Origin of the sequence: Pseudomonas sp. JH-2 (genome assembly GCF_036231725.1) — a bacterium.
In the GTDB taxonomy this organism is placed as follows: Bacteria; Pseudomonadota; Gammaproteobacteria; order Pseudomonadales; family Pseudomonadaceae; genus Pseudomonas; species Pseudomonas delhiensis.
Genome location: NZ_JAZAQP010000002.1, coordinates 56,338 through 281,486 on the forward strand (window position 1 = coordinate 56,338; position 225,149 = coordinate 281,486).

A 225,149-nucleotide genomic window follows, 5' to 3' on the forward strand; every position below is an offset into this window, starting at 1 on the left:
ACGCTCTCGCGGGAGCGCCCGGCGGAGGAATACAAGGCGGTGCTGGCCTCGGGCATCGAGGAGCTGGAACGGCTGTCGCGCATCGTCAGCGACATGCTGTTCCTGGCCCAGGTCAACCAGGCCCAGGTGCCCTTCGAGCGCCTGTCGCTGGGGGACGAGGCCACCCGCGTGGCGGAGCTGTTCCTCTACGCCGCGGAGGACAAGCGGGTGGACATCGAGCTGAACGGCGACGCCTGGGTGACGGGCGAGCGCCTGATGGTCCAGCGGGCGATCTCCAACCTGCTGTCCAACGCCATCCGCCACACCCCGGAAGGCAGCCGGGTGCGCATCGACATCGAAAGCGGCATGGAAGGCGCCACCCTCAGCGTCGCCAACCCCGGCCCGGGGATAGCGCCGCAGCACCTGCCGCGGCTGTTCGAGCGCTTCTACCGCGCCGATGGCGGCCGTTCGCGGGCCGAGGGCGGCACCGGCCTGGGCCTGGCCATCGTCCGCTCGATCATGAGCCTGCACCGTGGCAGCGTCGCGGTGGACAGCCGGCCGGAGGGGCCGACCTGCTTCCACCTGCGCTTCCCCGAGGCGGCCGCCTGATCACTTGCCGCGGTTGCAGCTGACGCGCTCGGCGCGGTACTCCAGGCGCTGCTCGGCGCCGCCCGAGTCCAGGTAGCGCATGCGCACCGGCACCACGCCGCAGCCCTTGGCCGGCGAGACCTCCAGGACCTGGGCGATGTCCAGGCGCATGCCGTACTCGTAGCGCCGGTAGTCCGCGGCCGCCGTCTCGGCGGCGCCGCGCATGGCCACCTGGCGGGCCTGCTCCATGCGCGCGAAGGTGCGGTCGCCACCGCTCTCGGCCAGGGCCAGGGACGAAACGCCGAGCAGGCCGGCGAGCAGGAAGGGACGGATCGGGTTCATGGCAGTCACCTCGTCGGTGGTGGTGGAAACTGCCTTCACCTTAAGCAGCCGGCCCTAACGGGAGCCTGAGGGGCGCATGACGATTCGGTAATCCGCCGGCGGCAACCGCATCCGGCCCGCGGTGTAGGGCGCATAACGCCTATGGCGTTATCCGCCATTACCGTCGGGCACCGGTGTTTCCGGCCAACGGCGGATAACCGCGAACGGTTATGCGCCCTACGGGTTGCCCCGGCACCAGGCCCATGTAGGAGCGCGCCCTGCGCGCGAATCGCGGGCAGGGCCCGCTCCTACAGGTGGCGCCAACGGTGGACGCACCAAGGCCCCTCGCGGGGCCTTTTTCATGCATCCGGGCGCGCGGCTTATTCCACGGTCACCGACTTGGCCAGGTTGCGCGGCTGGTCGACGTCGGTGCCCTTGAGCACCGCCACGTGGTAGGACAGCAGCTGCAGCGGCACGGTGTAGAGGATGGGCGCCAGGCAGTCGTGGATCGGCGGCATGCTCACCACGTGGGTGCCCGGGCCGTTGCCGATGCCGCTGTTGGCCTCGGCGAAGACGATCAGCTCACCGCCGCGGGCGCGGACTTCCTGCAGGTTGGACTTGAGCTTTTCCAGCAGCTCGTTGTTCGGCGCCACCGTGACCACCGGCATGTCGGCGTCCACCAGGGCCAGCGGGCCGTGCTTGAGCTCGCCGGCGGGGTAGGCTTCGGCGTGGATGTAGGAGATTTCCTTGAGCTTCAGCGCACCCTCCATGGCCACCGGGTACTGGGCGCCGCGGCCGAGGAACAGGGTGTGGTGCTTCTCGGCGAACAGCTCGCCGACCTTCTCCACCACCTTGTCCATCGCCAGGGCTTCTTCCAGGCGCGTCGGCAGGCGCCGCAGGGCTTCCACCAGCTCGGCCTCGACGCCCTCGCCCAGGCGGTCCTGCACCCGGCCGATGGCCAGGGTCAGCAGCAGCAGGGCCACCAGCTGGGTGGTGAAGGCCTTGGTCGAGGCCACGCCGATCTCCGGGCCGGCCAGGGTCAGCAGGGTCATGTCCGACTCGCGCACCAGCGAGCTGGTGGCCACGTTGCAGATCGCCAGGCTGGAGAGGAAGCCCAGCTGCTTGGCGTTGCGCAGCGCGGCCAGGGTGTCGGCGGTCTCGCCGGACTGGGAGATGGTGACGAACAGGGCGTCGGGCTGCACCGCCACCTTGCGGTAGCGGAACTCGCTGGCCACCTCGACCTGGCAGGGAATGCCGGTCAGCTCTTCCAGCCAGTAACGCGCCACCAGGCCGGCGTGATAGCTGGTGCCGCAGGCGACGATCTGCACGTTGCGCACCCTGGCGAACAGCTCGGCGGCGTTCGGCCCGAAGTTCTCCACCAGCACCTGGCCGGCGCCCAGGCGGCCTTCCAGGGTGCGCTGCACCACCTTGGGCTGCTCGTGGATTTCCTTGAGCATGAAGTGGCGGTACTCGCCCTTGTCGGCGGCCTCGGCGCCCTCGTGGTACTGCACCGCCTCGCGCTTCACCGGGCGGCCTTCGGCGTCCCACAGCTGCACGCTGTCGCGGCGCAGCTCGACGATGTCGCCTTCTTCCAGGTAGATGAAGCGGTCGGTGACCTGGCGCAGGGCCAACTGGTCGGAGGCCAGGAAGTTCTCGCCCAGGCCCAGGCCGACCACCAGCGGGCTGCCGCTGCGGGCGGCGACGATGCGGTCCGGCTGGTCCAGGCTGATCGCCGCCAGGCCGTAGGCGCCGTGCAGCTCCTTGACCGTGGCCTTGAGCGCGCTGGCCAGGTCGCCCAGCTCGCGCAGGCGCAGGTGCAGCAGGTGGACGATGACCTCGGTGTCGGTCTGCGAGCTGAACACGTAGCCCTCGCCCTTGAGGTACTCGCGCAGTTCCTCGTGGTTCTCGATGATGCCGTTGTGCACCACCGCCAGGCGGTCGTGGGAGAAGTGCGGGTGGGCGTTGGCCTCGCTGGGCGCGCCGTGGGTGGCCCAGCGGGTGTGGGCGATGCCCAGGTGGCCGGCCAGCGGCTGCTCGGCCAGGGCCTGCTCCAGGCTCGCCACCTTGCCGACGCGGCGGCGGCGCTGCAGTTCGCCGGCGGCGTCCACCAGGGCCAGGCCGGCGCTGTCGTAGCCGCGGTATTCGAGGCGCTTGAGGCCTTCGATCAGGATCGGGGTGACGTTGCGTTCGGCGATGGCGCCTACGATTCCACACATGGGGCGTTCTCCTGGGTTCGTTCAGCGCGCGCGTATGACTTTCACGCCGCGCGCCTCGATCTGGGCACAGGCCTCGTCGCTGAGGCGCTCGTCGGTGATCAGGGTCTGGACGCTGCTCCACGGCAGCTCCAGGTTGGGCATGCGCCGCCCGAGCTTGTCGGCCTCGGCCATGACGATCACCTCGCGGGCGACCTCGGCCATCACCCGGCTGAGCCCGAGCAGTTCGTTGAAGGTGGTGGTGCCGCGCGCGGGGTCGAGGCCGGCAGCGCCGATGAACAGCTGGTCGAAGTCGTAGGAACGCAGCACCTGCTCCGCCACCTGGCCCTGGAACGACTCCGAGTGCGGGTCCCAGGTGCCGCCGGTCATCAGCAGCACCGGCTCGCGCTCCAGCTCGCGCAGGGCGTTGGCCACGTTCAGCGAGTTGGTCATCACCACCAGGCCGGGCTTGTGCCCGAGCTCGGGGATCAGCGCGGCGGTGGTGCTGCCGCTGTCGATGATGATCCGCGCGTGCTCGCGGATGCAGGCTGCCGCGGCACGGGCGATGGCCTGCTTGTAGGGCGACAGCGGCGGGCTCGGCTCGGCCAGCAGTTCCTGCGGCATGGGCACCGCGCCGCCATAGCGGCGCAGCAGCAGGCCGTTGCTCTCCAGGGCGGCCAGGTCCTTGCGGATGGTCACCTCGGAGGTGGCGAAACGCCGGGCGAGGTCGTCCACGCTGACCTCCCCCTGCTGGTTGAGCAGGGCGAGTATCTCGTGGCGGCGCTGGGGCGTGTTGCGTTTCGACATGAAGGTTTATGTTTCGATTCGAAAGTTATAGGTGCGAATCAAAACCCAAGAGCTTTCATTCGTCAAGCTTGGATGATGAGAGGTCGGGGCTTGGGGCGGCGCGGATCTCATCCGCGAAACGCACCGGGACGTCCGGCTATCGCGGACAAAGTCCGCTCCTACGGTTCCAGGGAAGCACGGTCGTAGGAGCGGACTCCGTCCGCGATTGGATTCACCGGCCACGCCGGACGCCCCGGTGGCACGGATGGCGGCGGATAACCGCGAACGGTTATTCGCCCTAGCCCGTGCCATTCCCCATAGGGCGCATAACGCCTACGGCGTTATGCGCCATGATCGCGGACAAAGCCCGCTCCTACAGGGATATGCCGTGCCTCGGTAAATTGTAGGAGCGGGCCCTGCCCGCGATTCGCGCGCAGGGCGCGCTCCTACAGGGGGCGGCCTAGCCCATCTCCAGGCGGTTGCGGCCGCCGCGCTTGGCGCGGTACAGGGCCTGGTCGGCGCGTTCGAAGGCCACTTCGTTGCGTTCGCCGGTGCGGAACTGGGTGAGGCCGGCGGAGCAGGTGATGACCAGCGGTTCGCCCTTGAAATGGAAGGGGATGCGCTCCACCGCCGTGCGCAGCGCCTCCAGCAGCTGGCGGCCGCCATCCAGGGGGGTGGAGGGCAGCAGCACGACGAATTCCTCGCCGCCGAAGCGGGCGATGAAGTCGGTCTTGCGCAGGCGCTTGGCCAGTTCGCCGGCGATGATCTTCAGCACCTTGTCGCCGGCCAGGTGGCCGTAGTCGTCGTTGATGCGCTTGAAGTGGTCGACGTCCAGCACCGCCAGCAGCAGCTCGCCGCCGAAGCGCTGGACCCGCGCCACTTCCAGCTCCAGGCGCTCGCTCAGGGCGGCGCGGTTGGGCAGGCCGGTGAGGGGGTCGGTCAGGGCCTTCTGCCGCTGGTCCTCGATGCTGGCCTGGAAGGTGCGCGCCTCTTCCTCCATCGAGGAAACCCGCGCCACCAGCGCCTGCAAGCGCTCCCCGGCCTCGCGCTCGCGGGCCTCGCGTTCCTGGCGGTGCCGCTCGATGCTGCCGAGCAGGCCTTCCAGGCGCCCTTCCACCGAGCGCTTGAGGCTGTCCAGGTCGGTGGCCTGCTGCACGCTGCTCTGCAGGCCGCTGACCTGGTCGCGCAGGTCGTCGTCCAGGCGCCGGGCGCTGTCGGACACGGCGTCCTGGCCCTGCTGCACGGCGCCGAGGCTGTCGAGGAAGGTGCTCAGGCGGTCGTTGAGCTGGTGCAGGTAGCCCTCGAAGGCGGCCTGGCCGCTGTCGTTGAGGGCCAGCACCAGCACCGCCAGGTCGTCCAGCACCGGCACCAGCTCGTACCAGTTCAGGCTGCCGTTGATGCGTTCGCGCAGGGCCTGGGCCTGCGGGCGATAGGCGGCCGGCAGCTGCAGCTGGTCGAGCAGGTTCAGCAGGCTGGCCTCGATGTGCGGCGCCACGGCGCTGTAGCCGGGCTCGGGCATCGGCGGCAGGGCGTAGTGCTGCTCGCCCTCGCCGTCCAGCAGCACCGGGCGCGGCGCGCTGGGGATGAGGTCGGCGGGCAGCGGCAGGCTGTCCAGCAGTGCAGCGTGCGGCGCGGGCGACGGCGGCTCGGGGTCGGCCTGTACCGCCACCGCGGCAGGCGCCGGGGCCGGGGCCGCGATGGCCGCGGCGGCCTCGGCACTCACTGGCGCCGCCGGCGTTTCGCTGGCCGGCGTGCCAGGGGTGACGGTTGCGGGCTGGGCGGGGCCGTCCTCGTCCTCTTCGCGACCACCGAACAGGCGCTGCAACAGGCCGGGGCGCGGCGCCTCGGCGTCGGCCAGTTGCTCCAGCACGCGCCGCTGCAGGTTTCCCAGCTCGCCGAGCAGCACCGGCAGCTCGCGGGACTGGCTGGCGCGCGCCTCCAGGTCGCGGGCGAACAGCTTCAGCGGCAGGCGCACGTCCCGCGGCAGGTCCAGGCCCAGCAGCTGCTGGGCGATCTGCTGCAGCGCCGTGACGTTCTGGCGGATGCGCTGCTGGCGGCGCTGCTCGGAGTCCAGCACGGTCTTTTCCAGGCGCGGGATGAGCCGCGCCAGGCCGGCGTCGATGTCGTTGCGGCGCAGCAGCTCGCGCAGTTCCTGCATGCACTGGTCGACCGCCTTGTCGCTGCCCTCGGCGGCCAGGCTGCTGCGCACCAGGCCGCGGCGCAGCAGGTCGACGCGCACCTCCCAGCGGCGCTCCAGGCGCTCCTGCTGGTCGATGTTGGCGAGGTACTTTTCCTTCCAGCGCTGGTTGTCGTCGCGGCTCATCGAGCGTCCTTGAGAGAAAGCGCGGAGTCTTGCCGGCAGCCGTCCGGCAGGCGGATCTCCACGGCCACCGGCAGGTGGTCGGAGATCGGCTCCGGCAGCACGCTGACCCGCTCCAGGGTCAGCCCGGGGCTGAGCAGGATATGGTCCAGGCAGCGCTGCGGGCGCCAGCTGGGAAAGGTCGCCTGGACCTGCGGGGCGATCAGCCCGAGATCGCGCAGCGGCGAGGTCTCCAGCAGGTCGGTGGCATGGGTGTTCATGTCGCCCATCAGCACCTGGTGGCGGTAGCCCTGCAGCAGCTCGCGGATGTAGGCGAGCTGGCGGGCGCGCGTACGCGGGCCCAGGGCCAGGTGCATCATGATCACGGCCAGGGCGTTGTCGCCTTCGCCGAAGCGCATGAGGATGGCCCCGCGGCCGGGCGGGCCGGGCAGCGGGTGGTCTTCCAGCAGGGTCGGGCGCAGGCGGCTGAGCAGGCCGTTGCTGTGCTGGGCGATGCGCCCGAGGTTGCGGTTGAGCTGCTGGTACCAGTAGGGGAAGGCGCCCAGCTGGGCCAGGTGCTCCACCTGGTTGACGTAGCCGGAGCGCAGGCTGCCGCCGTCGGCCTCCTGCAGGGCCACCAGGTCGTAGCCGGACAGCAGGTCGCCGATGCGCTGCAGGTTGCCGGCGCGCCCGGCGGCGGGCAGCAGGTGCTGCCAGCCGCGGGTCAGGTAGTGGCGGTAGCGCTCGGTGCTGATGCCCACCTGGATGTTGAAGCTGAGCAGGCGCAGGCGACCGTCGGCGGGATAGCCGGATTCGGCGGCCTGCGAATTGACCTGCGCGGGGCGGGAAGCGACCACCCGCTGCTGGCGGAGCCTGCTCAGCATCGCGGCTTACCTCACTGGGCGGCCTTGGCGGCGTCGCGTTCCTTGGCGATCAGGAAGTCAGCCAGCTCCAGGGCCTTCTCCGGGCCGCCGGCCGAGCCGATGTCGAAGCGGTACTTGCCGTTGACCACCATGGTCGGTACGCCGCTGATCTGGTAGGCCATGGCCAGCTTCTTGTCCTTCTCGATCTGGCCCTTGATGGCGAACGAGTCGAAGGTACTGAGGAACTTGTCCTTGTCCACGCCCAGCGGGGCGAGGAACTCGGCCATTTCTTCCGGGGTGGCCAGTTTCTTGCCTTCCTTGTGGATGGCCTCGAACACGGCGGTGTGCACCTTGTGCTCCACGCCCATGGCTTCCAGGGTCAGGAACAGCTGGCCGTGGACGTTCCAGATGCCGCCGAACATGGCCGGGATGCGGACGAAGTGCACGTCGGCCGGCAGCTTCTCGACCCACGGGTTGATGGTCGGCTCGAAAGCGTAGCAGTGCGGGCAGCCATACCAGAACAGCTCCACCACCTCGATCTTGCCGGGCTTGGACACCGGGACAGGGGTGCTCAGCTCGGTGTACTGCTTGCCGGATTCGAACTCGGCGGCTTGCGCGCTGAGACCGAACAGGCCGGCGAAGGCCAGTACGGCGGTGAAAATCAGGTTACGCATGGTTCACTCCTTGGCTGGATCGGTGGCGCCGCGGCGCGGCCGTGTTTGGACTCGAGAGGCCGGCGGCGGTTCCAGGCATTGTAGTGGCGCCGGATACGAAAAAGGGTGGCCGAAGCCACCCTTTTTTTTCAAGCCGTGCCGCGCGGCGCAGGCCTCAGTGCAGGCCTTCGATGTAACTGGAGACGGCGGCGATGTCCTTGTTGGACAGCTTGGCGGCGATGCTGCGCATGATCATGCTGTCGCCGTCGTTGGTGCGGTCGCCTTCGCGGAAGTTGGTCAGCTGCTTGGCCACGTAGGCCGCGTGCTGGCCGCCCAGGTGCGGGAAGGCGGCCGGCTCGTTGCCCACGCCGTTGGGCGAGTGGCAGCCGGTGCAGGCGGGCATGCCCTCGGCCAGCTTGCCGCCGCGGTACAGGGCCTCGCCGGCGGCGACCAGCTTGGGATCGGCCGCGCCGACGCCCATCTTCTGGCTGGAGAAGTAGGCGGCGATGTCGGCCAGGTCCTGGTCGCTGAGGTTGGTCAGCAGGCCGGTCATCTCCAGCACGGTACGCTTGCCATCCTTGATGTCATGCATCTGTTTGAGCAGGTACTTGTCCCCCTGGCCCGCCAGTTTCGGGAAGTTCGGCGCCATGCTGTTGCCATCGGCACCATGGCAGGCGCCGCACACGGCGGCCTTCGCCTGGCCGGCCTTGGCGTCGCCGACTTCGGCGTGGGCCATACCGGTCAGTCCCAGGGTCAAGAGCAGACTCACGATTATTTTGTTCATCAGCTAATCCATTACGGCTAAAGGTGAAAGTAGAGAGGCTGGGGTTACTGGGACATCCACTGGATGATCGCCTTGTAGTCCTCGGCACTGCAGTCGGTGCACAGGCCACGCGGGGGCATGGCGTTGAAACCGTTGGTGACGTGCTGCACCAGCGTATCCATGCCTTTGTCCAGGCGCGGTTTCCAGGCTGCGGCGTCGCCCTTCTTCGGGGCCATTGGCAACTGGCCAGCATGACAGGCACCGCAAGCCCGGTTGAATACCGCCTCCGGGTCCTGCGCGGCCTGCACGCCGGGAGCCAGCGCGGCGGCTACGGCTGCGAACAGCAGTTTCTTCATGATCGTCCTCATCGGGAGGGAACGTCCGCGTTCTATTGCGCGGCCGGTTGATTATCGCGTTCCCGTGGCGCCCGACCCTGGGGGATAAAGCGCACACAAAATCCGCGGCATTATATACTTCGCCTGCCTGTTCGAAAACGAGACCGGCCCCCGCGACACCGAGTCGCACCCCGCCGCGGAAGCCCCCCATGCCCCCCAAGACACCTGCCAAGAACCCCATCCTCGGCCTTTGCCAGCAAGCAACCTTCCTCATCAGCGCGGCCAAGGTCGAGCAGTGCCCGGAGGACAGCGGCCGCGAAGTCGCCTTCGCCGGCCGTTCCAACGCTGGTAAGTCTAGCGCGCTAAATGCACTCACCCATGCCAATCTGGCGCGAACCTCGAAAACCCCCGGGCGCACCCAGCTGCTGAACTTCTTCCGCCTGGACGACGAGCGCCGCCTGGTCGACCTGCCCGGCTACGGCTACGCCAAGGTGCCGATCCCGCTGAAGCTGCACTGGCAGCAGCACCTGGAGGCCTACCTGAGCAGCCGCGAGAGCCTGGCCGGGGTGGTGCTGATGATGGACATCCGCCATCCGCTGACCGAGTTCGACCGCCTGATGCTCGACTGGGCCCAGGCCAGCCGGCTGCCGATCCACGTGCTGCTGACCAAGGCCGACAAACTGGCCTTCGGCGCGGCGAAGAACGCGCTGCTCAAGGTGCGCCGCGAAATCCAGCAGGGCTGGGGCGACGTCGCCAGCGTGCAGCTGTTCTCGGCGCCCAAGCGCGAGGGGGTGGAGGAGGCGCAGCAGGTCCTGGCGGCCTGGCTGGGCCTGCAGCCGGAAGGGGACGAGGAAGCGGCCGAACAGGCCTGAAGGCCCGCCGCAGGGGGTGCCGGCAGGCCGCCGGCACTTTCGCGCGGGCAAAAAAAACCCCGAGCTTCGTATGGGGAGGGGGAAGTTCGGGGTTTAAGTCCGGACCGCTAGGGCGGGGTCCAGGATTCTGCCAACACTAAACACTGCAAAGGAGCATCGAAGGGCTTCTCCAGCCATTCACGAGTTCTGACCCGGGCTGCGGTGGGAAAGTTCAGTGGCGGATGAAAAAAATTTCCCCCGGTCCTTTTCAGGGATTCCCGAGACGCCCCGCAGGGCCCGCCGCACGGGCCCTGCGACCGTTCGTCAGTGGGCTTGGTCCCAGTTCGAACCGCTGCCGGTTTCGACGATGAGCGGTACCGCCAGCTGCGCCGCCGCCCCCATCAGTTCCCGCAGTTTCGCCGCGACTTCCTCGACCAGGCCCTCGCGCACTTCCAGCACCAGTTCGTCGTGCACCTGGAGGATGACCCGGGCATCGACGCCGCTGGCCTGCAGCCAGTTATCCACGTCGACCATGGCGCGCTTCATGATGTCCGCCGCGGTGCCCTGCATGGGCGCGTTGATCGCGGTGCGCTCGGCGGCCTTGCGCATGGCCTGGTTCTTCGAGCCGATTTCCGGCAGGTACAGGCGGCGGCCGAAGAGGGTCTCGACGTAGCCCTGCTCGGCGGCCTGGGCGCGGGTGCGCTCCATGTAGGCCAGCACCCCGGGGTAGCGGGCGAAATAGCGGTCGATGTAGGCCTGGGCCTCCTTGCGCTCGACGCCGATCTGCTTGGCCAGGCCGAAGGCGCTCATGCCGTAGATCAGGCCGAAGTTGATGGCCTTGGCGCGGCGGCGCTGCTCAGGGGTGACGTCTTCCAGCGCCAGGCCGAAGACCTCGGCGGCGGTGGCGCGGTGCACGTCGCGGTCGTGGCGGAAGGCATCCAGCAGGCCTTCGTCCTGGGCCAGGTGGGCCATGATGCGCAGTTCGATCTGCGAGTAGTCGGCCGACAGCAGCCGGCAGCCCGCGGGGGCGACGAAGGCCTGGCGGATGCGCCGGCCCTCGGCGGTGCGGATCGGGATGTTCTGCAGGTTCGGGTCGGTGGAGGACAGCCGCCCGGTGGCGGCCACCGCCTGGTGGTAGCTGGTGTGGATGCGCCCGGTGCGCGGGTTGATCTGTTCCGGCAGCTTGTCGGTGTAGGTGCTCTTGAGCTTGCTCAGGGAGCGGTACTGCATGATCACCTTGGGCAGCTCGTAGTCCTGCTCGGCCAGGTCGGCCAGCACGTTCTCGGCGGTGGACGGCTGGCCGGTGGCGGTCTTGGCCAGCACCGGCAGGCCGAGCTTCTCGTAGAGGATGGCGCCGAGCTGCTTGGGCGAGCCGAGGTTGAACTCCTCGCCGGCCAGCTCGAAGGACTTGCGCTCCAGTTCGACCATTTTCTCTCCCAGTTCGCGGCTCTGCAGCCCCAGGAGGTTGGCGTCTACCAGCGCGCCGTTGCGCTCGATGCGCGCCAGCACCGGCACCAGCGGCATCTCGATCTCGGTCAATACCCTGGCCAGCGACGGGATGGCCTGCAGCTTCTCCCACAGGGCGTGGTGCAGGCGCAGGGTCACGTCGGCGTCCTCGGCGGCGTAGGGGCCGGCCTGCTCCAGGGCGATCTGGTCGAAGGTCAGCTGCTTGGCGCCCTTGCCGGCGATGTCCTCGAAGCGGATGGTGCTGTGGCCCAGGTACTTCAGCGCCAGGCTGTCCATGTCGTGGCGGGTGGCGGTGGAGTTGAGCACGTAGGACTCGAGCATGGTGTCGAAGGCCACGCCCCGCACGGCGATCGGCGTGCTGGCGTTGGCCAGGACGTTGATGTCGTACTTGGCGTGCTGGCCGACCTTGGCCTTGCCCGGGTCTTCCAGCAGCGGCTTGAGGGCCCGCAGCACGGCGTCGCGGTCCAGCTGCTGGGGCACGCCCATGTAGCTGTGGGCCAGGGGTACGTAGGCCGCCTCGCCCGGCTCGACGGCGAAGGAGACGCCCACCAGCTGCGCCTGCTGGGCGTCGATGCTGGTGGTCTCGGTGTCGAAGGCGACCAGGTCGGCGGCCTGCAGCTTCTGCAGCCAGGCATCGAAGGCGGCCTGTTCCAGCACCGTTTCATAGCGCGACTCCTGGGCCGGGGCGTCCTCGGCGGGGCTCTCGCCGGCTTCCTTGGCCTCGCGCAGCAGGTCGTCCAGCCAGTTCTTGAACTCCAACTGGCGGTACAGCTCGATCAGCGCCTCGCGGTCCGGCTCGCCCGGGTGCAGCGCGTCCAGCTCGACGTCCAGGGCGACGTCGGTCTTGATGGTGGCCAGTTGGTAGGACAGGTAGGCCTGCTCGCGGTTTTCCTCGAGCTTGGCCGGCAGGCCCTTGGCGCCGCGGATCGGCAGCTCGGGCACCTTGTCCAGGCTGGCATAGAGCACGTCGAGGCCGCCGCCGACGCCGGTGAGCAGGCCCAGCGCGGTCTTCTCGCCGACCCCGGGCACGCCGGGGATGTTGTCGACCTTGTCGCCCATCAGCGCCAGGTAGTCGATGATCAGCTCAGGACCGACACCGAATTTCTCTTTCACGCCATCCACGTCCAGCGTGCTACCGGTCATGGTGTTGACCAGCGTAATGTGCCCGTCGACCAATTGGGCCATGTCCTTGTCGCCGGTGGAGATCACCACCGGGCGCTGCGCCGCGGCGCTGCTGCGGGCCAGGGTGCCGATCACGTCGTCGGCCTCCACCCCTTCCACGCACAGCAGCGGCAGCCCGAGCGCGCGCACCGCCGCGTGCAGCGGCTCGATCTGCACCCGCAGCTCGTCCGGCATCGGCGGGCGGTGCGACTTGTACTCGGCGAACAGCTCGTCGCGGAAGGTCGGGCCCTTGGCATCGAAGACCACCGCGAAGGGGCTGTCGGGGTACTGCTTGCGCAGGCTCTTGAGCATGTTCAGCACCCCCTTCACCGCGCCGGTGGGCATGCCGGTGGAGGTGGTCAGCGGCGGCAGGGCATGGAAGGCGCGGTACAGGTAGGAAGAGCCGTCCACGAGGACGAGGGGTGCTTGACTCATGAGTGGAATCAACCTTTTCCGGAGGCCAGGGGCTAGAATGACCCCAGCCGAATCGACAAAGGAACAAGGTTATCATGCGCAGTCGCAAACGCTGGTTGCTCGCCGCCCTGCTGGCCGTATCCCCCCTGATCGCCATGGCGGTGGACGAGGAAGCGCCGACGCCCGAACCGGATGTGACCATCCGCCAGGAGGGCGACAAGACCATCCAGGAATACCGGGTCAATGGTTTCCTCTACGCCATCAAGGTCACACCCAAGCATGGCAAGCCGTATTTCCTGGTGCGCCAGGACGGCAGCGATGGCAATTTCATCCGTTCCGACCAGCCGGACAAGCTGATCCCGCAGTGGCAGATCTTCAGCTGGTAACCCATCAACCCCATGGCGCTCACGAGGCCTGAGCATGTCGGTATTCACCCCTCTTGAGCGTTCCACCCTGGAAGGCTTCCTCGCCCCCTACGGACTGGGGCGCCTCCAGGACTTCCGCGGCATCCCCGAGGGCTCGGAGAACAGCAACTTCTTCGTCAGCCTGGAACGCGGCGAATTCGTCCTGACCCTGGTCGAGCGCGGCCCGGTGCAGGACCTGCCGTTCTTCGTCGAACTGCTGGACGTGCTCCACGAGGCCGACCTGCCAGTGCCCTACGCCCTGCGCACCGAATCCGGCGAGGCCCTGCGCCAGCTGGAGGGCAAGCCGGCGCTGCTGCAGCCGCGCCTGCCCGGCCGCCACGAGCGCCAGCCCAACGCCCACCATTGCGGCGAGGTCGGCGGGTTGCTGGCGCGCCTGCACCTGGCCACCCGCGGGCGCATCATCGAGCGCCCCAGCGACCGCGGCCTGAGCTGGATGCTGCACCAGGGCGAGCAGCTCGCCTCGCACCTGGCCCCGGCCCCGCGCGAACTGCTGGAGAACGCCCTGGAGGAAATCGCCCGCCTGCTCGCCGAACAGCCCGAGCTGCCGCGCGCCAACCTGCACGCCGACCTGTTCCGCGACAACGTGCTGTTCGACGGCCCGCACCTGGCCGGGGTGATCGACTTCTACAACGCCTGCTCGGGCTGGATGCTCTACGACCTGGCGATCACCCTGAACGACTGGTGCTCCCACGAAGACGGCGAACTCGACGGCCCCCGCGCCCGTGCATTACTGGCCGCCTACGCCAGCCGCCGGCCGTTCACCGCCCTGGAGGCGGAGCTGTGGCCGGAGATGCTGCGCGTGGCCTGCGTACGCTTCTGGCTGTCGCGCCTGATCGCCGCCGAGGCCTTCGCCGGCCAGGACGTGCTGATCCACGATCCGGGCGAGTTCGAACGGCGCCTGGCGAAGCGGCAGCAGGTGGAGATTCATTTGCCGTTTGCGTTGTAGGGCCTCCGCCGGGCGATACGGTTTTGTGTAGGAGCGGATTTATCCGCGATTTCCGCCGGCAGGGCCGGCGTATGTACGCTATCGCGGACAGAGTCCGCTCCTACGTCCGTGCGTCCCAGGGGCCTCGATGCCCACCTGCGCGCGATCGCGGGATGACGCCCCACGGTTGCAAGCTGCCGGATGGCACGGCTTTTCGTAGGAGCGAGCTTGCTCGCGAATGGGGTCGTGCCGAGTCATGGCGATGGGTATCGCTTCGCTCAACCCATCCTACGGTAGCGTTTTCCCTGCAGGCCTACAGGTTGATGCCGAATTTCCCATCTGCGCCGGACAGCCCCCTCTCCCTTCAGGGCGGGGCGCGCAGCCGAGGGCTGGGGAGAGGGCGCTCTTCAGGTCAAGCGCCGAGGTCGCCGGCGAAGCTCCGTTCGCGAGCAAGCTCGCTCCTACAGGGGGGGTATGCCAACTCGGCGCATGCGGGCGTGAAGATCTGATTCGGAGCAGACATCCCTGTCGATACTCCTCTGCCCAAGGTCAGCCCCGGCCCGGCCATCCTTGGCCGGTCGTTCGCCGGGCGAAGCATGCTCTTATGGAGTGAAGATCCGATCTTGAGCAGACATCCCTGTCGATACTCCGCTGCCCAAGGTCAACCCCGGCCCGGCCATCCTTGGCCGGTCGTTCGCCGGGCGAAGCATGCTTCGCAAAGACTCCGGCTCACCCACATTTCGAATATCCGCAGTTCAGGCAGGTCGCGCAGCCGTCCATCTGCACCACCGCCATGGTGTTGCACTTGCCGCACAGCTGGGCGCCGGCGGGGAAGCCTTCGCCGGGTTCGGCCTTGTTGGTGCCCTGGGCCGCTTCGTAGGCTGCGCGTTTTTCGGCCAGGTACAGACGCTGTTCCTCGTCGATCTCCGGGCCCTGCATCAGGCCGATGGCCACCAGGTGGCGTTCCACCACCGCGCCTATCTCGGCGACGATGGAGGGCATGTAGATGCCGCCGCGCTTGAGGTAGCCGCCGCGCGGGTCGAACACGGCCTTCATTTCCTCGACCAGGAAGGTGCAGTCGCCGCCCTTGCGGAACACCGCCGACATGATGCGGGTGAGGGCGACTATCCACTGGAAGTGGTCCATGTTCTTCGAGTTGATGAAGATCTCGAAGGGCCGGCGCTGCTCGTAGGGGGTGCCCGGGTTGAGCACCACGTCGTTGATGGTCACGTAGAGCGCGTGCTCGAACAGCGGCGACTTCACCTTGTAGGTGGCGCCCACCAGCATTTCCGGGCGCTGCAGGGTTTCGTCCATCTTCACCACGGCGGCCGCCGCCGCGGCTTCGGCGCGGGCCTTTTCCTCGGCCACGTCGACCACTTCGAAGCCCTTGATCTTCTGGGCGATTTTCACTGTCATCTGCGATCTCCGCGGCTCAGAACTTGCCGTAGTAGCCTTCTTTCAAGGCGTCGAACAGGTTCGCGGCGCTGTGTATCTCGCCGTCGTACTCGACTTCCTCGTTGCCCTTGAGCTCCACCGTGCTGCCGTCTTCCAGCTCGAAGCGGTAGAGGGTCTTCTCCAGGTCGGCGTCCTTGACCAGCACGCCCTGGAACGCCGCCGGGTTGAAGCGGAAGGTGGTGCAACCCTTCAGGCCCTGGCGCCAGGCGTAGAGGTAGATGTCCTTGAACTGCTCGAAGGGGTAGTCGGTGGGCACGTTGGCGGTCTTGGAGATGGACGAGTCGATCCACTTCTGCGCCGCCGCCTGGATGTCCACGTGCTGCTGCGGGGTGATGTCGTCGGCGGTGACGAAGTACTCCGGCAGGCGGTGCTTGCCGTCCTCGGCGTCGGGCACGGCCTTGGCGTCGACCTTGGCGCGGTAGGCCAGCAGCTCGTAGCTGAACACCGAGATCTTTTCCTTGGTCTTGCGCCCGGCGCGGATCAGGTTGCGCGAGTAGTGGTGGGCGAAGCTCGGCTCGATGCCGTTGGAGGCGTTGTTGGCCAGGCTCAGGCTGATGGTGCCGGTGGGCGCGATGGAGCTGTGGTGGGTGAAGCGCGCGCCGTGCCGGGCCAGGGCCTCGACCAGCTGCGGGGCGTGCTCGGCGATGCGCTGCATGTAGCGCGAATACTTGGAGTGGAGGACGCGGCCGGGCACGCGGTCGCCCACTTTCAGGCCGTCGGCGACCATCTCCGGGCGCTTGCGCAGCATTTCCGCGGTCACTTCGTAGTCCTGCGCCAGCACCGGCGCCGGGCCCTTCTCCAGGGCCAGGTCGAGGGCCACTTCCCAGCCCACCAGGGCCATCTCGCGCGCCACTTCCTCGGTGAACACGCAGGCCTCGGGGCTGCCGTAGCGCAGCTTGAGCATGGTCAGCGTCGAGCCCAGGCCGAGGAAGCCCATGCCGTGGCGGCGCTTGCCGAGGATTTCCTCGCGCTGCTGGGCCAGCGGCAGGCCGTTGACCTCCACCACATTGTCGAGCATGCGGGTGAACACCCGCACCACCTCGCGGTAGCGCTCCCAGTCGAAGTGCGGCTCGTCGCCGAAGGCGTCGATGACGAAGCCGGTGAGGTTCACCGAGCCCAGCAGGCACGAGCCGTAGGGCGGCAGCGGCTGCTCGCCGCAGGGGTTGGTGGCGCGGATGGCCTCGCACCACCAGTTGTTGTTCAGTTCGTTGACGCGGTCGATGAGGATGAAGCCCGGCTCGGCGTAGTCGTAGGTGGACACCATGATCATGTCCCACAGGTGCCGTGCCTTGACGCGCCCGTAGATGCGGCAGGCAACGCGGCCGTCGTCGCCGACCAGGTAGTCGTCGTGCACCGGCCAGTCGCGCCAGAGCACCTGGGCCGGGTCGTCCAGGTCGACCTCGTCGACCTCCTTGTGGTGCACCGGGAACACCAGCGGCCAGTCGGCGTCGGCCTGCACCGCCTGCATGAAGTCGTCGGTGACCAGCAGGCTGAGGTTGAACTGGCGCAGCCGGCCGTCCTCGCGCTTGGCGCGGATGAACTCGCGCACGTCCGGGTGGGCGACGTCGAAGGTGCCCATCTGCGCGCCGCGGCGGCCGCCGGCGGAGCTCACGGTGAAGCACATCTTGTCGAAGATATCCATGAACGACAGCGGCCCGCTGGTGTGCGCGCCGGCGCCGGACACGTAGGCGCCGCGCGGGCGCAGGGTGCTGAACTCGTAGCCGATGCCGCAGCCGGCCTTGAGCGTCAGCCCGGCCTCGTGGACCTTCTGCAGGATGTCGTCCATGGAGTCGTGGATGATCCCGGAGACGGTGCAGTTGATGGTCGAGGTGGCCGGCTTGTGCCCCTGGGCGCCGGCGTTGGAGATGATCCGCCCGGCCGGGATGGCGCCGTGGCGCAGGGCCCAGAGGAAGCGCTCGTACCAGTGCTCGCGGGTGGCGGCGTCGGGCTCGACCTCGGCCAGGGCGCGGGCCACCCGCTGCCAGGTCGCGTCGACGGTGGCGTCGATGGGCGTGCCGTCCTTCTGCTTGAGCCGGTACTTGCTGTCCCAGATGTCCTGGGACGCCGGCTGCAGTTCGAGTGCCGCCTGGTCTATGCCCTGCGGGCGCGCATCGGTCTTGGCCATCCGCTGAAGATCCTCCCGTTGGTGCGCGGCCGGCTTGGGGCAGACCGCAATATCTAGTTATCCAGTAAATACACGAAACTACATATTGTGTATTTAGTCCTGTCGGAGACTCTAGTACCCGGAAGAGGTATTTGCCTATGAGGCGATGGGACGCAGGGGGAAAGTGTAGGTGAGCGGGGGCGAGAGAGGGGATTGGGGTGGGGCAAGAGCCCAGGAGCGCAAGAGCGCCCTCTCCCTAACCCTCTCCCTGAAGGGAGAGGGGACCGTTGGGCAGGGTCGGAGGTTAGGAGTTAGCCGGCAACGCCGAAATTTTCAGGCTGATGCCTGTTCTCTTCTCGGCACGGACTGGCCCCCGGCAGGCACCATTCCCTCTCAACCTACCAAAACACCAATTCAGAGCTTCTCCAGGCACCCGGCGAATTCGTCGGCCAGGTTGCCCAGCAGCTTTTCGTAGCCGTTGGCGTCGACCTTGACCGCCACGCCCAGGTCGTCCAGCTCGGCCAGTTGCACCGGCAGGCCGGCGCTGAGGGTATCGGCCAGGCGCGGGCGGATCGGCGGTTCGCTGAAGATGCACGACGGGCCGGCCTTCTGCAGTTGCGCGCGCATGGCGGCGACGTGGCGGGCGCCCGGCTGCACGTCCGCGGACAGGGCGAAGACCCCGGTGTGGCGCAGGCCGTAGGCTTCCTCGAAGTAGTCGAAGGCCTCATGGAAGACGAAGTAGGGCTTGCCCATCAGCGGCGCCAGGCGCTGCTTCAGGCGCGCGTCGAGCTGCTCCATGCGCTCGTCGAAGGCCTTGAGGTTGGCCTGGTAGCGCCCGGCGTTGAGCGGGTCGGCGATGGCCAGGTCCTCGGCCATGCGCGCGGCGATGGCCTGGGCGTTGGCCGGCAGCAGCCAGAGGTGCGCGTCCACGGTGCCGGGGCGGTGGTCGTGATCGTGGTCCTCGTAGTCCGCGTGGCCCATGTTCTCGAAGTTGACGAACTTGCGCAGGTGCATGCCCGGCAGCTCCTGCACCGCCACGCTGGGCGCCTGGCGGGCCTGCAGCGGCTTGTCGAGGAACACCTCCATGTCCGGGCCTATCCAGTAGAACAGCTGGGCCTCGCGCAGGCGGCGCACGTCCGAGGGGCGCAGGGCGTAGCTGTGCGGCGAGGCACCGGGCGGCAGCAGCACGTCGGGGCTGCCTTCGCCGTCCTGGACGGCGGCGGCGATCAGTTGCAGCGGCTTGATGCTGGTCAGCACCTTGACCTCGGCGCTGGCGCCGAGGCTGAGGAGCAGGGTGCAGCAGGCGAGGAGCAGGGCGGAAGGGCGCAGGGACACGGCGGACTCACACGGGAAGGGAGGTAAAGGGTAATATAATAACGTCTCCGTACCCGAGCGTCGTCGCCGCATGTACAAGTTGATGCCCACCACCCCGCTAGCCTGCCGCCCGCATGACCACGCCAACTGCGTGGCCGGCGCCCTGGCCGAGGCCGACGCGCTGTGCGCGCGCCAGGGCGTGCGCCTGACCGAGCTGCGCCGGCGCGTGCTGGAGCTGGTCTGGCAGAGCCACAAGCCGCTGGGCGCCTACGACATCCTCGCCGTGCTCAGCGAGGCGGACGGCCGCCGCGCCGCGCCGCCCACCGTCTACCGGGCGCTGGACTTCCTCCTGGAAAACGGCCTGGTGCACCGCATCGCCTCGCTCAACGCCTTCGTCGGCTGCAACAACCCCGAGCACGCCCACGAGGGCCAGTTCCTCATCTGCCGCGCCTGCCACACCGCCATCGAGCTGGAGCAGCCGGCCATCAGCCAGGCGATAGTCGCCGGCGCCGAGGGCGTCGGCTTCGTGGTGGAGACGCAGACCGTCGAAGTGGTCGGGCTCTGCGCCGCCTGCGCGCCGAAGCAGCGGGAGGCCTGATGAGCCAGCCCCTGGTCCGCCTCGAAGGGGTGGGCGTGCGCTATGCCGGCCAGGCGGTGCTGCAGAACGTCAGCCTGAGCATCGCCGCCGGCGAGATCGTCACCCTGATCGGCCCCAACGGCGCCGGCAAGACCACCCTGGTGCGCAGCGTGCTGGGCCTGCTCAGGCCCGACAGCGGCACGGTGTGGCGCCAGCCGAAGCTGACCATCGGCTACATGCCGCAGAAGCTCCACGTCGACCCCACCCTGCCGCTCTCGGTGCTGCGCTTCCTGCGCCTGGTGCCGGGCGTGGGCCGCGAGCAGGCCCTGGCTGCGCTCAAGGAAGTGGGCGCCGCGCACGTGCTGGAAAGCCCGCTGCAAACCGTCTCCGGCGGCGAACTGCAGCGCGTGCTGCTGGCCCGGGCGCTGCTGCGCAAGCCGCAACTGCTGGTGCTGGACGAACCCGTGCAGGGCGTCGACGTGGCCGGCCAGGCCGAGCTGTACCGGCTGATCACCCGCCTGCGCGACCGCCTGGGTTGCGGCGTGCTGATGGTCTCCCACGACCTGCACCTGGTGATGAGCACCACCGACCAGGTGGTCTGCCTGAACCGCCACGTGTGCTGCCACGGCCACCCCGAGCAGGTCAGCGGCGACCCGGCCTTCGTCGAGCTGTTCGGCCAGGACGCCCGCAGCCTGGCGGTCTACCACCACCACCACGACCATTCCCACGACCTGCATGGCGAGGTGGTGCCGCAGCGCACCGGCCTGGCCATCCAGGGCAAGCTGCGCCCTCTACAAGGGCAGGTCCACAAGCACGGCCCCGACTGCAACCATGGCTGATTTCCTTCTCTACGCGCTGCTGGCCGGGCTGTCCCTGGCGCTGGTCGCCGGCCCCCTGGGCTCCTTCGTGGTCTGGCGGCGCATGGCCTATTTCGGCGACACCCTGTCCCACGCCGCGCTGCTCGGCGTGGCCCTGGGCTTCCTGCTGGACGTCAGCCCGACCCTCGCGGTGACCGTCGGCTGCGTGCTGCTGGCCGTGCTGCTGGTGACCCTGCAGCAGCGCCAGCCGCTGGCCGCCGACACCCTGCTGGGCATACTCGCGCACAGCACCCTGTCCCTGGGCCTGGTGACCCTGAGCTTCATGAAGGAAGTGCGGGTAGACCTGATGGCCTACCTGTTCGGCGACCTGCTGGCGGTGAGCCAGACCGACCTGCTGTGGATAGTCGCCGGCAGCGCCCTGGTGCTGGGGCTGATCTGCTGGCTGTGGCGGCCGCTGCTGGCGATCACCGTGCACGAGGAGCTGGCGCGGGTCGAGGGCCTGCCGGTCACCGCCATCCGCCTGGCGCTGATGCTGCTGATCGCCATCGTCATCGCTGTGGCCATGAAGATCGTCGGCGTGCTGCTGATCACCTCGCTGCTGATCATCCCCGCCGCCGCCGCCCAGCGCCACGCCCGCAGCCCCGAGCAGATGGCCGCCGGCGCCACCCTGGTGGGCCTGGTGGCGGTGTGTGCCGGGCTTGCGCTGTCCTGGTTCAAGGACACCCCGGCCGGGCCGTCCATCGTGGTCAGCGCGGCGGCGCTGTTCCTGCTGAGTTTTGTCCTGCCGCGGCGGACGGTGTAGAATTTGTCGATTTTTTGATCAATCGAGAATGACTGGCATGAAGTCCCTTGCCCTCCGTCTGCTTTCCGTCCTCTCCCTCGCCCTGCTGCTGGGCGCCTGCCAGAGCCTGCCCGGCCAGGCGCCGGGCGGTTCCGGCTTCGAGGCCCGCCTGGCCGCCGGCCAGCTGGAAGCCGCGCAGCTGCAGCTGGGCCAGGAGCACGAGGACAGCGCGCAACTGGCCGAACGCCGCCAGCGCCTGGCCGACGCCTACCTGCAACGCAGCCGCGAGGCCCTGCAGGCCGGCGACGTCAACGGCGCCAGCAACGCCCTGGCCCGCGCCCGCTCGCTGATGCCGCGCGCCCCGGCGCTGGCCGCCGACGTCAAGGACATCGGCCAGCCCAAGGCCGCCGCCCCGGTCAAGTGCGAGCCCTGAAAACCGCGTCCGCCCGTCTTATTCCCTTTCGCTCGGCCCTTATCCGAACAAGGATTAATCGGCTATAGGAAAGCAGGGTAAAATGCGCGGTTTTTGCCGAGCGCCTACGCTCGTTTGCCAGGACACCCCGGCAGAGCGCGCCATTCCCACACTTCGCCGTACCCACAAGGTTCGCCACGTGATCGAATTCCACGACGTCCACAAGACCTACCGCGTCGCCGGCCGCGACATCCCGGCCCTGCAGCCGACGAGCCTGAGCATCGGCGCCGGCCAGGTGTTCGGCCTGATCGGCCACTCCGGGGCCGGCAAGAGCACCCTGCTGCGCCTGATCAACCGCCTGGAAGAGCCCAGCGGCGGGCGCATCGTCATCGACGGCGAGGACGTCACCGCCCTCGACGCCGACGGCCTGCGGCGCTTCCGCCAGCGCGTCGGGATGATCTTCCAGCACTTCAACCTGCTGGCCTCCAGGACCGTGGCCGAGAACATCGCCATGCCGATGAAGCTGGCCGGCAGCTTCAGCGCCGCGCAGATCGCCGCGCGGGTGGACGAACTGCTCAAGCGCGTGGGCCTGCAGGACCACGCCCGCAAGTACCCGGCGCAGCTTTCCGGCGGCCAGAAGCAGCGCGTCGGCATCGCCCGCGCCCTGGCCTGCGGGCCCAAGCTGCTGCTCTGCGACGAGGCCACCAGCGCCCTAGACCCGCAGACCACCGGCCAGGTCCTGCAGCTGCTGGCGGAAATCAACCGCGAGCTGAACCTGACCATCGTGCTGATCACCCACGAGATGGACGTGATCCGCCGCGTCTGCGACCGAGTGGCGGTGATGGACGCCGGGCGCATCGTCGAGCAGGGCGAGGTGGCCGACGTCTTCCTCCACCCGCAGCACGAGACCACCCGCCGCTTCGTCTTCGAGGCCGAGCGCGTGGACGAGGGCGAGCGGCACGACGACTTCGCCCACGTGCCGGGGCGCATCCTGCGCCTGACCTTCCGCGGCGAGGCCACCTACGCCCCGCTGCTGGGCACCGTGGCGCGGCAGACCGGGGTGGACTACAGCATCCTCGCCGGGCGCATCGACCGCATCAAGGACCAGCCCTACGGCCAGCTGACCCTGGCCCTGGTGGGCGGTGACATGGAGGCGGCGATGGCCCAGCTGAACGCCGCCGAGGTGCATGTGGAGGTGCTGCGCGCATGAGCGACTTCTTTGTAAACATTGACTGGTCGGAGATCCTCCAGGCCAGCATCGACACCTTCTGGATGCTCGGCGGCTCGCTGCTGTTCACCGTCATCCTCGGCCTGCCCCTGGGCGTGCTGCTGTTCCTCACCGGGCCCCGGCAGATGTTCCAGAACCGCGCGGTCTACGCCCTGCTGTCCTTCGTGGTCAACGTGCTGCGCTCGCTGCCGTTCATCATCCTGCTGATCGTGATGATCCCCTTCACCGTGCTGGTCACCGGCACCTCGCTGGGCGTCGCCGGGGCCATCCCGCCGCTGGTGGTGGGCGCCACGCCGTTCTTCGCGCGCCTGGTGGAAACCGCCCTGCGCGAGGTGGACAAGGGCATCATCGAGGCCACCCAGGCCATGGGCGCCAGCACCCGGCAGATCATCTGGAACGCCCTGCTGCCCGAAGCCCGCCCGGGCATCATCGCCGCCGTCACGGTCACCGCCATCACCCTGGTGTCCTACACCGCGATGGCCGGCGTGGTCGGCGCCGGCGGCCTCGGCGACCTGGCCATCCGCTTCGGCTACCAGCGCTTCCAGACCGACGTCATGGTGGTCACCGTGATCATGCTGCTGGTGCTGGTGCAGATCCTGCAGACCGTCGGCGACAAGCTGGTGGTCCACTTCTCGCGCAAATAACCACAAGGCCCGCGGGCCACAGGAAAATCCCAAAAGGAGCGATCCATGAAGAAACTGCTTGCCGCCTTCGCCGCCACCGCGGCGCTGTCGATCACTGGCGCCCACGCGGCCGAAACCCTCAGCGTGGCCGCCACCCCGGTGCCGCACGCGGAAATCCTCAACTTCGTCAAACCCATCCTGGCCAAGGAAGGGGTGGAGCTGAAGGTCAAGGAATTCACCGACTACGTGCAGCCCAACACCCAGGTCGCCGAGAAGCGCTTGGACGCCAACTTCTTCCAGCACCAGCCGTACCTGGACGAGTTCAACAAGTCCAAGGGCACCAGCCTGGTAGCCGTCACCGGCGTGCACATCGAGCCGCTGGGCGCCTACTCCAGCAAGTACAAGAAGCTCGACGAGCTGCCCTCCGGCGCCACCGTGGTGATCCCCAACGACGCCACCAACGGCGGCCGCGCCCTGCTGCTGCTGGCCAAGACCGGCCTGATCAAGCTCAAGGACGAGAAGAGCATCACCGCCACCCCGAAGGACATCACCGACAACCCGAAGAACATCAAGGTGCGTGAACTGGAAGCCGCGACCCTGCCGCGCGTGCTGAACCAGGTCGACCTGGCCCTGATCAACACCAACTACGCCCTGGAAGCCAAGCTGAACCCGACCAAGGACGCCCTGGCCATCGAGGGTTCCGACTCGCCCTACGTGAACATCCTGGTCGCCCGCCCGGACAACAAGGACAGCGACGCCATGAAGAAACTGGCCGCCGCCCTGCACAGCCCCGAGGTGAAGCAGTTCATCCTGGAGAAGTACAAGGGCGCCGTGGTCCCGGCCTTCTGATCGCCGACCGCAGTCGCTACCGAAGAAGCCGCGCCCCACAAGGGCGCGGCTTTTTTCTTGCCTGTAAACAAGCTGCAACGGCGGGGGCCTATAACGACCTTTCCACGACTTCTTTTCGCTTAACAGACCGCTTTTCCAGATTCAGGCAGGGGAGAGCGGTCTTTTTTTGCCTGCGCTTCGCCCGCCGCTTTCGTGGGAGCGAGCTTGCTCGCGAACGGTGCCTCCCGGCTGCTTCGGCGCCATGGCTTGACTCCGTTCCCTCTCCCTAACCCTCTCCCTGAAGGGAGAGGGGACCGTTCGGAGTGCGCTGATATTTCGGCGTTAGCCGGCTTGTACCGAGTGTCCGACTAACACCAAATCCCTTCTCGGCACAGACTGCCCCCTCTCCCTTCAGGGAGAGGGCTGGGGAGAGGGCGCTCTTCGGACAAACACCATAGGTCCACCTGGAAATCCGTTCGCGAGCAAGCTCGCTCCCACAAAAGCCCCCTCGACAACCCCCAGTGATCTTTATATTCTGCACAGCGAAACATAATTCCGTTAAAAACCACAATTACAACGGAGACGCTGAGCATGTCCGAGGTAGTGCAGGTCGAACGTCATGGCGACGTGGCCCTGATCAAGGTCGACAATCCCCCGGTCAACGCCCTGGGCCTGGCCGTGCGCGCCGGGTTGCTGCGGGCCTTGCGCGAGGCCGAGGCGGATGCCGCGGTGCGGGCGGTGGTGCTGGTCTGCGCAGGGCGCACCTTCATGGCCGGGGCCGACATCAAGGAGTTCGGCAAGCCGCCGCAGGCGCCCTCGCTGCCCGAGGTGGTCGAGGCCATCGAGGCGTCCGCCAAGCCCAGCGTGGCGGTGATCCACGGCACCGCCCTGGGTGGTGGCCTGGAAGTGGCGCTGGCCTGCCACTACCGCATCGCCCGGGCCGACGCCCAGGTCGGCCTGCCGGAAGTGAAGATCGGCCTGCTGCCCGGCGCCGGCGGCACCCAGCGCCTGCCGCGCCTGGTCGGCGTGGGGCGGGCGCTGGACATGATCGTCTCCGGCAACCCGGTCAAGGCCCCGCAGGCCCTGGAATACGGCATCCTCGATGCGATCGTCGAAGGCGACCAGGCCGAGGCCGGCCTGGCCTACGCCCGCCGCCTGCTCGACGAAGGCCGAGGCCCGCGCCGCACCGGCGAGCGCCAGGTGGAAGGCGACGCCGCGCTGATCGCCGCCAGGCACGCCGAGGTGCAGAAGCGCACGCCCGGCCTGTTCTCCCCGCTGCGCTGCGTCGCCGCGGTGGAGGCCGCCGCCCGCCTGCCCCTGGCCGAGGGCCTGAAGCGTGAGCGTGAGCTGTTCCAGGAATGCCTGGCGTCGCCCCAGCGCGCCGCCCTCATCCACGCCTTCTTCGCCGAGCGCGAAGCGGCGAAGATCGCCGGCCTGCCCACCGACACCCCGGTGCGCGAAGTGCGCACCGCCGCGGTGATCGGCGGCGGCACCATGGGCGTGGGCATCGCCCTGTGCTTCGCCAACGTCGGCATCCCGGTGAAGCTGCTGGAAGTCGACGGCGCCGCCCTCGACCGCGCCCTGCAGCGCGCCCGCGCCACCTGCCAGGCCAGCGTCGAGCGCGGCAGCCTCACCGTCGAAGCCATGGAGAAGCGCCTGGGCCTGATCCAGGGCGTGCTCGACTACGCCGCGCTCGCCGACGTGGACCTGGTGATCGAAGCGGTATTCGAAAGCCTGGAAGTGAAGCGCCAGGTATTCGAGCGCCTGGACGCCGTGTGCAAGCCCGGCGCCATCCTCGCCAGCAACACCTCGTCGCTGGACCTCGACGCCATCGCCGCCTTCACCCGGCGCCCGCAGGACGTGGTCGGCCTGCACTTCTTCAGCCCGGCCAACGTCATGCGCCTGCTGGAAGTGGTGCGCGGCCGCGAGACCAGCGCCGCGGTGCTGGCCAGCGCCATGCAGCTGGGCAAGCGGCTGAAGAAGGTCGCAGTGGCGGTGGGCGTGTGCGACGGTTTCGTCGGCAACCGCATGATCTTCCAGTACGGCCGCCAGGCCGAGTTCCTGCTGGAAGAGGGCGCCAGCCCGGCGCAGGTGGACAGTGCCCTGCGCGACTTCGGCATGGCCATGGGCCCGCTGGCGGTGCGCGACCTCTCCGGGCTGGACATCAGCCACGCCATCCGCGAGCGCCAGCGCCCCGGCCTGAAGCCCGGGCAGACCCTGCCCACGGTGCTCGACCACCTGTACGCCGCCGGCATGCTCGGGCAGAAGAGCGGCGCCGGCTTCTACCTCTACCCGCAAGGCTCGCGCACCCCGCAGGACAACCCGGCGCTGCCGGCCATGCTGGAGCAGGCCGCCGCCGCGCGCGGCATCGCCCGCCAGCCGGTGAGCGCCGAACACATCGTCGAGCGCTGCATCTTCGCCCTGGTCAACGAGGCCGCGCGCATCCTCGACGAGGGCATCGCCCAGCGCGCCAGCGACATCGACCTGATCTTCCTCAACGGCTACGGCTTCCCGGCCTGGCGCGGCGGCCCGCTGTTCCACGCCGACAGCCTGGGGCTGGACCAGGTACTGCAACGCATCCGCGAGTTCCACCAGCGCTTCGGCGCCTGGTGGGAGCCGGCCCCCCTGCTCGAACGCCTGGTGGCCGAAGGCCGCCTCTTCGCCGACCTCTGAGGACCCGCCATGGACATCCACTTCACCCCCGACGAACTGGCCTTCCGCGACGAGGTGCGCGCCTTCCTGCGCGCCAAACTGCCCGCGGACATCGCCAGCAAGGTGCGCCTGGGCAAGCACCTGACCAAGCAGGACCACCAGCGCTGGCAGCGCCTGCTCAGCGAACAGGGCTGGTACGCCACCCACTGGCCCGAGGAATTCGGCGGCACCGGCTGGAACGCCGTGCAGAAGCACATCTTCGAGGAGGAATGCGCCGCCTTCGGCGCGCCGCGCACCATCCCCTTCGGCGTGAACATGGTGGCCCCGGTGATCATCAAATTCGGCACGCCCGAGCAGCAGGCCCACTACCTGCCGCGCATCCTCGACGGCACCGACTGGTGGTGCCAGGGCTATTCCGAGCCGGGCGCCGGCTCCGACCTGGCCAGCCTCAAGACCCGCGCGGTGCGCGAGGGCGACCACTACATCGTCAACGGCCAGAAGACCTGGACCACCCTCGGCCAGCACGCCGACTGGATCTTCTGCCTGGTCCGCACCGACGCCGAGGCCCAGCAGCAGCGCGGCATCAGCTTCCTGCTGATCGACATGCAGTCGCCGGGCATCACCGTGCGGCCGATCATCACCCTGGACGGCGAGCACGAGGTCAACGAGGTCTTCTTCGACAACGTGAAGGTGCCGGTGCAGAACCTGGTCGGCCACGAGAACGAAGGCTGGACCTGCGCCAAGTACCTGCTCACCTACGAGCGCACCGGCCTGGCCGGCATAGGCGCATCCAAGGCGGTGCTGGCACACCTGAAACGCGTGGCCAGCCGCGAGCTATGCGACGGCAAGCCGATGCTGGAAGACCCGCTGTTCCGCGCCCAGGTGGCCGAGGTGGAAATGCAGCTGATGGCCATCGAGATGAGCACCCTGCGCATCCTCGCCGCGGCCCGCGAAGGCGGCGTGCCGGGGGCGGAAAGCTCGATCCTCAAGGTCAAGGGCACCGAGATCCGCCAGGCCATCAGCCACCTGCTGCGCAAGGTCATCGGCCCCTACGCGCTGCCCTTCATCGAGGAAGAGTTCGAGCTGGGCGCCGAGCCGCTGCATGCCGACTACGCGGCGGCGCCGGCCAGCCAGTACTTCAACCTGCGCAAGCTGTCGATCTTCGGCGGCTCCAACGAAATCCAGAAGAACATCGTCTCGAAGATGATTCTCGAGCTGTGAGGGCGTGAGCATGGACTTCAAACTCAGCGAAGAGCAGCAGATGCTGCAGGACACCGCGGCGCGCCTGGTGCGCGACGAATACGCCTTCGACAAGCGCGAGGGCTTCGCCGCCAGCGAGCCGGGCTACAGCGCCGGGTTCTGGCGCCAGCTGGGCGAACTGGGGCTGACCTCGGTGTCGCTGCCCGAGGCGTACGGCGGCTTCGGCGGCGGCGTGGACAGCATGCTGGTGCTCACCGAACTGGGCCGCGGCCTGTGCCTGGAGCCCTACCTGCAGTCGGTGGTGCACGCCGGCGGGCTGCTCGCCCAGCTGGGCAGCGAGGCGCAGAAGGCAAGCTGGCTGCCGCGCATCGCCAGCGCCGAGGCGCAGTTGGCCGTGGCCCTGGAAGAACCGCAGAGCCACTACCAGCTGCACGACGTGCAGACCCGCGCGGAAAAGGCTGGCGACGGCTGGAAGCTCGGCGGCCGCAAGGCCGTGGTGATCGGCGGGCAGAGCGCCACGGCGATCCTGGTCTCGGCGCGGGTCTCGGGCAACGCGCGGGACGAGGCGGGCATCGGCCTGTTCCTGCTCGACCCGCAGCAGAGCGGCGTGCAGCTCCGCGCCTACCCGACACTCGACGGGCAGAAGGCCTGCGAGCTGTTCCTCGACGGCGCCGTCGCCGAAGCCGTCGGCACGCCCGGCGAAGCCTTGCCGGCGCTGCGCTACCAGCAGGGCCGCGCCATCGCCGCGCAGTGCGCCGAGGCCCTGGGCAGCATGCAGGAAGCCTGCGCCCTGACCCTCGACTACCTGAAGACGCGCAAGCAGTTCGGCGTGCCCATCGGCAAGTTCCAGGTGCTGCAGCACCGCATGGTGGACATGCGCAGCGAGCTGGAACAGGCCACGTCCATGGCCATCCTCGCCGCCTGCGTGGCCGACCAGGAAGACGGCGCCGAGCGCAGCCGCACTCTGGCGGCGGCCAAGTTCATCGTCACCCGCGCCGGGCGCTACATCGCCGAACAGGCTATCCAGCTGCACGGCGGCATCGGCATGACCTGGGAGTACGTGCTGGCGCACCACGCCAAGCGCCTGGTGATGCTCGGCCACCAGCTGGGCGACGACGACCATCACCTGAAGGCCTATGCGGGGTTGATGGAGGTGGCCTGAGGTAGGCCTACGGCCCCCACCCCAACCCTCCAGGAGAGGGTTGGGGTGGGGGAAGCGGCGTGCTCACGAAGTGACGTAGGGCGTATAACCGTTCGCGGTTATACGCCGCTACACCGCGCCTGAAGGCCGACGCCGAGGTCGAACTCGCAACGCCCTGAAACCCTGGCCAGGCGGCGTATAACGCTCCGCGTTATACGCCCTACGACATGCTCACGAAGCGAATCAGGCGCCGAGGCTCTCGATATCCCGCGCCAGCATCTCCAGCTCGTGGGCCAGGGTGCCCTTGAGCGTCTCCTCGCTGAGCTGGAACGAGGGCGCGCCGCAGGTCAGCGCCATCAGCCCGCCGTCGGCCAGGCGCAGCGGCACGCCAGCGGCGCGCACGTTGCGGTCCCAGTCGCCGAGGGAGAGGCAGAAGCCGTGCTCGCGGTATTCCTCGAAGGAGTGCTCCAGCGACGTGCGCAGCGTCGCCCAGTCGCCCTCGTGGCGGGCTTCCAGCGCCTGCAGCAGGTGCTCGCGTTCCTGCTCCGGGGTCGCCGCCAGGTAGGCGCGGCCGGCGGCGGTGGTGGCCAGCGGCAGGCGCACGCCGGCGTCCATGCGCAGGGAGGTGGCTTCCGGCGGGCGGCAGTTCTCCACGTAGATCATCGACAGCCAGTCGCGGCAGGTCAGGCCCACGGTGGTGTTGGTGCGGCGGGCGAAGGCCTCCATGTACGGCTTGGCCAGCTGGCGCACGCGCAGGTTCGACACGTAGGCGTAGCCCAGGGCGAGCACGCCGGAATCCAGCTGGTACTTCTCGTGCTGCTGCGAGTAGCTGAGGTAGCCGAGCCTGGTCAGCGTGTACGTCATGCGCGACACGGTCGGCTTGGGCAGCCCGGTGATCCGCGCGATCTCCTGGTTGCCCAGCACCACCGAGCCGTGGGTGAAGGCGCGCAGCACGTCCAGGCCGCGGGCCAGGGCCTCGACGAACTTGCGGTCCTTGGGTGCGCTGGAGTCTTCGAAATCGTCGCTCATGCTGCCTCGGCATCGGGAAATGGGGGCCGGAGCGGCGTCCGGCGCGGGCGAACGATAGCAGATCGGCATGCCGCGGACAGCAGGGGCGGCACGCCATTGCATGCCCAAAGGCTATCGCATACCATCGATTTCGACATCATGTTTCGCAGAGCAGAACAATAATTCACTGATGGAGGGCGCCGATGCCCGTCACTGCCGAAAGTCATGTCGCCGCGCAATTCGCCGCGCGCGGTTACCACAACGTCCACGACCTGCTGCGCGATGCCAGCCGCGAACACCCCGGGCGCCCAGCCTTCTCCTGCGCCGGCGGCAGCCTGGACTTCGCCGGGCTGGAACGCCAGGCCGACGCCTTCGCCCGCTACCTGCGCCACTGCGCCGGCCTGCAGCCCGGCGAGCGCCTGGCGCTGATGCTGCCCAATTCCCTGCAGTACCCCATCGCCGCCTTCGGCGCGCTCAAGGCCGGGCTGGTGCTGGTCAACACCAACCCGCAGTACACCGCCGGCGAGCTGGCCCACCAGCTGCGCGACTCCGGCGCCGTGGCCATCCTGCTGCTCGACCGCCTGCTGCCGCTGCTGCGCAAGGTCCAGGGCGAAAGCGCGGTGCGCCAGGTGCTGCTGACCTCGGTGGAGGACCTGGAAGCCCCGCAGTACGCCTGCGACGAACCCGACGCCAGCCGCTTCATGCAGGCCCTGCGCCTGGGCGCCGAGGCCCCGCCGCTGGACGCCGAGCCGGGCCTGGAGCGCCTGGCCCTGCTGCAGTACACCGGCGGCACCACCGGCCTCTCCAAGGGCGCCATGCTGACCCACTACAACCTGCTGGCCAACGTCATCCAGACCCTGGAGCTGTTCATGCGCCCGGGCCTGCTCGACCCGGCCACCGACGTGCGCATCGCGCCGCTGCCGCTGTACCACATCATGGCCTTCTCCACGAACTGCCTGAGCTCCGTGGCCATGGGCCTGCACACCGTGGTGATCCGCGACGGCCGCAACCTCGACGAGATCATCGAGGCCATGCGCCGCTACCCCTTCAGCCTGCTCAGCGGGCTGAACAGCCTGTTCGTCGGGCTGATGAACCACCCGGCCTTCGAAAGCCTCGACTTCAGCCACCTGAAGTGGGTGACCAGCGGCGGCGCGCCGCTGAACCTGGAAGTCGGCCGGCGCTGGCAGGCGCTCACCGGCGCCCCGGTGCTGGAGGGCTTCGGCCTGACCGAGGCATCGCCCGTGGTGTGCACCAACACCCGGCTGACGCCCTACCGCGAAGGCTTCGTCGGCCAGCCGCTGATCGATACCCAGGTGCGCATCCTCGACGAGGAAGGCAACGACTGCCCGCCCGAGGTGTCCGGCGAGCTGTGCCTGCGCGGCCCGCAGGTGATGCTCGGCTACTGGCAGCGCCCGGAGGAAACCGCCCAGGTGCTGGACGCCGACGGCTGGCTGCGCACCGGCGACATCGCCCTGCAGGACACCAACGGCCTGCTGAAGATCGTCGACCGCAAGAAGGACATGATCCTGGTGTCGGGCTTCAACGTCTTCCCCAACGAGGTGGAGGACGCGGTGATGCGCCACCCCGGCGTGCGCGAGTGCATCGCCATCGGCGTGCCGGACCTGCGCAAGGGCGAGTCGGTGAAACTGTTCGTCAGCCTGCGCGACCCGGCCCTGGACGCCGCCGCCATCATCGCCCACTGCCGCGAGCACCTCACCGGCTACAAGGTGCCGAGCTTCGTCGAGATTCTCGACGAGCTGCCCAAGACCTCGGTGGGCAAGATGCTCCGCCGCCAGCTGCGCGACCTGGAAAAACAACGGAACCCCACGGCGTGACCCCAGCGACTAAGGTGAAGACAAGCCAGTCAGACGGGGGCCACCAGCCCATGCCAGAGAGCAACCTTCCCGCGTTCCGGCGCATCGGCGTGATCGGCGCCGGTGCCATGGGCCGCGGCATCGCCCAGTTGTTCGCCAGCGCCGGGGTGCCGGTGCAGCTCTACGACAGCCGCGCCGAGAGCATCCAGCAGGCCCTGGCGTTCAACCGCGAGCTGCTCGAACGCGCCGCCGCCAAGGGCAGGCTCGACGCCGACGCCCTGGCCGCCACCCTGCAGCGCCTGCGCCCGGCCCACGGCCTGGACGAGCTGGCCGGCTGCGACCTGCTGATCGAGGCCATAGTCGAGGACCTGGGCGCCAAGCAGGCGCTGTTCGCCGAACTGGAGGCGCGGGTGGCCGAGGACGCGGTGCTGGCCAGCAACACCTCGTCGCTGTCGATCACCCGCATCGCCGCGCGCTGCCGCCACCCCGAGCGGGTCGCCGGCTTCCACTTCTTCAACCCGGCGCCGCTGATGCGCATCGTCGAGGTGGTGCGCGGCCAGCGCACCGCCGAGGCGGTGGTGACGCGCCTCTCACGCCTCGCCGAGCAGGCCGGGCACTTCCCGGCGGTGAGCCCGGACAGCCCCGGTTTCATCGTCAACCACGCCGGCCGCGCCTACAGCACCGAGGCCTTGCGCATCCTCGGCGAGGGCATCGCCAGCGCCGCGCAGATCGACCGCATCCTGCGCGACGGCGCGGGCTTCCGCATGGGCCCCTTCGAGCTGTTCGACCTGACCGGGCTGGACGTTTCCCACGCGGTGATGGAATCGCTGTACCAGCAGTTCTACCAGGACCCGCGCTACCTGCCCTCGCCCCTGGCGGCGCAGCGGGTGGCCGCCGGCCTGCTGGGGCGCAAGAGCGGCGAGGGCTTCTACCGCTACCAGGATGGCCAGCCGATCCGCGAGGCCGAGCCGCAAGCCGAACCGGTGCTGCTGGACCGCCCGTTCTGGCTCGACAGCCAGGACCCGGAACTGCGCCACCACGTCGGCCAGCTGCTGATCCAGGCCGGCCTGGTGCTGGAGAGCGCCGAGGCGCCCTCGGCCCGGGCCATCTGCCTGGTCACCCCGCTGGGCGAGGATGCCAGCACCCGCATCGATGCCCTCGGCCTGCCGCCGGAGCGCAGCCTGGCCCTGGAAAGCTTCGGCGACCTCGACAAGCGCCGCGTGCTGATGCGCCAGCCGGCCCTCGACCCGCAGCTGGAGGCCCAGGCGCGCCAGGCCCTGGGCGCCGACGGCGTGCCGGTGGAGGTGATCAACGACTCCGCCGGCTTCGTCACCCAGCGGGTGATCGCCAGCGTCGTCAACCTGGGCTGCGAGATCGCCCAGCGCGGCATCGCCACCCCGGTGACACTCGACCGCGCGGTGCAACTGGCCCTGGGCTACCCCTTCGGCCCGCTGGCCTTCGGCGAGCACTACGGCGCCGCGCGCATCCTCACCATCCTCCAGGGCCTGCAGGCCTGCTACGGCGAACCGCGCTACCGCCCCAGCCCCTGGCTGCGCCGTCGCGTGCAACTGGACCTGCCGCTGCACGCCCCGGATGCCGCGGACTGACCCCGGAGCCCCTTGTAGGAGCAACTGTCTTGCAGGCTGCGCCGCCTCTTTCCAACCCGTAGGGCGCATAACGCCTACGGCGTTATCCGCCGCGGCCGTCGGGCACCGGCGTTCCGGCCAACGGCGGATAACCGCGAACGGTTATTCGCCCTACGGTCGAGCACGGTCGTAAGCGGGCCCTGCCCGCGATTTCGCGCGCAGGGCGCGCTCCTACAGGGAAGCTACGCAGGTGGGGATAGCGTAGGAGCGGACCCCGCCCTACGAACTATCGCGAACGCGGGAACCACAGGGTTCGCGAGCAAGCTCGCTCCTACAATTCCAGGGAGGTACGGTCGTAGGAGCGGGCCCTGCCCGCGATTTCGCGCGCAGGACGCGCTCCTACAGGGAAGCTACGCAGGTGAGGTGGTGTAGGAGCGGACTCCGTCCGCGATAGGCCCAGCGCCGGCCCTGCCGGCGAAATCGCGGATAAATCCGTGCCTACGGGAAACATGCTTCACAACCACCGAAACCGCCCATCCGCGAGCTGCTCCAACGCCGCCTGGCGCTGCGCCGCGGGCAGGGCGCCGAGCCTTGCGGCCTGGACGTAGAACGCCGGCCAGTCGCCGTCGACCTGGCGGTACAGCGCGGCGAAGGCCGGCACCCACTGGTCGTAGAGCGCGAAGGGCAGCAGCGTGGCGTTGTTCAGCGGCCCGTCGACCCAGCCGTCGAACAAACCCTTGCCGCCCCAGCGCCGGACCACCAACTGCCGGTATTCGCTACGCAGGCGCTCGAACTCGGCGGCCTTGCGCGCCCGCATGGCCTCCGGCGGCAGGCCGCTGGCGTAGAGCGCCTGCAACCGCGCCCGGGTCGCCAGCACCAGGGCCGCCAGCGCCTCGCGCTGCCGCGGCCCCGTGTCCACCGGCAGCGGTTGCCCGCGGGAAGCCAGCCACTGGCGCAGCCCCTCGCGCTGCACGAAGACCGCCAGGGACTCGTTGAAGGCGGTGTCGCCGGGCAGGTACAGGCGCTGGTGGGCCAGTTCGTGGAAGATCAGCTCGGCCTGGTGCGCCTCGTCGCCGAGCATGGTGCTGAGGATGGGCGCGTCCTCGCGCCCGGGGATGGTGAAGGCCGCGGCCGCGCCTATGCAGGTGTCCAGACCCTGGCGCTGCAGCTCGGCCGCCGCGCGGCGGGCGGCGTGGGGATCGTAGAAGCCCAGGTAGCTGACGCAGCCGGCGCGGGGAAAGCAGCGGTCGCGCGGCCGCAGGGAGAACTCGTCGGTGGCGAACAGGTTCCACACCGCGTAGTCCCGGCCCAGGTCGGCGTAGCGGCGGTAGCTGGCGTTGTCCGGCAGGTCCAGGCGGCGGCTGGCGAAGTCGCGGGCGGCCACGGCGGCGGCGAGCAGGCGCCGGGTGCGCGCATCGGTGCCGGGGTCGGCCAGCACCTCGGCCACCGGCAGGGCGTTGGCCAGCACTTCCCGCTGGCCCTGGTGCAACTGCTCCTGGTAGCTCTCGGCGGCGCAGGCCATCAGCAACGGCAGGCACAGGCAAGCCAAGGCGCAGGGGGCAAAGCCCATGGCGCACCTCCATGCCCGTTGACCCGGGGCAGGGGGGCCATGAGGGCCCGCGGAAAGTCAAAAAAACGACGATCTACGGGTGAGATTAGCGCAGGCTGACGAATTCACCGGTTTTCAGTCGCTCCAGGGCCGCCTGGCGCTGTTCCGCGGGCAGGGCGCCGAGCTTTTCGACCCGCGCATAGAACGCCGGCCAGTTGCCGCCCACCTGACGCAGCAGGGTGGCGAAGGCCGGCACCCACTGGTCGTAGAGGCCGAAGGGCAGCAGCTTGGCGTTGTTCAGCGGGCCGTTCACCCAGGCGTCGTAGGGGCACTTGCCGGCCCATTCGCGCTGGCACAGCGCGCGGTAGTCGCGGCGCAGGCGCTCGAATTCGGCGGCCTTGGCGGCGCGCTTGTCGGCTTCGGGCAGGTCGCGGGCATAGAGTTCCTTCAGACGCTCGCGGGTGTCCAGCACCAGGCGGGTAAAGCCTTCGCGCTGGCGCACGCGGCTGGCCTGCTCCGGCGGCAGGCCGCGGAAGGCGCGCCAGCGGCGGCCGCCCTCCTGCTCGACGAAGCTGGCATAGGACTCGTTGAAGGCGGTGTCGCCGGGCAGGTAGAAGCGCTGGTGGGCCAGCTCGTGGAACAGCGTCTCGGCCAGGCGCTGGTCGTCCCAGCGCAGCATGCTGCTGATGATCGGGTCGTCGAACCAGCCGAGGGTGGAGTAGGCCTCCACGCCGCCGACGTAGACGTCCCAGCCCTGCGCCTTCAGGCGCTGCGCCTCGGCCTTTGCCCCGGCCTCGGCGTAGTAGCCGCGGTAGGCCACGCAGCCGGCGATGGGGAAGCAGTGGGTGAGCGGCTGCAGCGACAGCTCCGGCGCGGCGAACACGTTCCACACCACGTAGGGCCTGCGGATATCGCTGTACAGGCGGTAGCTGCGGTTGTCCGGCAAGGCCAGCTCGGCGCTGGCGAAGGCGCGGGCCTCCTGCGACAACGCCAGGCGCTGGCGCAGCCTGGCGTCGCGGGCAGGGTCGGCGACCACCTCGACCACCGGTTCGCGGGCCGCCAGCAACTGCAGCTGGCCGCTGCCCAGCTGGCCGTAGTAGCCGGCGCTGGAACAACCGCCCAGCAGGAAGAACGCCAGGCAGGGAACCCAGCGGGGCAATCGGCGGTCGAGAAACGCAATACACGGGCGGGCGGGCATGCGCGGCACATTAGCACAGGCCCCTCACCGCCGCTGCCTCGCACAACAAGACTGCCCTGGAGTGTACCCATGCGCCCGCTGCTGCTCGCCACCGGCCTGCTCGTCCTGAGCGGTTGCTCGCTGATCCTGCCGCAACCCGACCCCAACCGTGCCTGGATCGACCTCGACACCACCGGCCAGAGCGACCTCTCGGCCCTGGAGGTGGACGACAAGCCCTGGCACAGCACCCGCTACTTCGAGGTCGACCCCGGCCAGCACGAGTTGCGCGTGCGCTACCAGTTCCAGGTCGAGCCGCAGAACATCGGCTCCGAGGCCGCGGTTTCCGAGGCGATGTGGCGCGACTGCCAGCTGACCCTCAAGTACAAGGACTTCGGCGCCGGCCAGCGCTACCGCCTGGAGACCGGCAGCATCGGCTTCTACCCCTGGGCGCGGCTCTACGACGACCAGGCCAACGAAATCGCCCGCGGCCGCACCGGGCGCTGCGAGAAGGTCTGAGCCACGCGCCGCGGCGCCGCCCAGGGGGTATGCTGGAAGGATTCCCCGCTTCGAGCGACACCGCCATGCGCAAACTTCCGCTGCTGTTCCTGCCGGCCCTGCTGGGTGCCTGCGCCGGCCCGCTGCCGGCCCACGACCCGCAGCTGGCCTGGGTCGACCTCTACACCCAGCCGGCCAACACCCTGCTCGCCGAGCGCCTGGACAAACAGGTGCTGCGCGACGGCCGCTTCTTCCAGGTGCCGCCGGGCAAGCACGAGCTGGAAGTGCGCTACCAGTACGAGATTCCCGGGGGAGGCGGCGGCGGGCTGGCGATGAGCGACAACACCACGCAGATCACCTGCCGCGTGTGGCTGACCTACGACAACTTCGCCCCCGGCCAGCGCTACCGCCTGGAAGTGCGCCCGCAGCTGCGCAAGGCCCTGGCCCTGCTCACCGACGCCAACGGCCAGCTGGTGGCCAAGACCGACTTCCAGGGGCGGATGGACTGCGGGCTGTTCTGAGCCGGGCGGCTCAGTCGTCGTTCTTCTGGTAGATGATCTTGCGCGTGCCGCCCTCGCAGCTGCCGACCACCATGCTGGGGTCCTTCACCTCGGCGTTGGTGACTATCTCCAGGGTGTAGGCGGTCACCCCGGCGGACTGGATCTTGGTCTCGATCTCCGCCTTGAGTTCCTCGCACGGCTTGGTCTTCGCCTGGGCGGCAGCCGCGCAGGCCAGGGCCAGCATCAGCACGGCGAACTTGCTCACGGTCATGGCATTCCCTCGTCAGCCCCACCACGGGGCGCCCTATCCTAACGAGAGACAGCGCGGCGGCGACAGAGTGCCCGACGGCAAAAGGGGCGCCACTGGCGCCCCTTTCGCGGTTCCGCGGCAGCTTCAGTGCCGCGAGTAGACGATCTCCTTGCTGCCGCCCTCGCAGGTGCCGACCACCTGGCGCCCGCCGCCCGCGCCCTTGTCGACGACCTCCAGGGTGTAGCCCGAGACGCCCTTGGCCTGGAGCTTGGCGTCGATCTCGGCCTTGAGCTCCTCGCACGGCTTGCCGGCGGCCAGGGCGCTTCCCGCCAGGGCCAGCAGGCCGGCGGCCAACAACACTTTCTTCATGGCTGATGCTCCTTCGCTGAACGAATGGACGAAGGGCCCGCTGGGCCCGTGTGAACGGCCGCGCCACGGCGGCCATGCAAGCCCCCGGCGCCCCGGCCCGCGGGCGCGCGGCGGCGAATGCCGGTCAGCTGTTGGCGATCTTGAAGCCGACCTTCAGCGTCACCTGGTAATGCCCCACCGCACCGTTCTCGATATGCCCGCGGGTGTCCACCACCTCGAACCATTCCAGGTCCCGCAACGACTTCGAGGCCTCGGCCAGGGCGTTGTTGATGGCGTCCTCGATGCTGGTGCGCGAGGAACCGACCAGCTCGATCTTCTTGTAGGTGTGATGGTTCGACATCGGGTGCTCCTTGGCGCGCCTGGCGGCGCACAGTGCTGAATGTCCTCGTAGGACACTAGCCGAGCCCTGGAAGTGCAGCAAATTGCCGCCAGCGGCCAATGGCCACGCGCCAGGGCGCGGCCAGGTCAGCCCAGCTCGCCCCGCAGCCAGCGGGCCAGGCGTTCGGCGCGGGCGTCGGTGCGTCGCGCCGGGGCCCACAGCGCCAGGCGCGCGGCGGTTTCGACGAAGCCCCAGGGCGCGGCCAGGCGGCCGGCGGCGAGGTCGTCGGCCACCAGCGCCTGGGGGGCGATGGCCACGCCCAGGCCGGCCACCGCCGCTTCCAGCAGGTAGTACAGGTGCTCGAAGCCCTGGCCCAGGCGCAGCGCGCCGGCGTCCAGGCCCTGGGCGAGCGCCCACTGCGGCCAGGCCTGGGGCCGCGAGGTGGTGTGCAGCAGTGCCTCGCCCAGCAGCGCCCGGGGCGCGGCCCGTTGCAACTCGGCGAAGCGCGGGTGGCGTGGGCTGAGCACCGGGCCGATGCGCTCGGCGGCCAGCTCGAACACCTGCATGTCCGCGGGCCACGGCGGCTCGGCGAACAGCAGGGTGGCGTCGACGCCGCCGCGCCGCGGGTCCTGCTCACCCTCGCTGGCCGACAGTTGCAGGCGCAGTTCCGGCAGCTCGCGGTTGAGGCGGTCCAGGCGCGGGATGAACCAGCGGGCCAGCAGGCTGCCCGGGCAACCGAGCACGAAGGGCGCCTCGCCGCCGGCCTGGCGCAGTTCGGTGCAGACGCGGCGCAAGCGCTCGAAGGCATCGCCGCTGGCCTCGCCCAGGCGGCGGCCGGCATCGGTGAGTTTTACGCCGCGCCCGTCCTTGGCCAGCAGGGCCACGCCGAGGTCTTCCTCCAGTTGCCGCAGCTGCCGGCTCACCGCGCCGTGGGTGACGTGCAGCTCGGCTGCCGCCTGGCTTACGCCGCCAAGGCGGGCCACGGCGTCGAAGGCGCGCAGGGCGTTGAGCGGGGGAAGGTCGCGGCTCATGGTGTTCAACCTGTGAGTTTTCCTGACATGTCTGGGCGATCTTATCGCTTTTCCCACCCGCCCGGCAGTCGTATCCTCGGCACATTCCGTAGGAGCAACGGTCTTGCGCCGAGGTGCTCTTCGTAGGATGGGTTGAGCTTGCGAAACCCATGCGGTTGCGCTGATGGGTATCGCTTCGCTCAACGCCATCCTACGAAAAGCCGTGCTTCCCTGGAGGTGTAGGAGCGGGCCCTGCCCGCGATCGCGCCCAGGGGGCGCTCCTACCTACCGACACAAGAGGAACCTTCCCATGTCCACATTGCGCACCGGTCCCGACGCCAAGGGCCTGTTCGGCAGCTTCGGCGGCCAGTACGTCGCCGAGACCCTGATGCCGCTGATCCACGACCTGGCCCGCGAGTACGACAAGGCCAAGGAGGATCCGGAGTTCCACAAGGAACTGGCCTACTTCCAGCGCGACTACGTCGGCCGCCCGAGCCCGCTGTACTTCGCCGAGCGCCTGACCGAGCACTGCGGCGGGGCGAAGATCTACTTGAAGCGCGAAGAGCTGAACCACACCGGCGCGCACAAGATCAACAACTGCATCGGCCAGATCCTCCTGGCCAAGCGCATGGGCAAGCAGCGCATCATCGCCGAGACCGGCGCCGGCATGCACGGCGTGGCCACCGCCACCGTGGCGGCGCGCTTCGGCATGAAGTGCGTGGTCTACATGGGCACCACCGACATCGACCGCCAGCAGGCCAACGTCTTCCGCATGCGCCTGCTGGGCGCCGAGGTGATCCCGGTCACCGCCGGCACCGGCACTCTCAAGGACGCCATGAACGAAGCCCTGCGCGACTGGGTGACCAACGTCCACGACACCTTCTACCTGATCGGCACCGTGGCCGGCCCGCACCCCTACCCGGCGATGGTCCGCGACTTCCAGGCGGTGATCGGCAAGGAAACCCGCGAGCAGCTGGCCGAGAAGGAAGGCCGCCTGCCCGACTCCCTGGTCGCCTGCATCGGCGGCGGCTCCAACGCCATGGGCCTGTTCCACCCGTTCCTGGATGACGCCGGCGTCAAGATCATCGGCGTGGAAGCCGCCGGCCACGGCATCGAGACCGGCAAGCACGCGGCCAGCCTGAACGGCGGCGTGCCCGGCGTGCTGCACGGCAACCGCACCTTCCTGCTGCAGGACGAGGACGGCCAGATCATCGACGCCCACTCCATCTCCGCCGGCCTGGACTACCCCGGCATCGGCCCTGAACACGCCTGGCTGCACGACATCGGCCGCGTCGAGTACACCTCGATCACCGACCACGAGGCGCTGCAGGCCTTCCATACCTGCTGCCGCCTGGAAGGCATCATCCCGGCGCTGGAGTCCTCCCACGCCCTGGCCGAGGTGTTCAAGCGCGCGCCGAACCTGCCCAAGGACCACATCATGGTGGTGAACCTGTCCGGTCGTGGCGACAAGGACATGCAGACCGTCATGCACCACATGCAACAGGAGCAGAAAGCATGAGCCGCCTGCAGACCCGCTTCGCCGAACTGAAACAGCAGAACCGCGCCGCCCTGGTGACCTTCATCACCGCCGGCGACCCGGGCTACTCCACCTCGCTGGACATCCTCAAGGGCCTGCCCGAGGCCGGCGCCGACGTGATCGAGCTGGGCATGCCGTTCACCGACCCCATGGCCGACGGCCCGGCGATCCAGCTGGCCAACATCCGCGCCCTGGGCAACGGCCAGAACCTGGCCAAGACGCTGAAGATGGTCCGCGAGTTCCGCGCCGGCAACGACAGCACCCCGCTGGTGTTGATGGGTTACTTCAACCCCATCCACTACTACGGCGTCGAGCGTTTCATCGCCGATGCCAAGGAAGCCGGCGTCGACGGCCTGATCATCGTCGACCTGCCGCCGGAGCATAACGAGGACCTGTGCCAGCCGGCCCAGGCCGCGGGGCTGGACTTCATCCGCCTGACCACCCCGACCACCGACGACAAGCGCCTGCCCACCGTGCTGGAAGGCAGCTCGGGCTTCGTCTACTACGTCTCGGTGGCCGGCGTGACCGGCGCCGGCGCGGCAACCCTGGAGCACGTCGAGCAGGCCGTGGCGCGCCTGCGCCGCCACACCGAGCTGCCGGTGGCCATCGGCTTCGGCATCCGCACCCCGGAACACGCCGCCAGCATCGCCCGCCTGGCCGACGGCGTGGTGGTGGGCTCGGCGCTGGTGGACAAGATCGCCAGCGCGCAAAGCTCCGCCGACGCCGTCGAAGGCGTGCTGGGCCTGTGCCGCGAGCTGGCCGAGGGCGTGCGCAAGGCGCGCTGACAGGCCGGGTTCGCGAGCAAGCTCGCGCCTACGAGAAGCGTCGTAGGAGCGGAGCGATACCCATCGATGGGTATCGCTTCGCTCAACTCCATCCTACGAGGCGCCGGCGAACAAGCTGCATAATGGGCCGCGTGTTTCCCGCAGCGGCCCCATGCCCATGAACCTGCACAGCCTCCACCACGTCGCCCTGATCTGCTCCGACTATCCGCGCTCCAGGCGCTTCTACAGCGAAGTCCTGGGCCTGCGGGTGATCGCCGAGACCTACCGCGCCGAGCGCGATTCCTGGAAGCTCGACCTGGCCCTGGGCGAGGTGCAGCTGGAACTCTTCTCGTTCCCTGGCGCGCCGCCGCGGCCGTCCTACCCCGAGGCCCAGGGCTTGCGCCACCTGGCGTTCGCCGTGGAGGACCTGGACGCAGCCGTGGCCGAGTTGGAAGGCCAGGGCGTGCGTTGCGAGCCGATCCGTCGCGATGGGCTGACCGGCAAGCGCTTCACCTTCTTCGCTGATCCGGACGGGTTGCCGCTGGAGTTGTACGAGCGTTGAAAGCCGCTGGCGGGTCGCCATGGTGCAAGGCTCGGCCAAGGCCAGGCGGCGTATGACCGCGAACGGTCATACGCCCTACGCTCGGCGGGCTTTGGCGTAGGGCGAATGAAGCGGAACGCTTCATCCGCCGTCCGGGGTCAGGCCGGCATCGCCGTATCGCCCAGCGCGTTGCGCAGGCTGGCCAGGTCGCGCAGCGGCGGGGCACCGAACAGGCGGCTGTATTCGCGGCTGAACTGCGAGGGGCTCTCGTAGCCCACGCGGTGGCCGGCCACCGCCACTTCCAGGCCCTCGGAGAGCATCAGCCGGCGCGCCTCCTGCAGGCGCAGCTGCTTCTGGTACTGCAGCGGGCTGAGCGCGGTGACTTCCTTGAAGCGGTGGTGCAGGGTGGAGGCGCTGAGGTTGACCTCGCGGGCCAGGTCCTCGATGCGCAGGGCCTTGTCGAAGTTGCGGTTGAGCCATTCGATGGCGCGGGTCACCCGGTGCGTCTGGCTGTCGGTCATCGCCAGGTCGTGCAGCAGGTGGCCCTGGGGCCCGCGCAGCAGGCGGTAGAGGATCTCGCGGGTGTACAGCGGCGCCAGCATGGCGATGTCGCGCGGGCTGTCGAGCAGGCGCATCAGCCGCAGCAGGGCGTCGAGCACCGAGGTGTCCAGGCGCTGCAGGTAGATGCCGCGGCCGGCCGGGCGCGGCGTGCTGCCGGCCAGGCCGGCGTCGGCGATCAGCCGCGTCAGCTCGCCCGGGTCGATGTCCAGGCGCAGCGACAGGTAGGGTTTTTCCGGCGAGGCGTCGACCACCTGGCCGCACACCGGCAGGGTCACCGAGACCACCAGCAGGTTGAGCTCGTCGTAGCGGTAGATCTCCGGGCCGACGCGGATTTCCTTGCTGCCCTGGGCGATGACGCACAGCGCCGGGCGGTACAGGGTGGGCATGCGGCCTTCGCTGGGCTGCTCCATGCGCGCCAGCGACAGCGCCTCGATGGCGGTGTCGTGGACGCCGGAGAGGCTGTTGCAGTGGCGCTCGATGATATCGGCCAGCTCCTGGCGGCTGGCGGCGACGGGGTCGTGGGGCTGCGACATACGGGGGCCTCCGAAAGTGGCGGCGTCCAGCTTACGCCCGGGCCCGGGCGGGAAGTGTGACAGGGCGACGGACGCTGGAGGATCGGGCAAGCAATCGGCAGGATCGTACAAGCTGGCCGCCACGGGAAGCCCCCATCATGCCAGCCAGGCCGGGGAATCCGCCGTTTCGGGCAAGGCGCCGGCGATGGCGCAGGATCGGGCAAGAAGCCGGCAGCATCCGTCTACCGCTGGCCAGGGCCCCGCCCCTACTCTGGCACAACCGGGCCGAGCCCCCATTCCAGTGCCCGGGACAGGAGGAAATCGCCCATGGCCATTCGCCAACCGCTCGAACACCACCTGCTGATCCAGTCCCGCCCCGGCCACGAGGCCGAGCTGGCGCAACTGCTGGACCGCCTGATCAGCGCCGCGCACCAGGTGCCCGGCTGCCAGTCCTACGAGGTGCTGCTGCCGGCCACCACCAGCGACTTCTGGCGCCTGCGTGGCCGCTGGGCCGACGCCGAAAGCCTGCAGGCCTACCTGGAACTGCCGCTGCAACAGCTGCTGGGGGAAATCCTCCAGCACCACGCCCTGAGCCTGCACACCCACCTGGACGCGCCGCGCGAGGATTCCCGCGCGGCCTGAGCCCCCTCAGTACTCCATGCGCCAGCCCAGGGTGAAGGTGCGCCCGCGGCCCTGGTAGTCATAGAGGTAGGCCGGCCCGTAGGTCGGCGAATAGAACAGCGTCGCCCGCTGCCCCCACACGGTGCTGTACTCGCGGTCCAGCAGGTTCTGGATGCCCGCGCTGAAGGTGCCGAACCCCGTCTTGCGTTCCCCCATCAGGTCGAAGGTGGTGTAGCCGTCGATCTCGTGGTCGGCGTCGTCCTTCAGGCTCATGGCGTGGTTGGCCTGCAGCCGCGCGCTGTTGACCTCGTCGTTCCAGCCAACGAAGGCGGTGGCCTTGGACAGCGAGGCGTAGCGCGCGTCGCGCTTGATCCAGTCGCCGTCGGCGTCCTCTTCCTCGGAACGCACCAGGTGCAGGGTGGTGCCGCCCTGCCAGCCGTTCTCGAAGTAGCGCGTCAGCGCGCCCTCGAAGCCGAAGTCGCGGCTCTTCTGGTCGACCACGTCGATGGTCAGGGTGGCCTGGTCGGTGGTGATGACCTTGTCCGACCAGATGTAGTACAGCGCGGTCTGCGCCTGCCAGTTCATGTCCGCGTAGCGCCAGCCCAGCTCGACCTGGCGGCTCTTGATCCCGGCCAGCGGGTTGTCGTCCACCGACAGCCCGGGCTTGCCGTAGTACTTGGCCGGGTCGGGCAGGTCGAAGCCCTCGCTGTAGTTGCCCCACAGCTGGTGGCCGTTGTGGAAGTCGTAGATGGCGCCGAGGTTGAACAGGTTGACCTGGTAGTCGTTGCTGCCGCCGGGCACGCCCTTGAAGTCGTCGACCTCGACGTCCATCTTCTGGTGCCGCGCGCCGCCGGAGAGGGTCAGGTCGTCGGTCAGCTTCCAGTCCAGCTGGCCGTAGAACGACAGGCCGTCGACCACGTAGCTGGGGTAGCGCGGCGCGCTGCTGGCGGTGCCCAGGTCGAGGCCGCCGCTTTCCGAGGAGACCAGTTGGTCGAAGGTCTTCTGCTCGGCGTTGAAGCGCTCGTGGTCCAGGTCCACGCCGTAGGTGAACTTGAAGGCGTCCCACTGCTTGCTGAACAGGCCCTTGAGGCCGCTGACCTCGAAGTTCTGCTGCGAGGCGGCGAAGTACACCCCGTTCACCCCGGCCGGCTTGCCGGCGTTGTAGTAGGGGAAGGGGTAGAAGTTGTCGTCTTCCTTGCGGTAGTAGGCCTGCAGGTAGAAGTCCTGGTCCAGCAGGTTGGCGTGGTGGTAGTTGGCGTTGAGCAGCAGGCGGCGGGTCTGCGGCTCCAGGTCGGTGTCCATGCCGCTGCGGATCTGCGCGTCGTCCAGGTCCGACGGGGCCTTGTAGTTCAGGTGCGGAAAGTAGATGCCGGTGCTGCCGTCGTTGCCCGAGTCGTAGTACTGGGCCAGCAGGTCCAGGCTCTGCTCGTCGGTGAACTGCGCGGTGAGGTTGCCCATGACGTCGACGGTGCGGTTGTACTGCAGGTCGGTCTGGGTGTTGTCGATGAAGATCTGGTTGCCGGCGCCGTCGTAGAAGGCCTCGTTCTTCTCGGCGGAGACGCCGAGGCGGCCGCTCAGGCGATCGGTGCCACCGCTGACCGACTGGGCCAGGCGGGTGGAGAGGTCGTCGCTGTTGTTGAAGCCGCTGCTGGCGCCGAGCTGGCTTTCGAAGCGGGCGCCGCCGGGCGCGCCCTTCCTGGTGATGATGTTGATGATGCCGCCGGTGGCGCCGCCGCCGTAGATGGTGCTGGCGCCGGAGAGCACCTCGATGCGCTCGACGTTGAACGGCGAGATGCTGTCGAACTGCCGCGACAGGCCGCGGGAGCTGTTCTGGCTGACGCCGTCGATCATCACCAGCACGTTGCGCCCGCGCATGTTCTGGCCGTAGTTGGTGCGCCCCTCCGGGGCCAGGTCGAGGCCGGGCACCAGCTTGCCCACGGCCTCCTTGAGGCTGACGCCGGTGTCCAGCTGTTCGCGCAGCTGGGCCTGGTCGACCACCCAGACGGTGCCGGGGATGGAGCTGATGTCGGTGGGGGTGCGCGCGGCCACGCTGATCTGCGTCGGCGCCATGCTCAGCGGCTCGCCGCCGGCGGCCTTCTCACGCTGCAACACGACGGTGCGCTCGTCGCTGAAGCTCCAGCGCATGCCGCTGCCGGAAAGCAGCCTGTCCAGCGCTTCCTCGCGGCTGTAGCGGCCATCCAGGCCGGGGCTCTTCAGGCCCTGGACATCCTCGGAGTTGAACAGCAGGTGCAGGCCGGCCTGGTCGGCGAACTGCGTCAGGGCGCTGTCCAGGCTGCGCGGCGCGATGTGCAGCTCGAGGTCCCCGGCGGCCAGGGCCAGGGGGCTGGCGCCGCCGAGCAGGGTGGCCAGGGCCAGGGCGCGGTACAGCGGGGAGAAGCGGTGATGCATGCGGTGGTTTCCGTTCTTGTGGGCGTGGGCGCGTTTGTTGGGAATTCTTCGCGTTCATGCCTACGACGAAACGGGGGGGCTGACCTTGCAGTGGGGGATCGAAAAAATTTTCATTTGCAGGGGACGGCTGTAGGAGCGAGCTTGCTCGCGAACAAATGCTTGCCGGGTGCTGCGGTGTCTCGGACTCAGTCCGCACCCTCTCCCCAACCCTCTCCCTGAAGGGAGAGGGGGCTTGTCCGTGCCGAGAGGGGAGGTGGTTTCAGCCGGAAACTTTCGGTGTTGCCGGCTAACGCCAGAACACCCGGCCCTGCCCAACGGTCCCCTCTCCCTTCAGGGAGAGGGTTAGGGAGAGGGCGCTCTCCAACCCTTACGAAGAAACCGGCCTAACCACCACCAACCAAGGCAACCGCGTCACCTGCACCGGCTGCAACCGCTGCAACGTCTGCAGCAACGCATCAGGATCATCCAAATCGAACACCCCGCTGACCTTGTGCCGGCGCAGCGCCTCGTCGGTCAGCAGGATGCGCCCCGGCAGGTAGCGCTCCAGTTCCGCCAGCACCTCGCCCAGCGGGCGCTGGTTGAAGATCAGCTTGCCGCGCTGCCAGGCGCTGGCGCTGTCCAGGTCCAGCGGCTGCACCGGGCCGGGTGCGGCCTGGTAGGCCAGGCGCTCGCCGGCGGCCAGGCGCACCGCCGGCTTGCCGCCGGCTTCCACCCGCACCACACCCTCGGTCACCGCCACCTGCACGTCCGGCCCGCGGCTGTCGACGTCGAAGCGGGTGCCCACGGCGGTCACCTCGCCATCGCCCGCGTGCACCACGAAGGGCCGCTGGGCGTCCTTGGCCACCTCGAACAGCGCCTCGCCGCCGTACAGGCGCAGGCTCCGGCGGCTGGCGGAAAAGTCCACCGAAAGCGCGCTGGCACTGTTCAGCCAGACGCGGCTGCCGTCGGCCAGCTCGACCAGCCGGCGTTCGCCGGTGCGGGTGGCGTAGTCGGCGTAAATCCCGGCCACGGGCGTGGGCAGGGCCGCCGCCACGGCCAACGCGGCGACGCAAGCGGCCGCCGCCACGACAGCCAGGCGGCGCGGGCGCAGCAGGCGGTGGCGGCGGGCCACGCGGGTGGCCGGCAAGGCGCCCCACAGGGCTTCGGCGCTGCGCGCGGCACTTTCGTGTTCCGGGCTCTGCGCGCGCCATTGGATGAACTCGCGGCGGCGGCCGGCCTCGACGCGGCCGGAGTGCAGTTCCACCAGCCAGTCGAGGGCCTGGTTCTCCAGGTCGATGCGGCTCATGGCTGCGCCTCCTGCTGTAGCAGGTGGTCGCGGCAATGGCGCATGGCCTGGACGATGTACTTGCCCACCATGCTCTCGGAGACGCCGAGGCGGCGGGCAATCTGCGCGTGGGTCAGGCCGTCCAGGCGGTTCATCAGCAGTGCCTGGCGGGCCTTGGGCGGCAGTCGGTCGAGGGCGGCGTCGAGCTGTTCCAGGGCCTCGCGGGCGAGCAGGCGCGATTCCAGGCCGGCGCCGGGGTCGCTGACTTCGTTGGCCGCCGTTTCCTCGACGTGCAACTCGGCCAGCCGGCCCTCGCGGCGCAGGTTGTCGATGGCCAGGTTGCCGGCGACGCGGAACAGGTAGGCGCGGGGGTCCTGCACCTCGGTGTCGGGGTTCTGGTCGGCCAGGCGCAGCCAGGTGTCCTGGGCCACGTCGGCGGCGCGCTGGTTGTCGCCCAGGCGGCGGGCGAGGAAGCGCAGCAGGTCCGCATAGTGCGCCTGGAAGCTCTGCAGGAGGCTGGAGGAGGCGAAACGCCGCATGATGACCGCGATACCCTGGAATACCGGCCCGCCGCGGGCGGGCCGCCGGTAAAGCGGGCAAGCATACAACGAATCGAGAATCATTATCGAATTCAGCCGAACTGCGACAGGTCCAGCGGCCGCACGGTGCCCATCCAGATGGCGTGGTCGCGGTGGTCGCGCAGGTCGTCGCCGGTGTCCGGGTGGATGAACACCACCAGGCCGCCGCGGTGCAGCGCCAGCCAAGGCACCACGGCGGCGAAGGCTTCGCTGCCGAAGGCCAGCTGGCAGCTCCAGTCCGGGTGCGGGCCGACCGGGCGCTGGTGCATGCGGCCCATCTTTACGCCGAACAGGCGCACCGCCTCCTCGCAGAGTTCGCGGGCCTGCTCCAGGCTGTCGGCATCGTAGTAGACGTGGGCGTGGTAGCCGTGGATCTCGTTCATTCGTCCTGTTCCAGTTCGGCGCGCAGCCAGTCGACGAAGGGCTGCAGCAGGCGGGCGCGGCGCTTGCGCTCGGGCAGCACGGCGTAATAGCCGTAGCGCGACGCCGCGCTCTCGCGGATGGGCCGGCACAGTAACCCCTGCTCCAGCAGTTCGTCGATCAGGTGGCGCCAGCCGATGGCCACGCCCTGGCCGGCGATTGCCGCCTGCACCAGCAGCGTGTAGTTGTCGAAGCGTAGCCCGGAAGCCTCCGGCGGGCGCGGCAGCTCCAGGGCGCGGAACAGGCCCGGCCAGTCGAACCAGCGGCTGTGGGCCTCGGGCTTCAGGTGCAGCAATGGCAGGCGCTGCAGCTCCTCCAGGGGCAGCGGCGCCTGGCGCTCGCCGAGCAGGCGCGGGCTGCACACCGGGAAGACTTCCTCGCCGAACAGCAGCAACGGCTCGCCATGCTTGAAGCGCCCGTCGCCGAAGGCAATGGCCACGTCCACGTCGCTGCGCAGGCTGCTGGGGCTGCGCTCGCTGCTCAGCAGGCTGACGTCCAGTTCCGGGTGCCGCAGGCGGAAGCGCGGCAGGCGCGGCATCAGCCAGTAGGCGGCGAAGGCGAAGTCGGTGGCCACCTGCAGCACCTCCTGGGTGCGCCGGGCGCTGACCGCGGCGACGCCCGCCTCCAGCTCCGCCAGCCCGGTCTGCACGTGGCGCAGCAGCAACTGGCCGCTTTCCGTCAGAACGATGCCGCGGTGCACGCGGTCGAACAGACGCACGCCCAGTAGCTTCTCCAGGCGCTTGATCTGCTGGCTCACCGCCGGCTGGCTGCTGCCCAGTTCGGCGGCGGCCGCGGTGAAGCCCTGCTCGCGGGCGGCGCACTCGAATACGCGGAGCAGTTCCAGGGGCAGGCTCATGGTTGCGCCACCCATAAGCTGGTGTTATCCGAAGCATGTATGGCCATGCGGTTTACCCCCTGCCGGCGCGGCGTGACACTGCTGTCACGCACTATTCCATAACAACCGTGCATAGGATAAGTCCCGCCATGCCACGCCCGAACATTCTCTTCATCATGGCCGACCAGATGGCCGCGCCGCTGCTGCCCCTCCACGACGCCGCCTCGCCCGTCCGCATGCCCAACCTGATGCGCCTGGCCGAGCGGGCCGTGGTGTTCGACTCGGCCTACTGCAACAGCCCGCTGTGCGCGCCCTCGCGCTTCACCCTGGTGAGCGGCCAGCTGCCGACGAAGATCGGCGCCTGGGACAACGCCGCCGACTTCGCCGCCGACGTCCCCACCTACGCCCACCACCTGCGCCGCCTGGGCTACCGCACGGCGCTGTCGGGCAAGATGCACTTCTGCGGCCCGGACCAGCTGCACGGCTACGAGGAACGCTTGACCAGCGACATCTACCCCGCCGACTACGGCTGGGCGGTGAACTGGGACGAGCCGGAAGTGCGCCCCAGCTGGTACCACAACATGTCCTCGGTGCTGCAGGCCGGGCCCTGCGTGCGCACCAACCAACTGGACTTCGACGACGAGGTGGTGTTCAAGGCGCGCCAGTACCTCTACGACCACGTCCGCGAGCACGCCGAGCAGCCGTTCTGCCTGACCGTCTCCATGACCCACCCCCACGACCCCTACACCATCCCCCGCGAGTACTGGGACCTGTACCGCGACGAGGACATCCCCATGCCTGCCGTGGAGCTGGCGCAGCACGAGCAGGACCCGCACTCCCAGCGCCTGCTCAAGGTCATCGACCTGTGGGGCAAGCCGCTGCCGCCGGAGAAGATCCGCGACGCCCGCCGCGCCTACTTCGGCGCCTGCAGCTACGTCGACGCGCAGATAGGCGCGCTGCTCAGGACCCTGGAGGAATGCGACCTGGCCGAGGACACCCTGGTGGTGTTCTCCGGCGACCACGGCGACATGCTTGGCGAGCGCGGCCTCTGGTACAAGATGCACTGGTTCGAGATGGCCGCCCGCGTGCCCATGCTGATCCACGCCCCGGGCCGCTTCGCGGCGCGCCATGTGGCCGAGTCGGTGTCCACCCTCGACCTGCTGCCGACCCTGGTGGAACTGGCCGGCGGCGAGCTGCCGCAGGACCTGGAGCTGGACGGCCGTTCGCTGCTGCCGCACCTGCAGGGCCAGGGCGGGCACGACGAGGTGATCGGCGAGTACACCGCCGAAGGCACGGTCAGCCCGCTGATGATGATCCGCCGCGGCGACTACAAGTTCGTCTACTCCGAACAGGACCCTTGCCTGCTCTATGACCTGAAGAACGACCCGCGCGAGCTGGAGAACCTGGCCGGCTCGGCGGCGCACCGCGAGCTGTTCGACGCCTTCCTGGCCGAAGCCCGGCAGCGTTGGGACATCCCGGCGATCACCCAGCGCGTGCTGGCCAGCCAGCGCCGCCGGCGCTTCGTCGCCGACGCCTTGCAGCGCGGCAAGCTGACCAGCTGGGACCACCAGCCCTTTGTCGATGCCAGCCAGCAGTACATGCGCAACCACATCGACCTGGACGACCTGGAGCGCCGCGCCCGCTATCCCAAACCCTGATAACCACAACCAGAAAAAGCCGAGGGGAGATGAGCATGACCAAGTTAAGTGCATTGCTGCTGGCCACCACCATGGCGCTGGCCGGCCAGGCCGCGCGGGCCGAGGACGAAGCCTGCGCCACGGTGAAACTGGCCGATCCGGGCTGGACCGACATCGCCGTGACCAATGGCGTTGCCAGCTTCCTGCTCGACAGCCTCGGCTACCAGGCCAAGGTCGACACCCTCTCGGTGCCGATCACCTACGGCGGCCTGCGCGACGGCCAGGTGGACGCCTTCCTCGGCAACTGGATGCCGGCGCAGCAGGGCTTCCACGACCAGTTCATCGCCAGCGGCCAGGTCACGCAACTGGCGAAGAACCTGGAAGGCACCGAGTTCACCCTGGCCGTGCCGACCTACGTCTACGACGCCGGGGTGAAGAACTTCGCCGACCTGCAGAAGCACGCCGACCAGTTCAACCACAAGGTCTACGGCATCGGCTCGGGCGCGCCGGCCAACCAGTCGATCCAGAAGATGATCGGCGGCAACGAGTTCGGCCTGGGCGACTGGAAGCTGGTGGAGTCCAGCGAGCAGGCCATGCTCGCCGAGGTGAGCCGGGCGGTGAAGCGCGACCGCTGGATCGTCTTCCTCGGCTGGACGCCGCACCCGATGAACGTGAAGTACGACATGAAGTATCTCGCCGGCGGCGACAAGTACTTCGGCAGCACCGGCAGCGTCTACACCGTCACCCGCAACGGCTACGCCCAGCAGTGCCCGAACAGCGCGAAGCTGCTGGCCAACCTGGGCTTCGACCTGAAGATGGAGAATGCCATCATGGCCGAGGTGCTGGAGAAGAACGTCGCCAACCAGCAGGCGGTGAAAGCCTGGATCAAGGCCAACCCGCAGGTGCTGGGCAAATGGCTGGACGGCGTGAAGACCCGTGACGGCGGCGATGCCCTGGCCGCCGTGCAGGCCAAGCTCTGACCGCCGATGGAGCGCCTGTATCGCCTGCTGCCGTTCCTCGCCTGGCTGCCGGGCCTCGGCCCGCGCGGGGTAGCGCGCGAGGCCTGGGTCGGCCTGGCCGGCGCGGTGCTGGCCCTGCCGCAGTCCATCGCCTACGCGCTGATCGCCGGGCTGCCGCCGCAGTACGGGCTCTACGCGGCCATGCTGCCGGTGGCGGTGGCCTGCCTGTGGGGCTCGTCGAGGCACATGGTGGGCGGGCCCACCGCGGCCATCTCGGTGGTGCTCTACGCCACGGTGGCGCCCCTGGCGCCGCCGGGCAGCGAGCTGTTCATCCACTACGTGCTGCTGCTGACCTTCCTCGCCGGCCTCCTGCAATGGGCCCTGGGCGCTATGCGCGCCGGGGTGCTGCTGAACTTCGTCTCGCACTCGGTGATGCTCGGCTTCACCCTGGGCGCGGCGTTGGTCATCGCCCTGGGCCAGTTGCCCTACCTGCTGGGCGTGGAAGTGCACAGCCGCGGCAGCGCCCTGGACGGCACGCGCCTGCTGCTGGCGCGCCTGGGCGAGTGCGACCCGGCGTCCCTGGCCATCGGCCTGCTGAGCCTGGCGGCGAGCCTGCTGTGCCGCTGGCTGCGGCCGCGCTGGCCGGCGCTGATGCTCGGCCTGCTGCTGGCCAGCCTGGCGGTCTGGGCGCTGCCCGCCTGGTTCGGCGGCGTGGCGCGGGTGCAGGCCTTCGCCAGCGCGCTGCCGCCGTTCAGCCCGCTGCAGGCCGACGCGGCGAGCGTCGCTGCGCTGCTGCCCGGCGCCCTGGCCTGCGGCCTGCTGGGCCTGGTCACCAGCCTGTCCATCGCCCGCGCCCTGGCCGCCCGCAGCCAGCAGGTGCTGGACGCCAACCGGGAAATCCGCGCCCAGGGCCTGTCCAACCTGCTCGGCCCCTGGTTCTCCGCCAGCCTCTCGGCGGGCTCCTTCACCCGCTCCGGGCTGAACCTCGAAGCCGGCGCGCGCACGCCGCTGGCCGGGATGTTCTCCGCCGCCTGGGTCGCCGTGCTGGCGGTGGCCGGCGCCGGGCTGATCACCCACATCCCGCTGCCGGCCATGGCCGGCGGCATTCTGTTGATCGCCTGGGGCCTGGTCGACCGCCCGGCGCTGCGCGCCCTGTGGCGCGGCAGCCGCAGCGAGTTCGCGGTGATGGCCCTGACCGCCGCGGCGACCCTGCTGCTGCCGCTGCAGAACGCCATCTACCTGGGCGTGCTGGCCTCGCTGCTGCTCTACCTGCGGCGCACCTCGCAGCCGCGGGTGGAACGCTGGCAGGCCAGCGAGGAGGAAGTGCTGCGGGTGGAGGGCTCGATCTTCTTCGGCGCCTGCGACTACCTGCAGCGCCTGATCCAGGCCAGCCAGGGCCGGCGCCTGGTGCTGGACGCCAGGCACGTGAACTTCATCGACTTCGCCGGCGCGCACATGCTGCAGCAGGAAGCCCGAAGACTGGCCGGGGAGGGCCGCCACCTGGTGCTGCGCCACGCCCGCCCGCGGGTGCGCGAGGAACTGGCGAAACAGATCGGCGAAGGCGCGGTTTTGCAGGTGGAGTAGGGCGCATAACGCCCAAGGCGTTATCCGCCGATTGGCCATGGCCCCAGAGCGCGCAAGGTTCAGCCTCGGAGTGAGCGATGAGATCGGTCAAGCGGCGTATAACCGCGAACGGTTATACGCCCTACGTTACCGGCGAGCTCCGAGCTATCGGCGCGCTCCGAACAGCCCCCTCTCCCTTCAGGGCGGGGCGCGCAGCCGAGGGTTGGGGAGAGGGAGCGGAGTCAACCTGAACGCCAAAGCCCCGGTGAGCACCGTTCGCGAGCAAGCTCGCTCCTACGAAGGGCCTAACCCGCCAACTGCCGCCGCAACTCATCCAGCACCGGCCGCGAATCCGGCCGCACGCCGCGCCACAGCACGAAGGCTTCCGCCGCCTGCTCCACCAGCATGCCCAGGCCGTCGATACAGCGCGCCGCGCCCTGCTCGGCGGCCCAGCGGTTGAAGGCGGTGGTTTCCTTGCCGTACATCATGTCGTAGCAGACGGTGTGCCCCGGGCGGATCAGCGCCGGGTCGATGGGCGGCAGCTCGCCGGCCAGGCTGGCCGAGGTGCCGTTGACGATCAGGTCGAAGGGCTCGTCGCGCAGGTCGAAGCCACCGGCGCGCACCTGGCCCAGGTCGGCGAATTCGCGGGCCAGTTGCTCGGCCTTGGCCGCGGTGCGGTTGAGCACCACCAGCGCCGCCGGGCCTTCGGCCAGGAAGGGTTCGAGAATGCCGCGCACCGCGCCACCGGCGCCCAGCACCAGCACGCGGCGGCCCTTGAGCGCCACGCCGTTGTTCACCACCAGGTCGCGGGTCAGCCCGGCGCCGTCGGTGTTGTCGCCCAGCAGGCGGCCGCCGGCGAGCTTCTTCAGGGTGTTCACCGCGCCGGCGCGGCGGGCGCGCCCGGTAAGCTCGCTGCACAGGCGGTAGGCGTCTTCCTTGAAGGGCACGGTGACGTTGGCGCCCAGGCCTTCGGCGAAGAACGCGCGGGCCGCCCCGGCGAAGTCGTCCAGGGGCGCCAGCCGGGCGTCATAGGAGAGCGCCTGGCCGGTCTGCTCGGCGAACAGGCGGTGGATCAGCGGCGACTTGCTGTGGCCGATGGGGTTGCCGAAGACGCAATAGCGGTCCATGGGTTTCCTGAGCTGCAAGCTGAAAGCCGCAAGCTTGAAGCTTTTTGCTTCCCGCTTCCAGCTTCAGGCTTCAGGCTTCAGGCTTCAGGCTTCAGGCTTCAGGCTTCAGGCTTCAGGCCCAGCCAATCGCGGTCCTGCAGGAAATACTCGGTCAGCCGCGCCTCCTCGCTGCCCGGCTCGGGCTTCCAGTCGTAGCCCCAGCGCACCTGCGGCGGCAGCGACATGAGGATGGACTCGGTGCGCCCGCCGGACTGCAGGCCGAACAGGGTGCCGCGGTCGTAGACCAGGTTGAACTCCACGTAGCGGCCGCGGCGGAACTCCTGGAACTGGCGCTGCTGCTCGGTCCAGGGGGTGTCCTTGCGCTTGCGCACGATGGGCAGGTAGGCCTGGATGTAGGCGTCGCCGATGGCCCGCAGGAAAGCGAAGCAGGTGTCGAAGTCCCACTGGTTCAGGTCGTCGAAGAACAGGCCGCCGATGCCGCGCGGCTCGTTGCGGTGCTTGAGGTGGAAGTAGCGGTCGCACCATTCCTTGTAGCGCGGGTAGACGTCCTCGCCGAAGGGCGCGCAGGCCTCGCGGGCGACCCGGTGCCAGAGCACGCAGTCTTCCTCGTGGGCGTAGTAGGGCGTCAGGTCGAAGCCGCCACCGAACCACCATACCGGCTCCTCGCCTTCCTTCTCGGCGATGAAGAAGCGCACGTTGGCGTGGGAGGTGGGCACGTGGGGGTTGCGCGGGTGGATCACCAGCGACACGCCCAGGGCCTGGAAGCCACGCCCGGCCAGTTCCGGGCGGTGCGCGCTGGCGGACGGCGGCAGGCCGGCGCCGAACACGTGGGAGAAGTTCACCCCGCCCTTCTCGATCACCGCGCCATCGCCGATCACCCGGGTGCGGCCACCACCACCGGCCGGGCGCTCCCAGGCGTCTTCGGCGAAGCGGGTGGCGCCGTCCTCGGCTTCGAGTGCGGCGCAGATGCGGTCTTGGAGGTCGAGCAGGTAGGCCTTCACGGCCTGGATACGGTCGGTCACGGGACACCCCTTGGAGCGGAAAGCCGCGCGGCGCTTGGGCCGCAGGTCGGAGAGAGGGCGCCAAGCATAGCATTGCCGATGGACAACCAATGCTTGACGGCGATCAACAGGCCGGCTTGGATGAAAGACTTTTCCCAAAGCGTTGCCGGCCAGCCCGGCGGCGCATGCAGCAGGAGATCCACATGGCCAAGCGCATCCAGTTCGCCCGCACCGGCGGCCCCGAAGTCCTCGAGTACACCGACTACACCCCGGCCGAGCCGGGCCCGAAGGAAGTCCGCGTACGCAACCGCGCCATCGGCCTGAACTTCATCGACACCTACTTCCGCAGCGGCCTCTACCCGGCCCCGGCGCTGCCCTCCGGGCTGGGCACCGAGGGCGCCGGCGAAGTGGAGGCGGTGGGCAGCGAGGTCACCAGCGTCAAGGTCGGTGACCGCGTGGGTTACGCCACCGGCCCGCTGGGCGCCTACAGCGAGCTGCACGTGCTGCCGGCGGCGAACGTGGTGAAGCTGCCCGACGCCATCGACTTCGAGACCGCCGCCGCGGTCATGCTCAAGGGCCTGACCGTGCAGTACCTGCTGCGCCAGACCTACAATGCCCAGCCCGGCCAGACCGTGCTCTGGCACGCGGCCGCCGGCGGCGTCGGGCTGATCGCCTGCCAGTGGGCCAAGGCCCTGGGGGTGAGGCTGATCGGCACCGTCGGCTCGGCGGCCAAGGCCGAGCTGGCCAAGGCCCACGGCGCCTGGGCGACCATCGACTACAGCCACGAGAACGTGGCGGAGCGCGTGCTGCAGCTCACCGACGGCAAGAAGTGCCCGGTGGTCTACGACTCGGTGGGCAAGGACACCTGGCCGATCTCCCTGGACTGCGCCGCCCCGCGCGGGCTGATCGTCAGCTTCGGCAACGCCTCGGGGCCGGTGGACGGGGTGAACCTGGGCATCCTGGCGCAGAAGGGCTCGCTGTTCGTCACCCGGCCGACGCTGTTCGGCTACGCCAACACCCCCGAGCGCCTGCAGGCGATGGCCGATGACCTGTTCGGCATGCTCGTCTCGGGCAAGGTCAAGGTGGAGATCAACCAGCGCTACGCCCTGGCCGACGCGGCCAAGGCCCAGACCGAGCTGGCGGCGCGGCGGACTACCGGGTCGACCATCCTGTTGCCTTGAGGGAAACGGCACGGCTTCTCGTAGGAGCGAGCTTGCTCGCGAACAGTGCTCAGCTGTGACTTCGGTGTTTTAGTTTGGCTCCGTCCCCTCTCCCGCAAGCGGGAGAGGGTTAGGGAGAGGGTGCTCTGAACGCCAACATCCACTGTCCCCGGCAAATTCGGTTCGCGAGCAAGCTCGCTCCTACGAAGAGCCCCCTCAGGCCGGGCGCACGGTCCGGCCGGTAACCAGGTCGCGGATCACGCTGGGGTTGCGCCGGCCACCGAGCTTGCCGTCGAGCACGCCGTCCAGCTCGCCGCGGAAGTACTGCTCCACCCGCAGCCGCGAGCGCGCCGCCGGGCGCCCGGCGGGGTTGGCCGAGGTGGACACCAGCGGGCCGGTGAGCGCGCACAGCTCGCGCACCAGCGGGTGTTCGCTGACGCGCAGGGCCACGCTGTCGTGCTGGCCGGTGATCCATTCCGGCAGGCGGTCCTGGTGCGGCACCAGCCAGGTGTTCGGGCCCGGCCAGGTGGCGCCCAGGCGGTCCTGCCATTCCTGCGGCAGGTCGGCCAGCAGGAAGTCGAACTGGCGGATGTTGTCGGCCACCAGGATCAGGCCCTTCTCCACCGGCCGCTCCTTGATCGCCAGCAGGCGGTAGACGGCGTCCTCGTTCCAGGGGTCGCAGCCCAGGCCCCAGACCGCTTCGGTCGGGTAGGCGATGACGCCACCGTCACGCACTATCTTGGCCACACGCTGCACACGCCAGCTGCTGATCATCGGGGAACTCCAGGGAAATCACGATTGCGCGGCAGTTTACGGGTTCAACCGCCGCGATGCACCCAGACGCCGGCCTCGCAGGCCACCTTGCCCTCCAATTCCAGCTCGGTCAGCGCCGCCAGCACCTGCGGCAGCGCCCAGCCGGAGCCTGCGGCCAGCGCCTCGCTGCCCAGCGGCGCGGCGCGCAGCAATTCCAGCAGCGGGTGCGCTGGCGACTGCGGGGCCGGCTCACCGGCCGGAGCCCCGGCGGTCCAGCCGCTCAGGCCGTCGAGGATGTCGTCGATGCGCTCCACCAGGGTGGCGCCCTGGCGGATCAGCTCGTGGCAGCCCCGCGCGCCGGGATGGTGGATGGAGCCGGGGATGGCGTAGACCTCGCGGCCCTGCTCGGCGGCCAGCCGCGCGGTGATCAGCGAGCCGCTGGCCGGGCTGGCCTCGACCACCAGCACGCCCAGGGACAGGCCGCTGATGATGCGGTTGCGCCGCGGGAAGTTGTCCGGCCGCGGCGGGCAGTCCAGCGGCAGCTCGGACAGCAGCGCGCCGCCGCCCTCGACGATGCGCCGCGCCAGCCCCAGGTGGCGGCGCGGGTAGAGCCGGCACAGCCCGGTGCCGAGCACCGCCAGGGTCGGCCCGCCGGCCTCCAGGGCGCCCTCGTGGGCGGCGCCGTCGATGCCCAGGGCCAGCCCGCTGGTGATGGCGAAGCCGCCGCCGGCCAGGCTGCGGGCGAAGGCGCGGGCGGTGTCCAGCCCCGGGCGGCTGGCGCGGCGGCTGCCGACCACCGCCAGTTGCGGCTGCCCCAGCACGCCGCGGGCGCCCTCGACGAACAGCAGCGGCGGCGCATCGGCCAGTTCCGCCAGCAGCGCGGGGTAGTCCTCGCTGTCCCACATCAGCAGGTGCCGGTCGGGCCCTTCCAGCCAGCGCAGGGCCTCGGCCGCCGCCTGGCGGGTGGCTTCGCTGCGCCGCGCCTCGGCGCTGGCCGCCGGCAGGCCGAGGGAACGCCAGGCCGCGGCGGGTGCGCTGAGGGCGGCGGAGGCGCTGCCGAAGGCCGCCAGCAGGGCCGTGAAGCGCCGCGGCCCCAGTTCGGGCAGGGCGTGCAGGCGCAGGCGGGCTTCCAGTTCGGCGGGGGAGGCTTGGCGAGGCATGGCGGCAGTCCTTGGCGCTTTGGCGGGAAGCCCGACTATGCCGCGTCCGCCGGCCGCCGCCTGCCGGACGCTTCGGAAGATGCGGCCGGCAGAAACGAAGAACCCCGCCGCGGCGGGGTTCTTCGTACAAGCGTGGGGATCAGGGGTTGCGCACCTTGTCCTGCACTTCCAGCGAGCGGTTGGCGGTGAGCACCAGGCCGTAGCTGAGGCGGTTGTAGGTGCGGAAGATCATCACCAGGCCGGAGCGCTCGTCGGGGATCTTCACCAGGTCGCCGCTGACGCGGTCGCGCACCGTCTCGCCGAGCTTGTAGATGGCCAGCACGTTGCCTTCCTCGAGGCCGTCGCGGGAGCCCTTGTCGATGGTCACCACGTCGTACTTGCCGATCTGGGTGACGCCGCGCGGCACGTCGATGATGCTGCCCTTGATCGGCGTCTTCGGCTCGCTGGGCATGAAGAGGGAGGTCACCGCGCGTTCCTCAGTGGGGAACAGGCGGTCGCCCGGCCGCACTTCCTGGGTGGTCCGCGTCAGGTTGAGGGTGGCGATGTCGTCTTCCTTGGCGGTCACCCGGGCGCTGCCGACGTCCATGGCGTCGACGCCGAGGACTTCCTTGGTGTCCGGGTCGGTGTAGATCTTGCCCTGGCGGAAGATGCCGTAGCTGCCCTCCTCGGCCAGGGAGTCGCCGCGGGCGTAGGCGCGGTCGCCGGCGCCGCTGACCACGCGCTCGGCATCGCCGGCGACCATGTAGGGGGCGTTGCTGAAGTCGCCCTCGCTGTCGACGATGCGGTTGGACAGCAGGAAGGCGTTGATCTTGTCCAGCGGGATGGTCGGCACCGCCTCGGCCATCGGCGTGCTGCGCACCTTGGGCGACAGCTTGATGGTGCCGTGGGAGGCGCCGCGGTTGAGCACCAGGCGCGGCTGGCCGTCGATGTACACCAGGCTCAGGACGTCGCCGGGGTAGATCAGGTGCGGGTTGCGGATCTGCGGATTCACCTGCCAGATCTCCGGCCACTTCCAGGGCTTGCTCAGGAACTTGCCGGAGATGTCCCAGAGGGTGTCGCCCTTGACCACCGTATAGCGGTCGGGGTGGCCATCCCTGAGTTCCACGGCACCCTGCGCCATGCTTCCTGCCGCCAGCAGCAGCACGGCGAGTAGTGTTTTCCTCATGCGGTGAATCCCTTTATTATGTATACACATGAAACACCGGAAAGCCGCCCCTACCGGGCTTTCCAGCGTTTTTCGATGCTGCTCAGCATATTAGCAGCCGATTTTTACTTTATTCCACAAGTGCATCACAAACGCATATGGCCATTCTGAACATCCTCGAATTCCCCGATCCGCGCCTGCGCACGATCGCCAAGCCTGTCGAGGTGGTCGACGATAGCGTGCGCCAACTGGTCGACGACATGTTCGAAACCATGTACGAGGCCCCCGGCATCGGCCTGGCCGCCACCCAGATCAACGTGCACCAGCGCATCGTGGTGATGGACCTGTCCGAGGACAAGTCCGAGCCGCGCGTGTTCATCAACCCGGAACTGGAAACCCTCACCGACGAAATGGGCGAGTACCAGGAAGGTTGCCTGTCGGTGCCCGGTTTCTACGAGAACGTCGACCGCCCGCTGCGCGTGCGCGTCAAGGCGCTGGACCGCGACGGCAAGGCCTTCGAGGAAATCGCCGAGGGCCTGCTGGCGGTGTGCATCCAGCACGAGTGCGACCACCTCAACGGCAAGCTGTTCGTCGACTACCTGTCGAACCTCAAGCGCGACCGGATCAAGAAGAAGCTGGAAAAGCAGCACCGCCAGCGCGCCTGACCCCTCCTCCCCAAAGGCTTGCCCCGGCAAGCCTTTTTTCTTTAGCGAGCCTACGCATGAGCCAAGCATTGCGCATCGTCTTCGCCGGGACCCCGGAATTCGCCGCCGAGCACCTCAAGGCCCTGCTCGACACGCCGCATGAGATCGTCGCCGTCTACACCCAGCCGGACCGCCCGGCCGGCCGCGGGCAGAAGCTGATGCCCAGCCCGGTCAAGCAGCTCGCCGTGCAGCACGGCCTGCCGGTGCTGCAGCCGCCGACCCTGCGCGACGCCGCGGCCCAGGCCGAACTGGCGGCGCTGCGGCCGGACCTGATGGTGGTGGTCGCCTACGGCCTGATCCTGCCCCAGGCGGTGCTGGACATCCCGCGCCTGGGCTGCATCAACAGCCACGCCTCGCTGCTGCCGCGCTGGCGCGGCGCCGCGCCCATCCAGCGCGCGGTGCAGGCTGGCGACGCGGAAAGCGGCGTGACCGTGATGCGCATGGAGGCGGGCCTGGACACCGGGCCGATGCTGCTCAAGGTCAGCACGCCGATCAGCGCCGAAGACACCGGCGGCAGCCTGCACGACCGCCTGGCGCGCCTGGGCCCGCCGGCGGTGGTCGAGGCCATCGCCGGCCTGGCCGCCGGCACGCTCGAGGGCGAGGTGCAGGACGATGCCCTGGCCACCTACGCGCACAAGCTGAGCAAGGATGAGGCGCGCCTGGACTGGAGCCGCCCGGCCGTGGAACTGGAGCGCGCCGTGCGCGCCTTCGACCCCTGGCCGGTGTGCCACACCACGCTGAATGGCGAGCCGCTGAAGGTCTGGGCCGCGCGCCTGGGCGAGGGCAGGGGCGAGCCCGGCAGGATTCTCGACGCCAGCCGCGACGGCCTGCTGGTCGGCTGCGGCGAAGGCAGCCTGCTGCTGACCCGCGTGCAGCTGCCCGGCGGCAAGCCGCTGGCCTTCGCCGACCTGTTCAACAGCCGCCGCGAGCAGTTCGCCGCCGGCCTGGTGCTGGGCCAATGAGCGCCAGCCCGCGCCTCGCCGCCGCCCGTGCGCTGGCCGCCGTGCTCGCCGGCCGCGCCTCGCTGGGCAGTTCACTGCCGCCGCAACTGGAACTGGTTGCCCCGCGCGACCGCGGCCTGACCCAGGAGCTGGCCTTCGGCACCGCGCGCTGGCAACCGCGCCTGGCGGCCCTGGCCGCGCGCCTGCTGCAGAAGCCGTTCAAGGCCGGCGACCGCGACGTCGAGGCGCTGCTGCTGGTCGGCCTGTACCAGCTGCTCTACACCCGTATTCCGCCGCACGCGGCCATCGGCGAAACCGTTGGCTGCGCCGACAAGCTGAAGAAGACCTGGGCCAAGGGCCTGCTCAACGCCGTGCTGCGCCGCGCCCAGCGCGAAGGCGAGGTGCTGCTCGCCGACGTCGACCGCGACCCGGCGGCGCGCCTGGCCCACCCGCGCTGGCTGCAGAAGGCCCTGAAGCAGGCCTGGCCGGAGCAGTTCGAAGCCATTTGCGCGGCGAACAACGCCCACCCGCCGATGACCCTGCGGGTGAACCGCCGCCAGGGCAGCCGTGACGCCTACCTGGCCGAATTGCAGGCCGCCGGCATCGAGGCCGCGCCCTGCGCCTTCAGCCGCGACGGCATCCAGCTCGCCCAGCCCTGCGACGTGCGCGAGCTGCCCGGCTTCGCCGAAGGCCGCGTGAGCGTGCAGGACGAAGCCGCGCAACTGGCCGCCGACCTGCTCGAACTGGCCCCCGGCCAGCGCGTGCTCGACGCCTGCTGCGCCCCCGGCGGCAAGACCTGCCACCTGCTGGAAGCCGAACCCGGCCTGGCCGGCGTGCTCGGCGTGGACCTGGAAGCGTCGCGCCTGGTGCGCGTGCGCGAGAACCTGGCGCGCCTGCAGCTGGACGCCAGCCTGGTAGCCGCCGATGGCCGCGACACCGGCGCCTGGTGGGACGGCAAGCCGTTCCAGCGCATCCTGCTGGACGCGCCCTGCTCGGCCACCGGGGTGATCCGCCGGCACCCGGACATCAAGCTGACCCGCGCCGCCGAAGACATCCCGGCGCTGGCGCAGCTGCAGGGCGAACTGCTCGACGCGCTGTGGCCGACCCTGGAGGTCGGCGGCATCCTGCTCTACGCCACCTGCTCGGTGATGCCGCAAGAGAACCGCGAGTCGATCGCCGCCTTCCTCGCCCGCACCCCCGGCGCCCGCGAACTGGACCTGGCCGGGCCCTGGGGCCTGAAGCAGGACCACGGGCGCCAGCTGCTGCCGCAAGAAGGCGGACACGACGGCTTCTACTATGCCAAGCTCATCAAGATATCCGCCCGCTAGAGCCCGGACGAGCGCGACCCCATGAAGATCATCATCCTCGGTGCCGGCCAGGTCGGCGGCACCCTGGCCGAGCACCTGGCCAGCGAAGCCAACGACATCACCGTGGTCGACACCGACGGCCAGCGCCTGCGCGACCTCAACGACCGCCTGGACATCCGCACCGTGCACGGCAAGGCCTCGTTCCCCACGGTGCTGCGCCAGGCCGGCGCCGACGACGCCGACATGCTGGTGGCGGTGACCAACAGCGACGAGGTGAACATGGTCGCCTGCCAGGTGGCCTACACCCTGTTCAACACCCCGACGCGCATCGCCCGGGTGCGCGAGGCGGCCTACCTGACGCGCACCGGCCTGTTCGACAACGAGGCGATCCCGGTGGACGTGCTGATCAGCCCGGAACAGGTGGTGACCAACTACATCAAGCGCCTGGTCGAGTACCCCGGCTCCCTGCAGGTGATCGACTTCGCCGAGGGCAAGGCCCAGCTGGTGGGCATCAAGGCCCACTACGGCGGCCCGCTGGTGGGCCAGGAGCTGCGCCAGCTGCGCGAGCACATGCCCAACGCGGACACCCGGGTGGCGGCGATCTACCGGCGCAACCGGCCGATCATCCCCCAGGGCGACACCGTCATCGAGGCCGACGACGAGGTGTTCTTCATCGCCGCCAAGGCCCACATCCGCGCGGTGATGGGCGAGATGCGCCGGCTGGAGGAGAACTACAAGCGGATCATCATCGCCGGCGGCGGCAACATCGGCGAACGCCTGGCCGAGGCCATCGAGAACCGCTACCAGGTGAAGATCATCGAGATGAACCCGGCGCGCTGCCGGCACCTGTCGGACAACCTCGACAGCACCATCGTGCTCCAGGGCAGCGCCTCGGACCGCGACCTGCTGCTGGAAGAGAACATCAACGAGACCGACCTGTTCCTGGCCCTGACCAACGACGACGAGGCCAACATCATGTCCTCGCTGCTGGCCAAGCGCCTGGGCGCGCGCAAGGTGATGACCCTCATCAACAACCCGGCCTACGTCGACCTGGTGCAGGGCGGCGAGATCGACATCGCCATCAGCCCGCAGCTGGCCACCATCGGCACCCTGCTGACCCACGTGCGCCGCGGCGACATCGAGAGCGTGCACTCGCTGCGCCGCGGCGCGGCCGAGGCCATCGAGGTGGTGGCCCACGGCGACGCCAAGTCGAGCAAGGTGATCGGCAAGCGCATCAGCGACGTGCACCTGCCGCCGGGCACCACCATAGGCGCGGTGATCCGCGACGAGGAAGTGCTGATCGCCCACGGCGAGACGGTGGTGGAATCCGGCGACCACGTGATCCTCTTCGTGGTCGACAAGAAGCGAATCCGAGACGTCGAACGGCTGTTCCAGGCCGGTCTGACGTTCTTCTGAAGGAGGCCGGGCGATGCTCGAAGGCCTGGAAAAAATGCTCGCCAAGGGCATCGACAACCCGCTGCTGCGCTTCGGCCTGGGCAAGGGTTATCTGGATGCCGGCGATGCCGCCAAGGCGGCGGAACACCTGCGCCGCTGCGTGGAGCAGGACGCGAAGTATTCCGCCGCCTGGAAGCTGCTGGGCAAGGCCCTGCAGGCCCAGGGCGACCTCGACGGCGCCCGCGCCGCCTGGACCGACGGCCTGGCCGCGGCCCAGGCCCACGGCGACAAGCAGGCGGAGAAGGAAATGACCGTGTTCCTGCGCAAGCTGGACAAGGCCAGGGGCGGCTGAACCCGCCGCCCCTTGTAGGAGCGGGCCCTGCCCGCGATTCGCGCGCAGGGCGCGCTCCTACAGGAGAACGGTGTGGTGGGGCAGCGTAGGAGCGGATCTCATCCGCGAATCGCGCCGCAACGCCCGGCTATCGCGGACAAGCTACCAAACCACCGGATACACCGGCTTTTCGTAGGAGCGAGCTTGCTCGCGAACGGCCCCGCTGCGGAGTCTGTTCGCGAGCAAGCTCGCTCCTACAAGGACGTGCCGGAGTTTCAGAGCACCTCCGCCGCCACCGCGTCCACCGCGGCCTTGGCGATGCCCACCACTTCGTCCGCCTCGGCGCGGGTCAGCACCAGCGGCGGGGCGAAGCCGAGGATGTCGCCGTGAGGCATGGCGCGGGCGATCATGCCGCGTTCCAGGCACGCCGCCGAGACCTTCGGGCCGACCTTCAGCGCCGCGTCGAAAGGCGTGCGCGCCTCGCGGTCGGCCATGAACTCCAGCGCCGCCAGCATGCCGTCGCCGCGCACCTCGCCCACCAGCGGGTGGCCCTCGAAGGCCTGGCGCAGCTGCTGGTTGAGGTAGCTGCCGACGTCCGCCGCGTTGGCGGTGATGTTCTCGCGCTCGAGGATGTCCAGGTTGGCCAGGGCCGCCGCCGCGCAGATGGGGTGGCCGGAGTAGGTCCAGCCATGGCCCATGGCGCCTTCGCGGGTGGAGGCGCTGTCGATCACGTCCCAGACCTTCTCGCCGACGATCACCGCCGACAGCGGCGCGTAGGCGCTGGTCAGGCCCTTGGCGGTGGTGATCAGGTCCGGGCGCATGCCGTAGCGCTGGCTGCCCATCCTGTCGCCCAGGCGGCCGAAGGCGCAGACCACCTCGTCGGCGATCAGCAGCACGTCGTACTTCGCCAGCACCGCCTGGATCGCCGCCCAGTAGCCCTGGGGCGGGACGATGATGCCGCCGGTGCCCATCAGCGGTTCGCCGATGAAGGCCGCCACGGTGTCCGGGCCCTCGGCGAGGATCAGGTTCTCCAGCTCCTCGGCGCAGTGGCGCACGAAGGCCGCTTCGTCCATGCCCGCCGGGGCCTTGTAGAAGTGCGGGCAGAGGGTGTGCTTGACGCCTTCCACCGGCAGGTCGAAGTGCTGGTGGAAGCTGGCCAGGCCGGTGAGGCTGCCGGTGACGATGCCCGAGCCGTGGTAGCCGCGCTGGCGCGAGATGATCTTCTTCTTCTGCGGGCGGCCCAGCACGTTGTTGTAGTAGCGCACCAGCTTGACCTGGGTCTCGTTGGCGTCGGAGCCGGAGAGGCCGTAGTAGACCTTCTTCATCCCCGCCGGCGCCCAGTCGCGGATGATCCGCGCGGACAGCTCGATGATCGCCTCCGAGGAATGGCCGACGTAGGTGTGGTAGTAGGCCAGCTGCCTGGCCTGCTCATGGATGGCGTCGGCCACTTCGGTACGGCCGTAGCCGATGTTCACGCAGTACAGCCCGGCGAAGGCGTCCAGCAGCTCGCGGCCCTGGTGGTCGCGGATGCGCACGCCCGAGGCGCCGGTGATGATGCGCCCGGGCAGGGCGCCGCTGGCGTGGTCGTGGGCGTGGGTGGAAGGGTGCATGAAGTGCGCACGGTCCTGTTCGAACAGCTCGGCGTAGTCGGTCATGGCGGTGTTCTCCTCAGATGGCGCCGTGGTGCAGGCAGAAGTACTTGGTCTCGACGAAGGGCTCGAAGCCCTCGCTGCCGCCCTCGCGGCCCAGGCCCGAGGCCTTCATGCCGCCGAAGGGGATGGGGTGGCCGGTGAACCGGGCGCCGTTCACCGCGACCATGGCGAATTCCAGGCGGCGCATCAGCGGCCACACCTGGTCGAGGCGCTGCCCACAAATGTAGGCCGCCAGGCCGTATTCGCTGTCGTTGGCCAGCTCGACGGCCTGCTCCAGGTCGTCGTAGGCCGTCACCCCGGCGATGGGGGCGAAGTTTTCCTCGCGCCAGATGCGCATGGCCGGGGTGACGTCGGCCAGCAGCGTGGGCTGGTGGAACCAGCCGCCCAGGGCGTGGGGCTCGCCGCCGGCGAGCAGGCGCGCGCCGCTGTCGATGGCCTCGCGCACCCGCTCGCAGGTGGCGTCGAAGGCCGCCTGGTGCATCAGCGGGCCTATGTCGCTGCGCTCGTCGCTGGCCGGGCCCACGCGCAGCGTCCGCACGGCGCTGGCGAAGCGCTGCAGGAAGGGTTCGTAGAGCTCGCGGGCGACGAGGATGCGGTTGGCCGCGCAGCAGTCCTGGCCGGAGGTCTGGAACTTGGCGTCGACGGCGAATTTCACCGCCTGCTCCAGGTCGGCGTCGGGCAGCACGATGAAGGGCGCGTTGCCGCCCAGTTCCAGCGCCACCTTCTTCACGTCCTGGGCGGCGGCCTGCAGCACCAGCTTGCCGACGCGGGTGGAGCCGGTGAAGCTGACCGCGCGCACGCGGCTGTCGCGCACCAGGGTCTCCATGGCCATCTGCGGCTCGCCCAGCACCACGTTGAAGGTGCCGGCGGGCAGCCCGGCCTCCTCGGCCAGCTGGGCCAGGGCGAAGGCCGAGTAGGGTGTCTCGTGGGCCGGCTTGACCACCACGCTGCAGCCGGCGGCCAGGGCGGCGGCGGCCTTGCGGGTGATCATCGCCGCGGGGAAGTTCCAGGGGGTGAGCAGCACGGCCACGCCCACCGGTTCCATCACCGTGCCCAGGTGGGCGCCGGGGATGTGGCTGGGGATGTTGCGCCCGTCCAGGCGCCGGGCCTGCTCGGCGAACCAGGGGATGAAGCTGGCGGCGTAGTCGATCTCGCCACGCGCCTCGGTCAGGGGCTTGCCCTGTTCCAGGGAAAGGATCTGCGCCAGGTCCTCGCGGTGCTGGCGGATCAGCTCGGCCCAGCGCAGCAGGGGCGCGGCGCGCTGGTCCAGGGAGAGCTTGCGCCAGGCCGGGAAGGCCGCGGCGGCGGCGTCCACCGCGGCGACTATCTGCTCGCGCTCGAGCAGCGGCACGTGGCCGATGACTTCGCGGTCGGCCGGGTTCTCCACGGCGATGCTGGCGCCGCTGGCGCTGTGCAGCCACTGGCCGTTGACGTAGCACAGCGACTTGAAGAGCAGGGGGTGGGCGTAGGACATGACGGCGTCTCCTCGCAGGTGGCATGGGGACCATCCTAGGGGGAGCGCCGTGGCGGTTTTTTCCTAAGGCCGGGGCGGCGGCGGCAATTCTTTCCGCAGATGCGCCGCGGGCTTTACGTTTTTCGCCCGCCTCAGCAGGCGCTGGCGGAACGCCGGCCCAGGCCCTGGAGGATGGCGCGCAGCAGCACGCCGTAGAGTGGCACGAAGAGGATCAGCATGACTGCCAGCTTGACGCCGTAGTCCACCGTGGCGATTTCCACCCAGTGCTGCGCCATGAAGGGGTTGTCGCTGCGCCAGAAGGCGATGGAGAAGAAGGTGAAGGTATCCAGCAGGTTGCCGAACAGGGTCGACACCACCGGGGCGATCCACCACTGGCGCAGCCGGCGCAGGCGGTCGAACACCTGGATGTCGAGGAACTGGCCGAGCGCGTAGGCCAGGAAGCTGGCCAGGGCGATGCGCCCGACGAAGGTGTTGAACTCGCCCAGCGCGGCGAAGCCGCGGTAGCCGCCGTCCTGGAACAGCACCGAGACCACGTAGGAGGCCAGCAGCGCCGGCCCCATCACCCGGGCGATGACGCGCCGCGCCGGGCTCTTGCCGAGCAGGCGCACGGTAAGGTCGGTGGCCAGGAAGATGAACGGGAAGCTGAACGCACCCCAGGTGGTCTGCCAGCCGAACAGGGTCATGGGCAGCTGCACCAGGTAGTTGCTGGCGATGATCACGAGGAGGTGGAAGACGACCAGGCCGGCCAATGCGCCGCGCCGAGCCGCCGGGGAAAGCGCCGACATGCTGGATCCTTTTTCGTCGATGGGGTGAGGGAACCCATGCCCGGCCCTGTGCCGAGCGGGGCGCATTCTATAGGAGATTGAACCTGGAGTCAGGTTTTTTGGGTGTTTTTTGTGCAGGGGGGTGGGGTTGTTGTGGGGGCGGGTTGCTCGCGAAGGGTGTTCTACCGGAAGGAATTGGCTGGGGGCCAAGAGCGCCCTCTCCCTAACCCTCTCCCTGAAGGGAGAGGGGACCGTTGGGCAGACGCTGATGTTCTGGAGTCAGCCGGCGACGCCGAAGGTTTCCGGCTGAAACCATTCCTCCTCTCGGCACGGACTAGCCCCCTCTCCCTTCAGGGAGAGGGCTGGGGAGAGGGAGCGGAGTCAACCCAACACACCAGAGCCACCGGGAAACACCATTCGCGAGCAAGCTCGCTCCTACGAAAAGAAAGACAGCGCAGCGCGGCATCAGGCGCCCTCCAGCGCCTCCGCCGGCACGGCCGCATCCAGCGTCTTGATCACCTTGGTGACGATGTAGGTGAAGTAGCGCTCGATCCCCAGGTCCTCCAGCAGCAGCTGGTCGATGAAGCGCTGGTAGTGGTCGACGTCGCGGGCCTGGACCATGGCGATGTAGTCCACCCCGCCGCCGGTGGCGTAGCAGAAGCCCACCTCCGGCGCCTGCTGCAGGCGCTGTTCGATGCGGCGCATGTCCTGGGCGGTGTGGCGGCCCAGGGTGATCTCCACCAGCACCTGCTGCTGGCGGAACAGCGCCGGCCAGTCGATCTGCGCGCGGTAGCCCTTGATCAGGCCGGCCTCCTCCAGCTTGCGCACGCGCTCCCAGGCCGGGCTGACCGAGAGGTTGATGGCCTCGGCCAGGCTCGACTTGGTGATGCGCCCGTCGCCGGCGAGGATGCGCAGGATCTTCAGGTCGTAGCGGTCGAGCTTGATCATCGCCACCTCCGGCGCCGCGGCGCGCGCATCAGCCCAGGACCTCGGCGACCACCACCAGGGTGTCGCCGCTCTGCACCAGGCCGGGGAAGTGCCGGGCGGCGAGGATGCCGCCGCGCTTGGCCCGGTACTCCACCGGCGCGGCGCCGGTGCGCAGCACGTCGTGCACCCGCGCCAGCACCTCGCCGCGCTCCACGCGCTCGCCCAGGTCGCGGCACATCTCCAGCAGGCCCTGGTGCTCGCTGGCGACGAAGCAGTCGCCGTCGGGCATGTCGAGCATCACCGAGTCCGCGTGCTCGACTTCGCCACGCAGGATGCCGGCCTGCACCAGCACGTTGCGCACGCCACGGCGGGCGATGGCCACGCTGCGCGCGGTGCTGCTGCCGCCGCCACCCAGCTCGGTGGTGACGAACAGCTTGCCCTGTTCCTCGGCGGCGCTGTCGTACATGCCCACCGCGTCCAGTTCCAGCATGCGCATGGCATAGGGCGCGGCGAAGGCGCGCATCAGCGCCTCGCTGGCTTCCTGCTGGGCCTTGTCCGGCAGCACGTGGCAGGCGGCGAAGGGCAGGAAGTCGAGGGTGCGGCCGCCGGAGTGGATGTCCAGCACCACGTCGGCCAGCGGCAGCAGGGTGCGCTGGAAGTAGTCGGCGATCTTCTGCGTCACCGTGCCGTCCGGGCGGCCGGGGAAGCTGCGGTTGAGGTTGCCGGCGTCGATCGGCGAGGTGCGCTTGCCGGCGAGGAAGGCCGGGGTGTTCATGAAGGGCACGATGATCACCCGGCCGCGGATGTCCTCGGCGCGCAGTTCCTGGGCCAGGCGGCTGAGCGCCACCGGGCCTTCGTACTCGTCGCCGTGGTTGCCACCGGTGAGCAGCGCGGTGGGACCCGCGCCGTTCTTCACCACGCAAATGGGGATCATCACCGCGCCCCAGGCCGAGTCGTCCCGCGAGTAGGGCAGCTTGAGGTGGCCGTGCTGCACGCCGTCGCGCGCGAAGTCGACGCTGGTGGCGATGGGGTTGTGGCGCAGCCCTTTATCGAGTGGCAGTGTCATCGCTTCACTCCTTCACGAACAACTGGCGCGGGTAGTCGCAGAAGGTCTGCACGCCAGTGTCGGTGATCAGGATGCTTTCGGTGATCTCCAGGCCCCAGTCGTCCATCCACAGGCCGGGCATGAAGTGGAAGGTCATGCCCGGTTGCAGCACGCTTTCGTCGCTGGGGCGCAGGCTCATGGTGCGTTCGCCCCAGTCCGGCGGGTAGCTGATGCCGATGGGGTAGCCGCAGCGGCTGTCCTTGTGGATGCCGAACTTCTGCAGCACGGCGAAGAAGGCGCGGGCGATGTCGCCGGTGGTGTTGCCCGGTTTGGCCGCCTCCAGGCCGGCGGCGATGCCTTCGACCACGGCCTTTTCCGCGTCGAGGAAGTGCTGCGGCGGCTTGCCCAGGTAGAGGGTGCGCGACAGCGGGCAATGGTAGCGCTTGTAGCAGCCGGCGATCTCGAAGAAGGTGCCGGCGCCCCGTTCGAAGGGCGTGTCGTCCCAGGTCAGGTGCGGCGCGCTGGCATCCGCACCAGTGGGCAGCAGTGGGACGATGGCCGGGTAGTCGCCGCCATGGCCGTCGGCACCGAGGATGCCGGTGCTGTAGATCTGCGCCACCAGTTCGTTCTTGCGCATGCCCGGCTCGATGCGCTCGAGGATGTGCGCGTGCATCTTCTCGACGATGCGCGCGGCGATGCGCATGTACTCGATCTCCCGCGGCGATTTCACCGCGCGCTGCCAGTTGACCAGCGCGGTGGCGTCGACGAAGCGCGCCTGCGGCAGGTTGGCCTGCAGCGAACGGAAGGCGGCGGCGCTGAAGTAGTAGTTGTCCATCTCCACGCCGATGGCCAGGGCCTGCCAGCCGCGCGCGGCGATCACCTCGCGGGCCAGGTAGTCCATGGGGTGGCGCTCGCTGGACTGTACGTAGTGGTCCGGGTAGCCGACGATGTCGTCGGCGCCCATGAACACCGTGCGGCGCGCGCCGTTGGCGTCCTGGCCGCGGCCGAACCACACGGGGTCGCCGTCCAGCGCCAGCAGCACGCACTGGTGCACGTAGAAGGACCAGCCGTCGTAGCCGGTGAGCCAGGCCATGTTCGACGGGTCGCTGACCAGCAGCAGCTCGATGCCGCGCTGCTGCATGCTGGCGCGGACCTTGGCCAGGCGCTGGGCGTATTCCTCCCTCGCGAAGGGGAGGTTGACGACGATTTCGGGCATGCGGAAATCCTCTGGATGAGTGGTGTCACGGGGGCTCTTGTAGGAGCGAGCTTGCTCGCGAATCCGCCCAGCGCCGGCGCGGCCGAAGAATCTGTTCGCGAGCAAGCTCGCTCCTACAGGTGTTTGTCCGGTATGAAGCGGTCAGCTGTGGAACTTGAACCCCTTGCCCATGCGCTGCGCGCGCTGGAAGGCCAGGCCGGCGATGGCGGTGTCCTGGGCGCCGGTGCCGGTGAGGTCGCAGAGAGTCACGTCCCGGGCGCCGCGGCGGCCCGGGCGCTGCCCGGCGATGACCTGGCCGAGCTCGGCGAAGTCGGCGTCCGCCGCCACCGCGCCGGCCTCGATGGCGTGGTGCAGCTCGCCCAGCACGCGGGTCTGGCTCAGGCGGTCGGCGACGTAGCAGTCCAGCGCCGCCAGCGCCTCGGCGGCGATCTCGTTCTTGTGCTCGGCGTCCGAGCCCATGGCGGTGATGTGCAGGCCCGGGCACAGGTGGCGCTTCTCGATCAGCGGCTCGCGGCTGGGCGTGGTGCTGATGGCGATGTCGGCGCCTTCCAGGGCCTCGTCGACGCTGGCGCAGGCGGTGACCGGGATGCCCAGGGCGCTGCTCAGTTCCGCGGCGCACTGGCGCGCCTTGGCCGCATCGCGGGCCCAGAGGCTGGCACGCTCGATCGGCCGCACCAGGCACAACGCCTTGAGCTGCAGGCGCGCCTGCTCGCCGGCGCCCAGGATGGCCACCTGGTCGGCGTCCTCACGGGCCAGCCATCTGGCCGCCACGGCCCCGGCGCAGGCGGTGCGCACGGCGGTGAGGTAGCCGTTGTCCAGCAGCAGGGCGTCGAGCAGGCCGGTGTGGGCCGACAGCAGCATCATCATGCCGTTGAGGCTGGGCAGGCCGAGCTTCGGGTTGTCGAAGAAGCCCGGGCTGACCTTGATGGCGAAGCGCGGCAGGCCGGGCAGGTAGGCGGTCTTCACGTCCACCTCGCCGTTGTGCTCGGGGATGTCCAGGCGCAGGATCGGCGGCATCGCCACCGCCGCCGTGGCCAGCAGGCGGAAGGCCTGCTCGACGGCGTCGAGGCTTTCGGGGTCCAGCGCCACGCAGGCGCGCAGGTCGGCTTCGCTGAGCAGGGTGACGTCAGCCATGCGGGGTGTCCTCGATGATGCGTTGGTGTTGTTCGATGGCGATGTTGCGGCCGCTGACGACCACCACCACCGGCCCTTCGGCGGTGATGCGGCCTTCCAGCAGCGCGGCGATGCCCACCGCCGCGGCGCCTTCCACCACCTGGCGCTCCTCGCGGTAGGCATGGCGGATGCCGGCGGCGATGGCTTCCTCGCCGAGCAGGTGCAGCTCGTCGCAGTAGGCGCGGGCGAGTTCGAAGGTGTAGCGGTTGTCCAGGCCGATGCCGCCGCCGAGGGAGTCGGCGAGGGTCGGCAGCTCTTCCACCTCCACCGGGTGGCCGGCTTCCAGGCTGGCGGCCATGGCGGCGCCGCGGGCCATGCTGATGCCGTGCAGGCGGATCGACGGGTCGGCGGTTTTCAGTGCCAGGGCCACACCGCCGAACAGGCCGCCGCCGGACAGCGGCACCAGCACCTGGCGCACCTGCGGCAGCTGTTCGAGGATCTCCAGGCCCAGGGTGCCCTGGCCGGCGATGATCTGCGGATGATCGAAGGGTGGCAGCAGGGCGGCGCCCTGCTCGCGGGAAATGCGCTCGGCCTCGGCCTGGGCGTCGTCCTGGCTGTCGCCGACGATGCGCACCTCGGCGCCCAGGGCGCGGATGGCCTCGACCTTGTTCGCCGGCACCAGGCGCGACAGGCAGATGCTGGCTGGCACGCCGAGCACGCGGGCGGCATGGGCAAGGGCGCGGCCATGGTTGCCGGTGGAGGCGGCGACCACCCCGCGGGCCTTCTGCGCGTCGTCCAGCTGGGCGATGGCGTTGCTGGCGCCGCGCAGCTTGAAGCTGCCGGTGGCCTGCTGCGACTCCAGCTTCAGGTACACCGGCGCGCCGAGCAGGGCCGACAGGCTGGACGAGTGCTCCAGCGGGGTCTGCCGCACCAGGCCGCGGATGCGCTGGCGGGCGCGGTACAGCTCGATCAGGGGGATCTCGTTGGCCATGGCGGCCTCCCGACAATGCAGTCGGGCCGAGTGTATGAGCGGGAAATTGTCGCGTTGAATGTACTAGGACGATGTCGTGGAGATTGTCATTCGGCGTGGTAATGGGCGATGGGTATCGCTTCGCTCAACCCATCCTACGGGGCCTCGAACCCACCTGTAGGAGCGGATCTCATCCGCGAATCGCGCCGGGACGTCCGGCTATCGCGGACAAGGTCCGCTCCTACGGGGAGAAATACCGTACTTCCCGGTAATTTGTAGGAGCGGGCCCTGCCCGCGATTCGCGCGCAGGGCGCGCTCCTACAAGGGGACGGGGCGGCGGCCCGTTCAGAAATCGTGGATCTTCGGGTATTGGCCGAACAGCTCGCGCATGTCGTCCAGGGCCTGGGCCATGCGCTCGTCGCTGCATTCGGCGCCCATGCACAGGCGCACCGCGCGCGGGCGCGGGGTGCCGCGGACCATGAAGGGGTCCGGCGAGGTCACGGCGATGTGGCGGTGGCGCAGTTCGCGCACCAGGCTGTCCAGCTCCCAGTGCTCGGGAATGCCGATCCAGCAGCTCAGGGCCTGCGGCGCATGCCCCAGCAGGTGCTCGGCGAAGCGCTCGGCCACCAGCGCCTGGCGCGCCGCCAGCAGGCGGCGCTGGCGTTCCACCAGGGCCTGGGCGTTGCCGTTGTGGATCCAGCGGGTGGCCACTTCGGCCAGCAGCGGCGCGGCCATCCAGCTGTTCACCCGCAGGATGCTCTCGGTGCGCAGGACCAGGCGCCGCGGCACCACCAGGTAGCCGATGCGCAGGCCGGTGAGCACGCTCTTGGTGAAGCTGGTGCAGTAGAACGACAGGTCCGGCAGGTAGTGGCTCAGGGGCGGCGCGCGGCGCTCGCCCAGCAGCGGGCCGTAGACGTCGTCCTCGATGACGTAGACGCCGAAGCGCTGGGCGATGGCGGCGATCTCCCGGCGCCGCGCGTCGCTCATCAGGCTGGAGGTGGGGTTGTTCAGGTTGGGCGTGCACACCAGCGCGGTGACCCGCTCGTTGGCGCAGAGGTCCTCGAAGTGCTCCGGGTCGATACCCTCGCGGTCGATCTCCACGCCCTTCAGGGTGAAGCCGAGCACCTGGGAATTGCCGATCACGCCGTGGTCGGTGAGCTGCTCGCAGAGCACCACGTCGTCGGGCCCGGCCAGGGAGGCGAGGGCGAGGAAGATGGCGTGGGCGGCGCCGTTGGTGATCAGCAGGTCGTCGCGCTCGCAGCGCAGGCCCTGCTGCGCCAGCCATTGCGCCGCCGCCTCGCGGTGGCTGTCGAAGCCGGCGATCGGCCGGCAGGCGCGCATCCACGGCTGGTCCGCTTCCTGGGCCAACTGGCGGCAGGTGTCCTGCCACAGGCGATCGTGGTCGTCGGTGTGTACGATGCTGGCGATGGAGAAGTCCACCAGGGCGCGCTCCGGGTGGTCGAGCATGTAGCGCGACACGCCCTCGGTCATGCGCCGCGAGACGAAGCTGCCGCGGCCCACCTCGCAGCGCACCAGGCCCTGGCGCTCCAGTTCCTTGTAGGCGTTGGTCACCGTCTGCACGCTGATGCCCAGGCCGTCGGCCACCTGGCGTTGCGGCGGCAGGCGCTGGCCGTCGTGCAGGCGGCCCTGCTCGATTTCCGCGGCGATGGCCTGGACCAGTGTCTTGTACTTGGATTCGCCGACCCGCAGGCCGGCCAGCGCCTGGCGCCAGCTTTGCATGATGGGCATTCCCCTTCGGTCTCCGGCACAGGGTGATGGATCAGGGCATTTCCATGGATTGTCCTAGTGCAATTCCGGTGCTGGGAAGCCTTTTGTATGCTCGGGCCGACCAGCCGGTCATGCCGCCGTCCGCCGCGGCGCAAGGCCGGCGCAGAAAAAAGCCGCGGATGGGGCGCTCGCGACAGGGCGTTTTTTCCGCCGCGACGGCGCCGATCGGGAACAGCCGCAAGGCCGGACGGCTTAGTCTGCAACGCAACGAATGCCCTGCGTCGGGGCAGTACTTCGGAAGGCCCGCCCGGCGGGTCCCACATAACAACAACAGTCGCACGACATCGCTACCTGCCATCCACCGCCGCGCCCCAACACCACAACAAGGCCGGCACGAGAAGATCAGGAGATCCGAAGATGAGTACCGCCCCCCTTTCCCTGCGTCGCCTGAACCTGGCCTGCGCCCTGCTGGCGGGCCTTGCGGCCAGTTTCGCCAGCCAGGCCGAGACCACCCTGGAACGCATCCAGAGCACCGGCACCGTGCGCATCGGCTACGCCAACGAGGCCCCCTTCGCCTACACCGAGACCTCCGGCAAGGTCACCGGCGAGTCGCCGGAGATCGCCACCAAGGTGTTCACCGCAATGGGCGTGAAGAAGGTCGAGCCGGTGCTCACCGAATGGGGCGCGCTGATCCCCGGGCTGCGCGCCGGGCGCTTCGACGTGATCGCCGCCGGCATGTACATCACCCCGCCGCGCTGCCAGCAGGTGATCTTCACCGACCCGCACTACCAGATCCCCGATACCCTGCTGGTGAAGAAGGGCAACCCGAAGAACCTGCACAGCTACGCTGACGTCGCGAAGAACCCGGACGTGCGCCTGGCGATCATGTCCGGCACCGCCGAGCTGGGCTATGCCCGCGCCGAGGGGGTGAGCGACGAGCAGATCGTCCAGGTGCCGGACACCACCGCGCAGCTGCAGGCGGTGCGCGCCGGCCGCGCCGACGCCAGCGTCGGCACCGCGCTGACCATGAAGGGCCTGGCGGCCAAGGGCGGCGACGGCGTCGAGGCCATCGCCGACTTCAAGGACGACCCGGCCCACATCGGCTATGGCGCCCTGGCCTTCCGCCCGGAGGACAAGGACCTGCGCGACGCGGTGAACCAGCAATTGAAGAAGTGGCTGGGCAGCGACGAGCACCTGCAGACGGTCAAGCCCTTCGGCTTCGACAAGTCCAACCTGACCGACAAGAGCGCCGCCGAGCTCTGCAAACAGTGACCGCAGGGGGCCCCGCCCCCTCGGCCGTTCCGTCGAACCTGTCGATACGGGATGCGCAACATGGGTGAATTGCTTCCACTGCTGCTGGAGGGCGCCTGGGTGACCGTCCAGGTCACCTTCTTCGGCTCGCTGCTGGCCGTGGCGCTGGCCATAGTCGCCGCGCTCGGCCGCCTGGCGCCCTGGCCTGCGGTACGCTGGCTGGCCATCGGCTACATCGAGCTGTTCCGCGGCACCTCGCTGCTGGTGCAGCTGTTCTGGCTGTTCTTCGTGCTGCCGCTGCCGCCGTTCAACCTGGAGCTGGGCGCCTACACGGTGGCCATCCTCGGCCTGGGCCTGCACATCGGCGCCTATGGCGCGGAGGTGATGCGCGGGGCCATCGGCTCGGTGCCCAAGGGGCAGTACGAGGCGGCGCTGGCGCTGAACATGACGCCGCTCGCGCGCTTTCGCCGGATCATCCTGCCGCAGGCGCTGCTGTGCGCCATACCGCCGGGCACCAACCTGCTGATCGAGCTGCTGAAGAACACTTCGCTGGTGTCGCTGATCACCCTCTCGGACCTGACCTTCCGCGCCCGCCAGCTGGACCAGGCGACCTTCGAGACGCTGAAGATCTTCAGCCTGACCCTGGTGCTGTACTTCGCCATGGCCCAGGCCATCGTCTTCCTCATGCGCCGCCTGGAACGCCGGCTGGGGCATGGGCGCATCCGGGGAGGCCTGTGATGAAGCTGTTCGACTGGCAATTCGCCTGGCAGATCCTGCCGCAGCTGCTGCACGCCTCGCTCAAGACCATCGGCATCACCCTGGTCGGCTTCGCCCTGGCGGTGGTCTTCGGCCTGCTCTTCGCCCTGGCCCGGCGCAGCCGGCACTTCTGGCTGTCGTGGCCGGCGGCCTGGCTGATCGAGTTCATCCGCAGCACGCCGCTGCTGATCCAGGTGTACTTCCTGTTCTACGTGCTGCCCAGCTACGGGCTGAACATGACCTCGCTGGTGGCCGGCACCCTGGGCATCGCCCTGCACTACGCCTGCTACACCGCCGAGGTCTACCGCGCCGGCCTGGAGTCGGTGCCGCGCGGGCAGTGGGAGGCGGTCACGGCGCTGAACTTCTCGCCGTGGCGGGCCTACCGCCAGGTGATCCTGCCCCAGGCCATCCGCCCGGTGCTGCCGGCCCTGGGCAACTACCTGATCGCCATGTTCAAGGACACCCCGGTGCTCTCGGCGATCACCGTGGTGGAAATCATGCAGCAGGCCAAGAACATCGGTTCCGACAGCTTCCGCTACCTGGAGCCGATCACCCTGGTCGGGGTGTTCTTCCTGCTCATCAGCATCAGCCTGGCCGGCGTGGTCCGCCAGGTGGAAAAACGCACGGCACTGCCATGAAAGCGCCCACCGGAGGAAACCCCATGACCGTCCTGTCCATGACCACCCGGCCGCTGGCCGACGAGGCCCCGCGGGCACAGACCGCCCAGCCGATGGTGCGCTTCCGCGATGTGTGCAAGAGCTACGGCAGCTTCACCGTGCTGAACCACCTGGACCTGGAGGTGGGCGCCAACGAGAAGGTCGCCATCATCGGCCCCAGCGGCTCCGGCAAGTCGACCCTGCTGCGCGCCCTGATGACCCTGGAGGGCATCGACAGCGGGGTGATCGAGGTGGACGGCGACCCGCTCACCCACCAGTTGCGCAACGGCGAGCCGGTGCGCGCCTCGGAGGCCCACGTGCGCCGCGTGCGCGGCAAGATCGGCATGGTGTTCCAGAGCTTCAACCTGTTCCCCCACATGAGCGCCCTGAAGAACGTGATGGAAGCGCCGGTGCAGGTGCTGGGCATGCGCCGCGACGAGGCCCGCGAGCGCGCGGTGGAGCTGCTGGAGATGGTCGGCCTGGGCAACAAGCTGGAGCACTACCCCTCGCAGCTCTCCGGCGGCCAGCAGCAGCGCGTGGCCATCGCCCGCGCCCTGGCCATGCGGCCGAAGGTGATGCTGTTCGACGAGGTGACCTCGGCGCTGGACCCGGAGCTGTGCGGCGAGGTGCTCAACGTGGTGCGCCGGCTCGGCACCGAGCACAACCTGACCATGCTGATGGTCACCCACCAGATGGGCTTCGCCCGCGAGTTCGCCGACCGGGTGTGCTTCTTCCACCAGGGCAACATCCTGGAGCAGGGCACCCCGGAACAGCTGTTCGGCCACCCGCAGCACGAGCGGACGCGGTGTTTCCTCAGTGCGGTGAACGAGGCGAGTTGAGGGGGCTGGTTTTTGTAGGAGCGAGGGGGCGCCTAGCTCTTGCTCGCGAACAGGGCTCAACTGTGATGTCAGTGTGTTGGCTCAGCTCCGCTCCCTCTCCCCAGCCCTCGGCTGCGCGCCCCGCCCTGAAGGGAGAGGGGGCTTGTCCGTGCCGAGAAAAGGAATGGTTTCAGCCGGCAGTCCCTGTGCTAGCCGGCTGACTCCAGAACATCAGCGTCTGCCCAACGGTCCCCTCTCCCTTCAGGGAGAGGGTTAGGGAGAGGGCGTTCTTTGGCCCCCTGCCAATTCCTGCCGACGGAACACCCTTCGCGAGCAAGCTCGCTCCTACGAAAAGCCGAGCCCCCATGTAGGAGCGCGCCCTGCGCGCGATTTCGCGGGCCAGGCCCGCGGTATCAGAACCGATACTCCGCACTGACCAACAGATTGCGCGGCTCGCCGTAGTAGCCGCCGTAGAAGGTGGTATCCAGCGCGCTCAGGTACTTCTTGTCGAACAGGTTGTTGACGTTGAGCGTCGTCGACAGCTGCTCGCTGAGCTGGTAGCGCGCCATCAGGTCGACCACCGTGTACTGCTCCTGCCTGGCCTTGGCCGTCTTGCCCAGGTCCCAGGGCGTGTCGGTGAAGTGGATGCCGCTCTGCCAGTTGGCGCCGCCGCCGACGGTCAGGCGGTTCCAGGCGCCGGGCAGGCGGTAGGTGGTCCACAGCTTGAACATCTCCGCCGGCGCCACCGTGTTGATGCGCTCGCCCTCGGCGTCCTTGGTGACGCTGTGGCTGTAGCTGGCGGTGAGGTTCCAGCCCGGCGCCAGCTCGCCGCCGGCCTCCAGGTCGAAGCCCTTGGTCCTGGCGCCCTGCACGGCGCGGTAGGCGGGTTCGTCGAGGGTGCCCACGACGATCTGCCCGGGGTCGGCCTCGGCCAGGTTGTCCTGCTTGATCTCGTAGTAGGCGATGCTGGTGTTCAGGCGGCCGTCGAAGAACTCGCTCTTCAGGCCCACTTCGTAGTTGTCGCCTTCGCGCGGGTCCAGCGGCCGGCCGCTGCGGTCGCGCTCGCTCTGCGGGCGGAAGATGCTGGTGTAGCTGGCGTACACCGAATGCTGCTCGCTGAGGTCGTAGACCACGCCGGCGTAGGGCGTCACCTGGCCGCTCTCGCGCATGCGCGTGGTGCTGCTGAAGTCGGCGAACGCGGGCACCACGTAGTCCAGCGAGTAGCTGTACTTGTAGTCGCTGGCGCGGGCGCCGAGGATCACCGACAGGGCGTCGGTGGGGCGCAGGCGGGTGGCCAGGTAGACGCCCTGCTGGTAGATCAGGGTGTCGTTGTCCATCAGCGGGCCCTCGGACACCGGGCGCGGCGTGCGGTTGTCCCAGGTGTAGATGTTCACCTCGCGGCCTTCGAGGTCGTCGAGGTCGGGGTCGTTGTGGTCCTCGTACTTCGACCAGCTGTAGCCGAGCACCAGTTCGTGCTCGCGGCCCAGCAGCTGGAACGGCCCCTTGGCCATCAGGTCGACGCCGGTCTGCTTCTGCCAGCCGCTACCGTCGCCGCCGTACAGGCGCAGGCCGTCGCCGGTCACTTTGTCCGGGTAGCCCCAACTGGCCGAGGCCAGGGACAGGTCGCGGGTGCTGTAGAGCTGGTTCAGCGCGAGTTTCAGCGACCAGTCGCCGGCCAGGCGCTGTTCCAGGGTGTAGAAGGTGCTCAGGGTGTCCTGGTCGCGGTGGCTCCAGCGCGAGGCCGGGTTGAAGGAGCGGGAGAAGTCGGTCTGGCTGCCGTCGCTGTAGAAGATCGGGAAGCTGCCGTAGGAAACGCCGCGGGGCGCGTACTTCTGGTAGTCGACGCCGAAGGTGAGCAGGGTGCTGTCGCTCAGGTCGGCCTCGAGGATGCCGTAGTAGACCTGCTTTTCCTGCTGGTAGTGGTCGACGTAGCTGTTGTTCTGCTGGTAGGCGATGACACTGCGCCCGCGCAGCCGGCCGTTGTCGGTCAGCGGCCCGGAGACGTCCGCCTCGGTGCGGTACAGGTCCCAGGAGCCGAGGCCGGCGCTGACGTAACCCTGGAACTCGGCGGTGGGTTTCTTGCGCACCAGGTTGACCGTGCCGGAAGGGTCGCCGGCGCCGGTCATCAGCCCGCTGGCGCCGCGCAGCACTTCCACCCGGTCGTAGATGGCCATGTCCGACAGGCTCTGCGGCGTGGCGGTGGTGCTGGGGATCAGGGTGGTGGGCACGCCGTCGTACTGGAAGCTGTCCACCGTGTAGCCGCGCGACCAGATGTTGAAGCGCTCGCTGTCGTAGTGCTGCACCGAGATGCCGGGGGTCTGCTCCAGCACGTCGGTGAGGCTGTGCAGGCCCTGGTCGGCGATGCGCTGGCGGGTCATCACGCTCACCGATTGCGGCGTCTCACGCAGGGACAGGCCGAGGCCGGTGGCGGTGCTGCTGGCGCCAGTGGTGTAGGCGCGGGTGGCCTCGCTGGGCGCGTCGGGGGCGAACTCCGAGACCACGGTGTCGTCCATCTTCAGCGCCGCGTCGGGCCGTGGCGCCAGGGTGTAGCTGCCGTCGGACTGGCGCTCGGCCTGCAGGCCGGTGCCTTCGAGCAGGCGGCCCAGGGCGGTTTCCACCGGGTAGCTGCCCTGCAGCCCGGGGCTGCGCTTGCCGGCGGTGAGGTTGGCGTCCACCGAGAGCAACACCCCGGCCTGGCTGGCGAAGCGGTTCAGGGCCTGGTCCAGGCCGCCGGCGGGAATGGCGTACTGCTGCTGCGCCTCGGCCGCCCAGGCCGGCGGGCAGAGCAGAGGGGTGACGGCCAGCGCGGCGGCGAAGGTGCCGGGGCGCAGGGCGGCGGCCAGGCGGGCGAGGGGCATTCTGGGCATTGCGGGAGGTTCCTCTTGGGCAGGGCTCTGCAGGGGGTTCAAGAGGTATCCCGGACGAGCCGGCGAAACCGACAAGCGCCGCTGGAGTTTTTTTCGATGAACCGTTGGCGGCGAGTCAGGCGCGGCGTTCCACCGTCACCCAGTAGCGGGTGCGGTAGCTCACCCGCACCGGCAGGCTGCGCTCCAGGGCGGCGAGCACACGGCCGGTGTCGGCCAGCGGGAACACGCCGGTGAGCAGCAGCCCGGCGGCATCCTCGGCGCAGCGCAGCAGGCCGGAGCGGTGGCGCCCCAGTTCGGTGAGGAACTGCCCCAGCGGCTGGCGCTCGGCGATCAGCCGGCCTTCGCTCCAGGCGCTGGCGTTGCCGTCGGCGGCCTGCAGCGCACCGATGCCCTCGGCGTTGAACCACAGGCGCTGGCCGGCCTGCAGGCGCACGGCGGCGGCATGCCGCGGCAGGATATCGAGCTGCCCCTGGTAGAGGTCGACGCGGCTGCCGCCGTCCAGTTCGCGCACGGCGAAGCGCGCGCCGCGGGTGCGGATGTCGCCGGCGGCGGTCTCGACCACCAGCGGCCGCGCCTCCTGCACGGCCTGGCAGAGGATTTCCCCGGCCAGCAGGCAGATGCGCCGCTGGCTGGCGTCGAAGCGGATGTCCACGGCGCTGTCGCTGTTCAGGTCCAGCTGGCTGCCATCGGCCAGGCGCAGGTGGCGGCGTTCGCCCTTGGCGGTGCGCTGGTCGGCGAAGGTCTCGCGCCAGGGCAGGTCGCCGGCCAGGTAGGCGCTGCCGCCGGCGGCCAGCAGCAGGCCGAGCGTCTTCAGCAGGTCGCGGCGGCGGCGGTCCGGCAGCTCGCCCAGCACCTGGCGGGCGGTGGCGGCGGGCACGCTGGCCAGGGTGCCCTGCAACTGCTGCAGGCGCTGCCAGGCGCGGCGGTGCTCGGGGTCGGCGGCATGCCAGGCGGCGAAGGCCGCGTGCTGGTCGGTGTCCAGCTCGCCGCCCCAGTGCAGCATCAGCCACTCGCTGGCGCGTTCGACCACGGCCGGGGCCACCGGCGCTTCGGCTGGGCGTTTCATGCTTCGTAGAGCACCTGGTAGCAGGCCTGGATGGCGCGGATCATGTACTTCTGCACCGAGCTGAGGCTCACCCCCAGGCGCTCGGCGATCTGCGCGTAGCTCAGCCCCTCGAACTGCGACATGAGGAAGGCCGCGCGCACCTTGGCGGGCATGCGCTCGAGCATGGCGTCGATACGCAGTAGGGTTTCGACGATGATGGCGCGGGTTTCCAGCGACGGGGTTTCCGGCTCGGGCAGCTGGGCGATGCTGTCCAGGTAGGCCTGTTCGATGCGCTGCCGGCGCCACTGGTCGACCACCAGGTTGCGGGCGATCTGCACCAGGTAGCTGCGGCCTTCCTGGCGGGCCGGGTAGCGGCCGGAGACCAGCAGGCGCAGGAAGGTGTCATGGGCGATGTCGGCGGCACGCTCGCGGTCGCCCAGGCGCCGCCGCAGCCAGCCGTGCAGCCAGCCATGGTGGTCGAGGTAGAGCTGCTGCAGGGATTCCTTCGCGCCAGTTGCCGCCGACATGGGCCGCCCATCCGCTCAATTGATAAGTATTATCATTAACGTCTTGGCGGCGGAATATACGGCCCAGCCGGGGCCGGCGGCAAGCCTGGGCGCGGCGAACCTCAGTCGGAGTCGACGAAACGCAGGCCGGCGCCCTCGGCGTCGGTGCGCATGACTTCCATCTGCAGCACCGGCGCTTCCATGGGCAGGTCCTGCACCTGGCCCTGCACGCGGGTGCCGGGAGGGAGCGCGGCCAGCGCCGCGTGGCGCACGTAGACACCGCCGTCGGAGAGGTCACGGGTGTGGCCGATGACCTCGCCGAAGCTCGCGTGGACGATCTTGATCCTGCACTTCATCGGGGTACGCGGGTACTGCCTCTGATTCGCCATGCTCGGCATCCGTCCGGAATGTCAGCGGCATAGTCGGCCCGATCCGCCGCCGCCGGTCAAGCGGCCAGTTGCCCCAGCAGCCAGAGGTTGGCGCCGCTGATGACGACGAAGAGCAGCCAGGCCAGCGCGCGGGTCGGCCAGCGGTTGACGAACTCGCCCATCAGCGCGCGGTCGCCGGTGAAGCGGATCAGCGGCCAGAGCGCGAAGGGCAGTTGCAGGCTGAGCACCACCTGGCTGAACACCAGCAGCTTGCCCACCGCCCTGTCGCCCATCAGCATCACCCCCAGCAGCGCCGGGATCAGCGCCAGGGCGCGGGTGATCAGGCGACGCTGCCAGCAGGGGATCTTCATCTGCAGGAAGCCTTCCATGATCACCTGGCCGGCGATGGTGCCGGTGAAGGTGGAACTCTGCCCGGAGGCGAGCAGCGCCACGCCGAACAGTATGGCGGCCAGGCCGGCGCCGACCAGGGGTTCGAGCAGGCGGTAGGCGTCCTGGATCTCGGTGACGTCGGAATGCCCGGTCTCGTGGAAGGCAGCGGCGGCGAGGATCAGGATGGCGGCGTTGATCAGCAGCGCCAGGCTCAGCGAGACCACGGTGTCCAGCCGCGCCAGGCGGATCGCCGAGGCCTTGCCCTGGCTGCCGGCCACCGCGCGGGTCTGCACGATGGAGGAGTGCAGGTAGAGGTTGTGCGGCATCACGGTGGCGCCGAGGATGCCGATGGCCAGGTACAGCGGCTCGCGCTGGCCGAGGGTGTCCAGGCTGGGCACGAAGCCGGCGGCGACGTCCGGCCAGTACGGCTTGATCAGCACCAGCTCGACCACGTAGCAGGCGCTGATGGTGATGATCAACCCCAGCATGATCGCCTCCAGGTGGCGGAAGCGCTGGCCCTTGAGGCCGAGGACGATCAGGGTGTCGAGAGCGGTGAGGAGGATGCCGCCGGTGAGGTTCACGCCCAGCAGCAGGTGGAAGGCCAGGGCGCAGCCGAGCACTTCGGCCAGGTCCGTGGCGACGATCGACAACTCCGCCAGCAGCCACTGCACCTTGGCCATGGCCGGGCTGTAGCGCTGCCGCGAGAGCTGCGCCAGGTCCTGCCCGGTGACGATGCCCAGGCGCATGGCCAGGCACTGCAGGACCATGCCGGCCAGGCTCGACAGCAGAACCACGTAGAGCAGCTGGTAGCCGAAGCCGGAACCGGCCTCGATGGCCGTGGCCCAGTTGCCCGGGTCCATGTAGCCGATGGAGACCAGCAGGCCGGGCCCGGCGAACTGCAGGATGCGCTTCCACAGCGGCGCGCTGGGCGAAACGACGACGCTGCCCCTGACCTCGGAAGGGCAGAAGGGCGCGGTGGCGGTGGTCGGTAGTCCCCACATGCTGGCATCCCTCAGCTCAGTACCACTTGGCTTCGCCTTCGGGGCGTTTCTTGAAGCGCTTCATGGTCCACATGTACTGGCTGGGGTAGTCGCGCACGTAGCGGGCCAGCTCGCGGCTCAGGGCGGCGACCGAGACTTCCATGTTCTTGTCGTACATGTCCGCCGGCGCGGCCTCGAGGATCACCTTGTAGCCGCTGCCGTCGGGCAGGCGCACCGCGTGGAAGAACACCCCGCGGGCCTTGCCGCGCGACAGCAGGGACGGCACGAACTTGCTGGTCAGCGCGGTGGTGCCCAGGTAGGGCACGAACAGCCCCGAGCCCAGGTCCGGCTCCGGGTCGCAGGGAATGCCGACGCAGCCGCCGCGCTTCACTTCCTTGATCACGCTCATGATGCCTTCCGGGGTGGACGGCGCCACGCGGTTGCCCAGCTGCACGCGCTGCTTCTTCAGCAGTTCGTCCACCGCCTTCAGCTTCGGCGGGCGGTAGAAGATGATCGGCTTGGCGTAGGAGCAGTAGAAGTGGTTGAGCACTTCCCAGTTGCCCAGGTGGCTGGTGATGCCGACCAGGCCGTCGCCGGAGGCCAGGGCCTCTTCCAGCACCTCCATGCCTTCCACCTCGCGGATGTACTGCAGCGACTTCTGCGGCGGCCAGATCCAGGCGCAGGCGCTCTCGGTGAGGGTCCTGCCGATGTCCATCAGGCTGCGCCCCACCAGCTTGTCCAGCTCCGCGGCGGACAGCTCGGGGAAGCAGTGCGAGATGTTGATGCGCGCCACCTCGCGGGAGCGGTTGGGCAACTTCCACATCAGCCAGCCAATGGCGGCCCCCAGCCCCTGCACCGCCCGCCAGGGCAGCATGGCGAACAGACGCAGCCCGCCCACCACCAAGGCACCTTTGAATTTCTCCACGGAATGCTCCTTCAGCCGAATGCGCACATTCTAACCAGCGGGCATGGGCGAAGGCGAAAGGCGCGCGGCAATGGGGGCGATAGAAACAGCTTGAATCCACCGTAGGGCGCATAACGCCTACGGCGTTATCCGCCGTTTGGCCTTGGTCCAAGGCTGCTCCGGGTCTGACCACGGAGCACCTCTTTCCGAGTGCTCCGAGCTCAACCGCGAAGCCGAGCATGAGCTAGGTGAAACGGCGTATAACCGCGAACGGTTATACGCCCTACGGTGCTACGAACTCCATCCGCGATCAGGACAGCTCCGCGTGACGATCGCAATCGAGGGTATGGTCCATCACCATCCCCGTGGCCTGCATGAAGGCGTAGCAGATGGTCGGCCCGACGAAGGTGAAGCCGGCCTTCTTCAGCGCGCGGCTCATGGCTTCGGCTTCGGGCGTCACCGCCGGCACGTCGCCGCGGCCGCTGAAGCGGTTGACCTTCGGCCGGCCACCGACGAACGACCAGAGGAATTCCACCGGCTCGGGCAGCGCCAGCCAGGCTTGGGCGTTCTGCCGCGCAGCCCTGAGCTTGGCCAGGTTGCGGATGATGCCCGGGTCCTGCATGCGCTGCTCGATCTCCTCGTCGCTCATGCGCGCCAGGCGCTGGGGGTCGAAGCCGAACAGCACCTCGCGGTAGCGCTCGCGCTTGCGCAACACGGTGATCCACGACAGCCCGGCCTGGGCGCCCTCCAGCACCAGCATCTCGAACAGCGCCTGGGGGTTCCTCTGCGGCACGCCCCACTCGGTGTCGTGGTAGGCGATGTACAGCGGGTCGTCGTTGCACCAGAAGCAGCGGGGCATGGCGGTCGTCCTGACGGGGCGAAGGGAGGTCCCACTATAGCCGGAACACTGTATGAAGATACAGTCAAATACCCACTTCCCGCCGTTTGCGAATTCATCCGAAAACGTGCGCGCACCCCAAGCGGCACGCGGCTTCGGGTATACTGCGGGGTTTTCGTCGCATACCCAGCACAGGTGAAATTCGTGAGCCAGACTACGCCCGCCGTGCGCACCTTCCAGGACCTGATCCTCGCCCTGCAACAGTACTGGGCCGACCAGGGCTGCGTGGTGCTGCAGCCCTACGACATGGAAGTTGGCGCCGGCACCTTCCATACCGCCACCTTCCTGCGCGCCATCGGCCCGGAGACCTGGAACGCCGCCTACGTGCAGCCCAGCCGCCGGCCAACCGACGGCCGCTATGGCGAGAACCCGAACCGCCTGCAGCACTACTACCAGTTCCAGGTGGTGCTCAAGCCCAACCCGGAGAACTTCCAGGAGCTCTACCTGGGTTCGCTGCAGGCCATCGGCATCGACCCGCTGGTGCACGACATCCGCTTCGTCGAGGACAACTGGGAATCGCCGACCCTCGGCGCCTGGGGCCTGGGCTGGGAAATCTGGCTGAACGGCATGGAGGTGACCCAGTTCACCTACTTCCAGCAGGTCGGCGGCATCGAGTGCTACCCGGTCACCGGCGAGATCACCTACGGCCTGGAGCGCCTGGCCATGTACATCCAGGGCGTCGACTCGGTGTACGACCTGGTGTGGGCCGACGGCCCGTTCGGCAAGGTCACCTACGGCGACGTGTTCCACCAGAACGAAGTGGAGCAGTCGACCTACAACTTCGAGCACGCCAACGTCGAGAAGCTGTTCGAGCTGTTCGACTTCTACGAAAGCGAAGCCAACCGCCTGATCGAGCTGCAGCTGCCGCTGCCGACCTACGAGATGGTGCTCAAGGCCTCGCACACCTTCAACCTGCTGGACGCGCGCCGGGCCATCTCGGTGACCGAGCGCCAGCGCTACATCCTGCGCGTGCGCACCCTGGCCCGCGCCGTGGCGCAGAGCTACCTGCAGGCGCGCGCGCGCCTGGGCTTCCCCATGGCCACACCCGAATTGCGTGACGAAGTACTGGCCAAGCTGAAGGAGGCCGAATAATGAGCGCGAAGGATTTCCTCGTCGAACTGGGCACCGAAGAGCTGCCGCCCAAAGCCCTGAAGAGCCTCGGTGAAGCCTTCCTGGCCGGCATCGAGAAGGGCCTGAAGGCCGCCGGCCTGGGCTACTCCGCCGCCCGCTGCTACGCCGCGCCGCGCCGCCTGGCGGTGCAGATCGACCAACTCGCCGTGCAGCAGCCCGACCGTACCGTCAACCTCGACGGCCCGCCCGTGCAGGCCGCCTTCGACGCCAGCGGCAACCCCACTCAGGCCGCCCTCGGCTTCGCCAAGAAGTGCGGCGTGGACCTGGAGCAGATCGACAAGAGCGGCCCCAAGCTGAAGTTCAGCCAGACCATCGCCGGCCAGCCGGCCGTCGGCCTGCTGCCGGGCATCGTCGAAGCCTCGCTGAACGAGCTGCCGATTCCCAAGCGCATGCGCTGGGCCGCGCGCCGCGAAGAGTTCGTGCGCCCGACCCAGTGGCTGGTGATGCTCTTCGGCAGCGAGGTGGTGGACTGCGAAATCCTCACCCGGAAGGCCGGCCGCGAATCCCGTGGTCACCGCTTCCACAACCCGGATAACGTGCTGATCTCCAGCCCCGCCAACTACCTGGAAGACCTGCGCAGCGCCCACGTGCTGGCCGACTTCGCCGAGCGCCGCGAGATCATCGCCAAGCGCGTCGCCGAGCTGGCCGCCGAGCAGCAGGGCACCGCCATCGTGCCGCCGGCCCTGCTGGACGAAGTGACCGCCCTGGTCGAATGGCCGGTGCCTCTGGTCTGCTCCTTCGAGGAACGCTTCCTCGCCGTTCCCCAGGAAGCGCTGATCACCACCATGCAGGACAACCAGAAGTACTTCTGCCTGCTGGACGCCAACGGCAAGCTGCTGCCGCGCTTCATCACCGTGGCCAACGTGCAGAGCAAGGCGCCCGAGCACATCGTCTCGGGCAACGAGAAGGTCGTGCGCCCGCGCCTGACCGACGCCGAGTTCTTCTTCAAGCAGGACCAGAAGCAGCCGCTGGAGGCCTTCAACGAGCGCCTGAAGAACGTGGTGTTCCAGGCCCAGCTCGGCACCGTGTTCGACAAGGCCGAGCGAGTGTCCGCCCTGGCCGCCTTCATCGCCGAGCGCATTGGCGGTGACGCGAAGAACGCCGCGCGCGCCGGCATCCTCTCCAAGTGCGACCTGGCCACCGAGATGGTCGGCGAGTTCCCGGAAATGCAGGGCATCGCCGGCTACTACTACGCCACCGCCGGCGGCGAGGCCAAGGATGTCGCCCTGGCGCTGAACGAGCAGTACATGCCGCGCGGCGCCGGCGCCGAGCTGCCGAGCACCCTGACCGGCGCCGCGGTGGCGGTGGCCGACAAGCTCGACACCCTGGTCGGCATCTTCGGCATCGGCATGCTGCCCACCGGCAGCAAGGACCCGTACGCCCTGCGCCGTGCCGCCCTGGGCGTGCTGCGCATCCTCATCGAGAAGCAGCTCGACCTCGACCTGGGCGAGGCCATCGCCTTCGCCGTCGGCCAGTACGGCGACAAGGTCAAGGCCGAGGGCCTGGCCGCCCAGGTCCAGGACTTCATCTTCGACCGCCTGCGCGCGCGCTACGAGGACGAAGGCGTCGACGTCGCCGTGTACCAGGCCGTGCGCGCCCTGACGCCGACCGCGCCGCTGGACTTCGACCAGCGCGTGCAGGCCGTGCAGGCCTTCCGTCAGTTGCCCGAAGCCGAGGCCCTGGCCGCCGCCAACAAGCGCGTGTCGAACATCCTGGCCAAGGCCGAGGGCGAGGTGCCGGCGAGCGTCAACGCCGGCCTGCTCAACGAGGCCGCCGAGAAGGCGCTCGGCAGCGCCGTGGCGAACGCCGAAGGCGAAGTGGCTCCGCTGGCCCAGGCTCGCGACTACCGCGCCGCCCTGGCCCGCCTGGCGGCCCTGCGCGCGCCGGTGGACGCCTTCTTCGAGGAAGTCCTGGTCAACGCCGACGACAGCGCCGTGCGCGCCAACCGCTACGCCCTGCTGGCGAAGCTGCGCGGCCTGTTCCTCGGCGTCGCCGACATTTCCCTGCTGGGCTGACGCCCAGTGGCTACAGGCTTCAGGCCCCAGGCTGCAGGTGATGCAGCCCGGCCTGCAGCCTGTGGCTTGCAGCCTGTAGCCTGAACATGAAACTACTGATCCTCGACCGCGACGGTGTCATCAACCAGGACTCCGACGCGTACATCAAATCCCTCGACGAGTGGATTCCGCTTCCCGGCGCCATCGCCGCCATCGCCCGCCTGAGCCGGGCCGGCTGGACGGTAGCGGTGGCCACCAACCAGTCCGGCATCGCCCGCGGCTACTACGACCTCGCCACCCTGGAAAACATGCACGCGCGCCTGCGCGAGCTGGTGGCGGAGCAGGGCGGCGAACTGGGGCTGATCGTCCATTGCCCCCATGGACCCGACGAAGGCTGCGAGTGCCGCAAGCCGAAGCCGGGTATGCTCAGGCAGATCGCCGCGTACTACGACGTTTCGCTCAAGGGCGTCTGGTTCGTCGGCGACACCCGGGGTGACCTGGAAGCCGCCCTGGCCGTCGATTGTCAGCCCGTGCTGGTGAAGACCGGCAAGGGCGAACGCACCCTGGCCAAGGCGCTGCCCGAAGGCACGCTGGTCTTCGATGACCTGGCCGCCGTCGCCTCCCACCTCTTGCCCTAAGGACCCGCTGACCATGTCGACAGTGCAGGCCATCAGAACCGTTCTCTTCTACCTGCTGCTGTCGGCCAGCGCCTTCCTCTGGGGCACCCTCAGCCTGCTGATCGCGCCCTTCCTGCCGTTCCGCGCGCGCTACCGCTTCGTGGTCCAGCGCTGGTGCCGCTTCGCCGTCTGGCTGGCCTGGCACATGGTCGGCGTGCGCTACCGCCTCAGCGGCCTGGAAAACATCCCGCAGAAGCCCTGCGTGATCCTCTCCAAGCACCAGAGCACCTGGGAGACCTTCTTCCTCTCCGGCTATTTCGAACCGCTGAGCCAGGTACTCAAGCGCGAACTGCTGTTCGTGCCCTTCTTCGGCTGGGCCCTGGCCCTGCTCAGGCCCATCGCCATCGACCGCAGCCAGCCCAAGCTGGCCCTCAAGCAGCTCGCCAAGCAGGGCCACGAGCGCCTGCAGCAGGGTGCCTGGGTGCTGATCTTCCCGGAGGGCACGCGCATCCCCACCGGCGAGCTGGGCAAGTTCTCCCGCGGCGGCGCGGCCCTGGCGGTGAATGCCGGCCTGCCGGTGCTGCCCATCGCCCACAACGCAGGCCACTGCTGGCCGAAGAACGGCTGGGCCAAGTACCCGGGCACCATCGAGGTGGCGATCGGCCCGCTGATGCATGCCGAAGGCGAAGGCCCGCGCGCCATCGCCGAACTCAACCAGCGCGCCGAGGAATGGGTGGCCCGGACCCTGCGCGAGATGGGCGAGCTGCCGGCACAGGCAGCGCCCAAGGCCGACGTGGCCTGAGCCGGATAGCCAGGCTGTAGAGGACAGGGCCCAATGGGCCCTGTTTTCGTTTCTGGCGCACGATCGGGCGTCACGGCACCCGTCCCCTGTTTTTTGTCCGATACGCCCTCCACGCGCGTCCCTGGCGGCCTATAAGCTCAAAGGCAGGCCCCAGGGAAGAGCGCTCGCCATGTCCCCGATCGAACCGCGTCCAGCCACCTCCATCCTGCTCCTGCGTGAAGCGGAGGAGGGCGACGAGCTGGAAGTCTTCATGCTGCAGCGTAACCCCCAGGTGGCCTTCTGCGGCGGCGCCCTGGTGTTCCCCGGCGGCAAACTGGAAGACGCCGACGGCCACGCCCGGTTCCGCCAGCACTGCCTGGGCGCCGATAGCCTGGACGACGACGAACTGCGTTTCCGCGTGGCGGGGCTGCGCGAACTCTTCGAGGAAAGCGGCATTCTCCTGGCCCGCCGGCAAGGCTGCGAAGGGCTGCTCGACGGTGCCGCCCTCGCCGAGCTGAAGGCTCGCTGGCAGCGCCACATCCAGGGCGACGCCAGGCGCTTCCTGGAACTGCTGGAAGAGGAGTCCCTGCTCCTCGCCATCGACCAGCTGGAACCCTTCGCCCACTGGGTCACCCCGGCCTTCCTCGACAAGCGCTTCGACACCCGCTTCTTCATCGCCGCCGCCCCGGCCGGACAGGCCGCCCTGCACGATGGCGGCGAGGCGGTGGACTCGCTGTGGATCAATCCGCAGCGCGCCCTGGAGGAAGGCGAAGCGGGCCGCCACAGCCTGGTCTTCGTCACCGCGCAGAACCTGCGCCTGCTGCTGGGCATCGACAACCTCGCCCAGGCCCTGGCCATGGCCCGCCAACGCCCGCGGCGCAGCGTGCAACCCTGGCTGGAGGACATCGGCGGCATCCGCCATCTGTGCATTCCCGAAGATGCCGGTTATCCCGAGGCGGTCTTTCCGTTGCGGCCGGGTGGGGGGTTCTGAGTTTCCCCTGAATCCTGAATAGAGATTGGAGAGGAGAAGGCAGAGCCGGAGAAAATTCACGGCCAGACCATTTGGCTTTATGTTGGTCTTGCCGCGGCATTGCCGGTGTGGCGATCCAGGCGGCTAGAAGGGTTTGAAATAAAGGTTGTCTTTTGTGGTGAGTGACACAGAACTGCTGGAACGTTTGCGGGCGGAGAACGCCCGTCTGATCGGACTACTGGAAGCCCATGGCATCGACTGGCGCGACGCCGGGAAACAACCGGCCCATACACCCAGGCCGATAAATCCTCTCGATACGAACGCCAAGCTCGCGCTCTTCAAGCGGCTATTCCGAGGCAGGACCGATGTATTTGCCTTGCGCTGGGAAAGCAAGGCAGGCAAGTCCGGCTACTCACCTGCCTGCGCCAACGAGTGGCGGCCTGGCGTATGCCAGAAACCCAGGATCAAATGCGGCGACTGCTCCCATCGACAACTGATTCCCTTGACCGATCAGGTGCTCTACAGGCACCTGGCGGGGGAGATCGTCATAGGCATATACCCGCTGCTGCCGGATGACACCTGTTACTTCCTCGCCGTGGATTTCGACGAAGCCGATTGGCGAGACGATGCCACGGCGTTCGCTCAATCCTGTCATGAGCTGAATATTCCAGTGGCTCTGGAGATCTCGCGCTCAGGCAAGGGTGCGCACGCCTGGATATTCTTCGAGCACAACGTTCCTGCATACGAGGCACGGCAGCTGGGTTCGGCGGTCATCAGCCACACCTGCGAGCGCACCCGCCAGTTGGCGTTGACGTCCTACGACCGACTGTTTCCGAACCAGGACAGCATGCCCAAGGGTGGCTTCGGCAACCTGATCGCATTGCCTTTGCAGAAGAAGGCCCGCGCATTGGGTGGAAGCATATTCGTCGATGAGACGCTGACGCCCTACCCGGATCAATGGGCATTCCTGGCCAGCATTCAGCCAATGCCGGTTCAGGATATTGCCCTCACCATGCAACAGGCCACGGGCGGGCGTCATCCGTTGGACGTCATCGAAGTCACGGACGAGGAGGATCGCAAACCCTGGCACCCCGCCTCGATAACATCCCGAAAACTGACCGGCCCCCTGCCGACGTCTATCAATGCAACCCAGGCCAACCAGCTCTATTTCGAGAAAGCAGAACTCCCCCAGCCGTTGGCCAACAAGCTCATCAGGCTTGCAGCCTTTCAGAATCCCGAATTCTACAAGGCCCAAGCCATGCGTTTGCCGGTATGGAACAAGCCTCGGATCATCGGCTGCGCAGAGAATTTTCCCCAGCACATCGCCTTGCCTCGCGGTTGCCTCGATGAAGTGCGGACACTGCTGCAGGAGAATGCCATCGGCCTGGTACTCCACGACGAGCGCTATCAAGGGGAGCCGATCGCGGCCAACTTCGCAGGAAGGTTGCGCCCTGATCAGGAAGCGGCACTCGAAGCCGTTCTGGAACACGAAACGGGGGTTCTCTGCGCCCCCACCGCATTCGGCAAGACCGTCACAGCGGCGGCCCTGATCGCCAGGCGGGGGGTGAATACGCTGGTCCTGGTGCACAGGACGGAGTTGCTGCAGCAGTGGAGAGAACGCCTGCAGACTTTCCTTGGCGTAGGCAAGGGCATTGTCGGCAGCATCGGCGGCGGCAAGGCAAAGCCCACCGGCATCATCGATGTGGCCGTGATGCAATCACTGTCCCGCCAGGGCGAAGTCAACGAGCAGGTGAAACAGTATGGGCAAGTCATCGTGGATGAATGCCATCACCTATCGGCCTTTTCCTTCGAATCCATCCTCAAGACCGCTCGCGCCAAATACGTGTTGGGCCTGACAGCCACACCGGTACGCCGAGATGGACAACAACCGATCATCTTCATGCAATGCGGGCCAATACGACATACGGCGACCCGTCCCGAAAGCGCACCGGCCGATCTGTTGGTGATACCGAAATGGTTATCCCAACCCATCGCCATGCCTGAAGGCTCGGGTATCCAGGACGTGTTCCAGCAGGTCGCCAGGGATACGGATAGAACGGAAAGAATCGTGGCCGCGGTGAACGCCGCCTTCGAGGAGGGCAGAAAGGTCCTGGTGCTGACGGAGCGAACGGACCATCTCAGCGCCATCGAAGAAAGATTGTCTGCGCAGATCAAGGACCTGTTCACATTGCATGGACGGCTTTCCAGGAAGCAACGCACTGCGCTGATGGAAAGCCTGGCCGCGCTGCCCAACGACGCACCACGAGTCATCCTGGCTACCGGAAAACTGATAGGGGAGGGCTTCGATCATCCCGCGCTGGATACCCTGGTACTGGCAATGCCGATCTCCTGGAAGGGGACGCTTCAGCAGTATGCGGGACGGCTGCATCGTGAGCATGCAGACAAGGCCGATGTCCGCATCATCGACTTCGTGGATGCAGGGCACCCGGCTTTACTTCGGATGTGGAACAAGCGTGAGGACGGCTACAGGGCAATGGGTTATCGCTTTGCGGATGCTGCCAGTTCTCCGGGGTTGTTCGACCGAGGCTGAAACACTGCTCGACTGCTGTCCCTGGGGCCCGAGATGGGTATCGACGACAATAGCGATTAAATGAGCCAGGCCGCGCCAGGCCTGCTTTTCAGTGTTGCGAAGCCCGCCTGCCAACGTCAGCGATTATATGAAACCTCAAGCCCAGAAAGGCACGTACTTGGCGTAACGCTTGGAGGTATTCTCCGGATCATCGAGCTTTACCAACCCTTGCATCACCGTGGCGGCGATGATCTGGGAAACGCTTGCGCTCTTGGCCCTGGTGTCTTCCAGCTTGAAGCGCTCACGAAGACTCTGGTTCGTCATCTTCTCGTTGCTGACATACCTGAGGCAGCAGTGCAGATAGCAGGCACGCACCCGCTCGACAGGTTCCATGTCAGCGAACTCCTTGTGAGCGTACAAGGCGACGGTGGTGTGCAGTGGAGAAACACGAACATGTGGAGCTGGCAGTTGGTAATACTCGGTACTGGAAACAACCTTGTCGATGCCGCTGCCCTTTTCCTCGCAGATTCCCATCCGCCGCATCAAGTCCGCGAGCCTCTCATTGCGTGACTTGTATTCATCGACGAATCGTTCGGTGGGAATCAACGGCTGTCCCGGGTTGGTGATCTCGATGCGGTCCGCATAAATTTCGATCGTCACCGACCCTCCCGTCTCGTCGAAGTCCTGGTGCACCAGAGCATTCGCAATCAGCTCCCGGATCGCCAGCTCAGGGAACATACGGGCTTCCTCGCGCAGTGCCTGGCCGATCACCTCGTTCATCGGCAGTTGGCCGTTGACGTAACTGATCAGCCCCTCGAATCCCACCGCATAGCCCTTCTGCCCAATCAGATCGCGCTCCGTAGCCAGCTTGTTCTTCCCTTTGTACGTCACTACGCGCACCGCCTTGCGCTGCAAGAACTCGAACTCGCGCAGATCCTTGGCCAGCAACAACGCGCCCAGGTTGGTGATTCGGTATCCGGCAGTCTCGGTCGCGACGAATCTCTCGCTGACCAGTCGCGCAAGAATGCCTTCACGGGTCGCAGCGAGAGGCATCTTCAGCAGGTCGAAGAACGTCTGTACATCCAGTAGGGAAACCACAGCATCCGCCTCCACCGGTACAGAGGCATAACCACTGAGGAAATCCGGCTGTCCTTCTGCGAATATTCGCTTCAACTGGTCCTGGGTCATCGGCACCAGTTCTTCACCAGAACGCATCAGGTAGGCGCCTTCGTAATGCAGTGGCTGGCCGATAGGGCGCGAGGGAACCTCGAACACCAGAACCCGTCCGTCAGGGTGAAGCAGTTCCCGGACATCAACCCGAATGCGCAGCGCTTCGAGAATCCTCGACTTGATCTGACCCGGCTTTGCGAAGGCCGAAGTGCCCACTACCTGGCGTGGCGATCTGTCAGTAACCCCAAGCACAAGATACCCACCGCCTTCATTGGCCAGGGCCACGCAGTAACGCAGCAGCTTCACGGTGTCGTACTGCTGCTTGGCTTCCTTGAATTCCAGATGCTCCGTCTCGGAAGAACCCCCAAGCCAACACTGAAGAATATCCAGTTCACTCATGCACGCTCCCAGGAGAGGCGGATAGGTGAATCATTCTGGCAATAAAAAAACCCCGACTTACCTTTCGGAGAGCCGGGGTTTTCAAGAGCAGAACGGGAGCTAACGTTTACCAGAATATCCGTTCAACGTTGTCAGAACCGGAATGCCCCAATTACATCGATCAAACGTCCAGGTTCGACACCGCCAGGGCGTTGCTTTCGATGAAGTCGCGGCGCGGCTCCACGGCATCGCCCATCAGGGTGTTGAAGATCTGGTCGGCGGCGATGGCATCCTCGATGGTCACCTTCAGCATGCGGCGGACGTTCGGGTCCATGGTGGTTTCCCACAGCTGGTCCGGGTTCATCTCACCGAGGCCTTTGTATCGCTGGATGCTGTGGCGCTTGGTGCCTTCGGCCATCAGCCACTCGAGCGCGTCCTTGAAGCTGGAGACCGGCTTCTTGCGCTCGCCCTTCTGCACGTAGGCGCCTTCTTCCATCAGGCTGTTCAGCTTGGCGCCCAGCTCGGTGACCGAGCGGTAGTCGTTGCTGGCGAAGAAGTCGCGGTTGAAGGTGACGTAGTTGGACAGGCCGTGGGCGATCATCTCCACCTCCGGCAGCCACAGGTGGCGCTCGCGATCCTCGCGCAGGCTGGCGGTGTAGGTCAGGCCGGACTTCTCGGAGGTCTTCAGGCGCGCCTGGTACTGTTCCAGCCAGGCCTGCATGGCGGCCTGGTCGCCCAGTTGCTCGACGTCGATGCGCGGCAGGTAGACGAAGTGCTCGGTCAGGTCCTGCGGGTACAGGCGCGACAGGCGGGAGAGGGTACGCATGACGGTGCGGTACTCGTTGACCAGCTTCTCCAGCGCCTCGCCGGACAGGCCCGGGGCGCTTTCGTTGACGTGCACGCTGGCGTCCTCGAGGGCCGACTGGGTCATGTATTCCTCCATGGCCACGTCGTCCTTGATGTACTGCTCCTGCTTGCCTTTCTTCACCTTGTACAGCGGCGGCTGGGCGATGTAGATGTAGCCGCGCTCGACCAGCTCGGGGAGCTGGCGGAAGAAGAAGGTCAGCAGCAGGGTGCGGATGTGCGAACCGTCGACGTCAGCATCGGTCATGATGATGATGTTGTGGTAGCGCAGCTTGTCGATGTTGTACTCCTCGCGCCCGATGCCGCAGCCCAGCGCGGTGATCAGGGTGCCCACCTCCTGGGAGGAGAGCATCTTGTCGAAGCGAGCCTTCTCGACGTTGAGGATCTTGCCCTTGAGCGGCAGGATCGCCTGGGTCTTGCGGTTGCGGCCCTGCTTGGCAGAACCGCCCGCGGAGTCACCCTCCACTATGTAGAGTTCGGAGAGGGCGGGGTCCTTCTCCTGGCAGTCGGCGAGCTTGCCCGGCAGGCCGGCGATGTCCAGCGCGCCCTTGCGGCGGGTCATCTCGCGGGCCTTGCGCGCGGCCTCACGGGCGCGGGCGGCGTCGATCATCTTGCCGACCACGGCCTTGGCCTCGTTGGGGTTCTCCAGCAGGAAGTCGGCGAAGTACTTGCCCATCTCCTGTTCCACCGCGGTCTTCACCTCGGAGGACACCAGCTTGTCCTTGGTCTGCGAGCTGAACTTCGGATCCGGCACCTTCACCGAGATGATCGCGGTCAGGCCTTCACGGGCGTCGTCGCCGGTGGTGGCGATCTTGTACTTCTTCGCCAGGCCTTCCTGCTCGATGTAGTTGTTCAGGTGGCGGGTGAGGGCGGAGCGGAAGCCCGCCAGGTGAGTGCCACCGTCACGCTGCGGAATGTTGTTGGTGAAGCAGAGGATGTTCTCGTTGAAGCTGTCGTTCCACTGCAGGGCGACTTCCACGCCAACGCCGTCTTCTTCGCGCTGGGTGTTGAAGTGGAACACCTGGTTGACGATGTTCTTGTTGGTGTTCAGGTACTCGACGAAGGCGCGCAGGCCCCCTTCGTACTTGAACAGCTCCTCCTTGCCGGTGCGCTCGTCGCGCAGCAGGATGCCCACGCCGGAGTTGAGGAAGGACAGCTCACGGATGCGCTTGGCCAGGATGTCCCAACTGAAGTGGATGCTGGTGAAGGTCTCGTCGGAGGCCTTGAAATGCACCTCGGTACCCGAGCCATCGGTCTCGCCCACCGGGCGCAGGGGGAACTGCGGTACGCCGTGGCGGTAGATCTGCTCCCAGACCTTGCCTTCGCGGCGGATGGTCAGGCGCAGTTCCTCGGAGAGCGCGTTCACCACGGACACACCCACGCCGTGCAGGCCACCGGACACCTTGTAGGAGTTGTCGTCGAACTTACCGCCGGCGTGCAGCACGGTCATGATGACCTCGGCTGCGGAAACCCCTTCTTCCTTGTGGATATCGACAGGAATGCCACGGCCGTTGTCGCGGACGGTGATCGATTCATCGGTGTGGATGGTGACGCTGATCTCGCTGCAGTAGCCAGCCAGGGCTTCGTCGATCGAGTTGTCCAGCACCTCGAACACCATGTGGTGCAGGCCGGTGCCATCGTCCGTGTCGCCGATGTACATGCCCGGACGCTTGCGTACCGCGTCCAGCCCCTTCAGCACCTTGATGCTGTTAGAGTCGTACGTGTTGTTCTCGCTCATTCTTCACTCCCGAGGGTGGTCTGAGAGACATGCCCATGTTCCACGTGGAACATCGCAACCGGCGTGTCCGTTCGCCAGCTGTCCTTCAATGGTTCAGGGTCGACGCAGGTGATGAATACCTGGCAACCCAAATCTTCAAGCAACCGGCACAACGAACGCCGGTGCTTTTCGTCGAGTTCCGAGGGCAGGTCGTCCACCAGGTAGACGCACTGGCCTCGCTTGGCCTGATTGATCAGGTGCCCCTGGGCAATACGCAGGGCGCAGACTACGAGTTTCTGCTGCCCCCGCGACAGGATATCTGCCGCGTTATGCCCGCCCAGGCGAATTCGTAGATCGGCCCGTTGCGGCCCAGCCTGGGTGTGCCCCATCTGCTGGTCGCGCAACAAGCTGCCATTCAATACTTCGCCCAGCTCGCGATCCTTGTCCCAGCCGCGGTAATAACTGAGGGTGAGCTGGTCCAACTGGATCAGCTCGCCCAGCGTCTGTTCGAAGACCGGTTTGAGCGTCTGGATATAGGACCGCCGATAGCCATCGATTTCGTCGCTGGCACTGCACAATTCGCGGTCCCAGGCAGCCTGCGAAGCACCGTCCAGTCTACCATGTCGGAGCCACGAGTTCCGCTGGCGCAGCGCCTTCTGCAGCCGCTGCCAGGCGACCATGAAGCGTTGTTCCACGTGGAACACACCCCAGTCGAGGAACTGCCGGCGAATCTTCGGAGCCCCCTCCAATAGACGGAAGCTGTCCGGGTTGATCAGTTGCAACGGCAAGGTTTCCGCCAGCTGGGCGGTGCTGCGTGCATTCTGGCCGTCAATGCGAATCTGGAACTCGCCCTGGCGCTCCCGGGAAATCCCGAGGTTGCTGGTCATGCCATTGGCCAGCTGGACCTGGCCGAAGACGGTGCAGGCGGCCTGTTCGTACTGGATGACCGGTTGCAGGCGCTGGCTGCGGAAGGAGCGGGCGAGGCCGAGCAGGTGGACGGCTTCGAGCACGCTGGTCTTGCCGCTGCCGTTTTCGCCGTAGAGGATGTTGATACGAGGGGAGGGGGAGAAGGTCACCGGGTGCAGGTTGCGCACCGCGGTGACCGAGACGCGGGTCAGTGACATTCAGTGAAGGTCAGAGACGCATCGGCATGACGACGTAGGCGGAGTCGTCGTTGTCGGCTTCCTGCAGCAGGGCGCTGCTGTTGGCGTCGGAGAGGATCATGCGAACCTGCTCGGTGCCCATCACGCCCAGTACGTCCAGCAGGTAGCTGACGTTGAAGCCGATTTCCAGGCTGCTGCCGTTATAGTCGACCTGCACTTCTTCTTCCGCTTCCTCCTGCTCCGGGTTGTTCGCCTGGATTTTCAGCAGGCCGGAGGTCAGTTGCAGGCGAATGCCGCGGTACTTCTCGTTGGAGAGGATCGCAGTACGGCTGAAGGCCTCGCGCAGCAGCTGGCGGTCACCGATCACCAGCTTGTCGCCGCCCTTGGGCAGCACGCGCTCGTAGTCGGGGAACTTGCCGTCCACCAGCTTGGAGGTGAAGGTGAACTCGCCGGTGGTGGCGCGGATGTGGTGCTGGCCGAGGACGATGTCCACCTGGCCGTCCTGCTCGGTGAGCAGACGCGCCAGTTCCAGGATGCCCTTGCGCGGCACGATGACCTGATGGCGGTCCTGGGCCTCCGGCACGCCGCCGCTGAAGGAGCACATGGCCAGGCGGTGGCCGTCGGTGGCCACGGCACGCAGGGTGCCGTTGGACACTTCCAGCAGCATGCCGTTGAGGTAGTAGCGAACGTCCTGCTGGGCCATGGCGAAGCTGGTGCGGTCGATCAGGCGGCGCAGCTTGCTCTGCACCAGGCTGAAGGTCAGCGAGCCCGGGCCTTCCTCGACGGTGGGGAAGTCGTTGGCCGGCAGGGTGGACAGGGTGAAGCGGCTACGGCCGGCCTTGACCAGCAGCTTCTGCTCGTCGACACGGATGTCGATCAGCGCATCGCTGGGCAGGCTCTTGCAGATGTCCATGAGCTTGCGCGCCGGGACGGTGATTTCGCCCGGTTCGGCCGGCTCTTCCAGGGTGACGCGGCCAACCAGTTCGACCTCGAGGTCGGTACCGGTCAGCGACAGCTGCTGGCCCTGGACCACCAGCAGCACGTTGGAAAGAACCGGCAGCGTCTGGCGGCGCTCGACCACACCAGCGACCAGTTGCAGGGGTTTCAACAGAGCTTCGCGTTGAATGGTGAAATGCATGGTCTAATCCCTTGCCTCGTGGGGCTGCAGCTTGGCCTCAGGTGGTCAGCGTACGCAGCAGGTTCTTGTAGTCCTCGCGGATGTCCGCGTCGGATTCCTTCAATTGAGCGATCTTACGACAGGCGTGCAGCACCGTGGTGTGGTCCCGACCACCGAAAGCCACACCGATTTCCGGCAGGCTGTGGTTGGTCAGTTCCTTGGACAGGGCCATGGCCACCTGGCGCGGACGCGCCACCGAGCGCGAACGGCGCTTGGACAGCAGGTCGGCGATCTTGATCTTGTAGTACTCGGCGACGGTGCGCTGGATGTTGTCGATGCTGACCAGCTTGTCCTGCAGGGCCAGCAGGTCCTTCAGCGACTCGCGGATCAGCTCGATGGTGATCGGCCGGCCCATGAAGTGGGAGTGGGCGATCACCCTTTTCAGGGCACCCTCAAGCTCGCGCACGTTGGAACGGATGCGCTGGGCGATGAAGAAGGCCGCGTCGTGCGGCAACTCCACCTTCGCCTGCTCGGCCTTCTTCATCAGAATGGCCACGCGGGTTTCCAGCTCCGGCGGCTCCACCGCCACCGTCAGGCCCCAGCCGAAGCGCGATTTCAGCCGCTCTTCCAGGCCTTCGATCTCCTTCGGGTAGCGGTCGCTGGTGAGGATCACCTGCTGGCCGCCTTCGAGCAGGGCGTTGAAGGTGTGGAAGAACTCTTCCTGGGAACGCTCCTTGCGGGCGAAGAACTGGATGTCGTCGATCAGCAGGGCATCCACCGAGCGGTAGAAGCGCTTGAACTCGTTGATGGCGTTCAGCTGCAGGGCCTTGACCATGTCTGCGACGAAGCGCTCCGAATGCAGGTACACGACCTTGGCGTTCGGGTTCTTCTTCAGCAGGTGGTTGCCCACGGCGTGCATCAGGTGCGTCTTGCCCAGGCCCACGCCCCCATAAAGGAAGAGCGGGTTGTAGCCGTGCTTGAGGTTGTCCGCCACCTGCCAGGCCGCGGCACGGGCCAGTTGGTTGGACTTGCCCTCGACGAAGTTCTCGAAGGTGAAGGTGCGGTTCAGGTAGCTGGTGTGCTTGAGCGCGCCTTCCACCTGCACGTTGCGCTCGGTGCGCACCGCGGGCGCCGAGGGCATGGCGGCGACGGCGGCGAGCGGGTCGATGCTCGGGCTGGACTCGTCGATGTCGGGCATCGGCTCCTGCACGTTGAGCTGCATCTGCTGCACCCGGCTGGCCGCTTCGGCCTGGGCGGGGGCCTCGGCCTGGTAGGCCTGGGCCTTGGCGGCGCGCACCTGCGCCGGCGACGGCGGCGGGGTGATGGTCGGCGCGGGCATCGCATGGCTCTGCGGCATCAGCGCAGGGCGCGGGGCTCGGCTGCGGCGGCTGCCGATGAGCAGCGAAAGGGCGGGAATCTGCCCATTGCCGCGTTCACCCAGCAGTTCGAGCAGACGCCCCATGTATTTTTCGTTGACCCAGTCCAACACGAAACGGTTCGGTGCGTAGACACGCAGCTCCTCGCCCTCGGCCTCGACCTGCAGCGGCCGGATCCAGGTGTTGAATTGCTGGGATGGCAGCTCGTCGCGGAGCAATTCCACGCACTGCTGCCAGAGTTCCACGGACACGGGTATCCCCCAGGATTTGGAAAGGAATGGAACGAAAAGGAAAGCGCAATTGTAGCCGTGCGCTACGGACTTATCCACATGAGAAATCAACAAGTGGGCAAGCAAAATCAAGGTGTTAATGATGGCATATGGCGATGGCCGGCGCACCCTGAAAGTTGTGGATAACCCCTGCATCGACCCAGGGATGGATGGGGGTGGAAAGCTGTTGAAAACCATCGCTGTGGACAAACAGGTCTTTCTTCCCCAGATTATCCACCGCAGCTGCACAGGAGGGTCACCGCTTCTCGACACCTTCATGAAATCCGCCATGGCCCGCAAACAGTGGCCAGAATTGACTTATCCACAGATTTGGCGGCGCCCTATAACAGTCGCTTTCACTATCCTTTAAAGACCTTTTCTCCCTGTCTTTTATTTCAGCGCAATTCCACTGGGCGATTCCGGCTGGTTGGAAATTGACCTGACTCGGGGTTTTCACTAGAATCGCCCGTCTCTTTAAACGGGGTCCCTGCGACCTCAGGTCATCAATCCAGGTACCGAACAATGAAACGTACTTTCCAACCCAGCACTCTCAAGCGCGCTCGCGTCCACGGTTTCCGCGCTCGCATGGCCACCAAGAACGGCCGTCAGGTTCTGTCGCGTCGTCGCGCCAAGGGCCGCAAGCGTCTGACCGTCTGATTCGCCCGGCACAGGTGGTGAGTCGAGGATTCGACCGGGAAAAGCGTCTTCTGACAGCCCGGCATTTCACAGCGGTCTTCGACTCCCCCAGCGCCAAGGTTCCCGGTAAGCATGTCCTGCTGCTGGCGCGCGAAAACGCTCTGGATCACCCCCGCCTCGGCCTGGTGATCGGCAAGAAGAACGTCAAGCTCGCCGTCGAGCGCAACCGCCTCAAACGCCTGATCCGCGAATCGTTCCGGCACAACCAGGAAGCCCTGGCCGGCCTGGACATCGTGGTCATTGCGCGCAAGGGGTTGGGTGAATTGCAGAACCCCGAACTGCACCAGCAATTCGGCAAGCTCTTCAAACGCCTGCTGCGCAACCGACCCCGGCCGGAAAGCGCAACCGAACCTCCGGGGGTCGCCGACAGTTCCCATGCGTAGACTGGCGCTGCTTCTCATCCAGTTTTACCGCTACGCCATCAGCCCCTTGATGGCCAGTCACTGTCGCTTTCACCCCAGCTGCTCCTGCTACGCGTACGAAGCCATCGAACACCATGGCTTCCTGCGCGGCGGCTGGCTGGCCCTGCGTCGCCTGGGCCGCTGCCATCCCTGGCATCCCGGTGGCTATGATCCCGTGCCGCCCGCCACTTCCAAGCATCGCCCATCCTCGACGGCCGAGTAACCATGGACATCAAACGCTCGATCCTCATCGTCGCCCTGGCTATCGTGTCCTATGCGCTGGTTCTCCAGTGGAACAAGGACTACGGTCAGCCCGAACTGCCGGCCCAGACCGCGTCGTTCAACCAACAGTCCCAGGGCCTGCCGGATACGTCCGTGCCTGCCACCGGCACTGCCAGCGCCGACGTACCGACCGCCCAGAGCGGCGAAACCGGGCTGCCCAGCGCCCAGCAACCAGCAGCCGCCAACGGCCAGCTGATCCAGGTGAAGACCGACGTCCTCGACCTGGCCATCGACCCCCGTGGCGGTGACGTGGTGCAACTGGGCCTGACCCAGTACCCGATGCGCCAGGATCGCCCGGACCTGCCCTTCGCCCTGTTCGAGCATGGCCAGCGCACCTACCTCGCGCAGAGCGGCCTGACCGGCACCGACGGTCCGGACGCCGCCGTCGCCGGCCGCCCGCTGTACAGCAGTACCAAGACCCAGTACCAGCTGGCCGACGGCCAGGACCAACTGGTGGTCGACCTGAACTTCGCCCGCGATGGCGTCAGCTACATCAAGCGCTTCACCTTCCACCGCGGCCTGAAGACCGACTGCAGCGACAAGGAAAAGGCGCAGAAGAAGCTCGACTGCATCAACCCGAACGCCTACCAGATCGACGTCACCTACCTGGTCGACAACCAGAGCGGCAAGCCCTGGAGCGCTTCGCTGTTCGCCCAGCTCAAGCGCGACGCCAGCGCCGACCCGTCGTCCACCACCGCCACCGGCGTGTCTACCTATCTGGGCGCAGCGGTCTGGACCCCGGAGAAGCCCTACGTGAAGGTGTCCATGAAAGACATGGACAAGGAACCCTTCAAGCAGAGCCTGCAGGGCGGCTGGGTAGCCTGGCTGCAGCACTACTTCGTCACGGCCTGGGTGCCCGCCAAGGGCGACACTCACAACGTGATGACCCGCAAGGACCCCCAGGGCAACTACATCGTCGGCTTCACCGGCCCGACCCTGAGCGTGCCCGCCGGCGCCAAGGGCGAGACCAGCCTGACCCTGTATGCCGGTCCCAAGCTGCAGAAGTACCTGGGTGAGCTGTCCCCGGGCCTGGAGCTGACCGTCGACTACGGCCCGCTGTGGTTCATCGCCCAGCCGATCTTCTGGCTGCTGCAACATATCCACGGCCTGGTCGGCAACTGGGGCTGGTCGATCATCCTGCTGACCGTCGTCATCAAGCTGGCCTTCTTCCCGCTGTCCGCCGCCAGCTACAAGTCGATGGCGCGCATGCGTGCCGTCTCGCCGAAGATGGCAGCGATCAAGGAACAGCACGGTGACGATCGCCAGAAGATGTCCCAGGCGATGATGGAGCTGTACAAGAAGGAGAAGATCAACCCGCTGGGCGGCTGCCTGCCGATCCTGGTGCAGATGCCGGTGTTCCTCTCCCTCTACTGGGTACTGCTGGAAAGCGTGGAGATGCGCCAGGCCCCGTGGCTGGGGTGGATCACCGACCTCTCGGTGAAGGATCCGTTCTTCATCCTGCCGATCGTCATGGGCGCCACCATGCTGGTCCAGCAGATGCTCAACCCGACCCCGCCGGATCCCATGCAGGCCAAGGTGATGAAGCTGATGCCGATCATCTTCACCTTCTTCTTCCTGTGGTTCCCGGCCGGCCTGGTGCTGTACTGGGTGGTCAACAACTGCCTGTCCATCGCCCAGCAGTGGTACATTACCCGGCAGATCGAAGGCGCGAGCAAGGCCAAGACCGCCTGACGCCACGCTCTCGGCCCAGCCTACAGAACGCCCCCTCGTGGGGCGTTCTGCTATCCGGAGGAAAGCCATGAACGCAGCCCGTGAAACCATCGCCGCCGTCGCCACCGCCCAGGGCCGGGGCGGCGTCGGCATCGTCCGCGTCTCCGGGTCCCGGGCGCTGCCCATCGCCATCAGCCTCAGCGGCCGCGAGCCGCAGCCGCGCTTCGCCCACTACGGGCCCTTCTACGACGACGAAGGCGAGGTGATCGACGAAGGCCTGCTGCTGTTCTTCCGCGGCCCCAACTCCTTCACCGGCGAGGACGTGGTGGAGCTGCACGGCCATGGCGGCCCGGTGGTGCTCGACATGCTCCTGCAGCGCTGCCTGGAACTGGGCTCGCGCCAGGCCCGCCCCGGCGAGTTCAGCGAGCGCGCCTTCCTCAACGACAAGCTCGACCTGGCCCAGGCCGAGGCCATCGCCGACCTCATCGAAGCCAGCTCGGCCCAGGCCGCGCGCAATGCCGTGCGCTCGCTGCAGGGCGAGTTCTCGCGGCGCGTGCACCAGCTCACCGAACAGCTGATCCAGCTGCGCATCTACGTCGAGGCGGCCATCGACTTCCCCGAGGAGGAAATCGACTTCCTGGCCGATGGCCACGTGCTGTCGCAGCTCGACAAGGTCCGCGCGGAACTCGCTGGCGTCCTGCGCGAAGCCGGCCAGGGCGCGCTGCTGCGCGACGGCATGACGGTGGTGATCGCCGGCCGGCCCAATGCCGGCAAGTCCAGCCTGCTCAACGCCCTGGCCGGGCGCGAGGCGGCGATCGTCACCGATATCGCCGGCACCACCCGCGACGTGCTGCGCGAACATATCCACATCGACGGCATGCCGCTGCACGTCGTGGACACCGCCGGCCTGCGCGACACCGAGGACCATGTGGAAAAGATTGGCGTGGAACGCGCGCTCAAGGCCATCGGCGAAGCCGACCGGGTGTTGCTGGTGATCGACTCCACCGCGCCGGAAGCCGCCGACCCCTTCGCCCTCTGGCCGGAATTCCTCGACGAGCGCCCGGACCCGGCGCGGGTCACGCTGATCCGCAACAAGGCCGACTTATCCACAAGCCCGGTGGGCATCGAGGAAAGCGCCGACGGCCACGTCACCCTGACTCTCTCCGCGCGATCCGGCGAAGGCCTGGACCTGCTGCGCGAACACCTGAAGGCCTGCATGGGCTTCGAACAGACCGCCGAAAGCAGCTTCAGCGCCCGCCGCCGCCACCTGGAAGCGCTGCGCCAGGCCGGGCAGCACCTCGACCACGGCCACGCCCAGCTGCTGCTCGCCGGCGCCGGGGAACTGCTGGCCGAGGACCTGCGCCATGCCCAGCAGGCCCTGGGGGAGATCACCGGGGCGTTCAGCTCCGATGACCTGCTGGGGCGGATCTTCTCCAGCTTCTGCATCGGGAAGTGATGTAGCGCCGGACCTGCTGCGGCTCTACCGCATGCAAGCGAGGCCTTTGAGAAAATTCTGGCTACATCCAGGAAAGCAAGAAGGGAACAGTGCGAGATAGTCGCCACACTGCCGGCAGCGTGGCGCGATGTGACGATCATGCGGATGCCGAAGCTGTGGATATCTGAATGAGCGCCCTCCGAAGGGAGTGACATCGCCATGACCGACAAGCCGACCTCCCTTTCCACCGCCCCGCAAGGCTATGCCGACTGGCTGGTCGACGTTAAGAGCCGCATCCACGCTGCGCAACAGCGCGCCACGCTGGCGGTCAACCGCGAACTGGTGCAGCTCTATTGGCAGATCGGCCGCGATATCCTGCAACGGCAGGCGAAGCAGGGATGGGGAGCCAAGGTGATCGACAGGCTGGCCCAGGACCTGCGATCGGCCTTTCCGGACATGAAGGGCTTTTCCCTGCGCAATCTCAAATATATGCGGGCCTTTGCCGAGGCCTGGCCGGATGAGTCATTTGTGCAAGAGGTGCTTGCACAATTGCCCTGGTACCACCACCTGGCGCTGCTGGATAAGCTACCCGGGCCCGAAACCCGTAAGTGGTATGCGGCCAAGGCAATCGAGCACAACTGGTCGCGCAACGTGCTGGTGATGCAGATCGAAGCCGGTCTGCTGGAACGAACCGGCAAGGCCGTGACCAACTTCGGGGCCCACCTGCCCAAGGCGCAATCCGACCTGGCCACCGAGTCGCTGAAAGACCCGTACCGCTTCGATTTTCTGGGGCTTGGCGAACAGGCGCAGGAGCGCGAGATCGAGCAGGCACTGGTGCGACACGTCACCGACTTCCTGCTGGAACTGGGCGCGGGCTTTGCCTTCGTCGGCCGGCAGGTGCCGCTGGAGGTAGGCGGCGAGGAGTTCTTCATCGACCTGCTGTTCTATCACCTCAAACTGCGCTGCTACGTGGTGATAGAGCTGAAGGCGGGCAAGTTCAAGCCGGACCACCTGGGGCAACTGAGCTTCTACCTGACGGCTGTGGATCGCCAGGTGAAGAACGAACACGACAGCCCCACCATCGGCCTGCTGTTGTGCAAGAGCCATAACAAGGTAGTGGCCGAATACGCCCTGGGCGACAAGTCGCAGCCCATGGGCATTGCCGAATACAAGCTGCTGCAATCGCTGCCGGAAGCACTTCGGACCAGCCTGCCCACGATCGAGCAGATCGAGCGGGAACTCGGCGGCCACTCCGGGGAATGATCGGCATCTGAGGAAGACTCTACCAACGAGTCGATCTTCAACTCGAACCTTCTCTTATCCACATCACGCATCCCCTGTGGATGATGTGTGCAAGCCCCCCTTTTCCCCATCTTTTTTTCAACCAGGTGTGGACAGCGCCCAAGCTAAAAAGACGCACAGTCCCCACGAAATCTAGCCTGCAAGGGTCTATACACACGCCACCTGAACCCTGTGGAAAACTACCGTATAGGTCCGTAGACAACCCGGTGGCCAAACCCGGGGATAACCGCCCTGTGTATAACCATGCATTCCATACACAGGTGTTCAACCGTAAATGCCCCGCTTCCCGACACCTTCGGCACAGGCTTATCCTTGGCTGTAAATATCGTCGCAGAAGGGCTCGACCCACTTATCCACAAAAAATGTCCACACCAAACATAATCACTAGCTCTAAAAAGATTTAAAAATTCCCTCTCTCTTTTTTTTGTGAATGAAGCATTCCCCGGTGTGACACCCGAAAGGCCGATTGGCTACTTTTCATACAGGTCCCTTCAATCGGCAGGGCTAACCCCCTATACTGTGCGGCTCTCTTTTTCTTTCCCTGATCGACAGGCACGAGGTGCGTGGTGGATTTCCCTTCCCGTTTTGACGTGATAGTGATCGGCGGTGGCCATGCCGGCACGGAGGCCGCGCTGGCGGCCGCACGCATGGGCGTGAAGACCCTGCTGCTCACCCACAATGTGGAAACCCTGGGCCAGATGAGCTGCAACCCGGCCATCGGCGGCATCGGCAAGAGCCACCTGGTCAAGGAAATCGATGCCCTGGGCGGGGCCATGGCCCGCGCCACCGACAAGGGCGGCATCCAGTTCCGCGTGCTCAACAGCCGCAAGGGCCCTGCCGTGCGCGCCACCCGTGCCCAGGCCGACCGCGTGCTGTACAAGGCGGCGGTCCGCGAGATCCTGGAAAACCAGCCGAACCTGTGGATATTCCAGCAGGCCTGCGACGACCTGATCGTCGAGCAGGACCAGGTGCGCGGCGTGGTGACCCAGATGGGGCTGAAATTCCACGCCGACCAGGTGGTACTGACCGCAGGCACCTTCCTCGGCGGACTTATCCACATCGGCCTGCAGAACTACTCCGGCGGCCGCGCCGGTGACCCGCCGGCCATCGCCCTGGCCAAGCGCCTGCGCGAGCTGCCGCTGCGCGTCGGCCGGCTGAAGACCGGCACGCCGCCGCGCATCGACGGCCGCAGCGTCGATTTCTCGGTGATGACCGAACAGCCCGGCGACACCCCGATCCCGGTGATGTCCTTCCTCGGCTCGAAGGAAGAACACCCGCGCCAGGTCAGCTGCTGGATCACCCACACCAACGCGCGCACCCACGAGATCATCGCCAGCAACCTCGACCGCTCGCCGATGTACTCCGGGGTCATCGAGGGCATCGGCCCGCGCTACTGCCCGTCGATCGAGGACAAGATCCATCGCTTCGCCGACAAGGACAGCCACCAGGTCTTCCTCGAACCCGAAGGCCTGACCACCCACGAGCTGTACCCCAACGGCATCTCCACCTCGCTGCCGTTCGACGTGCAGTTGGAGATCGTCCGCTCGATCCGCGGCATGGAGAACGCCCATATCGTTCGCCCGGGCTACGCCATCGAGTACGACTATTTCGACCCGCGCGACCTGAAGTACAGCCTGGAGACCAAGGTCATCGGCGGCCTGTTCTTCGCCGGCCAGATCAACGGCACCACCGGCTACGAAGAGGCTGGCGCCCAGGGCCTGCTCGCCGGCGCCAACGCCGCGCTGCGCGCCCAGGGCCGCGAGGCCTGGTGCCCGCGCCGCGACGAGGCGTACATCGGCGTGCTGGTCGACGACCTGATCACCCTGGGCACCCAGGAGCCCTACCGCATGTTCACCTCGCGCGCCGAGTACCGGCTGATCCTGCGCGAGGACAACGCCGACCTGCGCCTGACCGAGAAGGGCCGCGAGCTGGGCCTGGTGGACGACCGCCGCTGGGCGGCCTTCGAGGCCAAGCGCGAAGGCATCGAGCGTGAAGAGCAGCGCCTGAAGAGCACCTGGGTGCGGCCGAACACCCCGCAGGGCGACGCCATCGCCGAGCGCTTCGGCACCCCGCTGGCCCACGAGTACAACCTGCTCAACCTGCTGGCCCGCCCGGAAATCGACTACGCCAGCCTGGCCGAGGTGACCGGCGCCGGCGCCGAGGACGCGCAGGTCGCCGAGCAGGTGGAGATCCGCACCAAGTACGCCGGCTACATCGACCGCCAGCAGGAAGAGATCGCCCGCCTGCGCGCCAGCGAGGACACCTGCCTGCCTGTGGATATCGACTACACGAGCATTTCCGGGCTCTCCAAGGAGATCCAGAACAAGCTCGGCCAGGCTCGCCCGGAGACCCTCGGCCAGGCCGGCCGCATCCCCGGCGTCACCCCCGCGGCCATCTCGCTGCTGCTGATCCACCTGAAGAAACGCGCCACCGGCCGCCAACTGGAGCAGAGCGCCTGATGTCCCAGGTCACCCAAGCCCACGCCGACGAGCTCGTGCGTGGCGCCGCGGCGCTCGGCGTCGAACTCGACGAAGCCGGCCGCCAGGGCCTGCTCGCCTACCTCGCCCTGCTGGCGAAGTGGAACAAGGCGTACAACCTCACCGCGGTGCGCGACGTCGACGAGATGGTCTCGCGCCACCTGCTCGACAGCCTGAGCGTCGTCCCGCACTTCCTCGCCGCCGGCGGCGAGCGCTGGCTGGACGTCGGCAGCGGCGGCGGCATGCCCGGCATCCCGCTGGCCATCCTGTTCCCGGACAAGCGCCTGACGCTGCTCGACAGCAACGGCAAGAAGACCCGCTTCCTCACCCAGGTGAAGCTGGAGCTGAAACTGCACAACCTGGAAGTTATCCACAGCCGGGTCGAGGCCTACCAGCCGGCCCAGGCATTCGACGGCATCGTCTCCCGGGCCTTCAGCAGCCTGGAAGACTTCTGCAACTGGACCCGCCACCTCGGCGACGGCAGTACGCGCTGGCTGGCGATGAAGGGCGTGCACCCGGCGCAGGAGCTTGCGGCACTCCCGGAAGATTTCCGGGTCGAAGCCGAGCACGCGCTCAGCGTGCCGGGTTGCCAAGGCCAGCGGCATCTGCTGATACTGCGCCGGAGCATGACGGGGACGGGGGAAAACCATGGCTAAGGTATTCGCGATCGCCAACCAGAAGGGCGGTGTCGGCAAGACCACCACCTGTATCAACCTCGCCGCCTCGCTGGTCGCCACCAAGCGCCGCGTGCTGCTGATCGACCTCGATCCACAGGGCAATGCCACCACCGGCAGCGGTGTGGATAAGTTGTCCCTGGAATACTCCATCTACGACGTGCTCACCGGCGAGGCCGACCTGGCCCAGGCCATGCAGTTCTCCGAGCACGGCGGCTACCAGATCCTCCCGGCCAACCGCGACCTCACCGCCGCGGAAGTGGTGCTGCTGGAGATGGACATGAAGGAGCACCGCCTGCGCCAGGCCCTGGCCCCGGTGCGCGAGAACTACGACTACATCCTCATCGACTGCCCGCCGTCGCTGTCGATGCTCACGGTCAACGCCCTTTCCGCCGCCGATGGGGTGATCATCCCCATGCAGTGCGAGTACTACGCCCTGGAAGGCCTGACCGACCTGATGAACAGCATCCAGCGCATCGCCGAGCGTCTGAATCCGACGCTGAGCATCGAGGGCCTGCTGCGGACCATGTACGATCCGCGCATCAGCCTGACCAACGACGTCAGCGCGCAGCTGCAGGAACACTTCGGCGACAAGCTCTACACCACCGTGATCCCGCGCAACGTGCGACTGGCCGAGGCACCCAGCTTCGGCATGCCGGCGCTGGTCTACGACAAGCAATCGCGCGGGGCCATGGCCTACCTGGCGCTGGCCGGCGAACTCGCGCGCCGACAGCGCGCCGCCCGCAAAGCCGCCACCGCATGACGAACTAAGGAACCCGCATGGCCGTTAAGAAACGAGGTCTCGGACGCGGGCTGGACGCCCTGCTCAGTGGCTCCAGCGCCGCCACCCTGCAGGAAGAGGCCGTCCAGGCGGACAGCAAGGAACTGCAGCACCTGCCGCTGGACCTGATCCAGCGCGGCAAGTACCAGCCGCGCCGCGACATGGACCCCCAGGCTCTGGAAGAGCTGGCGTTGTCCATCAAGGCCCAGGGGGTGATGCAGCCCATCGTGGTGCGCCCCCTCGACAAGGGCCGCTACGAGATCATTGCCGGCGAGCGCCGCTGGCGCGCCAGCCAGCAGGCCGGCCTGGACACCATCCCGGCACTGGTGCGCGAGGTACCGGACGAAGCCGCCATCGCCATGGCGCTGATCGAGAACATCCAGCGCGAGGACCTCAACCCCCTCGAGGAAGCCGTCGCGCTGCAACGCCTGCAGCAGGAGTTCCAGTTGACCCAGCAGCAGGTCGCCGACGCCGTCGGCAAGTCCCGCGTCAGCGTGGCCAACCTGCTGCGCCTGATCGCCCTGCCCGAGGAGATCAAGACGTTGCTCTCCCACGGCGACCTGGAGATGGGCCACGCCCGCGCACTGCTCGGCTTGCCCGAGGCGCGGCAGGTGGAAGGTGCGCGACATGTTGTCGCACGCGGCCTCACCGTGCGCCAGACCGAGGCACTGGTACGCCACTGGCTCAACGCCCCCAGCGAACCTGCCAAGGTGGTCAAGTCCGACCCCGACATCAGCCGCCTGGAACAGCGCCTGGCCGAGCGCCTGGGCGCTCCGGTGCAGATTCGCCATGGCCAGAAGGGCAAGGGGCAACTGGTGATCCGCTACAACTCGCTGGACGAGTTGCAAGGGGTTCTCGCCCACATTCGCTAAGACCATCGTCTGTGTAGCGATAGTCGGAAATCACTACCCGGCTGTTGAATGGGTATGCCCGGCCCCCTATACTCTGCGCGCAATTTTGTCGGCACAAAGTATGCCAAGTTGTTGATTTGCGAAGCCGACGCCAGAGGACTTTGAGACAGATGGAACCCCGCAAGCCGAACCGCCTGCCCTTCCATCGCCAACCGGCTTTACGCCTGTTGCTCGTCCAACTGGCCGTGGTGCTTCTGGGGGCTGGCGTCCTGTTTTTCACCCGGGGCGTGGTGGCCGGCTATTCTGGTCTGCTCGGCGGGCTGATCGCCTGGCTGCCGAACGTTTATTTCGCATACAAGGCGTTCCGCTACAGCGGGGCGCGCTCGGCTCAGATGATCGTCCGCTCCTTCTATGCGGGCGAGGCCGGGAAGCTGATTTTGACGGCAGTGCTCTTCGCATTGGCGTTCGCAGGCGTGAAGCCGCTGGAGCCCCTGGCTCTGTTCGGCCTCTACCTGTTGACCTTGATGGTCAGCTGGTGCGCACCCCTGCTGATGGGACACACATTTACAAGACCTTAGAGCGATTGAGGCAAACATGGCAGCAGAAAGCGCTTCGGGTTACATCCAGCACCACTTGCAGAACCTGACCTTCGGTCGTCTGCCGGAAGGTGGCTGGGGGTTCGCCCACACAGCCGAACAAGCCAAGGAAATGGGCTTCTGGGCATTCCACGTCGACACCCTGGGCTGGTCGGTATTCCTCGGCCTGGTGTTCATCCTGATCTTCCGCATGGCGGCCAAGAAGGCCACCAGCGGCATCCCGGGTGGCCTGCAGAACTTCGTCGAAGTGATGGTGGAGTTCGTCGACGGCAGCGTGAAGGACACCTTCCACGGGCGTAACCCGCTGATCGCGCCGCTGGCGCTGACGGTGTTCGTCTGGATCTTCCTGATGAACCTGATCGACCTGGTGCCGGTGGACTTCCTGCCGCTGGCCGCCGCGAAGATCACCGGCAACGAGCACCTGTTCTTCCGCGCCGTGGCCACCACCGACCCGAACGCCACCTTCGGCATGTCGATCGCGGTGTTCGCCCTGATCATCTTCTACAGCATCAAGGTCAAGGGCATCGGCGGCTTCCTCGGCGAGCTGACCCTGCACCCGTTCCACAGCAGCAACATCGTGGTGCAGATCATCCTGATCCCGGTGAACTTCCTGCTGGAGTTCGTCACCCTGATCGCCAAGCCGGTTTCCCTGGCCCTGCGTCTGTTCGGCAACATGTACGCCGGCGAGCTGATCTTCATCCTCATCGCCGTCATGTTCGGCTCCGGCATCCTCTGGCTGGGCGGCATGGGCGTGGTGCTGAACTGGGCGTGGGCGGTGTTCCACATCCTGATCATCACCCTGCAGGCCTTCATCTTCATGATGCTGACCATCGTCTACCTGTCGATGGCCCACGAAGACAGCCACTGATCCAAAGATTCTGACCGTCCCCCGCCACGTGGCGGGGGCGGAAAGGAAGTTTCACCACCTTAACTTGCTTCAAAACTTAACCAACACGACAGAAAGTCGGGAGGAAAAATGGAAACTGTAGTTGGACTCACTGCTATCGCCGTTGCTCTGCTGATCGGTCTTGGTGCCCTGGGTACCGCAATCGGTTTCGGCCTGCTGGGCGGTAAATTCCTGGAAGGCGCTGCCCGCCAGCCGGAAATGGTTCCGATGCTGCAGGTGAAAATGTTCATCGTCGCCGGTCTGCTCGACGCCGTGACCATGATCGGTGTTGGTATCGCACTGTTCTTCACCTTCGCTAACCCGTTCATTGCTCAGGTAGCCCACTAATTTCCGGCTTTCCGGAAATCCGTGACTGACAACGAACGAGCGAGGTGTTGGCGTGAACATTAATGCAACTCTGATCGGCCAGGCCATTGCGTTCGCCATCTTCGTCATCTTCTGCATGAAGTTCGTATGGCCGCCGGTCATCGCGGCTCTGCACGAGCGTCAGAAGAAGATCGCCGACGGCCTGGACGCAGCCAACCGTGCGGCTCGTGACCTGGAACTGGCCCACGAGAAAGCGGGCCAGCAACTGCGCGAGGCCAAGGCTCAGGCGGCCGAAATCATCGAGCAGGCGAAGAAAAGCGCCAATCAGATCGTTGATGAAGCCCGTGACCAGGCCCGTGCCGAAGGCGATCGCATGATCGCCCAGGCCAAGGCTCAAATCGAACAGGAGCTGAACAGCGTCAAGGACGCCTTGCGTGCCCAAGTGGGTGCCCTGGCCGTGTCCGGCGCCGAGAAGATCCTGGGTGCTTCGATCGATGCCAACGCGCAAAAGCAGCTGGTTGATCAACTGGCCGCCGAGATCTAAGCGAGGGCGATATGGCAGAACTGACCACGTTGGCTCGTCCTTACGCGAAGGCGGCTTTCGAGTACGCCCAGGCTCATCAGCAATTGGCCGATTGGTCCGCTGCTCTGGGTGTGCTGGCTGCAGTGTCGCTGGACGACACCGTGCGCCAGCTGCTCAAAGAGCCTCAGCTGACCGCAGCGGCGAAAGCTGAAGCCCTGATCGACGTTTGTGGCGACAAGCTCAATGCTCCGGCCCAGAACTTCGTCCGGACTGTGGCTGAAAACAAGCGGCTCGACCTGCTGCCGACCATCGCTGAGATGTACGAGCAGCTGAAGGCCGAGCAGGAAAAGCTGGTCGAGGTCGAAGTCGTGAGCGCCTTCGCCCTGGACCAACAACAGCAGGACAAACTCGCCAAGGCTCTCAGCGCCCGGCTCAGTCGCGAAGTGCGACTCCATGCGTCGGAAGACGCGAGCCTGATCGGCGGCGTGGTGATCCGCGCCGGTGACTTGGTAATCGATGGCTCGGTGCGCGGCAAGATCGCGAAACTGGCTGAAGCGTTGAAATCTTGAGTTTGAAGGGGCAGCGGCATGCAGCAACTCAATCCTTCCGAAATTAGTGAAATCATCAAGGGGCGCATCGAGAAACTCGATGTAGCCTCGCAAGCGCGCAACGAAGGCACCATCGTTTCTGTTTCCGATGGCATCGTGCGCATCTTCGGTCTGGCCGACGTCATGTACGGCGAGATGATCGAATTCCCGGGCGGCGTCTACGGTATGGCGCTGAACCTGGAGCAAGACTCCGTCGGCGCCGTGGTACTGGGTGAATACCAGGACCTCAAAGAAGGCATGAATGCCAAGTGCACCGGCCGCATCCTGGAAGTTCCGGTTGGTCCGGAACTGCTGGGCCGCGTGGTCGACGCCCTGGGCAACCCGATCGACGGCAAAGGCCCGATCGATGCCAAGCTGACCGACGCCGTCGAGAAAGTGGCACCGGGCGTGATCTGGCGTAAGTCGGTAGACCAGCCGGTACAGAGCGGCTACAAGTCGGTCGATGCCATGATCCCGGTAGGCCGTGGCCAGCGCGAGCTGATCATCGGCGACCGTCAGATCGGCAAGACCGCCCTGGCCGTCGACGCCATCATCAACCAGAAGGACAGCGGCATCCGCTGCGTCTACGTAGCCATCGGTCAGAAGCAATCGACCATCGCCAACGTCGTACGCAAGCTGGAAGAGAACGGTGCCCTGGCCAACACCATCGTGGTCGTTGCCAGCGCCTCCGAATCCGCTGCCCTGCAGTACCTGGCGCCGTATTCCGGCTGCACCATGGGCGAATACTTCCGCGACCGCGGTGAAGACGCCCTGATCGTGTACGACGACCTGTCCAAGCAGGCCGTTGCCTACCGCCAGATCTCCCTGCTGCTGCGCCGTCCGCCGGGCCGTGAAGCCTACCCGGGCGACGTGTTCTATCTCCACAGCCGCCTGCTGGAGCGCGCTTCCCGTGTTTCCGAGGAATACGTCGAGAAGTTCACCAATGGCGCCGTGACTGGCAAGACCGGTTCCCTGACCGCCCTGCCGATCATCGAAACCCAGGCTGGTGACGTTTCCGCGTTCGTTCCGACCAACGTGATCTCCATCACCGACGGTCAGATCTTCCTGGAAACCTCGATGTTCAACTCGGGTATCCGTCCGGCCGTCAACGCCGGTATCTCGGTATCCCGTGTGGGCGGCGCGGCCCAGACCAAGATCATCAAGAAGCTCTCCGGCGGCATCCGTACCGCACTGGCGCAGTACCGCGAACTCGCGGCCTTCGCCCAGTTCGCTTCCGACCTGGACGACGCCACCCGCAAGCAGCTCGAGCACGGTCAGCGCGTTACCGAGCTGATGAAGCAGAAGCAGTACGCGCCGATGTCCATCGCCGAGATGTCGCTGTCCCTGTACGCCGCCGAGCGTGGCTTCCTGCAGGACGTCGAGATCGCCAAAGTGGGCGCCTTCGAACAGGCGTTGATCGCTTACTTCCAGCGTGAGCACGCCGCTCTGCTGGCGAAGATCAACGAGAAGGGTGACTTCAACGACGAAATCGATGCGGGCATCAAGGCCGGTATCGAGAAGTTCAAGGCCACCCAAACCTGGTAAGCCGCAGCGGGGGCCGGTAACGGCCCCCGCCTGCTAACCCGATAGGTGTGAAATGGCAGGCGCAAAAGAGATTCGCAGCAAGATTGCGAGCATCAAAAGCACGCAGAAAATCACCAATGCCATGGAAAAGGTGGCGGTGAGCAAGATGCGCAAGGCACAAATGCGCATGGCGGCCGGCCGTCCCTACGCGGAGCGCATTCGCCAGGTGATCGGCCATCTGGCCAACGCCAACCCGGAGTACCGTCACCCGTTCATGATCGAGCGCCCCGTCAAGCGCGTCGGTTACATCGTGGTGAGCTCCGATCGCGGCCTGGCCGGCGGCCTGAACATCAACCTGTTCAAGGCGCTCGTCAAGGACATGTCCGTCCAGCGTGAAGTTGGTGCGGAGATCGACCTGTGCGTGATCGGTGCCAAGGGCGCATCCTTCTTCAAGAGCTATGGCGGCAACGTGGTCGCTGCCATCAGCCACCTGGGCGAAGAGCCGTCGATCAACGATCTGATCGGCAGCGTCAAGGTCATGCTGGATGCCTACCTGGACGGGCGTATCGATCGCCTGTACGTGGTTTCCAACAAGTTCGTCAACACCATGACCCAGAAGCCGACCGTGGAACAGATGGTTCCGCTGGTGGCCGAGGACAACGAAGCCCTGAAACACCATTGGGACTACCTCTACGAGCCCGACGCCAAGGCCCTGCTCGACGGCCTGCTGGTGCGCTACGTGGAATCCCAGGTGTACCAGGCGGTGGTTGAGAACAACGCCTGTGAGCAGGCGGCCCGGATGATTGCAATGAAGAACGCTACCGACAACGCCGGTGACCTGATCAGCGAACTGCAGCTGGTCTACAACAAGGCGCGTCAGGCGGCGATCACCCAGGAAATCTCGGAAATCGTCGGCGGCGCTGCCGCGGTGTAAGAACAGGTTCAAAATTCAGAGGAACCAGACATGAGTAGCGGACGTATCGTTCAAATCATCGGCGCCGTGATCGACGTGGAATTCCCGCGCGATGCCGTGCCGAGCATCTACGAGGCCCTGAAGGTTCAGGGCGTCGAAACCACCCTGGAAGTCCAGCAGCAGCTGGGCGACGGCGTGGTCCGTTCCATTGCGATGGGTTCCACCGAAGGCCTCAAGCGTGGCCTGAACGTGGAAAGCACCGGCGCAGCCATCTCCGTCCCGGTCGGCAAGGCCACCCTGGGCCGCATCATGGACGTCCTGGGCAACCCGATCGACGAAGCCGGCCCCATCGGCGAGGAAGAGCGCTGGGGTATCCACCGCGAGGCTCCCTCCTACGCTGACCAGGCTGGCGGCAACGAGCTGCTGGAAACCGGCATCAAGGTGATCGACCTGGTCTGCCCGTTCGCCAAGGGCGGCAAGGTAGGCCTGTTCGGTGGCGCCGGCGTCGGCAAGACCGTGAACATGATGGAGCTGATCCGCAACATCGCCATCGAGCACAGCGGTTATTCCGTGTTCGCCGGTGTGGGCGAGCGTACCCGTGAGGGCAACGACTTCTACCACGAGATGAAGGACTCCAACGTTCTCGACAAGGTAGCCCTGGTCTACGGCCAGATGAACGAGCCGCCGGGCAACCGTCTGCGCGTGGCGCTGACCGGCCTGACCATGGCCGAGAAGTTCCGTGACGAAGGCCGTGACGTACTGCTGTTCATCGACAACATCTACCGTTACACCCTCGCCGGTACCGAAGTATCCGCACTGCTGGGCCGTATGCCGTCCGCAGTGGGTTACCAGCCGACCCTGGCCGAAGAGATGGGCGTGCTGCAAGAGCGCATCACCTCCACCAAGCAAGGCTCGATCACCTCGATCCAGGCCGTCTACGTTCCCGCGGACGACCTGACCGACCCGAGCCCGGCGACCACCTTCGCCCACCTCGACGCCACCGTGGTACTGTCCCGTGACATCGCCTCGCTGGGTATCTACCCGGCCGTGGACCCGCTGGACTCCACCTCCCGTCAGCTGGACCCGCTGGTCATCGGCCAGGATCACTACGACACCGCTCGTGGCGTGCAGTACATCCTGCAGCGCTACAAGGAGCTGAAGGACATCATCGCGATCCTCGGCATGGACGAACTGTCCGAGTCCGACAAGCTGCTGGTGGCCCGTGCTCGTAAGATCCAGCGCTTCCTGTCCCAGCCGTTCTTCGTGGCGGAAGTCTTCACCGGTTCCCCGGGCAAGTACGTCTCCCTGAAGGACACCATCGCTGGCTTCAAAGGCATCCTCAACGGCGACTACGACCACCTGCCGGAGCAGGCGTTCTACATGGTCGGCGGCATCGAAGAAGCCATCGAGAAAGCGAAGAAGCTGTAATCCGTGCGCCCGGCAACGGGCGCTTACGTGAGGCAAGGGTATGGCTATTACTGTCCACTGCGACATCGTCAGCGCCGAAGCGGAGATCTTCTCCGGTCTGGTCGAGCTGGTCGTCGCGCACGGCTCCCTCGGCGATCTGGGTATCGCCCCGGGCCATGCGCCGCTGATCACCGAGCTCAAGCCGGGTCCGATCCGCGTGGTCAAGCAGGGTGGCGAGCAGGAGGTGTACTACATCTCCGGCGGCTTCCTCGAAGTACAGCCGAACATGGTGAAGGTCCTGGCCGACACCGTGATCCGTGCGGGCGACCTCGACGAAGCGGCCGCTCAGACCGCGCTGAAGGAAGCTGAGAAGGCTCTGCACGCCAAAGGTGCCGAGTTCGACTACAGCTCCGCTGCAGCCCGCCTGGCCGAAGCCGCAGCGCAACTGCGCACGGTCCAGCAGGTTCGCAAGAAGTTCGGCGGCTGAGCCGGCTCGCAACGGCCGCGGCCCTCGGGATCGGCGACGAATCCGGGGCCGAGGCTTTAGCGACCTAGGGGAAAAGGGTAGCCTTGGCTACCCTTTTTCTTTTTCTACATCCAGCGTTACCAGGACGGTCCAACTTCATGTCCCTCGAAATCGTCATCCTCGCCGCCGGCCAGGGCACGCGCATGCGTTCGGCCCTGCCGAAAGTCCTCCATCCGGTCGCCGGCAAACCCATGCTGGCCCACGTGATCGATACCGCGCGGGGCCTGTCGCCCAAGCGTATCCATGTGGTGATCGGCCATGGCGCCGAACGGGTGCGCGAACGCCTGCAGGCCGATGACCTGAATTTCGTGGTCCAGGAACAACAGCTGGGCACCGGCCACGCCGTGGCCCAGGCCGCGCCCTACCTGAGCGCCGATCGTGTGCTGATCCTCTACGGCGACGTGCCGCTGATCGAGCTGCCGACCCTCGAGCGCCTGCTGCAGCAGGTCAGCGCCGAGCAGTTGGCGCTGCTCACCGTGGAGCTGAACGACCCCACCGGCTACGGCCGGATCATCCGCGGCCAGGACGGTGAGGTGAAGGCCATCGTCGAGCAGAAGGACGCAAGCCTCGAGCAGCGTGCCATCCGCGAGGGCAACACCGGCATCCTCTGCGTGCCGCGCCAGCGCCTGGAGGGCTGGCTGGGCCGGCTGTCCAACGCCAACGCCCAGGGCGAGTACTACCTCACCGACGTCATCGCCATGGCGGTGGCCGACGGCCTGCGCGTGGCCACCGCGCAACCCCAGGCAGCCATGGAAGTGCAGGGCGCCAACGACCGCCTGCAGCTGGCCGAGCTGGAGCGCTACTACCAGCTGCGCATCGCCCGCCGCCTGATGGCCCTGGGCGTGACCCTGCTGGACCCGGCGCGCTTCGACGTGCGCGGCGAGGTCAACGTTGGCCGCGACGTGCTCATCGACGTCAACGTGGTGCTGGAAGGCCGCGTGGACATCGAGGACGACGTGCAGATCGGCCCGAACTGCACCATCCGCAACAGCGTCCTGCGCCGTGGCGCCATCATCAAGGCCAACAGCCACCTGGAAGGCGCCGACGTCGGCCCCGGCAGCGACGTCGGCCCGTTCGCCCGCCTGCGCCCCGGCAGCGTGCTGGAAAGCCAGGTGCATGTGGGTAACTTCGTCGAGCTGAAGAACGCCCACCTGCACGAAGGCGTGAAGGTCGGCCACCTGACCTACCTGGGCGACAGCGAGGTCGGTGCGCGCACCAACATCGGCGCCGGCACCATCACCTGCAACTATGATGGCGCCAACAAATGGCGCACGGTGATCGGCGAAGACGTCTTCATCGGCTCCAACAACTCCCTGGTGGCGCCTGTGGATATCGGCACCGGCGCCACGACCGGCGCGGGTTCCACCATCACCGCCGAGGTCCCGGCGCAGACCCTAGCGGTCGGCCGCGCCAAGCAGCGGGTGATCGAGGGCTGGAAGCGCCCGGAGAAGATCAAGAAGTCCTGACGGCCTGTGGATAAGACTTCGTCCACAGCGAACGGGCGCCTGCCGTGAAGTTATGCACAGGCGCCCGCGGCCGCAGCGTCCCCGGCTGAACGATCCACAGGGACGGCTTTTCACCCGGCGCCCGGGCGCCGGTTCCTGCCCCTGGAGTTATCCACATGCTCGGCGTCGCCATCCTGATCTTCCTGATCACCGACCCCTTCGGCAACATCGCGGTGTTCCTCGCCGCCCTCAAGTCGGTACCGGCCGAACGCCGGCTCAAGGTGGCGCTGCGCGAGCTGCTGTTTGCCCTCGGCCTGCTGCTGTTGTTCCTCACCCTGGGCGAGCACATCCTCACCGGCCTGGGGCTGTCGAAGGAAGCCACCGGCATCGCCGGCGGCATCATCCTCTTCGTGGTCGCCATGCGCCTGATCTTCCCCACGCCCCAGGGCGTGCTCGGCGACATGCCCGACAGCGAGCCGCTGCTGGTGCCCCTGGCCACCCCGGCGGTGGCGGGCCCCTCGGCGCTGGCCATGCTGATCACCCTGCGTACCACCTACACTGGTCCGCTATGGGAGCTGTACCTGGCGGTGATCCTGGCCTGGGCCGCCACCGCGCTGATCCTGCTGCAGGCCTCGTTCCTGCAGCGCTTCCTCGGCCCGCGCGGGCTCACCGCCGTGGAGCGCCTGGCCGGCATGCTGCTGATCATGCTCAGCGTCAACATGCTGCTGCAGAACCTGCGCAGCGTGCTGCACATCGTCGGATGACCGTGGAGCCACCATGCGCCACCTGTGCCTGATGTTCGCCACCCTGCTGCTGGCCGCCTGCGCCGGCCGCGGCGGCCTGGAGATAGACCGCGAGCACCCCTCGCGCAACCAGGACAGCCGTGTCCAGTACATCATCATCCACTACACCTCGGCGGACCTGCCGCGCTCGCTGCAACTGCTGACCCGCGGCGAGGTCAGCGCCCACTACCTGATCGGCGCCGACCCGCCGACCATCTACCAACTGGTGGACGAGAACCGCCGCGCCTGGCACGCCGGGCAGAGCGAGTGGCAGGGCCGCACCTGGCTGAACTCCACCTCGATCGGCATCGAACTGGTCAACCCCGGCTACGTCGACGGCCCCAACGGCCGCACCTGGGTACCTTATCCACAGGGGCAGATAGACGCGCTCATCCTGCTGCTGAAAGACATCGTCAAGCGCCAGGGCATCACTGCCGAGCACATCCTCGGGCACAGCGACATCGCCCCCCAGCGCAAGGTCGACCCGGGCCCGGCCTTCCCCTGGAAGCGCCTGGCCGACGCCGGCCTGATCCCCTGGCCGCAGCCGGGCGACCTGGCGCGCCGCCTGGCCGAGCTGAACGGCCAACTGCCGGCGCCCGGCTGGTTCCAGCAGCAACTGGCGCGGCATGGCTACGCGGTGCCGCTCGACGGCCAGCTGGACGAGGCGACGCGCAACGTCATCGCCGCCTTCCAGATGCGCTACCGGCCGGCGCGCTTCGACGGCGAGCCGGACCTGGAGACCGCCGCGCTGCTGCTGGCGGTGCCCACCTCCATGGCCGCGCCGGCCGCTCAGACCGGCAGCAGCATGTAGATGCGCGTGCCCTGGCCGGGCTGCGAGCGCACGCCGATGCGCCCACCGTGCAGCTGCACGATCTCCTTGCACAGGGCCAGGCCGAGGCCGGCGCCGCCGGCGCGCCGGCCGACCTGCACGAAGGGCTCGAAGATGCGCGCCTGCTGGCTGTAGGCGATGCCCTCGCCGGAGTCCTCCACCGCCAGCATCACCCGTTGGCCCTGGCGCTGGGCGAGCAACTGCACGCTGCCGCCCCGCGGGGTATGGCGCAGGGCGTTGCCGATCAGGTTGTCCAGTGCCCGCTCCAGGCGCAGTTGGTCGACATCCAGCACCGGCAGCTGGTCCTCCATCACTATCCCCAGGCCGATGTCATGGGCCTGGGCGCGGGCGAGAAAGCGCTGGCGCGCCTGCTCCAGCAGCTCGCCGACCGAGCAGGGGCGGCGGTCGAGCTTCTGCTGGCCGTCCTGGTAGCGGGAGAAGTTCAGCAGGTCGTCGATCAGCCGCACCAGGCGCTGCATTTCCTCGTCCACGGTATCGGCCAGCTCGCGCTCGCGGCTGCCCTCGGGCAGCGCCAGGCGTTCGCGCAGCAGGGCGAAGGCCATGTGCAGGCCGGTGACCGGGGTGCGCAGCTCGTGGGAGGCGCGCAGGACGAATTCGCTGCGTACCCGCTCGAAGGCGCGCAGGTCGGTGACGTCGCGCAGCACCAGCACCGCGCCCATGTTGCGCCCGTCGTCGTGGGTGACCGGGGCCAGGGTCCAGGCCAGCAGGCGGTTCTCGCCGCCGATCTCGACCTGCAGGTCCTGGGGCGTATCGCCCATCGACTCGCCCTGCAGCACCAGGCCGGCGGCCTGCAGCAGCTCCTGGTTGTCGATCAGTTCGCCGAGCAGTTGGCCATGGGGGTCGCTCTGGGAGAACAGCTGGCGGCTGGCCACCGGGTTGGCGTGCTCGATGCGGCTGCGCCGGTCGAGGATCACCAGGCCGTCGTCGATGCTGTCGAGCACCGCCTGCAGGCGCTTCTGCCCGGCCAGTACCGCCTCGATGTTGGTCGCCTTGTACTCGGCCAGGGCCTGGGCCATGAGGCCGAAACGCCGGCTCAGCGAGGCCATCTCGGCCTCCCGCGAGACCGGCAGGCTGACCTCGAAGTCACCCTTGCCGATGTGGTCGGCAGCCTGCGCCAGGGCCTCGATGGGGGCGCCGAAACGGCGGGCGATGCCGTGGGCGGTGACGAAGCCGATGACCAGGATGGCCACCCCCACCAGCCCCAGCAGGCTGGCGATCAGCCAGGCGTGCAGGCGCGAGCTGCGCTCCGCGTCGCTGATGGTCTGGATGGCATGGCTGTGCAGCGCCAGCAGGTACTGGTGCAGGGCGGTGAAGGAGCGGCTGAAGTCGCTTTCCACCACCAGGCTCCAGCGGCTGCTGCCGGAGGAGCTGACCTGGCCCTGGAACTCCTGGTTGGCCTGGTCGATGCGCTCGTAGAGGGTGCGTTCGACGTCGTTGGCAGCCCTCGCCCGGCCTTCGGCGAGGTAGTGGTCGAACTGCCCGCGCAGCACCACCAGGCGCTGCGCATCGGGGCTGTCGCTGAGCAACTGGGCCAGTTGGTCGTCCAGGGACTGGCGCAACTGCTGGCTGCTGGCGATGGTGGCGAAGTTGTGCGAGATCAGCCGCTCCTGCTCGCGGCCCATCAGCATCACGCTGAACACCCCCAGCAGCAGGCCGATCAGGGCCAGGGTGATCAGCGCGGACATGCTCAGGAACATCCGCGAACGCAGCGTCGGCGCGCGTTTCACAGGTTGTACTGCTTGCGCTTGCGGTACAGGGTGGAGGCGTCGATGCCGAGGATCTTCGCCGCCTGGTCGAGGGTCGGGGCGCTGGCCATCACCGAAGCGATGTGGGCCTTCTCCAGCGCCTCCAGGCTCAGCGCCTCGCCGACCCGCGGCACGGCGGCGCCGGCCTGCTCGCCGAGCCCCAGGTGTCCGGGCTCCACCAGTTCCTGGTTGCAGATGATGCTGGCCCGCTCGATCACGTTGCGCAGCTCGCGCACGTTGCCCGGCCAGGGGTACTGCCGCAGCAGCTCGGCCGAGGCCGGGCTGAAGCCACGGGCCGGGCGCCCGTAGTCCTTGACGAAGCGGGCGAGGAAGCGCTCGGCCAGGTCCTGGATGTCCTCGGCGCGTTCGCGCAGTGGCGGCAGGTTGAGGACGATGACGTTGAGGCGGTAGAGCAGGTCCTCGCGGAACGCCCCCTGGGCCACCATGCCGGCCAGGTCGCGGTTGGTGGCGGCGAGGATGCGCACGTCGGCGCGGCGCGTCACCGGGTCGCCGACGCGCTCGTATTCCTTGTCCTGGATGAAGCGCAGCAGCTTGGCCTGCAAGGGCAGGGGGAAGTCGCCGATCTCGTCGAGGAACAGGGTACCGCCGTCGGCCTGGCTGATCCGCCCCTGGGTGCTCTCGCTGGCGCCGGTGAAGGCCCCGCGGTTGTGGCCGAACAGCTCGCTTTCCATCAGCTCGGCGTTGAGCGACGGGCAGTTGATGGTCACGCAGGATTTCTTCGCGCGCTTGCTCCAGCCGTGGATGGCGCGCGCCAGCTCGCCCTTGCCGGAGCCGGATTCGCCGAGGATGAGGATGTTGGCGTCGGTGGCGGCCACCTGGCGCGCGGTCTCCAGCACCGCGGTCATCGCCGGGCTGTGGGATTCCAGTTGCTCGGCCTGGCTGGCCTGGGCGCCTTCGAGGGCTTCCAGGCGCGCGGTGAGCTGGCGCACCTCCAATTGCTTGGCCGCGGCCAGGCGCAATTGCTCGGGGCTGCAGGGCTTGACCAGGTAGTCGGCGGCGCCGGCCTGCATGGCGTCCACCGCGGTGTCCACGGCGGAATGCGCGGTGACTATCACCACCCGCATCCAGGGCGCCTGCAGGCGCATCTGGGCGAGCAGGTCGAGGCCGTTGTCCTCGCCCAGGCGCAGGTCGAGGAAGCACAGGTCGAAGACCTGGCGTTGCAGCAGGGCTTCGGCCTGGGCGGCGCTGGCCGCGGTGGCCACGCTGTAGCCCTGGTCCTCCAGGCAATAGCGGAAGGTGCGCAGGATGGCGGGTTCGTCGTCGACCAGCAGTATTCGGCCAAGCGTCTCCGGAGTGGGGTCCATTCGGGATGCCTCGTAGTGGGAAATACCTTTCGCGTATGCGTCTTTTAGTCCAGGAAATTTCTTGCAAGTTGCAATGAAAATTAGACGCCTCTCTCAAGAATGTCGGACCTGAGCGAAGGAAAGCGGGTGGGAGGGGCGGCGAACTGCCGTTTTCCGTGCAAAACGCATGGCCGGAACGGGCCCGTCGTGCAGGATGCGCGCTGCCCGTTGCCATTCGTTTTCTACAACTATCTGTTTTTCAAGGAATTACCTCCGACCCTCGACCTGGCACGGGGCATGCGAGACATCCGGCGGGAGGCCCGGTGCACCCGCACCGGCCGATCACCAGTCCTTCGGGAGGAGCACGACGATGAACGCTGATGGAGCCAAGGGGGATTCGCTGGGACGGCTGCTGTTGCTGGCCGTCGCCGTGGTCGTACTGCTGGACCGTTGGTATCCGGTCGCTCCGCAGCCTTCCGCCGTGCCGGTGCAGGAACCTGTGTCCAGCGCTTTCCTCAGACAGCCGTCCAGGCTGCAGGACGAACGAATGGCCATCACGGAAGAGGCCGCCAGCGCCACGCTGGTCCGCCAGACCTCGCGTGCGAGCTGGGTGTTCTGAGGCGCCAGCACCGCCTTTCGCCATAAAGAGGAGACATTCCATGCTGAGCTGGGCTCTGACTTTCCTGATCATCGCCATCATCGCCGGGGTCCTCGGCTTCGGTGGCATCGCCGGCGCCGCGACCAGTATCGCCAAGATTCTCTTCGTGCTGTTCCTGGTGCTCTTCGTCATTTCCTTCTTCGTCGGGCGGCGCCGTGGCTGACAAGGCCGGTCCGAACGGGTACTGAAATCCGCGCCGGCAATGGCGCATGACCAGGGGGGCCGGGGGTGCCTCCGATGAGGGTTGGGTGTGGGGCTGTGAGGGGGCGCTTCCGATGGCTTGGATATGGAGCTTGAAGAGCCCCTCTCCCTAACCCTCTCCCTGAAGGGAGAGGGGACCGCTCGGAGCGCGTGGGCATTCTTGAGTCAGCCGGCAACACCGAAGGTTTCCGGCTGAAACCATCACTTCTCTCGGCACGGACTAGCCCCCTCTCCCTTCAGGGAGAGGGCTGGGGAGAGGGGCTCTTGAACCAAGCCCGAGAACCCCAGGCAAGCCTCCACCTCCAACTTCCCTGATATCAATCAACCCCGACCCACCCCCCTGGCCCTCTAAAATATCCCCGCCGCGCCTGGTCACCCGGACGACCATCCATCGCGAACTACAGGCCTCCGCGCCTGCGTCACGGCAGCGCACCCGCGGCAGGGAAAGCGAATGCCTCCCCGAGCCTCGCTTTCCACCCAAAGGGTTCGAAAAAAGCGGCCATCACGGCTTTCAGCCTCTATCCCATGCAAAAAAGCAATGGCCCAGGGGCCTGGAACACCCGTTCCATTTGCCTTTTGCCATGCCGATTGCGCATGGGGTAGCCGTTTCCGGCATTAGACGCGAAGGAGGGGCGTGGGAATCATGCGCCCTTTTTTCGCCCGCCCCGGCCAACCCGGCGGTGGGCGGACCCCGACTTCCACAAGAACCAAGGGTGAACACACTATGGGCAAAGCCAAGCTCAGCCTCGCCTGGCAGATCGTCATCGGTCTTGTACTGGGCATAGCCATGGGTGCCGTGCTGAACCACTTCAGCGCGGAGAAGGCCTGGTGGATCAGCAACATCCTGCAGCCGGCGGGCGACATCTTCATCCGCCTGATCAAGATGATCGTGGTACCGATCGTCATCTCCTCGCTGATCGTTGGCATCGCCGGCATGGGCGATGCCAAGAAGCTCGGGCGCATCGGCCTGAAGACCATCGTCTACTTCGAGATCATCACCACGGTGGCCATCGTCGTCGGCCTGGTGCTGGCCAACCTGTTCCAGCCCGGCGCCGGCATCGACATGAGCACCCTGGGCACGGTGGACATCTCCAGGTACGCGCAGACCGCCAAGGAAGTGGAACACCACCACGCGTTCATCGAAACCATCCTCAACCTGATCCCGTCGAACATTTTCGCCGCCATGGCCCGCGGCGAGATGCTGCCGATCATCTTCTTCTCGGTGCTGTTCGGCCTGGGCCTGTCCTCGTTGCCGGCGCCCACCCGCGAGCCACTGGTGAAGATGTTCCAGGGCGTGGCCGAGGCCATGTTCCGCGTCACCCACATGATCATGCTCTACGCGCCGGTCGGCGTGTTCGCGCTGATCGCCGTGACCGTGGCCAGCTTCGGCTTCGCCTCGCTGCTGCCGCTGGCCAAGCTGGTGCTGCTGGTGTACTTCGCCATCGCCTTCTTCGCCTTCATGGTGCTGGGCCTGGTGGCGCGGCTGTTCGGCTTCTCGATCATCAAGCTGATGCGCATCTTCAAGGACGAGCTGGTGCTGGCCTATTCCACCGCCAGTTCCGAGACCGTGCTGCCGCGCATCATCGAGAAGATGGAAGCCTACGGCGCGCCCAAGGCGGTGAGCAGCTTCGTGGTGCCCACCGGCTACTCCTTCAACCTCGACGGCTCGACCCTCTACCAGAGCATCGCGGCGATCTTCATCGCCCAGCTCTACGGCATCGACCTGTCCATCGGCCAGCAACTGATGCTGGTGCTGACGCTGATGGTCACCTCCAAGGGCATCGCCGGCGTGCCGGGCGTGTCCTTCGTGGTCCTGCTGGCCACCCTGGGCAGCGTCGGCATCCCCCTGGAAGGCCTGGCCTTCATCGCCGGCGTCGACCGCATCATGGACATGGCGCGCACCGCGCTGAACGTCATCGGCAACGCCCTGGCGGTGCTGGTGATCTCCAGGTGGGAAGGCATCTACGACGGCAAGCAGGGCGCGCTCTACTGGCAGGCGGTGGAACAGGGCCGCGGCGAGGAGCTGCTGAGCGACGCCCGGCAGAGCACTGCGCACTAACTCTGCGCCGCCCCTGTAGGAGCGAGCTTGCTCGCGAACCCGCCCCGCCGCGGAGCCGTTCGCGAGCAAGCTCGCTCCTACGAAAAGCCGTACCAGCAAGGCCCCGGCAATGTCCGGGGCCTTGGCGTTTCTGGCCCCGGCGCGCCCGCGCCGCTATCATCGCGGCCAACGTCCTTGGGGGGATACTCATGCTCAACGGCCTCTGGCTCGGCTTTTTCCTGGTCGCGGCGGTCACCGCGCTGTCGCGCTGGCTGCTTGGCGGCGATGCCGGGGTGTTCGCCGCCATGGTCGAGAGCCTGTTCGCCATGGCCAAGCTGTCGGTGGAGGTCATGGTCCTGCTGTTCGGCACCCTGACGCTCTGGCTGGGCTTCCTGCGCATCGCCGAGAAGGCCGGCCTGGTGGAGCGCCTGGCGTGGCTGCTGGGGCCGCTGTTCCGCCGGCTGATGCCCGAGGTGCCGGCCGGCCACCCGGCGATCGGCCTGATCACCCTGAACTTCGCCGCCAACGGCCTGGGCCTGGACAACGCCGCCACCCCCATCGGCCTCAAGGCGATGAAGGCGCTGCAGGAACTCAACCCCAGCAGCACCACGGCGAGCAACGCGCAGATCCTCTTCCTGGTGCTCAACGCCTCCTCGCTGACGCTGCTGCCGGTGACCATCTTCATGTACCGCGCGCAGCAGGGCGCGGCCGACCCCACCCTGGTGTTCCTGCCGATCCTCCTGGCCACCAGCGCCTCGACCCTGGTCGGCCTGCTCTCGGTGGCGCTGGTGCAGCGCCTGCGCCTGTGGGACCCGGTCGTGCTCGCCTACCTGGTCCCCGGCGCGCTCGGCCTGGGTGCCTTCATGGCGCTGCTCGCCGGGCTTTCCGCCACCGCGCTGGCGCAGCTCTCCTCGCTATTGGGCAACCTCACGCTGTTCGGCCTGATCGTGCTGTTCCTGGTGCTCGGCTGGCTGAAGAAGGTGCCGGTCTACGAAACCTTCGTCGAAGGCGCCAAGGAAGGCTTCGACGTGGCGAAGAACCTGCTGCCCTACCTGGTGGCGATGCTTTGCGCCGTCGGCGTGCTGCGGGCCTCCGGGGCCCTGGAGCTGGTGCTGGACGGCATCCGCTGGACGGTGCTGCAGCTGGGCTGGGACACCCGTTTCGTCGACGCCCTGCCCACCGCGCTGGTCAAGCCGTTCTCCGGCAGCGCGGCGCGCGCCATGCTGCTGGAGACCATGCAGAGCCAGGGCGTGGACAGCTTCGCCGCGCGCCTGGCGGCCACCGTGCAGGGCAGCACCGAGACCACCTTCTACGTGCTGGCGGTGTACTTCGGCTCGGTGGGTATCCAGCGCGCCCGCCACGCCGTGGGCTGCGCCCTGCTGGCGGACCTGGCCGGGGTGCTGGCGTCGATCGGGGTGTGCTACTGGTTCTTCGGCTGAGCGGCCGCGCAATTAATAAAACCGGAAAATATTTGAATATCCTTATTCTTCTGAAAGTTCTTTCAGAAACAATTGGGTAATTGAATTTTTAATTGGGCTGTTTCGCGAATCAATACGGTTAATTTTCCATAAGAACTTTCCATTGATCGAATTTAGATTTTCCTCAAACAAAATTAAGGAAAATCGCAATGAGAGGGAAAGTTAGCTGTATTGCGCTGTGCGCCCTGCTGGCCGGCTGCAATGGCTGGGTGAAGCCGGAGGCCGATGGCCAGCTCAATTCGAACTATTTCACGGTACTGTCCGGCCTGCCGGCGCCGGGCCTGATGGTGGCTTCGGCGGTGCAGTGGAATGCCGACTACGCGGTGACCGCGGCCCACGTGCCCTACCTGTCGGGCCTGGCCTATTCCTGCAGCACCCGCTGCGACCTGGTATTCATCCGCCGCAAGGCGTCCGGGCCGCTGCCCCACTGGCGCGCGCCGCGCAACGGCGAGGCGGTGACGGCGCTGGGCAGCAGCAGCCTGCTGGTGCCGGTGAGCTCCCGCGGGCGGGTGTGGCCGGTGCCCTACCGCAACCTCAGGGAGCCCAACCAGGAGCTGTACGGCATCCATGACGCGGCACTGGCCCAGGGCATGTCCGGCGGGCCGCTGGTGGGGGCCGACGGCAGCGTGCTGGGCATGAACATCGGCTACCAGGCCACCGGCTGGGGTGGCGTGCAGCACCCGGGGCTCAAGGGCGCCAAGCGTGTCAGCGTGTTCGTGCCCTACGCGGTGATCGAGCGCGAATGGCAGCTGTTCCAGGCCAGGCTGGCGCGGGAACGGGAGGCGGCGGCGGGGCGTCGGTTGCAGGCGAGCAATCCCTAGCCGGGGGTGATGCCCGCCATGCCTGTCTATTTTTTGGGATTTTTCCGACGAGCTGTCGCGAAGCTTTCACTAGCCTTTCAAACCCTTGAAATTCGGGCCTTTCAGCCATTTTTCATTTGATCTCGGGCAAGTTTTACACATAGGGTTACAAATATCTTCCCGGCCGCTGCCTGCCTCCTCGCGTCCCGGGAAGGCCCCGTGATCGTTTGAAATGGTGTTCCCATGGCTTCCAAGAATTCCAAGGCCAAGGCCGTGTTCCGCGTGGTCAGCGGCAACTTCCTCGAGATGTACGACTTCATGGTGTATGGCTTCTACGCCACCGCCATCGCCAAGACCTTCTTCCCCGGCGACGACCCCTTCGCCTCGCTGATGCTGTCGCTGGCCACCTTCGGCGCCGGCTTCCTGATGCGCCCGCTGGGGGCGATCTTCCTCGGCGCCTACATCGACCGCCATGGCCGCCGCCAGGGCCTGATCATCACCCTGGCGCTGATGGCCATGGGTACCCTGCTGATCGCCTTCGTCCCCGGCTACTCCACCCTCGGTGCGCTGGCGCCGGCGCTGGTGCTGGTCGGCCGCCTGCTGCAGGGCTTCTCCGCCGGGGTCGAGCTGGGCGGCGTGTCGGTGTACCTGGCGGAGATCGCCACGCCCGGCAAGCGCGGCTTCTTCGTCAGTTGGCAGTCGGCTAGCCAGCAGGTGGCGGTGGTCTTCGCCGGGCTGCTGGGGGTGATCCTCAACCACTGGCTGAGCCCCGAGCAGATGGGCGAATGGGGCTGGCGCGTGCCCTTCTTCGTCGGCTGCATGATAGTCCCGGCGCTGTTCGTCATCCGCCGCTCCCTGGAGGAGACCGAAGCCTTCCAGCAGCGCAAGCACCGCCCGCGCCTGGGCGAGGTGCTGCGCTCCATAGGGCAGAACTTCGGCCTGGTGCTGGCCGGCACCGCCATGGTGGTGATGACCACCGTGTCCTTCTACCTGATCACCGCCTACACCCCGACCTTCGGCAGGAACGAGCTGCACCTGTCGGACTTCGACGCCTTGCTGGTGACCATGTGCATCGGCCTGTCGAACTTCTTCTGGCTGCCGGTGATGGGCGCGCTGTCCGACCGCGTCGGCCGCCGCCCGCTGCTCATCGCTGCCACCGTGCTGGCGCTGCTGACCGCCTACCCGACGCTGTCCTGGCTGGTGGCCGAGCCCAGCTTCGCCCGCCTGCTGACGGTGGAGCTGTGGCTGTCGTTCATCTACGGCAGCTACAACGGCGCCATGGTGGTGGCGCTGACCGAGGTGATGCCGGCGGACGTGCGCACCACCGGCTTCTCCCTGGCCTACAGCCTGGCCACCGCCACCTTCGGCGGCTTCACCCCGGCGGCCTGCACCTGGCTCATCCACGCCCTGGACAACAAGGCCGCCCCCGGCCTGTGGCTGAGCGGCGCGGCGCTGCTGGGCCTGGTCGCCACCCTGGTGCTGTTCCGCCGCCGCGGCCGCGCGGCCTCCTCGGGCGGTGCGCTGGCCGGCGCCTGAAGGCCTGCGGCGGTTTGCCACTGGCCAACCCCGGCCGGCCTTGACCTCGATCAAGGGTGGCCGGGGGCGGGCGGAGAAGGATAGGTCAATGACATTTCCTTCTTCTCCCCTGGAGACAACGCCATGCCCACCCCCCTGCACCAGCAAGCCGCGGCGCTCGCCGCCGGCGGCCATGATCACTGGATCGAGACCCTCGACGACGGCAGCCACGTGCTGATCCGCCCGCTGCGCGCCGAAGACCGCGAGCTGGAGCGGACCTTCCTCGAACGCCTGTCGCCGATGACCCGCAAGCTGCGTTTCCACGGCGAAGTGAAGATCAGCGACGCCCTGCTCGACAGCCTGATGGACGTGGACTACCAGGACAACATGGCTTTCGTCGCCCTGGTGCATGACGACGGCGAACTGCGCGAAGTCGGCATCAGCCGCTATGCCAAGGTGGACGACAACCAGTGCGAATGCGCCCTGACCACCGCCGACGACTGGAAGCGCCGGGGCCTGGGCAAGGCGCTGATGCGCCACCTGATCGACGTGGCGCGGCGCAATGGCTTCGCCCAGATGTACAGCATCGACCAGGCCATCGACCGTGACATGCGCGACCTCGCCGTCGAACTGGGCTTCCGCGCCCTGCGCGACCCGGACGACGCCACCCGGGTGATCCGCCGCCTGGCGCTGTAAGGCTCAGCCGTTGCGTCGGCGGCGCCAGAGCAACAGCGCCGCCGGCGGCAGCAGCACCAGCAGCACCGCGCCGCCGCCCAGCGGGTAGGCCATGTCGTCGTCGAGCAGCGGTTTCTCGATGCGCAGGTAGCCGTCGTCCTTGAACAGCTGGCGCGCCGTGTCGCTGGCCAGCTTCAGGCTGACCTTGGCCAGGCGCCGGTCCTCGTTGGGGAACTGGCTGCCGTCGTAGTCGCCCAGCGCGCCCCAGTAGTAGTCGGCGAGGCTGGCGTTGCTCGGCGTGCTCCAGGCCAGCTGCGCCCGCTGCACGCGCTGGATGCGGGCGAAGCGCTGGGCGTCCAGGCCGTGCTGGCGGATGTTTTCCACCACCTCGCCCAGGGCCTTCAGGGTGGCCTCCTGGTCCTCCCGGGCGATGTCCGCGTTGAGGCTGAGGAAGCCCTGGTTGGCGTAGGACGTGCGCTCGCTCCAGGGCCCGTAGGACAGCTCGCGGTGTACCCGCAAGTCGGCATAGAGGGCGTCGCTCAGGTAGGCCTGCAACAGGTCGAGGGCGGCGCCGTCGGCTTCGGCCGGCTCGGGGAAGATCCAGTGCACCACCGCGCCCTCGCCGAACAACCCGCTGTTCAGCGTTCGTTGGCGTGCCGCCGGGCCCTGCATTTCCGGCAGTTCGCGGCGTTCCGGCGTGGCCCGGTCGGGCAGGCTGCCGAAGGTGCGGCTGAGGTAGGCGGGCAGGCGCGGGTCGAGGTCGCCGACCACGATCAGCGTCATGTTGGCCGGCACGTACCAGTCGCTGCGCAGCTTCTCCAGCTGGGCCTGGGTCAGGTGCGCCACCTGCGGGCGCTCGGCGCAGGCCAGGCCGAGCTCCACGGCGAGCTGCTCCTGGCCCGGGCGGCTGATGTTCTGGTGGTCGAGGAAGCGCTGCAGGTGCGAGTAGTGGCCGCCATCCTCGCGGATCAGCACCTGCTTGGTGGCTTCCACCCGGGCCTTGTCCAACTGCGTGCGGGTGAGCACTTCCAGCAGCAGGTCGAGCACCTGGCGCTGGGTGGCCGCCGGCGCCTCGATGACGAAGGTGGTGTCGCCCTCGCTGGTGTAGGCGTTCCACTGGCCGCCCAGGGCCTGCATGCGCGCCTCCAGGTCGGCCTCGTCGCCGCCGTCCAGGCCGCTGAAGAACAGGTGCTCCAGCAGGTGCGGCAACTGCCGGTCATGGCAGCTGAAATCGGAAAAGCCGACGCCCACCACCAGGCGGATGGACACCGAGCCGCGCTGGCTGGTCGGCTTGAACAGCACGCCCATGCCGTTCTGCAGCTGGTAGCCCTCCACCGTCGAACGCGAATCGGCGAACGACCAGCCGCCGCCGAGCAGGAAGAGGAGGGGGAGGAACAACCAACGCATGGGCCAGGCCTGGAAAAGCAAAGCCAGGAGAATAGCGGATTGCCGCCGATCCACCTACCCATGGGCGGCACCCGTGGCGACGGGCTGCGACCTGCGCAGGCCCGGTCTATCATCAGGCGTGGCACCCGGGGCCACTACTGGCCTTTCGCTGGCATGCCCCCTCATCGCCCATTGCGGAGGCCGTACGCATGCGCGTCCTGATCACCGGCGCGGCCGGCCACATCGGCCAGAACCTGCTCAACGAACTGGCGATCCAGCACCGCGACTGGACGCTGGTGGCCGCCGACGTGCGCAGCCTGCCGGCGCAGCACCTGCGGCCGAACGTCGAGCCGGTGCAACTGGACATCGGCCACCCCCGGCAGGTGCGCGACTGCGTGCGGCAGTGGCGCCCGCAGGCCATCGTGCACCTGGCCTCGGTGGTCAACCCGCCGCCGCAGATGTCCGCCACCCGCCTGCACACCATCGAGGTCGGCGGCAGCCGCGCGCTGTTCGAGGCGGCGGTGGAGCACGACGTGCGCCAGCTGGTGGTGGCCAGTTCCGCCGCGGCCTACGGCTTCCACCCGGACAACGCCGAGCTGATCGACGAGAACCACCCCCTGCGCGGCCAGTCGCAGTTCCCCTACGCCCGCCACAAGCACGAGATCGAGCAACTGCTGGCCGGCCTGCGGCAGAGTTGTCCACAGCTGCGCCAGCTGGTCCTGCGCCCCGGCACCATCCTCGGCCGGGGTGTGCACAACCCGGTCACCGACCTGTTCATGGGGCGCTCGGTGCTGGGGATAAGTGGGCGCTGCAGCCGCTTCGTGTTCATCTGGGACCAGGACGTGGTGAACATCATCCGCCAGGGCCTGGAACGCGGCAGCGAGGGCATCTACAACCTGGCCGGCGACGGCGCGCTGAGCCTGCGCGAGATCGCCGGACTGCTGCGCAAGCCCTACCGCGCCCTGCCGGCGCCGCTGCTGCGCAGTGCGCTGGCGCTGCTGCGGCCGGTGGGGCTGGCGCCCTTCGGCCCGGAACAGGTGGACTTCATGCGCTACCGGCCGGTGCTGGACAACGCCCGGCTGAAGCGGGAGTTCGGCTACCAGCCGCGGTATTCCAGCCGCGAGGCGTTCCTGGCCTTCGTCGCGGCGCGGGGGTTGGGGGCGGGGTAGGGGGCGCAAGCTCGCGCCGGACTGGCTTTTCGTAGGAGCGAGCTTGCTCGCGAACAGTGCTCAGTTGTGACTTCGGTGGGTTGGCTTGGCTCCGTTCCCTCTCCCCAGCCCTCTCCCTGAAGGGAGAGGGGGCTTGTCCGTGCCGAGAAGGGATTTGGTGTCAGCCGGATACTCGGTACAAGCCGGCTAACGCCGAAATATCAGTATCTGCCCAACGGTCCCCTCTCCCTTCAGGGAGAGGGTTAGGGAGAGGGCGCTCTGAACTCCAACACCTGCAGCTCCCAGGAAACACCCTTCGCGAGCAAGCTCGCTCCTACGAAGAGCAGCGCCCTTATTCAAGCGTTGCGCCGCCCTTCCCAGAAATGCCCCGCCATCATCCTCAACCCCGCCGCCAACTCCGCCACCCGCGCCGCACTGGCCTGGCTATGGCTCGCACTGGCGGCATTGCCGTCGGCCGACTCACGGATGGCCAGCAGGCTGCGTTCGATCTCCTCGCTGGCGCAGCCCTGTTCCTCGATGGCGCCGGCGATCTCCAGGCTCATGCGCTGGATCGCCGAGACCTGCCCGGCGATTTCCTCCAGCGTGCCGGCGGCGCGGCCGGCCTGGTCGAGGCTGGTGTGGGCCTGTTCGCAGCTGTGGCGCAGGGCCTGCACCGAGGCGCCGGCGCCGCGTTGCAGGTCGCCCACCAGCCTGTGGATATCCAGCGCCGAGTCGGCGGTGCGCGAGGCCAGCGCGCGGACTTCGTCGGCCACCACGGCGAAGCCGCGCCCGGCCTCGCCGGCGCGGGCCGCCTCGATGGCGGCGTTGAGCGCCAGCAGGTTGGTCTGCCCGGCGACTTCCTGGATCACCTGCAGCATCCGCGAGATGCCCTCGCTGTGCCCGTGCAGCTGCTCCACCGCCTCGCTGGCCCGGCGTACCGCGTCTTCCAGGGCGGCGAGCTGGCCGCGGGTGGCCTGCACCTCGCCCTGGCCGGCCTGGGTCACCCGTTCGCTGCACTGCGCCGCCACCGCGCTGTGCTGGGCGTGGCGCGCCACTTCCTGGACGCTTTGCGCCAGTTGCTGCATGGCGCTGGCCACCTGGTCGGTCTCCTGCTGCTGGCGGCGTGTGCCGGCGCTGCTGTCGGCCACGGTGCCGGCCAGTTGCCCGGCGTGTTCGGCGAGCTGGCGCGAGGCTTCGGCCATGCGCCCGACCACCGCGCCGGTCTCGGCTTCCAGCATGCGCAGGGCGAAGTCCAGCTCGCCGAATTCATCGACGCGGCCGCTGTACAGGCGCTGGCTCAGCGGGTTGTCGGCGACCTGTCGAGCGCGCGCCAGCAGGGGCTTCAGCGGTTGCAGCTGGTGTGCCAGCCAGGCACCGGAAAGCAGCAGGGCGAGGCCGAAGGCCAAGGGCACGGGCAGCAGATATGCCAGCAGCGCGCCCAGGGCCTGCGCCAGGCCCAGGCCGGCGAGCAGCCGCGGCAACAGGCCCAGGCGTGGCCGGCGCGGCAGCCAGCCACCGCGCATGCGGGCGTACAGGCGCTCGGCGGCGTCGGTTTCGGCGGCACTGGCGCGGGTGCGCACCGACTGGTACTCCACCACCTTGCCGTCATGGCGGATCGGTGTGACGAAGGCGCTCACCCAGTAGTGGTCGCCGTTCTTGCAGCGGTTCTTCACCAGGCCCATCCAGCTGCGCCCGGCCTGCAGCGTCCGCCACAGGTGGGCGAAGGCGGCCGGCGGCATGTCCGGGTGGCGCACGCGGTTGTGGTTGTGCCCCAGCAGTTCCTCGGCGGTGAAGCCGCTGATGGCCAGGAAGTCCGGGTTGACATGGCTGACCGCGCCCTTGAGGTCGGTGGTGGAGAGGATGTTGGCGCTGGCCGGTACCTCGACCTGGCGCCCGCTGACCGGCAGGTTGAGCTTCATCGGTGGGTCTCCATGGGCCCCGGGTACAGGGCGTGGGGTGGCAGCGGCGGGCTGAACAGGAAGCCCTGGGCGAAGCGGCAGCCCTCCTTGCGCAGGAATTCCAGGTGCTCGGGGTGCTCGACGCCCTCGGCCACCACTTCCAGGCCGAGGCTGCGGCCCAGGCCGACGATGGCGCGGCAGATGGCGCTCAGCTCGGGGTCGCCGGGGACCTTGCCGATGAAGCTGCGGTCGACCTTCAGCATGTCCAGCGGGAAGCGCTTGAGGTAGCCCAGGGACGAGTAGCCGGTGCCGAAGTCGTCCAGCGCCAGGCGCACGCCGTGGGCGGCCAGCTCGCGCAGGCAGGCGAGGGTCTCGGCGCCGTCCTGCATCATCAGGCTCTCGGTGATCTCCAGCAGCAGGCTCTGCGGCGCCAGGCCGGTCTCGGCGAGGATCTGCCGCACCCGCTCGGCGAAGCCCGGCTGCTGCAGCTGGCGGATGGACAGGTTCACCGAGCAGTACAGCCAGCTCTGGCCTTCGCGCTGCCAGGCGAGGGTCTGGCGGCAGGCCTCGCGCAGCACCCAGTCGCCGACGCGGACGATCTCGCCGGACTCCTCCAGCGCCGGGATGAACTGCAGCGGCGAGACCGGCTGGCCGTCGCACTGCCAGCGCAGCAGCACTTCCACCGCGACGCGCCGCGGCGGGTCGACGTCGATGCGCAGGATCGGCTGGTAATGCAGGCTGAATTCGCCGCGCTCCAGCGCCTGGCCCAGCGCGCTCTCCAGTTCCAGGCGGCGCTGCGCGGCGGCCTGCAGCTCGCTGGAGAAGCGCGCGTACTGCGCCTTGCCGGCCTCCTTGGCGCGGTACAGGGCAAGGTCGGCGGCCTGCAGGGTGTCGATCGCCTGGCCCTCGGCGATCAGCCCGGTGATGCCGATGCTGGCGCTGACCACCAGGGTGCGGCCGTCCAGGTGCAGCGGCTGGTGCAGGCAGTCGAGCATGCGCTGGGCGACCTGCTCGGCGTCGGCCAGGCTGGCCATGTCGTCCAGCAGCACCACGAACTCGTCGCCGCCGAAGCGCGCCAGGTGGTCGCCGGGGCGCAGGCAGCGCAACAGGCGCTGGGCCACTTCCACCAGCACGCGGTCGCCGACGCCGTGGCCGAGGCTGTCGTTGATCAGCTTGAAGCGGTCCAGGTCGATGAACAGCAGCCCTGCCTCGCGCGCGCCGGGGCGGCCCTGGCGCTGCAGGGCCTGCTGCAGCAGTTCGTCCAGGCGCAGGCGGTTGGCCAGGCCGGTCAGCGGGTCGTGGCGGGCGGCATGGCTGAGCTGGTGCTCGCTGGCCTTGCGCTGGCTGATGTCGCTCTGCGAGCCGGCCATGCGCCCGTCGGTGATCACCCCGCGGGCCAGCACCCAGAGGTATCCGCCGTCGCGCTGGCGGATGCGGTACTCATGGTTGAGCAGAGCGGCGCTGCCGCGCAGGTGGGCGTCGATGGCCTGGCGCAGGCCGGGCAGGTCGTCGGGGTGGACGCGGGCGAACCAGCTGGCGCTGCCCTCGCCGAGGCTGTCGCGGTTCAGGCCCAGCATGCGCGTCCAGCGCTCGGAGACGTACAGCCGGTCGTTGGCCAGGTCCCAGTCCCAGATGCCGTCGTTGGCTCCGCGCAGGGCTCGGGCGAAGCGCGCCTCGCTTTCCTCCAGGGCCTGGCGCTGGGCGGCGCCGTAGGTGTCGATGGCCAGCGACATGTCGAAGAACACCCGCTTGAGCAGGCTGGAGAAGACCTGCACGCCCTCTGTCGCGCCGAGCAGCTCGTCGAGCATGTGCTGCAGGTACAGGCGGTAGGCGCCCAGGTACCACTTCAGCTCCACCCCCACCTGCTGGTGGACCAGGCCGATGCGCAGGCGGTCGCGCACATAGCCGGCGTCCTGCGAGGCTTCCCAGAGCTGCTCGTAATACTGTGCCTGGCTGCGCTTCAGGCGTTGCAGGGTGGCCGGCTCGGCGAGGATGGCCGCCAGCGGCGGGAACTGGCCGAGGTGCTCGTAGAGCTGTTCGATGAAGCGCAGGTGGTTGTCGCCCCGGTCGTCGGCGGCCTGCTGCAGGCACCGCTCGTCGGCCGCCTGCCAGTGCAGGTAGCGCAGGCGCTGGTCGATCTCCGCCGGCGACAGGCCTATGCGGTCGAGCATGTGGTCGAGCTTCGGTCCCAGGCCCATGCTTGCCTCCTTGTTTTTCTGCGGGCATGAAAAAAGCGCCGCGCCCGTCGCACGATGGATTCGGCGACAGGCACGGCGCTTTGTCTTGCAGGCCCTTGGCGTCCTGCCCGGCAAAGCCGGCTTCCGCGTTGGCGGAACACTGGTCGGGGTTTTTTACACCATCGGCGGGGAGGCGGACAACTCCCGCAGCGCGGCCTCCAGGCGCCGGCGCAGCTGCCCCAGCTCGCGCGAGCGGAAGGCGTGGCGGCTGCGCTCGAGCACGCCGACGGCGTCGGCCAGCAGGGCGTGCAGGCGCGCGGTGTCGCTCAGCGCGGCGTCCTTGAACCAACGGCACAGCGGGGCCTGCTCGCAATCGCCGGGGCCGGCGAGCACCGCGCAGGGTACCTGGTAGACGGCGAGCAGGGCGCGCACCTGGCGCGCCACGTCCTCGTCCTGGGAAGTCACCAATAACTGGGCCGGCAGCCGGCTAAGGGTCATGGCGTCATGCTCGTGGGTGGCAAAGGGCCACCACCCTAGCCGAACGCCATGCCCGGGCATTGACGCGGATCAGTCCCGCGGCGACCTGCCGCGCCTCAGCTGGCCGCGCTGGAGCCCGGCGGCACGTCGTGGCTGGGCGGCTGGGCGGCGGCTTCCAGGGCCTCCTCGACGTAGTCGTCCTCGTGCTCCTCGCCGGCACCGGCCTCGGGGTTGTCCAGCACGGCGTAGGCGATGGCGCAGAACAGCGAGTTCAGGCGCTTCATGTCGGCGATCAGGTCCAGGTGCAGCGAGCTGGTCTCGATGCTCTGCACCACCTGCTGGCGCAGGCGGTCGACGTGGGCGTGGGCGTAGCGGCGTTCCTGCAGGCGGAAGCGCTGCTTGGCCCGGCGCAGGCGCCGCGCGCCTTCCTGGTCGCCGTTGAGGAACACCGACAGGCTCAGGCGCAGGTTGACCAGCAGCTGGCTGTGCAGCGCGGTGATCTCGGCCAGGCCGTTGTCCGAAAAGGAGCGGCTGCGCGAGGTCTTCTTGTCCTGCACGGCGCTGAGCATGTGCTCGATGATGTCGCCGGCCTGCTCCAGGTTGATGGCCAGCTCGATGACCTCGGCCCAGCGCCGGCTGTCGCGCTCGCTCAGGTCCTCGCGGGGCATGCGCGCCAGGTACAGCTTGATCGCCGTGTAGAGCGCGTCGACATCGTCGTCGAGCTTGCGGATCTCCTTGCCCAGCAAGGGGTCGCCGGCGCGGGTCACCTGCAGCAGGTTGGTCAGCATCTGCTCGACGATGTCGCCCATGCGCAGCGTCTCGCGCACCGCGTTGACCAGCGCCAGGCTCGGCGTGTCCAGCGCCGCCGGGTCGAGGTGGCGCGGGCGCACGCGGTCCTCGGGGGTGGCGCGGTCGGGCATGATGCGCGTGCAGAAGGCGGCCATCTGGGTGGTCAGCGGCAGGCAGGCGAGGCAGCGCACCGAGTTGTAGAGCACGTGGAAGGCGATCACCAGCTCCTGGGTACGGAACGGCCAGCCGTCCACCCACTGCGCCAGCGGACCGATCAGCGGCAGCACCAGCACGCAGCCGGCGACCTTGAACAGCAGGCTGCCCAGGGCCACGCGGCGGCCGGCGGCGTTCTGCGAGCTGGAGCCGATCAGGGCGAGGATGCCGGTGCCCAGGTTGGCGCCCACCACCAGGCACAGCGCGACCTTCAGCGAGATCACCTTGGAGGTGGCGAGGGTCGCGGTGAGCAGCACGGCGGCCAGGCTGGAGTAGGAGATCATGGCGAACAGCGCGCCGGTCAGGGCGTCGAGCATGACGTCGCCGGTGAGGCTGGAGAACAGCACCTTCACGCCCTTGGCCTGGGTCATGGGCCCGGCGGCCTCGACGATCAGCTGCAGCGCCAGGATGATCAGGCCCAGGCCGATGAACACCCGGCCCAGCTGGCCCAGGCGCGTCTGCTTGCGGGTGAGGAAGAAGATCACCCCGAAGAAGATCAGCAGCGGCGACAGCCACGACAGGTCGAGGGTCAGCACCCGCGCCATCAGCGCCGTCCCGACGTCGGCGCCGAGCATGATCGCCAGCGCCGGGGCCAGCGCCATCAGCCCGCTGGCGACGAAGGAGGTGGCCAGCAACGCGGTGGCGTTGCTGCTCTGCACCAGGGCGGTGACGCCGATGCCGGCGGCGAAGGCCAGCGGGCGTTTCTGTACGCTGCGGCTGAGGATGCGCCGCAGGTCGCTGCCGTACACCCGGAGGATGCCGGTGCGCACGATGTGCGTGCCCCACACCAGCAAGGCGACGGCGGAAAGCAGGTTGAGCAATGTCAGCATGGCGGCCCCCCTCGTTACTGCATGGCCGCCCTGGCGTGACTGCGCGGTGGGACGACTCTGGCCGATTTTTCTGTCATCTAAATGTCATAGTAGACCCACGCAGTCCCGCGAGGGTTCGACAAGATGCTGATTCGCCGGGGTGTTTACCTTCAGTAAAGCCCCTGCGGCGGGGTTTTGCAGGGATGCCCGGAAAATCACGATCGTAGGAGCGGACCTTGTCCGCGATAGCCGGAAATATCGGCGCGATTCGCGGATGAGATCCGCTCCTACGCTGGCTACCCCCGCCATTCCCCTGTAGGAGCGCGCCCTGCGCGCGAATCGCGGGCAGGGCCCGCTCCTACAAGGGGTATCCGAACCGCGGTTCCTCCCGGCCATCCCCGCGGGCTAGACTGCCCCGGACACCACCGCCAGCGGAAACCCCCGATGCCCAAGCGCCTTCTCGCCACCCTGCGCCTGTTCCTCGCCCTCGGCCTGACCCTGGGCCTGGGCGCCTGCGCCAGCCTGTTCGGCAACGACCCGCTGAAGATCGACCTGGTGGGCCTGGAGCCCCTGGCCGGGCAGGGCATGGAGGCGCGTTTCGCGGTCAAGCTGCGGGTGCAGAACCCCAACGACCGGGACATCGACTACGACGGCGTGGCCCTGGACCTGAGCGTCAACGGCCGCCCGCTGGCCAGCGGGGTGAGCGACCAGCGCGGGCAGGTGCCGCGCTTCGGCGAGGCGGTGCTCAGCGTGCCGGTGAGCATCTCCGCCTTCCGCCTGGTGCGCCAGGCCTGGGGCCTGGGCAACGCGCCGCCGCGCCAGGGCATGCCCTACGAGATCAGCGGCAAGCTCGGCGGCGGCCTGTTCGGCACCGTGCGCTTCAGCGACAAGGGCACCCTGGAGTGGCCGGCCGGGGCGCCCTTGCCGACGCTCTAGGGCGCTACTGGCCGGGGATGTCGCGGCGCAGCTGCACCGGCTCGACCGGCTTGCGCCCGCGCGCCGTGCGCATGCGGATGTTCAGCGCTTCCACCGCCAGCGAGAAGGCCATGGCGAAGTAGACGTAGCCCTTGGGCACGTGGACCTCGAAGGCTTCGGCGATGAGCACGGTGCCGACCACGATGAGGAACGACAGCGCCAGCATCTTCAGCGACGGGTGCTTGTCGATGAAGGCGCTGATGGCGCCGGAGGCCAGCATCATCACCAGCACCGCGACGACGATGGCGGCGACCATCACCGGCACGTTGGAGACCATGCCCACGGCGGTGATCACCGAGTCGAGGGAGAACACGATGTCGATGATGGCGATCTGCACGATGGTGCCGAGGAAGCCGCCGAGCAGGCTCTTCGGGTCCGGTTGCTGATCGGTCTCGTCCTCGCCTTCCAGGCCGTGGTAGATCTCGCTGCTGCTCTTCCACAGCAGGAACAGGCCGCCGCAGAACAGGATCAGGTCACGCCCGGAAATGCCCTGGCCGAGCACGCTGAACAGGTCGGCGGTCAGGCGCATCACCCAAGTGATCGACAGCAGCAGGAGGATGCGCGTGACCATCGCCAGGGCCAGGCCGAACAGCCGCGTGCGCGCCTGCATGGCCTTGGGCATGCGCCCCACCAGGATGGAGATCATGATGATGTTGTCGATGCCCAGGACGATCTCCAGGGCGGTCAGGGTGAGGAGCGCGACCCAGATTTCCGGGTTGGTCAGCCATTCCATTTACGGGTCTACCAGTCTTCAGTCGTTGAACAGGGGGAACAGCCCCAGCAGCAGGGCGGCGGCGAGGATAGCGAGACACACCAGCGCTGCCCAGCGCAGGGTGAAGCGCTGGTGGTCGCCGAAGTCCACCTTGGCCAGGCCCACCAGCAGGTAGGTGGAGGGCACCAGCGGGCTGAGCAGGTGCACCGGCTGGCCGACGATGGAGGCGCGGGCCATTTCCACCGGGGTGATGCCGTACTGCGCGGCGGCCTGGGTGAGCACCGGAAGCACGCCGTAGTAGAAGGCATCGTTGGACATGAAGAAGGTGAACGGCAGGCTGACCAGCGCGGTGATGGTCGCCAGGTACGGCCCCAGCGCCGGCGGGATCACCGCCAGCAGGCTCTTCGACATGGCCTCGACCATGCCGGTTCCGGAGAGGATGCCGGTGAACACACCGGCGGCGAAGATCAGCGAGACCACCGCCAGCACGTTCTCGGCATGGGCGCCGATGCGCTTCTTCTGCTCGAGGATGCACGGGTAGTTGACGATCATGGCGATGCCGAAGGCGATCATGAACAGCACCGGCATCGGCAGCAGCCCGGCGATCAGCGTGGCCATCAGTACCAGCGTCAGCGCGCCGTTGAACCACAGCAGCTTCGGCCGCCGCGCGTCGGGGTACTGCGAGACGCTGACCTCGGCCGCGTCCAGGTGCTCGCCGGGCAGGTGCAGCTGGCCCAGGCGTGCGCGCTCGCGTTTGCCGTATACCCAGGCGATGGCGAAGATGGTGGCGAGGCCGGCGACCATCGCCGGGATCATCGGCACGAAGATGTCCGCCGGGTCCACGTGCAGGGCGCTGGCGGCGCGGGCGGTGGGGCCGCCCCAGGGGGTCATGTTGAGCACGCCGCTGGAGAGCATGATCAGGCAGGCCATCAGCAGCGGGCTCATGCCCAGGCGCTGGTACAGCGGCAGCACCGCGGCCACGCAGATCATGTAGGTGGTGGAACCGTCGCCGTCGAGGGAGACGATCATCGCCAGGGCCGCGGTGCCCAGCGAGACCTTCAGCGGGTCGCCCTTGACCAGCCGCAGGATCTTGCGCACCGCCGGGTCGAACAGCCCCGAGTCGATCATGATGGCGAAGTAGAGGATGGCGAACATCAGCATCACCCCGGTCGGCGCCAGGGTGCGGATGCCGTCGAGCATCATCGGCCCCAGGCCCGCGGCGAAACCGCCGAGCAGGGCGAAGGCGATGGGTACCAGGATCAGCGCGATGAGCGCCGAGAGGCGCCGCGTCATGATCAGGAGCATGAAGGTCGCCACCATGGCGAAGGCGAGGAAGGTCAGCATCGGAGGCCTCCGTCGGGTCAGCGCGGCGGGTGGCCGGGCAGGGACGGGGCGGAGCGGCGGTTCAAGCGTGTCATGGCATCACCCGTGTTGTTCTTGTGCGGATAGCCCGCCGCCGGGCAGCGGAGGGGAGGGCGGATGCTAGGGGCTCAAGCTTTCAGCAGGCTTTCGCGGGAAAAGGCGGCGATCGTCGGTGAAGAGGTGATGTTTCTGGATGTTTCCGGACCGGCTCTTCGTAGGAGCGAGCTCGCTCGCGAACCGCATGGCACCACAGCCGCCGGGAAATCCCCGTTCGCGAGCAAGCTCGCTCCTACAGGAAAGGGCCCCCCCCGGGGGATTTTCCCGCCCCGTTGCGGTGCACCCCGGGAAAAACGCCGGATTCGCTTGAATCCCCCGCCCCGCCTGGGTTATCCATGCTTCGCCCTTTCGCTGAAGCCATGGATACGCCGTATGACTTTCCCAGTGCCAGCCCACCTCGCCGAAGGCTCCGAGAAGCCCGCCGGCCGCATTCGCCAGAAGAACGAGGAAGTCATCCTCGCCGCCGCCGAAGAAGAGTTCGCCCGCCACGGCTTCAAGGGCACCAGCATGAACGCCATCGCCCTGCGCGCCGACCTGCCCAAGGCCAACCTGCACTACTACTTCAGCAACAAGCTGGGGCTCTACACCGCGGTGCTGGGCAACATCCTCGACCTCTGGGACAGCACCTTCAACCATCTCAGCGCCGAGGACGACCCGGCCACCGCCCTGGCCGGCTACATCCGCGCCAAGATGGAGTTCTCCCGTCGCCACCCGCTGGCCTCGCGGATCTTCGCCATGGAGATCATCAGCGGCGGGCAGTGCCTGAGCAGCCACTTCAACCAGGACTACCGCGCCTGGTTCCGAGGCCGCGCGGCGGTGTTCGAGGCCTGGATCGCCGCCGGCAAGATGGACCCGGTGGACCCGGTCAACCTGATCTTCCTGCTCTGGGGCTGCACCCAGCACTACGCCGACTTCGCCACCCAGATCGCCTTCGTCACCGGGCGCAAGCGCATGTCCCGGCAGGACTTCAGCGAGGCCGCCGACAACCTCATCCGCATCATCCTCAAGGGCTGCGGGCTGACGCCGCCGGCCACGACATGAGCTTCACCCTCGCCGGCCCGGCCAGCTACGCCGAGGACATCCGCAAGAGCCGCTTCACCTGCCTGGCCGCGCCCATCGCCAGCGAGGCCGAGGCCCAGGCCTTCCTTGCCGCCCACCGCGACGCCAGCGCCGGGCACAACTGCTGGGCCTGGAAGCTCGGCGCGCAATACCGCTTCAGCGACGACGGCGAACCCGGCGGCACCGCCGGGCGGCCGATGCTCGCGGCCATCGAGGGCCAGGCCATGGACCGCGTGGTGGTGCTGGTCAGCCGCTGGTTCGGCGGCATCAAGCTCGGCACCGGCGGCCTGGTCCGCGCCTACGGCGGCTGCGCGGCCAAGTGCCTGCAGGACGCCCCGCGCATCGAGCTGGTGCCCAGCACGCGCCTGGCTTTCGCCTGCGGCTTCGCCGAGCACGCGCTGCTCAAGGCACGCATCCTCGCCCTGGGCGCGAGCATCGAGGACGAGGCCTACGGCGCCGAGGGTGTGGATATCCGCCTGAGCCTGCCCGATATCAAGGTCGAGGAGCTGCAACGCCTGCTCGGCGACCTCAGCCGCGGCCGCATCCGCGCCACCCGCCTCGACGACTGAAGCAATTATCCCCAGGGCTTTTCCACCGGCGGTGGATTTTTGTCCCCGGTTCCTGTGCGGCATCCTGTGGACAAACTGTGCCCCCTCCGCTCCAGGCCACGCTAACCGTGGCCTGCAAGGCTTTGCGCAGAATTTGTCCAAACCCCGCAAAAGGCCGTTTCCGGCTATCCCCGGATAGCGTGGGCAAGGCTGTGGAAAAACTGTCGATGAAGCCTTCGGAAGCAGGTAATCCGGGGGCTGCGCGAGGCTGTACGTTTTTTGCTCTGCAATGACCTGAAAGCCACGTAATTCAAGGCCTTAGGCTGGGCTTGGCAGCATCTGAAAAGGACCCTGGACAAGCCCGGTATAAGCCCTTGGCAAGCTGTGAATATCCTGGTGGAAAACCACGCTGAAGACGGCACTTATGCAGGGCAGGGGAAAAGCTGCGGAGAGGCCAGCGGAATCGGGCTTTCCACGGCCAGGCGAATGGATTGCTCACAGAGGCCGTGGACAGCGTTGTGGATATCCTCTGGGGAAAACTTCTGATGCCAGAACTGCCGCCGCTTGGCGAAATCTGTACGTTTTTCGAGCAGAAAGCCCCGAAATTGCTGGGTTGCAGAAGGGTATCCACAAATCGAAGAGGCAAAAAAGCGCCTATGGAGCCTCCCTGTGGAAGCCTGTCGCCTGTGGACAGCGAAAACCCCTTTTCAACAGTGGATAACAGGAGCGTAGGGCGTATAACCGTTCGCGGTTATACGCCGTTACACCACCCTCATGCCCGGCCTCTGGCCCGAACCCGAAGCGCCCCGGACAGGCGCTCCGGGGCCAAATCCGAGGCGCGCCTGGCGCCAAGGTCAAACGGCGTATAACGCGGAGCGTTATACGCCCTACATCAGGCCCAACCACAGCGTAGGGCGTATAACCGTTCGCGGTTATACGCCGTTACACCACCCTCATGCCCGGCCTCTGGTCCGAACCCGGAGCGCCCCGGACAGGCGCTTCGGGGCCAGCTCCGAGGCGCGCCTGGCGCCAAGGTCAAACGGCGTATAACGCGGAGCGTTATACGCCCTACATCAGGCCCAACCACAGCGTAGGGCGTATAACCGTTCGCGGTTATACGCCGTTACACCGCCCTCATGCCCGGCCTCTGGCCCGAACCCGAAGCGCCCCGGACAGGCGCTCCGGGGCCAAATCCGAGGTGCGCCTGGCACCAAGGTCAAACGGCGTATAACGCGGAGCGTTATACGCCCTACGTCCAACTGCGGCGTCACAAGCGGAACTGCCCCATCTGCCGCTGCAGGTCGTCGGCCAGGCCGCGCAGGGCGTGGCATTGCTCGCGGCCCTGGTGCACCTCGCCGGCGGTGGCGCGGGCCAGGTCGGCGATGCCCTGGACGTTGCGGTTGATTTCCTCGGTGACCGCGCTCTGTTCCTCGGTGGCGGCGGCGACCTGGTGGTTGATGTCGCTGATGCGCTCCACCTGGTCGGCGATGGCGCCCAGCGAGGCGCCGGCGCGCTGGTTGGCGGCCAGGCCCTCGCCGGTGGCCGCCTGGCCCGAGTGCATGGAGCTGACCGCCTGCTCGGCGCCCTGCTTGAGGCGCTGGATCATCGCCTGGATCTCGTCGGTGGAGCCCTGGGTGCGCCCGGCCAGGGTGCGCACCTCGTCGGCCACCACGGCGAAGCCGCGGCCCAGCTCGCCGGCGCGCGCGGCCTCGATGGCGGCGTTGAGCGCCAGCAGGTTGGTCTGCTCGGAAATGCCGCGGATCACCGCCAGCACCTGGTCGATGGTCGCGACCTGCGCCGCGAGGTCGCTCACCGCCTCGGCGGCCTGGCCGATCTCGGCGGACATGCGCTCGCCATGCTGCAGCGAGCCGCCCACCACCTGGCGCGCCTGGCCGGCTTCGCCACGGGCCTGCTGCGAGGCGCTGGCGGCCTGCTCGGCGTTGCGCGCGATTTCCTGCACGGTGCTGCCCATCTCGTTCACCGCCGTGGCCACCATGTCGGTCATCTCCTGCTGGCGGCTGGCGTGCTCCGCGGTGTTATCCACAACCCGCGCCACCTCGGCCACGCTGCGCTGCAACTGCTGGCTGGTGGCGAGCACGGCGCCGATCAGCTGGCGCTGGCCTTCGAGGAAGCGGTTGAAGCCGCGGGCCAGGTCGCCCAACTCGTCGGCGCGGGAGTCGTCCAGGCGGCGCGTCAGGTCGCCGCCGCCGGCGCCTATGTCCAGCAGCGCCGTGGTCACCTGGCGGATCGGCCGCACCAGGCCGCGGGCCAGCACCACCACCAGGCCCAGGCAGAGCAGCGCCACCGCCGCGCCGGCCAGGCCGGAAAGGCGCAGGGCCTGGCGCGCGTCGGCGTAGACCTCGGCCTCCGGCACCTCGCTGACCAGCGTCCAGCCGAGGTCGCGCAGCGGCAGGCTGGCGGCCAGGTAGTCCTCGCCATCGCGTTCGAAGCGGCTGCTGTGGAAGCCCGGCTGGCCGAGCAGCGCCCGGGCCGCGTCGCCGCCCACCAGGTCGGCCAGGGCCTTGCCGCGGGCACGGGCCGGGTCGGGGTGGATCTGCACCTGGCCGTCGTTCTTCACCAGGTACACGTGGCCGGACTGGCCGAAGCGGAAGTCGCGGATCAGTTTCGACAGCTCGTCCATGCGCAGGCCCAGGCCGGCGATGCCCAGCAGCTTGCCGTCGCGCTCGACGCGGCGGTCGATGAACAGCGTGAGTTCGCCGCTGCCGACGTCGGTGTCGATGTTCAGCACCTGCGGCCGGCCGCTGCCGATGAAGTTGAAATACCAGACGTCCTGGGGGTTGCCGCGGGACAGGGTGCGCTCCTTGCCCTTGTCGCTATAGTAGGCGTCGCTGGCCTGGCTGGCGATGAGCGCGGCGAAGGCCTGCTGCGAGGCGCGGATGCCGCCCAGGTAGCGGACGAAGTCGGCCTGCCGCGCCGGGTCCTCGCCGGCGGCCAGCCAGTCCTGCACCAGGCTGTTGTCGGCGATGCCGGTGGCGGCGGTGAGCGGGCCGGTGAGCCGGCGCTCGAAGTCGTTGGCGATGGCCTGGATGCTCGCCGGCAGCGCCTGTTCGAGCAGGTAGCGCTCGCTCAGGCGGTTGACCAGCACGGCGTAGAGGCCGAGCACGATGAGCAGGCTGAGCAGCAGGGCGGCGCCCATGCTGAGGATGAGTTGGGTCTGGATGCTGCGAAGGCGCATTTGTTGTTGTCCTCGTGTCGCGCGGCGAATCCTTTCGCGGGTGGGATGCGGGGCGTGTGGACGGGGCCGGAAGAGTTATCGGCCAGGAGGCGGGAAACTGTTGTCCCGTTGGTCAGGTTTTTCGGCGTGGGCTGGGCGGATAGGGGTTGATCCCGGTATCGGATGCGCTCCGGCCTTGGCCGAGGCGCTTGGCATGAGGGCGGTGTAGCGGCGGATAACCGCGAACGGTTATTCGCCCTACGTGCGGTTTGCCTCGGTGCATAGGGCTTTCCATTCGACGCCGCTGCGGGTGGTGCGTGGCGGGGCGTCCTGGTGATAGCGGGCGATGACCTGGGCGGCCACGGCGATGGCCACCTCCAGCGGGCGCTTGCCGGGTACCTCGGGCAGGCCGATGGGGCAGTACAGGGTTTCGATGGCGGCTGTGGAAAAGCCGCGCTGTTCCAGGCGCATGCGGCAGCGCTGGGCCTTGGTCTGCGAGCCGATCATGCCGAGGAAGCCGGCGTCGCCGCGCTTGAGCACCGCTTCGGCCAGTGCGTAGTCCAGCGGGTGGTTGTGGGTCATGATCAGGTAGTAGCTGCCCGGCGGCGCCTTATCCACAGCCTCCGACGGATCGTCCAGCAGGCTGCAGCGCACCCCTGTGGGTAACTCGGCGGGGAATTCCGCGGCGCGGCTGTCCACCCACTCCAGGCGCAGCGGCAGGCCCGCCAGCAGCGGCGCCAGGGCGCGGCCGACGTGGCCGGCGCCGAACAGCAGCACCTGCGGCCCGCGCACCGCGAAGCATTCGAACAGCAGGCTGGCGCGGCCGCCGCAGCACTGGCCCAGGCGTGCGCCCAGGGGGAAGTGCTCCAGGCTCTGGGCGTCCTTGCCGGCCAGCAGCAGTTGGCGCGCGTGCTCGGTGGCGGCCAGTTCCAGGTGGCCGCCGCCGATGGTGTCGTAGCAGGCGTCGGCGGTGACCAGCATCTTGCAGCCGGCCTCGCGCGGGGTGGAGCCCTGGACGCCGATGACGGTGACCAGTACGTAGGGCTCGGCACCGTCGCGCAGGCGGGCGATGGCGTCCATCCAGGTGGGGGTCATGGGGTGAGGTCCTGGGGGGGTGGGTTGATGGTGTTGGTTGGATGTTTCGGCGTTGTGGGTGAGGTGGGTTCCCTCTCCCCAGCCCTCTGACTAGGCGTCCCCCCCATGAAGGGAGAGGGGGCTAGTTCGGTGTGTGCAGGAAGATTGGGAGTTTTCCTGTTATCCACAGTGTCCGGCTGACTCCGTTGTTTCGCTTTACGCGAAACGGTCCCCTCTCCCTCCGGGAGAGGGCTAGGGTGAGGGTATGACGCGTCCTCCAGCGAACTATCCACAGCCCGCCCCTTCAACGCTTCGCAGGCCCACAGCACCCGCTCCGGCGTCGCCGGGGTGTCCAGCGTCGGGCTCACCCGATAGTCCGCCAGGCTGGCGATGGCATCGCGCAGGGCCGACCACACCGAGATGGCCAGCATGAACGGCGGCTCGCCCACCGCCTTGGACAGGTACACGCTGTCCTCTTCGTTGGGCCGGTCGAACAGGGCCACGCGGAAGTCCTCGGGCACGTCGCTCGCCGCCGGGATCTTGTAGGTCGCCGGCCCCGTGGTGAGCAGCCGGCCCCTGGCGTCCCACTTCAGTTCCTCGCAGGTCAGCCAGCCCATGCCCTGGACGAAGCCGCCCTCGATCTGGCCGATGTCGATGGCCGGGTTAAGGCTGCGGCCGACGTCGTGCAGGATGTCCACCCGCAACAGGCGGTACTCGCCGGTCAGGGTGTCCACTTCCACCTCGGACACCGCCGCGCCGTAGGCGAAGTAGAAGAACGGGTGGCCCTGGCCGGTGGCGCGGTCGTAGTGGATCTTCGGCGTGCGGTAGAAGCCGGTGGCGGACAACTGCACCCGTGCGAAGTAGGCGGCCTGCACCACCTCGGCGAAGTCCAGCGCCTTGTCGCGGACCTGCACCTGGCCGTGGGCGAAGCGCACTTCCTGCAGCGCCACGCCCTCGCGCGCGGCGAGGAATTCCGCCAGCCGCGCCTTGAGCGTGCGGGCCGCGTCGCGGGCGGCCATGCCGTTCAGGTCGGTACCGCTGGAGGCCGCGGTGGGCGAGGTGTTGGGCACCTTGTCGGTGCGCGTGGCGGTGATGGTCACGCGCTCAAGGGGCACCTGGAATTCCTCGGCGACTATCTGCGCCACCTTGACGTTCAGGCCCTGGCCCATCTCGGTGCCGCCGTGGTTCAGCTGGATGCTGCCGTCGGTGTACAGGTGGATGAGCGCGCCGGCCTGGTTCAGGTGCTGGGCGGTGAAGCTGATGCCGAACTTCACCGGAGTCAGCGCCAGGCCGCGCTTGAGCACCGGGCTGGCGGCGTTGGCGGCGGTGATGGTGGCCCGGCGGGCGCGGTAGTCGCTGCTGGCTTCCAGGCGTTCGATCAGCTCGCCCAGCAGGTTGTGTTCCACGCGCTGGTGGTAGGGCGTGAGGTCGCGGCCGCTGCCGCCGTAGAGGTTGAGCTTGCGCACGTCCAGCGGGTCCTGGCCGACGGCGCGGGCGATGTCGTCCATGGCGCGTTCGATCAGCATCATCCCCTGGGGCCCGCCGAAGCCGCGGAAGGCCGTGTGCGAGACGACGTTGGTGAAGCTGCGGTAGCCGGCGATGGCCACGTCGGGGATGAAGTAGGCGTTGTCGGCGTGGAACATGGCGCGGTCGACGATGGCGTCGGAGAGGTCCGGCGAGTGGCCGCAGTCGCCCACCACTTCCAGTTGCGCGGCGAGCAGCCGGCCCTCGGCGTCGAAGCCGACCTGGTAGCGGTTGTGGAAGGGGTGGCGCTTGCCGGTGGCGCGCATGTCCTCGGCGCGCGGCAGGCGCAGCTTAACCGCGCGTCCGGTGCGCGCCGCCAGCAGCGCGGCCAGGCAGGCCCAGGGCGCGGCCTGGGTCTCCTTGCCGCCGAAGCCGCCGCCCATGCGCCGCACTTCCACCGTGACCCTGGCCAGGGGCATGGCCAGCACCTCGGCCACCAGCTTCTGCACCTCGCTGGGGTGCTGGCTGGAGGTGAACACGAACATGCCGCCATCGTCGGTGGGCACGGCCATGGACACCTGCCCTTCGAGGTAGAAATGCTCCTGGCCGCCGACGAACTGGCTGGCCTGCAGCACGTAGGGCGCGGCGGCCAGGCCGTGCCCGGCGTCGCCGCGGCGCATGAAGTGCGGCGGGCGCACGAAGCGTTCCTCGGCCTTGGCCCGCAGCGGGTCGAGCAGCGGGGTTTCCTCGGCGTATTCGACCTTCGCCAGGCGCACGGCGCGGCGGGCCTGCAGCTGGGTTTCCGCCGCCACGGCGAACAGCGCCTGGCCGTGGTACTTCACCCGCTCGCCGGCCAGCAGCGGGTCGCCGGGGAAGACCGGGCCAATGTCGGTGTGGCCGGGCACCTCGTCCAGGGTCAGCACGGCGACCACGCCGGGGGCGTTGCGCACAGCCGTCAGGTCCAGGCTGTGGATAACCCCGCAGGCGATGTCCGTGAGGCCGACGGCGGCGTGCAGCAGGTCGCGGGGTTCCTTGATGTCGTCGACGTAGCGCGCCGCGCCGCTGACGTGCAGCTCGGCGCTGTCGTGGGGCCGGGCCTGGCCGGCGCTGCGGGCTTCGCTGGCGCCGCCGTTGGCGGCCAGGGGAGGCAGGCTACGCATGGCGCACCTCCGCGGGGGTTACGGTGTATTCCACTAATGCGCGCTGCAGCAGGTTCTGCGCCACCTTCAGGCGATAGGCGGCGCTGGCGCGCAGGTCGTCGATGGGCTGGAAGTCCTCGGCCAGGGCGGCCTGGGCCGCGGCCACGGCGGCGGCGTCGAACGCCCGGCCAGCCAGCGCGGCTTCCGTGCGCCGGCCGCGCAACGGAGTGGCGGCCATGCCGCCGCAGGCCAGGCGCGCCTCGCGCACCCGGCCCTGCTCGTCGAAGTCCAGGCGCAGGGCCAGGCACAGGGCGGAGATGTCGTCGTCACGGCGCTTGGATATCTTGTCCACACGCAATGACTGGCCCTCGCCCAGCCTGGGGATAACTACCGCCTCGATGTATTCGCCCGGCTGCAGGATGCTCTGCCGGTAGCCGGTGAAGAAGCCGTCGATGGGCACTTCGCGCATCTGCCCGGCGCGCCGCAGGCGCAGGCGGGCGTCCAGGGCCAGCAGCACCGGCGGCATGTCGCCGATGGGCGAGGCGTTGGCGATGTTGCCGCCCAGGGTGCCGCGCTGGCGGATCTGCAGCGAGCCCAGGCGCTCCAGCAGCGCGGGCACACCGGGGAAGGCGCGCAGCGCGTCCTGGCAGTCGGCGTAGGGCCGCGCGGCGCCGATCAGCAGGTGCCCGGGGTGTTCCTCCAGGCGCCGCAGCTCGGCCACGCGCTCCAGGTGGATCAGCTGCGGGAAGCCCTTCAGCGCCTGGGTCGCTTCCAGGGCCAGGTCGGTGGCGCCGGCCACCAGCCGTGCCTGTGGATGATCCATCAACAGGCGGTCCAGTTCTTCCAGCGAGGTGGGCAGCCAGGCGTGCTGCTCGCCGTTGTCGAGGCTGGCGCCGGCGGGCAGGGCGCGCAGGCGCCCGGCGGTAGCGCGTTCGGCGGCGGCGAAGCGATCGCCCCGGGCTTCGCCGGCGATGCGCCGGGCGGCTTCGAGGATCGGCCGGTAGCCGGTGCAGCGGCACAGGTTGCCGGACAGGGCCGTCAGCGCGCTCTCGCGGTCATGGGCGCAGGCCGCATGGCGCCAGGCGAACAGCGACATGACGATGCCCGGCGTGCAGAAGCCGCATTGCGCGCCATGGCAGTCCACCATGGCCTGTTGCACCGGGTGCAGGCGTTCGTCGTCGGCGAGGTTCTCCACCGTCAGCAACTGGCGGCCGTGCAGCGAGCCCAGCGGAGTGATGCAGGCGTTCACCGCGCGGTAGCGCAGGCCGTCGCCCTCGGGTTCGGCCAGCACCAGGGTACAGGCGCCGCAGTCGCCGGAGGCGCAGCCTTCCTTGGTGCCGGTGCGCCCCAGCCGGGTGCGCAGGTACTCGAGCAGGCTCGTTTCCGGTGCCAGGCCGTCCACCTGGCGCAGTTCGTCGTCGAGCAGGAACTGGATCATGCGAAACCTCGCTGGCGCGCGCCGGACCGGCTGCCGGGAGGCGGGCCCGACGCGGCGCTGAAGCTGTCCATGTGGTCAGGTAATGCACGAACTCTGCCAGCCGAAAGGGCTGCTCCCTAAGCAAAGCATAGCTCGCGGCGCCTGTTGACCAGCCGGCCAGGAAAGCGCCCCGGCTCCACCTCCGCCGGCCGCTGCGGGCACGTCCGGCACGGGCATTGAACGGTGGTGTCACGCGCTGGTCTTGAGCAGGGTGCAGGATGGAGGAGGGCCCGCTCATCGATAGCGAAGCTCTTCCTTTTATAGTTCCGCTGATAGATAAAGCCAATTTGTTTGATGGCCTAAATCAATGGGCCAAGCGGGCTAATAGCGGATAATCTTGCCCACGTCGAATTTCATAACCAATTCGATCAACCCATCTCTACGAGGAATGCCGAATGAACCTGATCAACACCCAAGTCCAACCGTTCAAGGTCAACGCCTTCCACAACGGCAAGTTCATCGAAGTCACCGAGCAGTCCCTGAAGGGCAAGTGGTCGGTCCTGATCTTCATGCCGGCAGCCTTCACCTTCAACTGCCCGACCGAGATCGAAGACGCCGCCAACAACTACGCTGCCTTCCGTGACGCTGGTACCGAAGTCTACATCGTGACCACCGACACCCACTTCTCCCACAAGGTCTGGCACGAAACCTCCCCGGCCGTGGGCAAGGCCCAGTTCCCGCTGATCGGCGACCCGACCCACCAGTTGACCAACGCCTTCGGCGTGCACATCCCGGAAGAAGGCCTGGCCCTGCGCGGCACCTTCGTGATCAACCCGGAAGGCGTGATCAAGACCGTCGAAATCCACTCCAACGAGATCGCTCGTGACGTCGGCGAGACCCTGCGCAAGCTGAAAGCTGCCCAGTACACCGCTGCCCACCCGGGCGAAGTCTGCCCGGCCAAGTGGAAGGAAGGCGAGAAGACCCTGGCCCCGTCCCTGGACCTGGTCGGCAAGATCTAAGCAACACCCCTCCCCGGCGGACGGCCCCCACAAGGGCCGCCCGCCCTGCCCAAAGCCTACCCGCAAGCGTGCAGGGCGGACGCACAGCGTCCGCCGCGGGAACCCTTTTGCCCGAATTTCGCAGGAGCTGAACTCATGTTGGACGCCAATCTTAAAAACCAGTTGAAGGCCTACCTGGAAAAGGTCACCCAGCCGTTCGAGATCGTCGCGTCCCTCGATGACAGCGACAAATCCCGCGAGCTGAGCGAACTGCTGCACGACATCGTCGGCCTGACCGACAAGATCACCCTGCGCGAAGATGGCAGCGACGAGCGCGTGCCGTCCTTCTCGCTGAACCGCCCGGGCGCGGACATCGGCTTGCGTTTCGCCGGTATCCCCATGGGCCACGAATTCACCTCGCTGATCCTGGCGCTGCTGCAGGTCGGCGGCCACCCGTCCAAGCTCGAGCCCGAGGTCATCGAGCAGGTCAAGGGCATCCAGGGCAAGTTCGAGTTCGAAACCTACTTCTCGCTGTCCTGCCAGAATTGCCCGGACGTGGTCCAGGCGCTGAACCTGATGGCCGTGCTCAACCCGAACATCCGCCACGTCGCCATCGACGGCGCGCTGTTCCAGGACGAAGTCGAGCGCCGCCAGATCATGTCGGTGCCGAGCATCTACCTCAACGGCGAAGTCTTCGGCGCGGGCCGCATGGGCGTGGAAGAAATCCTCGCCAAGATCGACACCGGCGCCGCCGCTCGCGAAGCCGAGAAGCTGGCCGCCAAGCAAGCCTTCGACGTGCTGGTAGTGGGCGGTGGCCCGGCCGGCGCCGCGGCGGCCATCTACGCCGCCCGCAAGGGCATCCGCACCGGCGTCGCCGCCGAGCGCTTCGGCGGCCAGGTGCTGGACACCATGGCCATCGAGAACTTCATCTCGGTGAAGGAGACCGAAGGCCCGAAACTGGCCCGCGCGCTGGAAGAGCACGTGAAGCAGTACGAGGTCGACATCATGAACCTGCAGCGCGCCAGCGCGCTGGTCCCGGCGAAGAATGCCGGCGAGCTGCACGAAGTGAAGTTCGAGGGCGGCGGCAGCCTCAAGGCCAAGACCGTGATCCTCGCCACCGGCGCCCGCTGGCGCGAGATGGGCGTGCCCGGCGAGCAGGAATACAAGGCCAAGGGCGTGTGCTTCTGCCCGCACTGCGACGGCCCGCTGTTCAAGGGCAAGCGCGTGGCGGTGATCGGCGGCGGCAACTCCGGCGTCGAGGCGGCCATCGACCTGGCCGGCATCGTCGCCCACGTGACCCTGCTGGAGTTCGACAGCAAGCTGCGCGCCGACGCCGTGCTGCAACGCAAGCTGTACAGCCTGCCGAACGTGGACGTGATCACCAGCGCGCTGACCAGCGAAGTGAAGGGCGACGGCCAGAAGGTCACCGGCCTGGTCTACAAGGACCGCAACTCGGAAGAGTTCAAGTCGGTGGAGCTGGAAGGCATCTTCGTGCAGATCGGCCTGCTGCCCAACAGCGAATGGCTCAAGGGCAGCATCGAGCTGACCCCGCGCGGCGAGATCATCGTCGATGCGCGCGGCGAGACTTCGCTGCCGGGCATCTTCGCTGCTGGCGACGTGACTACGGTGCCGTACAAGCAGATCGTGATCGCGGTTGGGGAGGGGGCGAAGGCGTCGCTGTCGGCCTTTGATCACCTGATCCGTAGTTCTGCGCCGGCTTGATGACCTTGCGATAGTAGAAGCGCCCGGCTCACTTGAGTGAGTCGGGCGTTTTTCTTTTTGGGTGTTTTGCTTGGGGTCGATGGTGTTCGGGGTTGAGTTGGGCTCCCTCTCCCCAGCCCTCTCCCTGAAGGGAGAGGGAGCTTGTCCGTGCCGAGAGGAGGGGGTGGTTTCAGCCGGAAGCTTTCGGTGTTGCCGGCTGACTCCAGAGCCCCCGTTTCTGCCCAACGGTCCCCTCTCCCTTCAGGGAGAGGGTTAGGGAGAGGGTGCGGAGGTCAGCCCGATCGACGGCGTAAACGGGGAATGCCATTCGCGAGCAAGCTCGCTCCTACGAAAAGCCTCCAGCCCCCAGCCCGCGGCATTCAAAGAATCGGCGACACCAACCGCGCCACCCGCATCCCCAGCTGCTGCAGCTGCCCGCTGCGCTCGGTGCCCATCTCCACGGCCTGGTCGAAGTCCGCCAGCAGCATGCTCTCCACGTCGCGGGCGAAGGCCTCGTCCACCGTCACCAGCATGATCTCGAAGTTCAGCCGGAACGAGCGGTTGTCCAGGTTGGCGCTGCCCACCGCGGCGCAGTCGTGGTCCACCAGCACCACCTTCTGGTGCAGGAAGCCTGGCTGGTAGCGGTACACCTTCACCCCGGCGCGCACCGCGTCCTGGGCGTAGAGGCTGGAGGCGGCGTAGACGGTGCGGTGGTCCGGACGCGAGGGCAGCAGGATGCGCACGTCCACGCCGCGCAGCGCGGCCAGGCGCAGGGCCGAGCTGACCGCCTCGTCGGGGATGAAGTACGGGGTGGTTATCCACACCCTTTCGCTGGCCGCGTTGATCATCTCGACGAAGAACAGCGAGCAGGTCTCCTGCTTGTCCGCCGGGCCGCTGGCCAGCACCTGGCAGATCACCCCTTCCTCGTCGTAGCGGTCCGGCAGCAGCAGGGTGGGCAGGGCATGGGTGGCCCAGAACCAGTCCTCGGCGAAGCTCTCCTGCAGGCAGGCCACGGCCGGGCCGCGCAGTTCCACGTGGGTGTCGCGCCAGGGCGAGAGCGGCGGTTTCTCGCCCAGGTACTCGACGCCGACGTTGTGCCCGCCGACGTAACCGCACAGGCCGTCCACCACCACCACCTTGCGGTGGTTGCGGAAGTTCAGCTGGAAGCGGTTGATGGCGCCGTGCCCGGTGCTGAAGGCCTGCACCTGCACGCCGCCGGCGCGCAGGCGCTCGACGTAGCGCCCGGGCAGGCCGTGGCTGCCGATGGCGTCGTAGAGCAGGAAGACCTCCACGCCGTTGGCCGCGCGTTCCAGCAGCAGCTGCGCCAGGCGCTGGCCGAGGGCGTCGTCGCGGATGATGAAGAACTGCACCAGCACCACCTGCCGGGCCTGGGCGATGGCCTCGAAGATGGCATCGAAGGTGGCCTTGCCGTTCACCAGCAGGCGCACGTGGTTGTTCGCCAGGGTCGGCATGCGCGCCAGCGCGGAGAGGGCCTTGAGCGCCTTGTAGTTCTCCGACTGGCGCGCCGTCAGGGCTTCTTCCACCCAGGGCCGCCAGTCCAGTTCGGCGGCGGCCAGGTGCATCTCCTCGTTGGCCTGGCGCCGCGCACCGATGTAGGCGTCGAAGCGGCTGCGGCCGAACACCAGGTAGGGCAGCAGGGTGAGCAGCGGCATGAACACCAGGGAGATGGCCCAGGCGATGGCGCCCTGCGCGGTGCGCACGGTGAGCACGGCGTGGAGGGCGGCGACCACGCCGAGGACCTGGATGACCACCAGGAAATGGGCGATGTAGGGGGAATACTGCATGCGCGCGAACGAGTCCTTCTGCCGTGCGTGTCCCCGCAGCTTAGCCCCGCTCGGGGGGCCGCGGCCATCCCGGCAGTTCGCCACGCCAGGTTTCGAAGGCCTTGCCCAGGCGCAGCACGGCCACGTCGGCGAAGCGCGGGCCGACGATCTGCAGGCCGATGGGCATGCCGGCGGCGGTGAAGCCGCAGTTGATCGACAGCGCCGGCTGCTCGGTCATGTTCCACGGCACGGTGAAGCCGATGTGCTCGAAGGGCAGCGCCGGGTCGTTGGTGGGCGAGGCCCACTCGGCGGGGAAGGCGGCCACCTGGTTGGTCGGGCTGAGCAGGCAGTCGATGCCGTGGAACTGCGCGGCGGCGCGCTTGCGCATCTCGAAGGTCTGGTTGAAGCCGCGCACCGCCTCGACGCCGGAAACCCGCGCGCCGCCTTCGGCCCACTGGAAGATGTACGGCAGCACCCGCGCCTGGCGTTCCGCCGGCAGCGCCTCCAGCTCGGCCCACAGGCGCGCGCGCCAGAAGCGGTCGAGGCCGTCGAGCAGCTCGCGGTCGAGGATCGGCGGCACCTCGACTATCTCCGCGCCGGCCTCGGCGAAGCGCCGCGCGGCGTCTTCCACGGCCCGGCGCACTTCCGGCTCGGGCTGCAGGCCGCAGCCGGGGTCCAGCTGCAGGCCGATGCGCAGGCCGCGCACCTCGGCCGGGCGGATGGCCCAGTCCAGCTCGGCTGGCGGCAGGCTGGTGGCGTCGCGCCAGTCAGGGTGCGACAGGTGCTTCATCAGCAGCGCGGTGTCGTCCAGGGTGCGCGTCATGGGCCCGGCGCAGCGCCCGGTGTAGTAGGGGTCGATGGGAATCCGCCCGAGGCTCGGCTTGAAGCCCACCAGGCCGCACCAGCCGGCCGGCAGGCGCACCGAGCCGCCGATGTCGGTGCCCACGTGCAGCGGGCCGTAGCCGGCGGCAGCGGCCGCCGCGGCGCCGGCGCTGGAGCCGCCGGGGTTCATCGCCAGGTTCCAGGGGTTGCGCGCCAGCTTGTGGAAGCTGGACAGGCCCGAGGAGAGCATGCCGAAGTCCGGCACCGTGGTCTTGGCCAGCAGGATGGCCCCGGCCTCGCGCAGCCGCGCGGTGGGCGGCGCGTCCCGGGTGGCGGGGACCAAGGGCACGGCGGCGCTGCCTTGGGGAATCGGGTCGCCGACACTGGCGATGAGTTCCTTGATGGTGACCGGCACGCCATCCAGTTCGCCGCGCGGCTCGCCTTTCAGCCAGCGCGCCTCGGCCTCCCGCGCCTCGCCCAGGGCGCGTTCCGGGGCATAGGCGTAGAGCGCGCAGAGGTGCGGTTCCCAGCGCTCGATATGGGCGAGCAGGTGTTGCAGGTATTCCACGGGGGACAGCTGGCGCGAACGGTAAAGGGCCAGCAGCTGGACGGCGGTGAGATCGTGCAGCGCGGTCATGGGGGACTCCGGCGGGGGGCCATGGCACAACCCTAGCCTATGGCGGTGTAGGGCGGATAACGCTCCGCGTTATCCGCCGTTTGGCCTTGGTCGACGAACGGGGGTGGTTCAACCGGGCGCTTTCGGGAGAGGCCGGTGGTTTTGGGTGTTCTGGCCCGCCCGTGGTTCCCTCTCCCCAGCCCTCTCCCTGAAGGGAGAGGGGGCTAGTCCGTGCCGAGAGAAGTGATGGTTTCAGCCGGTAATCTCTGTGCTAGCCGGCTAACGCCAAAACATCAGCGCACTCCGAACGGTCCCCTCTCCCTTCAGGGAGAGGGTTAGGGAGAGGGCGTTCTTCAGGTCAAGCGCCGAGATTGCCAGCGAAACCCCGTTCGCGAGCAAGCTCGCTCCTACGAAGAGCCGGATGTCAGGGCCTTGGCACCAACGCCGGCAGCAGCTGCCGCGAAATCGCCTCGCGCACCGCCGGCAGCAGGGTCGCGTTGCCGCCGAGCATCTCTTCCACCAGCCGGCGCAGGGCCATGGAGCGTTCCGGGGTGAGGGCGCGCACCGCGTATTCGCAGGCCTGTTCCGCGGTGACGTCCGGCGGAACGGCGAAGCCCAGGGCCTGCAGGCGTTCGCGGAAATCGTCCTGGTCGATCAGGTCGGCGTGCATCATCGCGGAGTCCTCCGTGAGGTTGGGCTTCCCCGGATTCTCGGAACAGCGCCGGCCGGGCGCAAGCGCCGGGCCGGCGGAGTGTCCTTCACAGGCAAGAGCAGGTCGTTTTCCGACCGTGCCGGCCTGGAACCCGCCTCAGTTCAGGCCGAGCTTGCCGCGCATGGTCGAAAGATCCTCGGCCAGGGTGTTCACCGGGCCGGCCAGGGCCTTGCGGTCCTTGGCGGCGAGCTTGTCGTAGGTCTGGTAGCCGCCGTCCTTGGTCTTGTACTTGGCGAGGATGCCGTCGACCGTGGCGAAGTTCTTCTCCACCTTGGCGACGAAGGCCGGGTCCTGCTTGGCCAGTTGCGGGCGGAACAGCTCGACGATCTTCTTGGCGCCGTCGACGTTGCCCTGGAAGTCGTACAGGTCGGTGTGGCTGTAGCGGTCTTCCTCGCCGCTGACCTTGGTCGCGGCCACTTCCTCCATCAGCGCGGCGGCGCCGCCGACCACCTTCTCCGGCGGGAAGGGCAGGCCTTCCACGCGCTTGCGCAGCTCGTGCACGTCGGCCATCAGCTTGTCCGCCAGCGGGCCCAGGCCCTCGGTGCTGTTCTTGCTGAACAGGCCGTACTCGATGCGGTGGAAGCCGGTGAAGTCCGGGGCGTCGACCTTCTTCTCGTGGTCGTCCTCGCGGGAGTCGATGGCGCTGTCCAGGTCGCTGAACAGCTCGGCCACCGGCTCGATGGACTCGTAGTAGACGCGGGTCGGCGCGTACAGCTTCTTCGCCGTGGCCAGGTCGCCCTGCTTCACCGCGTCGGTGAACTGCTGGGTGCGCTTGACCAGCTCGTCGAGGTTGTCGGTGACGTAGAGCTTGTAGTCGGCGATGGGGCCGACCAGGTCCAGCGGCGAGCCGGTGGCGGCGAAGGTGGCCAGCGGCGTGGCGAGCAGGCCGAGGCTGAACAGCAGGGCGAGGGAGGTGAGTTTCATGTCCGGTGGCTCCAGTGCGTTGTTGTCGTTCAGGCCAGCAGGCTGCGGCCGAGGAAGTCGTCCGCCCCGGTCACCCCGGGCAGGACGAAGAAGTAGCCGCCGCCTTGCGGCTTCAGGTATTCCTCCAGCGGCTCGCCGTTCAGGCGCGTCTGCACGGCGATGAAGCCGCGCGCGAGGTCCGCCTGGTAGCAGATGAACAGCAGCCCCATGTCCAGCTGGCCGTTGCTGGCCGCGCCGTTGGAGTAGTTGAACGGCCGGCGCAGGATGAGGTTGGCCTGGCTCTGCGCGGTGCGCGGGTTGGCCAGGCGGATGTGGGCGTCCAGGGGCGTGCGCTTGCCCTCGGCGTCGCGGGCGTAGTCCGGCACGTCGGTTTCCACGCGGCCGTCATGGGGCGCGCCGCTGGCCTTGACGCGGCCGATGATGCTTTCCTGCTCCTGCAGCGGGGTGCGGTCCCAGCGCTCGACGAAGTTGCGGATGATGCGCACCGCCTGGTAGCTGCCGCCCGCCGCCCAGGCTGGCTCGCTGGCGTCGGGCTGCACCCAGACGATGCGGCGCATGGCCGCCTCGTCGCGGGAGTCGGGGTTGGCCGAGCCGTCGCGGAAGCCCAGGAAGTTGCGCGCGCTCTCGGTGGGCTGGCCGGGGCGGCTGGGCTGCACCGGCACGCTGCCTTCCTGCTTCCAGCGCACCAGCAGCAGGTCCGGGGTGTTCTTCACGATATCGCGCAGGGCGTGGATGTTGGTGTCCGGGGTGTTGGCGCAGAACTGCAGGCACAGGTCGCCGTGGCAGCGCGCCGGGTCCAGGGCGTCGTTGGGGAAGCCGGCCATGGGTTGCAGGTGGCGTGGCTTGCGCGCGGCCAGGCCGAAGCGCTCGTCGAACAGCGAGTCGCCCACCGAGACGGTGACGGTCAGGTTGTCCGGGATCACCACCGGGCCGAGGATGCCCGAGTCCAGCGGCGGCAGCCTGGCGTCCACCTGCTGCACCGCTCCGCCGGCCATGAGGAAGCGGATGCGCTCGTCGAGCACCCGGAACAGCCGTTCCAGGCCCGCGCGGTCGCTGGCCAGCACGTCGAAGGCGACGATCATGCCCGCCGCCGGGCGCGGGGTGACGATGCCCGGCTGGTGGTGGCCGAACCAGGCGTTGCGCTCTTGGGTGCGCTCGCTGGCCGGTGCGTGGGTGACCTCGGCGGTGCCGGCGGCCCGCGCCGGGCCCGCCAGGCTGGCGCCGGCCAGGGCCACGCCGGCGGCGCCCAGGCCGAGCAGCACGCGGCGGCGTTGGGCGTTGGCGGGGCTGTCGTCGTTGCTGTGCATGGGGTACTTCCTCGGATCAGGGGTGGGCCAGGCCCAGGGCCGGCGCCACGGCGTCCAGCGCGTCGGCCAGGCTGGCGGCCTCGGCGGCCAGCTGCTGGCGCCGGGCGGCCGTGACCTGGTCGTAGGGCTTGCCGGCCAGTTGCGTGAGGCTGGCATCGAGCGCCGCGGCGGCGGCGTCCAGGCGCGCGGGCAGTTCGGGGGCCTTGCGTTGCAGCAGCGGGCGCAACAGGTCGATGACCTTGCGCGCGCCTTCCAGGTTGGCGGCGAAGCCGGCCAGGTCACTGTGGCTGTAGCGTTCCTCGTCGCCGTCCATGCGCTGCTGCGCCAGGCTGCGCATCAGCCGCGCGGCGTTGCCGCCGAGTTGCTCGGGCGGCAGCGACTGGGCCATGAGGGCGTCCTTCAGGGCGGCGACGTCGGCCTGCAGCTGCGTGGCGACCGGCGCCAGGCCGAGGGTGCCGTTCCGCGCGAACAGGCCGTATTCGATGCGGTGGAAGCCGCCGAAGGCCGGGTCCTGCTCGCGCAGCTCGAAGGCCTCGGCGCGCGGGGCGATGCGGTTGTCCAGCTCGGCCAGGCGCTGCGCGCTGGCGGCGATGCGCTGGTAGGCGGCGCGGCCTTCCAGGTAGTGGCTGCGCGCGGCGGCGAGGTCGTTGGCCTGCAGGGCCTGGTTCAGGGCGCCCAGGGCGCGTTGCAGCTGGCGCAGCTGGCCGGCCAGGTAGACGCGGTATTCCGACAGCGGGGCGACGAAGTCCAGCAGCGGCGAGCGGGCCTGCTGGGCGGCGCTGGCGGCCGCGCTGGGGGTGGCGCGCAGGCTGCCGTGGGGGTTGCTGAGCAGGCCGCAGGTGACCTGGTAGTCGCCGGGGGCGAGGTAGGCCGAGAGCGTCTGGCTCATGCCCGGGGCGATGTTCTCGCGTTCCTCCACCACCATCACGCCGTCGAGGATTTCCCACTCCACGGCGCGATCGGAGCGGTTGAGGATGCGGAAGCGCGCCTGCCCGGCCGGCACGCTCAGGGTGTTGGGCTCGCAGCCGTGGGGCAGCACCGTCACCAGCACCTCGTCGTTGCCCGCCCTGGCCTGGTGGGCGTGGCGCGCGGCGTAGTAGAAGGCCGCCGCGCCGAGCACGGCCAGGGCCGCCGAGGCCGCCACCGCGGCGTTGAGCAGCAGGCGGCGGGCGCCGACCGGCGGCTGGGGTTCCGGCAGGCTCATTCGGCGGTGCTCCGGGCAGGGGCCGCGGGGCGCGGCGGCAGGAAGAACAGCGTCAGGCTCAGCGCCAGGTAGGCCAGCCAGGCGCCGAGGGTGCTCAGGGTGGGGCTCTGCTGGTAGCCGAACAGCCCGGCCAGCAGCGAGCCCAGGGCGCCGTCCTCGGGCAGGCTGGCGCCGCTGTCCCACAAGGGCGCCTGCAGCAGGTTCCAGACCCCGGCCTCGTGCAGCGAGCGCACTGCGTTGGCGAGGATGCCGGCGGCCACCACCAGGATGAACAGCCCGGTCCAGCGGAAGAAGCGCGCCAGGTTCAGGCGCACGCCGCCGCTGTAGATGCCGTAGCCCAGGGCCACCGCCAGCGCCAGGCCGAGCAGCGCCCCCAGCGGCGCGCCGGGGCCTTCGCTCTGCTGGAACACGGCGAGCAGGAAGAACACCGTCTCCAGGCCCTCGCGGGCCACGGCGAGGAACACCATGGCGATCAGCGCATAGCCCTGGTGCCGCGAGTGGAAGGCCTGGTCCAGCGCGGCCTGCAGCTCGCCCTTGATGGAGCGCGCCATCTTGCGCATCCAGAACACCATGGAGGTGAGGATGGCCACCGCGGCCAGGCCCACCAGGGCTTCGAACAGCTCCTGCTGCTTCTGCGGGAATTCGGCGCTGGCCAGCTCCAGCCCGGCGCCGACGAACAGCGCCAGGGCGGCGGCGAGGAACACCCCGATCCACACCGCCGGCATCCAGTGGGCGCGCCCGGTGCGGCGCAGGTAGCTGGCGATGATGCCGACGATGAGCGCGGCCTCCATGCCCTCGCGGAGCATGATCAGGAAGGGGACCAGCATGGTTTCACCTGGGACAGGGCCGCGCGGCGGCGGCTGAGAATGCAAACGCGAAGGATTCTCGATGTCGTCGCCTTAAGGATTGCTTAAGGGGCCATGCCTAACGTCGCCCCCTGTCCGCGGCGGATACGCGCACGTCGTTTTCGGCAAACCCGAAGTTGGCGAAGCAGCCACACTGGAGCCATACCGCTGCGGTCGATACCGAAGTAGGTGCTTGTCACACTGGGAGCCTTGACGGCTCGCTTTCGTCCCCTGTCGTGCGTCGGGCGCGGCGGGGGATTTTTTTGTTCGTCCTGGTTGGTTTTTCGTAGGGGCGAGGGGGACGCCCAGTTCTTGCTCGCGAACGGCGTTCTGTCGGCCAGGTTCGGTGCATATCCTGAAGAACGCCCTCTCCCTAACCCTCTCCCTGAAGGGAGAGGGGACCGTTCGGAGTGTTTGGGCATTCCTGAGTCAGCCGGCAACACCGAAGGTTTCCGGCTGAAACCATCACTTCTCTCGGCACGGACAAGCCCCCTCTCCCTTCAGGGAGAGGGCTGGGGAGAGGGAGCGGAGTCAAACCGAGGCCCCCAGGCCACCTGGAAACTCTGTTCGCGAGCAAGCTCGCTCCTACGAAAAGCCCCTCGCGCTCAATCCAGACGACGGGCCAGCGACTCGAACAGCGCCTCGTACAGCCTGTCCACTTCCGCCAGCTCCCGCGCCCGCAGGCAGCCGTGGACCAGCCCCGGGCCGGGGAAGCAGTCCACCTCCACCCCATCCCGGCGCAGTCGTTCCGCGTAGCGCAGCCCGTCGTCACGCAGCGGATCGAACTCGGCGACGCCGATGAAGGCCGGCGCCAGTCCGGCGAAGTCATGGGCGCGCAGGGGCAGGGCGAGGGGGCGGTGGCGTTGCAGGGGCTCGGGCAGGTAGGCATCGATGCACACCCGCATATCGGCAGCAGACAACAACGGCGCATCCGCACACTCGACTCGCGAATCCGTCGCCTCGTCACCCAAGGCCGGATAGACCAGCGCCTGGGCCCGTGGCTGCGGCTCGCCGGCATCGCGCAGGGCCAGGCACAGGGCGGCGGCCAGGTTGCCGCCGGCGCTGTCGCCGGCCACCGCCAGGCGGGTGCGGTCGATGGGTTCGCCCAGCGCGCCGTCGCGCAGGGCGCGCCAGGCCGCCAGGCTGTCCTGCAGGGCGGCGGGGAAGGGGTGTTCCGGGGCCAGCCGGTAGTCCGCCGCCGCCACCAGCAGGCCCAGGCGGGCGGCCAGCTCGGCGCAGAAGAAGGCGTGGGAGTCGAGGTCGCCGAGCATCCAGCCGCCGCCGTGGAGGAACAGCAGTGCCGCCCAGCCGCTGGCGGGCGCTGTGCCCGCCGGGCGGAACAGGCGCAGCGGCGGCAGGCCGGCCAGGGCCAGGTCGCTCACCCGCAGGCCCGTTGGGCGCGGCGGGGTGAAGGCGGCGGCCATGCGCGAATAGGCCGCGCGTTGCGCGGCCAGGGAGGGTTCGGCAGTGGCGAAGGCGCGGGTGCGCGCGACGAACGCCGCCATGCCGGGGGACAGCGGGTACTCGCGCGCCACGCTCAACCCGGCAGGCCGATCACGCGGCCGACGTGCTCCGGCCGCGGCAGGGCGCGGTGCGCTTCGGCCAGGGCCAGCACGCGCTCCAGCACCACGCCCTCGAAGGGCGCCGAGCGTGGGCCGTCCAGGCTCACGTGCAGCAGCATCTGTTCGCTGGCCGCCAGCGGCTCGGCCTCGCCGGGGCGGTGCAGCGTGTGGTGCACGTGCAGGCGCTTGCGGTCGTGGGCCAGCAGCTGGGTGCGCACTTCCACCTGCTCGCCCTGCTTCACCTCGTGCAGGTAGTTCAGGTGCACCTCCAGGGTGAACAGCGAGTGGCCGCTGGCCTCGCGGCCGGCGCTGTCCAGGCCCAGGTGGTCCATCAGGGCGTCGGTGGCGTAGCTGAAGATCAGCAGGTAGTAGGCGTCGCGCAGGTGGCCGTTGTAGTCGGTCCACTCGGCGAGCACCGGGGTTTCGTAGGTTTTCAGGGTGGGCATGGGTGCGCTTCCGAAGAGCCCCTCTCCCCAGCCCTCTCCCTGAAGGGAGAGGGGGCCGTCCGGAGGGGCGGATGGATCGAGGTTAGTCGACGAAGGCGAAGCCGTGGCGGGCCTTGGTGTCCTTGATGGCGCCGAGCACCGCCAGCAGGCAGTCGTCGCGGTAGCGCTCCAGCTCCGCGATGCTGCGGTTGCCCTGCTGTTCGGCGGTACCTTCGACCACCTTGTCGATCAGCGATTCGGTCAGCTCCGGCGCCGGCAGGTAGGTCCAGGGCAGTTGCAGGGCCGGGCCGAACTGGGCCATGAAGTGGCGCATGCCGGCGTTGCCGCCGGCCAGGGTGTAGGTCAGGAAGGTGCCCATGAACGACCAGCGCAGGCCGGCGCCGAAACGGATCGCGTCGTCGATCTCGCCGGTGCTGGCGACGCCGTCGTTGACCAGGTGCAGGGCCTCGCGCCAGAGCGCTTCGAGCAGGCGGTCGGCGATGAAGCCGGGGACTTCCTTGCGCACGTGCAGCGGGCGCATGCCCAGGCTGCGGTACACCGCGATGGCCGCCTGGATGGCCGCCGGGTCGGTCTTCTCGCCGCCCACCACTTCCACCAGCGGCAGCAGGTACACCGGGTTGAACGGGTGGCCGACCACGCAGCGCCCGGGGTGCGTGGCGTCGGCATAGAACTCGCTGGGCAGCAGGCCCGAGGTGCTGGAGCCGATCAGCGCGTTGGGCTTGGCCGCGGCGCTGATCTTCGCGTGCAGCTCGCATTTCAGGTCCAGGCGCTCGGGGGCGCTTTCCTGGATGAAGTCGGCGTCGCGCACGCATTCCTCGATGGTGTCGACGAACTTCAGGCGCTCCTGGGACGCGCCGGGCACCAGGCCGGCCTTCTGCAGCGCCGGCCAGGCGTTGGCCACGCGCTGGCGCAGGGCCGCCTCGGCGCCGGGCGCCGGGTCCCAGGCGACGACGTCCAGGCCGTGGGCCAGGGCGCGGGCGATCCAGCCGCTGCCGATGACGCCGCTGCCGAGGGCGGCGAAGGTCTTGATTTCGGTGATGTAGGACATGAAGGGCTCCAGCGGGAAAGGGGGGGCGGGCTTTTCGTAGGGCGAATAACCGTTCGCGGTTATCCGCCGTTTGGCCTTGGCTCCAGGCGCGCCTCGGACCTGGCCGCGGAGCGCCTGTCCAGGGGGCTCCGGGTTCGAACCAGAGGCCGGGCATTGGGGTCGGTGTATCCGGCGGATAACCCGTTCCGGGTTATTCGCCCTACGTCGACGTATGCAGCTCCGGATCAGCGGGGTTTGAGGTTCATCTTCCTGCGCCCCTCGGCCGGGGTGAGGGCGCGGCCGCCGAGGCGTTCGATGATTTCCACCGCGCGCTCCACCAGGCTGCCGTTGCTGGCGTGCACGCCGCGGTCCAGCCAGATGTTGTCTTCCAGGCCCACCCGCACGTTGCCGCCCAGCAGCATGGCCTGGGCGACCATGGGCATCTGCGAGCGGCCGATGCCGAAGCCCGCCCAGGTGATGCCTTCGGGGATGTTGTCGGCCATGGCCTTCATGGTGGTGGTGTCGGCCGGCGCGCCCCAGGGGATGCCCAGGCAGATCTGGATCAGCGGGTCTTCCAGCAGGCCTTCCTTGAGCATCTGTTTGGCGAACCACAGGTGCCCGGTGTCGAAGATTTCCAGCTCGGCCTTCACCCCCAGCTCGGTGATGCGCTTGGCGCCGGCGCGCAGCTGGGCCGGGGTGGAGACGTAGATGAAGTCGCCGTCGCCGAAGTTCAGGGTGCCGCAGTCCAGGGTGCAGATTTCCGGCAGCAGCGCCTCGACGTGGGCCAGGCGTTCCAGCGGGCCGACCAGGTCGGTGCCGGCGCCGAACTCCAGGGGCTGCTCGCCTTTGCCGATCTCCAGGTCGCCGCCCATGCCGGCGGTGAGGTTGATGATGACGTCGGTGTCGCTCTCGCGGATGCGTTCCACCACCTCGCGGTACAGGTTCACGTCGCGGCTGGGCTTGCCGGTCTGCGGGTCGCGCACGTGGCAGTGGGCCACGGTGGCGCCGGCCTTGGCCGCCTCGATGGCGGCGGCGGCGATTTCCCTGGGGGTGACGGGGATGGCCGGGTGCTTGCCGACGGTGTCGCCGGCGCCGGTCACCGCGCAGGTGACTATGACTTCGTAGTTCACGGTGGCTTTCCTTTCTTCAGGCGTACGGGGGCCCTGCGCGGCCGGGGCGCCGCGCAAGGGTGGGGCGTGGTTGGCTTACTTGAGGCTGGCGACGAAGGCCGGTTCTGCCGGCTTGCCGTCGAAGGTGGTCACGCCGTCGAGCCAGGCCTTGAGCTGGTCGGGGTGGGCCTTGAGCCAGGCGCGGGCGGCGTCCAGCGGCTGGCTGCGGTCGAGGATGGGTTCCATCACCTGGCTGACTTCCTGGCTGCTGAAGCGCAGGTTGTGCAGCAGCCTGGCGACGTTGCCGCACTGCTGCTGGTAGCCGGCGGCGGTCATGATGGAGACGGTGGCGGCGCCTTCGTTGGGGCCGAACACGTCGTCGCTGCCGGTGAGGTACTTCATGTCGATCTGCAGGTTCATCGGGTGCGGTTTCCAGCCGAAGAACACCACCCACTGCTGGCGCTTGATGGCGCGCTTGACCGCGGTGAGCATGCCGGCCTCGCTGGACTCGACGACCTGGAAGCCCTTCAGGCCGAACTTGTCCTTGGCGATCATGTCCGCGGTGATGCGGTTGGAGCCGCTGCCGGGCTCGATCAGGTAGATCTTGTTGTCCAGCTTGTCGCGGAACTTGGCGATGTCGGCGAAGGTCTTCAGGCCGCCGTCGTAGACGTAGGTGGGCACCGCGTAGGTGGATTGCGCGTCGCCCAGGGTGGCCGGGGTGATGACTTCGATCTGCTGCTTGTCCAGGTAGGGCTTGGCCACCGGCTGCATGGTTGGCTGCCAGTAGCCGAGGAAGACGTCGAGCTGCTTGTCGGCCATGCCGGCGAGGATGATCTGCTGCGAGGCGCTGGTCTGCTTGACCTTGTAGCCCAGGCCGTCGAGCAGGGCCTCGGCCACGGCGCTGCTGGCCACCACGTCGGTCCAGTTCACCGAGCCCATGCGCACGTTCTGGCACGAGGCCGGCTCGGCGGCCCAGGCGCCGGTGGCGAGGGTGAACAGCGCGGCGCAGGCGCCCGCTTTGATCGATAGCTTCATGACTTCTCCTCAAGGCCTTTGCGGCAATGGTTATCGTTGTTGTGTCATGGCCCCGCGTGGCGGTGGCTGGTGTTCAAGTTACGCACGGGCTGCGACGAAAAATCGCACTCCGGCGACCTGCTCTTGCACGGTAGCGACCTCTTCCATTGCCAGCTTCGCGCAAATGTTCTAAGCCAGTGGATCGCTGCCCGAATCGCCTGGATGACGCCATGTCGAACGACTTCTGGTTCCTCCTGTTGCCCGGTTTTTCCGTGATGGGCTTCATTTCCGCCGTGGAGCCGCTGCGCGTCGCCAACCGCTTCCGCGGCGGGCTGTACCGCTGGCATCTGCTGAGCGTCGACGGCGGCCCGGTGCTGGGCAGCAACGGCATGTCGATGAACGCCGATGGCGCCCTGGAGGCCCTGGGCCGCGGCGACACCCTGTTCGTGGTGGCCGGCTTCGACCCGCTGCAGGCCTGCACCCCGGCGCTGCTGCACTGGCTGCGCCGCCTCGACCGCGAGGGCGTGACCCTCGGCGGCATCGACACCGGCAGCTTCGTCCTCGCCGAGGCCGGGCTGCTCGAACGCCACCGCTGTACGGTGCACTGGGAGGCGCTGGACGCCTTCCGCGAGACTTATCCACAGCTGCAGGCGACCCAGGAGCTGTTCGAGATCGACGGCGCGCGCATCACCTCCGCCGGCGGCACGGCGTCCATCGACCTGATGCTCGACCTGATCGCCCGTGCCCAGGGCCCGGAGCTGGCGGTGCAGGTTTCCGAGCAGTTCGTGGTCGGGCGCATCCGCACCCGCCAGGACCACCAGCGCCTGCAGCTGGCGGCGCGCTACGGGGTGAGCAACAAGAAGCTGATCCAGGTGCTGGGCGAGATGGAAAGGCACACCGAGCCGCCGCTCTCCACCCTGGACCTGGCCGAGCGCATCCAGGTCACCCGCCGCCAGCTGGAGCGCCTGTTCCGCCTGCACCTGCACGACACGCCGTCGAACTTCTACCTCGGCCTGCGCCTGGACAAGGCCCGCCAGCTGCTGCGGCAGACGGAGATGAGCGTGCTGGAGGTGGGGCTGGCGTGCGGGTTCGAGTCGCCTTCGTATCTGTCGCGCAGCTATCGGGTGCGGTTCGGGGTGTGTCCTCGGGAGGATCGGGGGGTGTTTGCCGGGCAGGCTTCGGCGGGGGTGAAGAGCCCCTCTCCCCAGCCCTCTCCCTGAAGGGAGAGGGGGCTTGTCCGTGCCGAGAGGAGTGATGGTTTCAGCCGGAAACCAACGGTGTTGCCGGCTGACTCCAGAGCATCCAGTTCTGCCCAACGGTCCCCTCTCCCTTCAGGGAGAGGGTTAGGGAGAGGGTGCTCTTCAGGACGAGCACCGAAGCCACAGGTGGGCACCGTTCGCGAGCAAGCTCGCTCCTACGAAGAGCCGTTCGGCACCTTGGCAACATCCGTGGGACCAGTGTCATTCCTCCAAACCCACCCCAGGCGCACCATGACCAGAACCCCCACTCCAGGAGCCCCATCATGAGCGAAGCCCGACCCCCCCTGCCGCCCTTCACCCACGAAACCGCCATCCAGAAGGTGCGCGCCGCCGAGGATGGCTGGAACAGCCGCGACCCCGCGCGGGTGTCCCTGGCCTACAGCGCGGACAGCACCTGGCGCAACCGCTCCACCTTCATCCGCGGCCGCCTGCAGATCGTCGAGTTCCTCACCGGCAAGTGGCGCCGCGAGCTGGACTACCGGTTGATCAAGGAACTCTGGGCCTTCACCGGCAACCGTATCGCCGTGCGCTTCGCCTACGAGTGGCACGACGACTCGGGCAACTGGTTCCGCTCCTACGGCAACGAGAACTGGGCCTTCGACGAGCAGGGCCTGATGGTCGAGCGCCACGCCAGCATCAACGACCTGCCCATCGCTGAGGACGAGCGGCTGTTCCGCTGGCCGCTGGGCCGGCGCCCGGACGACCACCCGTCGCTGAGCGACCTCGGGCTCTGAGCCGGCCGCGGGCGCGGGGCGCGTGCCCCGCCCCCGCGGTGGGCCTCAGTGCGCTTCTTCCAGGTCGTCGTGGAGCAGGTTGAGGATCTCGCGCTTCATCTCGATGAACTGGCGGTCCATCACCATGTCCAGCGAGCGCGGGCGCTCTATGGGCACGTCGAGGATGCGCTTGATGCGCCCCGGGCGGGCGCCCATGACGTAGACGCGGTCGCCCAGCAGGATGGCCTCGTCGATGTCGTGGGTGACGAACACCACGGTCTTCTTGCTGTGGTCCCAGACGCGCAGCAGCAGCTTCTGCATCTGCATGCGCGTCTGGCTGTCGAGGGCGCCGAAGGGCTCGTCCATCAGCAGGATCTGCGGGTCGTTGGCCAGCGCGCGGGCGATGGCCACGCGCTGCATCATGCCGCCGGAGAGCTGCTTGGGGTAGTTGCCGGCGAAGTTGGCCAGGCCCACCTCGTTGAGGTAGTGGTCGACGATCTCCTTGCGCTCGGCGGCCGGCATGCCGCGGCGCTTCAGGCCGAACTCGACGTTCTCGCGCACCGTCAGCCAGGGGAACAGGGTGTAGCTCTGGAACACCATGCCGCGGTCCGCGCCGGGGCCGTCGACGCGCTGGCCGCCGACGTAGATGTCGCCCTCGGTGGGCTCGGAAAGCCCCGCGGTGAGGTACAGCAGGCTCGACTTGCCGCAGCCCGAAGGGCCGACGATGACCGCGAACTGCTGGTCCGGAACCTCGAACGACACCTTGTCCAGCGCGCTGAAGGTGCCGCCCTCGGGGGTGCGGTAGCGCAGGCTGACCTGGTCCACGCGCAGCCGCGCCGGCTGCGCCCCTTGTGCGGCCGGTGCCGCGTCGTTGCGTTGCATGGCTGCTACTGCGCCCATGAGGCCACCTTCAGTCGGAGGATGCGGAAGAGTTGGTCGGTGATCAGCCCGAGCAGGCCGATGATGGCGATGGCCAGGAAGATCACGTCCACCTGGAAGCCGCGCATGGCCTTGAGGCTGATGTAGCCCAGGCCGCTGGAGGCGGCGACCAGCTCGGCCACCACCAGGTAGGTCCAGGCCCAGCCCATGGTCACCCGCAGGGTGTCCAGCACGCCGGGCAGCGAGGCCGGGCCGAGCACGTGCAGGACCACGTCGCGGCGGTTGCAGCCCAGGGTGTAGGAGGCGTTGACCAGGTCCTTGGCGACGCCGCGGGAGACGTCGGCGATCATCACCAGCTGCTGGAAGAACACGCCGAAGATGATCACCGTGACGCGCTGCTCGATGCCGATGCCGATCCACAGGATGAACAGCGGCACGAAGGAGGTCACCGGCAGGTAGCGGATGAAGTTCACCAGCGGTTCGAGGAAGGCCTGGACGATGCGGAAGCTGCCCATCAGCAGGCCCAGGGGCACGGCCACCAGGGACGACACCAGGAAGCCGATCATCACCACCTCGACGCTGGCCAGCACGTGGGTGCCCAGGGTGCCGTCGCGGCCCAGGCGCAGCGCCGCCTCGAACACCGCGCCGGGGCTGGGCAGGAACATCGCCGGCACCACGCCGCCGTAGGAGAGCAGGGCCCACAGGCCGAACACCAGGAGCCAGCACAGGGCGCTGGCGGACCACACCAGGCGCACCGGCAGCTCGACCTTGGGGGTCAGGCAGCGGCTGAGCCAGGATTTCTTGGGACGTGACATCGCGATTACCTCCATGCGGACGGCCGCGGGCCTTCCGCCAGGGCGGGGAACGAAGGATGGGAAGGGGCGGGCGCGCGGCCCGCCGGGTTCACTGGGCGACGAAGCGGGGGTCCACCAGGTCGTCGTAGCTGACCTGGAAGGTCTTGCCCTGCAGCTGGGTCCAGGTCTCGTTGGCCAGGCCGATGAGGTCCTTGATGTCGCCGGCCTTGTCGGGCATGCCGAGGAGCTTCTCGCTCATGGCCTGGTCGTAGAAGCGCACGCCCTTGGCCGCCTCGGCCAGGTCCTTGGGATCGGAGAGGTAGCCGCCGACGCCCTTGGCCATGATCGCGTAGGCCTCCTGCGGGTGCTCCCGGGTGTACTGCACGGCCTTGTACAGGCCCTTGACCAGGGCCTTTACGTCGTCGGGCTGCTTCTCGATGACGTCGCAGTTCAGCGCCACCACGTCGACGATCACGCCGGGGGTGCTGGTGCTGTCCACCAGCACCTTGCCCTGCTGCTTCTGGCGCACCATCGACAGGTGCGGCTCCCAGGTCACCGCGGCGGGGATGCGCCCGGCGATGAAGGCGGTGGCGGCATCGTCGGCGGTCATGTTCTGCACCTTGATGTCGCTCATGCTCATGCCGGCGTTCTTCAGCAGGTAGGACAGCCAGAACTGCGACACCGAGCCCTCGTTGACCGCCACTTCCTGGCCCTTGAGCTGGGCCAGGCTGGTGACGTCCTTGGCCACCAGCACGCCGTCGCCGCCATGGCTGTCGTCCAGCGCGGCCACGGCCTTGAAGCAGAACTGCGGGCGGTACTTGAGGATCTCGTCGATGGTCGAGGCGGAGCCGGAGAGTTTCCCGGAGGCCTGGGCGGCCATGTACATCGCCGCTTCCTCGATGGGGGTGAGCTGCAGGTCCAGGCCCTGCTCCTTGAAGTAGCCCAGGTCGCGGGCCAGGTACAGGGTGCCGTAGCCGACCCAGGTGGTATGGCCGATGGACAGGGTGCCGGCCTGGGCCGCCCCGGCGGCGCCGGCGAGCAGCCCGGCAAGGGCGAGGGGACGGGTGAAACGCGCAAGCAAGGACTTGTTCATGAAGCACTCCCACAGCCTGTTGGGCTTGTTATTGGATAACTGCGGCAGTGGCCAGGTGGCCGGAGGTACAGCGAAGTGGAACGTGCGCGGCGACGGGCTCTGCGGCCCCTGGGCCCGCCATGGCGGGCGGCACGTGACAGGGCGGATGGTGGCCGAAGCGGGAGGCTCGGAAAATTATTAAATATGTCGTTGCGACATAAGAAAAAGCTGCCTTCCGCCGGTGTGGCCCGTCCTTGCCACGCCAGGGGTGTGTCGCTGGATGCCTGGATGATACTCGGCCGTTTCCTATGCCTTGATGGGCCTCTTCCCATAGGGGCCTTCGGTCCGCGGCGCTAGACTTCCGCACCCCACCGGGCTGCCGCGTCAACCGGCCATGTATCGGAAACCTTACATTCTTGACCAAGACGGAATAATCGCCAGGCACGGGCCTGTTAAGGTTTCCTTAAGGCCGGGACCGTCCCGCTGCCCACGGAAAACCACCGGAGCGACCCTCCGGCGTTCGAGAATCCCCATGCTGCAACGCTACTTCTGGAAGCTGCTGCCCAAGCTCCAGCGCAACTTCCTGCTCAGCCGCCTGCCGGTGCAGGAACGCCAGATCGTCAACAAGGCGATGTCCGGCAACGCCCGCTTCCCCGCGTACTTCCGCGAACGCCGCTGCCTGTTCGTGCACGTGCCCAAGTGCGCCGGCAGCAGCCTCTGCGCGGCGCTGTTCGACGGTGGGCGCCCCGGCCACCTGCCGCTGTACTGGTACGAGCAGCAGTTCCCCCGCGAATACGCCGACAGCTTCAGGTTCAGCTTCGTCCGCGACCCGCTGGAGCGCGCCTACTCGGCCTACGCCTACCTGCGCGGCAACCAGCTGCCGCAGCGCGACCGGGCGGCGCACCAGATGGTCTGCCAGTTCCGCGACTTCGACGACTTCGTCGGCCGCTGGCTGCACCCGGACAACCTCCACCGCCAGCTGCATTTCGTGCCGCAGGTGGCATTCCTCTGCGACTCCCTCGGCCACCTGGGGCTAGACTTCGTCGGCCGCCAGGAGAACCTGGAGGCGGATTTCCAGGCGCTGTGCGAGCGCCTGGGCGTCAGCGGCCAGCTGCCCCACCTGAACGCCTCGCGGCAGCGCCAGGCGGGGCCGGCGCGGGAGTTCTGCAGCACTCGTACGCGGCGCCTGGTGCGCCGCGCCTATCAACGCGACTACCAGCTACTCGGCTATGAGTGATCTCAAAGTACCCCTGTTCCCCGTCACCGGCAGCGTCCGCCGTGAGGCCCGCGCCGCGCTCAAGGGCCAGCGCCCCTGCTGCATCTGGCTGACCGGCCTGTCCGGCTCGGGCAAGTCGAGCCTGGCCAACGCCCTGGAGCTGGCCCTGCACCGCGAGCGCGTGCACAGCTTCCTGCTCGATGGCGACCAGGTCCGCGGCGGCCTGTGCAGCGACCTGGACATGAGCCCCGAGGGCCGCCGCGAGAACATCCGCCGCCTGGCCGAGGCTGCGCGCCTGATGACCGAGGCCGGGCTGGTGGTGATAGTCGCGGCCATCTCGCCGTTCCGCGCCGAGCGCGACGCCGCCCGCGCGCTGTTCCCGGCCGAGGAGTTCCTGGGCGTGTACCTCAGCACGCCGCTGCAGACCTGCGCCGAACGCGATCCCAAGGGCCTGTACAAGGCCGCCCGGGAGGGCCGCCTGCGCAACTTCACCGGAATCGACAGCCCCTACGAGCCGCCGCTGGACGCCGATTTCGAGGTGGACGCCACCCACACCTCCACCGACGAGGCCTGCCGCCGCCTGCTCGGGCTGGTGCTGCAGCGCTGCCGCCCCGGCGCGGCCTGAGCGCCTGCCGACGATCCGCTGCGGCGGCATCGTGGATCGTGACAGGCCCTGAGTCCGGCTTGCCGTCCCCGCGCGCGGCTGGGCAAGATGGATGCCCAACCACCGCCGCGGGGTATCCGTGTCCGTTCTCTTCGAGGCCCTCTGGCCGCTCTTCGCGCTCATCGTCGGCGGCTACCTGCTGCGCCGCCGCGGCTTCCCCGGCGAGGCCTTCTGGCCGGCGGCCGAACGCCTGAACTACTTCATCCTGTTCCCCGCGTTGCTGTTCGCCAGCCTGGCCAAGGCGCCGCTGCGCGACCCCGGGCTGGGCCGCCTGGCCCTGGCGGTGGCCCTGGGCCTGGGCGGCGCCTGGCTGGCGTTGCTGGCGAGCCGGCGCCTGCGCGCCTGGAGCGCGGCGCGCTTCGGCGCCCTCGCCCAGGGCGTGCTGCGCTTCAACACCTACCTGGGCCTGGCCGCGGTGGGCAGCCTGTACGGCAAGCAGGGGCTGACCCTCGCCGCGCTGATGCTGGCGCTGATGGTGCCGACGGTGAACCTGATGTCGGTCTGGGCGCTGACCGCCGAGCGCGGCATCAGCGCCCGCGCGCTGCTGCTGCCGATCCTGAAGAACCCGCTGATCCTCGCCTGCGCCGCCGGCGCCCTGGTCAACCTGGCCGGCTTTGAACTGGGCGGCGGCAGCGCCCGGCTGTTCGACCTGCTGGCCGTGGCCAGCCTGCCGCTGGGCCTGCTGTGCGTGGGCGCCGCGCTGCAACCGCGGGAGCTGCGCGCGGAACTGCCGGCCCTGCTGGGCTGCTGCGCGGTGCGCCTGCTGGTGATGCCGCTGCTGGCCTTCGGCGCCGCCCGCCTGCTCGGCCTGGCGGCGCTGGAAACCGCGGTGCTGGTGCTGTTCTTCGCCCTGCCCACGGCGCCCACGGCCTATGTGTTGACGCGCCAGCTGGGTGGCGACAGCCACCTGATGGCGGGCATCATCACCCTGCAGACGCTACTGGCCGGTGCCAGCCTGCTGCTGGTGATGGCCCTGGTGCAGGCCCTGGGCTGACGCGCCCGATCATGGGGCGCGCCGGCTCACTGGGTGGTGCCGGTGGCGCCGCTGCCGCGCTCGCCGTCGCTACCGCCGCCACCGCCGTTGTTGGACAGGGCCACGCCGATCGCCACCGCGGCGGCGCCCAGCCCGACCACGGCGGTGGTGGAGAGGTTGCCGTGCAGCGGGGTGGACAGCGCCAGCGGCGAGTCGGCCTGCGGCAGGCTGGCCGGCAGCGCCGGGGGCGCCGGCTGGGCGGCCTGGGGCTGGATGGGCTGGGCGTCGGGGCGGTCGTCGGCCGGTTGTTCGGCGGCCACGGCCGGCAGGCAAAGGCCGGCCAGCAGGGGAAGGAGGCAGTACTTGCGCATGGTGCGGCTCCGGTGGGGGATTGGAGCGGGGCACGATGCGGCGCGCGGGTTCCTTCGCCTATTGGAGGCGGGCGCGTTGTGGGAGGGGGATTTCTTTGTGGGGCAGGGAAATTTCCGGCGCAGGCTGGCGAACTTTCCCCGGCTGCCCGGAAAGCCCCGCCGGGCGGCGGGGCAGGCCGGATCAGAAGTGGTACTTCACCAGCAGGCTGGTGGTGTTCTGGTCGGTGGTGAAGAACTGCGAGTCCTTGATGCCGTACTTGTCGGACCAGTAGTCGTATTCCACGCCCACGTACAGGTGCTTGGCCTCGTAGCCCATGGCCTTGCCCAGGTCGTACTTGATCTGCGGGTTGAAGTGCAGGTTGGCGTGGTAGTCGCTCTGGCCGCGCTCGCTGGCGCTGGCGCTCTTGTTGTTGACCACCCAGTCCATGAAGCCGTCGAAGAGGATGTCGGAGTTGCCCACCGGGATGGTGACGGCCCACGCCGGGGTGACCTGCCAGGCGCCGGAGGGCACGCGGTTGCCGTCGGGCTTGCGGTAGTAGAAGTTCAGCTGGAAGTAGTCGAAGCCGGGCAGGGCCAGGTCGAAGCCCGGGCCGATCAGGTAGGCCTCGGTGTCGCCTTCGCCGAACTCGTAGGTGGTGGCCAGCAGCACGTCCTTGATCGGGCCCAGGGACAGGTCGGCGCCGCTGATCTTGCCGAACGACAGGCGCGGGCTGAATTCGCCGTAGTAGGTGTTCTTGCCGTTCTGGCTGTCTTCCTTGCCGTTGTAGTTGATCTGGTCGACGAAGAACCAGATGTCGCCCCAGGTCCAGGCGCTCGCGCTCTCGAAGGTGAAGGTCTGCTGGATCGGCGGGTTGACCTTGAAGTTCTTGCCCCACAGGTAGGTCAGGCTCTCGTTGTGCCAGATCAGCGGGCCGTCGTTGCTGGCCGGTGCGGGGGTGAGGTCTTCGCCGCCGGCCATGGCCTGGCCGGTAGCCAGCAGCCCGCCGGCGAGCAGCAGGGATGCGAGGGTGCGAGTCATGTGGTGCTCCTAGGTTTTGAAGTGCAGCGATCTCGTTGGAATTCTTAACCTGTCCATTCGGTCAGGCCTGGCCTGCCGAGGCAAGATCGGGGCCAACGCCGGGCGTCGGCCGGGTTTTCCTTGTATGTATGGGGAAAAACCATGCTTTTTCAGGGGCCTGGCCACGCCGGGGCGAGCGTCTGGAATCGGGCAAAAACCTGACTCATGGGACAGGTAGTGCCTTCGAACAGGGCAGCGCAGGCCGTCGAAGCGCCATTTTGGCGAGCATGGAAAGGGCTTATTGAATACAGGTTTTCTTTGAGTTGAATGGAATCAATTCAAAATGTGTATACAATTTTGCTGTGAAGAATCTACACAACCGCCCTTCGCGGCTCCCTTGCCGGATAGCCGCGACTTTCCGGGCGCGGATGATGCCAGAGCCGCGCCGCACAAGCACCTCCGCCGGCCCGGCGGCGGCCTTCACCAGGCGGCGATCTGCCCGTCGGTGCGCGGCTCGGTGCCGCCGCAGAGCACGCCGCTGAGCGGGTCGCGCAGGATGATCTGGCCGCGGCCGTAGCTGGTCAGGTCGTGGGCCACCTCCACGTGGTGGCCGCGGCGGGTGAGCACCGCCGCCAGGCTGCGCGGCGCGCCGTGCTCGATGCCGATGCGCTTGTCGCCCAGCCACTGCCAGCGCGGGGCGTCCAGCGCGGCCTGGGGGTTGAGGCCGAAGTCCACCAGGTTCATCACCATCTGCACGTGGCCCTGGGGCTGCATGTAGGCGCCCATCACGCCGAACGGCCCCAGCGGCACGCCACCCTGGCTGAGGAAGCCGGGGATGATGGTGTGGAAGGTCTTCTTGCCCGGGGCCAGGGCGTTGACGTGGCCGGCGTCGAGGCTGAATTCGGCGCCGCGGTTCTGCAGCGCGATGCCGGTGCCGGGCACCACCACGCCGGAGCCGAAGCCGTGGTAGTTGCTCTGGATGAAGGACACCAGGTTGCCCTCGCCGTCGGCCGTGGCCAGGTACACGGTGCCGCCGGCGCGCGGCTTGCCCGGGTGCGGTTCCAGGGCGCGCTCGCCGATCAGCGCGCGGCGGCTGGCGGCGTAGTCGTCGCTGAGCAGGTCGGCCACGCTGAAGCGCATGGCGTCCGGCTGGCCGATGTAGGCGCGGCCGTCGGCGTAGGCCAGCTTCATGGCCTCCAGCTGGCGGTGCCAGGTGTCCGGGCTGTCGCGCTCGCCGAAGGTGAAGCCCTTGAGGATGTTCAGGGCCATCAGCGCCACCAGGCCCTGGCCGGCCGGGGGGATTTCCCAGACGTCGTAGCCGCGGTAGTTCAGCGAGATGGGCTCGACCCATTGCGCGCGGTAGCCGGCCAGGTCGGCCTCGCCCAGGTAGCCGCCGCTGGCGGCGGCATGGGCGGCGATGCGTCGGGCCAGGGCGCCGCGGTAGAAGCTCTCGCACTTCGTCTCGGCCAGCTCGCGCAGGGTCCGCGCCTGGCCGGGGTGGCGGAAGATTTCCCCGGCGCGCGGGGCGCGGCCGTCGACGAGGAACTCGTCGAACCAGGCCGCCAGCTCCGGGTGCGCGTCGCGCACGCCGCGGAACTTGTCCAGGCCGCCCTGCCACAGCCCGGCGATCACCGGCGAGAGCGGGAAGCCTTCCTCGGCCAGCTCGATGGCCGGGGCCAGCAGCTCGGCGAAGGGCAGCCGGCCGAAGCGCGCCGACAGCTCGGCCCAGGCCGCCGGGCAGCCGGGCACCGTCACCGGCGTCCAGCCGTACAGCGGCATGCGCGTGTGGCCGGCGCCCTGCACGGTGGCGATATCCAGCGCCCGCGGGGCGAAGCCGGCGGCGTCCAGGCCGTGCAGCCGGTCCTTGACCCACACCAGGGCGAAGGCGTCGCCGCCGATGCCGCAGCCGGTGGGCTCCACCACCGTCAGCGCCGCCGCCGTGGCCACTGCGGCGTCCACCGCGTTGCCGCCGCGCCTGAGGATATCCAGCCCGACCTGCGCCGCCAGCGGCTGCGAGGTGGCCACCATGCCGCGCCGGGCATACACCAGGGAACGCTGCGAGGGGTAGGGGTATTCCTGGGCGGAGAAATTCAGCATGGCGGGCTCCGTTGACGGCTTGAGGCGGCAGGGTAGCCCTGCCAGACTCTGACGACTAGCGATACAAAGCCAAAGCATAGCGATGAACGGACAGCACCCCGACCTGCAACGCTCGATCCCGGCGCTCGACGACCTGCCGCGGCCGGTCTACGCGCGCGCCGAGAGCCTGCGCGCCGGTTCCTGGACCGGCCGCCACCACCACGCCTGGGTGCAACTGTCCTACGCCATCAGCGGGGTGCTCGGCGTGCATACCGCCGAGGGCAGCTTCTTCGCCCCGCCGCAGCGCGCCATCTGGATACCCGCCCACCTGGAGCACCAGGTGGTCACCTCCGGCCGTGCGGAGATGCGCAGCCTCTACCTGAGCGCCGAGGCCTGCGCCTGGGCGCCGCCACGCTGCCGGGTGCTGGAGGTGACGCCGCTGGCTCGCGAGCTGGTCAAGGCCTTCTGCGAGCTGCCGGTGGATTATCCACAGGGCGACAGCCCCGAGCAGCGCCTGGTGAGCGTGCTGCTGGACCAGCTGCGCACCCTGCCGGAAGTCGCCTTCTCCCTGCCCATGCCCCGGGAGCCGCGGCTGCTGCAACTGTGCCAGGCGCTGATCGACCAGCCCGGCGCCAGCCTCACCCTGGGTGACTGGGCGCAGCGCCTGGGTACCTCGGAGAAGACCCTGTCGCGCCTGTTCCAGCGCGAGACCGGCATGAGCTTCCGCCTCTGGCGCCAACGCCAGCGCCTGCTCGGTTCCCTCGGTGTGCTGGAAGGCGGCGCCAGCGTCACCGCCGCCGCGCTGGACTGCGGCTACGATTCCACCTCGGCCTACATCGCCGCCTTCAAGGGGCTGTTCGGCTTCACCCCCGGTGAGCTGTTCAAGCAACGCTGAGCCGCTGCGGTGTATCTCCCCTGTACCTGTAGGAGCGAGCTTGCTCGCGAACAGCGTTTCCAGGCGGCCCTGGTGTTGCAGTTTGACTCCGCAACCCTCTCCCCAGCCCTCTCCCTGAAGGGAGAGGGGGCTAGTCCGTGCCGAGAGGAGGAGTGGTTTCAGCCGGAAACCTTCGGAGTTGCCGGCTAACTCCTATACATCGGTATCTGCCCAACGGTCCCCTCTCCCTTCAGGGCGGGGCGCGCAGCCGAGGGTTAGGGAGAGGGCGCTCTTCAGGCCAGGCACCGAAGCCACCAGGAGACCCGGTTCGCGAGCAAGAGCCAGGCGCTCCCCTCGCTCCTACGAAAAGCCGCTCCGAATAAGCGGATTTCCGCTCATCCACCCCCGTCGATCGGCAGCCAGGCGCCTGCCCACAGCGTACGAAAACCCTGTAAGCCCTTGTGCCACGCGGCTTTGCGCCCTTGGCACGCTGCCTGCTATCGCCCTCCTCACTGCGCCGCACCTCGCGGCGCGCCGGTGCGTGGTTTCGTGGTCCACGCACCCGACGACAACAACGACAAGAGGATTACCCATGGATAGCGCAAGCGCCGTCTCCGCTTCTGCCGCGCCCCGTACGACCTCCCAGCGCATCAAGTCGATCTTCAGCGGTTCGGTGGGCAACCTGGTGGAGTGGTACGACTGGTACGTCTACGCCGCCTTCTCGCTGTACTTCGCCAAGGCCTTCTTCCCTCAGGGCGACATGACCGCCCAGCTGCTGAACACCGCCGCGATCTTCGCCGTGGGCTTCCTGATGCGCCCGATCGGCGGCTGGCTGATGGGTATCTACGCCGACCGCAAGGGCCGCAAGGCCGCACTGCTGGCCTCGGTGCTGCTGATGTGCTTCGGCTCGCTGATCATCGCCCTGACCCCCAGCTACGAGACCATCGGCGTCGGCGCGCCCATCCTGCTGGTGCTCGCGCGCCTGCTGCAGGGCCTGTCGGTCGGCGGCGAATACGGCACCTCGGCCACCTACCTCAGCGAGATGGCCAACAAGGAACAGCGCGGCTTCTTCTCCAGCTTCCAGTACGTGACCCTGATCTCCGGCCAGCTCATCGCCCTGGCGGTGCTGATCGTGCTGCAGCAGACCCTCACCGTCGAACAGCTGGAAAGCTGGGGCTGGCGCGTGCCCTTCTTCATCGGCGCGCTGTGCGCGGTGACCGCCATGTTCCTGCGCCGCGGCATGGAAGAGACCGAGTCCTTCTCGCAGAAGAAGGAAGAGCCCAAGGAAAGCCTGATGCGCGCCCTGCTGCGCCATCCCAAGGAAGTGCTCACCGTGGTCGGCCTGACCATGGGCGGCACCCTGGCCTTCTACACCTACACCACGTACATGCAGAAGTACCTGGTGAACACCGTGGGCATGAGCAAGACCGACTCGACCATGATCTCGGCCGCCACCCTGTTCCTGTTCATGCTGCTGCAACCCATCGTCGGCGCGCTGTCGGACAAGATCGGCCGCCGTCCGATCCTGATCGCCTTCGGCGTGCTGGGCACCCTGTTCACCTACCCGATCCTCAGCACCCTGCACACCATCGACACCTGGTGGGGCGCGTTCTTCCTGATCATGGCGGCGCTGGTGATCGTCAGCGGCTACACCTCGATCAACGCCGTGGTGAAGGCCGAGCTGTTCCCCACCGAGATCCGTGCCCTGGGCGTGGGCCTGCCCTACGCGCTGACCGTGTCGATCTTCGGCGGCACCGCCGAGTACGTGGCGCTGTGGTTCAAGAGCGTTGGTCTCGAGAGCGGCTTCTACTGGTACGTCACCGGCTGCATCGCCTGCTCGCTGCTGGTCTACGTGACCATGAAGGACACCCAGAAACACTCGAAGATCACCACCGACTGATAGGGCGCGTGCCCTGGCCCCGGGCAGGTTCCGGGGCGTTTTATCCACAAGGCCCGGCAGCTGCCGGGCCTTGTCGTTTGCGGCCCGGTTGCGCGGGAGCGGTTATGCTGGTTTTTTTCCAAGCGACGAGGACAAGCCCATGAGCACTGCCAATTCCGCCCTGATCATCGGCGCCTCCCGCGGCCTCGGCCTGGGCCTGGTGAACCAGCTGCTGGCGCGCGGCTGGGAGGTCACCGCCACCGTGCGCGACGCCGCCAATGCCGGCGTGCTGGACAGCCTGCCGGTGCGCGTCGAGTCCCTGGTGCTGGACGATGCGGCCTCCCAGGACCGCCTCGCCGAAGCACTCGCCGGGCAGCGCTTCGCCCTGGTGTACATCAACGCCGGCATCTACGGCCCGCCGCACCAGTCGGCGCTGGATGCCAGCCTGGTCGAGGTCGGCGAGCTGTTCATGGTCAACGCCGTGGCCCCCGTGCGCCTGGCCGAGCGCCTGCTGCCACGGCTGGATGCGCAACGCGGCGTGCTGGCCTTCATGACCTCCGAGCTGGGCAGCGTGGCCGGCAACGAATCCGGCGGCATGGCGCTGTACCGGGCGAGCAAGGCGGCGCTGAACTCGCTGACCCGCAGCTTCGTCGCCGGCCTGGGCGAAACCGGCCTGACCGTGCTCGACCTGCACCCCGGCTGGGTACGCACCGACATGGGCGGCGAGGCCGCGCCGCTGGACGTGGAAACCAGCGCCGCCGGGCTGATCGACCAGGTCGAGGCCTACGCCGGGCGCGGCGGCCAGTACTACCTGGACTACCAGGGGACGACGATCGACTGGTGACGGACGCCGGCGGCGGCGTTAACATGCACCGGCGCCTGACCTGCGGGTCAGGTGCACCTGGATCAGCAGACAGGGTGAACACTGAGCTGGCTTCCCGAACAACCGGGAGCCGGCTCGCCTCGGGCGGCGGCTCCGCCACTCAAGAGGATTCACCCATGTCATCCCCCCGCCTGTGGCTGCGCAACCCCCTTGCCATCTTCACCGCCAACGGCCTCGACGCCCGTGGCGGCCTGGTCGCGCAGGACGGTCGCATCCTCGAACTGGTCGCCGCCGGCCAGCAACCCTCGCAGCCCTGCGAGCAGGTGTTCGACGCCAGCCAGCACGTGCTGCTGCCGGGCCTGATCAACACCCACCACCACTTCTACCAGACCCTCACCCGCGCCTGGGCGCCGGTGGTCAACCAGCCGCTGTTCCCCTGGCTGAAGACGCTCTACCCGGTGTGGGCGCGGCTGACCCCCGACCAACTGGCGCTGGCCACCAAGGTGGCCCTGGCCGAGCTGCTGCTGTCCGGCTGCACCACCGCCGCCGACCACCACTACCTGTTCCCCGACGGCCTGGAGCAGGCCATCGACGTGCAGGCCGGGGTGGTCGCCGAGCTGGGCATGCGCGCCATGCTCACCCGCGGCTCCATGAGCCTGGGCGAGGCCGATGGCGGTTTGCCGCCGCAGCAGACGGTGCAGCGCGCCGAAGACATCCTCGACGACAGCGAGCGGCTGATCCGCGACTACCACCAGCGTGGCGACGGCGCCCAGGTGCAGATCGCCCTGGCGCCCTGCTCGCCGTTCTCGGTGACCCCGGAAATCATGCGCGCCAGCGCCGACCTGGCCGAACGCCACGACGTGCGCCTGCACACCCACCTGGCCGAGACCCTCGACGAGGAGGACTTCTGCCTGCAGCGCTTCGGCCAGCGCACCGTGGACTACCTGGACAGCGTCGGCTGGCTCGGCCCGCGCACCTGGCTGGCCCACGGCATCCACTTCAACGACGAGGAAATCGCCCGCCTGGGCCAGGCCGGCACCGGCATCTGCCACTGCCCCAGCTCGAACATGCGCCTGGCCTCGGGCATCTGCCCCACCGTGGCCCTGGAAGCGGCCGGCGCGCCGGTGGGCATCGGCGTGGACGGCTCGGCCTCCAACGACGCCTCCAACATGATCCTCGAAGCCCGCCAGGCCCTGTACATCCAGCGCCTGCGCTACGGCGCCGAAGCCATCACCCCGGAACGCGCCCTGGGCTGGGCCACCAGGGGCTCGGCGAAACTGCTGGGCCGCAGCGACATCGGTGAGCTGGCGCCGGGCAAGCAGGCGGACCTGGCGCTGTTCAGGCTGGATGAGCTGCGGTTCTCCGGGAGCCATGATCCGTTGTCGGCGCTGCTGCTGTGCGGGGCGGACAGGGCGGACAGGGTGATGGTCGGGGGGAGTTGGCGGGTTGTGGACGGCGAGGTGGAGGGGCTGGACCTCAAGGGGCTGATCGCCGCGCATACGCAGGCGGCGCGCAAGCTGATCGGCTGACGCCGGACTGCTTTTCGTAGGAGCGAGCTTGCTCGCGAACCAAGTCTCCCGGCGGCTCTGGCGCGCTGGGTTGACTCCGCCCCCTCTCCCCAGCCCTCTCCCTGAAGGGAGAGGGGGCTAGTCCGTGCCGAGAGGAGGAGTGGTTTCAGCCGGAAACCATCGAGGCTGCCGGCTGACTTCAGAACATCCCGTTCTGCCCAACAGTCCCCTCTCCCTTCAGGGAGAGGGTTAGGGAGAGGGAGCGGTATATCAGCCCGCGCCGAAATCGCGAGTAGGGCCGAACACTCAGACCCTCATCCACTCCACCAACCGCCCCAGCATCGCATCACAAGCCGCCAACTGCTCCACGCTCACGAACTCATCCGGCTTGTGCCCCTGGTCCATGCTCCCCGGCCCGCAGACCACGGTGGGAATGCCGGCCTGGTCGAACAGCCCGCCCTCGGTGCCGTAGGCGACCGTGGAGAACTCGTCGGAGCCGCTCAGCCGCGCCAGCAGCTGCGCCGCCTCGCTGTGCGGGTCGGTGGCCAGCGCCGGGTAGGCCGACAGCTCGCTGAAGCGGATGTCCGCCTCCTGCTTCACCGCGCGCATCTTCGGCAGCAGCTCGGTCTCGGCGTAGTCGCGCAGTTGCTCGGCGACCTGCTGCGGGTCGTCGCTGGGCAGGGCGCGCACCTCGAAGTCGAACTGGCATTCGGCCGGGACTATGTTCAGCGCGCGGCCGCCGTTGATCACGCCGGCCTGCACGGTGGAGCAGGGCGGGTCGAAGCGCGGGTCGTGGCGCTCCGGCGCCGCCAGGCGGGTGCCGATCTCGCCCAGGCGGTTGATCAGCTTCGCCGCGTATTCGATGGCGTTCACCCCCTGCGGGGCGTAGGCCGAGTGGCAGGCCGCGCCGTGCACCTGGCAGCGCATGGCCAGCTTGCCCTTGTGGCCGAGCACCGGCTTGAGCTCGGTGGGCTCGCCGATGATGCAGGCGATGGGCTTGTGCTCGCGGCGCGCAAGGTCCGCCAGCAGCGAGCGCACGCCCAGGCAGCCGACCTCCTCGTCGTAGGAGAAGGCCAGGTGCAGCGGCAGGCGCAGGGGCTGGGCGAGGAAGGCCGGCACGGCGGCCAGCACGCAGGCGATGTAGCCCTTCATGTCGGCGGTGCCGCGGCCGTATAGGCGGCCGTCCTTCTCGGTCAGCTCGAAGGGCGGGACGGTCCAGGGCTGGCCGTCCACCGGCACCACGTCGGTGTGCCCGGACAGGCACACGCCGCCGCGCTCGCGCGGGCCGAGGGTGGCGTACAGGTTGGCCTTGCCGCCGGCTTCGTCGAAGAACAGCTCGCTCTCCACGCCCAGGTCGCTCAGGTAGTCCTGGACGTACTTGATGAGCGCCAGGTTGGAATGGCGGCTGACGGTGTCGAAGGCGACCAGCCTGGCGAGGATGTCACGGCTGCTGGGCATGTACTGCTCCTGCTTTTCAAATTACAGGGGATGTCACTCGTCGCCGGGCACGCCGTAGCTCGGCGCCTTGGTCGGGTCCAGCGCGCGGGTGATGTAGTCCTGCATCTGCGGCTTGTAGGCTACCCAGAGTTGCTCCAGCGCGTCGATGGGCGCCTCGTCGGCCCAGTCCACGCGCAGGTCGACCACCGGCCAGACCAGGTCGCCCACCACCTTCAGCGCCGCCGAGTGCACCGGCCCGGCTTCGCCGCCGGCGGCCATGGCCGCCTGCATCGCTGCCAGCAGGCGCTCGGCCAGGCAGCCGTCGGCCGCCTCGAAGGCCTTGGCCATGGCTTCTATCACCGCGGTGGACGACAGCAGGTTGCCCGCCGCCACGCAGTTCTCGCCGGCCACCGCGTGGTTCACGCCCAGCGCCTCGCTGCCGGTGAACAGCGCCACCTGGCCGTGCTGGTCGATGACCGTGACCTGGCGGTACTGGCCGTAGCCGTTGCTGGACAGCGCCTGGTCCAGCGCCGCGGCGGGCGCCAGGCCCGCTTCCAGGCGGTCGAGGATCTGCGGGCCGAGGGCCGGCAGGGTGACGTTCTGGGTGGCCACCGCGCCGACGCCGGCGCGTACCCAGGGGCAGCGCGCGCCGACGGCGATGCTCGAGGAGCTGATGGCGATGCCCAGTTGGCCGGTCTCGGCGCAGCGGCCGACGATGGAGAAGGTCATGGGCCGCTCCTTATTGGTTCCAGTCGTCCGGGATCACCGCGATCACGTCGATCTCCATCAGCCACTGCGGCTGGCCCAGGGCCGAGACCACCAGGCCGGTGGAGATCGGGAACACGCCCTTGAGCCACTTGCCGACCTCCTGGTAGACCGGCTCGCGGTAGCGCGGGTCGATGAGGTAGGTGGTGGTCTTGACGATGTGCGACAGGTCGCTGCCGGCTTCTTCCAGCAGTTGCTTGACGTTCTTCATCGCCTGCTCGGCCTGGGCGCGGGGGTCGCCCAGGCCCACCAGGTTGCCCTCGAAATCGGTACCGACCTGGCCGCGCACGTACACGGTGTTGCCGGCGCGCACGGCCTGGCAGAGGTCGTTGTCCAGGGACTGGTTCGGGTAGGTGTCCTTGGTGTTGAACATGCGGATGCGGGTGTGGGTAGGCATCACTTACTCCCAGGAAGCGGCTTTTTTGGCTTGCGATTCAGCGGAGGCCTCGCGCTGCGAGGCGTCCTGGTATTCGACGTACTTGCGTTGCGTGGCGATGTGGCCGGCGACGTGCTTGGCGTCGTGCCACACCCCCCAGATGAACGAGGAACCCCGGCGCGACAGCCACGGCAGGCCGACGAAGTACACGCCCGGCTCGCGGGACACGCCGCGCTGGTGCTTGGGCTTGCCCTTCTCGTCGAAGGCGTCCACCTGCAGCCAGTCGAAGTTAACGGCGTAGCCGGTGGCCCAGATGATCGAGGTGATGCCGGCGGCGGCCAGGTCCAGCTCGAGGATCGGGTTGCGGACGCACTCGGCGTCCGGGAAGACCCTGCGGGCTTCCGGCTCTTCCGGCAGGTCCAGGCCATTGCGCTCGATGTAGGCGTCGGCGGCGTCCAGCAGGTCGAGGTAGTTCCGGTCGCCGGCCTCCAGGTTCTTCACCAGATCGTCCTGGAAGCTCACCTTGCCGCCTTCGAAGGCCTTGGTCAGGCCGACCAGGGTGATGCCCTCGTTGGCCAGGCGGCGGAAGTCGATGGTCTCGCCGCCACGGGCGCCGCTCACGGCGATGGTCACGTGCTCGCGGCCCGGCTGCACTTCCTCGGCGTCCCACAGGCCGAGCACGCCCAGCCACCAGACGAAGTCGCGGTTGCGGTAGCTGCGCGGCGGACGGTCATGGGCGCCCACCGAGAGGAACACGCGCTTGCCGGCGCGGTTCAGCTCGTCGGCGATCTGCACGCCGGAGGAGCCTGCGCCCACTACCAGCACGGCGCCTTCGGGCAGCTGCTGCGGGTTGAAGTAGTGGGCCGAGTGGATCTGCTGGATGCGTTCGTCCTTCGGCGCGATGGCCGGGATCACCGGGCGCTGGAACGGGCCGGTGGCGGAGACGATGCGCAGGGCCTGGAGGGTGCCCTCGGAGGTCTCCACGGTGAAGCCGGGGCGGCCCTGGTTGCGGGTCACCTTCTTCACTTCCACGCCGGTGCGGATGGGCGCGTCGAACTGCTTGGCGTAGGCGACGAAGTAGTCCGCCACCTGCTCCTTGTGCGGGAACTCGTCCGGGCCGACCGAAAACTCCATGTTCGGGAAGCGGTCGTGCCAGGCCGGGCCGTTGGCCACCAGCGAATCCCAGCGGCCGGTGCGCCAGGCTTCGGCGATGCGGCTCTTCTCCAGCACGATGTGCGGCACGCCCTGGGCGGTCAGGTGCTCGCTCATGGCCACGCCGGCCTGGCCGGCGCCCACCACGAGGGTATCGGTTTCAATGCCATCGAGCGTCTTGCCGGCGGGCTTGCCGAAGGTGGTCTGATTCAGGTCGGCCATGGGTGATTCCTCGGACTCTGATCGTTGTTGTTCTGCGGTCACGGCTGTCCACCGCGTGTTGGCCGCATTCTGTTCAGCGCCGGGGATTAGCGAAATTATGATTTTTGTAGTCGCAGGCTAGGGAAAAACTGTGGGCCCGCAAGCCACGGGCCGCGCGGGGGTGGCGGGGAGGGGGTATAGGTTTTTGCGTGGCAGGGAAGATAAAACGGATGGGGTGTAGGGCGAATAGCCGTTCGTGGTTATGTGCCGTTGGCGGTGCCGCCGGGACGTTCGGCGCGGTCGGTGAGTCCAATCGCGGACGGAGTCCGCTCCTACGTCCGTGCTTCCCTGGAACTGTAGGAGCGGACTTTGTCCGCGATTCGTGCGCATTGTGGCTCAGGGAGCCTGGTGATTGCGCTTCATGCCGGACGGCCCCCTCTCCCGCTTGCGGGGGAGGGTTAGGGAGGGGGCGGAGTACAGGTTTGGCAGAGGTGTGTGGGCGAAATTTCCTACCGGCTCTCCGCCACCGCCTCCAGGAACCGCTCCAGCACCAGGTTCGGCCGCCGCCCCTTGCGCGTCACCACCGTCAGCGGGATGTCGTAGTGGAAGCGTTCCGGGCGCAGCGCGCGCATGCGGCCCTGGGCCACCCAGTCGGCGGCGTAGTGGTCGGGCAGGTAGCCGATGTAGCTGCCGGTGAGGATCAGGAAGGCCATGCCCTCGCGGTCCGAGGCGTTGGCACTGGCGGTCAGCTCCTGGTGGCGCTCCTGGGCCTCGGCGGGGATGCGGTAGCTGGGCGCCACCGCGGCGCAGGCGTGGATTTCCGCCACCGTGATGCCCGCGTCCTCGCGTTCGAACAGCGGGTGCTCGCGGCTGCAGAACAGCAGCGACCGCTCGTCGTACAGCGGCGAGTACTCCAGCCCCGACAGCGGGCTGATGAGCGGCACCACGCCGACGTGCAGGCGGCCGTCGAGCACGCCCAGCTCGATTTCGTTGGGCGTGGTCATGCCGATGTTGATGCGCACCCCCGGCCCGCTCGCCTTGAGCGCGCGCAGGGCGTGGGTGATGCGCATCTGCGGCAGGGTCACCAGGTTGTTGATGATGCCGATGTTGAGTTCGCCGCGCAGGTGCTGGTGCAGCTCGTTGACCTCGGCGCGGAAGCCCTCCAGCGCCGCCAGCAGCGACTGGGTGGCGCGGTACACCTCGCGGCCCTCGTCGGTCAGCGCGAAGCCGGCCCGGCCACGCTGGCACAGGCGCATGCCCAGGCGTTTCTCCAGGTCGCCCATGTGCAGGCTGATGGCCGAGCGGCTGATGCCCAGGGTGCTTTCCGCGGCGGAAAAGCTGCCGCACTCGACTATGGTCTTGAAGATGCGCAGCAGGCGGATTTCGAAGTCGCTGACCTGGCCCAGGGACGGGCTGCGGGATTTTGCCATTTTAGTTTTACCGAACCGAAACTGAACGTGAGAAGAATAGGCTTTAACTCACGTTTAGTCAGGCCCAATCTTGAGCCATCGCAGCAGGCGTGACGCGGCCTGCGCGCCCAACAAGACAGTCGTCGAGGACGAACTCCATGAACCAGCAAGTGAACGTAGCGCCGTCGGCCGCCGCCGACCTGAACCTGAAGGCCCACTGGATGCCCTTCAGCGCCAACCGCAACTTCCACAAGGACCCGCGCATCATCGTCGCCGCCGAAGGCAGCTACCTGGTGGACGACAAGGGCCGTCGCATCTACGACAGCCTGTCCGGCCTGTGGACCTGCGGCGCCGGTCACTCGCGCAAGGAAATCGCCGACGCGGTGGCCAGGCAGCTGACCACCCTCGACTACTCCCCGGGCTTCCAGTACGGCCACCCGCTGTCCTTCCAGCTGGCCGAGAAGATCGCCAACCTCACCCCCGGCAACCTCAACCACGTGTTCTTCACAGGCTCGGGTTCCGAGTGCGCCGACACCTCGATCAAGATGGCCCGCGCCTACTGGCGCATCAAGGGCCAGGCGCAGAAGACCAAGCTGATCGGCCGCGCCCGTGGCTACCACGGCGTGAACGTCGCCGGCACCGCCCTGGGCGGCATCGGCGGCAACCGCAAGATGTTCGGCCCGCTGATGGACGTCGACCACCTGCCGCACACCCTGCAGCCGGGCATGGCCTTCACCAGGGGCGCGGCCGAGACCGGCGGCGTCGAGCTGGCCAACGAGCTGCTGAAGCTGATCGAACTGCACGACGCCTCCAACATCGCCGCCGTGATCGTCGAGCCGATGTCCGGTTCCGCCGGCGTGATCGTGCCGCCGAAGGGCTACCTGCAGCGCCTGCGCGAAATCTGCGACGCCAACAACATCCTGCTGATCTTCGACGAAGTCATCACCGCCTTCGGCCGCATGGGCAAGGCCACCGGCGCCGAATACTTCGGCGTGACCCCGGACATCATGAACGTCGCCAAGCAGGTCACCAACGGCGCCGTGCCCATGGGCGCGGTCATCGCCAGCAGCGAGATCTACGACACCTTCATGGGCCAGAACCTGCCGGAATACGCGGTGGAATTCGGCCACGGCTACACCTACTCCGCCCACCCGGTCGCCTGCGCCGCCGGCATTGCCGCGCTGGACCTGCTGCAGAAGGAAAACCTGATCCAGCAGTCCGCCGAGCTGGCGCCGCACTTCGAGAAGGCCCTGCACGGCATCAAGGGCGCGAAGAACGTCATCGACATCCGCAACTGCGGCCTGGCCGGCGCGATCCAGATCGCCCCGCGCGACGGCGACGCCATCGTGCGCCCGTTCGAAACCAGCATGAAGCTGTGGAAGGAAGGCTTCTACGTGCGCTTCGGCGGCGACACCCTGCAGTTCGGCCCGACCTTCAACGCCAAGCCGGAAGACCTCGACCGCCTGTTCGACGCGGTCGGCGAAGCCCTGAACGGGGTGGCGTAAGTGAGCGAGCGTCCCAAGGCCGTCCCGACGGTGCAGATCGACAACGACAAGGTCCTGGTCACCGAGTGGCGCTTCGCCCCCGGTGCCGAGACCGGCTGGCACCGCCACGGCATGGAGTACGTGGTGGTCCCGGTGACCGGCGGCGAACTGCTGCTGGAAACCCCCGAGGGCGAGCGGCGCGCGCCGCTGGTCCTGGGCCAGAGCTACACCCGCCAGATCGGCACCGAGCACAACGTGATCAACCCCTGCGACCACGAAGTGGCCTTCATCGAGATCGAGCTCAAGCAACACTGAGCACGCGGGCCCGCGCGTAGGCAGCGCCGGGAGACTCGCCTTAGAGTGCAGTCCCCGGCGGGCTCCGCGGCCCACCCAACACACCGAACAAACCCCCTCTCCCTTCAGGGAGAGGGCTGGGGAGAGGGGCTCTTGGAGGCCCGGTACCCCACACTTTCAGCGAGAAGAGACAAGACGATGACCACCATCAAGCACCTGATCGGCGGCGAGCTGATCGCCGACACCGGCCGCACCGCCGACGTCTACAACCCGTCCACCGGTGAAGCCGTGCGCAAGGTCCCGCTGGCCGACCGCGAAACCATGCAGCAGGCCATCGACGCCGCCAAGGCCGCCTTCCCGGCCTGGCGCAACACCCCGCCGGCCAAGCGCGCCCAGGTGCTGTTCCGCTTCAAGCAACTGCTCGAAGCCAACGAAGAGCGCATCGTCAAACTGATCAGCGAAGAACACGGCAAGACCCTCGAGGACGCCGCCGGCGAGCTGAAGCGCGGCATCGAGAACGTCGAGTACGCCACCGCCGCCCCGGAAATCCTCAAGGGCGAGTACAGCCGCAACGTCGGCCCGAACATCGACGCCTGGAGCGACTTCCAGCCCATCGGCGTGGTCGCCGGCATCACCCCGTTCAACTTCCCGGCCATGGTGCCGCTGTGGATGTATCCGCTGGCCATCGCCTGCGGCAACACCTTCATCCTCAAGCCGTCCGAGCGCGACCCCAGCTCCACCCTGCTGATCGCCGAACTGTTCCAGGAAGCCGGCCTGCCGAAAGGCGTGCTGAACGTGGTGCACGGCGACAAGGGCGCGGTGGACGCGCTGATCGAGGCCCCGGAAGTCAAGGCCCTGAGCTTCGTCGGCTCGACCCCGATCGCCGAGTACATCTATTCCGAAGGCACCAAGCGCGGCAAGCGCGTGCAGGCCCTGGGCGGCGCCAAGAACCACGCCGTGCTGATGCCCGACGCCGACCTGGACAACGCCGTCAGCGCGCTGATGGGCGCCGCCTACGGCTCCTGCGGCGAGCGCTGCATGGCCATCTCGGTGGCCGTGTGCGTGGGCGACCAGATCGCCGACGCCCTGGTGCAGAAGATCGTCCCGCAGGTCAAGGGCCTGAAGATCGGCGCCGGCACTTCCTGCGGCCTGGACATGGGCCCGCTGGTCACCGGCGCGGCGCGCGACAAGGTCACCGGTTACATCGACAGCGGCGTAGAGCAGGGCGCCGAACTGGTGGTGGACGGCCGCGGCTACAAGGTCGCCGGCCATGAGAACGGCTTCTTCCTCGGCGGCACCCTGTTCGACCGCGTGACCCCGGAAATGATCATCTACAAGGAAGAAATCTTCGGCCCGGTCCTGTGCATCGTCCGCGTGAACAGCCTGGAAGAAGCCATGCAGCTGATCAACGACCACGAATACGGCAACGGCACCTGCATCTTCACCCGCGACGGCGAAGCCGCCCGCCTGTTCTGCGACGAGATCGAAGTGGGCATGGTCGGCGTCAACGTCCCCCTGCCGGTCCCGGTGGCCTACCACAGCTTCGGCGGCTGGAAACGCTCGCTGTTCGGCGACCTCCACGCCTACGGCCCGGACGGCGTGCGCTTCTACACCAAGCGCAAGGCCATCACCCAGCGCTGGCCGCAGCGCAAGAGCCACGAGGCGGCGCAGTTCGCTTTCCCCAGCAATAGCTGAGGTGGCGTGAGGTAAGGGAAAGGCCGGTCAGATGACCGGCCTTTTTCGTTTTGCCAGGCATGAAGCGATACCCATCAATCGGTGAGTAGCCACGCCCTTGGGCTGGAATACGGCGATATTTCCGATGTACGTGTAGGAGCGAGCTTGCTCGCGAACAGCTCTGAGCCAGTGCACACAATCCTCGCGCTCATGCGGATTTAATTGAACATCCGTCGTTAGGGTCTAGAATCCTCGCAATCGTGAGGATTTAGTTGTTTTTTGTGCTGGTCGGCACGAAATCCTCACAGTCATGAGGATTATTCATGAAAGTCGATATCGACTCACCTGCCACCCTCGGCCTGCTGGTACGCGCCAGCCGCAAGGCCATGAACCTGCGCCAGGACGATGCCGCCGGCAGCATCGGTGTGAGCGAGAACTTCCTTGGCAAGGTCGAGCGCGGTGCCGAACGCGTGCAGTGGGGCAAGCTGTTCCAGGTCCTGCAGGAGTTGGGTCTGCAAGTCTCCATCGAGGTGCCGGAGGAGTACGCGGAGCCGACCCGGCAACAGCTGCAACGGCTTGTCTACAAGGCTGAAGGCGGCAAGGAGGACTGATGGTTCGGCAACTGGATGCCTGGATCAACCAGACCCGCGTCGGCAGCCTTGAGGAGAACAACGGCGCCTGGGCGTTCGCCTATTCCCGCGAGTGGCTGGATGCGCCCGAGGCCTATCCGTTGTGTCCGGGGCTGCCGCTTCGCAGCGAGCCCCATGTGGATGGCGCAAGCCAGCGTCCGGTGCAGTGGTACTTCGACAATCTGCTGCCGGAGGAGGGGCAGCGACGCCTGTTGGCGGGAGCGGCGCGCTTGGCGGAGGCGGATGCTTTCGGCTTGCTGGAGCACTTCGGCGCCGAGTCGGCAGGTTCGCTCACCTTGCTGCCACCGGAGCAACTGCCGGCGCCCGGCGAACTACGCGCATTGCCCGATACGGAGCTATCCCGGCGCATCGAGCAGATGCCCCAGGTGCCGCTGGCCGAACGCGCGGCCAAGCGCATGTCGCTGGCGGGAGCACAGCACAAGGTGGCCGTCGTATTCGATGGCAGCGACTTGTTCGAACCCATCGGCAGCACCCCTTCGACGCATATCCTCAAGCCCGATCACCCGGACCCGGCATGGGCTCATTCGGTGATCAACGAGTGGTTCGTGATGACCTTGGCCGCGCGTGTCGGGCTGGAGGTACCCGCTGTGCATCGGCGCTATGTGCCGCAGCCGGTGTACCTGGTGCAGCGTTTCGACCGCTGCCAGGTCGGGGGCGACTGGGAGCGCCTGCATTGCATCGATGCCTGCCAGTTGCTCGGCCTGGACCGTGCCTTCAAGTACAACCAGGGCAGCATCGAGCGCCTGCGCGAGATCGCCAGCGATAGCCGGCCTTCGGTGAGGGCGCGCCTGAGCCTGTTCCGCTGGCTGGTGTTCAATGTGCTGGTGGGTAACGAGGATGCGCACCTGAAGAACCTGAGCCTGCTGGTCACGCGCCGGGGTTTCAACCTTGCACCGTTCTACGATCTGCTCTGCACGGCCGTATACGGGACTCGGGCATTCGGGCAGGAGCGTTGGCCGCAGCAGGCTGCTATGGCCTGGCCGATTCTGGGTACCGAGCGTCTACAGGAGATCGATGGGGCGCTGCTGGTGGCAGCCGGCGAGGCCATGGGCATCAAGCCGGCTACGGCGCGTGAGCATGTGGCTAGGCTCACCAGGGCGGTACGGGAGCAGGCGCAGGCGCTGCTTGCGGAGGTCGAGCAGGAGAATCTGGCGTTATCGGCCGTTCGGCCGGAATTGCGTGCCACGCTGGCTGGCGAGGTTCGACTGCTGCGGGCGTTGGTGGCCATCGTTATTGGTGAGATGGCTACGCGGCTGGGTGGTTGAAGGCGGTTCGCGAGCAAGCTCGCTCCTACGAAGAGCGAACAGCGGCGGGGATCAGCGGAACTCGGTATCGATCTGCGTCAGGATGCCTTCGCGGAAGCGCAGTACCCGCGTGGCGCCGTTCTGTGGAGGGTAGGTCCAGACTTCGAAGGTTGGGCCGCCGGGGATGAACTTGCCGTCCGGGCCACGCCGGGGTGGGAGTGGGCCTATCACCTCGCGTTTCGTCGGCGCGCCGCATTTCTCCAGCACCGCGTCCATCTTGTCGCCTTCGTTGATCAGCTGGGTGCCGCAGCGCAGCGTCGAGGCCTGGGCGCTAGCGCACAGGGCCAGGCCTAGCAGCAGGGCGGCGAAGAGGCTGCGGGATAGGGCGGTCATGGCTTTCCTCCTGGATGACCGCCCCAGCATACCGGCTCGCTCTATCCCGTGCCTTTGACGCGGCTCACTTGCGCACGTTGCGCGCGTACAGGTCCTTGCCGCCGCTGTTGCTGCCGCCGCGGGCCTGCAGTTCGAAGCGCTTGGGGTGGCCCTTGATCAGGTCGCTGAGTTTCTTGAAGCCGTACAGCCGCGGGTCGAAGGCCGGGCGCAGCTTGCTGATGTTCTGGCCGAGGGCACCCAGCTGCACCCAGTCTTCCTCGTCGTCGGCGATGTCGTCGAGCACCTTGGCGATGAAGTCCAGCGGCACCCGCTGGGGCTTGGGCTTGGCGACTGGCGCCTTGGGTTCCTGGGGCTGGCCGGTTTCCGCCGGTTCCGCCGGGGTCACCGGGTCGGCGCGGAGGATTTCGGTGTAGATGAATTTGTCGCAGGCGCGCACGAAGGGGTCCGGCGTCTTGCTTTCGCCGAAGCCGTAGACCATCAGGCCTTCCTCGCGCAGGCGGGCGGCCAGGCGGGTGAAGTCGCTGTCGCTGGAGACCAGGCAGAAGCCGTCGAAGCGGCGGGTGTAGAGCAGGTCCATGGCGTCGATGATCAGCGCACTGTCGGTGGCGTTCTTGCCCTTGGTGTAGGCGAACTGCTGGATCGGCTGGATGGAGTGGTCGAGCAGCACCTGCTTCCACTTGCCCAGCTGCGGCTGGGTCCAGTCGCCGTAGATGCGCTTGACGCTGGCCACGCCGTACTTGGCGATCTCCTCGAACAGGCCCTCGACGATGGCGGCGGGGGCGTTGTCGGCGTCGATCAGTACGGCCAGGTGCGTCTGCTGGCGGTTGGGGGTGGTCTTGGTCGCCATGGGTACTCCGGTCTGAAGGCTTGCAACGACCTTAGACCGGTAGCGCGCCGGGCACCAGCGCTAGCCGTTGAGACGGCGGCTGTCGAGAGCGTCGCGGGCCTCGTAGGCGGTGTAGGTGGCCTGGGCGGCGAGCAGGCCGGCCAGGCCGAAGGCGCGCGTCAGGCCGAAGCGGGCGAAGCCGGCCGGCACCGCCCTGGCGCCGCTGATGGCGTCGGCTAGCACTTCGCCGGCCACGGTGGTCGGCGCCATGCCGTGGCCGCCGAAGCCGATGGCGTGCCAGATGCCGGCCGGGTCCTGGCCGATCTGCGCCATCTGGTGGCGGCCGTAGCTCATCAGGCCGCCCCAGGAGTACTCGACCTTCACGTCTTCCAGCTGTGGATAAACCAGCGTCAGGTCGCGCCTGAGCAGGGCGGCGATGGCAGCCGGGCCGCGGTCGAGGATGGAGATGCGCCCGCCCCAGAGGATGCGGGTGTCGGCCAGCGGGCGGTAGTAGTCGAAGGCGAAGCGGGTGTCGTAGACCGCGGCCTGGCTGGCGATGGCGTCCTTCAGGCGCTCGCCCAGGGGCTCGGTGGCGATGACGTAGGTGGCGATGGGCAGCACCGCGCGCTCGATGGGGCGGTACACGCCGCGGGCGTAGCCGCCACCGCAGAACACCACCTGTTCGGCGTGCACTTCGCCGCCGGCGGTGCGCACCACGAAGCGCCCGTCGCGTTTTTCGATGCCCAGGGCCGGCGAGTCTTCGTGGATGCGCACGCCCATTCCCGCAGCGGTGCGGGCCACGCCGCGCACGTATTTCAACGGGTGGAAGTGGAAGGCGTTGCGTTCCAGCAGGCCGCCGAAGTAGCGCTCGGTCTTGAGCTGTTCCCTGAGCGCACCGGCGGAGATCGGCTCCCAGTCCACGCCGTAGGCTTCCTTCATCAGGCGCCGCGGGGTTTCCAGGCGGGCCGGGTCGTTGAACCAGTTGGCCAGGATCACGCCTTCGTCCAGCAGGTCGCAGTCGATGCCGTAGCGGCGCGCGCGCTGGCGGATCAGGTCCACCGCTTCGAGGGTCAGGTGGTAGAGCCGGCGGGCTTCCTCGGCGCCGAGGGTGGCGAGCAGGTCGGCGTTGCCCAGGCTGTAGCCGCCGAAGACGAAGCCGCCGTTGCGTCCCGAGGCGCCGTGGCCGACGTAGTGCGATTCCAGCAGCGCCACGTCGGTGATGCCGCGTTCGGCCAGGCCCAGGGCGGTGTTGAGCCCGGCCAGGCCGCCGCCGAGGATGCACACGCGGGTGTCTAGGCGGCCCGTTTGCGCGGGGAAGGCCGGTTTCTCGGAGGTGGCTTCGTAGTAGGTCTGGGTGAAGCTGGGCATGGCGGACTCGTCCCTTGAGTTGTTGAACGAGTGTTTAGCCGTTGGGGCGGGGAGGGCAATTGAAAAATCTTCGGGTTGGGATTCCTTGGGGGACTGGAGCTTGGGGGAGAGCGCCCTCTCCCCAACCCTCTCCCTGAAGGGAGAGGGGGCTTGTTCGTGCCGAGATGAGCATAGCTTTAGCCGGAAACTACAGAGCTGCCGGCTGACTCTGAAATATCCAAGCGCTCCGAACGGTCCCCTCTCCCTTCAGGGAGAGGGCTAGGGAGAGGGAGCGGGGTCGAACCATCGCTCCGTGGCCTACCCGAGCGCACTCAATACTCAATCACCACATCCCCCTTCGGCACGCTGCAGCACGACAGGATGTAGCCCTCGGCCACGTCCTCGTCGGTGATGCCGCCGTTGTGTTCCATGTCCACCTCGCCGGAGCGCTTCATCACCTTGCAGGTGCCGCAGATGCCCATGCCGCAGGCCTTGGGGATGTGCAGGCCGAGCTTGGCGGCGGCGGCGTGGACGGTTTCGCCGGGGGCCACGCGGATGCTCTTGCCGGTTTCGCAGAACTCCACGTTGTGCAGGTCGGCGGCGGGGATTTCCGGGGCCTCGGCGGCTTCGGCGGCCAGTTCCTTCACTTCCTCGCGGACTTCCGGCGGGGTCGGGCCGAAGGCTTCCTCGTGGTAGCGCGACATGTCGTAGCCTTCGGCTTCGAGCAGGCGCTTGATCGCGTGCATGTAGGGCGTGGGGCCGCAGCAGAACACCTCGCGTTCGAGGAAATCCGGCGCTATCAGCTGCAGCATGGCCTTGTTCAGGAAACCGCGGTAACCGGCCCAGGCCTCGCCCATCTCGTACTTCTCGCAGATCAGGTGGACCTTGAAGTTGGCGATGCGCGAGGCCATGTGGTCCAGCTCGCGGTGGTAGATGATGTCCTTGGGCGTGCGCGCGCTGTGCACGAAGACCATGTCCACCGCGCCGTTGGTGTCGAAGAACCAGCGCGCCATGGACATCACCGGGGTGATGCCGACGCCGCCGGAGAGGAACAGCGCCTTGTCGGTGGGGAAGTCGATGGCGTTGAAGTTGCCCACCGGGCCGTGCACCGGGACCTGGTCGCCTTCCTTGAGGTTGTCGTGCAGCCAGTTGGAGACCTTGCCGCCGGGCACCCGCTTGATGGTGATGGAGAAGCTGTAGGGCACCGAGGGCGAGCTGGAGATGGTGTAGGAACGCATGATCGGCTGGCCGTCGATCTCCAGCTCCAGGGTGACGAACTGCCCGGGCTTGAAGAAGAACATGATCGGCTGGTCGGCCATGAAGCAGAAGGTGCGTACGTCCCAGGTCTCCTGGATGGCCTTGACACAGCGCACCAGGTGGCGGCCGTTGGTCCAGGTCTGGGTGTTCACCGGATTGAGGAAGTTGCTGGTCGACATGATGTCTCTCCGCGCACGCAGGCCGTTTCCCGGCCGAATGGGGCAGCGCCGGGCGGGGACGCTCGCCCCGGCCTTTTCGGCATGCCTGATGGGGCCGATTGTGCGCACGCGCCGTGCCCCCCATTTACCTGCCAGCGACATTTGCATGCTTATCGCGACCTGCCGCCTGGGGCGCGGGCTACCGCGTCGGAAACGGATGCGGTCGTGTCGCCCATGGATAAGGCACCCGCAAGGCCCGGACGCACACTGCCTTCCAGCCGAGACGAAGGTAATCCAGTAGAGCGTCTGACCTTCATGCCCGCCGCCGCGGGCCCCGTCCATCGGCAGGGCGGGATTGCGGAGCCACCGCAGTGCCGAAGGCCGTGAAAGCCACCTTGCGTAGCGTAGAACCGTTATCAGCCACCCAATTTCGCCACCGCCGCCTCCCGGCGGGGCATGAGGACCAACCGATGGACGTCACCACCACCCTGAGTCTGGGCGATCCGCTGGAACAGGCCCGCAAGGCCACCGCCGAAATGCTGCGTACCCGTGACCATTCCTTCTCCCTGCCGCAGCCGTTCTACAACGACGAGCGCCTGTTCAAGCTCGACATGCAGGAGATCTTCCAGAAGGAATGGCTGATCGCCGGCATGACCTGCGAGATCCCCGCCAAGGGCAACTTCCTCACCGTGCAGATTGGCGACAACCCGGTCATCGTGCTGCGCGGCGCCGAAGGCAAGATCCACGCCTTCCACAACGTCTGCCGCCACCGCGGCTCGCGACTGTGCGTGAGCGACAAGGGCAAGGTGGCCAAGCTGGTCTGCCCCTACCACCAGTGGACCTACGAGCTGGACGGCCGCCTGCTGTTCGCCGGCACCGAGATGGGCGCCGACTTCGACATGAAGGACTACAGCCTCAAGCCCGTGAACGTGAAGACCGCCGGCGGCTACATCTTCATCTCCCTGGCCGAGAACCCGCCGGCCATCGACGACTTCCTGCGTACGCTCGAGCACTACATGGAGCCGTACGACATGGAGAACACCAAGGTCGCCGTGCAGACCACCATCAGGGAAGCGGCCAACTGGAAGCTGGTGATCGAGAACAACCGCGAGTGCTACCACTGCAACGGCTCGCACCCGGAGCTGCTGAAGACCCTGCTGGAGTGGGATGACGTCACCGACCCGCGTGCCAGCCAGGCGTTCAAGGACCAGGTGGCGGCCTGTACCAAGGCCTGGGACGAGGAGAAGATCCCCTATGCCCACGCCAGCTTCGGCCTGCGCAACCGCATCGTGCGCATGCCGCTGCTCGACGGCACCGTGTCCATGACCATGGACGGCAAGCCGGGCAGCAAGAAGCTGATGGGCCGCATCAAGAACCCCGACCTGGGCTCGATGCGCATCCTCCACCTGCCGCACTCCTGGAACCACTGCATGGGCGACCACCTGATCGTCTTCACCGTGTGGCCGATCAGCGCGCAGGAAACCGTCGTCACCACCAAGTGGCTGGTGCACAAGGATGCGGTGGAAGGCGTGGACTACGACGTGCAGCGCCTGCGCGAGGTGTGGGACGCCACCAACGACCAGGACCGCCGCCTGGCCGAGGAGAACCAGCGCGGGATCAACTCCACCGCCTACCAGCCGGGCCCGTATTCCAAGACCTACGAGTTCGGCGTGATCAACTTCCTCGACTGGTACAGCGAGCGCATGCTCAACAACCTCGGCGAAGAGTCCGCCCACGCGCGGCTGGTCGCCCACGAGTAAGCCGTTCGTCCACCTGGCGCCCCCTTCCCGGGGGCGCCTGCATTTCGGAGGGGATAGCGTGGATAGCCTGCTGTTCTATGGCAGCTCGGTGGTCGTCGGCTTGCTGATGGTGTGGAACCTGGTGGCTTGTTGGCGGAATCGTTGAGGGTTCGGCTGCTTTTCGTAGGAGCGAGCTTGCTCGCGAACAGTGCTCCCCGGCGACTGTGCTGTGGGGTTGACTCCGCTCCCTCTCCCCAGCCCTCTCCCTGAAGGGAGAGGGGGCTAGTCCGTGCCGAGAGGAGGAATGGTTTCAACCGGAAACCTTCGGTGCTGCCGGCTGACTCCAGAGCACCCAGCCCTGCCCAACGGTTCCCTCTCCCTTCAGGGAGAGGGTTAGGGAGAGGGTGCTCTTTCATCCTGCGCCAATTCCTTCCGGCAAACCCCATTCGCGAGCAAGCTCGCTCCTACGAAAAGCCATCGTCCCGCGAAACAGCCATCGTCCCACGAAAAGCCATCCCCGCTCATTCCCCCAGGCTCTCTAAACCGCCGCCCTCATACCCATATGCCCGTCCGCGACGCCTTCGGTGTCGCGCATGTCGCCGCCTTGACGCTTTCGGTACGACCCTGGTCGTTTTCGAATCGGGCCGCCCCGTCACCCGGGGATATGCTGCCCCCAAAGCGCCGGCACAAGTCCCGGCGCGCCAAGCCTGACAAGCCTTGCCTGATATAGAGAGACGCCAGATGAGCCCAGCCGAACTTCACGCCGACAGCATCGTCATCGATGGCCTGATCATCGCCAAGTGGAACCGCGAACTCTTCGAGGACATGCGCAAGGGCGGGCTGACCGCCGCCAACTGCACCGTGTCCGTGTGGGAAGGCTTCCAGGCCACGGTGAACAACATAGTCGCCAGCAACAAGCTGATCCGCGACAACAGCGACCTGGTCATCCCGGTCCGCAGCACCGCCGACATCCGCCGCGCCAAGGAGCTGGGCAAGACCGGCATCCTCTACGGCTTCCAGAACGCCCACGCGTTCGAGGACCAGATCGGCTACGTCGAGGTGTTCAAGCAGCTGGGCGTGGGCATCGTGCAGATGTGCTACAACACCCAGAACCTGGTCGGCACCGGCTGCTACGAGCGTGACGGCGGGCTCTCCGGCTTCGGCCGCGAGATCGTCGCCGAGATGAACCGCGTCGGCGTCATGTGCGACCTGTCCCACGTCGGCAGCAAGACTTCCGAGGAAGTCATCCTCGAATCCAAAAAGCCGGTCTGCTACTCCCACTGCCTGCCTTCCGGGCTGAAAGAGCACCCGCGCAACAAGTCCGACGAGGAACTGAAGTTCATCGCCGACCACGGCGGCTTCGTCGGCGTGACCATGTTCACGCCGTTCCTGGCCAAGGGCGTGGACGCGACCATCGACGACTACGCCGAGGCCATCGAGTACGTGATGAACATTGTCGGCGAGGACGCCATCGGCATCGGCACCGACTTCACCCAGGGCCATGGCCAGGACTTCTTCGAGTACCTCACCCACGACAAGGGCTATGCCCGTCGCCTGACGCGCTTCGGCACCATCATCAACCCGCTGGGCATCCGCACCGTGGGCGAGTTCCCCAACCTCACCGAGACCCTCCTCAAGCGCGGCATGCCCGAGCGCGTGGTGCGCAAGGTCATGGGCGAGAACTGGGTGCGCGTCCTGGCGGACGTCTGGGGCGAGTAAGCCTTGGCGGAGTGCCCGCGTACCCGGTGCCGGGCCTCCAGACCTCTTCGTAGGATGGGTGGAGCGCAGCGATACCCATCATGCCGGCCACGCCGGCCACGTTAATCAACCGCATTCCGAGAACCGAGCCATGGCCAAACACGCCCCCGAACTGCCCATCGAAGTCGACAGCGAAACCGGTGTCTGGACCACCGACGCCCTGCCGATGCTCTACGTGCCGCGGCACTTCTTCGTCAACAACCACATGGGCATCGAGGAGGAGCTGGGCGCCGAGCGCTATGCCGAAATCCTCTACAAGGCCGGCTACAAGTCCGCCTGGCACTGGTGCGAGAAGGAAGCCGAATGCCATGGCATCGAAGGCGTGGCGGTGTTCGAGCACTACATGAAGCGCCTGTCCCAGCGTGGCTGGGGCCTGTTCCAGATCGAGCAGATCGACCTCGACAAGGGCACCGCCCAGGTGCGCCTGAAGCACTCCGCCTTCGTGTACGTGTACGGCAAGGTCAACCGCAAGGTCGACTACATGTTCACCGGCTGGTTCGCCGGCGCCATGGACCAGATTCTCCAGGCCCGCGGCAGCAGCATCCGCACCGTGGCCGAGCAGGTCTACAGCGGCTCGGAAGAAGGCCACGACGACGGCCTGTTCATCGTCAAGCCGCTCTGACCCGGCTCGCACCCACAACAAGAACCTCTGATTCCGTGAGGATGCCGCAATGGCTTTCGAGGCAATGTTCCAGCCGATCCAGATCGGCAAGCTGACCATCCGCAACCGCGTGCTCTCCACCGCCCACGCCGAGGTCTACGCCACCGACGGCGGCATGACCACCGAGCGCTACGTGAAGTACTACGAGGAGAAGGCCAAGGGCGGCATCGGCCTGGCCATCTGCGGCGGTTCCTCGGTGGTGGCCATCGACAGCCCGCAGGAATGGTGGAGCTCGGTGAACCTGTCCACCGACCGCATCATCCCGCACTTCCAGAACCTGGCCGACGCCATGCACAAGCACGGCGCCAAGATCATGATCCAGATTACCCACATGGGCCGCCGCTCGCGCTGGGACGGTTTCAACTGGCCGACCCTGATGTCGCCCTCGGGCATCCGCGAACCGGTGCACCGCGCCACCTGCAAGACCATCGAGCCGGAAGAGATCTGGCGGGTGATCGGCAACTACGCGCAGGCTGCCCGTCGCGCCAAGGAAGGTGGCCTGGACGGCGTCGAGCTGTCCGCCGTGCACCAGCACATGATCGACCAGTTCTGGAGCCCGCGGGTCAACAAGCGTACCGACGAATGGGGCGGCACCTTCGAGGGCCGCATGAAGTTCGGCCTGGAAGTGCTCAAGGCGGTGCGCAAGGAAGTCGGCGACGACTTCTGCGTGGGCATGCGCATCTGCGGCGACGAGTTCCACCCCGACGGCCTGTCCCACGAGGACATGAAGCAGATCGCCAAGTACTACAGCGACACCGGCATGCTCGACTTCATCGGCGTGGTCGGTTCCGGCTGCGACACCCACAACACCCTGGCCAACGTCATCCCCAACATGACCTACCCGCCGGAGCCCTTCCTGCACCTGGCGGCGGGCATCAAGGAAGTGGTCAACGTGCCGGTGCTGCACGCACAGAACATCAAGGACCCGAACCAGGCCACGCGCATCCTCGAGGGCGGCTACGTGGACATGGTCGGCATGACCCGCGCACACATCGCCGACCCGCACCTGATCGCCAAGATCAAGATGGGCCAGGTGGACCAGATCAAGCAGTGCGTCGGCGCCAACTACTGCATCGACCGCCAGTACCAGGGCCTGGACGTACTGTGCATCCAGAACGCCGCCACCAGCCGCGAATACATGGGCGTACCGCACATCATCGAGAAGACCACTGGCGTGAAGCGCAAGGTGGTGGTGGTCGGCGGTGGCCCGGCCGGCATGGAGGCCGCGCGCGTGGCGGCCGAACGCGGCCACGACGTGACCCTGTTCGAGAAGAAGGACCAGCTTGGCGGGCAGATCACCACCGCTTCCAAGGCGCCGCAGCGCGACCAGATCGCCGGCATCACCCGCTGGTACCAGCTGGAGCTGGCGCGCCTGGGCATCGACCTGCGCCTGGGCACCGGTGCCGATGCCGACACCATCATGGACCTGCGCCCGGACATCGTGGTGCTGGCCAACGGCGGCCACCCGTTCCTCGAGCAGAACGAGCACTGGGGCGCCGCCGAGGGCCTGGTGGTGAGCAGCTGGGACATCCTCGACGGCAGGGTCGCCCCCGGCAAGAACGTGCTGGTCTACGACACCATCTGCGAGTTCAGCGGCATGTCGGTGGCCGACTTCCTCGCCGACAAGGGCGCGCTGGTGGAGATCGTCACCGACGACATCAAGCCCGGCGTGGCCATCGGTGGCACCACCTTCCCCACCTACTACCGCAGCATGTACCCCAAGGAAGTGATCATGACCGGCGACCTGATGCTGGAGAAGGTCTACCGCGAGGGCGACAAGCTGGTGGCGGTGCTGGAGAACGAATACACCGGCGCGAAAGAGGAGCGGGTGGTCGACCAGGTGGTCGTGGAGAACGGCGTGCGGCCGGACGAGAGCCTGTACTACGCGCTCAAGCAGGGCTCGCGCAACAAGGGCCAGATCGACGTCGAGGCGCTGTTCGCGATCAAACCGCAACCGTGCCTTTCCGAGCCCGGTGACGGCTACCTGCTGTTCCGCATCGGCGACTGCGTGGCCCAGCGCAACACCCACGCGGCGATCTACGACGCGCTGCGGCTGTGCAAGGACTTCTAAGAGCAGCGGCAGGCTGCAGGCGGCAGGCTACAGGTAGAGAGAGCTTGGCCTGGAGCCTGCCGCTTGCAGCCTGTAGCTGCGGCTAAGGTGGTTATCCATGTTGAGCACACTGCTTCCTATCCTCCTTTTCTCCGCCGTGGCACTGGCCGCCTTGGGCGCCGTGAAGCGCTTCGCCATGTGGCGCCGCGGGCGGCCGTCGAAGGTCGACTGGCTCGGCGGCCTGCTGGCCGTGCCGCGCCGCTACCTGGTGGATTTGCACCATGTGGTCGAGCGCGACAAGTACATGTCCAAGACCCACGTGGCCACCGCCGGCGGCTTCGTCCTGGCGGCGCTGTTGGCGATCGTCGTGCATGGCTTTGGTTTGCACAGCCGCATCCTCGGCTTCGCCCTGCTGGCGGCCACGGCGTTGATGTTCGGCGGCGCGCTGTTCGTCGCCAAGCGCCGTCTCGACCCGCCTTCGCGGCTGTCGAAGGGCCCGTGGATGCGCCTGCCGAAGAGCCTGCTGATGTTCTCCGCAAGCTTCTTCATCGCCACGTTGCCGGTGGCCGGCATTCTTCCGGAAGGTTTCGGCGGCTGGTTCCTGGCGGCCATCCTCGCCATCGGCGTGGCCTGGGGCGTATCCGAGCTGTTCTTCGGCATGACCTGGGGCGGGCCGATGAAGCACGCCTTCGCCGGCGCCCTGCACCTGGCCTGGCACCGTCGCGCCGAACGCTTCGGCGGCGGCCGCTCCACCGGCCTCAAGGCCCTGGACCTGAGCGACCCCATGGCCCCGCTGGGCGTGGAAAAGCCCACCGACTTCACCTGGAACCAGCTGCTGGGCTTCGACGCCTGCGTGCAGTGCGGCAAGTGCGAGGCCATGTGCCCGGCCTTCGCCGCCGGCCAGCCGCTGAACCCGAAGAAGCTGATCCAGGACATGGTCATCGGCCTGGCCGGCGGCAACGACGCCAAGTTCGCCGGCTCGCCTTATCCCGGCAAGCCCCTGGGTGAGCACAGCGGCGGCCCGCACCTGCCCATCGTCTCGCTGGAAGGCAAGGCCCTGGTCGACGCCGAGACGCTGTGGTCCTGCACCACCTGCCGCGCCTGCGTCGAGGAATGCCCGATGATGATCGAGCACGTCGACGCCATCGTCGACATGCGCCGCCACCTCACCCTGGAGAAGGGCGCCACCCCGAACAAGGGCGCCGAGGTGCTGGAGAACCTGATCGCCACCGACAACCCCGGCGGCTTCGCCCCCGGCGGCCGGCTGAACTGGGCGGCCGACCTGAACCTGCCGCTGATGAGCGAGCAGAAGCAGGCCGAGGTGCTGTTCTGGGTCGGCGACGGCGCCTTCGACATGCGCAACCAGCGCACCCTGCGGGCCTTCGTGAAGATTCTGAAGGCAGCCAGGGTGGACTTCGCCGTGCTCGGCCTGGAAGAACGCGACAGCGGCGACGTGGCCCGCCGCCTGGGCGACGAGGCGACCTTCCAGAGCCTGGCCAGGCGCAACATCGCCACCCTGGCGCAGTACCGTTTCAAGCGCATCGTCAGCTGCGACCCGCACAGCTTCCACGTGCTGAAGAACGAATACGGCGCCCTGGGCGGCAGCTACGAAGTGCTGCACCACACCACCTTCATCGACGAACTGGTGAAGGCCGGCGCGCTGCAACTGGGCCAGAGCAAGGCCGACAGCGTCACCTACCACGACCCCTGCTACCTGGGCCGCTACAACGGCGAGTACGAAGCACCACGCAATGTGCTCAAGGCCATCGGCATCGAGGTGAAGGAGATGCAACGCTCCGGCTTCCGCTCGCGTTGCTGCGGCGGCGGCGGCGGCGCGCCCATCACCGACATCCCCGGCAAGCAGCGGATCCCGGACATGCGCATGGTCGACATCAAGGAGACCGGCGCCGAGCTGGTGGCCGTGGGCTGCCCGCAGTGCACCGCGATGCTCGAAGGCGTGGTCGCCCCGCGCCCGGAGATCAAGGACATCGCCGAGCTGGTGGCGGAGGTGCTGGTCGAGAGCGCGGAGGCGCCGGCAAAAAAGCCGGCGCGGCGTGAAGAAGTGGCGGGGGTGCATTGATGAGAACGGTGTTCCTCACTTTGGGTCCTGTGCTGACTGTGAGTCCGCAGGCCCTCTCCCTAACCCTGGCTGCGCGCCCCGCTCCGAAGGGAGAGGGGACCGTCTCTGCCACGGCGGACGTCGGCTTTAGCTGGTTTGCCCGCTGCACTGGACTGACCACATGCACCGTTTCTTACAGGGCAGCACGAATAGCTCCCTCTCCCTTCAGGGAGAGGGCGGGGGGAGAGGGTAGCCCGAGCGTCAATGCCAACCCGTTCGCGAGCAAGCTCGCTCCTACGAAGAGCATATTCGCCCTGGAGGCCCAAGCATGAGCGACATCATCCGCCGCGACCCGCGCGCCGAGTGGATCGCCCGCAACCGCCTGCACCCGCTGCACCAGGCCATGCAGGCCGCCCAGGGCGGCGAGGTGCGCTGGATGGGCCCCAATGGCCTGGTCCGCAAGAACCCCCATGCCGTCGGCTTCATCGGCCCCAGCGGCATCAGGCGCATCGACCGCTCCGGCGGCCAGCAGGGCACCGTCGGCAAGCGCTCCAGCGCGCCGGAAGTGGTGCAGCTGCCGCTGCAGGTCATCGAGCAGCCGGCCTTCTACATCGCCGTGGTGCCGGACATGGTCGGCGGCCGCCTGAGCAGCCACGACCGCGACCTGCTGGGCCTGGCCCGCAAGCTCGCCGGCGACGCCGGCGCGGTACTGGCCATCGTCTTCGGCGAGCACAAGGAAAGCGCCTTCGACACCGCCGGCGTCGACCGCCTGTTGCAGGTCGAAGGCGACGAATACGAAGGCTACGCCCCGGAACAGCGGGTGCTGGCGCTGCGCGCCGTGGACGGCCAGTTCGTCCCGCGCCACTGGCTGCTGCCCGACAGCCGCAGCGGTGGCGGCGAGCTGGGCCGGCGCCTGGCCGCCAGCCTCGGCGAGCGCCCGGCCACCCGCGTCTGGCAGGCCGAGGGCGAGCACTGCATTGGCCGCGCCGGCGCCGGCCAGCAGGACCTGCAGCGGCCGCTGGCGCGGCTGATCCTGGCCGCCGCCGAGTGCGCCGAGCCGGTCAGCGAGACGCGCCACGAGGCCCGCCCGGTCGGCCTGGACGGCGGCGTGGCGCGTAACCTGCCGCGCATCGAGGACCTCGGCCCGGTGGCCGTGGACCCGGCGCAGATTCCCATGGCCGAGGCCGAGTTCATCCTTTCCGGCGGCAACGGCGTGCAGGACTGGGACCTGTTCCACCGTGCCGCCGCTGCCCTGGGCGCCACCGAGGGCGCCTCGCGGGTGGCGGTGGACGACGGCCACATGCCGCGCAACCGCCAGGTCGGCGCCACCGGCACCTGGGTCACCGCGCGGGTCTACCTGGCGGTGGGCATCTCCGGCGCCATCCAGCACCTGCAGGGCATCGGCGCCTGCGACAAGGTGGTGGCGGTGAACATGGACGCCGGCTGCGACATGATCAAGCGCGCCGACCTCTCGGTGATTGGCGATTCCACGGCGATCCTCCAGGCGCTGATCCGCCTGGTCGAGGAGTATCGGCAGGGAGGGGCGCGGGATGCGGCTTGAAAGCAGCGGCAAGCTTCAAGCTGCAAGCTTCAAGCAAGAGCGCAGCACGGTGCTAGTCCTTATCCATAGGTACGAACGATGACCGATCTGAACGTAGTCGCCCTGGTCTCCATCGGTGCCCATCCGGCCTCCGGCCGTGCCCGGCGTGCCGAGCAGGATGCCCGTGCCGTCGAACTGGGCCTGCGCCTGGCCGGCAAGCGCCTGCAGGTGCTGCACGCCGGCAACCCGCAGGAAGAGGCGCTGCGCAGTTACCTGGGCATGGGCCTGGACGAACTCGCCGTGCTGGAACAACCGGCCGGCGCCGATGCGTTGCCGGCGCTGGTCGACTACCTCGGTGGCGCCGGCGCGCAACTGGTGCTCACCGGCAGCCAGGCCGAGACCGGCGAGGGCTCCGGCATGCTGCCGTTCCTCCTCGCCGAGCGCCTGGGCTGGCCGCTGGTGGTGGGCCTGGCCGAGGTGGAAAGGGTCGAGGGTGGCAGCGCCCAGGTGCTGCAGGCCCTGCCGCGCGGCCAGCGGCGCCGGCTGAAGGTGCGCCTGCCCTTCGTCGCCAGCGTCGACAACGCCGCCCCGGTGGCGCGCCAGAGCGCCTTCGGCCCGGCGCGGCGCGGCTTCGTCGAGGCCCACGAGGTGGAAGTGCTGGCCGACGACCTGCTCGCCGCCAGCAGCCTGCAACCGGCACGCCCGCGGCCCAAGCGGCTCAAGGTGATCAAGGCCAAGACCGGCGCCGAACGCATGAAGGCCGCCACCGCCAAGGCCTCAGGCGGCACCGGCCAGGTGCTCAAGGACCTGTCCCCGGAAGCCGGTGCCGAAGCCATCTTCAAGCTGCTGCGCGAGGAAGGCGTGATTCGCTGAGCGTCGCTAGCGGGCCCTGCCCGCGAATCGCGCGCAGGGCGCGCTCCTACAGGGAGCTGCGGGGTGGTGGTTTGCGTAGGAGCGGATCTCATCCGCGAATCGCGCCGATACCCCCGGCTATCGCGGACAAGGTCCGCTCCTACGACGGGGTTCCTGCTGCGCCTGCGGCAAGCCGCTGAAACGACACGAAAATCAGCCTCTAAGCCATTGAATTGACAGTATACTTTCTGTCAGAAAAAGCCGCTTTTCCCTGGCCGGGAAGGGTGCTTTTCTTTATCCTCCGCGACCTTTACCACGGCCTCGGAGACTCCCATGCTCGACAGCACTATCGAACAGCTCGAACAACTGGTGGCTGAGCTGCTGCAGCAGAACAAGCAACTGGCCGACGACAACGCCCAGCTGCGCGACAGCCTCGGCAAGGCCAGCGAAGACAACGACGCCCTGCAACTGCAGCTGATGGAGCAGGAAGAGAAGCACAACGCCACCGCCGTGCGCCTGCAGGCCCTGGTCCGCCGCGTCAGCGACAGCCGCGCCAGCGCATGAGCAACGACGGCGTGCGCGTCCTGCGCATCCTCGGCCGCGACTACAGCGTCAAGGCGCCGGCCGGCGAGGAGCGCGCCCTGCAGGAGGCCGCCGCGCTGTTGCAGGCGGAGCTCGCCGCCGCCAAGCAGAAATTCCCCTACGTCACCAGCAACGAACTGTTGCTGCTCAGCGCCCTGAACCTCTGCGCCCGCCAGCTGGCGCCACGCGCTGAAGACAACGACGAAGAAGACAGCCGCACGGTGGAGCGCCTGGCCGCGCTCAACCGGCGCATCCGCGCGCACCTGCAGGCGCAGGACTGATCCCCCGCCCTCTGCTCCGTCACCCCAACGTAGGGCGCATAACGCCCCAGGCGTTATCCGCCGTTTGACCTCGGCCCCATGCCGCTCGCCGCCGAGCACGGAGCAGCCCTCAAAGCCACACCAAGCTCAACCACGAAGTTGCCGACAAGAAAGGTGTAGCGGCGGATAACCGCGAACGGTTATTCGCCCTACGCTCGGCGACATCCCGCAGGGCGGATATGCACGTATAAAAAAAGGGACACCACAGTCCGTGGCGTCCCTATGAATGGAGAGAGGGCTGAATATCCTCTCGACCGGTGAGACGTGGCGCTGCGGGAAGTCCCGTCGCGCCGGGCATAAAAGAAGGGATGGGGGATAACCCATCCCTGAAGGGTGAGAGGCGGGTACTGCCTCTCGACCGGTGAGTCGTGCCCGGCTCGCGCCGGGCGGTGCATCAGGCGCGCAGCGGGATCAGGCGCGGGGCGATCATGTTCTCCGGGCGCAGGATGTCGGCCAGGGTGGCCTCGTCCAGCAGCTTCTCCTCGCGCACCAGCTCCAGGACGCCGCGGCCGGTTTCCAGCGCGACCTTGGCGATGCGGGTGGCGTTCTCGTAGCCGATGTACGGGTTCAGCGCGGTCACCAGGCCGATGCTGTGCTCCACCAGCTGGTGGCAGCGCTCGACGTTGGCGGTGATGCCAGTGATGCAGTGCTCGCGCAGCATGTCCATGGCGCGTTGCAGCAGGCGGATCGAGTCGAAGATCTTGTAGGCGATCAGCGGCTCCATCACGTTCAGCTGCAGCTGGCCGCCTTCGGCGGCGATGGTCAGCGCCAGGTCGTTGCCCATGATCTCGAAGGCGCACATGTTCACCGCCTCCGGGATCACCGGGTTGACCTTGCCCGGCATGATCGAGCTGCCCGGCTGGCGCGGCGGCAGGTTGATCTCGTTGATGCCGGTGCGCGGGCCGCTGGAGAGCAGGCGCAGGTCGTTGCAGATCTTCGACAGCTTGACCGCGGTGCGCTTGAGCATGCCGGAGAACAGCACGAAGGCGCCCATGTCCGAGGTGGCCTCGATCAGGTCGGCGGCCGGGACCACCGGCTGGCCGCTGATGGCCGCCAGGCGCTGCACGGCCAGGTGCTGGTAGCCGGGGTCGGCGTTGATGCCGGTGCCGATGGCGGTGCCGCCGAGGTTCACTTCGGTCAGCAGTTCCGGGGCCAGGCGGCGCAGGCGGTCGAGGTCTTCGCCCAGGGTGGTGGCGAAGGCATGGAATTCCTGGCCGAGGGTCATGGGCACCGCGTCCTGCAGCTGGGTGCGGCCCATCTTCAGTACGTTGGCGAACTCCTCGCCCTTGGCGGCGAAGGCCTGGATCAGGCTGTCGAGGCTGGCCAGCAGGGTGTCGTGGCCGAGCAGCAGGCCCAGGCGGATGGCGGTCGGGTAGGCGTCGTTGGTCGACTGCGCCATGTTCACGTCGTTGTTCGGGTGCAGGTACTTGTACTCGCCCTTGGCGTGGCCCATCGCTTCGAGGGCGATGTTGGCGATCACCTCGTTGGCGTTCATGTTGGTGGAAGTACCGGCGCCACCCTGGATCATGTCGACCACGAACTGCTCGTGGAAGTCACCGCGGATCAGCCGAGCGCAGGCTTCGCTGATGGCGGCGTGCTTGTCGGCGGGCAGGTGGCCCAGCTTGTGGTTCGCATCGGCCGCGGCCTGCTTGACCATCGCCAGGGCGACGACCAGCTTCGGGTAGTGCGACAGCGGCACACCGGAGAGGCGGAAGTTGTTCACAGCGCGCAGGGTCTGGATGCCGTAGTAGGCGTCAGAAGGTACTTCGAGGGTGCCGAGGAGGTCTTTCTCGATGCGGAACGATGCAACAGGGGACATGATGAGATTTTTCTCAGGAGGACACGGCCAGCGCCGCGATGCCCAGTAGACTAGGGATTTCGCCGATCGTCGGCCAATGCTGTTGGAAGCTGTCTCATGCACAAACGGCATAATGTATTCTGTGACGACCTGATGACGGCGAGCGTATGGCCATGCTATGCGCGCCCGTTCATCCACTGACCGATCGATCAGGACCATCCCGCCGCGCCGGGAGGAGACGACGTGAACCTGGAAACCAAATGGCTGGAGGACTTCAGCACCCTGGCCACCACCCGCAGCTTCTCCCAGGCCGCGGAGAAGCGCTTCGTCACCCAGCCGGCCTTCAGCCGGCGCATCCGCAGCCTGGAGGACGCCCTCGGGCTGACCCTGGTGAACCGCCAGCGCACGCCCATCGAGCTGACCGAGGCCGGCCAGCTGTTCCTGGTCACCGCGCGCGCGGTGGTCGAGCAGCTCGGCCAGGTGGTGCGCCACCTGCACCACCTGGAGGGCGGGCAGGGCGAAGTGCTGCAGTTCGCCGCCGCCCACTCCCTGGCCCTGGGCTTCTTCCCGGCGTGGATCGCCCGGCTGCGCGCCGAGGGCCTGAACATCGCCAGCCGCCTGGTGGCGACCAACGTCGGCGAGGCCGTGCACCTGCTGCGCGAGGGCGGCTGCGACCTGATGCTGGCCTTCTACGACCCGGACGCGGCGCTGCAGATGGACCCGGAAGTGTTCCCCTCGCTGCACCTGGGGCGCACCGAGATGCTCCCGGTGTGCGCGGTGAACTCCGCCGGCCTGCCGCTGTATGACCTCGACAGCGGCCAGAGCGTGCCGCTGCTGGCCTACAGCGCCGGCGCATTCCTCGGCCGCGGCGTCAACCTGCTGCTGCGCCAGCGCAACCTGCGCTACACCACGGTCTACGAGACGGCCATGGCCGACAGCCTGAAGAGCATGGCGCTGCAGGGCATGGGCGTGGCCTGGGTGCCGCGCCTGAGCATGGAGGCGGAGCTGGCCCGCGGCGAGCTGGCGGTGTGCGGCGGGCCGCACTGGGTGGTGCCGCAGGAAATCCGCCTGTACCGCTGCGCCCTGGTGCGCAAGGCGCAGATCCGCCTGCTCTGGCGCAAGCTGGAAGGCGGCCTGGGGCTGGGCGAGAGCGCCTGAGGCGGGGACGGCCGGGGCTATGATGCTTATTTGATAAGCATTATCATTTGCGCCTTTGCCAGGGGTTTCCCCCTCGCGCCGGCCCGGCGCGGACCGCTGGCGAGCCCGCCACCCCATGTCCGACCACGAGTCCCCCGTCCGGCCGCCCGCGGCCGAACCGACGGCGCCCGGCGAAAGCGCAGGGCGCGAGGACTTCCTGCGCGTGTTCCTCAGCCAGCGTCCGCGCATGGAGGCCCTGGTACGCCGCCGCGTGGGCTGCCGGGCCACCGCCGCGGACCTGGTCCAGGAACTCTTCCTGCGCTTCTGGAAGCGCCCGCAGGAACCGGTGGAGGAGATGGGCACCTACCTGCTGCGCAGCGCGCGCAACCTGGCCATCGACCACCTGCGCGGCGAGGACTCGCGCGGCCGCACCCTCAGCGTGCTGCTGCCCGACGAGGACGCCGCGCAACCGTCGCCGGAACAGGCGGTGCAGGCCGGCGCCGAGCTGGAGCGCGTCGAACGAGCCCTGCGCGCGTTGCCCGAACGCACCCGCCACGTGTTCCTGCTCAGCCGCGTGCACGGCCGCACCTACGGCGAAATAGCCGAGGCCATGGGCGTTACCCGCAGCGCCGTGGAAAAACATATGATGCGCGCCCTCGATGCCTGCAAGGCGAGCCTGGAGCCCGCCGCACCGGCCGCCCGCAGCGGAGCTCCACGCCATGACGCCTGACACCCCGACCCTCCCGGCCGACGCCCGGCGCCAGGCGCGCCAGTGGCTGGTGCGCGTGCACGGCGGCGAGGCGGATGCCGGGGCGCTGCAACGCTGGCTGGACGAAGCCCCGGCGCACGCCGAGGCCTACGCCGAAGCCGAGGCGCTCTGGTGCCTCAGCGAAGGCCCGGCGCGGCGCCTGGCGGCGGAGGAGGGCGCTGCCCTGCAGGGCTACCTGGCCGCCATGCAGCACCCGCCGCGAAGCCGCAGGCGCGGCAACCCGCGGCGCTGGCTGTACCCGCTGGCCAGCGCCGCCTGCCTGCTGCTGATGCTCTGGGCCGGCGGCTGGTGGCAGCCGGGGCACTGGTACGCCGACCTGGCCGCCGACTACGTCAGCGCCCCGGGCGAAGTGCGCGAGGTGACGCTGGTCGACGGTTCCACCCTGACGCTGGACGCCGACAGCGCTGTGGCCGTGTCCCTGGACGGCGAGCAGCGCCGCGTCGAGCTGCTGCGCGGCGCCGCCTCCTTCGCCGTGCGGCACCTGCCCAGGCCTTTTGTGGTGCGGGTGGGCGAGGGCGAGGCACGGGTGCTGGGCACCGAATTCGAAGTCCGCCGGCTGGGCGACCAGGCCCGCGTCACCGTGGCCGAGGGCCGCGTGGCGGTGCGCGCCAGCCGGGCCGTGGGCGCGCCGGAGGTGGTGCTGGGCGCCGGCGAGCGGGTGAGCTTCGGCGCCACCCTGGGCGCCCCCGAGAGCGCCGACGGCCGCGCCGCGCTGGCCTGGCGCCAGGGCTGGCTGACCTTCTACCGCGCCTCGCTGGGCGAGGTGCTGGAGCGCCTGGCGCCCTGGTACCCGGGGCGCATCCTGCTGCTGGACGACGAGCTGGCGCAGCGCCGCGTCAGCGGCAGCTTCCCCAGCCACGACCCGCAGGCGGCGCTGGATTCGCTGCAGGCCGTGGTGGGCTTCCGCCAGCAGCATCTGCTGGGGCGTTTCGTGCTGATCCGCTGACGCGAAAAAAATTTCCGCCGGGCACTGAGGTACCCATAGGGCTGCTCCGTGTAGTGGGCATGAATGCGATTTATTCGCAGTTGAAATCCGCCCTTCGAGTCCCGAGAACCCCATGAAAGCGCAGCGTCCCCGTACCACCCTCAAGCCCCTGACCCTCGCCCTGCTCGGCGCCCTGGCCGGTGCCGCGAACCTGCCGGCGCTGGCTGCCGAACCGGCTGCCGCCAGCCTGGAGTCGCGCTACGCCTTCGCCCTGGCGGCGCAGCCGCTGCCCCAGGCGCTGAGCGAATTCAGCCGCGTCACCGGCCTCAGCGTGGTCTACACCGAGGAGGCGCCCTACGCCCTGCAGGCGCCGTCGCTGCGTGGCCAATACAGCGCCGCCGAGGCCCTGGAGCGCCTGCTGGCCGGCTCCGGCCTGCGCTTCCGCCCGCTGGACGGGCGCAGCGTCACCCTCGAACGCATTCCCGCCGACGCCCTGAGCCTGGACGCCACCACCGTCTCGGCGATGGCCAGCGCCGAACAGAGCTACCAGCCGGCACCGCTCAGCTCGATCAACCGCGCCGGCACGCCGGTCATGGAAACCCCGCAGAGCATCGTCACGGTGCCGGCCCGGGCGATCCGCGACCAGCAGCCGCGCAACCTCGACGACGCGCTGAACAACATCAGCGGCGTGACCCAGGCCAACACCCTCGGCGGCACCCAGGACGCGGTGATGAAGCGCGGCTTCGGCGACAACCGCGACGGCTCCATCATGCGCGACGGCCTGCCTTCGGTGCTGGGCCGCAACCTCACCGCCACCGCCGACCACGTGGAAGTGCTCAAGGGCCCGGCCTCGCTGCTCTACGGCATCCAGGACCCGGGCGGGGTGGTCAACGTGGTGAGCAAGAAGCCGCAGTTGGCGCGGTACAACGCAGTGACCCTGCGCGGCTCGACCTACGCCCACGGCAAGCAGGGCAGCGGCGGACAGATCGACAGCACCGGCGGTATAGGCGACTCGCCGCTGGCCTACCGGCTGATCGTCGACCACCAGGACGAGAACTACTGGCGCGACTTCGGCCAGCAGCGCGAAACCCTGGTGGCGCCCTCGCTGGCCTGGTTCGGCGAGGCCACCACGGTCACCCTCGGCTACGAGCACCGCGAGTTCAAGACACCCTTCGACCGCGGCACCGCCATCGACCCGCGCACCAACAAGCCCCTGGACCTGCCGCGCACCCGCCGCCTGGACGAGCCCTTCAACATCACCGAAGGCCGCTCCGACCTGACCCGCCTGGACATCGAGCACCAGCTCGACGAGCAGTGGAAGGCGCACCTGGCCTACGGCTGGACCCGCGAGACCTACGACGACAACCAGGCGCGGGTGACCGCGGTGAACAGCGCCAGGGGCACCGTCACCCGCCGCGTCGACGGCACCCACGGCGCGGTGAGCAGCGACAGCTTCGCCACCGCCTCGCTGCTGGGCGACGTGCAACTGGGCGGCCTGCGCCACGAACTGGTGCTGGGCATGGACAGCGAGAAGCGCAAGATCTACCGCGCCGACCTGATCCGCAGCACCGCCACCAACACCCTGGACTACAACGACCCGGTCTACGGCCAGGTGTCACCGGCCACCCAGGTCAGCCCCGGCGACAGCGACCAGACCGACAAGCTGCGCAGCGACTCGCTGTTCCTGCAGGACTCCTGGCACCTGGATGAGCACTGGATTCTGGTCGCCGGCGGGCGTTACCAGATGTTCGACCAATACGCCGGCCGCGGCCGGCCGTTCCAGGCCAACACCGACCTGAACGGGCAGAAGTGGGTGCCGCGCGCCGGCGTGGTCTACCGCTTCGATGACCAGTTCTCGCTGTACGGCAGCTATACCCGTTCGTTCAAGCCCAACTCGACGATCGCGCCGCTGTCCACCGGCCAGGTGATCGACTCGGCGATCCAGCCGGAAGAAGCCAGTTCCTGGGAGATCGGCGCAAAGATGGATATTCCCGGGCGCATCAGCGGCAACCTGGCGTTCTTCGACATCCGCAAGCGCAACGTCATGGTCAACCAGCTCGACGCCAACGGCGACACCGTGGTGCGCACCGCCGGCAAGGTGCGCAGCTACGGCGCCGAACTGGACCTGTCCGGCCAGCTGAGCGAACGCTGGAGCCTGCTCGGCAGCTACGCCTGGCTCGACGCGGAAGTGACCGAGGACCCGGAACTGGAAGACAACCGCCTGCAGAACGTGGCCAAGGAAACCGCCTCGCTGTCGGCGGTGTACGACGCCGGGACGATCTTCGGCGGCGACAGGCTGCGCCTGGGCAGCGGCGCCCGCTACGTGGGCAAGCGCGCGGGCGACCCGGCGAATTCCTTTGAGCTGCCGTCCTACACGGTGGCCGATGCCTTCGCCAGCTACGACACCCAGCTGGGCGGGCACAACGTCGGCTTCCAGTTCAACGTGAAGAACATCTTCAACCGCGAGTACTACCCTTCGGCGGCGAACAACCTCTACGTCGCGGTGGGGGAGCCGCGGCAGTTCGAGGTTTCCACGACGGTGGAGTTCTGAGGGGAGGGTCTTTTCGTAGGAGCGAGCTTGCTCGCGAACGGAGTTCTGCCAGGTGGACCAAGTGCTCGGCCTGAAGAGCGCCCTCTCCCTAACCCTCTCCCTGAAGGGAGAGGGGACCGTTGGGCAGGGCTGGGTGTTTTGGAGTCAGCCGGCAGCACTGAAGGTTCCGGTTGAAACCATGCCTTCTCTCGGCACGGACAAGCCCCCTCTCCCTTCAGGGAGAGGGCTGGGGAGAGGGAGCGGAGTCACCTCAACACACCAGAGCCGCCGGGAAACACCGTTCGCGAGCAAGCTCGCTTCTACAAGCTCGGCAGACTTACATCTCCACCACAATCCGCCCCTCGATCTGCCCGGCGCGCATCTTGTCGAAGATGCCGTTGATGTCCTCCAGCTTACCGGCGCTCACCGTCGCCTTCACCAGCCCCTCGCCGGCGAAGTCCAGCGCCTCCTGCAGGTCGGCGCGGGTGCCGACGATGGAGCCGGTGATGTGCAGGCCCTTGAGCACCACGTCGAAGATCGGCGTGGGGAAGTCGCCCGGCGGCAGGCCGACCAGGGACACGGTGCCGCCGCGGCGGGCCATGCCGATGCCCTGGCCGAAGGCGCTGTTGGACACCGCCGTCACCAGCACGCCGTGGGCGCCGCCGATGTCGCGCTGGACCACTTCCACCGGGTTTTCCTGCTTCGCGTTGATGGTCAGGCTGGCGCCCAGTTTGCGCGCCAGCTCCAGCTTGGCGTCGTCCACGTCCACCGCCGCCACGTGCAGGCCCATGGCCTTGGCATACTGCACCGCGACGTGGCCCAGGCCGCCGATGCCGGAGATGGCCACCCACTGGCCGGGGCGCGCCTTGGTTTCCTTCAGGCCCTTGTACACGGTGACGCCCGCGCAGAGGATCGGGGCGATCTCGGTGAAGCCGACGCCCTTGGGCAGGATGCCGACGAAGTTCGGGTCCGCCAGCACGTATTCGGCGTAGCCGCCGTTCACCGAGTAGCCGGTGTTCTGCTGGTGCGTGCAGAGGGTTTCCCAGCCGGTCAGGCAGTGCTCGCAGCAGCCGCAGGCGGTGTACAGCCAGGGCACGCCGACGCGGTCGCCTTCCTTCACCCGGGTCACCCCGGCGCCCACCGCGGCGACGTAGCCGACGCCCTCGTGGCCGGGAATGAACGGCAGGCTCGGCTTCACCGGCCAGTCGCCCTCGGCGGCGTGCAGGTCGGTGTGGCAGACGCCGGAAGCCTCGATCTTCACCAGGATCTGGCCGGGGCCGGGCAGCGGCACCTTCACTTCCTCCAGGCGCAGCGGCGCGCCGAAGGCGTGCACCACTGCGGCTTTCATGGTCTGGGGCAGGGTCGAGGACATGACGAAGCTCTCCTTGTGCAAACGAACGGGGGCGGGCGAAAGCCTGTCTGCGCCGCGGGTTGCATCAGTCTGAACCCTTGAGCCTAGGCGATATTGAGCTGGAGCAAGGGCCGCTCGCCTCATCCCTTGGTAGCACCCGCCCAACGGCCCGCGCACGGACTCCACGAACGGCGCGGCCTTGCGGTATACTGCGCCGCCTCCGAACCGGCCCCGCTCGTCGGTTCGTCCATGTACAAGCCACGCCCGGGACCGGAATGCGTGGCTTGTTGGTTTTTGACGCGCAGCACGCGCACCACCAAGAGGCACGACGATGAGCGTACTGGTTGGCGTGATCATGGGCTCCAAGTCCGACTGGAGCACCCTTAGTCACACCGCGGACATGCTGGACAAGCTGGGCATCCCCCATGAAGTGAAGGTGGTTTCCGCCCACCGCACCCCGGACCTGCTGTTCCAGTACGCCGAAGAGGCCGAAGGCCGCGGCATCGAGGTGATCATCGCCGGTGCCGGCGGCGCCGCCCACCTGCCGGGCATGTGCGCGGCCAAGACGCACCTGCCGGTGCTCGGCGTGCCGGTGCAGTCGTCCATGCTCTCGGGCGTCGACTCGCTGCTGTCCATCGTCCAGATGCCCGGCGGCGTGCCGGTCGCCACCCTGGCCATCGGCAAGGCCGGCGCCATCAACGCCGCGCTGCTGGCGGCGAGCATCCTCGGCGGCAAGCACCCGCAGTACCACGACGCGCTCAAGCGCTTCCGCACCGAGCAGACCACCTCGGTGCTGGACAACCCCGACCCCCGCGAGGCCTGAGCAGAACCATGAAGATCGGTGTCATCGGTGGCGGCCAGCTGGGCCGCATGCTGTCCCTGGCGGGTACCCCGCTGGGCATGGACTTCGCCTTCCTCGACCCGGCGCCGGACGCCTGTGCCCAGGCCCTGGGCGAGCACATCCGCGCGGACTACAGCGACCAGGACCACCTGCGCCAGCTGGCCGACGAAGTGGACCTGGTGACCTTCGAGTTCGAGAGCGTGCCGGCCGAGACCGTGGCCTTCCTCTCGCAGTTCGTGCCGGTCTACCCCAGCGCCGAGGCGCTGCGCATCGCCCGTGACCGCTGGTTCGAGAAGTCGATGTTCAAGGACCTGGGCATTCCCACCCCGGCTTTCGCCGACATCCAGTCCCAGGCCGACCTCGACGCCGCCGTGGCCAGCATCGGCCTGCCGGCGGTGCTCAAGACGCGCACCCTGGGCTACGACGGCAAGGGCCAGAAGGTCCTGCGCAAGACCGAGGACGTCGCCGGCGCCTTCGCCGAGCTGGGCAGCGTGCCCTGCATCCTCGAAGGCTTCGTGCCTTTCACCGGCGAGGTGTCGCTGGTGGCGGTGCGCGCCCGCGATGGCGAGACGCGCTTCTACCCGCTGGTGCACAACACCCACGAGAACGGCATCCTGCGCCTGTCCGTGGCCAGCAGCGAGCATCCGCTGCAGGCCCTGGCCGAGGACTACGTCGGTCGCGTGCTGGACAAGCTGGACTACGTCGGCGTGCTGGCCTTCGAGTTCTTCGAGGTGGACGGCGGCCTGAAGGCCAACGAGATCGCCCCGCGCGTGCACAACTCCGGGCACTGGACCATCGAAGGCTCCGAGTGCAGCCAGTTCGAGAACCACCTGCGGGCCGTCGCCGGCCTGCCGCTGGGCTCCACCGCCAAGGTGGGCGAGAGCGCCATGCTCAACTTCATCGGCGAAGTGCCGCCGGTGGACCAGGTGCTGGCCATCGCCGACTGCCACCTGCACCACTACGGCAAGGCCTTCAAGGCCGGGCGCAAGGTCGGCCACGCCACCCTGCGCAGCAAGGACCTGGCCACCCTGAAGGCGCGCATCGGCGAAGTCGAAGCCCTTATCGGCAAGGGCTGACAACCCCGGTCGCCCGTCCCTCATGGCGGGCGGCCGCGCGGAACGCCAGGCTTTCCTACACTGTCAGACAAAGGGCGCGCCGGTTGGCGCGTCCATCCACAGGAGGGAAAACCATGGGTTTAATCGGAACCATCGTCATCGGCCTGATCGTCGGCCTCATCGCCCGTTTCCTGAAACCAGGGGACGACAGCATGGGCTGGATCATGACCATCCTGATCGGTATCGGCGGCTCGCTGCTGGCCACCTACGGCGGCCAGGCCGTGGGCATCTACCAGGCCGGGCAGGCCGCCGGCTT

The 225,149-nt window shown here is 68.1% G+C and carries 199 protein-coding genes and 1 pseudogene (2 of these 200 only partly in view); 106 read left to right on the forward strand and 94 right to left on the reverse strand.

All coding sequences use genetic code 11. The features are described 5' to 3' along the window. On the forward strand, positions 1-588 hold the final stretch of the coding sequence (locus tag VV867_RS01760) for a heavy metal sensor histidine kinase (protein WP_328565488.1). It extends 798 nt beyond the left edge of the window; the window shows 588 of its 1,386 coding nt (coding positions 799-1,386); the start codon falls outside the window, past its left edge; the stop codon is at positions 586-588. Here the strand turns inward: VV867_RS01760 and VV867_RS01765 are convergent, their stop codons facing one another. From VV867_RS01765 to VV867_RS01800, 8 genes are all read right to left on the reverse strand, one after another. Beyond that, positions 589-909: a co-regulatory protein PtrA N-terminal domain-containing protein gene (locus VV867_RS01765; RefSeq protein ID WP_089390785.1), complete on the reverse strand. Its 321-nt coding sequence runs from the start codon at positions 907-909 to the stop codon at positions 589-591. Between the two features lie 359 nt (positions 910-1,268). After that, positions 1,269-3,104: a glutamine--fructose-6-phosphate transaminase (isomerizing) gene (glmS, locus tag VV867_RS01770; RefSeq protein ID WP_328565489.1), complete on the reverse strand. Its 1,836-nt coding sequence runs from the start codon at positions 3,102-3,104 to the stop codon at positions 1,269-1,271. Between the two features lie 21 nt (positions 3,105-3,125). After that, positions 3,126-3,887 (reverse strand): DeoR/GlpR family DNA-binding transcription regulator, encoded by a 762-nt coding sequence (locus tag VV867_RS01775; RefSeq protein WP_109934903.1) that lies wholly within the window; start codon positions 3,885-3,887, stop codon positions 3,126-3,128. 439 nt (positions 3,888-4,326) lie between these two features. Beyond that, the gene (locus tag VV867_RS01780; RefSeq protein WP_328565490.1) at positions 4,327-6,189 is read right to left on the reverse strand and encodes a GGDEF domain-containing protein; all 1,863 of its coding nucleotides are present in this window, start codon (positions 6,187-6,189) and stop codon (positions 4,327-4,329) included. Then, positions 6,186-7,049, reverse strand: coding sequence for an endonuclease/exonuclease/phosphatase family protein (locus VV867_RS01785; RefSeq protein ID WP_109934901.1), 864 nt, complete (start codon positions 7,047-7,049; stop codon positions 6,186-6,188). The genes VV867_RS01780 and VV867_RS01785 overlap by 4 nt, the downstream gene beginning before the upstream one ends. 11 nt (positions 7,050-7,060) lie before the next feature. Continuing rightward, positions 7,061-7,702, reverse strand: a complete 642-nt coding sequence (dsbA, locus tag VV867_RS01790; RefSeq protein ID WP_089390780.1) for a thiol:disulfide interchange protein DsbA — start codon at positions 7,700-7,702, stop codon at positions 7,061-7,063. A 154-nt stretch (positions 7,703-7,856) separates the two neighbouring features. Beyond that, entirely contained in the window at positions 7,857-8,465 is a 609-nt protein-coding gene (locus VV867_RS01795; protein WP_328565491.1) for a c-type cytochrome, read from the reverse strand. Positions 8,466-8,509: 44 nt separating this feature from the next. Continuing rightward, positions 8,510-8,800 carry a c-type cytochrome gene (locus VV867_RS01800; RefSeq protein ID WP_109934899.1) on the reverse strand — a complete coding sequence of 97 codons (291 nt, stop codon included), beginning with the start codon at positions 8,798-8,800 and terminating at the stop codon, positions 8,510-8,512. 188 nt (positions 8,801-8,988) lie between these two features. Here VV867_RS01800 and yihA point away from each other — a divergent pair, with 188 nt between their 5' ends. After that, a complete protein-coding gene (yihA, locus tag VV867_RS01805; RefSeq protein ID WP_328565492.1) occupies positions 8,989-9,651 on the forward strand; it encodes a ribosome biogenesis GTP-binding protein YihA/YsxC in 663 nt (220 codons plus the stop codon). Positions 9,652-9,954: 303 nt separating this feature from the next. Here the strand turns inward: yihA and polA are convergent, their stop codons facing one another. Next, positions 9,955-12,693, reverse strand: coding sequence for a DNA polymerase I (gene polA, locus VV867_RS01810; protein WP_328565493.1), 2,739 nt, complete (start codon positions 12,691-12,693; stop codon positions 9,955-9,957). Positions 12,694-12,767: 74 nt separating this feature from the next. On the opposite strand from polA, the gene VV867_RS01815 reads away from it, so the two are divergent. Next, positions 12,768-13,058 carry a DUF2782 domain-containing protein gene (locus VV867_RS01815; RefSeq protein WP_109934504.1) on the forward strand — a complete coding sequence of 97 codons (291 nt, stop codon included), beginning with the start codon at positions 12,768-12,770 and terminating at the stop codon, positions 13,056-13,058. 34 nt (positions 13,059-13,092) lie between these two features. Then, positions 13,093-14,043, forward strand: coding sequence for a homoserine kinase (locus VV867_RS01820; protein WP_109934503.1), 951 nt, complete (start codon positions 13,093-13,095; stop codon positions 14,041-14,043). Positions 14,044-14,751: 708 nt separating this feature from the next. Here the strand turns inward: VV867_RS01820 and VV867_RS01825 are convergent. From VV867_RS01825 to VV867_RS01835, 3 genes are all read right to left on the reverse strand, one after another. Then, complete coding sequence (locus tag VV867_RS01825) at positions 14,752-15,438, reverse strand: TSCPD domain-containing protein (RefSeq protein ID WP_109934500.1); 687 nt, start codon at positions 15,436-15,438, stop codon at positions 14,752-14,754. A gap of 16 nt (positions 15,439-15,454) precedes the next feature. After that, on the reverse strand, positions 15,455-17,602 hold the full coding sequence (locus VV867_RS01830; RefSeq protein WP_328565494.1) for an adenosylcobalamin-dependent ribonucleoside-diphosphate reductase: 2,148 nt from the start codon (positions 17,600-17,602) through the stop codon (positions 15,455-15,457). A gap of 393 nt (positions 17,603-17,995) precedes the next feature. Beyond that, positions 17,996-18,916, reverse strand: coding sequence for a zinc ABC transporter substrate-binding protein (locus tag VV867_RS01835; RefSeq protein ID WP_328565495.1), 921 nt, complete (start codon positions 18,914-18,916; stop codon positions 17,996-17,998). Between the two features lie 70 nt (positions 18,917-18,986). Here VV867_RS01835 and zur point away from each other — a divergent pair, with 70 nt between their 5' ends. The 10 genes from zur to VV867_RS01885 all read left to right on the forward strand — a co-directional run bounded on the left by zur (position 18,987) and on the right by VV867_RS01885 (position 29,176). Further along, the gene (gene zur / locus VV867_RS01840; RefSeq protein WP_089392773.1) at positions 18,987-19,493 is read left to right on the forward strand and encodes a zinc uptake transcriptional repressor Zur; all 507 of its coding nucleotides are present in this window, start codon (positions 18,987-18,989) and stop codon (positions 19,491-19,493) included. After that, complete coding sequence (znuC, locus tag VV867_RS01845) at positions 19,493-20,311, forward strand: zinc ABC transporter ATP-binding protein ZnuC (protein ID WP_089392772.1); 819 nt, start codon at positions 19,493-19,495, stop codon at positions 20,309-20,311. Before zur ends, znuC begins: the two co-directional genes overlap by 1 nt. Beyond that, positions 20,304-21,092, forward strand: coding sequence for a zinc ABC transporter permease subunit ZnuB (znuB, locus tag VV867_RS01850; RefSeq protein ID WP_275630551.1), 789 nt, complete (start codon positions 20,304-20,306; stop codon positions 21,090-21,092). Before znuC ends, znuB begins: the two co-directional genes overlap by 8 nt. 37 nt (positions 21,093-21,129) lie before the next feature. Continuing rightward, positions 21,130-21,504, forward strand: a complete 375-nt coding sequence (locus tag VV867_RS01855) for a hypothetical protein (protein ID WP_109933192.1) — start codon at positions 21,130-21,132, stop codon at positions 21,502-21,504. A gap of 178 nt (positions 21,505-21,682) precedes the next feature. Then, a complete protein-coding gene (locus tag VV867_RS01860; RefSeq protein ID WP_328565496.1) occupies positions 21,683-22,693 on the forward strand; it encodes a methionine ABC transporter ATP-binding protein in 1,011 nt (336 codons plus the stop codon). After that, positions 22,690-23,355, forward strand: a complete 666-nt coding sequence (locus VV867_RS01865) for a methionine ABC transporter permease (protein ID WP_109933194.1) — start codon at positions 22,690-22,692, stop codon at positions 23,353-23,355. Before VV867_RS01860 ends, VV867_RS01865 begins: the two co-directional genes overlap by 4 nt. A 45-nt stretch (positions 23,356-23,400) precedes the next feature. After that, positions 23,401-24,183, forward strand: a complete 783-nt coding sequence (locus VV867_RS01870) for a MetQ/NlpA family ABC transporter substrate-binding protein (RefSeq protein ID WP_089392767.1) — start codon at positions 23,401-23,403, stop codon at positions 24,181-24,183. Between the two features lie 570 nt (positions 24,184-24,753). Then, the gene (locus VV867_RS01875; RefSeq protein ID WP_328565497.1) at positions 24,754-26,835 is read left to right on the forward strand and encodes a 3-hydroxyacyl-CoA dehydrogenase NAD-binding domain-containing protein; all 2,082 of its coding nucleotides are present in this window, start codon (positions 24,754-24,756) and stop codon (positions 26,833-26,835) included. Positions 26,836-26,844: 9 nt separating this feature from the next. After that, a complete protein-coding gene (locus VV867_RS01880) occupies positions 26,845-28,035 on the forward strand; it encodes an acyl-CoA dehydrogenase family protein (RefSeq protein WP_328565498.1) in 1,191 nt (396 codons plus the stop codon). A 10-nt stretch (positions 28,036-28,045) separates the two neighbouring features. Further along, the gene (locus tag VV867_RS01885) at positions 28,046-29,176 is read left to right on the forward strand and encodes an acyl-CoA dehydrogenase family protein (protein WP_328565499.1); all 1,131 of its coding nucleotides are present in this window, start codon (positions 28,046-28,048) and stop codon (positions 29,174-29,176) included. A 222-nt stretch (positions 29,177-29,398) separates the two neighbouring features. Here the strand turns inward: VV867_RS01885 and VV867_RS01890 are convergent, their stop codons facing one another. After that, complete coding sequence (locus tag VV867_RS01890; RefSeq protein WP_109933198.1) at positions 29,399-30,184, reverse strand: IclR family transcriptional regulator; 786 nt, start codon at positions 30,182-30,184, stop codon at positions 29,399-29,401. A gap of 182 nt (positions 30,185-30,366) precedes the next feature. Here VV867_RS01890 and VV867_RS01895 point away from each other — a divergent pair, with 182 nt between their 5' ends. Further along, complete coding sequence (locus tag VV867_RS01895; protein ID WP_328565500.1) at positions 30,367-31,998, forward strand: AMP-binding protein; 1,632 nt, start codon at positions 30,367-30,369, stop codon at positions 31,996-31,998. 50 nt (positions 31,999-32,048) lie between these two features. Beyond that, positions 32,049-33,584, forward strand: coding sequence for a 3-hydroxyacyl-CoA dehydrogenase (locus VV867_RS01900; RefSeq protein ID WP_328565501.1), 1,536 nt, complete (start codon positions 32,049-32,051; stop codon positions 33,582-33,584). Between the two features lie 493 nt (positions 33,585-34,077). Here the strand turns inward: VV867_RS01900 and VV867_RS01905 are convergent, their stop codons facing one another. Together VV867_RS01905 and VV867_RS01910 are read right to left on the reverse strand one after the other, a co-directional pair. After that, the gene (locus VV867_RS01905) at positions 34,078-35,133 is read right to left on the reverse strand and encodes an aminopeptidase (protein ID WP_109934153.1); all 1,056 of its coding nucleotides are present in this window, start codon (positions 35,131-35,133) and stop codon (positions 34,078-34,080) included. 85 nt (positions 35,134-35,218) lie between these two features. Beyond that, a complete protein-coding gene (locus VV867_RS01910; protein WP_109934154.1) occupies positions 35,219-36,310 on the reverse strand; it encodes an aminopeptidase in 1,092 nt (363 codons plus the stop codon). A 69-nt stretch (positions 36,311-36,379) separates the two neighbouring features. Here VV867_RS01910 and VV867_RS01915 point away from each other — a divergent pair, with 69 nt between their 5' ends. Then, positions 36,380-36,805 carry a PA0061/PA0062 family lipoprotein gene (locus tag VV867_RS01915; RefSeq protein ID WP_089392758.1) on the forward strand — a complete coding sequence of 142 codons (426 nt, stop codon included), beginning with the start codon at positions 36,380-36,382 and terminating at the stop codon, positions 36,803-36,805. Positions 36,806-36,870: 65 nt separating this feature from the next. Further along, positions 36,871-37,305: a PA0061/PA0062 family lipoprotein gene (locus tag VV867_RS01920; RefSeq protein ID WP_109934155.1), complete on the forward strand. Its 435-nt coding sequence runs from the start codon at positions 36,871-36,873 to the stop codon at positions 37,303-37,305. A 10-nt stretch (positions 37,306-37,315) separates the two neighbouring features. Here VV867_RS01920 and VV867_RS01925 read toward each other — a convergent pair whose 3' ends face one another. From VV867_RS01925 to VV867_RS01940, 4 genes are all read right to left on the reverse strand, one after another. Beyond that, positions 37,316-37,528: a DUF1161 domain-containing protein gene (locus VV867_RS01925; protein WP_328565575.1), complete on the reverse strand. Its 213-nt coding sequence runs from the start codon at positions 37,526-37,528 to the stop codon at positions 37,316-37,318. A 150-nt stretch (positions 37,529-37,678) separates the two neighbouring features. Further along, entirely contained in the window at positions 37,679-37,903 is a 225-nt protein-coding gene (locus VV867_RS01930; RefSeq protein WP_109932821.1) for a DUF1161 domain-containing protein, read from the reverse strand. 124 nt (positions 37,904-38,027) lie between these two features. Further along, a complete protein-coding gene (locus tag VV867_RS01935) occupies positions 38,028-38,243 on the reverse strand; it encodes a dodecin (RefSeq protein ID WP_328565502.1) in 216 nt (71 codons plus the stop codon). Positions 38,244-38,368: 125 nt separating this feature from the next. Continuing rightward, the gene (locus VV867_RS01940; protein ID WP_442964995.1) at positions 38,369-39,253 is read right to left on the reverse strand and encodes a LysR family transcriptional regulator; all 885 of its coding nucleotides are present in this window, start codon (positions 39,251-39,253) and stop codon (positions 38,369-38,371) included. Between the two features lie 289 nt (positions 39,254-39,542). Here VV867_RS01940 and trpB point away from each other — a divergent pair, with 289 nt between their 5' ends. The 3 genes from trpB (at position 39,543) to gloA2 (ending at position 42,095) form a co-directional block, all read left to right on the forward strand. Beyond that, entirely contained in the window at positions 39,543-40,751 is a 1,209-nt protein-coding gene (gene trpB / locus VV867_RS01945; RefSeq protein ID WP_328565503.1) for a tryptophan synthase subunit beta, read from the forward strand. Further along, complete coding sequence (gene trpA, locus VV867_RS01950; RefSeq protein ID WP_275628119.1) at positions 40,748-41,554, forward strand: tryptophan synthase subunit alpha; 807 nt, start codon at positions 40,748-40,750, stop codon at positions 41,552-41,554. Before trpB ends, trpA begins: the two co-directional genes overlap by 4 nt. Before the next feature lie 157 nt (positions 41,555-41,711). Further along, positions 41,712-42,095 (forward strand): SMU1112c/YaeR family gloxylase I-like metalloprotein, encoded by a 384-nt coding sequence (gene gloA2 / locus VV867_RS01955; RefSeq protein WP_328565576.1) that lies wholly within the window; start codon positions 41,712-41,714, stop codon positions 42,093-42,095. Between the two features lie 137 nt (positions 42,096-42,232). Here the strand turns inward: gloA2 and VV867_RS01960 are convergent, their stop codons facing one another. Further along, positions 42,233-43,168 (reverse strand): AraC family transcriptional regulator, encoded by a 936-nt coding sequence (locus VV867_RS01960; protein WP_328565504.1) that lies wholly within the window; start codon positions 43,166-43,168, stop codon positions 42,233-42,235. Between the two features lie 306 nt (positions 43,169-43,474). Here VV867_RS01960 and VV867_RS01965 point away from each other — a divergent pair, with 306 nt between their 5' ends. Further along, on the forward strand, positions 43,475-43,789 hold the full coding sequence (locus tag VV867_RS01965; protein WP_275628121.1) for an antibiotic biosynthesis monooxygenase family protein: 315 nt from the start codon (positions 43,475-43,477) through the stop codon (positions 43,787-43,789). A 6-nt stretch (positions 43,790-43,795) separates the two neighbouring features. On the opposite strand, the gene VV867_RS01970 is transcribed toward VV867_RS01965, so the two are convergent. The 5 genes from VV867_RS01970 to VV867_RS01990 all read right to left on the reverse strand — a co-directional run bounded on the left by VV867_RS01970 (position 43,796) and on the right by VV867_RS01990 (position 49,295). Further along, on the reverse strand, positions 43,796-46,177 hold the full coding sequence (locus tag VV867_RS01970; RefSeq protein WP_328565505.1) for a TonB-dependent receptor: 2,382 nt from the start codon (positions 46,175-46,177) through the stop codon (positions 43,796-43,798). Positions 46,178-46,544: 367 nt separating this feature from the next. Next, positions 46,545-47,462, reverse strand: coding sequence for a FecR family protein (locus VV867_RS01975; protein WP_328565506.1), 918 nt, complete (start codon positions 47,460-47,462; stop codon positions 46,545-46,547). Then, positions 47,459-47,980, reverse strand: coding sequence for a sigma-70 family RNA polymerase sigma factor (locus tag VV867_RS01980; protein WP_275628123.1), 522 nt, complete (start codon positions 47,978-47,980; stop codon positions 47,459-47,461). The genes VV867_RS01975 and VV867_RS01980 overlap by 4 nt, the downstream gene beginning before the upstream one ends. A gap of 92 nt (positions 47,981-48,072) precedes the next feature. After that, entirely contained in the window at positions 48,073-48,402 is a 330-nt protein-coding gene (locus VV867_RS01985; RefSeq protein WP_328565507.1) for a DOPA 4,5-dioxygenase family protein, read from the reverse strand. Next, positions 48,399-49,295, reverse strand: coding sequence for a choline sulfate utilization transcriptional regulator (locus tag VV867_RS01990; RefSeq protein WP_328565508.1), 897 nt, complete (start codon positions 49,293-49,295; stop codon positions 48,399-48,401). The genes VV867_RS01985 and VV867_RS01990 overlap by 4 nt, the downstream gene beginning before the upstream one ends. Before the next feature lie 128 nt (positions 49,296-49,423). Here VV867_RS01990 and betC point away from each other — a divergent pair, with 128 nt between their 5' ends. Genes betC through VV867_RS02005 form a run of 3 tightly spaced genes read left to right on the forward strand, consistent with a single transcriptional unit; the run spans position 49,424 to position 53,454 of the window. After that, complete coding sequence (gene betC / locus VV867_RS01995) at positions 49,424-50,932, forward strand: choline-sulfatase (RefSeq protein ID WP_328565509.1); 1,509 nt, start codon at positions 49,424-49,426, stop codon at positions 50,930-50,932. A 35-nt stretch (positions 50,933-50,967) separates the two neighbouring features. After that, on the forward strand, positions 50,968-51,891 hold the full coding sequence (locus VV867_RS02000; protein ID WP_328565510.1) for a choline ABC transporter substrate-binding protein: 924 nt from the start codon (positions 50,968-50,970) through the stop codon (positions 51,889-51,891). 6 nt (positions 51,892-51,897) lie between these two features. After that, on the forward strand, positions 51,898-53,454 hold the full coding sequence (locus VV867_RS02005) for a SulP family inorganic anion transporter (protein ID WP_328565511.1): 1,557 nt from the start codon (positions 51,898-51,900) through the stop codon (positions 53,452-53,454). A 284-nt stretch (positions 53,455-53,738) separates the two neighbouring features. Here the strand turns inward: VV867_RS02005 and aroE are convergent, their stop codons facing one another. Both aroE and hemF read right to left on the reverse strand, forming a co-directional pair. Next, positions 53,739-54,560: a shikimate dehydrogenase gene (aroE, locus tag VV867_RS02010; protein WP_328565512.1), complete on the reverse strand. Its 822-nt coding sequence runs from the start codon at positions 54,558-54,560 to the stop codon at positions 53,739-53,741. A gap of 98 nt (positions 54,561-54,658) precedes the next feature. Next, positions 54,659-55,582 carry an oxygen-dependent coproporphyrinogen oxidase gene (hemF, locus tag VV867_RS02015; RefSeq protein ID WP_109932794.1) on the reverse strand — a complete coding sequence of 308 codons (924 nt, stop codon included), beginning with the start codon at positions 55,580-55,582 and terminating at the stop codon, positions 54,659-54,661. A gap of 182 nt (positions 55,583-55,764) precedes the next feature. Between hemF and VV867_RS02020 the strand changes: the two genes are divergently transcribed. Beyond that, complete coding sequence (locus tag VV867_RS02020; RefSeq protein WP_275628129.1) at positions 55,765-56,742, forward strand: quinone oxidoreductase family protein; 978 nt, start codon at positions 55,765-55,767, stop codon at positions 56,740-56,742. A gap of 195 nt (positions 56,743-56,937) precedes the next feature. Here VV867_RS02020 and VV867_RS02025 read toward each other — a convergent pair whose 3' ends face one another. The 3 genes from VV867_RS02025 to VV867_RS02035 form a co-directional block, all read right to left on the reverse strand. Further along, positions 56,938-57,495 (reverse strand): L-threonylcarbamoyladenylate synthase, encoded by a 558-nt coding sequence (locus VV867_RS02025; protein ID WP_109932790.1) that lies wholly within the window; start codon positions 57,493-57,495, stop codon positions 56,938-56,940. A 44-nt stretch (positions 57,496-57,539) separates the two neighbouring features. After that, positions 57,540-58,634 carry a DNA-processing protein DprA gene (gene dprA, locus VV867_RS02030; RefSeq protein ID WP_328565513.1) on the reverse strand — a complete coding sequence of 365 codons (1,095 nt, stop codon included), beginning with the start codon at positions 58,632-58,634 and terminating at the stop codon, positions 57,540-57,542. 139 nt (positions 58,635-58,773) lie between these two features. Beyond that, complete coding sequence (locus VV867_RS02035) at positions 58,774-59,799, reverse strand: LysM peptidoglycan-binding domain-containing protein (protein ID WP_109932786.1); 1,026 nt, start codon at positions 59,797-59,799, stop codon at positions 58,774-58,776. 137 nt (positions 59,800-59,936) lie between these two features. On the opposite strand from VV867_RS02035, the gene def reads away from it, so the two are divergent. The 5 genes from def to VV867_RS02060 are packed head-to-tail and all read left to right on the forward strand — an operon-like array spanning position 59,937 to position 64,477. Further along, complete coding sequence (gene def, locus VV867_RS02040; RefSeq protein ID WP_089392736.1) at positions 59,937-60,443, forward strand: peptide deformylase; 507 nt, start codon at positions 59,937-59,939, stop codon at positions 60,441-60,443. A gap of 56 nt (positions 60,444-60,499) precedes the next feature. Beyond that, on the forward strand, positions 60,500-61,444 hold the full coding sequence (fmt, locus tag VV867_RS02045) for a methionyl-tRNA formyltransferase (protein WP_328565514.1): 945 nt from the start codon (positions 60,500-60,502) through the stop codon (positions 61,442-61,444). Further along, positions 61,441-62,751 (forward strand): 16S rRNA (cytosine(967)-C(5))-methyltransferase RsmB, encoded by a 1,311-nt coding sequence (gene rsmB, locus VV867_RS02050; RefSeq protein ID WP_328565515.1) that lies wholly within the window; start codon positions 61,441-61,443, stop codon positions 62,749-62,751. The genes fmt and rsmB overlap by 4 nt, the downstream gene beginning before the upstream one ends. Before the next feature lie 21 nt (positions 62,752-62,772). Then, positions 62,773-64,146: a Trk system potassium transporter TrkA gene (gene trkA / locus VV867_RS02055; protein WP_089392733.1), complete on the forward strand. Its 1,374-nt coding sequence runs from the start codon at positions 62,773-62,775 to the stop codon at positions 64,144-64,146. 13 nt (positions 64,147-64,159) lie between these two features. Next, entirely contained in the window at positions 64,160-64,477 is a 318-nt protein-coding gene (locus VV867_RS02060) for a tetratricopeptide repeat protein (protein WP_275628134.1), read from the forward strand. 254 nt (positions 64,478-64,731) lie between these two features. Here the strand turns inward: VV867_RS02060 and VV867_RS02065 are convergent, their stop codons facing one another. The 9 genes from VV867_RS02065 to ehuR form a co-directional block, all read right to left on the reverse strand. Continuing rightward, entirely contained in the window at positions 64,732-66,111 is a 1,380-nt protein-coding gene (locus VV867_RS02065) for an aspartate aminotransferase family protein (RefSeq protein ID WP_328565516.1), read from the reverse strand. Between the two features lie 13 nt (positions 66,112-66,124). Then, entirely contained in the window at positions 66,125-67,582 is a 1,458-nt protein-coding gene (locus VV867_RS02070) for an NAD-dependent succinate-semialdehyde dehydrogenase (protein WP_328565517.1), read from the reverse strand. A gap of 131 nt (positions 67,583-67,713) precedes the next feature. Next, entirely contained in the window at positions 67,714-68,367 is a 654-nt protein-coding gene (locus VV867_RS02075; protein ID WP_089392591.1) for a 7-cyano-7-deazaguanine/7-aminomethyl-7-deazaguanine transporter, read from the reverse strand. 444 nt (positions 68,368-68,811) lie between these two features. Next, positions 68,812-69,294, reverse strand: coding sequence for an Lrp/AsnC family transcriptional regulator (locus VV867_RS02080; protein WP_275628137.1), 483 nt, complete (start codon positions 69,292-69,294; stop codon positions 68,812-68,814). Positions 69,295-69,322: 28 nt separating this feature from the next. After that, positions 69,323-70,339 (reverse strand): N(2)-acetyl-L-2,4-diaminobutanoate deacetylase DoeB, encoded by a 1,017-nt coding sequence (gene doeB, locus VV867_RS02085; RefSeq protein ID WP_275628138.1) that lies wholly within the window; start codon positions 70,337-70,339, stop codon positions 69,323-69,325. A gap of 4 nt (positions 70,340-70,343) precedes the next feature. Then, on the reverse strand, positions 70,344-71,534 hold the full coding sequence (doeA, locus tag VV867_RS02090; RefSeq protein ID WP_275628139.1) for an ectoine hydrolase DoeA: 1,191 nt from the start codon (positions 71,532-71,534) through the stop codon (positions 70,344-70,346). 141 nt (positions 71,535-71,675) lie between these two features. Further along, positions 71,676-72,668 (reverse strand): cyclodeaminase, encoded by a 993-nt coding sequence (locus VV867_RS02095; RefSeq protein WP_328565518.1) that lies wholly within the window; start codon positions 72,666-72,668, stop codon positions 71,676-71,678. Then, on the reverse strand, positions 72,661-73,638 hold the full coding sequence (gene eutB, locus VV867_RS02100) for a hydroxyectoine utilization dehydratase EutB (protein WP_328565519.1): 978 nt from the start codon (positions 73,636-73,638) through the stop codon (positions 72,661-72,663). The genes VV867_RS02095 and eutB overlap by 8 nt, the downstream gene beginning before the upstream one ends. 324 nt (positions 73,639-73,962) lie before the next feature. After that, positions 73,963-75,357: a MocR-like ectoine utilization transcription factor EhuR gene (gene ehuR / locus VV867_RS02105; protein WP_328565520.1), complete on the reverse strand. Its 1,395-nt coding sequence runs from the start codon at positions 75,355-75,357 to the stop codon at positions 73,963-73,965. A 405-nt stretch (positions 75,358-75,762) separates the two neighbouring features. Between ehuR and ehuB the strand changes: the two genes are divergently transcribed. From ehuB to ehuA, 4 genes are read left to right on the forward strand one after another with little or no spacing between them, the layout of a single operon-like run. Continuing rightward, on the forward strand, positions 75,763-76,617 hold the full coding sequence (ehuB, locus tag VV867_RS02110; protein WP_328565521.1) for an ectoine/hydroxyectoine ABC transporter substrate-binding protein EhuB: 855 nt from the start codon (positions 75,763-75,765) through the stop codon (positions 76,615-76,617). A gap of 60 nt (positions 76,618-76,677) precedes the next feature. Beyond that, positions 76,678-77,334 (forward strand): ectoine/hydroxyectoine ABC transporter permease subunit EhuC, encoded by a 657-nt coding sequence (gene ehuC, locus VV867_RS02115; protein WP_328565522.1) that lies wholly within the window; start codon positions 76,678-76,680, stop codon positions 77,332-77,334. After that, positions 77,334-77,990, forward strand: coding sequence for an ectoine/hydroxyectoine ABC transporter permease subunit EhuD (gene ehuD, locus VV867_RS02120; RefSeq protein WP_009614464.1), 657 nt, complete (start codon positions 77,334-77,336; stop codon positions 77,988-77,990). The genes ehuC and ehuD overlap by 1 nt, the downstream gene beginning before the upstream one ends. 23 nt (positions 77,991-78,013) lie before the next feature. Continuing rightward, complete coding sequence (gene ehuA / locus VV867_RS02125) at positions 78,014-78,847, forward strand: ectoine/hydroxyectoine ABC transporter ATP-binding protein EhuA (RefSeq protein ID WP_275630553.1); 834 nt, start codon at positions 78,014-78,016, stop codon at positions 78,845-78,847. Between the two features lie 392 nt (positions 78,848-79,239). Here the strand turns inward: ehuA and VV867_RS02130 are convergent, their stop codons facing one another. From VV867_RS02130 to VV867_RS02160, 7 genes are all read right to left on the reverse strand, one after another. Then, on the reverse strand, positions 79,240-81,693 hold the full coding sequence (locus VV867_RS02130; protein ID WP_328565523.1) for a TonB-dependent siderophore receptor: 2,454 nt from the start codon (positions 81,691-81,693) through the stop codon (positions 79,240-79,242). A 115-nt stretch (positions 81,694-81,808) separates the two neighbouring features. Then, positions 81,809-82,759, reverse strand: coding sequence for a FecR domain-containing protein (locus VV867_RS02135; protein WP_109935351.1), 951 nt, complete (start codon positions 82,757-82,759; stop codon positions 81,809-81,811). After that, positions 82,756-83,265 (reverse strand): sigma-70 family RNA polymerase sigma factor, encoded by a 510-nt coding sequence (locus VV867_RS02140; protein WP_109935350.1) that lies wholly within the window; start codon positions 83,263-83,265, stop codon positions 82,756-82,758. Before VV867_RS02140 ends, VV867_RS02135 begins: the two co-directional genes overlap by 4 nt. Positions 83,266-83,366: 101 nt before the next feature. Continuing rightward, the gene (locus VV867_RS02145; RefSeq protein ID WP_089392578.1) at positions 83,367-83,633 is read right to left on the reverse strand and encodes a PilZ domain-containing protein; all 267 of its coding nucleotides are present in this window, start codon (positions 83,631-83,633) and stop codon (positions 83,367-83,369) included. A gap of 56 nt (positions 83,634-83,689) precedes the next feature. Continuing rightward, entirely contained in the window at positions 83,690-85,003 is a 1,314-nt protein-coding gene (locus VV867_RS02150) for an Nramp family divalent metal transporter (protein WP_328565524.1), read from the reverse strand. A 16-nt stretch (positions 85,004-85,019) separates the two neighbouring features. Continuing rightward, positions 85,020-85,907 (reverse strand): lysophospholipid acyltransferase, encoded by an 888-nt coding sequence (locus VV867_RS02155; protein WP_089392576.1) that lies wholly within the window; start codon positions 85,905-85,907, stop codon positions 85,020-85,022. Positions 85,908-86,196: 289 nt separating this feature from the next. Then, entirely contained in the window at positions 86,197-86,745 is a 549-nt protein-coding gene (locus VV867_RS02160; protein ID WP_275628146.1) for a DNA-3-methyladenine glycosylase I, read from the reverse strand. A gap of 183 nt (positions 86,746-86,928) precedes the next feature. Here VV867_RS02160 and glyQ point away from each other — a divergent pair, with 183 nt between their 5' ends. The 6 genes from glyQ (at position 86,929) to VV867_RS02190 (ending at position 94,828) form a co-directional block, all read left to right on the forward strand. Beyond that, on the forward strand, positions 86,929-87,876 hold the full coding sequence (glyQ, locus tag VV867_RS02165) for a glycine--tRNA ligase subunit alpha (RefSeq protein ID WP_109935347.1): 948 nt from the start codon (positions 86,929-86,931) through the stop codon (positions 87,874-87,876). After that, the gene (glyS, locus tag VV867_RS02170; RefSeq protein WP_328565525.1) at positions 87,876-89,930 is read left to right on the forward strand and encodes a glycine--tRNA ligase subunit beta; all 2,055 of its coding nucleotides are present in this window, start codon (positions 87,876-87,878) and stop codon (positions 89,928-89,930) included. Before glyQ ends, glyS begins: the two co-directional genes overlap by 1 nt. 80 nt (positions 89,931-90,010) lie before the next feature. Then, the gene (gene gmhB / locus VV867_RS02175; protein ID WP_328565577.1) at positions 90,011-90,547 is read left to right on the forward strand and encodes a D-glycero-beta-D-manno-heptose 1,7-bisphosphate 7-phosphatase; all 537 of its coding nucleotides are present in this window, start codon (positions 90,011-90,013) and stop codon (positions 90,545-90,547) included. 13 nt (positions 90,548-90,560) lie between these two features. Further along, on the forward strand, positions 90,561-91,328 hold the full coding sequence (locus tag VV867_RS02180; RefSeq protein ID WP_109935344.1) for a lysophospholipid acyltransferase family protein: 768 nt from the start codon (positions 90,561-90,563) through the stop codon (positions 91,326-91,328). Between the two features lie 169 nt (positions 91,329-91,497). Then, positions 91,498-92,298, forward strand: a complete 801-nt coding sequence (locus VV867_RS02185) for an NUDIX hydrolase (RefSeq protein ID WP_328565526.1) — start codon at positions 91,498-91,500, stop codon at positions 92,296-92,298. Between the two features lie 157 nt (positions 92,299-92,455). Beyond that, a complete protein-coding gene (locus VV867_RS02190) occupies positions 92,456-94,828 on the forward strand; it encodes a TOTE conflict system archaeo-eukaryotic primase domain-containing protein (protein ID WP_328565527.1) in 2,373 nt (790 codons plus the stop codon). Positions 94,829-94,963: 135 nt separating this feature from the next. On the opposite strand, the gene VV867_RS02195 is transcribed toward VV867_RS02190, so the two are convergent. The 5 genes from VV867_RS02195 to dnaA all read right to left on the reverse strand — a co-directional run bounded on the left by VV867_RS02195 (position 94,964) and on the right by dnaA (position 102,783). Beyond that, positions 94,964-96,376, reverse strand: a complete 1,413-nt coding sequence (locus VV867_RS02195) for an ATP-binding protein (RefSeq protein ID WP_275628149.1) — start codon at positions 96,374-96,376, stop codon at positions 94,964-94,966. 160 nt (positions 96,377-96,536) lie between these two features. Next, a complete protein-coding gene (gyrB, locus tag VV867_RS02200; protein WP_109935341.1) occupies positions 96,537-98,957 on the reverse strand; it encodes a DNA topoisomerase (ATP-hydrolyzing) subunit B in 2,421 nt (806 codons plus the stop codon). After that, positions 98,954-100,060, reverse strand: a complete 1,107-nt coding sequence (gene recF / locus VV867_RS02205) for a DNA replication/repair protein RecF (protein ID WP_109935340.1) — start codon at positions 100,058-100,060, stop codon at positions 98,954-98,956. Before recF ends, gyrB begins: the two co-directional genes overlap by 4 nt. Positions 100,061-100,070: 10 nt before the next feature. Next, a complete protein-coding gene (dnaN, locus tag VV867_RS02210) occupies positions 100,071-101,177 on the reverse strand; it encodes a DNA polymerase III subunit beta (protein ID WP_109935339.1) in 1,107 nt (368 codons plus the stop codon). Between the two features lie 37 nt (positions 101,178-101,214). Beyond that, positions 101,215-102,783 (reverse strand): chromosomal replication initiator protein DnaA, encoded by a 1,569-nt coding sequence (gene dnaA / locus VV867_RS02215; protein ID WP_275628150.1) that lies wholly within the window; start codon positions 102,781-102,783, stop codon positions 101,215-101,217. A 540-nt stretch (positions 102,784-103,323) separates the two neighbouring features. On the opposite strand from dnaA, the gene rpmH reads away from it, so the two are divergent. The 22 genes from rpmH to VV867_RS02325 all read left to right on the forward strand — a co-directional run bounded on the left by rpmH (position 103,324) and on the right by VV867_RS02325 (position 123,698). Continuing rightward, positions 103,324-103,458 (forward strand): 50S ribosomal protein L34, encoded by a 135-nt coding sequence (gene rpmH / locus VV867_RS02220; protein WP_003100258.1) that lies wholly within the window; start codon positions 103,324-103,326, stop codon positions 103,456-103,458. 14 nt (positions 103,459-103,472) lie between these two features. Then, positions 103,473-103,880, forward strand: coding sequence for a ribonuclease P protein component (rnpA, locus tag VV867_RS02225; protein ID WP_074980762.1), 408 nt, complete (start codon positions 103,473-103,475; stop codon positions 103,878-103,880). Then, positions 103,873-104,121, forward strand: a complete 249-nt coding sequence (gene yidD, locus VV867_RS02230; RefSeq protein ID WP_043270141.1) for a membrane protein insertion efficiency factor YidD — start codon at positions 103,873-103,875, stop codon at positions 104,119-104,121. Before rnpA ends, yidD begins: the two co-directional genes overlap by 8 nt. A gap of 2 nt (positions 104,122-104,123) precedes the next feature. Further along, positions 104,124-105,872 (forward strand): membrane protein insertase YidC, encoded by a 1,749-nt coding sequence (gene yidC / locus VV867_RS02235; protein ID WP_109935338.1) that lies wholly within the window; start codon positions 104,124-104,126, stop codon positions 105,870-105,872. Between the two features lie 67 nt (positions 105,873-105,939). Beyond that, complete coding sequence (gene mnmE, locus VV867_RS02240; protein WP_109935337.1) at positions 105,940-107,307, forward strand: tRNA uridine-5-carboxymethylaminomethyl(34) synthesis GTPase MnmE; 1,368 nt, start codon at positions 105,940-105,942, stop codon at positions 107,305-107,307. 198 nt (positions 107,308-107,505) lie between these two features. After that, complete coding sequence (locus VV867_RS02245) at positions 107,506-108,549, forward strand: PDDEXK nuclease domain-containing protein (protein ID WP_275628152.1); 1,044 nt, start codon at positions 107,506-107,508, stop codon at positions 108,547-108,549. Positions 108,550-109,154: 605 nt separating this feature from the next. Continuing rightward, positions 109,155-111,047 carry a tRNA uridine-5-carboxymethylaminomethyl(34) synthesis enzyme MnmG gene (mnmG, locus tag VV867_RS02250; protein WP_328565528.1) on the forward strand — a complete coding sequence of 631 codons (1,893 nt, stop codon included), beginning with the start codon at positions 109,155-109,157 and terminating at the stop codon, positions 111,045-111,047. Next, positions 111,047-111,721, forward strand: a complete 675-nt coding sequence (gene rsmG / locus VV867_RS02255) for a 16S rRNA (guanine(527)-N(7))-methyltransferase RsmG (RefSeq protein WP_109935334.1) — start codon at positions 111,047-111,049, stop codon at positions 111,719-111,721. Before mnmG ends, rsmG begins: the two co-directional genes overlap by 1 nt. Then, positions 111,714-112,502: a ParA family protein gene (locus VV867_RS02260; protein ID WP_109935333.1), complete on the forward strand. Its 789-nt coding sequence runs from the start codon at positions 111,714-111,716 to the stop codon at positions 112,500-112,502. The genes rsmG and VV867_RS02260 overlap by 8 nt, the downstream gene beginning before the upstream one ends. A gap of 17 nt (positions 112,503-112,519) precedes the next feature. Beyond that, complete coding sequence (locus tag VV867_RS02265) at positions 112,520-113,392, forward strand: ParB/RepB/Spo0J family partition protein (RefSeq protein WP_109935332.1); 873 nt, start codon at positions 112,520-112,522, stop codon at positions 113,390-113,392. 149 nt (positions 113,393-113,541) lie between these two features. Next, positions 113,542-113,949: a F0F1 ATP synthase subunit I gene (locus VV867_RS02270; protein ID WP_109935331.1), complete on the forward strand. Its 408-nt coding sequence runs from the start codon at positions 113,542-113,544 to the stop codon at positions 113,947-113,949. Positions 113,950-113,965: 16 nt separating this feature from the next. Next, the gene (gene atpB / locus VV867_RS02275; RefSeq protein WP_109935330.1) at positions 113,966-114,835 is read left to right on the forward strand and encodes a F0F1 ATP synthase subunit A; all 870 of its coding nucleotides are present in this window, start codon (positions 113,966-113,968) and stop codon (positions 114,833-114,835) included. Between the two features lie 108 nt (positions 114,836-114,943). Continuing rightward, on the forward strand, positions 114,944-115,201 hold the full coding sequence (gene atpE, locus VV867_RS02280; RefSeq protein WP_043256731.1) for a F0F1 ATP synthase subunit C: 258 nt from the start codon (positions 114,944-114,946) through the stop codon (positions 115,199-115,201). A gap of 52 nt (positions 115,202-115,253) precedes the next feature. Continuing rightward, the gene (locus VV867_RS02285; RefSeq protein ID WP_109935329.1) at positions 115,254-115,724 is read left to right on the forward strand and encodes a F0F1 ATP synthase subunit B; all 471 of its coding nucleotides are present in this window, start codon (positions 115,254-115,256) and stop codon (positions 115,722-115,724) included. Positions 115,725-115,735: 11 nt separating this feature from the next. After that, on the forward strand, positions 115,736-116,272 hold the full coding sequence (locus tag VV867_RS02290) for a F0F1 ATP synthase subunit delta (protein WP_109935328.1): 537 nt from the start codon (positions 115,736-115,738) through the stop codon (positions 116,270-116,272). Between the two features lie 18 nt (positions 116,273-116,290). Further along, positions 116,291-117,835, forward strand: a complete 1,545-nt coding sequence (gene atpA / locus VV867_RS02295) for a F0F1 ATP synthase subunit alpha (protein ID WP_109935327.1) — start codon at positions 116,291-116,293, stop codon at positions 117,833-117,835. A gap of 52 nt (positions 117,836-117,887) precedes the next feature. After that, a complete protein-coding gene (gene atpG, locus VV867_RS02300) occupies positions 117,888-118,748 on the forward strand; it encodes a F0F1 ATP synthase subunit gamma (RefSeq protein ID WP_109935326.1) in 861 nt (286 codons plus the stop codon). A 30-nt stretch (positions 118,749-118,778) separates the two neighbouring features. Beyond that, positions 118,779-120,155, forward strand: a complete 1,377-nt coding sequence (gene atpD / locus VV867_RS02305; protein WP_109935325.1) for a F0F1 ATP synthase subunit beta — start codon at positions 118,779-118,781, stop codon at positions 120,153-120,155. A gap of 40 nt (positions 120,156-120,195) precedes the next feature. Continuing rightward, on the forward strand, positions 120,196-120,621 hold the full coding sequence (locus VV867_RS02310; RefSeq protein ID WP_089392554.1) for a F0F1 ATP synthase subunit epsilon: 426 nt from the start codon (positions 120,196-120,198) through the stop codon (positions 120,619-120,621). A gap of 137 nt (positions 120,622-120,758) precedes the next feature. Continuing rightward, positions 120,759-122,126, forward strand: coding sequence for a bifunctional UDP-N-acetylglucosamine diphosphorylase/glucosamine-1-phosphate N-acetyltransferase GlmU (gene glmU, locus VV867_RS02315; RefSeq protein WP_328565529.1), 1,368 nt, complete (start codon positions 120,759-120,761; stop codon positions 122,124-122,126). A gap of 149 nt (positions 122,127-122,275) precedes the next feature. Beyond that, complete coding sequence (locus tag VV867_RS02320) at positions 122,276-122,869, forward strand: MarC family protein (RefSeq protein ID WP_089392552.1); 594 nt, start codon at positions 122,276-122,278, stop codon at positions 122,867-122,869. A 13-nt stretch (positions 122,870-122,882) separates the two neighbouring features. Further along, on the forward strand, positions 122,883-123,698 hold the full coding sequence (locus VV867_RS02325; RefSeq protein ID WP_089392551.1) for an N-acetylmuramoyl-L-alanine amidase: 816 nt from the start codon (positions 122,883-122,885) through the stop codon (positions 123,696-123,698). On the opposite strand, the gene VV867_RS02330 is transcribed toward VV867_RS02325, so the two are convergent. Both VV867_RS02330 and algB read right to left on the reverse strand, forming a co-directional pair. Further along, positions 123,677-125,422, reverse strand: coding sequence for an ATP-binding protein (locus tag VV867_RS02330; RefSeq protein ID WP_256595918.1), 1,746 nt, complete (start codon positions 125,420-125,422; stop codon positions 123,677-123,679). The genes VV867_RS02325 and VV867_RS02330 overlap by 22 nt on opposite strands. 38 nt (positions 125,423-125,460) lie before the next feature. Continuing rightward, complete coding sequence (gene algB / locus VV867_RS02335; protein ID WP_109935322.1) at positions 125,461-126,807, reverse strand: sigma-54-dependent response regulator transcription factor AlgB; 1,347 nt, start codon at positions 126,805-126,807, stop codon at positions 125,461-125,463. Between the two features lie 349 nt (positions 126,808-127,156). On the opposite strand from algB, the gene VV867_RS02340 reads away from it, so the two are divergent. The 7 genes from VV867_RS02340 (at position 127,157) to VV867_RS02370 (ending at position 134,172) form a co-directional block, all read left to right on the forward strand. Then, on the forward strand, positions 127,157-127,405 hold the full coding sequence (locus VV867_RS02340; protein ID WP_089392548.1) for a hypothetical protein: 249 nt from the start codon (positions 127,157-127,159) through the stop codon (positions 127,403-127,405). 40 nt (positions 127,406-127,445) lie between these two features. Beyond that, on the forward strand, positions 127,446-127,607 hold the full coding sequence (locus VV867_RS02345) for a DUF1328 domain-containing protein (protein WP_009614390.1): 162 nt from the start codon (positions 127,446-127,448) through the stop codon (positions 127,605-127,607). Positions 127,608-128,369: 762 nt separating this feature from the next. Beyond that, entirely contained in the window at positions 128,370-129,704 is a 1,335-nt protein-coding gene (gene gltP / locus VV867_RS02350) for a glutamate/aspartate:proton symporter GltP (protein WP_328565530.1), read from the forward strand. 188 nt (positions 129,705-129,892) lie between these two features. Next, the gene (locus VV867_RS02355; RefSeq protein WP_109932460.1) at positions 129,893-131,122 is read left to right on the forward strand and encodes a nucleoside recognition domain-containing protein; all 1,230 of its coding nucleotides are present in this window, start codon (positions 129,893-129,895) and stop codon (positions 131,120-131,122) included. A gap of 188 nt (positions 131,123-131,310) precedes the next feature. Beyond that, entirely contained in the window at positions 131,311-131,982 is a 672-nt protein-coding gene (locus VV867_RS02360; RefSeq protein ID WP_109932458.1) for a serine protease, read from the forward strand. A 222-nt stretch (positions 131,983-132,204) separates the two neighbouring features. Then, positions 132,205-133,497: an MFS transporter gene (locus tag VV867_RS02365; RefSeq protein WP_275628158.1), complete on the forward strand. Its 1,293-nt coding sequence runs from the start codon at positions 132,205-132,207 to the stop codon at positions 133,495-133,497. 123 nt (positions 133,498-133,620) lie between these two features. After that, entirely contained in the window at positions 133,621-134,172 is a 552-nt protein-coding gene (locus VV867_RS02370; protein ID WP_109932454.1) for a GNAT family N-acetyltransferase, read from the forward strand. Positions 134,173-134,175: 3 nt separating this feature from the next. Here the strand turns inward: VV867_RS02370 and VV867_RS02375 are convergent, their stop codons facing one another. Then, entirely contained in the window at positions 134,176-135,558 is a 1,383-nt protein-coding gene (locus VV867_RS02375) for a M16 family metallopeptidase (protein ID WP_275628159.1), read from the reverse strand. Positions 135,559-135,746: 188 nt separating this feature from the next. Here VV867_RS02375 and VV867_RS02380 point away from each other — a divergent pair, with 188 nt between their 5' ends. Beyond that, the gene (locus tag VV867_RS02380) at positions 135,747-136,706 is read left to right on the forward strand and encodes an NAD-dependent epimerase/dehydratase family protein (protein ID WP_275628160.1); all 960 of its coding nucleotides are present in this window, start codon (positions 135,747-135,749) and stop codon (positions 136,704-136,706) included. Positions 136,707-137,041: 335 nt separating this feature from the next. Here the strand turns inward: VV867_RS02380 and VV867_RS02385 are convergent, their stop codons facing one another. The 4 genes from VV867_RS02385 to VV867_RS02400 form a co-directional block, all read right to left on the reverse strand. After that, entirely contained in the window at positions 137,042-138,604 is a 1,563-nt protein-coding gene (locus VV867_RS02385; protein WP_328565531.1) for a methyl-accepting chemotaxis protein, read from the reverse strand. Continuing rightward, positions 138,601-140,781 carry a putative bifunctional diguanylate cyclase/phosphodiesterase gene (locus VV867_RS02390; RefSeq protein ID WP_328565532.1) on the reverse strand — a complete coding sequence of 727 codons (2,181 nt, stop codon included), beginning with the start codon at positions 140,779-140,781 and terminating at the stop codon, positions 138,601-138,603. The genes VV867_RS02385 and VV867_RS02390 overlap by 4 nt, the downstream gene beginning before the upstream one ends. A gap of 153 nt (positions 140,782-140,934) precedes the next feature. Further along, entirely contained in the window at positions 140,935-141,258 is a 324-nt protein-coding gene (locus tag VV867_RS02395) for a hypothetical protein (protein ID WP_328565533.1), read from the reverse strand. Positions 141,259-141,353: 95 nt separating this feature from the next. Beyond that, positions 141,354-143,069, reverse strand: a complete 1,716-nt coding sequence (locus VV867_RS02400; protein ID WP_109934093.1) for a Na/Pi cotransporter family protein — start codon at positions 143,067-143,069, stop codon at positions 141,354-141,356. 423 nt (positions 143,070-143,492) lie between these two features. On the opposite strand from VV867_RS02400, the gene VV867_RS02405 reads away from it, so the two are divergent. Continuing rightward, the gene (locus VV867_RS02405; protein WP_109934094.1) at positions 143,493-143,984 is read left to right on the forward strand and encodes an LEA type 2 family protein; all 492 of its coding nucleotides are present in this window, start codon (positions 143,493-143,495) and stop codon (positions 143,982-143,984) included. Positions 143,985-143,988: 4 nt separating this feature from the next. On the opposite strand, the gene VV867_RS02410 is transcribed toward VV867_RS02405, so the two are convergent. Together VV867_RS02410 and VV867_RS02415 are read right to left on the reverse strand one after the other, a co-directional pair. Further along, positions 143,989-144,756, reverse strand: a complete 768-nt coding sequence (locus VV867_RS02410) for a TerC family protein (protein WP_328565534.1) — start codon at positions 144,754-144,756, stop codon at positions 143,989-143,991. Between the two features lie 18 nt (positions 144,757-144,774). After that, entirely contained in the window at positions 144,775-146,079 is a 1,305-nt protein-coding gene (locus VV867_RS02415) for a CitMHS family transporter (protein WP_328565535.1), read from the reverse strand. A gap of 447 nt (positions 146,080-146,526) precedes the next feature. Here VV867_RS02415 and VV867_RS02420 point away from each other — a divergent pair, with 447 nt between their 5' ends. Both VV867_RS02420 and VV867_RS02425 read left to right on the forward strand, forming a co-directional pair. After that, positions 146,527-147,195, forward strand: a complete 669-nt coding sequence (locus VV867_RS02420; RefSeq protein ID WP_328565536.1) for a TetR/AcrR family transcriptional regulator — start codon at positions 146,527-146,529, stop codon at positions 147,193-147,195. Further along, the gene (locus VV867_RS02425) at positions 147,192-147,782 is read left to right on the forward strand and encodes an IMPACT family protein (protein ID WP_328565537.1); all 591 of its coding nucleotides are present in this window, start codon (positions 147,192-147,194) and stop codon (positions 147,780-147,782) included. Before VV867_RS02420 ends, VV867_RS02425 begins: the two co-directional genes overlap by 4 nt. Positions 147,783-149,028: 1,246 nt before the next feature. On the opposite strand, the gene VV867_RS31115 is transcribed toward VV867_RS02425, so the two are convergent. From VV867_RS31115 to xdhA, 5 genes and pseudogenes are all read right to left on the reverse strand, one after another. Then, a complete protein-coding gene (locus VV867_RS31115) occupies positions 149,029-149,766 on the reverse strand; it encodes a methyl-accepting chemotaxis protein (RefSeq protein ID WP_442964996.1) in 738 nt (245 codons plus the stop codon). A gap of 129 nt (positions 149,767-149,895) precedes the next feature. Next, a pseudogene (locus tag VV867_RS31120) lies at positions 149,896-150,957 on the reverse strand (HAMP domain-containing protein); the annotation flags it as partial. A 237-nt stretch (positions 150,958-151,194) separates the two neighbouring features. Next, positions 151,195-152,031: a xanthine dehydrogenase accessory protein XdhC gene (gene xdhC / locus VV867_RS02435; protein ID WP_328565539.1), complete on the reverse strand. Its 837-nt coding sequence runs from the start codon at positions 152,029-152,031 to the stop codon at positions 151,195-151,197. Beyond that, the gene (gene xdhB / locus VV867_RS02440; RefSeq protein WP_328565540.1) at positions 152,028-154,634 is read right to left on the reverse strand and encodes a xanthine dehydrogenase molybdopterin binding subunit; all 2,607 of its coding nucleotides are present in this window, start codon (positions 154,632-154,634) and stop codon (positions 152,028-152,030) included. Before xdhB ends, xdhC begins: the two co-directional genes overlap by 4 nt. After that, positions 154,627-156,051 carry a xanthine dehydrogenase small subunit gene (gene xdhA / locus VV867_RS02445; RefSeq protein ID WP_328565541.1) on the reverse strand — a complete coding sequence of 475 codons (1,425 nt, stop codon included), beginning with the start codon at positions 156,049-156,051 and terminating at the stop codon, positions 154,627-154,629. The genes xdhB and xdhA overlap by 8 nt, the downstream gene beginning before the upstream one ends. A 434-nt stretch (positions 156,052-156,485) precedes the next feature. Here xdhA and ahpC point away from each other — a divergent pair, with 434 nt between their 5' ends. Continuing rightward, complete coding sequence (gene ahpC / locus VV867_RS02450) at positions 156,486-157,049, forward strand: alkyl hydroperoxide reductase subunit C (protein WP_037016170.1); 564 nt, start codon at positions 156,486-156,488, stop codon at positions 157,047-157,049. 135 nt (positions 157,050-157,184) lie between these two features. Beyond that, positions 157,185-158,750, forward strand: a complete 1,566-nt coding sequence (gene ahpF / locus VV867_RS02455) for an alkyl hydroperoxide reductase subunit F (RefSeq protein WP_328565542.1) — start codon at positions 157,185-157,187, stop codon at positions 158,748-158,750. 359 nt (positions 158,751-159,109) lie between these two features. Here the strand turns inward: ahpF and cls are convergent, their stop codons facing one another. The 12 genes from cls to VV867_RS02515 all read right to left on the reverse strand — a co-directional run bounded on the left by cls (position 159,110) and on the right by VV867_RS02515 (position 172,122). After that, on the reverse strand, positions 159,110-160,534 hold the full coding sequence (gene cls / locus VV867_RS02460) for a cardiolipin synthase (RefSeq protein ID WP_328565543.1): 1,425 nt from the start codon (positions 160,532-160,534) through the stop codon (positions 159,110-159,112). A 40-nt stretch (positions 160,535-160,574) separates the two neighbouring features. Continuing rightward, on the reverse strand, positions 160,575-161,972 hold the full coding sequence (locus tag VV867_RS02465; protein ID WP_328565544.1) for an amidase: 1,398 nt from the start codon (positions 161,970-161,972) through the stop codon (positions 160,575-160,577). Between the two features lie 403 nt (positions 161,973-162,375). Beyond that, positions 162,376-162,624, reverse strand: coding sequence for a hypothetical protein (locus VV867_RS02470; protein ID WP_009614343.1), 249 nt, complete (start codon positions 162,622-162,624; stop codon positions 162,376-162,378). Positions 162,625-162,759: 135 nt separating this feature from the next. Then, on the reverse strand, positions 162,760-163,587 hold the full coding sequence (gene efeO / locus VV867_RS02475) for an iron uptake system protein EfeO (protein ID WP_328565545.1): 828 nt from the start codon (positions 163,585-163,587) through the stop codon (positions 162,760-162,762). Positions 163,588-163,616: 29 nt separating this feature from the next. Next, positions 163,617-164,894 carry an iron uptake transporter deferrochelatase/peroxidase subunit gene (gene efeB, locus VV867_RS02480; protein ID WP_328565546.1) on the reverse strand — a complete coding sequence of 426 codons (1,278 nt, stop codon included), beginning with the start codon at positions 164,892-164,894 and terminating at the stop codon, positions 163,617-163,619. A gap of 16 nt (positions 164,895-164,910) precedes the next feature. Next, the gene (efeO, locus tag VV867_RS02485; protein WP_109935180.1) at positions 164,911-166,098 is read right to left on the reverse strand and encodes an iron uptake system protein EfeO; all 1,188 of its coding nucleotides are present in this window, start codon (positions 166,096-166,098) and stop codon (positions 164,911-164,913) included. Beyond that, entirely contained in the window at positions 166,095-166,925 is an 831-nt protein-coding gene (efeU, locus tag VV867_RS02490; protein WP_074980724.1) for an iron uptake transporter permease EfeU, read from the reverse strand. The genes efeO (VV867_RS02485) and efeU overlap by 4 nt, the downstream gene beginning before the upstream one ends. Before the next feature lie 623 nt (positions 166,926-167,548). Further along, the gene (locus VV867_RS02495) at positions 167,549-168,478 is read right to left on the reverse strand and encodes an alpha/beta hydrolase (protein WP_275628174.1); all 930 of its coding nucleotides are present in this window, start codon (positions 168,476-168,478) and stop codon (positions 167,549-167,551) included. 2 nt (positions 168,479-168,480) lie between these two features. Continuing rightward, positions 168,481-168,951, reverse strand: a complete 471-nt coding sequence (locus VV867_RS02500; protein ID WP_328565547.1) for a thioesterase family protein — start codon at positions 168,949-168,951, stop codon at positions 168,481-168,483. A gap of 82 nt (positions 168,952-169,033) precedes the next feature. After that, positions 169,034-169,999: an L-carnitine dehydrogenase gene (locus VV867_RS02505; RefSeq protein ID WP_328565548.1), complete on the reverse strand. Its 966-nt coding sequence runs from the start codon at positions 169,997-169,999 to the stop codon at positions 169,034-169,036. Positions 170,000-170,223: 224 nt separating this feature from the next. Continuing rightward, positions 170,224-171,108 (reverse strand): 3-keto-5-aminohexanoate cleavage protein, encoded by an 885-nt coding sequence (locus tag VV867_RS02510; protein WP_328565549.1) that lies wholly within the window; start codon positions 171,106-171,108, stop codon positions 170,224-170,226. A gap of 75 nt (positions 171,109-171,183) precedes the next feature. Further along, complete coding sequence (locus VV867_RS02515) at positions 171,184-172,122, reverse strand: choline ABC transporter substrate-binding protein (protein WP_328565550.1); 939 nt, start codon at positions 172,120-172,122, stop codon at positions 171,184-171,186. A gap of 209 nt (positions 172,123-172,331) precedes the next feature. On the opposite strand from VV867_RS02515, the gene VV867_RS02520 reads away from it, so the two are divergent. Both VV867_RS02520 and VV867_RS02525 read left to right on the forward strand, forming a co-directional pair. Next, a complete protein-coding gene (locus VV867_RS02520) occupies positions 172,332-173,321 on the forward strand; it encodes a GlxA family transcriptional regulator (protein ID WP_275628176.1) in 990 nt (329 codons plus the stop codon). 302 nt (positions 173,322-173,623) lie between these two features. After that, positions 173,624-174,094: a nuclear transport factor 2 family protein gene (locus VV867_RS02525; protein ID WP_328565551.1), complete on the forward strand. Its 471-nt coding sequence runs from the start codon at positions 173,624-173,626 to the stop codon at positions 174,092-174,094. Positions 174,095-174,139: 45 nt separating this feature from the next. Here VV867_RS02525 and VV867_RS02530 read toward each other — a convergent pair whose 3' ends face one another. The 3 genes from VV867_RS02530 to VV867_RS02540 form a co-directional block, all read right to left on the reverse strand. Beyond that, positions 174,140-174,973 carry an ABC transporter ATP-binding protein gene (locus VV867_RS02530; protein ID WP_109933708.1) on the reverse strand — a complete coding sequence of 278 codons (834 nt, stop codon included), beginning with the start codon at positions 174,971-174,973 and terminating at the stop codon, positions 174,140-174,142. Further along, a complete protein-coding gene (locus tag VV867_RS02535) occupies positions 174,961-175,767 on the reverse strand; it encodes an ABC transporter permease (protein WP_089392519.1) in 807 nt (268 codons plus the stop codon). Before VV867_RS02535 ends, VV867_RS02530 begins: the two co-directional genes overlap by 13 nt. Positions 175,768-175,855: 88 nt before the next feature. Further along, complete coding sequence (locus VV867_RS02540; protein WP_109933709.1) at positions 175,856-176,839, reverse strand: ABC transporter substrate-binding protein; 984 nt, start codon at positions 176,837-176,839, stop codon at positions 175,856-175,858. 511 nt (positions 176,840-177,350) lie between these two features. Between VV867_RS02540 and VV867_RS02545 the strand changes: the two genes are divergently transcribed. From VV867_RS02545 to VV867_RS02555, 3 genes are all read left to right on the forward strand, one after another. Continuing rightward, positions 177,351-178,055: a sulfotransferase family 2 domain-containing protein gene (locus VV867_RS02545; protein WP_328565552.1), complete on the forward strand. Its 705-nt coding sequence runs from the start codon at positions 177,351-177,353 to the stop codon at positions 178,053-178,055. Next, a complete protein-coding gene (cysC, locus tag VV867_RS02550) occupies positions 178,048-178,659 on the forward strand; it encodes an adenylyl-sulfate kinase (protein WP_109933711.1) in 612 nt (203 codons plus the stop codon). Before VV867_RS02545 ends, cysC begins: the two co-directional genes overlap by 8 nt. A gap of 91 nt (positions 178,660-178,750) precedes the next feature. Beyond that, on the forward strand, positions 178,751-179,692 hold the full coding sequence (locus VV867_RS02555) for an AEC family transporter (RefSeq protein ID WP_328565553.1): 942 nt from the start codon (positions 178,751-178,753) through the stop codon (positions 179,690-179,692). Between the two features lie 26 nt (positions 179,693-179,718). Here the strand turns inward: VV867_RS02555 and VV867_RS02560 are convergent, their stop codons facing one another. From VV867_RS02560 to VV867_RS02570, 3 genes are all read right to left on the reverse strand, one after another. Continuing rightward, positions 179,719-180,042 carry a hypothetical protein gene (locus tag VV867_RS02560; RefSeq protein ID WP_328565554.1) on the reverse strand — a complete coding sequence of 108 codons (324 nt, stop codon included), beginning with the start codon at positions 180,040-180,042 and terminating at the stop codon, positions 179,719-179,721. Positions 180,043-180,223: 181 nt separating this feature from the next. Further along, positions 180,224-181,060: an outer membrane protein OmpK gene (locus VV867_RS02565; protein ID WP_328565555.1), complete on the reverse strand. Its 837-nt coding sequence runs from the start codon at positions 181,058-181,060 to the stop codon at positions 180,224-180,226. A 459-nt stretch (positions 181,061-181,519) separates the two neighbouring features. Beyond that, positions 181,520-183,136 carry a gamma-glutamyltransferase family protein gene (locus VV867_RS02570; protein WP_328565556.1) on the reverse strand — a complete coding sequence of 539 codons (1,617 nt, stop codon included), beginning with the start codon at positions 183,134-183,136 and terminating at the stop codon, positions 181,520-181,522. Positions 183,137-183,212: 76 nt separating this feature from the next. Here VV867_RS02570 and VV867_RS02575 point away from each other — a divergent pair, with 76 nt between their 5' ends. From VV867_RS02575 to VV867_RS02590, 4 genes are all read left to right on the forward strand, one after another. Beyond that, the gene (locus VV867_RS02575) at positions 183,213-184,010 is read left to right on the forward strand and encodes an AraC family transcriptional regulator (protein ID WP_328565578.1); all 798 of its coding nucleotides are present in this window, start codon (positions 183,213-183,215) and stop codon (positions 184,008-184,010) included. 571 nt (positions 184,011-184,581) lie between these two features. Next, positions 184,582-185,889: an MFS transporter gene (locus VV867_RS02580; protein ID WP_109934717.1), complete on the forward strand. Its 1,308-nt coding sequence runs from the start codon at positions 184,582-184,584 to the stop codon at positions 185,887-185,889. Between the two features lie 139 nt (positions 185,890-186,028). Beyond that, the gene (locus VV867_RS02585) at positions 186,029-186,712 is read left to right on the forward strand and encodes an SDR family oxidoreductase (RefSeq protein ID WP_275628182.1); all 684 of its coding nucleotides are present in this window, start codon (positions 186,029-186,031) and stop codon (positions 186,710-186,712) included. A gap of 155 nt (positions 186,713-186,867) precedes the next feature. Then, positions 186,868-188,220 (forward strand): 8-oxoguanine deaminase, encoded by a 1,353-nt coding sequence (locus tag VV867_RS02590; protein WP_328565557.1) that lies wholly within the window; start codon positions 186,868-186,870, stop codon positions 188,218-188,220. Between the two features lie 285 nt (positions 188,221-188,505). Here VV867_RS02590 and argE read toward each other — a convergent pair whose 3' ends face one another. The 5 genes from argE to VV867_RS02615 form a co-directional block, all read right to left on the reverse strand. Then, positions 188,506-189,657, reverse strand: coding sequence for an acetylornithine deacetylase (gene argE / locus VV867_RS02595; RefSeq protein ID WP_328565558.1), 1,152 nt, complete (start codon positions 189,655-189,657; stop codon positions 188,506-188,508). Between the two features lie 33 nt (positions 189,658-189,690). After that, positions 189,691-190,365 (reverse strand): DUF1028 domain-containing protein, encoded by a 675-nt coding sequence (locus VV867_RS02600; RefSeq protein WP_328565559.1) that lies wholly within the window; start codon positions 190,363-190,365, stop codon positions 189,691-189,693. A gap of 10 nt (positions 190,366-190,375) precedes the next feature. Next, positions 190,376-190,798 carry a RidA family protein gene (locus VV867_RS02605; RefSeq protein ID WP_089392506.1) on the reverse strand — a complete coding sequence of 141 codons (423 nt, stop codon included), beginning with the start codon at positions 190,796-190,798 and terminating at the stop codon, positions 190,376-190,378. A gap of 3 nt (positions 190,799-190,801) precedes the next feature. Continuing rightward, positions 190,802-192,151, reverse strand: coding sequence for a flavin-containing monooxygenase (locus VV867_RS02610; RefSeq protein ID WP_328565560.1), 1,350 nt, complete (start codon positions 192,149-192,151; stop codon positions 190,802-190,804). A 488-nt stretch (positions 192,152-192,639) separates the two neighbouring features. Next, positions 192,640-193,560 carry a LysR family transcriptional regulator gene (locus VV867_RS02615; RefSeq protein ID WP_089392504.1) on the reverse strand — a complete coding sequence of 307 codons (921 nt, stop codon included), beginning with the start codon at positions 193,558-193,560 and terminating at the stop codon, positions 192,640-192,642. Positions 193,561-193,697: 137 nt separating this feature from the next. On the opposite strand from VV867_RS02615, the gene VV867_RS02620 reads away from it, so the two are divergent. The 5 genes from VV867_RS02620 to VV867_RS02640 all read left to right on the forward strand — a co-directional run bounded on the left by VV867_RS02620 (position 193,698) and on the right by VV867_RS02640 (position 198,906). Continuing rightward, positions 193,698-195,044: an aspartate aminotransferase family protein gene (locus VV867_RS02620; protein ID WP_328565561.1), complete on the forward strand. Its 1,347-nt coding sequence runs from the start codon at positions 193,698-193,700 to the stop codon at positions 195,042-195,044. Next, positions 195,045-195,338 carry a cupin domain-containing protein gene (locus VV867_RS02625; RefSeq protein ID WP_009614286.1) on the forward strand — a complete coding sequence of 98 codons (294 nt, stop codon included), beginning with the start codon at positions 195,045-195,047 and terminating at the stop codon, positions 195,336-195,338. Positions 195,339-195,515: 177 nt separating this feature from the next. After that, entirely contained in the window at positions 195,516-197,012 is a 1,497-nt protein-coding gene (locus VV867_RS02630) for a CoA-acylating methylmalonate-semialdehyde dehydrogenase (RefSeq protein ID WP_328565562.1), read from the forward strand. 302 nt (positions 197,013-197,314) lie between these two features. Continuing rightward, positions 197,315-197,602: a helix-turn-helix domain-containing protein gene (locus tag VV867_RS02635; protein ID WP_109934363.1), complete on the forward strand. Its 288-nt coding sequence runs from the start codon at positions 197,315-197,317 to the stop codon at positions 197,600-197,602. Next, entirely contained in the window at positions 197,602-198,906 is a 1,305-nt protein-coding gene (locus tag VV867_RS02640) for a HipA domain-containing protein (protein ID WP_275628188.1), read from the forward strand. Before VV867_RS02635 ends, VV867_RS02640 begins: the two co-directional genes overlap by 1 nt. Positions 198,907-198,957: 51 nt before the next feature. Here the strand turns inward: VV867_RS02640 and VV867_RS02645 are convergent, their stop codons facing one another. The 4 genes from VV867_RS02645 to gbcB all read right to left on the reverse strand — a co-directional run bounded on the left by VV867_RS02645 (position 198,958) and on the right by gbcB (position 202,887). Then, positions 198,958-199,278 carry a DUF2845 domain-containing protein gene (locus VV867_RS02645; RefSeq protein WP_275628189.1) on the reverse strand — a complete coding sequence of 107 codons (321 nt, stop codon included), beginning with the start codon at positions 199,276-199,278 and terminating at the stop codon, positions 198,958-198,960. Between the two features lie 64 nt (positions 199,279-199,342). Continuing rightward, entirely contained in the window at positions 199,343-200,125 is a 783-nt protein-coding gene (locus tag VV867_RS02650; protein WP_109934360.1) for an NYN domain-containing protein, read from the reverse strand. 60 nt (positions 200,126-200,185) lie between these two features. Next, positions 200,186-201,472 carry an NAD(P)/FAD-dependent oxidoreductase gene (locus tag VV867_RS02655; protein ID WP_328565563.1) on the reverse strand — a complete coding sequence of 429 codons (1,287 nt, stop codon included), beginning with the start codon at positions 201,470-201,472 and terminating at the stop codon, positions 200,186-200,188. A 311-nt stretch (positions 201,473-201,783) separates the two neighbouring features. Then, positions 201,784-202,887: a glycine-betaine demethylase subunit GbcB gene (gbcB, locus tag VV867_RS02660; RefSeq protein ID WP_275628192.1), complete on the reverse strand. Its 1,104-nt coding sequence runs from the start codon at positions 202,885-202,887 to the stop codon at positions 201,784-201,786. A 449-nt stretch (positions 202,888-203,336) separates the two neighbouring features. Here gbcB and gbcA point away from each other — a divergent pair, with 449 nt between their 5' ends. From gbcA to zapA, 9 genes are all read left to right on the forward strand, one after another. Beyond that, positions 203,337-204,626, forward strand: coding sequence for a glycine-betaine demethylase subunit GbcA (gene gbcA, locus VV867_RS02665; RefSeq protein WP_109934357.1), 1,290 nt, complete (start codon positions 203,337-203,339; stop codon positions 204,624-204,626). A gap of 720 nt (positions 204,627-205,346) precedes the next feature. Further along, the gene (locus VV867_RS02670) at positions 205,347-206,324 is read left to right on the forward strand and encodes a dipeptidase (RefSeq protein WP_109934356.1); all 978 of its coding nucleotides are present in this window, start codon (positions 205,347-205,349) and stop codon (positions 206,322-206,324) included. 130 nt (positions 206,325-206,454) lie between these two features. Further along, positions 206,455-206,985, forward strand: coding sequence for a DUF5943 domain-containing protein (locus VV867_RS02675; RefSeq protein ID WP_043256596.1), 531 nt, complete (start codon positions 206,455-206,457; stop codon positions 206,983-206,985). Between the two features lie 49 nt (positions 206,986-207,034). After that, positions 207,035-209,095 carry a dimethylglycine demethylation protein DgcA gene (gene dgcA / locus VV867_RS02680; RefSeq protein ID WP_328565564.1) on the forward strand — a complete coding sequence of 687 codons (2,061 nt, stop codon included), beginning with the start codon at positions 207,035-207,037 and terminating at the stop codon, positions 209,093-209,095. A gap of 97 nt (positions 209,096-209,192) precedes the next feature. Next, entirely contained in the window at positions 209,193-211,154 is a 1,962-nt protein-coding gene (dgcB, locus tag VV867_RS02685; RefSeq protein ID WP_109934354.1) for a dimethylglycine demethylation protein DgcB, read from the forward strand. Positions 211,155-211,461: 307 nt separating this feature from the next. Next, the gene (gene etfA / locus VV867_RS02690) at positions 211,462-212,694 is read left to right on the forward strand and encodes an electron transfer flavoprotein subunit alpha (protein ID WP_275628194.1); all 1,233 of its coding nucleotides are present in this window, start codon (positions 211,462-211,464) and stop codon (positions 212,692-212,694) included. A gap of 78 nt (positions 212,695-212,772) precedes the next feature. Beyond that, a complete protein-coding gene (gene etfB, locus VV867_RS02695; protein WP_109934351.1) occupies positions 212,773-213,546 on the forward strand; it encodes an electron transfer flavoprotein subunit beta in 774 nt (257 codons plus the stop codon). Positions 213,547-213,858: 312 nt separating this feature from the next. After that, positions 213,859-214,089: a hypothetical protein gene (locus VV867_RS02700; protein WP_009614252.1), complete on the forward strand. Its 231-nt coding sequence runs from the start codon at positions 213,859-213,861 to the stop codon at positions 214,087-214,089. Further along, complete coding sequence (zapA, locus tag VV867_RS02705) at positions 214,086-214,388, forward strand: cell division protein ZapA (protein ID WP_109934350.1); 303 nt, start codon at positions 214,086-214,088, stop codon at positions 214,386-214,388. Before VV867_RS02700 ends, zapA begins: the two co-directional genes overlap by 4 nt. Positions 214,389-214,821: 433 nt before the next feature. On the opposite strand, the gene VV867_RS02710 is transcribed toward zapA, so the two are convergent. Next, complete coding sequence (locus tag VV867_RS02710; protein ID WP_109934349.1) at positions 214,822-216,246, reverse strand: aspartate ammonia-lyase; 1,425 nt, start codon at positions 216,244-216,246, stop codon at positions 214,822-214,824. A 222-nt stretch (positions 216,247-216,468) separates the two neighbouring features. On the opposite strand from VV867_RS02710, the gene VV867_RS02715 reads away from it, so the two are divergent. The 4 genes from VV867_RS02715 to VV867_RS02730 all read left to right on the forward strand — a co-directional run bounded on the left by VV867_RS02715 (position 216,469) and on the right by VV867_RS02730 (position 221,607). Beyond that, positions 216,469-217,383: a LysR substrate-binding domain-containing protein gene (locus VV867_RS02715; protein ID WP_064584908.1), complete on the forward strand. Its 915-nt coding sequence runs from the start codon at positions 216,469-216,471 to the stop codon at positions 217,381-217,383. Between the two features lie 115 nt (positions 217,384-217,498). Then, entirely contained in the window at positions 217,499-218,092 is a 594-nt protein-coding gene (locus VV867_RS02720; RefSeq protein ID WP_109934348.1) for an RNA polymerase sigma factor, read from the forward strand. Next, positions 218,082-219,077: a FecR family protein gene (locus VV867_RS02725; RefSeq protein ID WP_275628196.1), complete on the forward strand. Its 996-nt coding sequence runs from the start codon at positions 218,082-218,084 to the stop codon at positions 219,075-219,077. Before VV867_RS02720 ends, VV867_RS02725 begins: the two co-directional genes overlap by 11 nt. 112 nt (positions 219,078-219,189) lie before the next feature. Beyond that, entirely contained in the window at positions 219,190-221,607 is a 2,418-nt protein-coding gene (locus VV867_RS02730) for a TonB-dependent siderophore receptor (protein ID WP_328565565.1), read from the forward strand. 316 nt (positions 221,608-221,923) lie between these two features. On the opposite strand, the gene adhP is transcribed toward VV867_RS02730, so the two are convergent. After that, positions 221,924-222,958: an alcohol dehydrogenase AdhP gene (gene adhP / locus VV867_RS02735; protein ID WP_275628198.1), complete on the reverse strand. Its 1,035-nt coding sequence runs from the start codon at positions 222,956-222,958 to the stop codon at positions 221,924-221,926. Positions 222,959-223,268: 310 nt separating this feature from the next. On the opposite strand from adhP, the gene purE reads away from it, so the two are divergent. The 3 genes from purE to VV867_RS02750 all read left to right on the forward strand — a co-directional run. Then, positions 223,269-223,760, forward strand: a complete 492-nt coding sequence (purE, locus tag VV867_RS02740; protein ID WP_009614245.1) for a 5-(carboxyamino)imidazole ribonucleotide mutase — start codon at positions 223,269-223,271, stop codon at positions 223,758-223,760. Positions 223,761-223,768: 8 nt separating this feature from the next. Continuing rightward, a complete protein-coding gene (locus VV867_RS02745; RefSeq protein WP_328565566.1) occupies positions 223,769-224,854 on the forward strand; it encodes a 5-(carboxyamino)imidazole ribonucleotide synthase in 1,086 nt (361 codons plus the stop codon). A 113-nt stretch (positions 224,855-224,967) separates the two neighbouring features. Continuing rightward, positions 224,968-225,149, forward strand: the 5' portion of a protein-coding gene (locus VV867_RS02750; RefSeq protein WP_109934343.1) for a GlsB/YeaQ/YmgE family stress response membrane protein. Its footprint extends 64 nt past the window's final position; 182 of the gene's 246 nt are visible here — the first part of the coding sequence; its start codon is at positions 224,968-224,970; its stop codon lies beyond the right edge, outside the window.

Excerpts from the sequence above, each read along its gene's own strand:
- VV867_RS01765 (WP_089390785.1), bottom strand. The coding sequence starts at position 909 with ATGAACCCGATCCGTCCCTTCCTGCTCGCCGGCCTGCTCGGCGTTTCG.
- glmS (WP_328565489.1), bottom strand. The coding sequence starts at position 3,104 with ATGTGTGGAATCGTAGGCGCCATCGCCGAACGCAACGTCACCCCGATC.
- VV867_RS01775 (WP_109934903.1), bottom strand. The coding sequence starts at position 3,887 with ATGTCGAAACGCAACACGCCCCAGCGCCGCCACGAGATACTCGCCCTG.
- VV867_RS01780 (WP_328565490.1), bottom strand. The coding sequence starts at position 6,189 with ATGAGCCGCGACGACAACCAGCGCTGGAAGGAAAAGTACCTCGCCAAC.
- VV867_RS01785 (WP_109934901.1), bottom strand. The coding sequence starts at position 7,049 with ATGCTGAGCAGGCTCCGCCAGCAGCGGGTGGTCGCTTCCCGCCCCGCG.
- dsbA (WP_089390780.1), bottom strand. The coding sequence starts at position 7,702 with ATGCGTAACCTGATTTTCACCGCCGTACTGGCCTTCGCCGGCCTGTTC.
- VV867_RS01795 (WP_328565491.1), bottom strand. The coding sequence starts at position 8,465 with ATGAACAAAATAATCGTGAGTCTGCTCTTGACCCTGGGACTGACCGGT.
- VV867_RS01800 (WP_109934899.1), bottom strand. The coding sequence starts at position 8,800 with ATGAAGAAACTGCTGTTCGCAGCCGTAGCCGCCGCGCTGGCTCCCGGC.
- yihA (WP_328565492.1), top strand. The coding sequence starts at position 8,989 with ATGCCCCCCAAGACACCTGCCAAGAACCCCATCCTCGGCCTTTGCCAG.
- polA (WP_328565493.1), bottom strand. The coding sequence starts at position 12,693 with ATGAGTCAAGCACCCCTCGTCCTCGTGGACGGCTCTTCCTACCTGTAC.
- VV867_RS01815 (WP_109934504.1), top strand. The coding sequence starts at position 12,768 with ATGCGCAGTCGCAAACGCTGGTTGCTCGCCGCCCTGCTGGCCGTATCC.
- VV867_RS01820 (WP_109934503.1), top strand. The coding sequence starts at position 13,093 with ATGTCGGTATTCACCCCTCTTGAGCGTTCCACCCTGGAAGGCTTCCTC.
- VV867_RS01825 (WP_109934500.1), bottom strand. The coding sequence starts at position 15,438 with ATGACAGTGAAAATCGCCCAGAAGATCAAGGGCTTCGAAGTGGTCGAC.
- VV867_RS01830 (WP_328565494.1), bottom strand. The coding sequence starts at position 17,602 with ATGGCCAAGACCGATGCGCGCCCGCAGGGCATAGACCAGGCGGCACTC.
- zur (WP_089392773.1), top strand. The coding sequence starts at position 18,987 with ATGTACAAGTTGATGCCCACCACCCCGCTAGCCTGCCGCCCGCATGAC.
- znuC (WP_089392772.1), top strand. The coding sequence starts at position 19,493 with ATGAGCCAGCCCCTGGTCCGCCTCGAAGGGGTGGGCGTGCGCTATGCC.
- znuB (WP_275630551.1), top strand. The coding sequence starts at position 20,304 with ATGGCTGATTTCCTTCTCTACGCGCTGCTGGCCGGGCTGTCCCTGGCG.
- VV867_RS01855 (WP_109933192.1), top strand. The coding sequence starts at position 21,130 with ATGAAGTCCCTTGCCCTCCGTCTGCTTTCCGTCCTCTCCCTCGCCCTG.
- VV867_RS01865 (WP_109933194.1), top strand. The coding sequence starts at position 22,690 with ATGAGCGACTTCTTTGTAAACATTGACTGGTCGGAGATCCTCCAGGCC.
- VV867_RS01870 (WP_089392767.1), top strand. The coding sequence starts at position 23,401 with ATGAAGAAACTGCTTGCCGCCTTCGCCGCCACCGCGGCGCTGTCGATC.
- VV867_RS01875 (WP_328565497.1), top strand. The coding sequence starts at position 24,754 with ATGTCCGAGGTAGTGCAGGTCGAACGTCATGGCGACGTGGCCCTGATC.
- VV867_RS01880 (WP_328565498.1), top strand. The coding sequence starts at position 26,845 with ATGGACATCCACTTCACCCCCGACGAACTGGCCTTCCGCGACGAGGTG.
- VV867_RS01885 (WP_328565499.1), top strand. The coding sequence starts at position 28,046 with ATGGACTTCAAACTCAGCGAAGAGCAGCAGATGCTGCAGGACACCGCG.
- VV867_RS01890 (WP_109933198.1), bottom strand. The coding sequence starts at position 30,184 with ATGAGCGACGATTTCGAAGACTCCAGCGCACCCAAGGACCGCAAGTTC.
- VV867_RS01895 (WP_328565500.1), top strand. The coding sequence starts at position 30,367 with ATGCCCGTCACTGCCGAAAGTCATGTCGCCGCGCAATTCGCCGCGCGC.
- VV867_RS01900 (WP_328565501.1), top strand. The coding sequence starts at position 32,049 with ATGCCAGAGAGCAACCTTCCCGCGTTCCGGCGCATCGGCGTGATCGGC.
- VV867_RS01905 (WP_109934153.1), bottom strand. The coding sequence starts at position 35,133 with ATGGGCTTTGCCCCCTGCGCCTTGGCTTGCCTGTGCCTGCCGTTGCTG.
- VV867_RS01910 (WP_109934154.1), bottom strand. The coding sequence starts at position 36,310 with ATGCCCGCCCGCCCGTGTATTGCGTTTCTCGACCGCCGATTGCCCCGC.
- VV867_RS01915 (WP_089392758.1), top strand. The coding sequence starts at position 36,380 with ATGCGCCCGCTGCTGCTCGCCACCGGCCTGCTCGTCCTGAGCGGTTGC.
- VV867_RS01920 (WP_109934155.1), top strand. The coding sequence starts at position 36,871 with ATGCGCAAACTTCCGCTGCTGTTCCTGCCGGCCCTGCTGGGTGCCTGC.
- VV867_RS01925 (WP_328565575.1), bottom strand. The coding sequence starts at position 37,528 with ATGCTGGCCCTGGCCTGCGCGGCTGCCGCCCAGGCGAAGACCAAGCCG.
- VV867_RS01930 (WP_109932821.1), bottom strand. The coding sequence starts at position 37,903 with ATGAAGAAAGTGTTGTTGGCCGCCGGCCTGCTGGCCCTGGCGGGAAGC.
- VV867_RS01935 (WP_328565502.1), bottom strand. The coding sequence starts at position 38,243 with ATGTCGAACCATCACACCTACAAGAAGATCGAGCTGGTCGGTTCCTCG.
- VV867_RS01940 (WP_442964995.1), bottom strand. The coding sequence starts at position 39,253 with ATGAGCCGCGACCTTCCCCCGCTCAACGCCCTGCGCGCCTTCGACGCC.
- trpB (WP_328565503.1), top strand. The coding sequence starts at position 39,543 with ATGTCCACATTGCGCACCGGTCCCGACGCCAAGGGCCTGTTCGGCAGC.
- trpA (WP_275628119.1), top strand. The coding sequence starts at position 40,748 with ATGAGCCGCCTGCAGACCCGCTTCGCCGAACTGAAACAGCAGAACCGC.
- gloA2 (WP_328565576.1), top strand. The coding sequence starts at position 41,712 with ATGAACCTGCACAGCCTCCACCACGTCGCCCTGATCTGCTCCGACTAT.
- VV867_RS01960 (WP_328565504.1), bottom strand. The coding sequence starts at position 43,168 with ATGTCGCAGCCCCACGACCCCGTCGCCGCCAGCCGCCAGGAGCTGGCC.
- VV867_RS01965 (WP_275628121.1), top strand. The coding sequence starts at position 43,475 with ATGGCCATTCGCCAACCGCTCGAACACCACCTGCTGATCCAGTCCCGC.
- VV867_RS01970 (WP_328565505.1), bottom strand. The coding sequence starts at position 46,177 with ATGCATCACCGCTTCTCCCCGCTGTACCGCGCCCTGGCCCTGGCCACC.
- VV867_RS01975 (WP_328565506.1), bottom strand. The coding sequence starts at position 47,462 with ATGAGCCGCATCGACCTGGAGAACCAGGCCCTCGACTGGCTGGTGGAA.
- VV867_RS01980 (WP_275628123.1), bottom strand. The coding sequence starts at position 47,980 with ATGCGGCGTTTCGCCTCCTCCAGCCTCCTGCAGAGCTTCCAGGCGCAC.
- VV867_RS01985 (WP_328565507.1), bottom strand. The coding sequence starts at position 48,402 with ATGAACGAGATCCACGGCTACCACGCCCACGTCTACTACGATGCCGAC.
- VV867_RS01990 (WP_328565508.1), bottom strand. The coding sequence starts at position 49,295 with ATGAGCCTGCCCCTGGAACTGCTCCGCGTATTCGAGTGCGCCGCCCGC.
- betC (WP_328565509.1), top strand. The coding sequence starts at position 49,424 with ATGCCACGCCCGAACATTCTCTTCATCATGGCCGACCAGATGGCCGCG.
- VV867_RS02000 (WP_328565510.1), top strand. The coding sequence starts at position 50,968 with ATGACCAAGTTAAGTGCATTGCTGCTGGCCACCACCATGGCGCTGGCC.
- VV867_RS02005 (WP_328565511.1), top strand. The coding sequence starts at position 51,898 with ATGGAGCGCCTGTATCGCCTGCTGCCGTTCCTCGCCTGGCTGCCGGGC.
- aroE (WP_328565512.1), bottom strand. The coding sequence starts at position 54,560 with ATGGACCGCTATTGCGTCTTCGGCAACCCCATCGGCCACAGCAAGTCG.
- VV867_RS02020 (WP_275628129.1), top strand. The coding sequence starts at position 55,765 with ATGGCCAAGCGCATCCAGTTCGCCCGCACCGGCGGCCCCGAAGTCCTC.
- VV867_RS02025 (WP_109932790.1), bottom strand. The coding sequence starts at position 57,495 with ATGATCAGCAGCTGGCGTGTGCAGCGTGTGGCCAAGATAGTGCGTGAC.
- dprA (WP_328565513.1), bottom strand. The coding sequence starts at position 58,634 with ATGCCTCGCCAAGCCTCCCCCGCCGAACTGGAAGCCCGCCTGCGCCTG.
- VV867_RS02035 (WP_109932786.1), bottom strand. The coding sequence starts at position 59,799 with ATGAGGAAAACACTACTCGCCGTGCTGCTGCTGGCGGCAGGAAGCATG.
- def (WP_089392736.1), top strand. The coding sequence starts at position 59,937 with ATGGCCATTCTGAACATCCTCGAATTCCCCGATCCGCGCCTGCGCACG.
- fmt (WP_328565514.1), top strand. The coding sequence starts at position 60,500 with ATGAGCCAAGCATTGCGCATCGTCTTCGCCGGGACCCCGGAATTCGCC.
- rsmB (WP_328565515.1), top strand. The coding sequence starts at position 61,441 with ATGAGCGCCAGCCCGCGCCTCGCCGCCGCCCGTGCGCTGGCCGCCGTG.
- trkA (WP_089392733.1), top strand. The coding sequence starts at position 62,773 with ATGAAGATCATCATCCTCGGTGCCGGCCAGGTCGGCGGCACCCTGGCC.
- VV867_RS02060 (WP_275628134.1), top strand. The coding sequence starts at position 64,160 with ATGCTCGAAGGCCTGGAAAAAATGCTCGCCAAGGGCATCGACAACCCG.
- VV867_RS02065 (WP_328565516.1), bottom strand. The coding sequence starts at position 66,111 with ATGACCGACTACGCCGAGCTGTTCGAACAGGACCGTGCGCACTTCATG.
- VV867_RS02070 (WP_328565517.1), bottom strand. The coding sequence starts at position 67,582 with ATGTCCTACGCCCACCCCCTGCTCTTCAAGTCGCTGTGCTACGTCAAC.
- VV867_RS02075 (WP_089392591.1), bottom strand. The coding sequence starts at position 68,367 with ATGTCGGCGCTTTCCCCGGCGGCTCGGCGCGGCGCATTGGCCGGCCTG.
- VV867_RS02080 (WP_275628137.1), bottom strand. The coding sequence starts at position 69,294 with ATGATCAAGCTCGACCGCTACGACCTGAAGATCCTGCGCATCCTCGCC.
- doeB (WP_275628138.1), bottom strand. The coding sequence starts at position 70,339 with ATGACACTGCCACTCGATAAAGGGCTGCGCCACAACCCCATCGCCACC.
- doeA (WP_275628139.1), bottom strand. The coding sequence starts at position 71,534 with ATGCCCGAAATCGTCGTCAACCTCCCCTTCGCGAGGGAGGAATACGCC.
- VV867_RS02095 (WP_328565518.1), bottom strand. The coding sequence starts at position 72,668 with ATGGCTGACGTCACCCTGCTCAGCGAAGCCGACCTGCGCGCCTGCGTG.
- eutB (WP_328565519.1), bottom strand. The coding sequence starts at position 73,638 with ATGGCCAACGAGATCCCCCTGATCGAGCTGTACCGCGCCCGCCAGCGC.
- ehuR (WP_328565520.1), bottom strand. The coding sequence starts at position 75,357 with ATGCAAAGCTGGCGCCAGGCGCTGGCCGGCCTGCGGGTCGGCGAATCC.
- ehuB (WP_328565521.1), top strand. The coding sequence starts at position 75,763 with ATGAGTACCGCCCCCCTTTCCCTGCGTCGCCTGAACCTGGCCTGCGCC.
- ehuC (WP_328565522.1), top strand. The coding sequence starts at position 76,678 with ATGGGTGAATTGCTTCCACTGCTGCTGGAGGGCGCCTGGGTGACCGTC.
- ehuD (WP_009614464.1), top strand. The coding sequence starts at position 77,334 with ATGAAGCTGTTCGACTGGCAATTCGCCTGGCAGATCCTGCCGCAGCTG.
- ehuA (WP_275630553.1), top strand. The coding sequence starts at position 78,014 with ATGACCGTCCTGTCCATGACCACCCGGCCGCTGGCCGACGAGGCCCCG.
- VV867_RS02130 (WP_328565523.1), bottom strand. The coding sequence starts at position 81,693 with ATGCCCAGAATGCCCCTCGCCCGCCTGGCCGCCGCCCTGCGCCCCGGC.
- VV867_RS02135 (WP_109935351.1), bottom strand. The coding sequence starts at position 82,759 with ATGAAACGCCCAGCCGAAGCGCCGGTGGCCCCGGCCGTGGTCGAACGC.
- VV867_RS02140 (WP_109935350.1), bottom strand. The coding sequence starts at position 83,265 with ATGTCGGCGGCAACTGGCGCGAAGGAATCCCTGCAGCAGCTCTACCTC.
- VV867_RS02145 (WP_089392578.1), bottom strand. The coding sequence starts at position 83,633 with ATGGCGAATCAGAGGCAGTACCCGCGTACCCCGATGAAGTGCAGGATC.
- VV867_RS02150 (WP_328565524.1), bottom strand. The coding sequence starts at position 85,003 with ATGTGGGGACTACCGACCACCGCCACCGCGCCCTTCTGCCCTTCCGAG.
- VV867_RS02160 (WP_275628146.1), bottom strand. The coding sequence starts at position 86,745 with ATGCCCCGCTGCTTCTGGTGCAACGACGACCCGCTGTACATCGCCTAC.
- glyS (WP_328565525.1), top strand. The coding sequence starts at position 87,876 with ATGAGCGCGAAGGATTTCCTCGTCGAACTGGGCACCGAAGAGCTGCCG.
- VV867_RS02180 (WP_109935344.1), top strand. The coding sequence starts at position 90,561 with ATGTCGACAGTGCAGGCCATCAGAACCGTTCTCTTCTACCTGCTGCTG.
- VV867_RS02185 (WP_328565526.1), top strand. The coding sequence starts at position 91,498 with ATGTCCCCGATCGAACCGCGTCCAGCCACCTCCATCCTGCTCCTGCGT.
- VV867_RS02195 (WP_275628149.1), bottom strand. The coding sequence starts at position 96,376 with ATGAGTGAACTGGATATTCTTCAGTGTTGGCTTGGGGGTTCTTCCGAG.
- gyrB (WP_109935341.1), bottom strand. The coding sequence starts at position 98,957 with ATGAGCGAGAACAACACGTACGACTCTAACAGCATCAAGGTGCTGAAG.
- recF (WP_109935340.1), bottom strand. The coding sequence starts at position 100,060 with ATGTCACTGACCCGCGTCTCGGTCACCGCGGTGCGCAACCTGCACCCG.
- dnaN (WP_109935339.1), bottom strand. The coding sequence starts at position 101,177 with ATGCATTTCACCATTCAACGCGAAGCTCTGTTGAAACCCCTGCAACTG.
- rpmH (WP_003100258.1), top strand. The coding sequence starts at position 103,324 with ATGAAACGTACTTTCCAACCCAGCACTCTCAAGCGCGCTCGCGTCCAC.
- yidD (WP_043270141.1), top strand. The coding sequence starts at position 103,873 with ATGCGTAGACTGGCGCTGCTTCTCATCCAGTTTTACCGCTACGCCATC.
- yidC (WP_109935338.1), top strand. The coding sequence starts at position 104,124 with ATGGACATCAAACGCTCGATCCTCATCGTCGCCCTGGCTATCGTGTCC.
- mnmE (WP_109935337.1), top strand. The coding sequence starts at position 105,940 with ATGAACGCAGCCCGTGAAACCATCGCCGCCGTCGCCACCGCCCAGGGC.
- VV867_RS02245 (WP_275628152.1), top strand. The coding sequence starts at position 107,506 with ATGACCGACAAGCCGACCTCCCTTTCCACCGCCCCGCAAGGCTATGCC.
- rsmG (WP_109935334.1), top strand. The coding sequence starts at position 111,047 with ATGTCCCAGGTCACCCAAGCCCACGCCGACGAGCTCGTGCGTGGCGCC.
- VV867_RS02260 (WP_109935333.1), top strand. The coding sequence starts at position 111,714 with ATGGCTAAGGTATTCGCGATCGCCAACCAGAAGGGCGGTGTCGGCAAG.
- VV867_RS02265 (WP_109935332.1), top strand. The coding sequence starts at position 112,520 with ATGGCCGTTAAGAAACGAGGTCTCGGACGCGGGCTGGACGCCCTGCTC.
- VV867_RS02270 (WP_109935331.1), top strand. The coding sequence starts at position 113,542 with ATGGAACCCCGCAAGCCGAACCGCCTGCCCTTCCATCGCCAACCGGCT.
- atpB (WP_109935330.1), top strand. The coding sequence starts at position 113,966 with ATGGCAGCAGAAAGCGCTTCGGGTTACATCCAGCACCACTTGCAGAAC.
- atpE (WP_043256731.1), top strand. The coding sequence starts at position 114,944 with ATGGAAACTGTAGTTGGACTCACTGCTATCGCCGTTGCTCTGCTGATC.
- VV867_RS02290 (WP_109935328.1), top strand. The coding sequence starts at position 115,736 with ATGGCAGAACTGACCACGTTGGCTCGTCCTTACGCGAAGGCGGCTTTC.
- atpA (WP_109935327.1), top strand. The coding sequence starts at position 116,291 with ATGCAGCAACTCAATCCTTCCGAAATTAGTGAAATCATCAAGGGGCGC.
- atpG (WP_109935326.1), top strand. The coding sequence starts at position 117,888 with ATGGCAGGCGCAAAAGAGATTCGCAGCAAGATTGCGAGCATCAAAAGC.
- atpD (WP_109935325.1), top strand. The coding sequence starts at position 118,779 with ATGAGTAGCGGACGTATCGTTCAAATCATCGGCGCCGTGATCGACGTG.
- VV867_RS02310 (WP_089392554.1), top strand. The coding sequence starts at position 120,196 with ATGGCTATTACTGTCCACTGCGACATCGTCAGCGCCGAAGCGGAGATC.
- glmU (WP_328565529.1), top strand. The coding sequence starts at position 120,759 with ATGTCCCTCGAAATCGTCATCCTCGCCGCCGGCCAGGGCACGCGCATG.
- VV867_RS02325 (WP_089392551.1), top strand. The coding sequence starts at position 122,883 with ATGCGCCACCTGTGCCTGATGTTCGCCACCCTGCTGCTGGCCGCCTGC.
- VV867_RS02330 (WP_256595918.1), bottom strand. The coding sequence starts at position 125,422 with ATGTCCGCGCTGATCACCCTGGCCCTGATCGGCCTGCTGCTGGGGGTG.
- algB (WP_109935322.1), bottom strand. The coding sequence starts at position 126,807 with ATGGACCCCACTCCGGAGACGCTTGGCCGAATACTGCTGGTCGACGAC.
- VV867_RS02340 (WP_089392548.1), top strand. The coding sequence starts at position 127,157 with ATGAACGCTGATGGAGCCAAGGGGGATTCGCTGGGACGGCTGCTGTTG.
- VV867_RS02345 (WP_009614390.1), top strand. The coding sequence starts at position 127,446 with ATGCTGAGCTGGGCTCTGACTTTCCTGATCATCGCCATCATCGCCGGG.
- gltP (WP_328565530.1), top strand. The coding sequence starts at position 128,370 with ATGGGCAAAGCCAAGCTCAGCCTCGCCTGGCAGATCGTCATCGGTCTT.
- VV867_RS02355 (WP_109932460.1), top strand. The coding sequence starts at position 129,893 with ATGCTCAACGGCCTCTGGCTCGGCTTTTTCCTGGTCGCGGCGGTCACC.
- VV867_RS02360 (WP_109932458.1), top strand. The coding sequence starts at position 131,311 with ATGAGAGGGAAAGTTAGCTGTATTGCGCTGTGCGCCCTGCTGGCCGGC.
- VV867_RS02365 (WP_275628158.1), top strand. The coding sequence starts at position 132,205 with ATGGCTTCCAAGAATTCCAAGGCCAAGGCCGTGTTCCGCGTGGTCAGC.
- VV867_RS02370 (WP_109932454.1), top strand. The coding sequence starts at position 133,621 with ATGCCCACCCCCCTGCACCAGCAAGCCGCGGCGCTCGCCGCCGGCGGC.
- VV867_RS02375 (WP_275628159.1), bottom strand. The coding sequence starts at position 135,558 with ATGCGTTGGTTGTTCCTCCCCCTCCTCTTCCTGCTCGGCGGCGGCTGG.
- VV867_RS02380 (WP_275628160.1), top strand. The coding sequence starts at position 135,747 with ATGCGCGTCCTGATCACCGGCGCGGCCGGCCACATCGGCCAGAACCTG.
- VV867_RS02385 (WP_328565531.1), bottom strand. The coding sequence starts at position 138,604 with ATGAAGCTCAACCTGCCGGTCAGCGGGCGCCAGGTCGAGGTACCGGCC.
- VV867_RS02390 (WP_328565532.1), bottom strand. The coding sequence starts at position 140,781 with ATGGGCCTGGGACCGAAGCTCGACCACATGCTCGACCGCATAGGCCTG.
- VV867_RS02395 (WP_328565533.1), bottom strand. The coding sequence starts at position 141,258 with ATGACCCTTAGCCGGCTGCCGGCCCAGTTATTGGTGACTTCCCAGGAC.
- VV867_RS02400 (WP_109934093.1), bottom strand. The coding sequence starts at position 143,069 with ATGCTGACATTGCTCAACCTGCTTTCCGCCGTCGCCTTGCTGGTGTGG.
- VV867_RS02405 (WP_109934094.1), top strand. The coding sequence starts at position 143,493 with ATGCCCAAGCGCCTTCTCGCCACCCTGCGCCTGTTCCTCGCCCTCGGC.
- VV867_RS02410 (WP_328565534.1), bottom strand. The coding sequence starts at position 144,756 with ATGGAATGGCTGACCAACCCGGAAATCTGGGTCGCGCTCCTCACCCTG.
- VV867_RS02415 (WP_328565535.1), bottom strand. The coding sequence starts at position 146,079 with ATGCTGACCTTCCTCGCCTTCGCCATGGTGGCGACCTTCATGCTCCTG.
- VV867_RS02420 (WP_328565536.1), top strand. The coding sequence starts at position 146,527 with ATGACTTTCCCAGTGCCAGCCCACCTCGCCGAAGGCTCCGAGAAGCCC.
- VV867_RS02425 (WP_328565537.1), top strand. The coding sequence starts at position 147,192 with ATGAGCTTCACCCTCGCCGGCCCGGCCAGCTACGCCGAGGACATCCGC.
- VV867_RS31115 (WP_442964996.1), bottom strand. The coding sequence starts at position 149,766 with ATGACCGACATGGTGGCCACGGCGGTGAACGAGATGGGCAGCACCGTG.
- xdhC (WP_328565539.1), bottom strand. The coding sequence starts at position 152,031 with ATGACCCCCACCTGGATGGACGCCATCGCCCGCCTGCGCGACGGTGCC.
- xdhB (WP_328565540.1), bottom strand. The coding sequence starts at position 154,634 with ATGCGTAGCCTGCCTCCCCTGGCCGCCAACGGCGGCGCCAGCGAAGCC.
- xdhA (WP_328565541.1), bottom strand. The coding sequence starts at position 156,051 with ATGATCCAGTTCCTGCTCGACGACGAACTGCGCCAGGTGGACGGCCTG.
- ahpC (WP_037016170.1), top strand. The coding sequence starts at position 156,486 with ATGAACCTGATCAACACCCAAGTCCAACCGTTCAAGGTCAACGCCTTC.
- ahpF (WP_328565542.1), top strand. The coding sequence starts at position 157,185 with ATGTTGGACGCCAATCTTAAAAACCAGTTGAAGGCCTACCTGGAAAAG.
- cls (WP_328565543.1), bottom strand. The coding sequence starts at position 160,534 with ATGCAGTATTCCCCCTACATCGCCCATTTCCTGGTGGTCATCCAGGTC.
- VV867_RS02465 (WP_328565544.1), bottom strand. The coding sequence starts at position 161,972 with ATGACCGCGCTGCACGATCTCACCGCCGTCCAGCTGCTGGCCCTTTAC.
- VV867_RS02470 (WP_009614343.1), bottom strand. The coding sequence starts at position 162,624 with ATGATGCACGCCGACCTGATCGACCAGGACGATTTCCGCGAACGCCTG.
- efeO (WP_328565545.1), bottom strand. The coding sequence starts at position 163,587 with ATGAAACTCACCTCCCTCGCCCTGCTGTTCAGCCTCGGCCTGCTCGCC.
- efeB (WP_328565546.1), bottom strand. The coding sequence starts at position 164,894 with ATGCACAGCAACGACGACAGCCCCGCCAACGCCCAACGCCGCCGCGTG.
- efeO (WP_109935180.1), bottom strand. The coding sequence starts at position 166,098 with ATGAGCCTGCCGGAACCCCAGCCGCCGGTCGGCGCCCGCCGCCTGCTG.
- efeU (WP_074980724.1), bottom strand. The coding sequence starts at position 166,925 with ATGCTGGTCCCCTTCCTGATCATGCTCCGCGAGGGCATGGAGGCCGCG.
- VV867_RS02500 (WP_328565547.1), bottom strand. The coding sequence starts at position 168,951 with ATGCCCACCCTGAAAACCTACGAAACCCCGGTGCTCGCCGAGTGGACC.
- VV867_RS02505 (WP_328565548.1), bottom strand. The coding sequence starts at position 169,999 with ATGTCCTACATCACCGAAATCAAGACCTTCGCCGCCCTCGGCAGCGGC.
- VV867_RS02515 (WP_328565550.1), bottom strand. The coding sequence starts at position 172,122 with ATGAAGCTATCGATCAAAGCGGGCGCCTGCGCCGCGCTGTTCACCCTC.
- VV867_RS02520 (WP_275628176.1), top strand. The coding sequence starts at position 172,332 with ATGTCGAACGACTTCTGGTTCCTCCTGTTGCCCGGTTTTTCCGTGATG.
- VV867_RS02525 (WP_328565551.1), top strand. The coding sequence starts at position 173,624 with ATGAGCGAAGCCCGACCCCCCCTGCCGCCCTTCACCCACGAAACCGCC.
- VV867_RS02530 (WP_109933708.1), bottom strand. The coding sequence starts at position 174,973 with ATGGGCGCAGTAGCAGCCATGCAACGCAACGACGCGGCACCGGCCGCA.
- VV867_RS02535 (WP_089392519.1), bottom strand. The coding sequence starts at position 175,767 with ATGTCACGTCCCAAGAAATCCTGGCTCAGCCGCTGCCTGACCCCCAAG.
- VV867_RS02540 (WP_109933709.1), bottom strand. The coding sequence starts at position 176,839 with ATGAACAAGTCCTTGCTTGCGCGTTTCACCCGTCCCCTCGCCCTTGCC.
- VV867_RS02545 (WP_328565552.1), top strand. The coding sequence starts at position 177,351 with ATGCTGCAACGCTACTTCTGGAAGCTGCTGCCCAAGCTCCAGCGCAAC.
- cysC (WP_109933711.1), top strand. The coding sequence starts at position 178,048 with ATGAGTGATCTCAAAGTACCCCTGTTCCCCGTCACCGGCAGCGTCCGC.
- VV867_RS02555 (WP_328565553.1), top strand. The coding sequence starts at position 178,751 with ATGCCCAACCACCGCCGCGGGGTATCCGTGTCCGTTCTCTTCGAGGCC.
- VV867_RS02560 (WP_328565554.1), bottom strand. The coding sequence starts at position 180,042 with ATGCGCAAGTACTGCCTCCTTCCCCTGCTGGCCGGCCTTTGCCTGCCG.
- VV867_RS02565 (WP_328565555.1), bottom strand. The coding sequence starts at position 181,060 with ATGACTCGCACCCTCGCATCCCTGCTGCTCGCCGGCGGGCTGCTGGCT.
- VV867_RS02570 (WP_328565556.1), bottom strand. The coding sequence starts at position 183,136 with ATGCTGAATTTCTCCGCCCAGGAATACCCCTACCCCTCGCAGCGTTCC.
- VV867_RS02580 (WP_109934717.1), top strand. The coding sequence starts at position 184,582 with ATGGATAGCGCAAGCGCCGTCTCCGCTTCTGCCGCGCCCCGTACGACC.
- VV867_RS02585 (WP_275628182.1), top strand. The coding sequence starts at position 186,029 with ATGAGCACTGCCAATTCCGCCCTGATCATCGGCGCCTCCCGCGGCCTC.
- VV867_RS02590 (WP_328565557.1), top strand. The coding sequence starts at position 186,868 with ATGTCATCCCCCCGCCTGTGGCTGCGCAACCCCCTTGCCATCTTCACC.
- argE (WP_328565558.1), bottom strand. The coding sequence starts at position 189,657 with ATGCCCAGCAGCCGTGACATCCTCGCCAGGCTGGTCGCCTTCGACACC.
- VV867_RS02600 (WP_328565559.1), bottom strand. The coding sequence starts at position 190,365 with ATGACCTTCTCCATCGTCGGCCGCTGCGCCGAGACCGGCCAACTGGGC.
- VV867_RS02605 (WP_089392506.1), bottom strand. The coding sequence starts at position 190,798 with ATGCCTACCCACACCCGCATCCGCATGTTCAACACCAAGGACACCTAC.
- VV867_RS02610 (WP_328565560.1), bottom strand. The coding sequence starts at position 192,151 with ATGGCCGACCTGAATCAGACCACCTTCGGCAAGCCCGCCGGCAAGACG.
- VV867_RS02615 (WP_089392504.1), bottom strand. The coding sequence starts at position 193,560 with ATGGCAAAATCCCGCAGCCCGTCCCTGGGCCAGGTCAGCGACTTCGAA.
- VV867_RS02620 (WP_328565561.1), top strand. The coding sequence starts at position 193,698 with ATGAACCAGCAAGTGAACGTAGCGCCGTCGGCCGCCGCCGACCTGAAC.
- VV867_RS02630 (WP_328565562.1), top strand. The coding sequence starts at position 195,516 with ATGACCACCATCAAGCACCTGATCGGCGGCGAGCTGATCGCCGACACC.
- VV867_RS02635 (WP_109934363.1), top strand. The coding sequence starts at position 197,315 with ATGAAAGTCGATATCGACTCACCTGCCACCCTCGGCCTGCTGGTACGC.
- VV867_RS02640 (WP_275628188.1), top strand. The coding sequence starts at position 197,602 with ATGGTTCGGCAACTGGATGCCTGGATCAACCAGACCCGCGTCGGCAGC.
- VV867_RS02645 (WP_275628189.1), bottom strand. The coding sequence starts at position 199,278 with ATGACCGCCCTATCCCGCAGCCTCTTCGCCGCCCTGCTGCTAGGCCTG.
- VV867_RS02650 (WP_109934360.1), bottom strand. The coding sequence starts at position 200,125 with ATGGCGACCAAGACCACCCCCAACCGCCAGCAGACGCACCTGGCCGTA.
- VV867_RS02655 (WP_328565563.1), bottom strand. The coding sequence starts at position 201,472 with ATGCCCAGCTTCACCCAGACCTACTACGAAGCCACCTCCGAGAAACCG.
- gbcB (WP_275628192.1), bottom strand. The coding sequence starts at position 202,887 with ATGTCGACCAGCAACTTCCTCAATCCGGTGAACACCCAGACCTGGACC.
- gbcA (WP_109934357.1), top strand. The coding sequence starts at position 203,337 with ATGGACGTCACCACCACCCTGAGTCTGGGCGATCCGCTGGAACAGGCC.
- VV867_RS02670 (WP_109934356.1), top strand. The coding sequence starts at position 205,347 with ATGAGCCCAGCCGAACTTCACGCCGACAGCATCGTCATCGATGGCCTG.
- VV867_RS02675 (WP_043256596.1), top strand. The coding sequence starts at position 206,455 with ATGGCCAAACACGCCCCCGAACTGCCCATCGAAGTCGACAGCGAAACC.
- dgcA (WP_328565564.1), top strand. The coding sequence starts at position 207,035 with ATGGCTTTCGAGGCAATGTTCCAGCCGATCCAGATCGGCAAGCTGACC.
- dgcB (WP_109934354.1), top strand. The coding sequence starts at position 209,193 with ATGTTGAGCACACTGCTTCCTATCCTCCTTTTCTCCGCCGTGGCACTG.
- etfA (WP_275628194.1), top strand. The coding sequence starts at position 211,462 with ATGAGCGACATCATCCGCCGCGACCCGCGCGCCGAGTGGATCGCCCGC.
- etfB (WP_109934351.1), top strand. The coding sequence starts at position 212,773 with ATGACCGATCTGAACGTAGTCGCCCTGGTCTCCATCGGTGCCCATCCG.
- VV867_RS02700 (WP_009614252.1), top strand. The coding sequence starts at position 213,859 with ATGCTCGACAGCACTATCGAACAGCTCGAACAACTGGTGGCTGAGCTG.
- zapA (WP_109934350.1), top strand. The coding sequence starts at position 214,086 with ATGAGCAACGACGGCGTGCGCGTCCTGCGCATCCTCGGCCGCGACTAC.
- VV867_RS02710 (WP_109934349.1), bottom strand. The coding sequence starts at position 216,246 with ATGTCCCCTGTTGCATCGTTCCGCATCGAGAAAGACCTCCTCGGCACC.
- VV867_RS02720 (WP_109934348.1), top strand. The coding sequence starts at position 217,499 with ATGTCCGACCACGAGTCCCCCGTCCGGCCGCCCGCGGCCGAACCGACG.
- VV867_RS02725 (WP_275628196.1), top strand. The coding sequence starts at position 218,082 with ATGACGCCTGACACCCCGACCCTCCCGGCCGACGCCCGGCGCCAGGCG.
- VV867_RS02730 (WP_328565565.1), top strand. The coding sequence starts at position 219,190 with ATGAAAGCGCAGCGTCCCCGTACCACCCTCAAGCCCCTGACCCTCGCC.
- adhP (WP_275628198.1), bottom strand. The coding sequence starts at position 222,958 with ATGTCCTCGACCCTGCCCCAGACCATGAAAGCCGCAGTGGTGCACGCC.
- purE (WP_009614245.1), top strand. The coding sequence starts at position 223,269 with ATGAGCGTACTGGTTGGCGTGATCATGGGCTCCAAGTCCGACTGGAGC.
- VV867_RS02745 (WP_328565566.1), top strand. The coding sequence starts at position 223,769 with ATGAAGATCGGTGTCATCGGTGGCGGCCAGCTGGGCCGCATGCTGTCC.